The following is a 229,857-nucleotide window of genomic DNA, read 5'->3' on the forward strand; positions in this document are numbered from 1 at the left end:
CGGGCGCCGGCGACGACACGCGCCACTGGGGGCCGCCCTACCTGAAGGACGCGCACGGCGCCGACACCGCCGAGGCCGCCTACTATCTCGCGGCGAACCGCAACAAGCGCTCGGTGACGGTCGACATCGCGACGCCCGAAGGCCAGCAGATCGTGCGCGAGCTGGCGGCGCAGAGCGACGTCGTGCTCGAGAACTACAAGGTCGGTCAGTTGAAGAAATACGGGCTCGACTATGCATCGCTGCGCGCCGTGAAGCCCGATCTCGTCTACTGCTCGGTGACGGGCTTCGGCCAGACCGGCCCGTACGCGCATCGCGCGGGCTACGACTTCATCGTGCAGGGAATCGGCGGCTTCATGAGCATCACGGGCGAGCGCGACGGCGTGCCGGGCGGCGGCCCGCAGAAGGCCGGCGTCGCGATCGCCGATCTCGCGACCGGCCTCTATTCGACGATCGCGGTGCTCGCCGCGCTCGCGCATCGCGACCGCACGGGCGTTGGCCAGTACATCGACATGGCGCTGCTCGACGTGCAGGTCGCGCTGCTCGCGAACATGAACACGAACTTCCTCGCGAGCGGCACGCCGCCCGTGCGCTGGGGCAACGCGCATCCGAACATCGTGCCATACCAGACGTTCCAGACGAGCGACGGCTGGATCATCGTCGCGGTCGGCAACGACGGGCAGTTCCGCAAGTTCGTCGAAGCCGGCGGGCGGCCGGAGCTCGCCGACGACGAACGCTTTGCGACCAATCCCGCGCGCGTGCGCCATCGCGACACGCTGGTGCCGATCCTCGCGGAGATGGTGAAGACGCGCAGCAAGACGGCGTGGATCGACGCGCTCGAGGCGGCCGGCGTGCCGTGCGGGCCGATCAACGATCTGGCCGAGGTGTTCGCGAACGAGCAGGTCGTCGCGCGCGGGATGGAAGTCGCGCTGCCCCATCCGTGCGGTGCGGACGTGAAGCTCGTGCGCAATCCGGTGCGGATGAGCGCGACGCCGCCGGATGCGCGCACCGCCCCGCCGCTGCTCGGCGCGCACACCGACGACGTGCTGCGCGATATGCTCGGCTACGACGATGCGCGGATCGCGGCGCTGAAGGCGAAGCAGGCGATCTGAGCGGCGCGGCGCTCGGCCGGCCTGCAGGCCGGGCGCATGCGCGGGCACTGCGTCGGCGCGCCGCCGAAGCGGCATCGGGCCGGGCGCTCGCGCCGGCGCCCGTCAGCCGCGCTGCGCGAGCGCGTCGAGCCAGCCGCGTGCGTCGGGCCAGTCGCCGAGCCCGCTGTCCGCGTTGATGTGGCCGCGCGGGCCGAGTTCGTGGAATACGCTGCCCCATGCCTGCGCGCAGTTGCGCGCGAACGCGAGCGAGCCGTACGGATCGTCGCTGCTCGCGACCACGCGCGTCGGGAACGGCAGCCGTTCGAGCGGCACGGGCCCGAAGCCGTGCGCGTCGGCCGGAAACGCCGGCCCGGACGGATCGGGCAGCGCGACCAGCAGCGCGCCGCGCACCTTCGCGAGCGTGTCGGGCCGCGCATAGCGCGTCGCCCACCAGGCGGCGGTCAGCGTGCCGAGGCTGTGCGCGGCGAGCAGCACGGGGCCCGGCGCCGTGCGTACCGCGCGATCGAGCGCGAGACACCAGCCGTTGCGGAAGGCGCGTTCCCAGTCGGGCATCGCGACGCGCACGAAGCGCGCATCCGCGCGCGCCCAACGGCTTTGCCAATGGAGCGGGCCCGAGTCGCCGTAGCCCGGCAGGACGAAAACGAGGGGATCGTTCATCGAAGGATCGTCGGCAAGTGAATGAGTTATAGGAGCCGACGAAGTGTCGCACATCCGTTCCTCCCTGATGCTGCCTGTCGAGCGAATGCCGGAACGATGTGTGCGAAAAGAGACGGGACGGCGCCCGGCCCCGCACGGGGCGGACGCCGCGCCGCTTAGCGGACGTTCGCGCCGACGATGCCGCCGGCCGCCGCGCCCGCGACCGTGCCGAGCGGGCCGCCCGTGATCAGGTAGCCGAGCGCGCCGCCTGCGGCCGCGCCGATGCCGGCGTTGCGCTGCGTGTGCGTCATCGCGCAGGCGCCGAGTTGCGACAGGACCGCGACGATCACCGCGGCACGAACGACAAAAGTGGTCTTCTTCATCATGGTTCTTGGTGTCCTCCCGTCGCGCGCGCTGCGCACGGCGGCATTTGAATCGGTGCTGCCATCATAGGAAAAGCCGAACGGGCAGGGCAATCCGATTTACGTCGTGTTACAGCCGACACAAAGTCGAGACATTGCCTGCACGCGACATCGGCACGGCGCGACGGGCCGCGGGCCGCGCGGGACCGACCCCGGTCAGGTAGAATTGCAGGATTAAACCGGCGCGACGCGCCGCCCCAACCTGACGCCAACCGCATGAGCACCGAACGCAACGACGCCCCCGCGGCTTCCAACTTCATTCGCAACATCATCGACGACGACAACCGCACCGGCAAATGGGGCGGCCGCGTCGAGACGCGCTTCCCGCCCGAGCCGAACGGCTATCTCCATATCGGTCATGCGAAGAGCATCTGCCTGAATTTCAGCATCGCGCGCGACTACGGCGGCGTCTGCCACCTGCGTTTCGACGACACGAACCCGGAAAAGGAAAGCATCGAGTACGTCGACTCGATCGTCGATGCGGTGCGCTGGCTCGGCTTCGACTGGCGCAAGGACGCGGTCGATCATCAGTATTTCGCGAGCGACTACTACGACAAGCTGTACGAGTTCGCCGAGCTGCTGATCAAGCGCGGCAAGGCCTACGTCGACAGCCAGAGCGCCGACGAGATGCGCGCGAACCGCGGCTCGCTGACCGAGCCCGGCAAGCCGTCGCCGTTCCGCGACCGCACGCCCGACGAGAACCTCGACCTGTTCCGCCGGATGAAGGCCGGCGAGTTCAAGGAAGGCGAGCACGTGCTGCGCGCGAAGATCGACATGGCGTCGCCGAACATGAACATGCGCGACCCGGTGATCTACCGGATCCGCTACGCGCACCACTACCGCACCGGCGACGCATGGTGCGTGTATCCGATGTACGACTACACGCACTGCATCTCCGATGCGCTCGAAGGCATCACGCATTCGCTCTGCACGCTCGAGTTCGAGGATCACCGCCCGCTGTACGACTGGGTGCTGAACGAGCTCGCGGATGCCGGCATCTTCACGCGCCCGCTGCCGCAGCAGATCGAATTCTCGCGACTGAACCTCACGTATGCGATCACGAGCAAGCGCAAGCTGCTGCAGCTCGTCACCGAAGGCCATGTCGACGGCTGGGACGATCCGCGCATGCCGACGATCGTCGGCATCCGCCGCCGCGGCTTCACGCCCGAGAGCATTCACCTGTTCTGCGAGCGGATCGGCGTGACGAAGGTCGACTCGTGGATCGACATGAGCGTGTTCGAAGGCGCGCTGCGCGACGATCTCGACGACAAGGCGCCGCGCACGGTCGCGGTGCTCGACCCGCTGAAGCTGATCATCGACAACTATCCGGAAGGCCAGGAAGAAGCCTGCACGGCGCCCGTGCATCCGCATCATCCGGATCGCGGCGTGCGCACGTTCCCGATCTCGCGCGAGCTGTGGATCGAGCGCGAGGACTTCGCCGAGCAGCCGCCGAAGGGCTATTTCCGCCTGTTCCCCGGCAACAAGGTGCGGCTGCGCTACGGCTACGTCGTCGAGTGCACGGGCTTCGACAAGGATGCCGACGGCAACGTGACGGCCGTGCACTGCAACTACTTCCCGGACAGCAAGTCGGGCACCGACGGCGCGAACAACTACAAGGTCAAGGGCAACATCCACTGGGTCAGCGCCAAGCATGCGCAGCCGGCCGAAGTGCGGATCTACGACCGCCTGTTCAAGGAGCCGCATCCGGATGCCGGCGGCGCGAACTTCCTCGATGCGCTGAATCCCGATTCGAAGAAGATCGTGCATGCGTTCGTCGAGCCGGGCGCCGGCGACGTCGCGCCGGAAACGCGTCTGCAGTTCGAACGGCACGGCTACTTCGTCGCCGATCGCGTCGATTCGAAGCCGGGCAAGCCGGTGTTCAACCGCATCGTCGGGCTGCGCGACAGCTGGGGCAAGCCGGCCTGACGGGCTCCCCGCGCATCACATAAAAAACCGGCTCGCGCCGGTTTTTTATTGCCCTTCGGTTTTGCGACGGGAGGCCGCGCGTCCGCTCATGCGTCCGACAGCCGCCGATGGAGTTCCGCGAGCGGCAGCGTCGTATGGAACAGCCGTGCGAGGCTGCGGCTCGCATAGGCGTCGACGTCGGCGGGATCGGTCCACCGATACGCGTCCATCTCGGGAATCGGCGAGCCGTCGCGGCGGCTCGGAAACAGCGACGTGCAGGTGCAGCGCGCGAGGTCGATCTCGTCGGGCGCGACGCGCACCGCGAACAGGTGCAGATCCTTGTCGTGCCGATAGGCGAAGCGGCCGAGATCGACGAGCCGCTCAGGCGCGATCTCGATCCCGGTTTCCTCGCGCAGCTCGCGCAGCGCCGCGTCGCGCGGCGACTCGCCCGGCTCGCCCTGCCCCTTCGGGATGTCCCAGTGCGTCGTGTCCGTCGCATGCGCGAGGAACACGCGGCCGGCCGCATCGAGGATCACGACGCCGCACGACACCGTGCGCGGCGCACCGCTGCGCCTCATTGCCCGTGTGCTCAGCGCTTCTGCAGCTGCCACTTGCCCGCGGCCGTCTGGCAGTAGACGGGCTTGAGCGTCATCGTCTGTCCCTTCGCCGCGATCTCGGTCGTCACTTCGCGGCAGTGCTTGCCGTCCTTGTCGAGCGTCGCCGGCGTCAGCTTCGCTTCGATCTGCGTGCGGCCGCCGCTGCTCTGCCACGTCGTCGTCTCGCCGTCCTTGCCGGCGTCGCGCGCGTGCACGACGGCTTTCGTCAGCGAGGCGGCGTCGGCCTTGCTGAAATATGTGATCGGCGTGTCGTTCAGAAAGCCCAGGTTGCTTTGCGCATGGGCGGACAGCATGGCGGTCGCACACGCTGCGCCGGCCAGCGCACGCGCGATGAAAAGGGATGCACGCATCGACATATTGTTCTCCTTGGATGTTCGAGCGACGCGCGCGGCGCGGCCGGTGACCCGGCATGCGCCGCGCGCGTCAGCGACCGAGGATAGCATGCGTGCGTGTGCGTGCCCGTCTAGCGGCGGGCCTGAGTCGCCGCAGGTTGATATCCGTCGGTCAGCGTGTTCAGAAACGCGATCACGTCCTTGATCTCGGCCTCGTCGAGCGCGGGCCGGTCGCCCGGCTTGCGGTCGAACGGCGGCTCGCGGTTGATGTTCGGCCAGTAGCGTTTCGGCAGATCGTCGTAGCGCTGCACGCGACCGTGCACGACCGGATAGAACTTCCCCGGATGGATGTCGCGCTCGGCGTAGAAATGCATCACGTCCTCGAGCGAGTGATACACGCCGTTGTGGAAGAAGGTCTTGCGCAGCGCGACGTTGCGCAGCGACGGCGTGCGGAACAGCCCGCAGAATTCGTCGCGGCCCTTCAGGTCGGTCCGCTCGGGCCCGCATGCGCCGAGGTCGTAAAAGCGCGGATCGCGATTGACCGGCAGCGCGCGGTTGCGCGGCACCGCGATCGCGATCAGGCCGAAATCGCTGAACTGCGGCGGCGTGCCGTCCAGCGCGCGCTGACTCACGTGGCAGCTCGCGCAGTTGCCCTTCTTCTCGTCGTTGAAGAGCTGCAGTCCGTGCAGTTCGGCAGGCGTGAGCTGCGCGCGGCCCGCGAGGTACGCGTCGTACTTGCTCGTGTACGGCGCGAACAGCGACGGCGTCTGCTCGAACGTGCCGAGCGCGCGCAGCACGGCGTCGAACGTCGCGCGTTCGTCGTCGAGCACGTTCGCGCCGAACACGGCGCGAAACGCGTCCGCGTACGGCGCCGCGCGTACCGCGCGCGCGACCTTCGCGGGCGAACTGTTCATCTCGAACGGCGACGTGAGCGGAATGCGCGCCTGCGCGGCGCCCGTGTCGACGCGGCCGTCCCATGTGAGGCCGCCGGTCGGGCCGGCATCGACGCTCTCGTCGCCTTCGTCGTCCGAATCGTGGAAGTGCTCGGCGAACGGCGGCACGCCCTGCAGATACTTCAGCGACGGCACCGCGCGAAACCCGGCACGCCGCATGTCGTCGCCGCCGAGCTGCACCGACAGCGCGTTCGGCGGCCCGAACGCATGCTCGGGGCTGTGGCACGACGCGCACGCGAGCTTGCCGGAACCTGACAGCGTAGGGTCGAAGAAAAGTTGCTTGCCGAGCGCGGTCATCCGGCGCACGCCTTCGTAAACTTGCGCACGCGTCTGCGGACGGTTCGTCGCGACGAGCGGCGCACCGTCGCCGGCGGCGGCCGACGCCGGTGCGGCCGCGCCCTGCGCGGCGCCGGATGAGCCGGCAGGCTGGGCGAGCGCGGCACCCGCGCCGGGCTGCGCGTCGCAGCCCGCAACGGCGGCGAGTGCGGCGGCCAGCGCAAGCGCGCGGCCCGCGCGCCGCCACGGGCGCACGAGCGCGCCGGTTCTCGGTAGGCGAAGCTTCATCGATGGATCGCAATGTCGGTTCAGGAGCGGCCGGAGTTTATGTCAGCCGCATGACCGTTCCATGACGAAGCGTCGACAGCCATTCGAAAGGACGCCTACACCAGCCTGTCAAATCGCGCCCTCAGAATGCGGGCAGCCGGACATGCCGCGCCCGCCTGCCGGGTCGCCCGGCAATCGACGCCGGTCCCCACGCGACAAGAGAGATGAGAGTACAACGGATGAACCACCACGCCTGGATTCGCTTTACGCCGATCGCCGTTGCCGCGGCGCTCGCCCTCACCGCCTGCGGCGGCGACGACGTGCAGCAGCAGGGCCTGTCGGCCGTGAAGAACGTCGTCGTCATTTACGCGGAGAACCGCAGCTTCGACAACCTGTACGGCAACTTCCCCGGCGCCAACGGGCTGCAGAACGTGACGGCCGCGAGCGCGCAGCAGAAGGACCGCAACGGCCAGCCGCTCGCGACGCTGCCGAAGATCTGGGGCGGCCTGACCGCCAAGGGCGTCACGCCGGCCGTGACCGAAGCGATGACCGAGAATCTGCCGAACGCGCCGTTCGCGATCGACGATCCGAACGGCTTCAACACGTCGATGAGCGTGACGACGCGTGACCTGTATCACCGCTTCTACGAGAACCAGATGCAGATCAACGGCGGCAAGAACGACATGTTCGCCGCGTGGGCCGATTCGGGCGGCCTCGTGATGGGCCACTACACGGCCGACGCATCGAAGCTGCCGCTGTGGAAGATCGCGCAGCAGTACACGCTCGCGGACAACTTCTTCATGGGCGCATTCGGTGGCTCGTTCCTGAACCACCAGTACCTGATCTGCGCGTGCGCGCCGTACTACGCGAACGCGGACAAGAGCCCGGCAGCCGGCTCGATCTCCGCCGTCAACGCGGACGGCAAGTCGCTGCAGCTCGCGAGCAACTCGCCGGCGTCCGCGCTTGCCGGCGCACCGAAGTTCGTGAACTCGGGCAACCTGACGCCCGACTTCTACGCGGTCAACACGATGCAGCCGCCGTATCAGCCGAGCGGCAACAAGGCGGCCGCAGGCGGCGATCCGAACCTCGCCGATCCGTCGGCCGCGACGACGCTGCCGCCGCAGACGCAGCAGAACATCGGCGATCTGCTGACCAACGCGGGCGTGTCGTGGGCCTGGTACGGCGGTGCCTGGGGGCAGGCGCTGCAGGCCGCGCAGAGCGGCACCGCGAACGTGATCTACGGCCCGAACATGACGGCGCCGAACTTCCAGCCGCACCACCAGCCGTTCAACTACTACGCGAACCAGGCGCCGGGCACCGCGAATCGCGCGCAGCACCTGCTCGACGGCGGCACCGACGGCAGCGCGTTCATCCAGGCCATCGACGCCGGCACGCTGCCGCAGGTCGCGTTCTACAAGCCGCAGGGCAACCTGAACGAGCACGCGGGCTACACCGACGTCGCGAGCGGCGACCAGCACATCGCGAACGTGATCGCGCATCTGCAGGCGAGCCCGCAGTGGAAGAACATGGTCGTCGTCGTCACCTACGACGAGAACGGCGGCTTCTGGGATCACGTCGCGCCGCCGAAGGGCGACCGCTGGGGCCCCGGCACGCGGATTCCGGCGATCATCGTGTCGCCGTACGCGAAGAAGGGTTTCGTCGATCACACGCAGTACGACACCGCGTCGATCCTGCGCTTCATCACGCGCCGCTTCTCGCTGCCGCGCCTGCCGGGCCTGCAGCAGCGCGACGATGCGCTGAAGGCGAACGGCGCGCCGGCGATGGGCGATCTGACGAACGCGCTCGAGTTGTCGCCGAACCTGTAAGCGCGGCATCGTCGCGCGCCGGGCGGCCGCTCGGCCGGCCCGGCGTCGCGGCGAGATCGGCGAGCGCGTCGCGCCCTGGCGCGATGCTGCCGTACCGCACGCCGCGCCGTCTGCCGCTCACGCCGGCCGGCGAATCGCCGTGCGATCGCGCGAGCGGCTTGCTCGCCGACGCCGAACCGGTCGAGCGCGAAGGCGCCGCGCCGTGTCGATCTCGCGGCCGCCTTCGCGCATCGCGCAGCGCGCGAACCTCGATCGCAGACCGCCGTCCCGATGGCAGACACGATCACTGCGTGGCGCTCGCTCGCGGCGGCGCTTCGCTCTTTTTTTCTTCAGGCAAACCCGATACGCTCTCATGACTTCGACCGCACCGTTCCGGCGCCGGTCGGCCACCCTCGGGCATTCCTCATGAAAGCGCATTCGTTCTCGCTGCTCGCCGGCCTCCTCGCCGTCGCGATCGACGGCACACTCGGCGTGAACTCGCCGGCATCTCCCGTCATCGCGCTTGTCGGCCTGCTCGGCAGGCTGCCCGGCGATCCGGTGCTGCCGGGCAGCGGCACCCGCGCGCGCAAGCCGTCGTGATGCGGCACGTCGCGAGCCGCCGCCGATGAGCAACGTCGAACTGTTCCATTACCTGCTGCTGTTGATCTGCGGCGCGGGCGCGCTGACGTGGCTCGCGGAGCGCCTGTCGATTCCGCCCGCCGTCGTGCTGCTGCTCGGCGGCTGCGTCGTCGCGGTCGCCGGCAAGCGCGTGCCCGACATGGATCCGGCACTGCTGCTCGCGGCCGTGCTGCCGCCGCTGCTGATGTCGAGCGGCTTCTATACCGCGTGGAAGGCGTTCCGCCACGAGCTCGCGTCGATCGCCTCGCTCGCGCTCGGTGCCGTCGTGTTTACGACGGTCGCGGTCGCGCTCGCCGTGCATGCGTTCAACCCGGCGCTGCCGTGGGCCGCGTGCTTCACGCTCGGCGCGATCGTGTCGCCGCCCGACGCGGTCGCCGCGAAGGCGATCCTGCAGCGCCATCCGCTGCCCGCGCGGCTCGTCGCCGTGCTCGAAGGCGAAAGCCTCGTCAACGATGCGTCGGGCCTGCTGCTCTATCAGATCGCCGTGTCGGCCGCGCTCGCGGTCACGATCACGACCGCGAGCGCGGCCGGCCTGTTCCTGTCGCTCACGCTGATCGGCATCGCGGTCGGCTTCGCGTGCGGCCAGGCGATGTGCTGGGTGCTGCAACGGCTGCGCGAGCCGATGCTCGGCATCGTCGTGACGTTCACGATGGCGTGGGGCAGCTACGGCATCGCAGAAGCGCTGCACGGCTCGGGCGTGCTGTCGGTCGTGAGCTGCGGGCTCGTGCTCGGCGTACGGCAGCATCGCGTATTCGACGCCGACATGCGGATCAAGGCGAAGGCGACCTGGGAAGCGATCGTGTTCGTGCTCGACGCGCTCGTGTTCATCCTGATCGGCCTCGCGCTGCACGCGATCCTGGCCGGCGTCCATCGCGAAGGCGCCGTGCTGATGGCCGGATTGCGCGTCGCGCTGCCGGCCACCGCGGCCGCGATCGTCGCGCGCATCGCCTGGGTGTTCGTCGCGATGTGGCTGCCGGGCCGCCTGCGCGCGCCGCGTGCAGGCCATGCACCGTGGTCGTGGCGGGAAGCCGTCGTGCTCGGCTGGTCCGGCATGCGCGGCGTCGTTAGCCTCGCCGCCGCGATCGCGCTGCCGGCCGGTTTTCCCGGCCGCGACCTGATCCTGTTCAGCACGTTCCTGCTGATCATCGCGACGCTCGTCGTGCAGGGCGGCACGCTCGCCCCGCTGATCCGCGCGCTGAAGCTGCAGCCGGTCGCGCGCCACACGATGTCCGAGCATGCGGTGCGCGCCCACACGTTCGGCGCGGCGCTCGCGGCCCTCGATGCGCGCGGGCAGCACGGCGCGCATCTCGAGCGCGCTTCGCTCGAGCGGCTCTTGACCGAATACCGCAACCGCGTCGCCTTCAACGAACGCGCATACCGCGAAGGCGCCGAACCGGCGGACGTGCGCGCGCGGATGCTGCGCGTCGAGCTCGAACTGGTCGGCGTGTCGCGCGATGCGTTGCTCGCGCTGCATCGCGACGGCCGCGTCGACGATGCGGTGCTGCACCGCATAGAATCCGAGCTGGACTTCGAGGAGCTGCGGCTGCAGCGCCTGCTCGAACCGTAAGTCCGGCGACGGGCGGCCGCACGCCGCCCCTTCCCTTCCCCACATGGAATTCCAATGAGCGAACTGTCCGTCGAAGCGAGCATCGGCTCGGTCGATTATCTGGTCCACTTCACCGACGGCGTCCATCAGTGGCGCGCCGACGAACCGGCGCCGCTCGGCGGCGGCGATGCGGCGCCGACGCCCGTCGCGCTGCTGCTGTCGAGCCTCGGCGCCTGTACCGCGATCACGCTGAAGATGTACGCGCAGCGCAAGGGCTGGCCGCTTGCCGAAGTGCACGTGAAGCTCGCGCACGAATCGGGCAGTGGCGGCAGCACGATCGTGCGCCGCATCACGCTCGACGGCGAGCTGTCGGCCGAGCAGCGCGAGCGTCTGCTGCAGATCGCGAACGCGTGCCCCGTGCACAAGATCCTCACGCACCCGATCGCGATCGATACCGCGATCGCGTGACACGCCAACGAACCGGAACGCCGCGATGCCTGCCCCGATCAAGACCCTGCTCACGCCGCGCGAAAGCGACATCGGCAACCTCGTCGTGCGTCGCGTGCTGCCCGCGCGTGCCGCGCGCCTCGTCGGCCCGTTCATCTTCTTCGACGAGATGGGCCCCGCCGTGCTGCCGGCCGGCCGCGGCATCGACGTGCTGCCGCATCCGCATATCGGTCTCGCGACCGTCACCTATCTGTTCGACGGCACGCTGATGCATCACGACAGTCTCGGCTTCCGGCAGAAGATCGTGCCGGGGGACGTGAACTGGATGACGGCCGGGCGCGGCATCGTGCATTCCGAGCGCTCGCCCGACGAAGACCGCCCGCGCGACCAGCCGGTGCACGGCATTCAGACCTGGGTCGCGCTGCCGGTCGAGCACGAGGACACCGCGCCCGCGTTCGTCCATCATGCCGCCGACACGCTGCCCGTGTTCGAGCGCGACGGCGCGCGCGTCTGCGTGATCGCGGGCACGGCGTTCGGGCTGACGTCGCCGGTCGAGGTGTTTTCGCCGACACTCTATGCGTACGCGCAATTCGCGGCCGGCGGCCGGCTCGCGCTCGATGCGGAGCACGACGAGCGCGGCGTCTATCTCGTCGACGGCGACCTGCGCATCGACGACACGCCGCTCGCGGCGTCCACGATGGCCGTGCTCGAACCGGGCGCGACCGTCACGCTCTCGAGCACGCACGGCGCGCGCGTCATGCTGCTCGGCGGCGCACATCTGCCGGGCGAGCGTTTCGTCGAATGGAACTTCGTGTCGAGTTCGCGCGAGAAAATCGACGCGGCGCGCGACGCGTGGGCCGCGCAGACCTTCGGCAAGGTGCCCGGCGAAGAAGACGAATGGACGCGCCAGCCCGCCCGCAAGCCGCAGTCGTCCGCCTGAGCACGCGAACGCGCGCGGCGCGGCGCGGCGCCGCTCAGCGCGCGAGCCCCATCAGCTTCGCGAGCACGGGCCAGCGCGCGAGCGCATCGACGTACGCGCGCCGCGCCTGTTCGTCTACATAGCGTTCGGGATCGAACGCCGGCACGTGGCGCGCGAAGCCGAGCACGTCGTTCGGTTGCGACAGACGATCGTCGTCGATGTCGCCGCGGTTTACTGTTCGTCGATCCATACGCCGTCCGGAGTCTTGACCGCGTAGCCCGCGGCCGTCTGCATCGTCACCGTGCCCTCGTTCTCGCCGACCATCCGCGTGCGCGGCAGATCCGCCGCGTATTGCGCGAGCGTCACGCCGGGCTTGAACGGGCTGTTCGATACCAGGTTCGACAGCAGCTGCGCGAGCGCGAGGAAACTCGTCGGCTGGTCGATCACGGTCGTCGTGCCGTGATCGCCGTCAAAGCCGACGAGCCGCACGCCGACCGGCCCGTGCACGATGCGCGGCGTCGGAATCTCGCGCAGACCCGCCACCTGGTTCCGGTCGCCGCGCAGCGCGGCGCCATGCTCGGGCACGAACACGATCACCGCGCGCCGGCCCGATTGCGCGATCAGATCGGCGAGCCGGTCGACGTCGCTCATCAGCTTCGCCGCGCGTTGCGGATACGAGTCGATGCTCGTCAGCGCGCTGCCGACCACGCGGTTGCCGTCATGCAGGCTGATCGTGTTGTAGTACAGCGCGACGGGGCCCGCAACCGCGCCGCGCTGCGCATACCAGTTCGCGAGCGTCGCGTAGTCGTCCTTGATCGCCGAGCCGTCGAACGCATGCATCGCGACGGGCGCCGCGTCGTTCGACACGAGCGGCGCGCCCGGCACGCCGATGTTGTCGCGAATCACCTGCAGGAAGTTGTCGAAGTGGCCGTCGTGGTTCAGGAGCGACTGCACCGTGTAGCCGGCGCTCGCGAGCTGCGCGAACAGATGGCATTGCTGCGGCGCGGGCTTGTACAGATCGGCATGCGCCTCCTGTCCGCAGCTCGCGCGCAGCACGCGGATCGCGGCCGGCCCGCTGTAGCTCGCGGCCGTGCTGAAATTCGTGAACAGGTAGTCGAAGCGGCTCAGCATCGGATGATTGCGCAGCTTGGCCGCATCGAGGTCGTCCCACGACAGCGAGCAGACATGCACGACGATCACGTCGAACTGCGCCGCCGGATCGCTGCCGAGATGGCCGAACGCGACCTGCCGCTGCGACTCCTGCGTGCGGAACGTCGCGAGTGCCGCGTTGTAGTCCTCGGGCTGGCCCGCGCGCGACGCCGCCGCGCCGCCGCCCTGCGCCGTCGTCGCCTGCGCGACGCGCGTCGCCCAGCCGCTGCCCGCCTGCCACAGCGGCATCGCGATCAGGGCCGCGATCACGAACGTCGCGACGCGCAGCCAGCGGTTCACGACGAAATAGACGATCAGCGCGCCGGCCACCGTCAGCAGCAGCATCGGCGGCAGCAATCGCGGCAGGATCTCGAGCCAGTAATCGGCGCGGAACGTCGCGACCTCGCGCGCGGCCTCCGCGAGCCGTGCGAGCGGCGGCGCATGCAGTTCGCGCGCGAGCAGCGGCACGGCAATCGCGACGGCCGCGATCTGCCGCACGATGCGTGCGACGCGCGAACGCAGCGGCGCGCTCACCGCGAGCGCCAGCGCGAACACGAGATTCGCCACCCACATCGGCTGCAGATGCCCCGTCGCGAACAGCGCGAACTTCAGGATGAAATACAGATTCCAGAACGTCATCGATACCACTCCGTGATGCGCGGCATCAGTCGCGCGCGCGCTCGAGCTTCGGCGCGAGCAGCGCCTGCAGCCGCTGCGCGGTCCCCTTCCACAGCCGCACGTAGCCGTCGAGGCCGACGCGCAGCACTTCCTTCAGTCCGCGCAGCGGCGTATCGGCCGGCGCGCCTTCGTGCCAGTCGAGCCACGCGTCGGCGCGGCCGAACGTGCACTGGATCAGCAGCCGCTCCTGTTCGAGCGTCAGCGCATCGAAGCTGACGCCGACATGCGTCGGCGTCACGCGGCTCACGCGCACCGGAAACGGAAACGACCGGTCGCCGCGCGACACGCACACCTGCAGCCGGTCGCCGACCGCGAGCGACAGGCCCGGCACCGCGTCGAGCCCGAGGCCGCCCGTCGAGTAGTCGCTCGTGAAGCATGCGGCCGTCGTGCCGTCCGCGAGCAGCAGCGTGGCCGGCACGCGCATCGCGATCCGATGCGTGACGCGCACCTGCTTCGTCTCGCGCGCGACGGCGAGCGCGGCGCCGAGCATCGCGAGGTTGTACACGGTCCAGCCGAGCGTGATCAGGATCGTCGTCGCCTCGTCGCCCTGCTCGGCGACGAGCCGCCACAGCCCGGCCACGATCGCGAGCGCGTTGAGCGCGAGCAGCACGAGATAGGGCTTCGACGTCGACCAGTCGACGTAGCCTTCGTCGATTCGCCCGCCCTTGTCGGTCACGTTGAACTTGCCGTGCTTGGGGCTCAGGAACGCGACGGTCGTCGGCAGCGCGATATACCACGCAAGCACCGATTCGTAGACTTCCGCCCAGAACGAATGGCGAAAGCGTCCCTGCATCCGCGAGTTCGCGACGTTCGCGAGCACCAGATACGGGATCACGTAGCTCGCGAGCGCGAGCGCGGACGCATTGATGAAGTACAGATGAAAGAACAGGTAGGCGAACGGAATCGTCAGGAACACGAGCCGCGGAATGCCGTAGAAGAAATGCAGCATCGCGTTGCCGTAGCAGATCCGTTGCACGAAACCGAGCCCGCGCCCGAGGAACGGATTGTCGATCCGGAAGATCTGCGCCATCCCGCGCGCCCAGCGCGTGCGCTGCTTCACGTGGCCGGCCAGGCTCTCGGTAGCGAGGCCGGCCGCCTGCACGGTCGGCAGATACGCGGACGTGTAGCCGCGGCGATGCAGCTTCAGCGCGGTATGCGCATCCTCGGTCACGGTTTCGACCGCGACGCCGCCCACTTCCTCGAGCGCGCTGCGCTTGAGCACCGCGCACGAGCCGCAGAAGAACGCCGCGTTCCAGAGATCGTTGCCCGACTGCACGAGCCCGTAGAACAGGTTGCCCTCGTTCGGTACTTCGCGGAACGTGCCGAGGTTGCGCTCGAACGGATCGGGCGAGAAGAAATGATGCGGCGTCTGTACGAGCGCGCACTTCGGATCGCGCAGGAACTCGCCCATCGTCGTCTGCAGGAACGAGCGCGTCGGCACGTGATCGCAGTCGAAGATCGCGATGTACTCGCCGTGCGTCTTCGGCAGCGCGCGGTTGATGTTGCCGGCCTTCGCGTGGCGATTGTCGTCGCGCGTCAGATAGCCGATGCCGGCGTCGCGCGCGAACGCCGCGAACTCGGGGCGGCGGCCGTCGTCGAGCAGATAGACGCGCAGCTTGTCCGTCGGCCAGTCGATGCTCTGCGCGGCGAATACGGTCGGCTTCACGACCGACAGCGGCTCGTTGTAGGTCGGGATGTAGATGTCGACGCTCGGCCACGTGTCGGGATCGGCCGGCAGCGGCACGATCGGCCGGTCGAGCGGCCAGGCCGTCTGCACGAAGCCGAGCAGCAGGATCATCCACGTATACGCTTCGGCGCCGTACAGCAGATAGCCGGCGATCGCCTCGGCCGGCCCGCGGAAATCGAGCGTCTGCGTCGTGCGCCACCAGACGTAGCGCACCGCCGCGAGCAGCGCGAGCGACGCGAGCGCAAGCGTCGGCAGATGGCCCGGGACGCGGCGCAGCGCGAGCGCGAGCAGCGCGACGATCGCGAAGAACGCGAACTGCGCGCCCGGCATCAGCGGCGACATCCCGGCGGCCGCCCACAGCAGCGCGCCGGCGAGCAGCAGCAGCGGCGCAAGCCAGCGACGCCGGCCGACGCCGTTCGCGCGCGCATCGAGCCAGCCGCCCCAGCGCGTCCACGGCAGCCGCGCAAGCGCCGCGTCGATGCGCCGCATCAGCGCGCGCGCGGCGACGTAGACGGGCACCACGTAGGTGTCGAACCACGCGAGCGGGTCGCGCGCCGGGCGCTCGGCATCGGCGGCGCGCGGCGCGCGCACGCAGGCGCGCCACAGCCATTCGCGCGGACTGAGCGGCTGCAGCACGCCCCACTCGCGCGCGAGCCGCAGGAACACGGCACGCACGCCGCGGCGCACGACGTCCGGGCGGCCGGGCGGCGGCGCATGGAAGAACAGCCGCACGAGCCAGTCGAGCAGCGTGCGTTGCGCGGGCAGCCCGAGGCCGCGTGCGATCCACGCCGTCGTGCCGCGGCGCGCGGCGCGCAGTCGTGCGACCAGGGCCGCCTTCATCGCGACGCTCCCGCACGGCCGGCGACGGCCTCGGTCAGCCACGCGTCGACCCAGTTCGCGACGCCGTGCAGGTCGTGCGACGCCTGCGAATACGGCGCGTCGTCGAAGATCCAGCTGCCGCGCGCGAACGCTTCGGGCACCGCGGCGTCCGCATGGATGCGCTGTTCGAGCAGCGCGGTCGGGCCCGCCGCCGCGCGCAGCATCGCGAGCGCGTCGCGCTGCATGTCGCGTGCGGGGTTCAGGCGGTTCACGACGATCTGCCACGCGCGGCCGCCCGCGCGCAGCGCGTCGAGCCGCGCGGCGAGCGTCGCGCATGCGGCGGGCTCCGGCGGCACGACGACGAGCGTCAGGTCCGCGCAGCGCAGTGCCTGCTCGGCCTGCTGCGACGGCTGGCGCGCGGTGTCGATCAGCACGACGCCGTCGGCCGGCAGCGCGATCTCGTCGAGCGCGCGCGCAAGCCAGATGGGATCGGCCGCGAGCCGCGCGTCGCAGGCGGCGGCGCCCGCCGCGTCGACCGGCCCGTACGGCACGAACAGCACGCCGTCCACATTGCGCCAGGTGTGCGCATGCCAGGGCTCGGCGCCGCCGAGCAGGCTTTGCGCGAGGCCCGCGTCGGCGAGCGTGTCGAGGCCGAGCAGCGCGCCCATCAGGTTCTGCGGATCGAACTCGACCGCGACGACGGGCCGCCCGCGACGCGCGAGCAGCACCGCGAGCGCGGCCGCGAGCGTGGTGCGGCCGGCGCCGCCTGCCGTCGACGTGATGGCGATCGTCTTCATCGCGTGCCCTCGTCGGCGCGCGCCGCTTCGGGCAGCAGCCGCCCGCGCAGCGCGACCGGTACCAGCGTGCACGGCACCGCATCGCGCCGACCGAGCCCGCGCGGTGCCTGAAAGCCGCGGCCGACGCCCAGATGCTGCGCGACGATCCAGACGGGCACCGCGATCGCGATGCCGACGAGAAATCCGATCACGAGTTCGGCGATCATGCGCCCTCCGGCTTGCGCAGCGGCATCGCGCTGCGCGTGGCGCCGCGCGCATGCACGGCGGGAAATGCGGAATGTGCGGTGTCGGCGGCGACGGTCTGCGCGGCGGCCGCATCGGCGGACGAGGCGGGCGGCATCGTGCGGGCGGGCGATGCGTCGTCGTGCCGCGCGCCGGCCGCCTCGACTGCGGCGCCGGCATCGTCCGCATCGTCTGCAGCGACGGCATCGATCGCGCGGGCCGCCTCCCCTCCACCGTTCGGCTCCGGCGACGCGAACAGGTCGCTGTAGTCGGCCACCGGCGCGCGCCGCTGCTCGGCCTTCAGCGCATGCAGTTCGGTCTCGATGCTGCCTTGCCCGAGACAGAGGACGCGGTCGGACAGCGTATCGACCGGCACGTCGAAGATGCGCGCGAGCGCGTCGTCGGCATCGGTCGGTTCGCACGCGAACAGAAACACGTACAGGTGCGCGGCGTCCGCCGTCACGACGTCGCCGGTGCGGCGCGGCCGGCAATGCCGCAGCGCGTCGACGTGCGACACCGCGGGCAGCAGCGTCAGCTTCGCGAGCGTATGCGGCAGCGCGAGCACCGCGCCGCGCTCGAGCACCGCGGCAATCCGCGCGCAGAACGTGCCGACCGGCAGATAGCCGAGCACCGGCTCGCCGAGCGCGGCCGCGAGCGCCGCACGATAGTCGGCCGGCACCGGACGCGCGAACAGTTGCCCGCGCAGCGCGTGCACGGCGGCCTGCACGCGCGAGAGCGGCACGTCGCGGCCGACCACACGGTTGGCCCCGACGCTCAGCACGAGCGTTTCGAACTGCTGACGCAGCACCTCGCCGCGCTCGACGACCGCGATCTTCAGCGCGCCGCCGCTGCGTCGGCGCAGCGCATGTACCTGTGCGCACAGCGACTCGAGCTGCGCGTTGGTGCGAAACGCGAGCACGGCCGTCGCGGCCTGCGCCTGCGCGCACGCGGCGACGACGGCCGCGTTGTCGTCGACGATCTCCCAGCCGGCCGGCACGTGCGCGACGCCGTCGATCACCGCGCGGCTGACGACGACGCGATCCTCGTCGATCGCGAGCCGCGTGCGGCGCGCCGGTTCGGCCGCGCCCGCATCGACGATCGCCGACAGCCGGCCGTTCGCCGCGAAGCGCAGCGGGCGCACCTCGCCGGCCGCGAGCGTGCCGCCCGCGCGCCAGAATTCGACGAGCCACAGCAGTTCGCCGTGCGTGCGCTGCAACTGCGCGACGCCCGCGCATACGCTGTGCAGGCCGCTGCGCGACGTGCGATCGGTGTCGCGCACGAACGGACGATCGTCGGTGCGTGCGGCGTCGGCGGCGTCCGGATCGAGCAGCAGCACGAGCGCGATGCGGTGCGCGCGGCACCAGTCCGCGAGCGCGCGCGCTTCGTCCGCGAGTGCGGCCGGATCGTCCCAGCTGAACCAGCGCTGCGCGCCTTCGACGACATACAGCGAGCGCGCGCGAAAACCGTAGCGCTTCAGTGCGCGCAGTGCACCCGCGAGCCGCGCGAACGGCCGCGGCGCGGCAGCGCGCGGTGCGTCGCGATGCGCGTCGGCGTCGGCGTCTGCGGCCTGCGCGTTCTGCACGGCGTCGCGCGGCTGCGGCGGCATCGCCAGCACGTTGAGATTGCGCGGCCAGCCGGCCGGCTGCGCGCCGCCCGCGAAGCCGCGCGTCTCCATCTGCGCGGCGACGTGCGCCGCATCGCGCGCGAGCACGACGGTCACGTCGCGCGTGCGCGCATGGCGCGCGCTTTCCCATACGAGCGCGTCGCAGGCGGGCGTCTGCGCGGCCGCGTAGAGCGCATAGAGGCCGCCCGCTTCGAGCTGCGTCCACGTATCGGGCAAGCCGTCGATCGCGAGCCGGCCCGGCGCGCCGGCGCGAGCGCCGGCCGCTCCGCTGCGCCAGAGCGTACGCAGCCGCTCGACGATCGCTGTGCCGAGCGCGGGGCGTGTAGCGTTGAAATCGGTATTCACGCGTTCCCCTAATAGTCCGAGTAGAGCCGCACGGGCGTCGGCGTGACGAGCCAGCTGCGCTCGGCGCGCGCGTCGAACGCATAGCGCAGATAGACGAGCGCCGAACTCGGCGCGTAGTCGTGCGACCGGTCGACATGCAGTTGCGCGCCCACGCTCAGATGCGCGTTCACGCGGTATTCCGCGATGCCGTTCACGCCGTACGAGAACGACACGCCGCGCGTCGAGCTGCCCGTGTAGACGAGGCCGGCCGCCTGCTGCTCGGCGCGCCGGTCCGCGAAGGTCGGATAGAACAGCGAATCCTTCTCGTAGCTGTTCGAGATGCCGGCCGTGACGGTCAGGTCCCACGACAGCGCGTCGCGCCGCCCGGCCCATTCGATCGGCACGCCGAGCGACAGATAGCGCTGCGGACTGTAGTAGCCGCCCTGCCCGTACGTGTAGTACCGCAGGTTCTGCGCGTAGTGCCACGCGTTGCCGACGAGCCCGGTGGCGACCTTCATCGTCGCGCGTTCGTAGACGGGCACCATGAAGCCCGTGCGCAGCGTGACCTCCGCATTGCGCTCGACGTTGCGGCCCGACAGCACGCCGGCGCCGAGTTCGGCGAACAGGTTCGCGCGGCCGACGTCGACCGACGCGCGCAGGTTCACGCCGTCGCGGCGCACGCCGCCCCACACCGCGCCCGTCCACGGGTCGCGCATGCCGGCATACGACAGCACGCTGCTCGTTTCCGGCCGCCGCGACGCGTTCACGCTGACGCTCGCGCGCCCCGCGTCGAACCGGTAGCGCACGCCGCCGACCAGGTAGTGCACCGGAAAGCCGAGCGGCGACGTGCCGAGATCGACGCGCCACGCGTCGGACCGGTAGCCCGCGCCGAGCGCGACGCCCGTCGTCGACTGGTGCAGCGCGCCGGGCGGATGCGCGATCAGCGCGCCAGCCGACGCCGCCGGCGCAAACGGCGGCGGCAGGCCGTTCAGCGCGTTGAGCGCCGCATACGTGCCGAACGTTTTCAGCGTGTAGGCGTCCGGGTTGCTTGTGTCGAGCGTGCCCGCATCGAGATGCACGGTGTCGAGCTGCAGGAACGCGTGGCCGTCGTAGCGCACGGGCACCTGCATATAGATCGGCACCTGCTGCGCGCGATACGCGGAAATGCCTTCGTCGCCGGACTTGTAGGCCGGCAGCCAGCCGATCTCGATCTCCGGGTCGCGCCGCTGCTCGAGATCGGCGAACGCGGCCTGCGCGGGCGTCAGCCCGTCGCGGCCTGCGCGTACGCCGCTCGCGCGCTCCTGCGACATCGACAGCCGGTACAGCGACGCCGCGTCGTCGTAGCGGCGTTGTCCCTCGGCGACGCGGCCGGCCGCGACCGTCACGTCCGCACGCGCCGGATACGCGGCCTGCAGCCGGTCGGTCACCTGCACCGCGGCGTCCGAGCGGCCGAGCGCGTTCAGCCGCCGCACGACGGCGAGCCGCGCGTCGACGTCGTCGTCCGGCGTGCGCGCCAGCACCGCTTCGACGCGTGCCAGCGCGGCCGCGCGACGGCCGCTCTCCTCGTCGATCCGCGCGAGCGCGAGCTGCGTGTCGGGATCGTCGGGCAGGCGCGCGACGACCGGCGCAAGCGCGTCGCGCGCGGCATCGTAGCGGCCCTGCGCGCGCTCGACGTCGGCGAGTTCGAGCGCATAGCGCTTGTCGGCACGGCCCGCCGCAGTCACGCGCGCGAGCAGCGCGCGGGCGCGCGCATCGTCGTGCTGCGCGATCGCATCGTCGGTCTGCCGCAGCACCACGCGCAGCGCCTGATCCTCGAGCCGCGCGCTCTGGGCAGGCGTCAGCGCCGGGTCGCGGCGCAGCGCATCGAGCCACGCGACGAGCGCATCGTCGCGCCGCGCGCTGCCGAGCAGATCGCCATAGCGCAGCCGCACGTCGGCATCGGCGTCGGCCGGATGCGCGGCGATCCAGTCGTGCAGCGGCGCGAGGCCGCGCTCCGTCTCGCCCGCATCGATCCACTGCGTGCCGATCGCGGCAAGCACGTCGGGATCGTCCGGTGCCTGCCGCTGCGCACGCTCGAGCGAGGCGGCGAACGCCGTGCGGTCGCCGCGCGCGAGCGCGTCGCGTGCATCGGCCAGCGCGCGCTCCGCGTCGAGCTTGCGCGCGAGCGTGCGCATGCCGTCCGAGCGCTGCGCCTCGTCGATGCCGGCGAGCACGGCCTGCGCGCCGTCGACATCGTCGAGCGAATGGCGGTACAGCGCGCTCGCGTAGCGCATCTCGGGCGTATCGCGATACGCGAGTCCTTCATCCATCACCGTGCGGCCAAGCTGCGGCAGTCCCATGTCGCGATACAGGCGCGCGAGCGAGAAGCGCGTCCAGGCCGCGTCGGGCGCCGCGCGCACGGCCGCTTCGTAGCGTTGCGCGGCCGGCCCGCGTTCGCCGCGCGCCGCGAGCGCGCTGGCCTGGCTGGCCAGCAGGTCCGCGCGCAGGCCGTCGAGCGTGCGCCGATCGTCGCCGCCCGTCACGCGGCCTTGCAGCGCATCGAGCAGCGGCCCGACGCGCTCCGCGCGGCCGGTGTTTTCGTAGAGCGTCGCGGTGTCGCGCACGGCCGCGATGCGCGGCGAAGGCGCGGCCAGCAGTTCGCGCAGCAGCGGCTCGGCGCGCGCCCAGTCGCGCTGGGCCAGCAGCGCATCGGCAAGTTGTAGCTTCGCATCCGCGCTGTCCGGCTCCATCGCGAGCGCCGCGCGCGCCGCACGCTCGGCTTGCGCCGCACGACCGGCCGACGCCGCCGCACGGCCTTGCGCGAGCAGCCCCCAGAATTGCGCGGTGCGCGCGAGGCTCTGCCACTTGCCGCGCTGATCGGTCGCGAGCGATGCGGCGCGCGTGAACAGCGCGCGCGCTTCGTCGTGCCGCCCTTGGCGCAGCCGCAGCAGCCCGAGGCCGCCGACCGCGTCCGCATCGTCGGCGCGCGCACGCACCGCGCGCGTCAGCAGCGGCTCGGCCGCCGCGAGATCGCCGCGCGCAAGCGCCTGCAAGCCGCGCTGCTGCGCGATGTAGTCGGGATCGCGTTCGAGCCGCCGCCGCGCGTCGCGCTGCCGGTCGAGCGCGGCCGCGCGATCGCGGAACTCGGTATCGTCCGGCACGAGCGCGAGATAGGCATGCAGTGCGTCGAGATAGGCGGGATCGGCGCCGGCCGACTGCAGCACGTGCCGCCACAGCGTCATCGCATCGGTATGGTCGGCGTCGGTGCGCGTCGCGAGCGACCACGCGATGCGGTTGGCTTCGGCGCGCGTGTCGTCGCGCTGGTTCAGCAGCCGCGCGAGCGCGAGCGCCGCATCCGTGTCCTGCGGATCGGCCGCGAGCGCGCGGCGCAGCGCGGCGATCGCCGGCGCACGACCGCCCGGCGCGTTCGCGACGATCTGGTAGTACTCGGCGCCGAGCGCACCGGACGGCGCACCGTTCGGAAACAGCGCGACGATCCGTCGGGCCGCTTCGTCGGTCCGGCCGCTACGCGCGAGCAGCCGGATCTGCGCCATCTCGCCGCGGCCGCTCGTCGCGACGCGGAATTCGTCGGCCGCACGCCGGGTATCGGGGGCATTCGGTGCGCGCGCCCGCAGCCGGGCGAGCGCGGCCTGCGCGCGTTGCGCGTCGCCGAGCCGCAGCAGCACGCGCATCTGTTCCGCGAGCAGCCCGGGATCGTCGGGCGCGATCAGCAGCCCCTTGTTCAGCGCGTCGCGCGCGAGGTCGTCGCGATGCTTGACGCCCCACATCCGCGCGGTCGCGAGCAGCCGGCGCGCATCGACCGCGTCGGCGGATGCGGGTGCCGCGGGCACGGCTTTCGGTACCGCGGGTCGCGTCGCGGCCGCGGGTGCCGCTGCAGCGGATGCCGACGCGGCAGGCGCCGATGCGGCAGGCGCCGACGCTGCGATCGACGACGCGAACGCCGTGGCGCCCGCGACGACGCGAATCAGCGGGCGACGCACGAACGCTCTCCCCAGCGCACGTCGAGCGAGCCGTCCGCGCCGAACCGGTAGCGGCCCTCGCGCCAGCCGAGGCCGAACAGTGTCAGCACGCTCGTGTAATAGCCGGGCGCCGACTCGCGCGCGAGCGCATCGACGCGCGCCGCCTGCGCATCGGCCAGCGCGTGCTGGCCGCGCGCGTCGAGAAACGGCACTGCGGCCGCGGAGAAGCCGCCGTTGCCGTCGTTCGGACCGGCGACGCCGGTCGTCGTGTCGACTTTCTCCGGCGGCGCGCCATGCGTGGCGATGTAGTCGGCGAACGGCGCGAAGCGCGCGAGCAGCGGCGCGGCGAGCGGATCGGCGCGATCGAGCATGCCGGCCCACAGATACACGCGAATCGCGTTGTACGCGCTTTCCGCCTGCGTCTGCGGATCGGGACCGAAGCCCGCGCCCGCGCGGTACAGCGCCCAGTCCGGCGCAAAGCCCTTCGGTGCGGTATCGAGCAACACGCGGCCGGTGCTGGCCGCAAGCGCAGCCCAGCGGCGATCGTCGGGCAACCGTGCGGCGAGCGCGCGAATCACCTGCGGCGGCGAATAGCTCGGATTCACGCGCCATCGGTCGCGCGCAAGCGCGAAGCCGGTCGGCCCGGGCAGCAGCGTGAGCCCGAGGCCCGGCACGTTCGCCGTCTCGTCGTCGAGCACGCGTTTCGCGAGCAGCATGCCGCGCGCGGTATAGCTGCGCTCGTGCCAGAGCCGCCCCGCTTCGACGAGCGCGTACGCGATCCACAGATCGGCATCGGACGCCGCGTTCGCGTCGAGCACGCGCCACGTGCCGTCCGGCGCGCGGCCCCACAGCCATGCCGGCAGCCGTGCGCTCAGATCGCCCTGCGCGAGGTTGTTCTCGGTCCATGCGAGGATCGTGTCGAACGTGCGCCGGTCGTTCGCGACGAGCGCGAAGAACAGTCCATACGCCTGCCCCTCCGATACCGTGCGCGAATCGGCCGAACCGACGTCGATCACGCGCCCGTCGGCCGACACGAACGCGCGCTTGAACGCGTCCCAGCGCGGCCAGTCCGCGCCGCAGCGCGCGTCGGCGGCGTCCGTCGCGCTTGCCGCGCCTGCGCCGCCTGCCGCACCGCTCGCCGTACGCGGCGCAGCCGCCGCGCGCGCGACCGTGCCGCCTGCCGCACACGCTGCCGCGACGGCCAGCACGAACGTCGCGCCGAGCCGGCGCGCCGATACCGCGCGCCGCATTCCGATTGCCCGCACCATCCGTTACATCCCCCGTCGACGCGCGGCGATCCGCTGCAGCACGCTGAACGCACCGAGCGCGAGCAGCAGCCCGGCGACCACGCCGACCGCGCCGAGCACGACCGGGTGCCGCGCCGCATGCGTCCACACACGCGCGTACCACGGCACGAAGCCGACGACGTACGGCTCGCCGACGCGCAGGCTGTCGACGGCGCCCGCCCGCACCAGCGCGACGTCGCCCTGCACCTGCGCGACGAGGCCCGGCTTCTCGAACACGTCGAGCAGCTCGCCGAGGCGGCCCGGCTCGGTCGCGGTCAGCGCAACCACGCTGCGGCCGTGACTGCCCGGCAGCTCGAAACCGGCGAGCGTCGCGAGCGGCCCGCTCTGCTCGATGTGCGCGCCGCCGTCCGGCCGGCCGACGCCGTTGCGCCAGCGCTCGTCGACGGAAAACGCGACGCGCGTCGCGCCCGCGCCGCGCGGGCCGCCGATCGCGACCGGCAACGCGGCGCGCCAATGCGCGAGCAACGGCGACGACGATGCGCCGTCGATCACGAGCAGATCCTTGCTGCCGCCGAGCGCGGCGACGTCGGCCGCGCGCGCCACCTGCACGCGCAGCGCCGGAAAGCCGGTCCATTCGCCCATGTGGCCGAGCATCGTCAGATACGCTTCGAGATCCTGCGCGGTCGGGCGATCCGGCAGCACGACGGCCGTCTGCGACAGGTCCGCGAAACGCGTGAACGGAAAGCCGCTGTTCGCGAAGTACGCGAGGTTCGGCAACTGCGCGTAGTGAACGAAATGCGAGAAGTCGATCGTCGAATCGGGATCGATCGCCGCGCGCTGCGGCTCGCTGGCGGTGCTCGAGCATAGGCCCGTCTTCTGCGAATCGAGCGTGAAGCGCAACTGCAGCTGGTTGCCGCTGCCGACGCGGAACGCCGGGATGTCGACGTCGCTCGTCACGCGCCCGTCCGGCACCGACAGCAGCGGCAGCTGCAGGCGGCCGCGCGCATCTTCGGCGCGCGCGGGCGCGAGCCGGTACGACTTCACGAGCTGGTCGTTGATCTCGACCGCGAGCGTCGAGTTGTCCTGCACGGTCGGCGCCGTATAGCGATAGCGCAGCGTAATCGGTACGCCGCTACCGTTCCACGAATGCAGATCGGCGGGCACGCGCAGGTTCAGCCGGATCGCGTCCGGCGCGGTGCCGCGCACCTCGAGTGCGCGCGGGTCCGACACGAGCTCGCGGAACGCAATCGGCCGGTTGACCGGCAGCCAGCGCGGCGCGTCGTACGGCTTGCGCGGCGCACCCGGATCGACGTGCGCGACCGTCGCCGCCGGCCCCGACAGCGCCGCGCGGCCGAGCACGAGCGTCGCGACCGCGTCGTCGACTTCGGCGGCCGTGCGGCCCGTGACGACGAGCAGCTTGCGGCCCGGCGCGGCCGGGTTGTCGGCGACCGCGAGCAGCGGGCCGTTCACCGACGGCAGCGCGAGGCCGGCCGGCAGCGTCGCGGCCGTGCCGATTACGACCGCCTGATCGTCGGAAGGCAGCGTCGCCGACACCGGAAAGCGCGCATGCCGATAGTCGGCCAACGCGCCGAACCACGACGCGAGCACGCCCGCGCTGCGCAGCGTCGCCGAATCGGCCGACGCGGGCAGCACGAACGGCAGCCGCACGAGCGCGTTGTCGCGGCGGTCGAAGAACGGCGCGGGCAGCAGCGCGAGATCGTTCGGCAGACGCACCGGCGCCTCGTCGAGAATCAGTTCGCTGGTCGGACTCACGTCGGCCCACAGCGCGGAGTTGGCCGGATCCTCGCAGTGATCGAGCGTGTAATGCGCGATCAGCCGCACGCCGATCTGGTTGAAATCGGAGAAGTAGCGCGGATCGATCGGAATGTCCTGCGTGACCGTGCGGCCGGCCTGCGCGGCATCGAACGGGACGGTCGCGATCACCTCGCCGTTGACCGACACCTTCAGGTGCGACATCGGGAACACGAGCGACGGCGAATACGCATAGGTCAGGCGCAGCCGCGCGCCCGTCACGACACGGTCGAGCCGCACGCCGGCGTTGATCGTGCGTACGTCGTCGGCGCCGCGCAGCCGCAGCGGATCGAATGCGCCGAGCGACGCGAACGGCAAACGCACGGTCGTCGCGGGCAGCGCGGCCGACGGCGCCCTGGCCGCCGCGCCGGCAACCGATGACGGCAGCGCTGCCGTGCTGGTCGAAGACGCCGCGCCGGGCGCCGCCGACGCAATGACCTGCCCGCCGGGCGCCGTCGCGGCGGCCAGCGCAGCCGCATGGAATGCGCCGGCCGCCGCGGCCAGCAGGACGAACCGCGACACGGCCGGCGTCATGCGCCGCTCCGTTCGGTCCGGGACGTCCTATCCTCGATCGCGCCGGATCCGGCGCGCGCAAAGCGGCTATGCCTGTGCGTGCACATCCCGTCTGCTTCCCCTCATCAATGGCCTTGATTCATTTATCGAAACGGCGCGGCGATTCTTTAGCCGCCGGCTCGTCGTACGGCGCGCGCGTCGCGGCGTCGCGCACCTGTTCGTCACGTTATCTCAAAAGTAGGACAAAACGCTGCCGGATTCCGGACAACGAAGCGAGAAAACGCTCGATTCGGTCAGAAATACCGTATGCGAAGAAAGAATGGCAACGATTGCGCCGCGGTTGCCGATCGGGACGAACATGATGCTGCCGGCGCGTTCGGGCGATGCCCGCGGGTCGATATGCCGGCGGCGGTCCGTTGCGGACCGTCGTCCGCTGCACGCTGCCGCGTGGGCGGCGCGTATGCTACCTCAAGCCCGCGTCGTTGCGCGCGGTTTGAGTGCGAAAAAAGTGATCTGGATCAAATCGGCGACACGGGGCAAGGTGCGTGGCCGTAATTCGGGGCCTCATCGTGTCGCCGGCGGAGAGCGCCGAAGGCTTTGTCGACGGCGGGCCGCGCGCCGCGCATCAGCGCCTCACACCGGATCGGGCACCTCGAGCGCGAGCAGCGCCGAGCTGACCGACTTGCCATGCGCATCGAGCGCGAGCGAGCGCGTGACGCCCCCGCCCAGCGCATCGCGCAGCACGAAGTTGAACGCCGCGAGCGCCGGCAGCTCGTAGCGCACGACGTCGCCGCGCACGATGCCGGCAAGCCACGCCTTCACGACGTCCGCGGACAGATGCGTGCGCAGATGCGCGTAGTGCCGCGGATCGTGGCAGATCACCGACACGTTCAACGTATTGCCCTTGTCGCCCGTGCGCGCATGCGCGAGTTCCCGCAGTTTCATGATGCCTCCACGAACGAAAACGACGGCGTCACCGCGTCGCGCGGCAACAGCACCGACTGCACGGCGACCACCTCGCGCGTCGACTTGAACGCGCCGCCGCCGCCGGCCGGCCCGTTCGTGTACAGCGTTTCGACCTCGTTGCCGATCCGCGCCGCCTCTTCCGCCGTGTCGGCGCGGCCCGCGACGCGCACGCGCACTTCGGCCGGCTCGCCGCTTGCACCCGTTCGTACGTCGCCGTACAGCGAATCGACGCCGATCAGATCGAAGCGCAGCTCGCTCGCCGCGACGCCGGTCAGCGCGAGCCGTTCGCGGACGATTTCGAGCGCCAGCCGCGCGCGCTCGAGCGCGCCCGGGCCGCCGTACGAGATCTGCCCTTCGCCGATGAAGCCGTCGACGTACGCGACCGACGCCTTCAGCGTGTCGGGCCGCGCGGCGCCGCGCCCGCCCGTCACGCGCACACGATCGCGCGCCGCCTCGACGACGCTCACCTGCGTGAAGTCCGCGACGACGTCCGGCTGCAGATAGCGCCCCGGATCGTGGATCTCGTACAGCAGCTGCTCCTTGCAGGTCGCCGCGCTCACGCGACCGCCCGCATGCGCGACCTTCGTGATCGTGACCGCGCCGTCGGCCTCGACCTCGCCGATCGGAAACCCGAGCCGCGCGAGATTCGGCACGTCCTTGTAGCCGGGATCGGCGAAGTAGCCGCCCGTGATCTGCCCCGCGCATTCGAGCAGATGGCCGACGACCGTGGCCTGGCCGAGCGTGTCCCAGTCGTCCATGCGCCAGCCGAACGCATGGATCAGCGGCGCCGCGAACAGCGACGGATCGGCGACGCGCCCGGTCAGCACGACGTCGGCACCCGCGTGGAGCGCCGCGACGATCGGCGCCGCGCCGAGATACGCGTTGGCGGCGACGATCCGCTCGCGATACGCGGCGACCTCGTCGCCCGATTCCTCGAAGCGGAACGCGCCGCGCAGCACGACGTCGAGCACGTCGTCGCCTTCGACCGCCGCGACCTTCAGCTGCGCGAAGCCGAGCGCGCGTGCGATCTGCGCGGTGCGGCGCGCGGCCGCGTGCGGGTTCGCGGCACCCATGTTCGACACGATCCGCACGCCTCTCGGCACGGCGGCCGGCAGCACCGCGCGCATCCGCGCGTCGAGCAGCGGGTCGTAGCCGTGCGCCGGATCGCGGCGCTTCGCCTGCTGCGCGATCGCGATCGTGCGCTCGGCCAGGCATTCGAAGACGAGATAGTCGAGCTGCCCGTGCTCGGCCAGTTCGACCGCGGGCTCGATGCGGTCGCCGGAATAGCCGGCACCCGCGCCGATGCGCACGCGCCGTTCGTGTGGGATTGCTGTCATCTCTGCACCGTCGTGCGGCAGGTTGGCGATCCGGAGGATCGAATCAAAACACGCCGAGCACGACGCATGCGATCGTCATCACGATCGATGCGCCGAACAGCAGCGGAAACGTGAACTTCTGATGCTCGGCCAGTTCGATGCCGCACAGGCCGACGACGAGAAACGTCGCGGGCGTGAGCGGACTGACCGGAAAACCGGTCGTCATCTGGCCGAGCAGCGCGGCCTGCCCGACCTTCACGGCCGGCACGCCGAGCTGGCCGGCGACCTCGGCGATCACCGGCAGCACGCCGAAATAGAACGAGTCGGGATCGAACAGCATGCTGAGCGGCATCGACACGATGCCGAGCACGACCGGAATGTGCGCGGCCATCGAGGCCGGCACGAAGCCGACCGCGGCCTGCGCCATCGCCTTCAGCATCCCGCTGCCCTGCATGATCCCGGTGAACACGCCCGCCGCGAGCAGGATCGCGGCCATCATCAGCGCCGCGCGCGCATGCGCGTCGACCCGCTTGCGCTGCATCGCGACATCGGGATAGTTGACGGTCAGCGCGATGCAGAGCCCGACCATGAACACGATCGCGGGCGGCACCTTCTCGCCCATCGCGACCATCGTGCCAAGCACGACGAGCGTCAGCACGATGTTGAACCAGAACAGGTGCGGCCGGCGCAGCGCACGTTCGTCGGCCGTCAGCTCGCGCGTCGGCAGCGCGATCGCCGGATCGTGCCGCGACAGGCCGAGCCGCTTCTCCTCGCGCCGTCCGAGCCAGTAGGCGACGCCGAACACGAACACGAGGCCCACCGCCTGTACCGGAATCAGCGGATTGAACAGCGTCGACACGGGCAGATGCAGCGACGCCGATGCGCGGATCATCGGCCCCGTCCACGGCAGGAAATTGATGCCGGCCGCCATCGACACGGCCGCCGCCAGCACGCGGCGGTCGATGCCGAGCCGGTCGTACAGCGGCAGCACGGCCGGGATCGTCACGAGAAAGCACACGGCGCCCGAGCCGTCGAGATGGATCAGCAGCGCGAGCAGCGTCGTGCCCGTCGCGATCCGCGTCGGCCGCGTGCCGACCGCACGCAGGATGCGGTCGATGATCGGATCGAGCGTGCCCGCATCGGTGATCGTCCCGAAATAGAGGATCGCGAACACGAACATGCCGACCACGGGCGCAAGGCCCTTCAGCCCGTCGAGTACGAACTTGCTGGTCTGCAGCCCGAATCCGCCGAGCAGCGACGCGACGATCGGCACGACGATCAGCGCCACGAGCGGCGACATGCGGCGGGACAGAATCGCGGCGAGCAGCACGACGATCGTGCCGAGCCCGAGTAACGGCAGCATCGGTTGTCTCCTGTCTTGTCTTTTGTTGGAGACGAGCGTAAGGTCCGCGCAGCGATAGCACAATTGAAATGATTTGATCGCAGCAATCACGACCCGTTATGGATCTGAATCTTCGCGACATTCGCGCGTTCGTCACCGTCGCGCAGGCCGGCAACTTTACGCGCGCGGCCGCGCGGCTGCATCTGTCGCAGCCTGCGCTGACCGTGCAGATCCGGCGGCTCGAGGAAATCGTCGGCGCGCGGCTGTTCGACCGCAACAGCCGCAGCGTCGCGCTGACGCAGACGGGCCGCGAGCTGCTGCCGCTGCTGCAGCGCTCGCTCGACGACATGGAGCGCGTGCTGCGCGATGCGCGCGCGCTCGGCGAAGGCGCGAGCGGCACCGTGCGGCTCGCATGCCTGCCGACGTTCGCGTCGAGCGTGCTGCCCGAATTGATCCAGACGTTTCGGCGCGACGTGCCGCGCGCGGCGTTCGAGATTCGCGACGGCGTCGCAAGCCTCGTGACCGCGCTCGTGCGCAACGAGGAAGCCGATCTCGGGTTCACCGGCGGCGACGCGTTCGATGCGTCGCTCGACGTGCTCTACACGGGTGCCGATCGCCTCGTCGCGATCTGTCCGCGCGATCATCCGCTCGCGCGCAAGCGGCGCGTGACGATCGCCGATCTCGCGCGCGTGCCGCTCGTGCTGACCGCTCGCGGCACGAGCGTGCGCAGCGTCGTCGATGCGGCGCTCGACGCGGCCGGCTGCATGCCCCAGCTCGCGTGCGAGCCGACCTACATGATGACGGCCGTCGCGATGGTGCGCGGCGGGCTCGGCGTGACGATCCTGCCCGCGACCGCGCGCGAGGTGCGCGCGGAGCCGGATCTCGTCGCGAAGCCGATCGACGATCCGGCGTTCGTGCGGCCCGTCGCGCTCGTGTGCAAGCGCGGGCGCACGCTACCGCGCGTCGCGCAGGCGTTCGTCGACACGATGCTCGCGCACTGGCGGCGCACCTGAGCCGCGCGTGGCGGGCGATGCGCGCGGCCGGCGTGCGAGCCGACCTCGCGCGTGCCGCGGGCGATTACGCTGCGTCGGCCTCGCCCGTATCGGCGTTCAGCGCTTCGCCGATCGCATAGAACTTCCCGCCCGCGATGTAGTGCAGGCTGCGCAGCGCGGGGTCGGCCATTTCGAAATACCAGCGGCCGTCGCGGAACACACGCGTGTCCGACCATGCGCCGACCACCTCGCCGACGAACAGGTCGTACGCCTGCTGGTTGTGCGGCTCCGGAATCAGCCGGCATGCGAGCCAGCCCGAGCAGCCGGCGACGAACGGCAGATCGTGGCCGTCGACGTCGAACAGCGTGACGCCCGCCTCGCGCAGCTTGTCGGGATGCTCGGCGAGACTGCGGCTGCCGACCGCGTGCGTGAGCTGCAGCTGCGCGGCGGTCGGAATCTGGATCGCGAAGCGTCCGCTCGCCTCGACGAGCGCGCGCGTCTTCGTCGCCTTGTCGAGCACGACCGTCAGCTTCGGCGGCTGGAAATCGAGCGCGCACGCCCATGCGGCGGCCATCACGTTGTCGACGCCGTCGTGCCGCGCGGAGACGAGCACGGTCGGGCCGTGGTTGAGCAGCCGGTAGGCGTGATTCGGCGCAACCGGGGCGATGTGACTGTCCATACGGGTTCCTTCGAAAACGAGGCGGCAAAGGTGCGCATTCTCGCATCCGAATGCGGGCGGCGCGAGGCAGGCGCGACCGCGGCCTCGCGTCGCGAGCGGCGGCGGCCCGCCGCCGTACACGCGCGTCAGCGCCGCCCGGCCGCCCAGTCGAGCGCCGCATCGAACAGCGCGACGCCGGCCGGCGACAGGTTCGCAAACGTGTCGTTGTCGAGGAACAGCATGACGCGGCGCGCAGGCGCGAGCGCTTCGTAGTCCATCGTCGCGCCCTTCTCGTACGCGAAAATCGCGGCCTTGTCGGGCTGCCCGTAGACGGTCGCGATCGTGATCGCGCCGAGCCCCGGCTTGCCCCAGCTCATCGGCGCCTGCCGGCCGTAGACGTTCGTCACGCCCGCCGGCAGCCCCGCCGCGATCGGATGCGGCGCGTTGACGATCCATAGATAGCGCTCGTTGCCGGTCTCGCCGAAGTCCGTATCGTGCCGCTTGCCCGTCATCGCGAGATCGTCGAGCACGTCGTTCTCCCAGGTGACGAGCGGCTTGTCGAACGTGCGCCAGCCCGGCTGCACGTGCTTCGACGACACGGTCGACGAGATCACGACGAGGTCGGCATCGCGCGCGGCATCGGGCGTGGCCGACTCGTCGAGCATGCGTACCGCGTAGCCGCGCGTTTCCAGATGACGCGCGATGCGCTCGTCGGTCTTCAGGTTCGGGCCGCGCAACTGCACGAGCAGCGCGACGCGCGCGACGGCCGGCGGCGCGTCGGCCGCATGCGCGACGCTCATCACGCCCGCCTGCAGCGCAAGCAGCGCGGCCGCGAGCACGCGCAGCGCGCGACGCCGCGCATGCTCGACAAGACGGCGCGGTGCGCGCAGGTTCGTATTCGGTTTCATCGGGATCGACTCCGGCGTGGCGCGCGACGGTGCGCGCGCCGGTTGCATGATCAGAATTGCAGCGTGGTCAGCAGCGACACCTGCCGCGCGTCGCCGATCGCGACGAAGTAGCGGTTCGCGCTCGACGGGTAGTACGTGCGGTTGAACAGGTTCTTCACGTGCAGCTGGAACGACAGCTTCTGCTTGCCGAGCCGCGTGTCGTAGGTCGCGAACGCGTCGGCGAGCACGTACGACGGCAGCGTGAAACTGTTCGCCGAATCGCCGGGCCGTGCGCCGACATAGCGTGCGGCCGCGCCGATGCGCAGGTCGTCGCCGCCCGCGAGCGTGCCCACGTCGTACACGGCCGCGAGCGACGCGGTGTGACGGGCGACGTTCCACAGCCGGTTGCCCGCGTACAGCGGATCCTCGATCGTCTTCGCGTCGATGTACGCGTAGCTCGCGATCACGTTCACGCGTTCGCCGATGCGGCCCGACACGTCGAGCTCGACGCCGCGCGAGCGCGCCTTGCCCGACGTGCGCCAGTCCGTCAGCTTCGTCGCGTCGTTGAACTGCGAGACGAGCACGTTCTTCTTGTCGATGTCGAACAGCGCGAGCGTGCCGCTCAGCCCGCCCGGCAGATCGAGCTTGCCGCCGACTTCCCACGCGGTCGCGCGCTCGGGCGGCGTCGCGCCGTCGATCACGTAGCCGGACGCGAGCGGCGCGATCGACGACGACGGTTTCAGCGACTGCGAATAGCTCGCATAGAGCGAGAACGTGTCGGTCCACTTGTAGACGATGCCGGCGCGCGGCAACCAGCGCGACCCGCTCAGATCGGTGTTCGCATGAAACGGCCGGCCGCGGCCCGCGATCTGGTTGTACGTGATATAGCGCACGCCGCCCGAGACGATCCACTTGTCGGTCAGATGGATCGCGTCCTGCATGAACGCCGATGCCGCATGCAGCGTGTCGGTCTGGTCGCTGTCGCTCGCGGACACCGTGCTCGACGGCGGCAACAGCCCGTACACGGGATCGACGTAGCTGAACGGCGTCTTCACCGCCTGCCGTAGCATGTCCTTGCGATAGATGCGGCGGTACTCGGTGTCGAAGCCGACCTGCACGTCGTGCCGCATCCCCGCGAGCGTCAGCTTGCCGTTCACGTAGCCGATCCCGTAGCTGTCGGTGCTCAGCGAGCCGTGCGTCGCGTCGTTGCTGCGCGACAGCGTGCCTGTCACCGGATCGACGCCAGTCGTGCGCAGCTGGTTCGCGTCATAGGTCTCGCGGTTGTAGCTGTAGCCGAGATGCGCGCTCCAGTCCCCGTTGAACTGGTGATCGACGCTCAGCTGGGCGAGGTGCGATTCGCCGTCCATGTTGTTGAACGGTTCGTCGATGCGCCGCCGCGCGGGAATGTCGAGCGGCGCGTTGGTGCGCGGATCGAGCGCCGTGCCGCGATCGAACGGCGAGTGGAACTTCCGGTACTCGTACGACACCACGACCTGCGTGTCGCGGCCGTACCACGCGAGCGACGGCGCGACGAAGGTCTGCCGGTATTCGCCGAAATTGCGCCAGTACTGCTCGTTCGACTGGTCGACGATCAGCCGGTACGCGAGCCGCGAATCGCCGATCGGCCCGGTCGAATCGAACGTCGCGCTGCCGCCGTTCTTGCCGTGCCCGAAGGTCGACGCGCCCAGCGAAATCGCGTTGTAGCGCGTGAGCTGCGGCTGCTTGCCGACGACGTTGACGACGCCGCCCGGGTCCATCAGCCCGTACAGCAGCGAGGTCGGCCCTTTCAGCACCTCGACGCTGTCGACGGCGGCGTTGAACGAGCGCCCCTGCACGATCGGCATGCCGTTGTGCATGACCGAGCCGTCGCGGTTGTCGCCGAAGCCGCGCTTCATGAGCGTGTCCTGCGTGCCCGCGAGCGTGTTGCCCTGCGTGATGCCGCTGACGTTGCCGAGCGCGTCGTCGAGGTTGCGCGGACGCTGGTCGCGCAGCACCTGCGCAGGCACGACGTTGACGGCCTGCGCGGTATCGAGCACCGGGATGTCGGAGCGCAGCACGCCCGCCTCCTTCGGCGGCCCGTAGCTTTGCGCGCGCAGCGCGCTGCTGCGCACCGCGATCGTCGGCAGTTCGGCCGCCGTATCGGCCGACGGCGCCGGCACGGCGGCACCGCTCATGCCGTTCGCGCCGTTCGCGCGCATCAACGTATAGCCGCCGCCCGGCTGACGCAGCGCGACGAGGCCGGTGCCCGCGAGCACGTGCGCGAGCGCATCGTCGACGTCGAAGCGGCCGTGCACGCCGCCGCTCGTCAGGCCGGCGGTCAGCTCGGGCGGGAACGCGATCAGCAGGCCGGTGTCGCGGCCGAACCGGTTCAGCGTCGCTTCGAGCGGCCCGGCCGGCACGTCGAATGCACGGCGCGACGTGCGCGGCGCGGCGGCGGCCGCGTCGGTGTCGGCATCGGCGAGCGCGGGCAACGGCAGCAGCGCGGACAGCAGGACGGCGCCGGCAAGCCGGTGCGCGACGCGGTTAGGCACGGCGGGCACGATCGTGCGCCGCGTGTGGCGGGCGGACGCCGGACGGCGCCGCGGCATGAGACGGATGGAAACCATGATCGAGAAGTCGGTAAACGATGGGCCGGTGCGGCTTTCATTTCCCATGTCACGCGACGACCGCGAAATGGCTCACGTCGGCCCGAAATTTTTCGCGCGGTCACGAACGGGCCGGCACGACGGTCGCCCAGTAGCGCGTCACGTAGCGGACGTCGATCGGCAGCGTCGCCTTCAGCGTGTCGAGCACGCGCGCCGGATCGTCGAGCGGATAGCTGCCCGACACGCGCAGGTCCGCGACGGCCGCATCACAGCGCAGCGTGCCGGGCCGGTAGCGGTCGAGCTCCGCGACGAGATCGGCGAGCCGCATCCGCGAGGCGACCAGCATCCCGTCGGTCCACGCGGCGGCATACGGCGCGAGCGGCGCCGGCGCGTCGACCGCGTCGCGCGTGAAGCGCGTGCCGCTGCCGGCCGCAATCGTGCGCGCGTCGGCCGCCGCGTGCGTCGGCTGCACGCGCACCGCGCCCGCGAACACGTCGACGCGCGTCGCGCCGTCGCGAGCGCGCACCGAGAAGCGTGTGCCGAGCGGCCGTACATCGCCATCGGCCGTCGCGACGACGAGCGCACGCGCGGGCACGCGATCGTCGTGGCCGCTCGTCACCATGATCGCGCCGCGCAGCAGCTGCAGCCGGCGCGCGCTCGCATCGAAGCGCACGTCGAGCGCGGTATCGGTGTCGAGCACGACGACCGTGCGATCCGCGAGCGTCACCGTGCGACGTTCGCCGACCGCCGTGCGCAGGTCGGCAGTGACGATCGCCCAGCGTCGCGCGGGGTCGCCGAACGCGGCGAGTCCGCCCGCGAACAGCAGTGCCGCGAGCGCCTTGACGGCCGCACGGCGACGACGCGAACGCCGCGGCGACAGCGCGGCGCGCGCCGCCTGCGCGTCGACGCCGGCCGCGAGCCGGCCCAGACGCTGCTGCATCGCTTCGAGATGACGCCACGCGGCGTCGTGTGCCGGATCTTCGGCGCGCCAGCGTGCGAGCGCGGCCGCGCTCGCACGCGTGTCGCCGCCCGCATGCAGGTCGACCCACCACTCGACGGCACGACGCGCGACGTCCGGCGCGATCGCCGGCCTGCCGGACGCGGCCATCGTCATGCCGCCATCGCGAAGAAGCACTGCGCGCCGGCCTTGACCAGATAGCGCTTGACCGTCGCGAGCGACACGCCGAGCTCGCGCGCGATCTCCGCCTGCGTGAGCCCGTCGAGCTGGGCGAGCAGAAACGCGCGCTTTGCGGCGGCCGGCAGACCGTCGAGGAGACGGTCGATCTCGAGCAGCGTGTCGAGCACGACCGCCCGCTCTTCCGGCGACGGCGCATACACGTCCGCGCGCTGCGCGAGCGCGTCGAGATATGCGCGTTCGAGCTGCTCGCGCCGCCAATGGTTGTACAGCACGCGCTGTGCGACCGTCGTCAGGAACGCGCGCGGCGCCTCGGCGCCGATCGGCTCGTCGCGCGCGAGCAGACGCATGAACGTATCGTGCGCGAGATCGGCGGCGCGATGCGCGCAGCCGAGCTTGCGGCTCAGCCAGCCGCGCAGCCATGCATGATGGCCGGCATACAGCGCGTCGATTTCGCGATGGAGGGACAGCTTGTCAGCAGACATGGCCGGATTCCGGAGGCGGTCGGGAGCGTTTCTGTAAATGAGAATGATTATTATATACAAAACCGACTACCCGACCGCCGCGGGCGGCGCCATGCGTGCGCCGCCGGTGCTGCACGGGGAGACGCTTATCGAGACAGCAAGCGGAATCGTGGTCGCACGTGGGACGTGACGATCCGCAACCTCGATTACGCATCGCTTTCGGAGAGCGACATGCGCGATGACGACACGCATCTGCAATCGACGCGCGCGCGATGCACGATTGCATCGTCGCGAGAGCCGCACACCACAATGGTTGCGCGCGCAAATAACATAATCGCGCCCGTTAAAGCGATTCGATTCATTAAAGAATCAATTGACGAATCCACGACAATCGCCCACCCGCTCGCCGCGTAATGAAAATCGCCAAAAATTGTCACGCGCCGCGTAAATTTTGAATATTGATACACCGGATTCAGCGGCGATTGATACGCGATCGTCAATAATTCAGATCTCTCAATAGACCCTTCCGCAGCACGCATCTGTCTGCTTCAGGCCACAAAAGAGAATTTCATTTTTGTCGTTTGCGCGTGCATCGGTAGTCTCCTGCCATTCCGATTCACGCATACCAATCCACTCGCAGGAGATGAAATGAAACGCACGGCCCTCTCGCTGATTTCGCTTGCGTCGCTCGCGGCCGCGCCGCTTGCGCACGCGCAAACGAGCGTCACGCTGTACGGCGTGATCGATACGTCGATTACGTACGTCAACCACGCGCAAGGCAAGGACAGCGCCTGGCTGCTCGGCAACAGCAGCGCCGGCAACCTCGCGGGCAGCCGCTGGGGGATCAAGGGCGCCGAGGATCTCGGCGGCGGGCTGAAGGCGCTGTTCCAGTTGGAAAACGGCTTCGATCCGAGCAGCGGCCGCCTCGGCCAGGGCAACCGCATGTTCGGCCGCCAGGCGTTCGTCGGGCTGTCCAGCGATCGCTACGGCACGATCACGCTCGGCCGTCAGTACGACCCGCTGATCGATCTCGTCCAGGGCATCACCGCCGACAACTATTTCGGCAGCGTCTTCGCGACGCCGGGCGACGTCGACAACTACGACAACAGCTTCCGCGTCGGCAACGCGGTCAAGTACACGTCGCCCGTGCTCGGCGGCCTGCAGTTCTCTGCGATGTACTCGTTCGGCGGCATCGCCGGCAGCACGGGTTCCGCGCAGTCGTACTCGGCGGCCGTGTCGTACAGCAACGGGCCGTTCAGCGTCGCCGGCGGCTACTTCCACGCGAACAACAGCCCCGCGTCGAACGGGCTGCGCGACGGCTGGACGAGCTCGTCGGACGGCACGTTCGACGGCCCGATCAACAGCGGCTACGCGAGCGCGCATTCGATCGGCATCGCGCGCGTCGCCGGTCAGTACGTCGCGGGGCCGTTCACGTTCGGCCTCGGCTACAGCAACGCGCAATACCGCCGCGACGGCAGCTCGGTGTTCGGCTCGAACGAGCACTACAACACCGGGCAGGGCTTCGTGAACTACCAGGCGACGAACGCGCTGCTGGTCGGCGTCGGCTACAGCTACACGCGCTCGGGCGGCGACACGTCGGCGACCTATCACCAAGTGTCGGCCGGCGCCGACTACACGCTGTCGAAGCGCACCGACGTGTATCTGACCGCCGCGTACCAGCACGCGAGCGGCCAGACCGGCGACGGCAGCGGCGGCACGATGGCGGCGCAAGCCTCGATCGGCTCGTACGGCTATGCGGGCACCAGCTCGCAGACGATCGTCAACCTCGGTCTGCGTCACCGCTTCTGAGCGGCGCGGCGCCGCGCCCGCTGCCCCTGTGCGGCGGTGCGCGGCACCGGTCCGGCGATCGATCGACACGGCGGCTTCGGCCGCCGTCGTCGTTTGCGGCGCGCCAACCGCGGGCGGGGCCGGCGCGGGCCGGCATGGCGCGCCGGCCGGAAACGACCACGCGCGAAATGCAAAGGAAGGTTCGACGCGAGCCATGGGTGCGTGCGCTATGGCACACTTCGCGTCTGCGTGATTTCCTTGCATCGGGCGGTCGCTTGCCGCCCCAACCTGCCATGCCGTGTCAGACCGTCCGTTCGATCAGCCGCGCCACGCTGAAATTCGCCGCGACCGCCGCGATGTCGCTCGCGCAGCACGGGCTCGCGCACGCGGACTGCCTCGACGACGCGGCTGCGTTCCAGCACGTGAGCGTCAGCCTGCTGCGCGGCATCGCGCAGGTCGAATCGGGGATGAATCCGAACGCGGTCAACACCAACGCGAACGGCACGATCGACATCGGGCTGATGCAGATCAACAGCTCGTGGCTGCCGACGCTCGCGCGCGAAGGCATCACGCAGCAGAGCCTGTTCGATCCGTGCACGAACGCCTATGTCGGCGCATGGATCCTCTCGCAGAACATCCGCCAGCTCGGCCCCAACTGGAACGCGATCGGCGCGTACAACGCCGCGTCGCCCGACAAGCGCCTCGCGTATGCGCGCAAGGTCTTTGATGCGATCCGCACGATGCCGGATTCTCCGGATACTCCGATGCCCATCCTTCCGCCTTCGTTCACGCCGCCGCAACAGCCGTACAACCCGTTCGCGAGCCTGACCGCACCCGCCCCGGCCGCCGCACGGCCGCGCGCCGCCGCCGCCGCGCCCGCCGCGCCGCCGCCGGCGGGCGGCCCCGCCGGACCGGCCGGCACGTATAACTTCGGCTGGACCGTCACGGGCGCCGACCAGGCGAAACCGACGCAGGTGTTCGACGACGGCGCGCGGATCTACGTGCAGTTCAGCGACATGAAGCACGTGCCGGCGATCTTCACCGAAACGTCGTCCGGTCGCGTGCTGATGTCGTGGGAGCTGCAGTTTCCGTATGCCGTTCTCACGCGTCCCGCGCAAACGTTGATCTTTCAGCTGGGGCCGTTCGAGGCGCGCGCGCAGCGCGGCGCGACGGGCGCGACTGCCGCCGCCGCGCAGGCGGGCACCGGCGGCACGCCGCGGCCGGCCGCCGCGACGGTCGCCACCGGCCAGGCGCCTGCCCCGGCTGCGAAGCCGGCGGCCAACGCGACGCCCGCGAAGCGGGCCGCGTCGACCGACGCGCTGTGGTATCTGAATACCGGCACCCCGTCGGGGCCAGCCGCCAATACAGCGGCGGCGGCCGCGACGACGCCGAGCGCCGTGACCTCGAGCGCAGCGCCGGCGGCCGCGGCACCGCAGCAGCCGGCTGCGCCGCGCCCGCGCTCGCGCGCGAGCGTCGACGCGCTCTGGTACATCTCGCAATGATGTGCGTCGCCGGCCGCATCGCGACGCGGCGAGGCACGCGTCAGCCGCGCCGCACCGCCACGACCTTCCCGCCGCGAACCGCGAAGTCGCGCCGCTCGGGCCGATAATCCATCGTCCCCGGCAAGGACTTGCCGTCGCGTTCGATCACGCGCCACAGGCAGCCCTCGAGCAGCGCGGCCGCGTCGGCTTCGGTCTTGCCGATCAGCGCATCGTCGGGCGCCGCGTCGGCCTTGCAGGCGTGCCCCGCAGCGGGCGGCGAGGCCGGCATCTGTGTCTGCATCGTGTCGGCTCCATTCGCTGCGCATCCCGTGATGGTTGCGCACGCAACTGAAAATGCGATCGTCGTCATCGTTCGCTTCATCGATTTCTCCTTGTCCGATTGGGCTTGCGTGCCGCACGCCGCTTGCCGCACGCCGCTTGCCGCACGCCGCTTGCCGCACGCCGCTTGCCGCGCGCCGCTTGCCGCACGCCGCTTGCCGCACGCCGCTTGCCGCACGCCAAGCCGTCCGCATGTTACCGCACCGGCAATGCGGTCAGCGCACGTCGTCGTCCGTCAGCGTGCCGAGCGGCACGAACATGTAGCCCTTGCCGCGCACGGTGCGGATATAGCGATAGCCGCCGACCGCGTTCTCGATCAGCCCGCGCAGGCGGAACACCAGCACGTCGAGCCCGCGCTCGGACTTCGCCGCCGCGCGCGGGCCGAGCCGCGCGAGGATCTCGCCGCGCGACAGCACGCACATCGGCCGCGACACGAACACGTCGAGCAGCGCGAATTCGCTGTCGCGCAGGCCGAGATCGCGGCCCGCGCGCGTCGCACGCCGGTTCTCGAAATCGACGGCGATGCCGCCGAACGTATAGGGCGGCCGCGTGTCGGGCCGCGGCACCGGCGGCCGTCGTGCGCGATAGCGGCGAAGCGCGCTGCGCACGCGGGCGACCAGTTCCATCGGCTCGAACGGATCGACCAGATAGTCGTCCGCGCCGATCTCGAGCGCGACGACCTTGTCGACGACATCGCGCGACCGGCTCAGCACGAGCACCGGCATGTCGTGGCCGGCGGCACGCAATGCGCCGAGCACCGCATGCGCATCGACGGCCGCGTGCGCGACGCGCAGCACGATCATCGCGGGTGGCGCTTCCGTCACGCGGGCCGCCAGCAACGACACGTCGGCGAGCGTCGACGCGTCGATCTGACAGCCGCGCAGCAGCGCGCCGAGCGCCTCGCGGGTGTGGCCGTCCGGATCGACGATCAGTACCGCACCCATCGCGCCCCTGCGCAGACGAACGCGGCGCGCCGCACCGTCGCTGCGTCAAGCGCAACGGGCTGTCGCATCGCCTGCGTCATCGTGCTTGCGTGCAGCAATCGAGGCTCGCCTCGAAATAGGTCAGGCTGTTGCGGATCGACTGCTCGACGGCGCGCACCTGCTCGGCGCTCGGCGCCTGGCCGAGCAGCGTCGCGACGATGTCGAGCGCTTCCCACGGATGCGTGTCGTCGTATTCGGCATGAAGCCGCAGCCAGCGCATCGCGCGATGACGCAACGACGGATCGAACTGCTGCTCGTAGTCCGTCTCGCAGAGCCGCGCGCTCCACTCGCCCGTCACGCCTTCGATCGCGTAATTGGTCGCGGCCATGCTTTCGGCGAGCCCGTCGGCGCTCGCGCTCTTCCAGCACCAGTGGCTCAGCGCGAAGCCGGCCGGCGGCGCATCGCCGCGCAGCAGCCGCTCGACCGCGACGCCGGACGCGTTGGCCCAGTTCACCCAGTGGTCGACGTGATTCTGCTCGACGCGGATATTGCGGATCAGATAGCGCCGCGCCTTCTCGTCGCCGCGCGAACGCAGCGCGGCCGTCTTCAGCAGGTTCATCGCCATGTATTCGGGAAACTGGCTGACGACGGCCCAGCCCGTGACGAAAAAGGTGCGCAGCTGCGCGACGCTCAGCGCACCGCGGCTCATGTCCCCGAACACCGGGTGCATGCGCACCCGCTCCTTCAATTCCGCCGTCGCGCCGACCACGTCGCGCAACCAGGCCGGGTAGCTGCGCAGATCCGTCAGCTCACCGGTTCTCTCGAACGGCACTTTCATTCCACTTCTCCTTGTTGTACAGGCTCCCCGGCCTGCCATCGCGCGGGACGGCTGAAGTAGTAGCCCTGGCAGTAGTCGACGCCCAGCGAGCGAAGCATCTCGGCCGTCTCCTCGTCCTCGACGTGCTCCGCAACGGTCCGGTACTGCAGCAGGTGCGCGATATCGTTGATCGCGCAGACGATGCCGCGCTTCACGCAATCCGACGTCATGCGCGATACGAGGCCGCCGTCGATCTTCAGATAATCGATCGGCAGCTTGCTCAGATAGGAAAACGACGACATGCCGGCGCCGAAATCGTCGAGCGCGAACCGGCAGCCGAGATCGCGCAGCTCGTGCATGAAACGCGACGCGACTTCGAGATTGCGCACCGCGCTCGTTTCGGTGATCTCGAAACACAGCTGCGACGGGTCGACGCCCGACGTCGTCAGCTCGCGCTTCACGAACTCGACGAAGCCTTCGTTCGTGATCGACATCGCGGACAGATTCACGTTGCATTCGAAGTCGTTGCGCCGTTCGAGCTGCGCGAGCCGCCGCACGACGGTGCGCACGACCCAGCGGTCGATCATCGTCATGTGCCCGTAGCGCTCGGCAGCCGGCAGGAATACCGGCGACACGAGCTTGCCGTCGGCGTCGGGGATGCGCAGCAGGATCTCGATGCGCTGCTGCGCGGCGAGCGCCGGCTGAATCGGCACGATCGGCTGCGCATACAGCTGGAACGCGTTCGACTCGAGCGCGGCCTTCACGCGGCGGCTCCACTCCAGGTGATACGCCTGCCGGCTCGCGCTCATGTCGCGCGGCTCGGCGACGTGGACGCGATTGCGGCCGCGATCCTTCGCGACGTAGCAGGCGACGTCCGCGAGCTGCATCGCCTTCTCGACGCTTTCGGGCCGGCAGTCGAGATTGAGCATCCCGATGCTGACGCTCAGCTTGAAGCGCTCGCCGTCCCAGCAGAACGTGTACGCCTCGAGGCTCGCGCGAAGCTGCTCGGCCTTGCCGCCGTCCGGCAGCGGGCCGCCCGTCGCGGTCAGCAGGATCCCGAATTCGTCGCCGCCGAGCCGGCCGAATGCGTCGTCGGCGCCGAGGCAACGCTGGAACACCGCGGTGACCTCGCGCAGCAGCGCATCGCCGGCCGCGTGGCCGCACACGTCGTTGACCTCCTTGAAGCCGTCGAGATCGAGCACGAGCAGCACCGTCGCCGCGCACGCGTTCAGCGCCTCGTCGACCCGACGCTCGAACGCGGTACGGTTGATCAGGCCCGTCAGCGCATCGTGCGAGGCCTGCCAGGTCAGCCGCTCGATCAGCTGATACTCGCGCGTCATGTCGCGCAGGATCAGCACGTAGCCGACGCAGCGGCCCGGCGCATTGTCCATCCGCGACAGCGACGCGCGCACCGCGACCGCGGGCGCATCGGCGCGGATCAATTCGAGATCGCGCGTCAGCGTCGCGTCGCCGCTATTGCTGAGCGACGGCAGCAGGTTGATCGACATGCCGGTCGACGGATCGATCAGCGCCAGCACGTCGTTCACGGGCTTGCCGATGCAGTCGCGCGCCGATGTGCCGAGCAACTGCTCGGCGGCCGGATTGACGGTCTCGATGCCGCTCGTCAGACCGACCGTGACGATCGCGTCGGCAACCGAACGCAGCGCGGCTTCCGCGAGCGCCTGGCTGCGATCGAGCTCGCTCTGGATCGAGCGCTGCTGATGCTGCGCACGGCCTGCCCAGCGCACGCCGAGAAAGACGATCAGCAACGATGCGGCGAGGTACGACAGGAACAGCTGAATGACGGCCGAGCGGAATTCCGCGCTCAGCTCGCTGGAAAACCGCTTCGGCAGCGGCTCGATCCGCGAGTTGATCTCCCATACGCGCTGCGCGAGCGCACGCGTGCGCGGCCGGTCGCGCGCGTTCACCGCATCGCGCAGCGCGTGCGCGACGGTGCGCAACGCGTCGAGCTGCCGGTCGGCTGCCTGCCAGTACTGCAACGCGGGGTCGAGCCGCGCGAAGCTCGTCAGCACCGGATAGAACCAGACGACCGCGGCCGCATCGAGCGGATTGATGCCGGCCGCGATCATCGCGCCGCGCGCCGTCGCATGATCGGGCGGCACGGCCGTCATCGCCGCGCGCGCGACCGTCAGAAAGCGCAGCGTGCGATCGGTGCCCACGTACGCGTCGAACAGACGCTCGTCGCCGGTCTCGCCGTAGCGGTTCAACAGGATGATGGCGTCCTTCTGCGCTTTGGACCAGTTGCTTTCGCCGCCGACGTACACGCGCAACGACATGATGATGATCAGGCTGACGGCGACGAAGCCCGCCAGCGCGACCATCACGACCACGATCGGCAAGATGCCGAGCGCGGGACTCCAGGGCCACACATGAAACGCACTGCGTTGACGCTGGAGCCTCGAAATGTTTTCCATACCGATTCACTGTTCTTATGCTTATTCGACACTCCCGGCCCGGAGTGTTCGCTGCTTGCGGCGCGGCTGCGCCGGTGACTTCGACTGCTTGCGCTACAGCGTATGCACGCGGCATTCCGTCGGCACGCGCGTCTCGCGATCGAACGCGAAGATGCGCCGCGCCTCGTCACGGATCACGCGGTGGCAGCCGCACGTCGCGCTCGCGAGCGCCACCGGATCGGTCAGCACGACCGAGCCGCGATGTTGATGGATCAGTCCGAGCTTCTGCAGCGTCTGTGCCGTATCGGTGATCGTTTCGCGCCGCACGCCGAGCATCTGCCCGAGCATCCCGTGCGTGACGGGGATCTCGACGCTGCGCGAGCGATCGTGCGCGATCAGCAGCCAGCGACCGAGCTGGTGCTGCATCGGATGATGACGGCTGCAGAACAGCGTCTGCGAGATCTGCGCGAGCACGATCTGCACGCGCATGAACATCTGTCGCCGGATCAGCGGCGACGCGTCGCATGCGTCGTCGAAGCGCCGCGTGTCGAGCCGGTAGGCGAAGCCGCCGCGGTACACGACCACGCGCCGCGGCATCGCGCTGGCGCCGCCGACGACGTCGTCGCAGACCACGCCCTCGCAGCCGATTTCCGCGACGCCGAGCGTCGTCTTGCCGGCCATCGTGTATTGCAGCGACACGGCCGTCGTCACCGGAAAATAGACGGCCCGCAGCGTCGAGCCGGCGTCGCACAGGATCTCGCCCGTCTCGACGTGACAAAGCTGCAGATGAGGCGCCAGTGCCGACCGATTCGCCCCATCCAGCGCAGACAAGAAGCGATTGGCATCGAGCGCATACGGCAGCTCGATGACGTTGTTTGTCTGATGTGTCACGGTGCACCTCGTACGATTGTGTTGCTACCCTCGGCCACCGAGCATGTCTTCGCATCGCCTTTGCGGTTTGCTTCCGCTTTTTGTCGCGACATTTTTGCAAAACGGTATCACGCGGTTCCGACGCCCGGAATGCCCCGCTTTCCTTACCTGAAGTAATTTGACAGTTGTGCGGCAGGCGACGCCCAGGTGCGCCGGCGCGCGTCGCTCGATCGGTTTCGCGATGGCGCGCAATGCAATCGGATGCGCGTACAACCGATCGGTTTCGGCCGTCAATACCGCGCCGCGAGGAAACGATCGACGGCGATTCACGCGACTGCTTCCTCTCGCGCACGAAAGTGCGTTGAGTGGGATAGCCCGCATTTCCCGTGCGCATCGAACCGGGGACGATACGCGCGCGGCGCGGTTGCGCTATTGCGCCGCAGCCGCGTCGCGCCCCGCGTCAAGCGCCGCGGCGCGCATCGCATCGGCCGGATTCGCGAACGCACGCTGTCGCCATTGCGCGAGCTGTGCATCGCGCGCTTCACGCGGCAGCGGCTGCGCGTCGATCCGGTCGCGCTCGGCCGCATAGTCGCGATAGCGTGCGCGCCACGCATCGTCGTCGTCGCGCAGCCGCACGACACGCGCGGCCACGTCGGGCCCGAGCGTCGCGGCCGCCTGTGCGCGCAGCGTGTCCGTATCGCCGCGCGCGCGTTCGAGTCGCGCAACCGCGTCGAGCGCGTCGCGTTGCCGCTGTAGCCGCGCGTCGGCATCGCGCAGTGCCGCCGGTCGCAATGCGTCGAGCGCCGCAAGCCGGTCGCGCTTTTGTGCGTCGGTCAGCGCGGGATCGCGCACGATCCGCAAACGTTCGATGCGATCGCGCTGCTGCTGCCATTCCTCGTCGAAGAACGCGGCGCACCAGTCGCCGAGCGTGCGGCTCGCGAGTGCCGCGCGCTGGTCGAGCAGCGCCGCCAGCGCATCGGGATCGTCGCGTCCGTCTCCGACGCCGCCGCGCTCGCGCTGTTGCCCGAGTGCCGCGCGATACGCACGATAGCGCTGCCAGACGTCGAGCGCGTCGTGCTCGGCATCGGTGCCGTCCAGCTGCGCGGCGATCGCGCGTGCGACCTGCGCGTCGAGCGCCGCCGCGTCGAGGTCGTGCTCGGCCAGCAGGAAATAGTCGAAGAAGTCGCGCACTGCGCGCTGCTTCGCGAGACGGCCGCGCGCATCGACCGGCAGCCGCGGCGCGCGCGAGCCGGCGAGCGACGCCGGCAGCGCAGCGGCGGACGCCGGCACGCTCGCCGTCGCCGCACGCGAGGCCGCCGTCCGCGCGGCCGGCTCCGCACTCGCCGCGACGAGCGGCGCCGACGCGCGCGTGCCGAACGCATGCCAGACCGCCGCGACCGTCACCGCGCCCACCGCCGCGTACGACGCACAGCGCGCGACCGTTGCCCGTACGCGCATGGCTAGACGCCCTGCAGCTTCAGCCGGTTCGCATGCACGCGCAGCGCGGCGACCGGATCTTCCGCATACGCGCCGCGGATCCCGAACAGCTGATTGATCTCGTCGAAGTGATTCCAGCGGTAGCCGGTCGAGATCACGGTGCCGAACCGCGCGCTGCACGTGGGCGTGAAGCCGTCGTTCGGGCCGCCGCCGCGCATCGCGATCACGGTGCCGGCGGTCAGGAACACGAGCGTCGACGGATCGAGCACGTTCGCCGGATCGACGAGCGGCAGCACGCTCGTATCGACCGCACCCGTCACGATGCCGAGCAGCGACGTCGGCTGATACGCGGTGCCGCTCCACGAGTACAGCAACTGCGTGTTGCCGCCGACCGATTCGACCGGCGCGCCGCCGCGGCAACTGCCGGCCGGCGCGAGGCCCGCACTCGGCAACAGCGCGTTGAAGCGCGTCGCGTAGGGCGTGCTCAGCGCGTTCAGCGCCGCGATCGCGTCCTGGTTGGTGTTGTGCGAGCCGCTCGTCAGCACGCCGAACACGTTCAGCAAGGCGCCGAACACGGGCGTCGACAGTCCGGTCGGATCGAGCTTCAGCGCATCGAGCACGAAATCGGCGAACGGCGAGCCGCGATGCGGCGTCGCGATCGTCGTCACCGACGCGACGCTGTCCGGCGCGACGGCCGCCACGTAGCGCGCGGTGAGCCCGCCCTGGCTGTGCCCGATCAGGTTCACCTTCGTCGCGCCCGTCACCGCGAGTACGCGCTTCACGTATGCGAGCAGCTGTTCGCCGCGCCCGTTCGGCCCGAGATCGCTCTGAAAGCCCGACAGGTCGGCGACGTAGACGGTCGCCCCGTGCCGCTCGAGATCCGACTGGATCGCATACCAGTACGGCACGACGCCGAAGTAGTCGTCGGTGCCGGTCAGACCGTGCACGAGCACGATCGGATAGCGCGTCGCCGCGTAGTCGTCGACGGCCGCCTCGGCCGCCTGCACGCTCGCGTACGGCGCGAGCACGCCCGCCGCGACGAAGGCGGCAATCCGCGCGGCCGCCCGCGCGTGCAACAGTCCGAGGCGCAGGGCGTGCGCCGCACATGAAATGATCGACATCGAATCCTCCGTGACGGGCTGATCAAACGTGTTGCGTCGGCGTGCGCGGTCGCGCGTGTGCGGCGACGCGCCGCTGCCACGCGACGAACAGCGGCGCGCCGACGATTTCGAGCACCGTGAACGCGACGAACGGCGGCCACGGGAAACCGAGCGCGACGAGCGACAGCAGCCGGCCGATGCCGCCGATGAAGATCATCGTCCACAGCGTCGCGAACAGCCGCCCGTTGCGTTCGATCGCCGGAATCGTCGAGAACGCGGCGAGCCCGAGGCCGAGCCATACGCCCGCGTAGAAGCGCAGATTGCCGTCGAGCGTCGCGTCGGCCGGCAACGCGATCCCGAGCGAGGCATACAGCGGATCGCCGATGCCCATCATGCCGAGCACGCCGGTGATCGTCGGGACCAGCGCCAGTACGGCGGTCGCGACCTGAAGCGCGCGTTTGCTCATGGGTTGCCTCCTTGCTTCATCGATAGAAAATGCCCAGCAGCTGGACGCTCGCCGATTCCGGCATCGCGCCGAAACGGCTCCACGACGGCCCGCTCTGCCGCAGCCATTGCAGTGCGACGTCGAACCGGTCGAAACGCCGTCGCAGCTCGATCCAGTACTGCCGGCCGCCGCCGAGATCGGCCTGCACGAACGCCGCCAGATCGAGACGCCGTACGCCGACGTTGCGCCACGCGGCCATCAGGAACAGCCCGTGGCGCGTCTGCAGTTCCTGCGCGGCGATCGAGCGCCGCACCGCATCGCCCCAGCGGTACGGATCGGCCGCCTGCAGCGTGCGCCACTGCGACGCGCGCGCGCCGCCACCGTTGCGCTGGAATTCCGCGGTCAGCGACAGGTCGATCGGCAATGTCCATGTCGCACCGACCGACGCGCTCGTGCGAAACGCGCGATCGGCGCCGCTGCCGGCCGCGCGCGCGATCAGCGAGGGCCGGTAGCCGCCCGCCCACTCGAGATACGCGACCACGGCATTGCCGGCCAGCACGCTCAGGTTCTGGCCGAACTGCGGCGACTGACCGCTTTCGCCGTACACGACCCATTGCGGCTGCACGAGCGCGCCGAGCCGCTGGCTCGCGACCAGCATCCAGCGATCGACGCCGTTCGTGCGCTGCAGGTCCGACGACGCGTCCGGATCGCCGGGCGCGCTGCGGCTCGCGAGTCGCGGCGACGCGAGCAGCGCGACCGAACCCGACGCCCAGACGTGCTGCGCGCGCAGCGCGACGGTGCCGAGCCGGTTCGCGTGCCGGCTGTCGGGGTCGGGCGGCACGTCGAGGCTCACGGCGCCCGCACGGAAAAAATCGGTCGGGTTGTAGCCGATCGCCGCGCCGAGCCGCTCGTTGATGCGCCCCGCGTCGACGACGAACGCCGGCGTCGCGCGCCAGCTCGCGTACGCCTCCTTCACGAGCGTTTCGCTGCGCGACGACGTGCGCGAGCTGCCGAGCGGATCGAAGCGGTCGAAGCGCATCGAGACGTGCGCGCCGAACGAAGGCGTGAGCCACTGCGCGTAGTCGAATTCGATCGACAGCTGATTGCGGCCGCCCTCGCCGCCGTCGCGATAGCGGCTCATCCGCAGCGCATTCTGCACGTCGAATTTCCACGGCTTCGCGACGTCGGCCGGCGCCGCCGATGCGGCTGCGGAACGGTCGGCGAGATCGAGTGCGGCGGCATCGGCGTCGTCGACGGCGGCCGTCTGCACGGCCGCGTTGTCGGCCTCGCCCGCCTGCGCGGCGCGCCCCGTCGCGAGCAACAACGCGAGCGCGACCGCCGCCGCATGCGGCCGGCACCGGTTCGTCATTGCGCCTGAAAGCGCGGCAGATAATCGCGCTGCAGCCATGCGTCGGGAATGTCGCGCCACGCGTAGTCCGAAAACCGCATCACGGTGACCCAGTTGCTGTCGAGGCCGTCGATGATCACGGTCTCGGTCGGCCGCTCGACGCCGAGCTGCATCGTGTAGCGCCGGTAGAACGCGGTCTTCAGCAGGCGGCCGCTTTCCGCATGGAACCGCGCCTTCAGCGGCCGGTCGTTCGCCGCGTCGATCCAGATCTCGATGCGCTGATACGTGAGCCCCTCTCCGTGCCCGGTCAGCGTCAGACGGTATGCGCGGCGCGACTGCCGGTCGCCGTCGGCGATGTCCTCGATACCCTTCAGCTCCGCCGTGTAGTCGTGCGCGAGATTGACGGTCACGACGTCGCCGTTCGCGGCCTGCCCGAGCAGCCGCTGATCGGGCGAGATCCGCACGCTCGCCTGGTTTGCCGGATCGTAGAACCACAGGTCGTTGCCGTTCTTCAGCATCAGCTTGCCCGCGTCGCGCGCCGGCGCGGCGAAGCGCACCAGCGTGCGGAACGCGCCGCCCGGCGCGTCGGGCTTCGAATAGATCGACAGCGTGTTGCCGTCTACCTGCTTGCCGGCACGATATTCGATCAGCGTCGCGGTGAGAACGAACGACCTCGCGGGCGCGCGGATCGCGTCGCTCGCCGCGAGCAGCTTCTGCGGATCGGGCGACGGCTCGGCCTGCACGATGCCGGCCAGCAACGAAAGACTCAAACAGAGGAAACCGAACAGACGGCGCACGAATACTCTCCGATGGATGAAGGGGATGAAAACGGCTTCATACGTGGCGCAGCGCGTCGACGATCGACAGCCGCGCCGCATGACGCGCCGGCAGCCACGCCGACAGCCCGGCGACGCACGCGAGCCCCGCGAAGGTCAGCGCGATGGTTCGCCACTCGCCCCACACGCGCACGGTCAGCGCGACCGCATCGATGCGCGCGGGCGGCGTCCATACGAGCCCGCTGCGGTTGATCGCGGCGGCGATCGCGAGCGCGGTCAGCACGCCGAGCGTCGCGCCCGCAATGCCGAGCAGCGCGCCCTCGCAGACGAACAGCGCCTGGATGCCGCCGCGCCGCATGCCCATCGCGCGCAGCGTGCCGATTTCGACGGTGCGTTCGATGATCGCGGTGCTCATCGTGTTGCTGATCACGAACAGCACGATCGCGCTGATCAGCACGAACACGAAGCCGAAGATCACCGAGAACATCCGGTTCGTCTGGTCGTAGAACGGATTGAGCGTCGCGAAATCGACGACCTCGAGCGGCTGCCCGCGATAGCCGTCGCGCAGCAGCTGCTCGATGCGTGCGCGTGCGGCCGCGAGGTCGGCCGTCTCGTGCAGCTGGATCTCGATCGCGGTCGCGCGCGGCGCCGCGCCGCCGTAGACGAGCCGCTGCGCGAGCGGCAGCCGCACGGCGAGATACGCATCGTCGAATTCCTTCACGCCCTGCTGCTCGGCTTTCACGACCGAGAAGCGGCCGACGTTCGGCGCACCGCCCGCGCTCGCGGCGAGCACTTCGATGTGCGCACTGTCGCGCTCGGCCGGCCGGCTGCGCGCTTCGTCGTGAGCGAGCGCGAGGACGTCGGCCGGCGCATGCGCGGCGTCGCCGCCGTCGCCGCCGTGCGCCGCGTCGTCGACTGCGGCCGGCCCGGCCGGTGCGTCGCGGCACTCGCGCACGCGCAGCGCCGCGCACAGATGCAGCACGCGCGCCACGCCGACGCCGACCACGGCCGCGTCGTCCGGCGCGCCCCGCAGTGCGAACGCGCGCGGCTGCAGCGGAAAGCCGTACGCGTTCCATTGCTGCATGCGGTACTGGTCGTCCGGCAGCGTGCCGAATCCGATCACGGTGCGCGACACGCCCGCCTCGAAATTGCCGGCGATCCCGCCGAACTGCAGCGTCGGCGTCACGACCGCGACGAGCGGCGCAAGCTGCGCGTCGCGCCGCAGCGTGTCGATCAACGCCGCGTAATCGCGAATGCCGTACGCGGCCGGATCGCCGGTTCCGTACAGGAAATAGCCGCGCCGCTGGATCTGCAGATGGCCGCTGCGCTGCACGAAATCGGTCTGCAGCCCGAGCGTGATGTCGCGGCTGAAGCCGCCGAACAGCAGGATCGCGCTCACGCCGACGATCATCGCGAGCAGCGTCGTCAGCGAACGGCGTCGGTTGCGCTGCAGGTTGCGCAGCGCCAGCATCAGCGTCGCGGTCATCGGCGCGCCTCCGTGGACGTCGCGCGGCCGGCCGCGAGTTCGTAGCCGACGATGCGGCCGTCGCGTATCCGCACGACCTCGTCGGCCGCCTGCACGATCTCCGGATCGTGCGACGACACGATGAACGACACGTCGTGCTCGCGCTGGATCGTGCGCATCAGCGCGATGATCGCGCGGCCGGTCGCGCTGTCGAGGTTGGCGGTCGGCTCGTCGGCAAGCACCATCGCGGGCTGCACCGCAAGTGCGCGCGCGATCGCGACGCGCTGACGCTGGCCGCCCGACAGCTGCGTCGGCCGGTGCCGCGCCTTGTCGCCGAGCGCGACCGCATCGAGCAGCGCACGCACGCGCGCCGCGCGGCGCGCAGGCGCCCAGCCGGCCATCAGTAGCGGATATTCGACATTCTCGTACGCGGACAGCACCGGCAGCAGGTTGAATGTCTGAAACACATGGCCGATGTGGCGTGCGCGGAAATCCGACAGCGCGTCGTCGGTCAGCGACGCGGTATCGTGGCCCGCGATCGACACGCGCCCGGTGTCGGGGCGGTCGATGCAGCCGATCAGGTTCAGCAGCGTCGTCTTGCCGCTGCCGGACGGACCGGCCAGCACGATGAAGCGGCCCGCGGCAAGCGTCAGCGAGACATCGGCGATGGCGCTCACGCGCACGCTGTCGAGCAGATAGGTCTTCGACACGCGGTCGATCGTCACGAGGTTCACGATGCGCCTCCCGGACGGACCGCGTGCGGCTGCGCGCGCGACACCGGTGCGGCAGCCGCAGCGGCCGACAGTGCGCGAATCAGGCGCTTCAGCTGCAGCCGGTACGCGAAGTGTTCGACTTCGATCACGTGACGCGGCGTGCGGTGAAACGCGATCCCGCCGTTCCAGTCGGAACGGTCGCGCCGGATCAGTTCGTCGATGTGCGCGGCACGGTGCGGTGCGACGTCGCGTGCGCGCAGATAGCGTGCGAGCAGTTGCGCCTGATAGTCCATCAACGGCCAGTTGCCGGTCGACGTCTGGAACAGCCCGATGAAGAACAGGTCGCGATGCTGCGCATCGAACATGTTCAGATAGAGCTTCGGCTGCGCCTTGTCCCACTGCAGATGCGCCTGATCGATGAACGGAAAGCTCGGCCGATAGCCGGTCGCGTAGACGATCACGTCGACCGGCTCCTCGCTGCCGTCGACGAACGCGACGCGCTCGCCCTGCAGTGCGCGCACGTCGGGCCGCGCGACGAGATCGCCATGGCCGAGGTGGTAGAACAGCGTCGAGTTGATGATGAAGTGCGACTCGAACAGCTTGTGGTCCGGCTTGCGCAACCCGTAGTCCTCGGGCTGCCCCGCCGTCGTGAGCCGCAGCAGCCGCTCGCCGAAGAAGCGGCGCGCCCAGAGCGGCATGCGCAGCCGCAGCGGCCATTCGGCCCATTCGTCGGCCGGCATCCCGAACAGGAATTTCGGCCAGTAGAAGTAGCCGCGCCGCGTACTGTGAAAGACGGCCGCCGCGTGATGCGACGCTTCGACCGCGATGTCGCAGCCCGAATTGCCCGCGCCGATCACGAGTACGCGCTTGCCGGCGAAAATGTCCGGCGTCCGATATTGCGACGAGTGCAGCTGCAGCCCGTCGAAGTGGCCCGGATAGTCGGGCAACTGCGGATGCGACAGATGTCCGTTGCAGACGATCACGCCGCGATAGCGCCGCACTTCGCCGCGATCGAGTTCGACACGCCATTGCGTGCTGCCGGGCACCGGCGCGATCTCGAGCACCGAGCGGCCGAACTCGATCCGGTCGTACACGCCGAAGTGCCGCGCATACGCGCGCAGATAAGCGAGCGCCTGATCGCCGCGTGCGTAGGTCGGATAGTCGTCCGGCATCGGGAAGTCCGGGTACTCGGAAAACCGCTTCGAACTGATCATGTGGATCGACCGATACACGGCGCCGCTCGGGCGCCCGTAATACCAGTTGCCGCCGACGTCGTCCTCGCGCTCGATCACGTCGACGCCGATCCCGAGTGCCGCGAGATTCTTCGCGGCCGCAATCCCCGCCGCACCGGCGCCGATCACGCAGTACCGCTCGCCATGGTCGCGTTCCGTCATCGTCAATCTCCCCCGTGTGTGTCGAACGCGGCCACCGGTTCGGCCGCGGGCGCGCCTGCTCGCGCGTCGCCGACGAGCGCGGTGTCGCGCAGTTCCGCGACGCGCGCGCCGGCGCGGTCCGCGATCGCGAAGCGTTCGCCCGAATAGCGGACGATCAGTTCCGCGTCATCCGCGCACGGCGCGCCGACGTCGACGCGGCCGATCCGCCACGTATGCGGCAGCCCGCGCTCGGCCGGCCAGGCGCCGAACAGCGCGCGCAGTATGTTTTCCAGATGATTGACCGGCAGCCACAGCGCGGCGCCGGGCGCGCCGGCCGCGGGATCGGGCATCTGCCACAGCGCGTCGGGCTCGGCCGCGCGCACCTGCCCCAGCAGCCCGTGCCAACGCGCGGCCGGCAGCAGATCGCCACGCCAGGCAACCGGCGCGCACGGCGCGGCCGGCGCGTCGCAGTCGTCCGGCGGCAGCACGACGGTCGTGCGTGCCGGCGTGCCGCGCCGGTAGACGAAGGTGGCCTCGAGCACCGTGCGGCCGCCGACCGTCGTGCAGCGCGCGTGCACGCGCCAGCCGTCGTCCGCGGCACCGCCGGCGACGTCGGTATCGACGTGCACGTCGCCGAATGCGTCGAGCGTGTCGGCCAACGCATCGAGCCGAATCGTCACGTCGTCGATCCGGTGCAGCGCGACGGGCTCGCCGTCGGGCGGCGCGACCCAGTCAGCCGCGACGCGCGCATGCTCGAGCAGCAGCGAGGCCGGCGCGGCCGCGCGGCCGTCGTAGCGGAACGCGCGCGCGTACGGCGCGCCGACCGTCCGATAGTGCGTCGAGAAGCGCGCGAACGGCCGGAAGCGCCGCGGCTCGCCCGCATGAAGCGCGCGCGTCGCGAGCTCGTGCAGGTTCGGCAGGCCGTCGACCGGCCCGAATCCGCGCAGCTGCACCGGCGTCACCGCGCGGCCGACCGCGCCCATGTACATCGCTTCCCCGCTGCGGCCATCCGCGAGTTCCTCGAGCCAGTAGCGCACGCCGTCGTCGATGCGCATCGGGCTCACGTAGCGCCGCGTGACCACGAGATGCGTGATCATCCCGACGCCGTCCCAGGTCGGCCATACGAGCGTCTTCACGACGCGGCCGTGCGCATCGTGCCGCGCCCACAGACCGAGCCGCGCGAGCGCCTCGTTGGCGGCCGCGTAGTCGGCCTCGCCCGTCATTCCGCCCCAGCGGCCCGTCAGCGAGCCGACGTTGAAAAAGCCCGTCACGTGCGCGCGATCGCGCACGGCCGCATACAGGTTCATGAAGCCGCGTACCTTCACGCGCACGGTGCCGAGAAATTCGTCCGCCTGCTTGGCCGGCAGCCGTACCGGCTGATCGATGCCCGCGTTATGGACCACCGCGCGCAGCCGCGCGCCGAGCGAATCGCAGAGCGCGCGCACGGCCGTCGCATCCGTCACGTCGCAGACGCGGTACTGCAGCGGCACGCCGAGCGCGGCGGCCGCTGTCAGCGACGCATGCATGTCGCGGCGCCGTTCGAGCTGCCGCAGCCGCTGCCGGATCATCTTCGGCGTATCGCTGCGCGTCGCCTGCCGCAGTTGCTCGAACCCGTAGCGCCGGAACCCCGCCTCGTCGAGCGCGAGCCACGGCTCGTCGCCGGCCGGCAGCGGCTCGCGGCCCGTCACGACGACCGTGCAGCCGCACCGCTTCGCGAGCGCGCAGGCGGCCAGCAAACCGATCCCGCGCGCGCCGCCGGAGAACAGCACGATGTCGCCCGGTCCCCAGTCGGGCGCCGCATCGGCCGGCAGCGGATCGTGCGCGGCCGTCAGCGTGTAGCGGCGCCCGCCCTGATGACCGATTTCGAATCGTCCGCCGCGATAGAGCTCGCGCGCGATCAGCGCATGCACACGCCCGGTTTCGTCCGGCGCGATGTCGAGCACGCGCACGTTGCAGTTCGGCAGCTCCTGCGGCAGCGTTTTCGCGAGCCCCGCCCACAAACCGCCGAGCGGCTGCACGGGCGGCGCGTCGCCGTAGCCCATGCGGCCGTCCATCCATGTGACCGCGAGATAGAACAGCCGCGACGTCGATTCCTCGCGCGACCAGTCGTCGTAGCACGCGTGCAGTAGCGCGATCGTGCGTCGCAGCGGCGCGTCCCACGCATCGTGCGCGTCGAGCGCAAACGCGGCTTCGATGCCGAGATCGACGATCGCGTCGAACGGGCCGTGCTGCAGGGCGAACGCCTGCGCGGCGGCGGCCGCGTCCGCGCCGTCGGGCGGGGCGAACACGGCGGGCTTCGCGCAAGCGCGCGTGAGCGCCGACACGACGCGCTCGACCGTCGAGGCGCGGCCGTTCACGATCGCGACGCGCTTGCCGCTCAGTTCGGCGGCCGGCATCTCGGGCAGCGGGTCGGCTTCGATCGCGCGCCACGTGAAGCGGCGCGTGGGCGGCGCGTCGTCGGGCGGCGCGGCGCGATGCTCGGTGCTCGCGCCGGTCACGCGCCGCAGATGCGCGAGCAGCTCGTCCGGCAGCACGGGGCCGGTGGCCGGCGATGCGGGAGGCGACGCGAGAGACGACGCGACGGGCGATGCGTCGGACGCGGCGTGCGGCGCTTGCTTCGTGTGCGGCTGCATGACCGCACGGCCATCGTCTGCCCCGCCCTGCGGCTGCATGTCGCGCGCGAGCGGCGCAGCGTCCGGCGCACGCGCGCCGCCGAACGGGCACGCGTCGGCACGTGCGCCCGCGCGCGGCGTACGGGCGGACTGCGCGGCATGCGTTCGCGCGCGCGGCTTCGCGATCATCCGGATGCCGTCGCGCGGACGCAGCGAGATCGTCGCGCCCGTGTCGAGCGACTGCCCCGGCACGGCGCTCAAATCGACGTGCTGCGCGACGACCGCGATCAGCACGCGCATCTGCAGCAACGCGGTCTGGTAGCCGATGCATTTGCGCATCCCGCCGCCGAACGGGAAATACGCATACTTGTGCCGCGCGGGCGCGTGCGACGCGAAACGCTCGGGATCGAACGCATCGGGATGGCTCCACAGCGCCGGATGCCGATGCGTGACGTAAGGCGACAGGAACACCGACGAGCCGGCCGGCACGTGATAGCCGCCGATTTCGTCGTCGTCGACGAGGTCGCGCGTGAAGCCCCAGATCGGCGGATAGACGCGCAGCATCTCGTCGACGGTCTGCAGCAGATACGGCAGCCGCTCGAGATCGTCCGGCGCCGGCGCGCGGCCGCCGAGCACCGCGTCGAGTTCGTCGCGCAGGCGTCGCAGCACGTCCGGATGCTGCGCGAGCGCGTACAGCCCCCACGCCATCCCACTGCCCGTCGTTTCGTGACCGGCCAGCAACACCGTCATCACCTCGTCGTGCACTTCGCGCTCGGTCAGCGGCGCGCCCGTCTCGGCGTCGCGCGCGGCGAGCAGCAGCGAGATCACGTCGCTCGGCGCGCAGCGGCCCGCGCGATGCCCGGCGACGATCGTGTCGACGATCGTGTCGATCGCCTGCCGCGCATGGGCGATGCGCCGGTTGAACGGCGTCGGCATCCAGCGCGGCACGAAGTCGTTCAGGTTGCCCTGCGGCATCATCGCTTCGATGCCGAACCGCACCGCGGGGCCGACGTCGTCCGCATGCCGGGAGAGGTCTGCGTTGAACAGCATCAGCCCGAGCATGCGCAGGCTCACGTGCATCATCGCCTCGACGACGTCGAACGGTGCGTCGGCGTCCGGCCGCGCGAACCACTGCTCGACGAGCGCGAGCGCCGCGTCGCCGACCGCGGCCGCATGCGCGTCGACCTGCTTGCGATGAAAAAGCGGCTGCACGACGCGCCGATGGCGCCGCCAGAACTCGCCGTCGGTCGTCAGCAGCCCGTCGCCGAAGAACATCCGGAAGTTGTCGTAGAAGCGGCCGCGCACGTAGTTGCGATGGTTGTCCTGCAGCACGTGCTGCACGCCGTCCGGATGCGCGAGCGCGTGCGTGACGAACGGCCCGAGCCGGTTGCGCACGACGTCGCCGTACTGCTGCTGCAGCTTCAGCAGCATCGTGACCGGATTGCGCTTGTACGCGGCGAGGTTGCCCATCACGAGGCTGCCGCGCGGGCCGGGAGCGATCGCTTTCCTGCTCATGCGGACACCTGCCCGTCCGGCGCGTGTACGGCACGTCGTTCGGACGCGCCTTCGGCGAGCCGTTCGGCGAGCCCTTCGGCAAGCCGTTCCTCGACCTCGGTGCGCGACGCAAAGGCACCGGTCGTCCGGTTCACGTAGCCGATGACGATCCCCGTCACGTCGCGCATCTGCATCAGCAGCCGGCCGTCCGGCCGCACCGCGACGAAGCGGTTGCCGCGGCTCGCGGGCCCTTCGAGCGCAAACGTACGCGGCGTCACGTGCAGCGCGATGTCACCGTGACGGCGCGCGAGTTCGACGTCGTTGCCGTCCTCGTACAGATCGATGCGCGCGATCGACATCGGCGCCGCGAGCGGAATGTAGTCGCCGCCGACGACGTCGAGCGCGGCGACGCGCGCGAGCCCGTCGAGCAGGATGCTCGGCACGACGAAGCGCGCGAACACCGGATCGTCGTCGCGCACGTTCAGCCGCAGCCGCGCATGCTTGCCCGCATCGCTCATCCCCGTGTCGGCGGTCGACACGAACATTCCGGTCAGCCGCACGGGCGCCCCGTCGAAGTGATACGGGTCGGGTATCGGTACGAAGCGGCCGGCCGCGGGCGCGTCCCACACCGGTGCGGGCGCGTAGCGCTCGGCAAGGCGCACCGTGATCTCGAAATGCGGCTTGTCGCGCACGAGGATCCGGCCGCCCGGCGCCGTGACGTCGCCCGAAATGCGCACGCGCACGAGCAGCGCGTCGCCGTCGCGGCCGATGCGCCGCGCGTGGATGCGCTTTGCACTCGGCCGCTTCGCGTCGTACACGCGCAGGAAATGCAGGAATGCGGCGTCCGCGAAGCCGACGACCTTCAGCCCCGGCGCGAGCTGCAACGCGGCTTCGGCCGCGAGCTCCGGCACGAACGTGCCGGGCAGCGTCGGAAAGCCGTTCACGACGTGATGCAGCAGATAGGCGTCGCGTTCGAGATCGAACACGCGCTCGAACGTCACGCCGTCGTCGCTACGCGCGAGCTCGGCGCCCAGATAGAAGCGCGCGTCGGTCGCCGTACGCATGTGCGGCGTGCCTGCCTCGGCCGGCTCGAGCGCGGCGGCCGGTTCGGCCTGCGCGGAAGCCGGCGCATCGAAGTAGCCGGGCAGATGCGCCTCGATCGCGCGCCGTTCTGCGTCGCCGAGATGCACGGACATCGCCGCGCGTTCGCCGAGCGCAAGTTCGCGCAGGAAGTGATGGCGCCCTTCGTCGGTGCGCATGCTCGTAAACAGGCCGCTCTTCTCGAGAAACGCGCGCGTGACCGGATTCGCGCCGAGCCCGACCGAGCGCCACAGCGTCCAGCCGATCGTGCATTCGTCGTCGCCGAGCGCGGCACGGCGATACGCGGCCTGCGTGTTCAGGAAGTCGTTCGCCGACGCATAGTCGGTCTCGCCCGCCTGACCGGTCAGCCCGATGAACGAGCCGAAATTGCACCATAGCCGCGGCTGGCGCGCGCCGAACGCCGCGCGCAGGTTCCAGTAGCCGCGCACCTTGATGTCGCGCACCGCGACGAAATCGTCGAACGACTTCACGCGTACCGAGGCGGAACGGTTGAGTCCGGCCGCGTTCACGAGCAGGTCCACGCGCCCTTCGCGCGCGAGGATCGCGTCGATCGCCGCGCGCGTGCCGTCGGCGTCGAGCACGTCGGCGCGCACGTACGTCACGCGCTGCGCGCCGCAGAACGCCTTCATCGCGTCGAGGTTGCGGCACGCGGCGCGCGTCTGCGCTTCGCGTTCGAACGCGCGGATGATCTCGGCCAGCGGCCGCTCCGGATACTGCGCCTTCTGCGCGCGGATGTAGTCGGGGCGGCACTTTGCGAAGGCGTCGTCGTCGAGCGCGGCGAGCGTCGCGTCGCCTGCGTCGACGTCGCTGCTGCCGATCAGGTACAGCGTCGGGCGCACGTGTTCGGCGAGCGCCTTCATCAGCTCGGCCGTGATCCCGCGTGCGCCACCGACGGCGACGACGACCGCGTCGGGGCCGAGCGCGAAGCGTGCGTCCGCGCGCAACGTCCCCGGATCGCGCGTCACGCGCGGCGTGCGGCGACGGCCCGCGCCGAGCGCGACGACCGGCAGCCATTGATGCGCGGCAGTCTCGCGTTCGGCCTGCCGCACCGCGCGGTCGAGCGTGCACGCATCGGTCAGCACCGCGAGCGAGCGCGCGGCCGGCACCTCGATCGCGAGCGCCTTCGCGAGCCCCGTGAAGAGCCCGGCGTCCGGATGCGGCACGTCGCCTGCGAGCGCATCGAGCAGCAGCGCGACGAACGTGCCGCCGCGCTCGAGCGCACCGTAGCAGCGCTTCAGCGCGACGAACGCGAGATCGTGCAGCGCGAGCCGCTCGGGCGCCGCGCCGGCCGCACCGGCGGCGAGCGTGCCGCCGTCGAGCGTCGTCAGCACGCGCACGTGGCCGATGTCCTCGGGCAGCCAGTCGAGCGACGCGGCGTCGACGCGTTCGACCCAGCGCCAGCCGGGCTTCGGCGTCGCGATCGGCCGCGTCGACAACACCACGCAGCCCGCATGCAGGCCCGCATGCGCGGCGAGCGTGTCCGGCATGTCGGTGACGATCACGCAGCGCGGCGCGAAGAACGGCGTCGCCGGTCCGACGGCGCGATACGGCGCGTCGGCCCAGTCGATCCGGTAGCGCGCGACGCGCAGCGGCTCGCCGTCGGCCGCGCGTGCCGTGTCGCGCAACGCGGGCGGCAGCGGCGCACCGGCGCGTGCCTCGGCGTTCGATGCGGATTCGGCCGGCGCGGCGTCTGTCGCAACGGCGCGCGCCGGTTCGGCCAGTGCGGCGGCCGGCTCGGCGGCAAGCACGCGCGCCGGCGCGCCGGCCGGCCGCACATAGTCGCCTGCGTCGCGCGCATCGCCTGCATTGTCGCGGACTTCAGCCTGCGGCTGCGCGCAAGCGATACGCAACGCATGACGCGGACGATCGCCGCCGCCGTCGCGCGCGAGCGTCACGGCCGGCGTGCGCGCGACCAGCGCGCGCAGCACGTCGAGCGCCGCATCGGCGCCCGCATACGTGACAGCCCGGCCGGCCGCATCGCGCGGCACGACGGGCTCGGCCGCGTCGCGCACGTCGCCGCCGCCGACCACCGCGAGCACCGGCAGGCCGGCCTCGCGTGCGCGGCGTACGGTCGTCACCGCGAACAGCGCAACGCCTTCGGCGAGCGGCAGGTCGAACGCCGGCTGCACTTCGTCGGCTGAATTGCCGTTGATGCCGCCGACGATCGCCATGTCGAGTTCGCCGCTGCACAGGAAACGTGCGGCGACCTCGAACGCGGCGAGCGTCGATGCGTGCCCGGCGTCGACGGTCATGTTCATCCCGTGCAGGTCGTAATAGTTCGCGACGCGCGCCGGAATCACGTTCGGCATCATGCCCGGAAACGAATTCTCGGTCGTCGGCGCGACGAGCTGCTTCGTCGCGTCGGCGAAGCGCGCGAGCAGCGCGTCGGTGGCCGCGCGCTCGTGCAGCAGCGTCGCGTCGCGCACGGCAGCCGCGATGTCGTCGAGATAGCAGCGGCTCGCGTAGAGCGCCGCATTGCGCGTCGGGCCCATATGGCCCATGACGAGCCCGATCGTGTCCGCATGGTCGCGCCAGAATGCGCCGAGCCGTTCGCGCAGGTCGTGGGCGGCATCGAGCGCCATCAGCTGGCAACGGTCGAGCGCACGCAACACCGCGGGCGGCATCTTCACGCGCTCGAAGCTCGGCAGCGGATAGCGCGCGCCGAAACTCGCGTCGGGCGCGCGACCTTCGCCGCGCAGCCACGCCGCGACGGCCGCCTCGCCGTCGAGCGCCGGAAACTTCGCCGACCAGCCGACGATCGCGAGCGGCTCGCGCCGGAACCGCCCGCTCGCGCGTCCGGGCGGCAGATCGTCGCGGTACTCGGACACGATCAGATGGCCGTTCGTGCCGCCGAAGCCGAAGCCCGACACGGCCGCGACGCGCGGCGCATCGGCGCGCGCGGGCCACGGCACCGGCGCGGTCGGAATCCGCAGGTTCGTGTTGGCGATGTCGAACGCGTCGGGCGGCTCGCTGAAGCGATGCTGCGGCGGAATCGTCCGATGGCGCAGCCCGAGCAGCACCTGGATCACCGATACGACGCCGGCCGCCCAGCCGGTATGACCGACCAGCGACTTGTTCGACGTGAGCTGCACCGGACGATCGCGCCGAATCGTGTCGCGCAGGCTCTGGAATTCGGCGAGATCGCCGGCCGGCGTACCGGTCGCATGCGCGACGATCCAGTCGACGTCGGCCGGCGCGGTCGCGGCCTGCGTATAGGCGCGCTCGATCGCGATGCGCTGGCCGGCCGGATTGGGCGCGTAGATCGCCTTGCCTTTGCCGTCCGACGACGAACCGAACGACTTCAGCACGCCGAGAATGCGGTCGCCGTCCGCCCGCGCGCGCGCGAGGCGCTTCAGGATCACGACGCCCGCGCCGTCCGCGAACAGCACGCCGTCGCAGTCGCGATCGAGCGGGCGCACCTCGCCGCTGCGCGACAGCCCGTGCAGCTTCGAGAACAGGATCGAGCCGCGCGGCGCGAGCGCGAACGCGCCGCCGCACGCGACCACGTCCTGCTTGCCGAGCAGCAGCGCCTTGATCCCGAGGTCGATCGAATAGAGCGACGACGAGCACGCGGTATCGACCATCATCGTTTCGGTCTCGGCCGGCAGAATCCCCTTCATCGCGTTCAGCCCGACGCGATGCGGGAAGTACGACGCGAGAGCACCGGCGCCGCGCGCATAGCGCGCGCTCAGCACCGCATCGATCGCGGCAATGCGGCGCGCGCGTTCGTCCGCGTCGATGCCGGCTTCGACGAGCACCGCATCGAGCCGCGCGCGCGCGGCGGCGAGCACCATCCCTTCTTCCAGATGCTGGCTGCCGTCGGCCGTGTAGCCGACGAGAAACGCGACGCGGTCGCTGTCGCGCAGCGTCACGCCCTCGAGCGACTGACGCAGCGCATGGCGCAGCCACAGCGTCGTCAGTTCGGTCGGCGCGGTGCCGGCGTCGAGTTCCGCACGCAGCGACGCGCACGGTTCGAAATGCTCGATGAAGACCGATCGCGACTGATAGCTCTTGTCCTCCGCCGACGGATCGGGCGAATGGAACGAGCGGTAATCCCAGCGGTCCGGCGGCACGTCGCCGAACAGCTCGGGGCCGTCGAGCGACGCGCGCCAGAACGCATCCGGATCGCTCGCGCCCGGCAGCGCGACGCCCATGCCGACGACGGCGATGTCGTCCGTGTCGGGCATGTCGTGCGTGTCGTCGGCGCGCGGCGACGGCCGCGAGGACGCAGGCGCGTTCGACGCCGATGCCGCATGCCCGCGCGCGGGCGACGGATCGGCATCGCGCACCGCCTGCGCGTCATTCGCGGCGGGCGGCGCATCGGCGCCGTCGGCCGCGTGCCGCGGCGCGGCGTCCGCCGCCCACGCGGCGCGCGGCGACAGCGCCTCGCTGCACAGCGACAGCCCGCCGTCGGCGACGACGACCTGGCCCGTCACCCAGCGCGCGGCATCGGACGCGAGAAACAGCACGACGTCGGCGAGATCGTCGGCGGTCGCGAGCCGTTTCAGCGGCGTCGCCGCGATGCTCGAGCGCTTCGTGTTGTCCGGATCGGGAAACTGCGCGGCGACGTCGCCGTCGATCAGCGTCGACGATGCGGCGTTCACGCGAATGTTGCGCGGCGCATATTCGACGGCGAGATAGCGCGTCAACGATTCGAGCGCGGCCTTCGCGGTGCCGACCACCAGATAGTTCGCCGGCACGAGCGTCGCGCCGACCGACGACACGTTGACGATCGCGCCGCCGCCCGAGCGCTCGATCAGCGCGGCCGCGCGGCGTGCGCACCAGAACGCGCCCTTCAGGTTCGTGTCGAGCGCGCGGTCGAAATGCTCGGCGCCGATCGCGTCGACGCCGAGCAGCGCACCCGACGCCGCGTTGTTGACGAGCACGTCGAGCCGCCCGTAGCGCCGCTCGATCTCGTCGAACATCCGGTCGACCTGCGCCTGCTGCGCGACCGACGCGCGGATCACGTCGACGGTCGCACCGAGCGCGCGCAGCTCGGCGGCCGTCTGCTTCGACGCGTCCAGCGAGTGAAAGAAATTCAGAATCACGTGTGCGCCCTGCTCGGCGAACCGCCTGCAGATCGCCTTGCCCACGTTCTTGGCGCCGCCCGTCACGAGAACGAGCTTGCCGCGCATGCTGGCATTCGACATGGAGCCTGCCTCATCGAAAACTGTGATCGCCGGCCAGGGTCGTCCCGGCCGGCCCGCGTACCGCGCGTCCGGCCGCTCAGCCGAGCGCCTTGCCCTGGTTCTCGTAGACGAAGTCGACGATCTGCCCCATCGCCTTGAAGTCGCCGCTGCGGAAGTTCGCGGGCAGCGGCGGCAACGCGTAGCGCGCGATGATCCGCTGGATGATCTCGGTCTGCTTGACCGAGTCGATGCCGAGCTCGGCCTCGAGCTCGATCGTCTCCGAGAACACCTCGGCCGGGTACTCCATCGCCTCCGCATAGATGTCGACGAGTTCGGCGAACAGCCGCTCGCGCGGCACGTGCGCGGGTTTCGCGGCACGCGCCGCGGGCGCGGCAGCCGGCGCATCGGAGCCGGCCGCTGCGACGCGCAGCGCGGCCGGTTCCGCGGCCGTCGCGAGCGCGATCACCGGCGCGGCGATCACCGGCGCCGCGGCAACCGGCGGTGCGACCGGCGCGGCCGACGCCGACGCCGGCTCGGCGTGCGCCGGCGCAGCCGTCCGCCGTGCGGCATGCGCGGCGTCGAACGCCTGACGCAGCTCGCCCTTCAGCCAGTCGACGATCAGCGGCCCACGCGCATTCCAGAATGCGTCGAAGCCATGGCCGGCCGTGTCGAAACGGATGTCGTCTTTCATGATTCGGTTCTCCTCGAAGTAACGGATGATCGTTGCGACGACGCTCGCTTCGTCGTCGACGCGCGACGGGCCACCGAACGTGCGGACCGCGCCCGGTCCCGCGACGCGCACGACGATGCGCGCGAGCGCGTTGAGCGCGCCGCATTCGACGTAGCGCACGATGCCGTGCGTGCATGCGTCGCGGATCGCGTCCGCGAAGCGCACCGGCATCACCAGGTGCGACGCGAGACAGGCGCCGAGATCGTCGTCGTCGCGATAGCGGCGGCCGAGAATCGGCGAATGGACCGCATGCGCGAACGGCGCGCGGCCATAGGCCATGAGGCGCGCCGCAAAGCGTTCGCGCGCGCGCGCCAGGTCCGGATGGTGAAAGGCATACGGCGAGCGCAGCCGCTGTGCCGCGATGCCGCGCGCCGCGCACGCATCGACGAACCGTTCGAGCGCAGCGCGCGGACCCGACACGACGGTCTGCGACGCATGGTTCTCGACCGCGATGCAGACGCGGCCCGCGGCCGCACCGGCGTCGATCAGCGCGCGCGTCGCGTCGGCATCGGCGGACACCGCGGCCATCACGCCGTCGGCCGGTGCGTCTGCCTGCAACGCCGCGATCCGGTCGCAGACGATCTGCGCGCCCTGCTCGACCGAATACGCGCCGCCGCATACGAGCGCCGCGATCTCGCCGAAGCTGTGCCCGATCGATACGTCGGGCGCGACGCCGTGTGCGCGCAGCACGCCGAACACGCCGACCGAGGCCGCATAGATGCCGAGCTGGAGCAGATCGGGCGCATCGCGCAGCCATACGTCGGGTGCCGCACCGTCGCGCCACAGCGCGCCGGTCAGCGGCCGGCCGAGTCGCGCCTGCGCGACCGCATCGACCGTATCGAGCACCTCGCGCACGCTCGCGTACGTGCCGGCCAGTTCACACATCGCACTCGCGTAGAACGCGCCCTGTCCCGGAAACAGGAACGCGCAGCCGCTGGCGTGCGTACCGTTCAACCTGCGTCGTTCCATAGTCCCAACCTCCCGAGGCTTTCGGCCAGTTTCAGTCGCGCGATGCGCCATTTCGACACCGCGAGCACGCGCTGCCGGCGCGCGTCGGCGAGCGCCGACTGCGCATTGAGCAAGTCGGTGAACGTACCGACGCCGGCCTTGTAGCGGCCGCGTGCGATGTCGAGCGAATGCAGTGCGGTGTCGAGCAGGTGCTGCGAGTTGTCGAGATTCGCGGTGTCGGTCTGCAGGCTCCGATAGCTCTTCCATACGTCGAGCGACACCTGCAGTTCGGTATTGCGCACGTCGGCCGCCTGCGCGTCGGCTTGCGCCTGCGCTTGCGCGACGCGATAGCCGGACGCGAACCCTTCGAACAGCGGAATCGAGATCTGGATGCCGATCGAGTTGCTGTGGCTGCTGCGCAGCTGCAGCAGCGACGCCTGTTGCTGATACGACGGGTTGTTGCGCGCGACGCTGCCCGTCAGCGATACCGTCGGGCGCGTCTGCGCGCGCACGACGCGCACCTCGTCGCGTGCCGCTTCGAGCTTCTCGCGCGCGGCGATCAGCTTCGGATGATGGCGCTTCGCTTCGGCGATCAGGTCCGCGACGCCGCGCGCGAAATCGTCGCGATCGGGCGACGGCTCGCCGTCGGCGATCTGCAGCGGCGTATCGGCATCGACGCCGAGCGTCGTCGCCAGCGTGCCTAGCGCGGTCTGCACGTCGCCTTCCGCGCTGACACGGTCGAGCACCGCCTTGCGATAGGTCGTCTGCGCCTGCAGCGCGTCGCCGAGCGTGCCCGCCCCGCCGTCGTGCCGAGCCCTCGCCTCGTTCAGGCTTTCCTGCGCCGCACGTTCGACCGCACGTGCCGCGTCGAGCGCCGCGCGCGCGTCGCGCAATGCGTAGTACGCGTGCGCGGCGTCGTAGAAAACGGTCTGCAGCGCATCGTCGTGTGCGGCGTTCGCGGCGCGCAGCAGCGCGCGCGCGCGATCGAGCGCCGCGCCGCGCTTGCCGAAATCGAACAGCACCCAGCTCAGGTTCACCATCCCGTAGCGGCTCGTGCTGCGCTGATCCTGCGTAATGCCGGCGTCGTACTTCATCGTCAGATCGTCGCGCTCGATGCCGCCTGTCGCGTTCAGCGTCGGCCAGTACGCGGCCTTCGCGATGCCGACCGCGGCCGCCGCCGCGCGCGCATCGGACCACGTGCGGCGCAGCTGCGGATGCGAGCAGATCGCGAGCAGGATCGCGTCTTCGAGCGCGAGCGGCCGATCCGGCGCCTGCGCGCCGTCGCACGACGTTGCCGACGCGAGCGGCGCGGATGGACCGGACGGCACGTCGGCGCGCGTCGAATAGATGTCGAAAAGCTGCGCGTGCACGCGCGGCGACAGCGCCGCGCACGCGACGGCGATCAGCACGGCAGCGATACGCGACGCCGTCATCATCGCCCCGCCACCGGTTCGACCGTGCCGCCGGTACGCGCTGCGGCAGCAGCCGGTGCAGCAGGCGCAGCGGATGCCGGCTGCGCGGCGGCGCCGCCCGCGGCCGCGCGCGCGGCGCGCATCGCGGCCGTCGACTGGTCGAGCACGACCTTGCCGCCCTGCAGCATGATCACGCGGTCGGCCGACGCGATCGTCTCGGGCCGATGCGCGACGACAATCCGTGTCATGGCGAGCTGCGCGATCGCCGCGTTGACCTGCATTTCGCGCTGCAGATCGAGGTGGCTCGTCGCTTCGTCGAGCACCAGGATGCCGGGCCGCTTGTACAGCGCGCGCGCGAGCAGTACGCGCTGCTTCTGACCGCCGGACAGCACGGTGCCCATATCGCCGACGAGCGTGTTGTAGCCCATCGGCATCGCCGCGATGTCGTCGTGGACGGCCGCGATTCGCGCGCACTCGGCGATCCAGCGCGGGTCGGCTTCCGGGTCGAAGAAGCTGATGTTGTCCGCGATCGAGCCCGCGAACAGCACGTCGTCCTGCAGCACGGTGCCGACGAGCGCGCGCAGCCGATCGATGCCGAGCCGCGCGACGTCGAGCCCGCCGATCCGCACCGCGCCGCCGGTCGGCTCGTGAATGCCGAGCAGCACGCCGATCAGCGTCGTCTTCCCGCAGCCCGACGGCCCGACGATCGCGACCGATTCGCCGGCCGCGATCGTCGCGCTGACGCCGTCGAGCACGAGCGGCTCGCCGTCCGCGTAGCGGAACGACAGCGCGTCGATCTCGATGCTCGCGTCGAGCGCGTCGGCTTCGCCCGGCACGCTGCGCAATGCGGCGTCGGGCTCCGGCTGCGCAAACACGATGTCGGCGAGCCGCTCTCCCTGGAGCTGCAGCATGCGCACCTCGAAATACTTGTCGACGAGGCTGCCGACGCGGCTGTCGAACTGCCCTTTATATGCGTTGAACGCCATCAGCACGCCCACCGTGAACTGGCCGTCCATCACCATGCGCGCGCCGAGCCATACGATCAGCAGGTTCTCGATGCCGAACAGCAAGCCGTTCAGCTGCTGATAGAAGAGCTGCAGCTTCTGCACGTGCAGCCCCGCGTTGACCTGCTCGACGAGCAGCGTGATCCAGCTCGCGCGCCGTTCGATCTGCCGGTTGAACAGCTTGATCGTCTTCACGCCGCGCACCGTTTCGAGGAAATGACTCTGCTGCTTGGCCGCATGCACGATCTGATCCTCGGTCGCGCGGCGCAGCGGCGCATACCAGAGCCAGCGGATCAGTGCGTACAGCGCCATCGTCGCGAGCGCGACGAGCCCGAGCGTGCGGCTGTAGACGAACATCATCGCGAGCGTGACGACCGTCATCAGCCCATCGATCACCGCGCTGACGAACGACGTCGTCAGCGTCTGCTGGATCGTGTCGACCGAGCCGAAGCGCGACACGATGTCGCCGAGATGGCGTCGTTCGTAATAACGCACCGGGAGATTCAGCAGATGCGTGAACACGTTCGCGCGCCACTGCACGTTCAGCGTGACGCCGACATACATGAGCGCCCACGCGCGAATCGCGCTCGTTGCCTGCTGCATCATCAGCAGCAGTCCGAAACCGAGTGCGAGTACCGTCAGCAGGTCGCGATCGGCGCTGACGATCACTTCGTCGATCACCCATTGCAGGAAGAACGGCTGCACGAGCGTGAAAACTTCGAGCGCGATTGCGAGCACGAGGATCTGCGCGAGCGCGCGCGACAGCCCCGAGACGGGGCCGAGCAGATCGCGCAGCCGCACGGCCGCCCGCGCCGCGCGCGGGGCGAACGTCGCACTCGGCCACAGTTCGAGCGCAACGCCGGTGAATGCGCGCGACACATCGGCGAGCGGCAGCTTGCGCACGCCGTGCGACGGATCGTGAATCGTCGCCGTCTTGCCGTTCACCTCGCGCAGCACGACGAAGTGATTGAAATTCCAGTGCAGCACGCACGGCGTGCGAAGCTGGGCAAGCTGCGCCATGTCGAGCTTCACGGCGCGCGTGCCGAACGCGAGGCGTTGCGCCACCTCGATCACGCGCGCGAGCCCCGCGCCCTTCAGCGACACCGGGAACTGCGCACGCAGCGTCGCGAGGTCGACGTGATGGCCGTGATAGCCGGCCACCATGGCGAGACACGCGAGCCCGCATTCGGCGGCTTCGGTCTGCAGGATCATCGGCAGCTTGCGGCCGACGCCGAACGAGAGTCGATCGAGCAGGGACATTCGCGGCTCCGTCAAAGTTTGCCGGTCAGGCTGTACAGCGGCTCGAGCACCCACTCGTACAGCCGCCGCCGTTCCTGCAGGATGTCCGCCTGCAGCGCCATGCCGGCCTGCAGCGGCTGCGGCGCGCCGTACGCGCGCACGTGCTGCGCGTCCAGCGCGACGCTCACGCGGTAGTAGGTCGCATCCTTCCCGTCGCCCGGCACGGCCGCCGGGCCGCCGTCGTTCGCGAGTTCGGCCGCCGACAGCGCGGTGCGCGCGATCGACACGACCGTCGCGCGATACTGGCCGAACTTCTGGTACGGGAATGCCTGATAACGGATCAGCACCGGCTCGCCGACACGCACGAACCCGATCGCCGCGCTCGGCACGAACAGATGCGCCTGCCAGCGCGCGCCGTCGGGCACGATGCTCGCGAGCGGGCGCGACGTGTCGACCGCCTGCCCGACGTCGGCGATCGTCGCGGTCAGCACGCCGGTCTCCGGCGCCGTCACCACGATGCGCCGTTTCGCTTCGCTCTCGATCAGCGTACGGTCGACGTCGATCACGTTCCGATCGATCTGCGCGAGTTCGTTCTGCTGCTTCAGCGCGAGACCGGCCAGCGCGTTGTTCGCTTCGGTCAGCGACTGCAGCGTCGACGCGCGCTCGCGCAGTAGCCCGTTCAGCTTCGACTGCTGGTCGAGCAGGTCGGCCTCGCGCTGCTGCGCCTGATCCTTCGAGATGTAATCCTGGGCGAGCAGATGGCGATAGCGCTGCGCGCCGTCGGCCGCGATCGACGTGCGCAGCCGCTGCGCGGCGAGCTGATCGTCGATGCGCGCCAGTTCGCCCTTCAGGTTCGCGATCTTCGCGCGCACGGTGTCGCGCTCGTCCTGCTGAAGGCTGCGTGTCTTGTCGATTTCGGACAGCAGCGAAGCCTTGCGCTGCCGCGCCTGGTCGATCAGTGCGGCCTGCGTCGCACCCTGCGCGGCGCTCTGCAGATCGGTCGATACCGTATAGAGCGTCTGGCCGCGCGTCACGCGCTGCCCTTCCTTCACGTTGCGTTCGACGACGATGCCCGACTGCAGCACATAGACCTTGACGAGCCCCGCATCGGGCATCACGACGCCCGCGACCGTCGTGCGGCGCGTGTACGTGCCGAACGCGAAGAACAGCACGACGCCGACGGCCATCGCGGCCGCCGCGACGCTCAACAGCTTCAGCGACACCGGGCGGATCAGCACGATTTCACCGAGCGCGTTCGCGCGCTGCGCCTGCTGCGCTTCGATACGGAAAAGGGAGGATGGAGTCGTCAAGATCGGAATGGTCGGTTCGGTTCGACAGGTCCAGCGATGTCGCCGCGGCGCACCGGTCGGGCACCGCGGCGACAGGCGACGCGCGCGGCCGCGGCGCAATGCGCCCGACCGCGCGACGAACGCGTCCGGCTTAGGCGTGGTGACCCGTCAGCAGGCCGAGCAGCGTGTTGCCCGTGCCGACGACGGCCGTCGTCAGCGCTTCGCCGACGTTGTACAGCGTCTGGCCGTACAGCTCGACCACGTTACCCAGCGTGTCGAAAATCGAGCCGCCGCCGTAGTAGCCGCCGGACACTTGAGCGATTTCCTGCTGATTCAGTTCTTGCATGGTTTTTCTCCAGATTGAGAATGCTAGATAACCCATCTAGCGGGGCATCGATCCCCATCGCGCAAGGCGATGCGAGTCAATATCGACAATCCGTTTCATTGAGGTCGAACGAAATCGTTCATTACGCATTCAATCGAAATTGACGCATTTCCGTTTTTATCCAATACCAAATCGATAACGGCCGACGACGATTCACGACCGAGCGACGCCGGCGAGCGGCACGCGCGCAACGCTTTCCGCGCCAGTGCGCGCACAGACGGCTATTTCTCCGGGCAATTCAAACGGAACGATCCTGCGTCGATTACTTGTTGTTCGTCGCTATTCAATCAGTTAACGTAATTTGACTTTTCAGTGATTGCTTTTGCGCATTTACTGCACCGCGCCCCTTTTGCGTCGCGACGTATCGCCGGCCGCTCATTAATTCGGCTCCATGGTGCCGAATCGATCTATGCGAATCTGTACGATCGCGCACCATGATCTGAAAGAGTTATAAAGCGCGAATTCATTCCGTTTGAACGCGGAATGTCGCGCATTAAAAGCGCGATTGAATGGCGGGAGTTGATGTTCGGCCGAAACCGATCCAAAGACACTGCGAACCGAGTCGCGTAAAAAAGGCGGGAAACGAGGAATCGACGTGATGCGCGATGCGTCTACATCGGAAATGCGATTGCGAGATGGTTGCGCACGCAATCAACGCGATCCATGCGTGCAGACGGGCAAAACCGGCGAACACCGCGCGAACCTCGACGGCATTCGCCTCGCTCGCCTCGCTCACGCCTCGGGCAGAATCACGACCTTGCCCTTCACCTGCCGGTTCGCCATGCGCGCGATCGCGTCCACTGCGCCCGCGAGCGGCACGCGTTCGGTAATGGCGGGCCGAATCCGGCCGGCCGCGAACCATTGCGCGAGCTGACGCATGTTCGCCGCATGCTGCGCCGGATCGCGCCGCACGGCGTCGCCCCAGAACACACCGAGGATGTCGCGCTCCTTCAGCAGCGCGAGATTCAGTGCGATCTTCGGGATCTCGCCGGCCGCGAAGCCGACGACGAGAAAGCGGCCGCGCCACGCGGTCGCACGCAACGCCGCTTCCGTATAGGCGCCGCCCACCGGATCGTAGACGACGTCCGCGCCGCGCCCGCCGGTCAGTTCGTCGACGCGTCGGCGCAGATCTTCGGTCGCATAGTCGATCGTGTCGTCGGCGCCCGCTGCGCGGCACAGCGCGAGCTTGTCGGCGCTCGACGCGGCCGCGATCACGCGCGCGCCGAGCGCCTTCGCGATCTCGATCGCCGCGAGCCCGACGCCGCCGGCCGCCCCGAGCACCAGCAGGGTTTCGCCCGCTTGCAGCCGCGCACGCTGCTGCAGTGCGTGCAGCGACGTGCCGTACGCGAGCACGAGCGCCGCGCCCTGTTCGAACGTCATCCCCGGCGGCAACGCGGCGATCTGACGCGCGTCGGCGAGGCACTGCTCGGCGAAACCGCCGTGGCCGGTAAACGCGACGACCGCATCGCCGGGCTGCCAGTCGGTCACGCCGTCGCCGACCGCGTCGATCACGCCCGCGAACTCCGCGCCGGGCGAGAACGGCAGCGCCGGCTTCACCTGATACAAGCCCTGCACGATCAATGCGTCGGGAAAGTTCAGCGACGCGGCCTTCACGCGCACGCGCACCTGCCCGGCGCCCGGTTCCGGAATCGCGACGTCGTCGATACGCAACGTGTCGATCGGTCCGAACGCGGTACACAACACGGCTTTCATGGTGTGATTTCTCCTTGCGCGACGCGATCGCGCATCGAATCGAACGGCGCGCGCCGGACCGCGCGGGCGGCCCGGCGCGCGACAGCGCATCACGCGACCTTGCTGTCGCGCAGTTGATCGGCGATCGGCAAGCTGCGGATCCGCTTGCCGGTCGCCGCAAAGATCGCGTTGGTCAGTGCGGGCGCGACGGGCGGCAGGCCGGGCTCGCCGACGCCGCCGAGCGGCGTCGCATAGTCGTCCGGCGCGACGAGATGCACGCGGATCTCGCGCGGCGCCTCGTTCATCCGCAGCACCTGGAAGCCGTTGAAGTTGCTCTGCTCCGGCTGACCGTCCTTGAACGTGATCTCGCCGTGCAGCGCAAGTCCGAGCCCCATCACGACCGCGCCTTCGAGCTGCGAGCGCACGCGCTCCGGATTCACCTGCGGACCGCAGTCGATCGCGATGTCGACGCGCGGCACCGCGATCGCACCGTCGTCGCCGACCTGCACTTCGCACACGACTGCCGTGTACGACACGAAGCTGCGATGCGCCGCGATGCCGAGCCCGTGCCCTTTCGGCAACGCGCGCCCCCAGCCGGCCTCGCGCGCGACGGTCTCGACGACGCGCCGCAGCCGCCCGGTATCGACCGGATACAGCGCCGGATCTTCGCCGTAGTTGACGTTCTTCACCGCGATATGCGGCTCGAAGCGTCGCGCGGGGCCGATCAGGTCGAGCAGAAAGTCCTTCGGATCGCGGCCTGCGGCATGCGCGAGTTCCGCGACGAAGCTCTGGATCCCGAACGCATGCGGAATGTTGTAGACCGATCGGAACCAGCCGATCCGCGTATGCGCGGGCGCGGCCGGATTCTCGATGCGCACGTTCGGAATCGCGAACGGTAGATCGGCGATGCCCTGTGCGAGCTCGCCCGGCTGCTCGTGCACGACGCCGGCCTTGAACGTCGACTGGATCGACGGTGCGACCGTCCGGTGCTGCCACGCGACGACCTTGCCCGCCGCGTCGAGCGCGCCGTCGAACGCTTCGAGCGACACCGCGTGGAAATAGTCGTGTGCGATGTCGTCCTCGCGCGTGAACGTGAGCTTCACGGGCGCGCCGACCGCCTTCGACAGCAGCGCGGCCTCGACGACGTAGTCGGGCTTCGACTTGCGGCCGAAGCCGCCGCCGAGCAGCGTCACGTTGACCGTCACGCGCTCCGCCGGCAGCCCGAGCGCCTTCGCGACTTCGTCGCGCGTGGTCTGCGGCGCCTGCGTGCAGGTCCACACCTCGCAGCGGCCGTCGGCCACACGCGCGAGTGCGGCCGGCGGCTCCATCGTCGCGTGCGCGAGATGCGGCACGTAGTAGGTCGCGCGCACGCGCTTCGCGGCAGCCGCGAGCGCCGCGCCCGTGTCGCCGTCGTTGCGGATCACGTCGCCCGGTTGCGCAGCGGCCGCTTCGAGCGTCTTCCGGTACGCGGCCGAATCGTAGCCGGCGTTCGGCCCGCGCTTCCAGTCGATCTTCAACTGCTTGCGCGCCTGGATCGCCGTCCACGTGTCGCGTGCGACGACGGCCACGCCGCCGAGCGGCTGGAAGCCGGCGGGCAGCGGCGTCGATGCGAGCGGCACGATCTTCACGACGCCCGGCAGCTTCTCCGCGGCGGCCGCATCGAACGACGCGACCGTGTCGCCGTAAGCCGGCGGCCGCGCGACGACCGCGTACAGCATCCCGTCGAGCCGCGTGTCGATCCCGTACTGCGCGCGGCCCGCGACGATGTCGCCACCGTCGATCAGCGCGGTCTCCCCCTTGCCGATATAGCGGAACTCGGTCGGCGCCTTCAGTACGAGCGTCGCCGGATCCGGCACGGGCAGCGCGGCGGCCTTCGCGGCCAGCTCGCCGTAGCCGAGCCGGCGCCCGCGCTTCGTATCGACGACTTCATGCACGCTCGCCTTCACCTGCCGCACGTCGACGCCCCATGTCGCGGCCGCCGCCTGTTCGAGCATCGTGCGCGCGGCCGCGCCCGCGCGACGCAGCGCCGCGAAACTCTGGCGCAGGCTGCGCGAGCCGTCGGTGTTCTGGTTGCCGTAGCGCGCTTCGTCGCCCACCGCCTGCGCGACCTTGACGCGCGCCCAGTCGGCGCCGAGTTCGTCGGCGACGACGAGCGCGACGCTGGTGCGCACGCCCTGTCCCATCTCCGAGCGGATGCAGGTGACGGTCACGGTGCCGTCCGGCGCGATCGCGACGAACAGATTGGGATCGTCGCGCAGCCCGTGCGGCATGCCCGCGCCGCCGTATTGCGGATTCGCGCTGACGGGCGGCTGTCCCGCGGCCGCCCGCGCGAGCGACGGCACGCCGAACGCGAGCAGCAGCCCGCCCGATGCGAAACCGAGCAGCAGCGCGCGGCGGCTTTCGTTGCAGACGGAGAGTGGCTGCGCGTTCATGCGGCACCTCCGCGGCTCACCGCGAGCCGGATCGCTGCGCGAATGCGCGTGTAGGTGCCGCAGCGGCAGATGTTGCCGGACATCGCGTCGTCGATGTCGGCATCGGTCGGGCGTGGGTTCGTCTTCAGCAGCGACGCGGCCTGCATGATCTGCCCGGCCTGACAGTAGCCGCATTGCGCGACGTTAAGTTCCTGCCAGGCCTGCTGCAGCGGATGCGTCGCGTCGGCCGACAGTCCTTCGATCGTCGTCACGTGCTTGCCGGCGGCCGCCGCGACCGGCGTGATGCACGAGCGGATCGCGACGCCGTCGAGATGCACCGTACAGGCGCCGCAGAGCGCCATGCCGCAGCCGAACTTCGTGCCCGTGTGACCGAGCACGTCGCGCAGATACCAGAGCAACGGCATGTCGGGATTGCCGTCGAAGTGCTGCTCGCTACCGTTGAGGGTCAGCGTGATCATTGTTCACCTCCTGGTTGGGGACGCTTACCTGCACGCAGACTTTAACCGAACCGTGCATTTGGCGTCGCCGGCCGCCGCCGGCAGGTGTCGCACGCGGCGCGGCTCAGAACCGGTGCGTGATGCCGACGCCCGCGAGCACCTGCGTCGCGCCCGGCGCGGACACCGACACGCCGCTCCAGCTCGCCGTCGAGCTGCCGTTGTTGCGGATCCAGCCGGCACGCGCATAGACGCTCGTGCGCTTCGACAGCGAATGGTCGATGCCGAGCTCCGCGCCGATCGCATTGTCGTGCGCGCCGCGCACGTTGCGGTGCACCACCGCGACTTCGATCGTGTCGGATACCGTCGCGGCGATGGTGGCGCCGAGCTGCACGACGCTGTACGGGTGGGCGCTGTCGAGCCGGGCCGTCAGCGAGCCCGGCGAGGGATCGTCCGGCCGGCTGTAGGTGTAATGAAACTGGAAGTTGACGATGCCCCACCGGTAACCGAGCGCCGCGCCGAAGTACTGCGCGCTCGGCACGTCGAGCGCGGCCGGCAAGCCGGGGAACGACAGCGTGCCCGAGCGCTGGTTGCCGTAGCCGATGCCGGCGTACAGTCCGTGTGCCGAATAGCTCAGCGTCGCGCCGAACTCGTTGCCGTTCGTGCGACGCAGCGGCTGCGTGACGCTCGACGCGAACGCGTACATCGCGCGCAGCCGCCAGCCGCCGAGCACCGGCGACTGATACAGGATCGAGTTGTCCGCGCGGCCCGTGTCGTACTGCGTCGCGAGCGTGCGCCGGTCGATCGTCGCCATGTTGCCCGAATACAGCGACGTCGCATCGTTCAGCCCGAACGGGTCGGTCGGATACACGAGATAGAAGCCGGGCCCGTACTGGCGGCCGAACGACAGCGTGCCGTAGCGGTCGTGCTGCAGGCCGACCCACGACTGACGGACGAACTTCGCGGTGCTGTCGAGGTACAGCGAGCCGTTGTTCACGTTGAAGCCGTTCTCGAGCACGAAGCGCACGCGCAGCCCGCCGCCGAGATCCTCGGTGCCGGTCAGCCCGAACACCGACGTCGACGAGCCGCCGCTGCGCTCCGAAAACGAATGCGCGCCGCCGTTGCCCAGATACTGGATGAACGTATCGGCAATGCCGTACAGCGTCACCGACGAGTCGGCCGCCAACGCGGCGCCCGACGCGAGCGCGAGCGTGGCGCCGCAGAGCGCCAGCGAGGTTGTCCGCATGTGTGTCTCCTTAGCTTCGTCGTTATGTGGGGATCGCGCGCTCGCGGTGCAGCCGCTCAGCTCGCATAGCCGGGATTGCGCCGATCGAGCCGGCGCAGCAGGCCCGGCCAGACGAGCTGCTCGGGGCCCATGTCGCGCGTGGTGATGCGGGACTGTCGCGCGATCCCGTCGAGGATCGGCTGCGGGATCATGCGCAGCGCGCCGCCGCCCGCCTGCGCGCGCACCTGGATCGCACACGCGGCTTCCGCGAAATACATGCCGACGAACGCGGCGGCCGCGCTCGCGCCGACCGTCAGCAGCCCGTGGTTGCGCAGCAGCATCACGTTGCGCTCGCCGAGATCGCGCACGAGCCGCGGCTTCTCGTCCGGCTCGACGGCGATCCCTTCGTAGTCGTGATACGCGAGCGAGCGCATCACGAGCAGCGCCTGCTGCGAGATCGGCAGGAGTCCGTCGGCCTGCGCCGACACCGCGACGCCGTTCAGCGAATGCGTATGCATCACGCACGCGACGTCCTCGCGCGCCGCGTGCACGGCGCTGTGGATCGTGAAGCCCGCCGGATTGATGTCGTACTCGGACGGCGCGAGCTTGTTGCCGTCGAGATCGATCTTCACGAGCGACGAGGCCGTGATCTCGTCGAACATCATCCCGTACGGGTTCAGCAGGAATGCGTGCGTGCCCGGAATACGCATCGAGATATGCGTATAGACGAGGTCGTCCCAACCGAACAGCGCGGTCAGCCGGTACGCCGCGGCCAGATCGACGCGTGCCTGCCACTCCTGCGCGGACACGCTGCGCTTCACGTCGGATTCGTTCATGTCGTGCTCCCCTTCAATTGATCAAACGACTGCCGGACCGGCGGCCGCGTCGCGCGCGCTCATCGGCCGTGCGGGCCGCGTGCGGCCGCGGGCAGCGCATTGCGCATTCCGTAGCCGACCGCGAGCGCCGCGACCACGAGCATCACGGCCATCACGTCGATCGCGGGCACGAGGCTGCCGGTGCGCGCCTTCACGAGGCCGACGAGCGCCGGGCTCGCGCCCGACAGGCTCGCGAGCGAATTGACGAACGCGATGCCGGCCGCCGCGCGGCCTTTCGGAAAGTAGCGGGTCGCCATCGCCCAGAAGATCGGCGTCGACGACACCAGTGCGGAGCCGCCGAACGCGAGCGCGGCGATCGTCCACGGCAGGCTGTGCTGCACCGTGCGGCCGAGCGCGACGAAGCCGATCGCGGCGACGACGAACGCAAGCGCCCAGTGCATCCGCTGCTCGTTGCGAAGATCCGAATGGCGGCCGTAAAGAATCATCGCGACGATCCCGAACGCGTTCGGAATCACCGTGTACAGGCCGATCGCGCGCGGATCGGCGACGCCGAGTTCGCGGATCAGCGTCGGCACCCAGAACGCGAGGAAGTAGCCCGTGCATCCGTTCACGAAGATGCCGAATGCGAGCAGATACGCGCGCGGATCGCTCAGCACGCGCAGCAGCGAACGCGACTCGAGCGGCTCGTCGGTTTCCTCGAGCGCCTCGCGAATCCGCGCCTTCTCCGCGTCGTCGAGCCACGCTGCGTGCTCGGGCCGGTCGGGCAGCAGCACGAACACGAAGCTGGCCGCGATCATCGTCGGCAGCCCTTCGAGCACGAACATCCACTGCCACCCTTCGAGCCCGCCCGCTTCGTGCAGCGATTTCAGGATCACACCCGAGACCGGGCCCGTGACGAAGCCGGCGGCGACGCTCGCCATCAGGATCAGCGCGATCACGCGCGCACGGCGGTTCGACGGAAACCAGTACGTCAGGTACAGCACGATGCCGGGAAAGAAGCCCGCTTCGAACACGCCGAGCAGAAAGCGCAGCAGATAGAACTGGGCCGGCGTGCGCACGAACATCGTCGCGGCGGACGCCGCGCCCCACAGCACCATGATCCGGAACAGCGTCGCGCGCGCGCCGATGCGCTGCAGCAGCAGATTGCTCGGCACCTCGAACAGCGCATAGCCGACGAAGAACATCGTCGCCCCGATGCCGTATGCGGCATCGCTGAAGCCGAGCGACGACTTCATCTGCAGCTGCGCGAAGCCGACGTTCGAACGGTCGATGAAGCTGAACAGATAGCAGACGAACAGGAACGGCACGAGCCGTCGCGCGACCTTCGCATAGACCGCATCGATCTGCGGCCGCGGCGCGAGCACCAGCTCGGCGTCCGCATATTTGCCAGCACGGGAGGACATGGTCACCCTCGAGAAAACCGGCGGACGGCCACGTTCCGACGCGACGACCGCACGCACGTTGAAGCGGCCGCCGCGCGCACGGCGCGGCACCGCACGAACGGGCCGGCATCGCGCCGCCCCGCACGATCGACGCTTACGCCGGACACAGCCCGCCGTCGACGACGAGCTCCGACGCGGTCACGAACCGGCTTTCGTCGGAGGCGAGATACAGCACCGCATAGGCGACGTCGTCCGGTTCGCCGAGCCGGCCCATCGGGATGTGGCGCGTGAGTTCGCGCGTCGCGGCTTCGTCGCCGAGCTGCTCGAATACGGCCGCGACCATGCCGGTGCGCACATAGGCCGGATGCACGGAGTTGCAGCGCACGTCGACGCGGTTGCGCGTGCAGTCGATCGCGATCGACTTCGTCAGCATCGCGACCGCCGCCTTCGACGTGTTGTAGGCGATCAGGTCGGGGTCCACGCGGAACGCGGCGACCGACGAGATATTCACGATCGACGCCGGCTGCGCATCGCGCAGGTATGGCATCGCATGCTTGCAGCCGAGCATGATGCTTTCGACGTTGACCTCCATCACTCGGCGCCATTCCTTCTGCGCAATCGACGCGAGGCCGCCGCGCGAGCCGACGCCCGCGTTGTTGACGAGTACCGACACGCCGCCCATCGCGTCGGCCGCCTCGGCGAGCAACGCGTCCCAGCGCGCCTCGTCGCGTACGTCCTGCACCGCGCTCCATGCGACCTGCTCGCCGCACGCGCCGTTGATGCGGTCCGCGAGCCGCGCGAGTGCGGCGGCGTCGCCGTTGTCGGTCAGGAACACGCGCGCACCGTGCTCGGCCATCCGGCTCGCGATCGCGCTGCCGAGGCCGCCGGCGGCGCCCGTGATGAACGCCCGCTTACCGGCGAGGCGAAGAGAGTTCGATTTCATGTCGTTCGATTCGAATGAGAGTCAGCAAGCCGCTCGCGTCGTGCCGCGACGCGGGCGGAACGGTTCGCACCGGCCGGTCAGCCGCCGAACGCGGAGATGTCCTTCGGCACGATGCCGTTGCGTTCGCAATGCGTGCGGTAGCGCTGCATCGCCGTCTTCCAGTTTTCGATCGACAGCACGCGATCCTCCTCGTCGAGATAGACGAGATCGCCCTGCACGATGTTCAGCGTCACGATGTCGTCGCCCGGCAGCGCTTCCGGCGTGTGGCGCGACGCGGCCGTCTCGAACACGAGGCTGCCCGGGCCCGCGACCCAGTCGTGCTCGATGTATTTCCATCGCCCCTGCAGCGTGTAGACGATCACCGTTCCCGTGTGGTGATGCTTCGGCAGCCGGCCGTGACCCGGCGACTTCATCAGCGCGATGATTTCGCCGCGCGTCGGGTCGAGCTTGAAATACTTCAGCAGCACGTCGGGCAGCTTGTCCGACATCGGTACCCAGGGAATCGACGCGTCGTCGATGCATTCGGTCGCCACGTTTTCGTAGAACATCCGTCTTCTCCGTCGATGGCGCGTCGTCGCGTTCCGTACCGGAAATCGCTGCGCGGCGCGCGCGGTGTCTGACAGCGGTGCGGCCGCCCGTCGTGCGCCGCCCGCCATGCGCCGGCGCATGCGTTGCGTGCGCCGGTCCACCTATGATGGTCAACCCCGGTTGTTATGCCGTTGTCGAAATGGGACACTGCGTTATCGAATCGGGACAGCGCATCGCGCGCCCGGATAGTGGAGACATGTCGTGCGCCCTACCGTCCATCGCCTGCCTGGTCGCTACTACGCGCGCCTTGCGCGGATCGTCGCCGAACACATGCGCGACCCGAGCGAATTCATCGCGCGCTGCGGGTTCGACCCGCGCACGCTGCACGATCCGGCCGCGACGCTCACGCTCGCGCAGCTCGACCGGCTGATCGAAACGGCAAGCGCGGTCAGCGGCTGCGCGCACCTCGGGCTCGATGCCGGGCGCTACGCACGGCTCACGTCGCACGGCCCGCTCGGCTATGCGCTGCTCAGCTGCAGCACGCTCGAGGAACTCGTGCGGCTCGCCGCGCGCTACTACCATCTGATCGTGCCGGTCGTCACGATGCGCTATGTGCGGCGCGGCCGGTTCGCGGAAATCACCTACACGCCGACCGTCGCGATGCAGGCGCGCACGCTGCGCTTTTTCGTCGAGGCGCTCGCGGTCGCGTTTCAGGTGCAGATCGACGGCATCGTCGGCGCGGAGGCCGACGACTACGAAATCCGTCTGTCGACGGAGGCGCCCGCCGACGTCCACCGCTATCTCGGGCGCCGCCTCGCGCGCTATCGGTTCGGCGCGCGCAGCACGCCGGGCGTCACGATCGTGATCGCCGCGTCGCTGCTCGAGCGGCCGCTGCCGATGGCGAACGCGCTGTCGAAACGCGTGGCGGAAGCGCAGTGCGAAGCGCGCACGCGCGCGCGTGCGGACGCAAACGACGTCGTGGAACTGATCGAGATGATGCTGACGCAGAGCGCGGATTTCCGGCTCTCGAGGGAGGAGGTCGCGGCCGCGATGAACGTGACCGTGCGTACGCTGAACCGCTATCTGTGCAGCCAGGGACACACGTTCCGCGACGTATGCCAGCGCACGCGGTTCGCGCATGCGTGCCGACTGCTCGACGAAGGCCGGCTGACGGTGACGCAGATCGCGGCGAAGGTCGGCTTCAGCGACGTCGCGAACTTCAGCCGCGGGTTTCGCGAGTACATCGGCGTATCGCCGACGCGCTACACGGCGCTATCCGCGCGCGCGTCGGCCAAAGACGCGGCGTGACGCCGCGCGTGGCGTTCAGGCCGCGCGTGCGGCCACCGGCTCGGGCCATGGCCGCCGCACCGTGTCCATTTGTTCCCAGCAGCGCGCGAGCTGCAGCACGCCGAGATCGTCGAAGCGGCGCCCGGCGATTTGCAGGCCGATCGGCAAGCCGTCGCGCGTATAGCCGCAGTTGATCGACGCGGCCGGCTGCTCCGAGAGATTGAACGCAAGCGTAAACACCACCTGTTCGATCGGATGCAGTCCGTCCTGGTCGATATGGGTCGCTTCGGCCGCGAACGGCGGCTGCGGAAACGTCGGCGACAGCACGTAGTCGAACTCGGCTGTCGCCGCGACCGTCTGCGCGCGCAGCGCGAGCATCTGCGCATAGGCGGCATAGATCGTATCGCCCGTTGCGTCCGCAACGACCTCCGCGCGCCGGCGCACGAACGCGGCGACCAGCTCGCGCCGCGCAGCGGGCAACGCGGCCAGCGTGCCGCGCAGCCGCGCGCCCCAGAAGCGCGCGACCGCTTCGAGCGCGCCGCGTGCGAGCCACGGGCGCACCGGCACCACCGTCGCGCCCGCCGCCGCAAATGCGGCGGCCGCACGCTCGATCGCCGCGCGCACCTCGGCCGCAACCTGCACGCCGTTGCCTGGATCGATCCACAGACCGATGCGCAGCCCTTTCGGGTCACGCTCGAGATTCAGCCAGTCGATCGGCTGATACGGCAGGCTCATGTGATCGCGCGCATCGGGCAACGCGATCGTCTGCATCGCGAGCGCCGCGTCCTGCACCGTTCGCGTCAGCGGCCCCGTCACGCGGCCCGGATACGGCTGATCGACCGGCACGCGGCCGAAGCTGGGCTTGAACCCGAACACGCCGCAGAACGCGGCCGGAATGCGCACCGAGCCGCCGATGTCTGAACCGAGATGCAGCGGCCCGTAGCCGGCCGCCGCGGCCGCGCCGGCCCCCGAACTCGAGCCGCCCGTATTGCGGCTCGGATCCCACGGATTGCGCGTCAGCGGATGAAAGCTGGACGCAGCGGCGCCGATCAGCCCGAAATCCGGCATCGTCGTCTTGCCGACGAATACCGCGCCCGCCTCGCGCAACCGTGCCGCCGGCGGCGCATCGTCGGCAGCCGGCGCCAGCTCCGTCGCCGCGCAGCCGAGCGGCACCGGCACGCCGCGCGTCGCGATGTTTTCCTTGATCGTGACCGGCACGCCGTCGAGCGGACCGGCCGGTTCGCCGCGCAGCCAGCGCGCTTCCGAGGCGCGCGCCATCGCGAGTGCGCCGTCGGGATCGAGCGCATAGGTCGCGCGGATCAGCGGCTCCCATTCGTCGATGCGCGCCAGCACGGCCTGCGTGACATCGACGGGCGACAGCGTCTTGCGGCGATAGCCGTCGACGAGCGTCGCGGCACTGAGTTCATGGAGCGGAGTGGTCGTCATGGGTTTTCGATGAACGCGCCGAACGGCGCTGTGACAGGAAACGTGCCGGTACCGACGGCGTCTGCGTGCGACGCGCTCATGCCGCGACGCGCGCTTGCTCGCGCATCGCTGCGTCGTGCGCGAACGCGGCGAGCCGCCGCTTCGAACGCGCCGGATCGAGCAGTACGACACCGAACGCGGCGGCGATGAGCAGCGCGATGCCGATCGATGCATAGACGACGCTGAATGCGCCGCTGTCGTGACCGAGGCCGCCCATCGCGTCCATCACCGCGCCGAGCAGAATGGGACCGAGTACGCCGGCCGTCGACGCGATCGATACCGAGACCGCGATCACGGTGCCGCGCTGCGACGCCGGCGTCATCTCGGCGACGATCTGCGGCCCGAATGCGTTCACCTGCATTACGAACGCGCCGCCGATCGTGAGCCATGCGACTTTCGCGGCCGGGCTCAGCCCCGTCAGCACCGCGAAATACGCGAGTGCGCCGATCATGCAGCAGCCGCTGCAGAACAGCCCGCGCGCGACGCGCGTCGACACGCCGCGCCCGAGCAGCGACTGCGACAGCGCATTGATGGCGAGGCCGACCGGCACCTGCACCGCGACCTGAAGCGCGAAGATCCAGCCCGTCGCCTTCGGCCCGTAGCCGAGCACCGACGTCAGATAGACCGGCCCCCACGTGAGCCCGATGACGGCGATCAGCGCGGCGAGAAACCACTGCGCAGTCACGACGACGACCGTCCGGTCGAGCAGCAGACGACGATACGGGAGCGCACCGAGCACGTTCTCCGGGGCCGACGCCCGAGCCGCCGCATGCTCGCGCAGGTCGCCGCGCCCTTCTTCGCCCCACACGAGCCATATCGCGACCCAGACGAGCCCGACCACGCCGAGCGCGAGAAACGCCGCGCGCCACGAATAGTGCGCGACGATCGCGGTCAGCGCCGGCGCGGCGACGACGACGCCGATCGGCGCGCCGGTCTGCACGATCGACGTCGGCACGCTGCGCCTGTGATCGTCGAACCACTTGTACACCGCGTGCAGCGCGACCGGATACGCCGGCCCTTCGCCCGCGCCGAGCAGCACGCGGCAGACAAGCAGCGTGCCGAAGCCGACCGGCGTCGCCATCGGAAACTGCACCGCCGCCCAGACCGCCGCGAGCGCGAGCAGGATCCATTTCGTCTTCACGTAGCGTGTGAGCACGCCGCCCGCGACGCCGGCGATCGAATACAGCAGATAGAACGCGCTGCCGAGCAGACCGAACTGCGTCGGACTGAGCTGCAAGTCGCGCATCATCGGCAGCGCGACGAAGCCGAGCACCGACTTGTCCGCGTAGTTGATCATCATGAATACGAACAGCAGACCGACGATGTGCCAGCCCCGCTTCGCGTGCGAGTGTTCCGACATGGCTTCCCCCTGCTTGATCGACGCGCATTCGCGCATGCGTTTCAACACCGGTTCATCGGGTCCGCGAGCTCGCGGCAGGCGCGGCGTGATGCGCGCGCGGCGCGCGACGAAGCCGACGCCGTGCGTCGGTCACGGTTCCTTCGCTTGTCAGCTTGAGTGCGACGGCAGCGCGTGCACCGCTCAGGCGACGCGCTTCGGCGGATTGGCCGCTGCCTTCCGTGCGGCCAGATGCTCGATCAGGCCGGCCGTGAGCTTGTCGACGACGCTGTTGAAGATGCGCAGCTCGTCCGCAGGCAGCGCGCTCAGCATCATCTGCTCGAGCATGTTGCCGCGTTCGTAGGTGCGCTTCACGAGGTCTTCGCCGTCGGCGGTAAGAAACAGGTTGATCTGACGCGCATCCGCGCGGCCGACTTCGCGGCGCACGAAGCCGCGCTTGACCATTGCGCTGACGAGCTTCGACGCGTGGGTCTTTTCGAGCATCGTCAGTTCGATCAGGCGCGTCAGCGTCAGGCCCGGCTCGAGCGCGACGAGCCGCACGATGCGCAGATCGCGGATCGAGATGCCGAATTCGCTTTCGTAGACCTGCGTGCCGGCTTCCTTCGTCAGTTCGCTGAGCCGGTCGAGACGGAACGTCAGGTATTCGAGAATCGGATGGTCGGCCTTCCGCATGGGTCGCCTCGTCGGGCAGTGAGCATGCGATAGATTCTGTTCGCAATAGTTGACCGATTCAACTAAGAGGAAACACCTAGGAATGATCGGCCATCAGTCGCGCGGCCCTCTTTCTGGCGACGAGCGCTTGGATCTGCAGCCTCGAGCAACTGACCCGAACTACGCCGCGTCAGCGGTGCCAATTGCCACGGAGACGGCTCCGAGAGCCTCGCGACCGCGCCGGCACTGCGCCGGCGACCTCACCGATCGTGTACGTGGCGCCAGCGGATCACACGACGCGCCCATCGCACATCGACATTCGGAACCACGCATCGCACGTGCATCAATCGTGAGCCGAAGCAATCCCATCGAGTTCGCGCATCGCATCGTCGGGCAAGACGAGCGCGCCCGCCGCGACGTTCTCGCGCAGATGCGCGACGGACGACGTTCCCGGAATCAGCAGGATGTTCGGCGCGCGGCGCAGCAGCCATGCGAGCGCCACCTGCATCGGTGTCGCGCCGAGCCGTGCGGCGATCGCATCCAGCGTCGACGATTGCAGCGGACTGAAGCCGCCGAGCGGAAAATACGGCACGTATGGAATACCGTCGCGGGCCAGCGCGTCGATCAATGCGTCGTCGTCACGATGCGCGACGTTGTAGTGGTTCTGCACGCAGACGATCTCGCAGATCCGTCGCGCTTCGTCGATCTGCGCGGCGGTCACGTTGCTCAGCCCGATGTGCCGCACCAGCCCCTGCCGCTGCAGTTCGGCCAACGCGGACAGCGGCGCTTCGATCGAGCCTTCGGCCGGGCCGTGCGTGTCGAACATGATTCGCAGATTGACCACGTCGAGCACGTCGACGCGCAGATGGCGGAGGTTGTCGTGCACGGCCGACGCAAGCGCTTGCGCCGAGAATGCCGGCAGCCATGCGCCGTCCTCGCCGCGCTTCGCGCCGACTTTGGTCACGATCAGCAGATTGTCGCGATACGGATGCAAGGCATCGCGAATCAGCTGGTTGGTCACGTGCGGCCCGTAAAAATCGCTCGTATCGATGTGATCGACACCCAATGCAACGGCTTCGCGCAGCACCGCGAGCGCCGCCTCGCGATCTTTCGGCGGACCGAACACGCCGGGCCCCGCGAGCTGCATCGCACCGTAGCCGATGCGGTGCACGCGGCGACCTGCGAAAGAAAACGTGCCGGACTGATCGATGGCGGACATGGTCAAGCTCCTCTGACGACGATGAACGAGTGCCGCAGGTTACGCCACACTATGCTGCGCGATAATCCGTCACAATCTGCACGACCTGTACGAAAGGACGAACAATGCAAGCCGATCTGGGCGATCTGAACGCGTTCGTTGCCGTGGCGCGGGCGAAGGGTTTCCGCGAAGCGGCGAGAACGACGGGCACGAGCGCGTCCGGTCTTAGCGAGGCCGTGCGTCGGCTCGAGACGCAACTCGGCGTGCGGCTGCTTCATCGCACGACGCGCAGCGTGGCGCCGACCGAGGCCGGACAGCGGCTGCTCGCGCGGCTGAGGCCCGCGCTGAGCGAGGTCGAGGCCGCGCTCGACGTCGTCAACAGCTTCCGCGAGCGGCCGGCCGGCACGTTGAAGCTCAATGTCCCGCTCAGTGCGGCGCGGCTCGTGCTGCCGTCCGTCGTGCCGCGCTTTCTCGCGGCGTATCCGGAGATACGGCTCGAGCTCGTCGTCGAGGAAAGCTTCGTCGATATTCTCGAAGTCGGCTGCGATGCGGGCATCCGCTACGACGAGCGCCTCGAGCAGGACATGATCGCGATCCCGATCGGGCCGCGTTCGCAGCGGTTCGCCACCGCCGCCGCACCCGATTATCTCGATCGGCGCGGCCGCCCGAATCACCCGAGCGAACTGCTCCATCACGCGTGCCTGCGTGGACGGTTTGCCAGCGGCTCGATGCCGCTGTGGGAGTTCGAGCGCGACGGCGAAGTGGTCCGCGTCGATCCATCCGGCCCGCTCGTCGTGCAGATCGGCGGTGCCGTCGATCTCGTCGTCGAGGCCGCGCGCTCGGGGCTCGGCATCGTGCATCTTTACGAGGAGTGGCTTCGTCCGCATCTCGACAGCGGTGCGCTCGAGCCCGTGCTCGAGCGCTGGTGGCGGCCGTTCTCCGGTCCGTATCTGTACTACCCGGGGCGACGCCTCGTACCGGCGCCGTTGCGGGCGTTTATCGATTTCATCAAGGCAGAGGGCAAGTAGGACGGCGTGGTGAGCGGACACAGTCGCCCTTCGCCTACACCGCCCCTACCCGTTCTCGCTTGTGGTCGTGCGATAGCGCGTTGTGGCCAGGTTGACGTGCGGCATTCCTCAGCCAATCGCGCCAGTCTCCCGGCGCCTCATCGGCCTGAACCGCCCCTGCCTCAAGCTTCGCCCCGTCCACATTCATTAAAGCGACACCCGGGATCACACGAGGCCTTCGCCATCGATTCGATCTACCGCTCGCGCGTCAGACCGGACGACCTTGTTCATTCGATATGCAGATGAGCTTCGAGCGTCTGCACCAGCACATGGATCTTCGGCGTCAACTGCCGCGCGACCGGCCATATCAGGCTGAGCGGCAAGCCGTCGGTTGCGGCTTCGTCGAGGATAGCGACGAGGCGGCCGGCCTTCAGATCGTCCCGTACCAGCCATGTCGCCAGTTGCGCGACGCCGAGCCCCGCGCGTACGAATGCGAGTTGCGCCTCGGCGTCGCCTGCGACGATGCGTGGCCGCACGACGCATTGCTCGACCCGCCCGTCCGCCGCGGCATATGACCACAGCGACTGCACCCCGTCGGGCCGTCCGTAGACGATGCAGGCATGTTCCTGCAGGTCGTCGATCGTTTGCGGTATGCCGTTTTTCTCGAGATAGGCCGGCGCCGCGCAGAAGATCAGTCGTTCGCGCCCGAGCAAACGCCGACCGAGCGACGGCGGCAGACCCGGCGGCCCGCCGATCCGCACGGCGAGATCGATGCCCTCTTCTGCCAGATCGACGAAGCGGTCCGTGAACAACAGGTGCGGCCGCACGTCCGGATACTGCTCGGAAAAGCGCACGAGCACCGGCACGACGCAGAGACGCCCGAACGAGGCCGGCAACGCGATGCGAACGGTGCCGACCGGCTCGCGCTTTTGCGCGGCGAGTACGGCCTCCGCCTCCGCAAGCTCCGCCAGGATGCGCGTGCAGGTTTCATAGAACGCACGGCCCGCGTCGGTAAGCACGAGGCTGCGCGTCGTCCGCTCGAACAGCACGACGCCGAGCCGCCGTTCGAGCCGGGCGACACTCTTGCTCACCGCCGAATTCGTGAGGTTCAGCCGCTCGGCCGCAGCGGTGAAACCGCCCGCGTCGGCGACACAGACGAATGGAACGATGCCCTTCAGATGCTCGGTCGGGAAGCTGGTCATTGTTGAATCCAATTCCATTAAACCGCGAAATACTATCCAAGATGAGAATCCAGGGCTGAAGTACGCTTGTATCACAAACCAACCTGGAGTCACGATGAATCATCGAGCACTGATCGTCGGTGCCAGCGGCATTGTCGGGCGAGCCCTCGCGGAGCGTCTGCTGTCGACCGGCTGGACCGTTTATGGACTATCGCGCGGACGTACCGCCAGCGTGCCGGGGTGTCAGCCCGTTGTCGCAGATCTCACGTCGGCCGAATCCGTCGCGGCGGCGACGCAGAACATCGAAGTGAGCCATGTGTTTTTCACTGCATGGGCGCGGCAGGCGACCGAAAAGGAGAACATTCGCGTGAACGGCGCGATGATCCGCAACGTCCTCGATTCGCTGGGCCGACGCGCGAAGCTCGAGCATGCGGCGCTGGTGACCGGGCTGAAGCACTATCTCGGCCCGTTCGAGGCCTATGCGTCGGGTGCCGTTCCCGATACGCCGTTTCGGGAATCGCAGGGACGGCAGCCGGTCGAGAATTTCTACTACGAGCAGGAAGACCGGCTCTTCGAAGCCGCGGCGCGCGACGGCTTCACGTGGAGCGTGCATCGCCCGCATACGGTCATCGGCTATGCGCGCGGCAACGCGATGAACATGGGGCAGACGCTCGCCGTCTACGCGACGCTATGCCGGCATACCGGGCAGCCTTTCGTCTTTCCCGGGTCCGCTGCGCAGTGGAACGGCCTCACCGACATGACCGATGCACGCCTTCTTGCACGGCATCTCGAATGGGCGTCGACAACCGACGCGGGGCGAAACGAAGATTTCAATGTCGTGAACGGCGACGTTTTCCGGTGGAAAACGATGTGGGGGCAACTGGCCGATTATTTCGGCATCGAAGCCGCACCGTTCGACGGCATCGTGCGACCGCTCGAAGGTCGGATGCAGGACGCCGCGCATCAATGGCGCGATGTTGCCGCAAAGTACGACCTCGCGGAACCCGACATCGATCGGCTCGCTTCGTGGTGGCACACCGACGCGGATCTTGGGCGCCCGATGGAAGTCGTGACGGACATGACCAAAAGCCGTAAGGCCGGGTTCCTCGATTACCAGGGTACGCCCGATGCGTTCTTCGATCTTTTCGAGCGGCTGAAGGCAGAACGGCTCATTCCGGAATAAGGTGCACTGAACAGGTTGTTGTTCGGGGCGGTGGGGCATCCGAGTGTCGACCGTACGTCGTGGTCCGAAGACGACAATGGTGGCCGGCCGCCGGCGCGAAAGGCGACGGGGAGCGTGTCGCCGCACGCCGCTCGGTCGCCCTCTTTCTCTCGAGGCCGGTTGGCCTCGATGCTGCGCTATCGCGGCTGATCGGATTGCGCGTGGCCTGTCGATGCGTCGTCACTGCGCTCGCGATAGATCGGGCCGCCACCGGCCGCCAACATATCGTCCTGAGCATCCAATCCACCGATGCCTTGACGATATGCGAGTGAGCCATCGAACTGCGCGCCGCCGAAGTAGTGGCGATCGGTCAAGCCGAGTTCGACGATCGTGTTATTTGTGTGATTCATAGACATCGTTTCAACTAGAATGAAGCGATGGACCGAGAGATCGCCGCGCGATTACGTTGGGTACGCATGTATCACGAGACCGGCAATGCCGGCCTCGTGTGCGCACGGTGCGGCATATCTCGGCCGACACTTCGCAAATGGCTGCGTCGCTATCAGGAAGCTGGCGAAGCAGGTCTCCAGTCTCAAAGCCGTCGTCCACTGCGCAGCCCAAACCGGAAGGTCTCCGAGGCTGATCGGGCGACGGTCCTCCGATTGCGCGCTGAGCGCAAAGGCGCACGGCGGATCCAGAATGAACTGCGACTGCACGAGCAACGAGAGCTATCCCTCGCGACCATTCACAAGATCTTGAGCGAGGCGGGTGTAAAACCGTTGGTTCGATCCAGGCGACCGACGCAGCCGAAACGCTATAGCCGGCCGGTGCCTGGAGACCGCGTCCAGATGGACACGATGAAAATCGCTCGAGGTGCGTACCAGTACACGGCGATCGACGACTGTTCGCGATTCCGGGTACTGGCGATCTACCCACGCAGAAATGCCCGAAATACGCTGCTTTTTCTTAATCGCGTCATTGAGGAGATGCCGTTCCCGATTCAGCGTATCCAGACCGACCGAGGCGGTGAGTTCTTCGCCGAGTCAGTGCAGCGGCGCTTGATGAGCGAGTGCATCAAATTCCGACCGATTCCGCCCCGTTCGCCACACCTCAACGGCAAGGTCGAGCGTTCGCAGCTCACCGACCTCAACGAATTCTGGTCGGATCATCCACCGACCGGGGATGCGATCGACCAACGAATTGAGGAGTGGCAGTTCGACTATAACTGGCGGCGCCCGCACGGCTCACTTGGTGGCAAAACGCCCATCGATCGTATCGCGGAGTTAAGCGAAATTACGCCTCTCGCGGAGGAGGTGGAAAGTGCCTACGACGAAACGAAAGAACGAATTCGCCACCGTGAATGGCGCGTCGACAAGACCCTCGCCGAACATCACCGGCGCGTGGTGGAGCTCGCGTCTCCTAACGGAGCCTCGAGCTCCACCACGGAACGAAAAAGGCGCACCAAGAAGTGAAACGATGTCCGTGAATCGCACATGTTATTGCGGCGCTGCTGCGAGATCTCGGTGTCTTCGATGAAGCTTTGCCCGAAACGGCGCGACAGGCGAACGTACCTGTCTGCTTAGTGCAATGAAATTGAATCCATCGTGGCCGGGCTACTGCCAAGGATTCGACAGGCATCGCGGGAGCCGTCGTAACGGGCGCTACGCGACCGATGACGTAGGAATGTGCTGCCGGGTGCGCAATCAGCCCGTCACAAACCGACGGAAGCGATGTGAGGGCCGAACTGGAGCACGCCTCGCAGGTTCATTTTTCAGCCGGGCAGTTTCACGCGTACCCGGGCGTAGCGGCGCGGCCTCCGCTCACTCTCCGAGGATACCGCCGACGGCCGCGTCAATCTCAGCAGCAGCCTTATCGGCGGCTTCCGCAGCGGCCTGCACCTCGGCGCACTCCCGCGCTACAAGCACCACCGCCAGTCTCGCATCAGCACGCCGCGAGCACATCGCCGATAACGGATTCCGCGAGCGATTCCGCTTCCTCTGCCCGGTAACGGTCGCCAGCCGCCCCGCTCGCTGCCGCTCGCCCTCGCCATGCAGCAGCGCCCAGCCGCAGCGCACGCAAGGCGCGCAGCATCTTATCGTCGGCATCGGCCTTGTCTTCCCACGGCTCGGACTGCAACACCCATCCCTCGGTGTCCGCCACCGTTCCAGCCTCGGCCAGCGTCTCATAGCCAGCCTCGCCAGCATTCGCCAGTTCGGTCGCCCGGTCCTCATAGCCGACGAAGAACGCGCCCTTCGCGTCAGCGTGATCCCACTCCGGGCAGACGTGCTGACGGACGAAGTCCCATGCGGTTTGGCAATGGTCCGCCATGCTGGAATAGCCCGGCGCTACGGGCATCGCACGGGCCGGGACGGGCGTATCCTTGCGCGCCGCTTGCCAGTCCACCTCAGCGAAGAATGCGCCCTCCTTGTAGGCTTCTGCGGCGTCGATGTTCGAGTTACGGAGAGCGATGATGTTCGTTTGATTCATGGTCGTTTTGCGGTACTCTGCGGGCGCGCTGGCCCGCATCGGTTAGGTGATGCCCGGTCGATCCGCCAAGACTGAACCGAGCGTTACTGTGGTACGTGCGGTGCCAGCGCCCTACTCGGCGGTGCCTCCTTCGGCCCCAGCCGAACCGGCAGCAATCGCGGATTGCGCCGCCTTCATGATGGTCACGTGCGTTGTGCCGTATTCCTTCGCCAGTGAGCGCGCCGACGCGCCTCCATCTAGCCTCGCCCGAATCGTGCGCTTCTCGTCCGGCGTGAAACGCTCGGGCCTGCCGCCGACGCGGCCCTCCGCGCGCGCTCGCTCAAGCCCCGCGTGCGTCCGCTCGACGATCAAGTCGCGCTCAAACTGCGCGAACGCAGCGAACATGCGCAGGATGAGATCGCCCGCCGCGCTTGTCACCTCCTGCACGGGCAAGTCCAGCACAACTACCCGGATACTTGCGGCGCGTAGCGCCTGCACCGTGCCGTCAACGTCGGCAGCATTCCTGCCGAGCCGGTCCAGCTTCGCAACGACAAGCACGTCGCCCGCCTCTAACTTCTCCACTAGCTTGCGGAACTTCGGGCGCTCCATCGCTGGAACTGTGCCGCTGATAGTCTCAGCACACACACGATGCGGCTCTACCTCATACCCCGCCTGCTTCGCGACAAGCTGCTGGTTCGTCGTGTCCTGATCCTGCGTCGATACGCGGCTGTACAGAAATGTTCGTGACATGGTTTGTGCGTGTGAATCGTCATGGATAGATAACGCGGATAGAATCATCTTTCGGATAGAAACCATTGTCAAGGACTTTCTATCCACCTTCAGCGCACCGAATACCCTGGACACTTAACGAACGTTTGCTTACCACACAGAAATCACAAGGTTTCCGATACTGTGTGAATTCCAACTCGGAGACCAGCATGCAGAAACGTGTAGCCGCGAAATTCCAACTAGGTGCGTTCAACTGCCCGAGATGCGACGTACTTGCTCAAATGCAATGGGATCAGTTCTATGTGGGCAGCGCCTATGTCCCGGTGCATCGAGCGATCTGTATTAGCTGCAATAGGCCGAGCTACTGGCTGGAAGGAGTCGATAAGTACGGCGCAAAGTCGGGCTCTATGATCCATCCACGAGTTGTCAGCGCGCCGCTGGGGCACCCCGATATGCCGGAGTCCGTCGCCGCCGACTACGACGAAGCTCGCAATATCGCGCCAATGTCGCCACGCGGCGCTTCCGCACTTCTGCGCGTCTGCATCGAAAAACTGTGCGCAGAATTACACGCCGAGGGCGGAAACTTGAACGAACAGATTCGCTGGCTTGTAGCGAATGGCCTCCCCGTACAGGTACAGCGGGCGCTCGACGCGGTACGCGTCATCGGGAATAACGCCGTGCATCCCGGCAAGATGGACCCTGAAGATGTCTCAGAGGTATGCGATAGCCTTTTTGCTCTCGTTAATCTAATAGTCGAGGACCGCATAACTCGGCCCAAGATGGTTGACGCAGTGTTCTCGTCGCTACCTGAAGGTGCGCGCAAGGCGATAGAAAAGCGGGACGGTAACTCCTAGCTGGCTGGTCCCTGCTAAATAAAACGCGCACACCGGCGCACGGGGGCGCACGCATGCGTGCGAGTGGCGCAACTGCCCGCAGATAAGCAAAACAAAATTGGGTCGGGAGTCATACAATGTTCCAGACTAACTAATTCGCCGCAATGATGGACATCACCACTCCCGATAAATTACTGCTCGCCGTCCTATTCGTCATACCCGGTTTTGTCGCGATGAAGACGTACGCGATTCTGACTTCGGGGCCACGGCTGGATGCGTCAAAGGCAATAGTTGACGCGGTTGCATTTAGCTGCTGCAACTACGCCGTTTTCGCCTTACCGATTTACGGAATGTATCGGGGCGCTTGGGCTACCCAACACGCTATCGCATATGCCGTCGTTTGGGGCTGTATCCTACTCATCGGCCCCGTCCTTTGCGCCTTCGGTGTCTTCGCGCTGCGCCGCGCCAAATGGCTCGCTCGTTGGCTTCCGCATCCAGTAGATCGAGCATGGGACTATGTTTTTGGTCAGCGCGAGCCGTTTTATCTGATAATCACTTTGACTTCGGGCAAGCGCATCGGTGCAACGTACGGCTCGAATTCATTCGCTTCAAGCTACCCTGCTGATCCAGAGATTTACGTAGAAGAAGCATGGGATGTGGACGACACCGAGGGTTTCATTCGGCGGCACGTCCAAACGCGGGGACTGCTCATTTCGGGCAGTACCATTGAATCAATTGAGTTTATTGGACCTTACGATGACAACAAACAAGGGAACGACGAAACCAACGAGTGTGCCGGGGATTGCGAAAGACGGCTTCCAGCCGATACACAAGGGGTATCAGCCGACGAGCAAACCCAGCCCCGGCGCGGGATACCAGCCCCCGACAGGGAATCTGCCTCCGCCGCCCCCGCCCAAGAACAATAAGTAGCCTGCGAATAACGCATAAAAGGAGCTGAAATGGGAGCCTTACCGCAAACCCTTGAAACCCTTGCACGGCTCGGCACGCACATTGATCTTTCCGAGCAAAACTACCTTCCACAAACGTTAGAGAACTTGGTACAGCTAGCCGCTGATAGCGGAGGCCACGTAACGATCAACGCTTCCAAGTGTTTGCCGGCCACTCTCGAAACTCTCGCCCGAATAGGCGGCGCGCACGTTACGTTTCGCTTCTAACAGACTCAGCAGCACACTTGAGTCAGCCTGACGGGCCGGGGCACGCGCCCCGGCCACACACCAATTCACGCTGAATCATCCGTGCCGCGAACGGCAAGTTTTCAGTCGGACGGTTGTAGAGAATGCTCCCGAGGGCAGTAGAATGCCGCCACACTCTCGCCACAGTGAGGGTGCAGCAGACATGCATTCAATCCTAACCAAGCGGTTAGCGCGAGATTGTAAGTGCTTGAATAAGCGAAGAATCCTGGCCCGCCCTACACGATTCGAACGTGTGACCTACGGCTTAGAAGGCCGTTGCTCTATCCAACTGAGCTAAGGGCGGTCGATGGAAAAATGACACGGCTCGCGACACGGACCGCATTCGCCCGAAGCCCCGAATGACCGACACCCTCCATTCGACGCCCCGAAACAAAACGGGCCCGGCATGAAGCCGAGCCCGAAATTATACCCGATCACCGCGCAATATCGAGCGCGATCGGCGTCGCGGCATCACACCGGCTGCCCATGCAGCATGAACCATCCGAAGCAGAACAGCCCCGCGATCACGCAGTACACGCCGAACGCCGCGAGCCGGCCGCGCCCTTCGAAATAGCGCATCAGGAATCGCACGCTCAGATAGGCCGCAATCGCGGTCAGCACGCCGCCGAGCAACGCGTCGGCGAGCTGGTCGCGCGCATGGAACAGCTTCGGCAGTTCGAGCACGCCCGCCGCGAAGATGATCGGCGTGCCGAGCAGGAACGAGAATTCCGCGGCCTTCTCCGCAGTCAAGCCGGCCGCGTTGCCGGCGATCATCGTCAGGCCACTGCGCGAAAAGCCCGGAATCAGCGCACCGATCTGCGCGAGACCGACGAAAAACGCCTGCTTGAACGTCAGCTTCTCGGGCGCCCGATGCGCGCGGCTGCGCTGAATGCGATCGCCGATCCACAGCAGCACGCCGTTGACGATCAGTGCGATCGCAACGATCCGCAGATCGTGGAACACGCGTTCGATGCGCTTCTCGAGCAACAGCCCGACGATGCCCGTCGGAATCGTGCCGATGATCAGCGCCCACATCAGATGCCCGTCGTCGTTCTTGCGCCCGCCGAGATGCGCGAAGAACCCGCTGATCAGCGCGATCCAGCGCGCGCGGAAATACCAGAGCAGCGCGAGCGCGGTGCCCAGATGCAGCGCAACGAGAAACGGCAGCAATTGCGGCGCGTGCTTGTCGATATGCATGCCGAACAGCGCCGGCACGAGCAACGTATGGCCGAGACTGCTGACGGGGAAGAGTTCGGTCACGCCTTGCAGGACGCTCAGGAAAACCAGAAACCAGAGACTCACGCGTCGGTCCTTTCAGTGGAGATGGAGCGGGAAGAAATGACGGACGCTGCAGTGCGCGTCCGGGAAAACGCGCCCCGATTATGCCGAGCGATAATGACTGCGCCAAGGCATTTGACCGCCTGGGGCGGCGATGCACACAAACGCTTGCATTTTGTAAGTAGTTGGAAAGCAAAAGGCCCGCCAATTGCATGGCGGGCCTTTCAGATTCGAAAGAAATCTCGGTCGGATCGCGATCAGCGTCCGAGCTGATAGAAAAACAGAACGGTGCTGCCGGTGAACATGCCGAACAGTGCGATGCCCATTGCCATTGCCAGATCCATGGCGCCTCCTCGAAGTGTCATGACCCGGCAATCTCACCGGTGTATCGAAATTATCCAGAAACCGGACTTTGTGAAAAACTCGCAATTTCCCCGAGAAGGGTTTTCCCGGTCGCGCGGGCGCCCGATAATGTCACGCGCCGTCGCGGCGTCCGTTCATTCGTCCATTTCAATGCGCCATGCCCATCTTCCAGCAACACGAGATTCACGAACTTCATGCCGGTCCGTCCGTCGCCCGCGTCGCGCCGCAATTCGGCGGCCGACTGCTGTCGTGGGAGCTTGACGGCGAGCCCGTCATCTTCTGGCCCGACACCGCCGACTGGAGCCAGCTCGCGCGCGTGCGCGGCGGCAATCCGCTGCTGTTCCCGTTCCTCGGCCGCCATCGCGTCGACGGCGAACTGGGCCGCTGGCGCGATGCGGCCGGCGTCGTGCGCGATCTGCCGATGCACGGCTTCGCGCGCGATCTGCCGTTCGCCGCGCAGCCGTCTGCCGACGGCGCGGCGATCGCGATGACGCTCGAAGCGGACGCGGCGTCGCGCGCCGCCTATCCGTTCGATTTCCGCTTCGAAGCGACCTACCGGCTCGCCGATGCGCACACGCTCGACGTCGCCCTGACGACGACCAACCGCGGCAGCACGCCGCTGCCGTACTACGCGGGTCATCACTTCTATTTCGCGCTGCCGCACGGCGAGCGCGCGACGACGACGCTCGAACTGCCGCCGACGCACCGCCGCGAACAACTCGCCGACGGCTCGATCAGCGCCCCCGAGCAAGGCGACGCACGCTACACGCTCGACGATCCGCGCATCCACGACCGCTTCCACTGCCTCGACCGCACGCCGCCGTCGACGCCCGTGCGCATCGACATGCCGGGCCGCGGCCGCGTCGTCGAGATCGCACTCGACGTGCCGGGCTCGATCCCCTGGTACGCCGTCACGACCTGGACCGAAAAGCCCGAATCCGACTTCTACTGCGTCGAGCCGTGGCTCGGCCTGCCGGACGCGATTCACAACGGCTTCGGCCTGCGCATGCTCGCGCCCGGCGCGACCGAAACGGCGGCGCTGCGAATCTGCGTGCTGCCCCGCGTGAGCTGACGCGACGCTGCGTCGCACCGCTGCCGAACGCGCCCGCGCCCGCCCAAACTGCGGTGCGCGGGTCGAACCCGTTAAAATCTGACGTTTTGTGTCGCCTGCCGCGTGATGCGCGGCAGCGTTTTGCGAGGTTCAATGTTCGGAACAACAACGAAACGACTCATCGCGGCCGGCTGCGCCGCCCTGCTCGTCGCGTGCGGCTCCGCGCCGGTCGGCCCCGGTTTCTACCGCGTCGAGCGCGGCGATACGCTGTACAAGATCGCGCGCGCCAACCGTCAGTCGGTCCAGAACATCGTCCGCTGGAATCAGATCTCGAATCCGGACGCGATCGAAGTCGGCCAGGTGCTGCGCGTCGCGCCGCCGCCCGGCACGACGACCGCGTCGACGACGGGCACCGGCACGGCCGGCCGCAGCCGTCCCGCCCCTTCCGCACCGGTGGAATCCGCGGTAAAGCCGGCCACGAGCATCTCGCTCGTCTGGCCTGCGCCGGGCAACGTGATCCGCAGTTTCGACGGCGCGAAATCGAAAGGCATCGACATCGCGAATAGCGCAGGCACGCCGGTGGTGGCGGCTGCGCCGGGTGTCGTCGTGTATGCGGGCAACGGCTTGCGCGGCTACGGCAACCTGATCATCCTGAAGCACAACGCCGATTACCTGACCGCGTACGCGCACAACCGCGCGCTGCTCGTGAAGGAAGGTCAGTCGGTCGCACAGGGGCAGACGATTGCCGAGATGGGCGATAGCGACAGCGACCGCGTCGCGCTGCATTTCGAACTACGCTACGGCGGCCGTTCGATCGATCCGGCGCGCTATCTGCCGGCGCGCTGAGCACCGGCCGGCCCGTACGCGATGCAATGCGCATCGCGTGCGTTGCCGTCCGCGATCGGGACAAGTCGAGTCAGCGTTTGCGCAGACGTCCGGTGAAACGGCCGGACAGCGGATCGACATGGCGGGCGAATGCCACCAGTGCGCCGATTCCGATCAGGCTGAACCCCGCAGCTATCAGAAGCAAATCCATGGTCACATCACTGTTTTGTCGTGATCTTATGCGCGTTTGTCGAATCGTGCACTGGACCGCCGCCCTCCGGCGAGTTCGCATAATCCCTACATCAGACGCCGTTGTCGTTTCGGGCGCGTGAAAAGGCGATGTAATCTACGTGTCGAATTCGACGATTCACGCCGAGGAGACTTGCGATGCTGCCCGCCGCCGATCGCTACGACGACCTGCTCACCCGCTTCCGGTGGGCGATTCCGGCGCACTACAACATCGGCGTCGACGCATGCGACAAGTGGGCGGACGGCAGCGGCCGCCTCGCGCTGATTCACGAAACGGCGGACGGCGACGTCGCGCACTTCACGTTCGACGACCTGAGGAACGCCTCTAACCGGCTCGCGAACGCGTTCGCGCGTGCGGGGCTGCGCCGCGGCGACCGCATCGCGATCTTCCTCGCGCAGGGCCCGGAAACGGCCGTCGCGCATCTGGCCGCCTACAAGCTCGGCGCGATCGCGGTGCCGCTGTTCACGCTGTTCGGCGCCGATGCACTCGAATACCGTCTCGCGAACAGCGAAGCGGCCGCGCTCGTCACCGACGCGGCCGGCTACGCGAAAATCGCGCCGCTGCGCGATCGGCTGCCGGCGCTGCATACCTGCTACTGCATCGGCGCCGACGCGGCCGACGCGCCGGGCGTGCTGCGCTACGACGCCGCACTCGCGGCCGAATCGCCGGAATTCGCGCCGGCCGACACGGCCGCCGACGATCCTGCGCTGATCATCTACACGTCGGGCACGACGGGCAAGCCGAAAGGCGCGCTGCATGCGCATCGCGTGCTGCTCGGCCATCTGCCCGGCGTCGAGATGTCGCAGCAATGCTTTCCGCGCGACGCGCGGCTGTTCTGGACGCCCGCCGACTGGGCGTGGATCGGCGGGCTGCTCGACGTGCTGCTGCCTTCGTGGCATCACGGCGTGCCGGTGCTCGCGCGCCGTTTCGAGAAATTCGACGGCGATGCGGCGTTCGCGCTGATGGCGCGGCACGGCGTGACGCACGCCTTCCTGCCACCTACCGCGCTGAAGCTGATGCGCACGGTCGAACGGCCGCGCGAGCGCTACGCGCTGTCGCTGAAATCCGTCGCGAGCGGCGGCGAATCGCTCGGCACCGAGCTCACCGAATGGGGACGCGACGCGCTCGGCGTGACGATCAACGAGTTCTACGGGCAGACCGAATGCAATATGGTGCTGTCGTCGTGCGCGGCGCTGTTCGAGGCACGGCCCGGCACGATCGGCAAGGCGGTGCCCGGTCACACGGTCGCGATCGTCGACGCGCACGGCACGCCGCTGCCGCCCGGTGTCGACGGACATATCGCCGTGCGTCGCCCCGATCCCGTGATGTTCATCGAATACTGGCGCAACGCGGACGCGACGCGCGACAAGTTCGCAGGCGACTACCTGCTGACCGGCGACACGGGCGCGATCGACGAGGACGGCTTCGTGCGCTTCGTCGGCCGCGACGACGACGTGATCACGAGCGCCGGCTACCGGATCGGCCCGGGCCCGATCGAGGACTGCCTGCTCACGCATCCTGCCGTGCGGATGGCGGCCGTCGTCGGCGTGCCCGATCCGACGCGCACCGAGATCGTCAAGGCCTTCGTCGTGCTGAACGACGGCCATGTCGGCGACGATGCGCTCGTGCAGGCGCTGCAGGCGCACGTGCGCACGCGGCTTGCCGCGCACGAATATCCGCGCGCGATCGCGTTCGTCGACAGCCTGCCGATGACGGCGACCGGCAAGATCGTGCGCCGCGCGCTGCGTGACGCGTGATCGGCGCACGGCCCGGCCGGCCGGATGGTTTATAGTGGCGCACACGCAGTTTTTCGAAGAATCCGATGTCCTCCGAACACCACTCCGCCGCGGGCGCGTCGCATAGCCCGCTGTACGCCAAACTGCTCGGCGAGACCGCCAAGATCGACTGGTGCGATCTCGAGCGCTTCTTCGCGCAGGGCAAGCTGCTCGCCGTCGCGCGCGATCTCGATCTCGTCAGCGTCGCCGAAGCGATCGCCGGCGACGACACCGATCAGGTCTCGCGCTGGCTGTCGGCCGGGCTCGTCGCGCGCATGCCGGCCGAAACCGCCAGCGACTACGCGGCGCGCAACCCGGAACTGTGGGCGGTCGTCGTGTCGCCGTGGGTGTGCGTGCAGGAACGCGCCTGACGCGTCCGCCATGTCCGATTCCGCTTTACCGCGCGGCACGGCCGTCTCGCACCGGCGCGTGCTCGCGCTCGCGTTTCCGATCGTTCTCGCGAATCTGACGCAGCCGATCCTCGGCGCGGTCGACACGGCCGTCGCCGGCCACCTCGACGGCGCGCAGTATCTCGGTGGCGTCGCGCTCGGCGGCCTGTTCTTCAACTTCGTGTTCTGGGGCTTCGGCTTCCTGCGGATGGGCACCACCGGGCTCGTCGCGCAGGCGCACGGCGCCGGCGACACCGACGGCATCCGGCTGAACCTGCTGCGCGCGCTGATCGTCGCGTTCGCGCTCGGCGCCGCGGTGCTCGCGCTGCAGGTGCCGCTGCTGTCGTTCGCGCTGCGCGCGCTCGGCGGCAGCGACGCCGTGCAGACGACGGCGCTCGCCTACAGCCATGCGCGCATCTGGAGCGCGCCGTTTGCGCTCGCCAACTATGTCGTGCTCGGCTATCTGCTCGGCGTGCAGCGCGTGCGGCTCGCGCTCGTCGCGCAGGTGTTCATCAACGCAGTGAACATCGGCGCGGTGCTGCTCTACGTGTACGGATTCGGCTGGGGTATCGCGGGCATCGGTGCCGCGACGGCGACCGCCGACACCTGCGGGTTCGCGCTCGGCGCCTGGCTGCTGTGGCAGCTGCGGCCGCGCGGGCTGCCGCCGCTCGCCGCGCGCGCCCTCGCCGATCGCGCGGCGCTCAAGCGCCTCGTCGCGCTGAACCGCGACATCTTTCTGCGCACGCTGTGCCTGCTCGGCGCATTCGGCTGGTTCGCGCATCTCGGCGCGAAACAGGGCGACGCGACGCTCGCGGCCAATGCGCTGCTGCTGAACTTCCAGACCTTCATGGCGTACGGCCTCGACGGTTTCGCGCACGCGGCCGAAGCGCTCGTCGGCGCGGCAGCCGGCGCGCGCGATCGCGCGGCGTTCCGGCAGGCAGTGCGCATCACGCTGTTCTGGTCCGCGCTCGGCGCGCTGCTGTTCGCGCTCGTCTACTGGGCGGCCGGCGGCTGGATCGTCGCGCGCCTGACCGATCAGGCCGAGATCCGCGCCGTCGCGCTGCGCTATCTGCCCTGGGCCGCGCTGTCGCCGATCGTGTCGGTGTGGGGATTCCTGCTCGACGGCGTCTTCATCGGCGCTACGCAGACGCAATCGCTGATGCGCGCGATGATCGTGTCGTTCGCGAGTTTCGTCGCGGCGACGTTCGCGGCCGTCGGCACGTTCGGCAACCACGGCCTCTGGTTCGCGCTGCTCCTGTTCATGGCCGCACGCGGCGTGACGCTCGCCCGCTACCTGCCCGCGCTGACGCGCAAGATCGGCGGCGACGCGCCGGTCGCAGCGGCCGCGTCCTGATCGGTCACTGCGCAGTGGGCGGCGGTTCGCCGAGCATCGACGGCGGCGTCATGTCCGTCGGCACGCCGTGATAGTCGACCGGATCGGCCGGAGGATGCCCGCGACGGGCCTGACGGGGATCGCTTGCGCAACCGGCAAGCAGCGACGCGGCCAGCACGGCCAGCGCAAAACGGATCATCGGGTCGACTCCGGAAAGCGGCGCGCCCGCTGCGCGCCGGACCGCCGAGTCTAGCGGATTTCCGGCCTACGGGTCGCGCGCACGATGTCCTACTATGTAGCCATGGCGCTGTGCCGTAGAAAGGAGGCTGCCATGTCCTCTGAAGAAATTGCCGGCCTGATCGGCCTGCTCATCGGCTTGATGGTCCTTGCCGCGCTGTCGTATTTCGAATCGCGCGAATACAAGCGCAGCCACGGCGGCGAAGGGATGATCCATCACTGGATGGCCGAACACCATCTGCTCGACTGGCGGCGCAAGCACTAGGCTAGCCGCCACGCCGATCCGTCCGCCTCGCCGGCGGAACGCTTCCGCGCTTTCGTCGCGCGGTGCGCGCCGTTTGTGTGCGCTTTATATAAGGGGCCGGATCCTACGGCCTTACGTACCGACAAACGAACGCCGTCACGCGGGCCATTGCCGCGCGACGGCGTTCGTTTGTCCGCGCCCGCTCGCCCGTGACGAGCGTCGCGTGAGTCGTCCGCTCAGCCGAGGAAATGCCGCGCGTAGCGCGCGTTGATGTCGGACAGTCGGAACAGCGTCAGGAAATCCGCGCAGTTGAAGTCGGGATCCCATGCGGGCGCGCCGCAGATCTTCGCACCGAGGCGCAGATACCCCTTGATCAGCGGCGGCGGCGCGACGACGGTGCCCGTCTGCAGTTCGTCAACCGGCAGCGGCGTGTGCGGGAACGCGCGATATTCCGTTGCGGTCAGCGCGCTGGCCGGCAGCGACTGGTAGAGATTCGCCGCGTAGTGGCCGCCGTCGGCCATCGACACGCTGGCGCAGCCGAGCATCGTCTCGTAGCCGTTCTGCATCATGTACGCGCCGAGACCGCCCCACAGCGCCATGATCACGGCGCCGCTGCGGTAGTCGCTGTGCACGCACGAGCGGCCGACTTCGACCATCTTGCCGCGCAGGTGCGTGAGACGCGACAGATCGAACTCGCCCTCCGCGTACAGGCGGCCGACACGGGCCGCCTCGTGCGGCGGCAGCACGCGATACGTGCCGACGACCTTCAGCGTGTCGAGATCGCGCACCAGCAGATGGTCGCAGTACGCGTCGAACGGGTCGACGTCGAGACCGGCGGGCCCGCTGACCTGCGCGCCCATTTCTTCGGCGAACACGCTGTAGCGCAGGCGCTGGGCTTCGCGCAGTTCGTCTTCCGTGCGCGCCCACGCGGCGCGCAGGCGGTACTCCGATGTGACGGTTTCAGCAGCGCGCGGCAGATGGCGCCGCGTCGAATCGAGGGGAAGCGAGGCAAAAGGGAGCGTAGGCGTCGGCAGTTCTCGCATTAGGCTTTCCTGGTCGTAAGGAAGAGGACGACATGCCCGCCAATGTAGTAACCAGCCATGACCGTTATGTGGCACGACCGTGTCCGTTCAATGACGTGTCGCCGAATTGACTTTAGCAGAAAGCTTGCAGAACCGTATGATCTAACCCTTCAAACGAGTTCCGGCGACAGCACCGCGCGCAAGATCGCCTGGCGGTCGCCGCCTCGCGAGCGGCTGGCGATCCAGACGATTCCGCCCTTCTTGATGCTCCAGCTGTCGTCGCTGTCCGCGATCAGCCGCGCCGCGACGCTGCCGAGCGTCGGCTGGTGGCCGACGATCATGACCGTCGGCGCGATGCCGTCCGGCCAGCCGGCCGCGGCGAGCACGTCGTCGACGCTCGCGTCTGGCGCGAGCGCGTCGACGGTCCGGTACTGGTCGGTCAGCGCCTCGACGGTTTGCACGGTGCGCGCAGCCGGGCTCGCGAGGATCACGCTGTTCGTCTCGAGCCGGCCGCGCAGCCAGCGCGCCATCGTCTGCGCGTCCTTGCGGCCGCGTGTGGTGAGCTGCCGCGCGAGGTCGTTCGCGGCGTAATCTTCGGCTTCGGCGTGGCGCCATAGGATCAGGTTCATCATCGTTGCGCTCCTTCGATCGGTGGTGCCGTTGTGCGGGAATCGCGCATCATGCGGTCCTGCCGGTACTTTAGCGCCTGTACGGGATTCCATCGCGACGACGGCCGTTTGCACGATTTGATTGACCCGGTGCGTCGTTCGACGATAGAATCGCCGATTCGTCGGAGCGTAGCGCAGCCTGGTAGCGCATCTGATTTGGGATCAGAGGGTCGAAGGTTCGAATCCTTTCGCTCCGACCAAAGGAATCAAGGGGTTACATGCAAAAGCGTGTAACCCCTTTTTCTTTGTCTGGCGTGAGTGTGCGCCATTCACTTCGCCACGACGTCGCGCGCCATGCGTCCGATCAGCGAAACGAGGCCGGCACGAACGATCGTCGCGAGAAGCCGCCGCGGCCCCAGAACCGCGAAGCCCGCCAGCACCACCGCGATCGCCGCGCCGGTCGATCCGACGAGGCTCGGCAGCCGCATCGGAGCATGCCCTGCATTGCTGCCGCCGGAAATCCGCCCCGTCATTCCGACGACGTGGTTCGACGCGGACAGTTCAGCCCGCGTCGCCGCCATCCGCGCGAGCAGCGCACGTCGCCGCGTTTCCGGCGCATCGGCCGACGCTCGTGCCTTCATCCCAGACTCTCCCTGATAGCCCGAACGTCGCGCTGCAATTCCTCTCTCAGTATCGACAAGGTGCCGCGTCGCGCGCTGACGCGCACGGTGATGAAGGAACCGATGGACGCGAGTATCCAGAACGCGGCGACGGCCCACGCAGTCTCGGTGAGGTACGGCGTCCTTGTTGCGGCGACGATCGCCGCCATGCACGCGAATGCGAGGCCGAACGTCGCGCTTGTATGTTCAGTACTGACCAGTACGGTAAAGTCTGGTGGTAGCCAGACGAGACCGTGCAGTTTGCCCCGCGCTTGGGTGTTGGAGCCCGTGACTGAGTACAAAACGCACGGTTGCCGTGCTGGTCTTCCTGAAGCCCGAACGGTTACGCGCGCCATTTACATCGAGTGCGCATGTACAAGCATGGGATCCGAAGATCATGTCTGCTCCTTGTGCCGTAACGGTCGGCATTGACGTCGCAAAAGCTCACGTCGATGTTTCCGTACTGGGTGCCAATCTGGACATCCGTCGATTCAACAACGATGCCGAGGGCCACTCGGCCCTGGCTGTTGCCCTTCAGCCGCTGAACGTGCAGTTGGTCGTGATGGAGGCGACCGGTGGCTACGAGACCGAGCTGGCGTGCGCCTTGCAAGGTGCGGGTTTGCCGGTCGCTGTCGTCAACCCTCGGCAAGCACGCGATTTTGCCCGCTCGATGGGACGTCTGGCCAAAACCGACGCCATCGACGCACGTATGCTTGCCGAACTGGCTTCCGTGCTACTGCGTCGGGACGATCTGTCCCGCTTGCTACGTCCCGTTCCCGACGAGCGGCAGCAGTGGCTGGCTGCACTGGTGATCCGGCGGCGCCAACTACTCACCATGCTCCTTTCGGAGCGACAGCGGCTCCAGATCACGCCGGCTGGTCTGCATCCAAGTCTGCTGGCTATCATTGCCGCCATCCAGGCACAACTCGATGACATCGACGCTCAGATGGTCGCTCATGTACGCCAGCACTTCGGTGAACTCGACCGCCTGTTGCAGTCCACACATGGAATTGGCCCGGTAACCAGCGCCTGCCTGATCGCAGAACTGCCCGAATTGGGCCGGCTCAATCGCCGTCAGATTGCAGCCCTCGTTGGCGTCGCTCCCATTGCTTGCGATTCCGGCTTACGTAATGGGCGACGACGGGTTCAAGGTGGCCGCTTCGCGATCCGTCGCGTGCTGTACATGGCTACATTGACTGCAACACGCTACAACCCCGCCATCAGAGCTTTCTATCAACGCCTGGAGGCCGCCGGCAAACTGTCCAAGGTCGCGCTTGTTGCCTGCATGCGCAAGCTCCTAACCATGCTCAATGCCATGGTCAAAGCCAACACGCCTTGGGACGATTCACTTCATCGGGCTTGACTCGGAAGACGGTTACTCAGTCCGACGACCGCATAAAGGACCATGTCGCGCAAGAACGACTTCCTCGCGACTTCCAGCTCGATCGCTGCGAGCGTGGCGTAGTCAACCAGACGCGCCGCGGAGAAGTGGGCGCTGTTCTGCCATCGTCTGACTCTCGAAAACAAACCCATGACGAGCTCCCCTGAAGACTCCCGCATGCGCCTGCCGCTTCTCTACGGACGATCAGCGCTTCGACCACAACGTGCCGATCAGGAAGCCCACTGCGGCCACCGCCGCCAGCGTCGCGAGCGGGTTGCGCGATGTGACGTCGCGCAGCTGTTCGAGCGCTTCGCCGTAGGTTTCCTGCACGCCGCCGATCACCTGGCGAGCCACTCCGTCCAACTGCATATCGGCGCTGCCCGTGACGTCGCCTACCGCCTCCTGCGCCTTGCCCGCCAGTTTTTGCACCGTGCCCGTCGTCTTTTCGAACATGATCGACCTCCTGGTTTATTTAGGATAACCGGATACATGGACGCCATCGGCTCGTTCCATCGCGAGAGCCAATCGCCATCCCGTATCGCAGTGTAAAGACATCGGGCTCGCTGCATCATGTTCAAATGCGCCAGCCCAGATAGTGCATTTGCACGATCGCCGCCCGCTCTGCGGAATCCGCTGCGGTCAGTGACGAGGTAGAAGGAGGTGAGGCGGCGCAACTGGGGCCGCAATTTTCCGGGCAGTTCGGGCTGCGGCCCGCGGAGCCGCTGCCCGAAACACTACATCCGCTGCATCATCGGCAAGTCGAGCCGATGTACAGCGTCTGTCACTTCGCCTGTTCGGCCGTGTTCGTAATGGCCTTACCGCCGGCCGATACATCCTGCCCGGCACCAGCGATCGTATTGCAGCCCGTCAACACAACGGTCAGAGCCAACACCATCATTGCGATCTTTGCCATTTTCCTCTCCATGTCAGTGTGATTTGCAGTCGCACTTCGTCCACCTGCTTCACCTTCCTTCCACGGCATGACGATGCGTCGCTGCCGACGCCTGGACGTAACGTGCCCGTCAGCCGATCTGGCGCCGGCGCCGCATGGCAGCCGCGACACGAAACATCGCCATGCCACCGTCGAGACACGTACGTTCGCTGTCCTCCTCGGACGTACGCGCGACGCGGAAGGCCGCGTTATTTATAGCACATCGGCCTAACACCAATATTTGAACAATAATTCTCGAAATTATTTAATTTATGAAGCGAGACTCCATTCTCTCCGCAATCAGACGTCAATCCGCCTGTATTTGCCATACCGAATCGCGGCAGCGTGTTCGGCACAGACCGATCGTGCGCGTCCGATATTGAATGTCAACGCAAGCTCATTGACACGCGACTCTGGTACAAGCGCGACGTCGGCGAAACGCTTGCTGCCGGACGATACAACCGCGCCGGCCGGGGCTCCGCGTCCGAATGACACAAGACTCCACCAGTCGAATTTCGGCTTGTGCCATATGGCTACCTAGTGCATTTGCAGGTGTTTCACCGAAGCGAGGCCATGTATATTCAATCAGCTTTCATCTAAATATGGGTTATTTCAACAACCCGATTCAAGGAGAGCTGCGCATGGCAAAGATAGCCAAGAGTCGATCCGATACACGTTCCAATAAGAACAACGAGAACAGCGATAGCCATTTCGGAACGGGAGACGAATTGCATCAGACGGCCGGCGGCAAACATCCCCCTCTGACTTCCAATCAGGGCGTTCCGGTCTCGGATAATCAGAACTCCCTTCGCGCCACCCCGCGCGGTCCGACATTGCTCGAGGACTTCATCCTCCGCGAAAAGATCACGCATTTCGACCACGAGCGGATTCCCGAACGCATCGTGCATGCGCGCGGCTCGGCGGCCCACGGCTACTTCGAGCTGACGCGCTCGCTAAGCCGCTACACCACCGCCAAGCTATTTACCGAAACCGACCGGAAGACGCCGGTATTCACGCGCTTCTCCACCGTCGCAGGCGGTGCGGGCTCGATCGATACGCCTCGCGACGTACGCGGTTTCGCGGTCAAGTTTTATACGACGGAAGGCAACTTCGATCTCGTCGGAAACAACATCCCCGTGTTCTTCATCCAGGACGCGATGAAGTTCCCCGACCTCGTTCACGCGGTCAAAATGGAACCGGACCGAGGCTTTCCGCAGGCAGCGAGCGCGCACGATACGTTCTGGGACTTCATCTCGCTGACGCCCGAGTCGATGCACATGATCATGTGGGCGATGTCGGATCGCGCGATCCCGCGCTCGCTTCGCATGATCGAAGGATTCGGCATCCACAGCTTCCGGCTGATCAACGCCAAGGGCGAGTCGACGTTCGTGAAGTTCCATTGGCGTCCGAAGCTCGGTCTGCAGTCCACCGTGTGGGACGAGGCCGTGAAAATCGCCGGCGCCGATCCGGATTTCCATCGGCGCGACTTGTTCGAGGCGATCCAGCGCGGCGATTACCCGGAATGGGAGCTCGCGGTGCAGTTGTTCACCGACGAAGAGGCCGCCAAATTCCCGTTCGACCATCTCGATCCGACCAAGCTGATTCCGGAAGAACTGGTGCCGCTGACCGTCATCGGGCGCATGGTGCTGGACCGCTGGCCGGACAACTTCTTCGCCGAGACCGAACAGGTCGCGTTCTGCCCGGCCAACATCGTGCCCGGCATCGACTTCAGCAACGATCCGCTGCTACAGGGGCGGCTCTTTTCCTACCTCGACACGCAGCTGTCGCGGCTTGGCTCGCCGAACTTCCATCAGATCCCGATCAACGCGCCGAAGTGCCCGTTCGCGAACCTGCAGCGGGACGGTCACATGCAGGTCCACGTGCCCAAGGGCCGCGTGAACTACGAGCCGAGTTCGCTGATGCCCGACAGTCCGCGCGAAACGCCGAACGGCTTTCGCAGTTTCCCGCAGCAGGCGGACGATGGGGCCAAGGGACGCGTACGCGCGGAAAGCTTCGCCGACCACTATAGCCAGGCCCGGTTGTTCTACCGCAGCCAGACTGCGCCGGAGCAAGCGCATCTCGCTTCGGCGCTGGTGTTCGAACTGTCGAAGGTCGAGACCGGGCACGTACGCACGGCCGTGGTGGGCCACCTTCGGCATATCGACGAGAGCCTCGCGAAACGGGTCGCCGCCGGACTGGGATTGGACGCACTGCCGCCTGCACCGCCTGCCGCCGTGGAGCCGATCGATATGCCGCCGTCGCCCGCGCTGCAACTGATCGGCAAGATGAAGCCCACGCTGCAGGGCCGCTGCGTCGGCATACTGATCGACGACGGAACCGACGCCGCGACGCTGGGCGCGCTGCGCAAGGCAGTCGAAGCGGCTGGCGCGGCGGTCAAGATCGTCGCCCCCAAGGTGGGCGGCGCCAAGCTCAGCGACGGTCGTCGAATCGCCGCGGACGGACAACTCGCCGGCACGCCGTCGGTAGTGTTCGACGCCGTGGCGGTGCTGCTGTCCGCCGCTGCGGGCGAGCAACTGGCAAAAGAGGCGGCAGCCGTCGACTGGGTGCGCGACGCATACGGCCACCTCAAGGCGATCGCCAGCGACGAAGGCGGACAGGCGCTTCTGAACGCCGGCAGCATAGTCGAGGACGCGGGCGTGGTGGCGGCAAGCGACACGCGAGCATTTCTCGAAGCGGCCGCCACGCGTCAATGGGATCGCGAGCCGAAGCTTCGGTTGCTGGCGTGATGTCGATGCCGAGGCTTCTTCGGGGGCCTCGGCGTTTGAATCAGATAAAGGGGCTCGTATGGCGGAAACGATATTCGACGCACTGCGCGAAAGTCACGAAATCCAGCGCTCACTGATGCGCCGCTTGTTACGGTCGCAGCCCGGTGAAGTGCGCAGCGCGCTGTTCGAACAGTTGCGCATCGAGCTCGGTGCGCATGAAGCGGCCGAGGAACGCTTCCTGTATGTGCCGATGCTGATGGACGATCGCGGTCTCCACCCCTCCCGCGATGCGCTCGCGGATCATCACCGGATGGACGAAATCGTCGACGAGTTGCGCGGCCGCGATTCGGGTTCACGCGGGTGGCTCGCGACGGTCAGGAAACTGTCTGCCGAATTGCACGATCATCTGAAAGAAGAGGAAAAGATATTCTTCCAGATCTCGGGAAAGATTCTGCGGGCATCCGAGAAGACGGCGCTCGCGAAGCACTACCGGAACGACTACCTTCGCATGCATGCGACGCTCGCTGATGCGTAGCGGTCGCGCGGTTTTGTCGTGGCGTGGGATGAATGACAACCCTATTCGTTGACGCTGACCGCTCGCATGCACACCTTCCATTACAGCCGATGTTTGTGCCACGCAAACGGTCGAATCGCCGCCAACCTGGCCGACGCCGACGACGTGGCACATGAACGGATCCGCTCCAAGATGCGCGAACGGTATCGCACGCTTCTCTGCGATTTGGGGCACGGGATCATCGGATCAGACATCCGTCGACGAGGCGAGCTTCCGCAATCTGATGCGACGGCGGGTCGCGCTGACCGATGCGCTCAGCAGGCCTAGCGCAGCATCGCAGCACGGGCATGCGGAATGCGTCCGCCATTCGTGCTGGCGTATGTGATTTTCGCTAAACACCTGCGCGGCAGAGCTCGCGCATGAAACTTCCTTATGAGGCGTATTGACGATGAAGATCCTTTCGATTGCAGCAACGAGTGTCATTCTGATGGCCGCATCCTTTTCTGCACAGGCAGCGGGATGTTTGAAAGGCGCGGCAGTCGGCGGCGTCGCAGGCCACGTCGCAGGTCATCACGGTGCGGTAGGCGCGGCGGCAGGCTGCGCCATCGGCCATCATCAGGCAGCGAAAAAGGCCAAGGCAGCAAGCGCGGCGGCGGCATCGGGGCAGTGACGGCGCACAGTCGGGATGTTCGTAGCCGCTGTGACGCAAAACTCGAGCGATCACAGGAATTCCTTCTCGGCGCCACCCGCGCCGAACTCGGGCTTCTTTACGCAATAGAAGCCAGATGGCGAAATTAGACCCAGCACGCGTGCCGCATCGGGCACGCGCGCAATTCCCGCCTTCACTCGAACAGCTTCATCGCCGTCGCGAGCGTATTCACGACACCCCACGCAAGCGGAATCAGCACATATAACCAGAACACCGCGAGCAACGCCTTGTTGGTCGGCCGAGCGGCAGCAACGGTCTCGTTCATGTTTCGTGTCTCCTCGTTTTACTTGCCGGCGTCGAGCTGCGCGTCGGTCATGTGATGGCGCTCGTTCACGCGCGTGACGAACAGGTTGCAGATAAAGCCGATCACGAGCAGCGATGCCATGATGTGCACCGTCATCGTGTATGCGTCGGCCTTCACGACGCCGTGCGCGACTTCATATGCGCGGATGTAGTTGACGAGCACGGGCCCCGCGATGCCGGCGGCGGCCCACGCGGTCAGCAGCCGGCCGTGAATGCCGCCGACGTACGCCGTGCCGAACATGTCGGCGAGATACGCGGGCACGGTCGAAAAACCGCCGCCGTACATCGACAGGATCAGACAGAACGCGAGCACGAACAGCGCGATCTGACCGGACGACGCGAACAGCGGCGCGCAGAAATACAGCACCGCACCGAACGCGAAGAAGATGAAGTACGTGTTCTTGCGTCCGACCCAATCGGATGCCGACGCCCACACGAAGCGCCCGCCCATGTTGAACAGCGACAGCAGCCCGACGAAGCCGGCGGCGGCCGCCGCGCTCACGGCGCCCTTGAAACTCTCCTGAATCATCACCGATGCCTGCCCGATGATGCCGATCCCGGCCGTCACGTTCAGGAACAGCACGAGCCAGATCAGGTAGAACTGCGGCGTCTTCAGCGCTTCGTCGATGTGCACGTGATTCGACGTGATCATCTTGTGCTTCGTCACGGCAGGCGGCGTCCAGCCTGCCGGCTTCCAGCCGGCGGCCGGCACGCGGATCGCGAGCGCGCCGATCGACATCGAGATGAAGTACGCGATGCCGAGCACGACGAACGTCTCGGCCACGCCGACGCTCGTCGCGGTCTTGAAGTGATTCATCAGCGCGACCGACATCGGGGCGGCGATCATCGCACCGCCGCCGAAGCCCATGATCGCCATCCCGGTCGCCATCCCGCGGCGGTCGGGAAACCAGCGGATCAGCGTCGACACCGGCGACACGTAGCCGAGCCCGAGCCCGATGCCGCCCACTACGCCGTAGCCGAGGTACAGCAGCATGATCTGGTGCAGCTTCACGCCGAGCGCGGAAATCAGGAAGCCGCCGCCGAAGCAGCAGGCGGCGGTAAACATCGTGCGGCGCGGGCCGACGCGTTCGAGCCACTTGCCGGCGAATGCCGCGGACAGTCCGAGGAAGAAGATCGCGAGCGAGAAGATCCAGCCGAGCGTGGTCAGCGACCAATCGTCAGGCGCGGATTCCGTAATGCCGATGACTTTCGTGAGCGGGCCGTTGAAGACCGAGAACGCATAGGCCTGCCCGATGCACAGATGGACGGCCAGCGCGGCGGGCGGCACCATCCAGCGCGAAAACCCCGGCTGCGCGATGGTCGCTTCCTTCGAAAAAAACGGCGCGGAGCCCGCACGGGCGCCTGGATCGATAACGCTGCTCATCAGTGGTGTCTCCTGTGGGGATCGCGACGCGATCCGTTTTGTATGTCGGCGTTTCGACCCGGTGCCCCGGCCGCCGCACGAGCGCCGCTTATATGCAATTGGCGCTCATATGCAATGGGATGCGGGGTCGCTCCGCCGGCCGCTTTGGTATCGGCTTTCGAGAAATTAGTTCATATGAACAGCATGTTCAATATGTTATTTTTTCTCCTATTTCGCCGGCGCCGACAGCGCAGCGGGCGCGGACGCACCCCATGCGCGCAGGCTGGGGTGGCGCGGGCGGCCCACGCGGCGTGACGGACGCGCGATAAGCGTGATCGATGCCGCCCGCTAAATTACGAAATGCTTTCCGTCCCGTTCGTCGTCATCGACGCGAAGCGGACGTCGAAAGCCGACGTCGATCTTCTCCGTCGTCGGCACCATATCGCGCGCGGCGGACAAAGAAAGCGTTGCGCCCGGCACGGCAGCGAAAGTCCGCGCATTGCGTCCGCCACCCTCTTGGCCACGGCTCATCGCACGTCGACAACCGGGCTCGGCATTGATGCCGTCACCGATGCTCGTCGATGACCAACCGACGACGCGAACACACGCACTCGCCTGCGCATCGAACAACGGCAACGCCGACACGCAGGCGTCATGCCGATCGCTTTCGATCGCAACCGGCCGTCGCCCTCATGCTGCTGCACCGCGTCAGAGCGCATCGCTTGCGCGATCGCAGCCATCAGGCTTCCTTACCACACGCGTGCCGCGACGACGGTACGCGTGCACGCCGCGCGCGAGAGCCGCCCCGTTCGATGAACCAGAACACAATGTTCTCGATACGTGTGCTACGCACCGCACCGCGAATCGCATAAGCTAACGTCAGTCGCCGGTAAGGTTCCGATCCGGCGACGCATCGGGCACCGGTTTCGCGCCCTGCGCGTCCGGACCGCGTCAACCTCGCGCCGACACGGAGATGCCTCGCCTCGCACGCATAACGGGCCGGCGCGAGCCACTCCCGACCCTCCACCCACCCTGAACTGGAGAAAACCATGGCAAGCGAACCGATTCGCGACCCCGCGAACGATCACCTGCTCACCCCGCAGAATGCGGCGTTCATCGTCATCGATTACCAACCGGTCCAGGTCAATTCGATCGCATCGATGGATCGACAACTGCTGATTAACAATATCGTCGGCGCATCGAAGGCAGCAATCGCGTACAAGCTGCCGATCATTCACTCGACCGTCAACGTGAAGACCGGTCTGAACAAGCCGCCGATCCCGCAACTGCGCGCGGCGCTCGAAGGTATCCCGACGTACGACCGTACGAGCATCAATTCGTGGGAAGACGTCGAGTTCCGCAAGGCCGTCGAAGCCACCGGCCGCAAGAAACTGATCATGACCGCGCTGTGGACCGAAGCGTGCCTGACCTTCCCGGCGCTCGACGCACTGAAGGAGGGCTACGAAGTGTACGTGGTCGTAGACGCGGTTGGCGGCACGTCGGTCGCCGCACACGAGGCCGCGCTGCGCCGCATCGAACAGGCAGGCGGCAAGATGATCAGCGTCGCGCAATTGTTCTGCGAACTGCAGCGCGACTGGGCTCGCAGCGAAACGGTGCCGGCGTTCATGAACCTGTTCATCGAAACCGGCGGCACGGCCGGCATCCAGTTCTCGTACGACAAGAGCTGACAGGCGACAGCCTCGGCCGTCCCACGCGGTTGCGCGTCCGCACGTCGGCCGCAACCGCATATCGCACCCGGCGATGCACCGGCGACCCGCGCCTGCCGTCGTCGTTTTCCTTCCGTCCGATCACGAGTAGTTCATGGCCGATTACCTGTTGTTCGCGGGCCGCTTCTTCATCGCGCTGATGTTTGTACTGAGCGGAATCAACAAATTCCTGTTTTTCAACCACGGTCTCGATGAAGTGCGTGCGAAGAACCTGCCGTTCCCGCGTCTCGCGCTCGCGAGCACGATCGTCGTGCAGCTCGTGTGCGGCTTCGCGATCATGATCGGCTTCCATACCGCCGTCGCGTCCGCGCTGCTCGCCGTCTTCACGCTCGCGACCGCTGTCGTGTTCTACGACTTCTGGAACCAGCGCGGCACGCAGCGCACGCTGATGCTGACGGGCTTTCTCGAACACATCAGCATCATCGGCGGCTTCATGGTGCTGATCGCCGCCGGTCCCGGCCGTCTGGCCGCCCATCTCTGAGCGCGTGCCGATTCCCGCGGCCGCACCGGTGCCATCGAGGACAACACCATGAGCCATCTTCACATCGTCGCCGTGCTGTACGCGAAGCCGGGCCAGGAAGCACGCCTGCGCACGCGGCTCGCCGAGCTGGTCGCACCGTCGCGGCAGGAGCCCGGCAATCTGCGCTACGAGCTGCTGCTCGACGAAGCCGATCCGCGCCGCCTCGTTTTGGTGGAACGCTGGGAAACCGCCGACGCGCATGCACGGCATCACAACGAGGGACCGCACATCCAGGCGTTTCAGGCGCGCGACTGGGATGCCGTCGAACACGTCGACGTGTACCGGCTGAGCCAGATCGCGTGACGTCGCGCGCGCCCCGCGCACCACGCAAACAACGATGCCGCCGCGCAGGCCGCACGCGCACCGCGGCGCCATCGATCGTTCACCACCGTATCGCCGCCGCACCGCTGCGCGATGCGGCGAAGGTCATCGGAACCGACCTGCCACGCAACCGGGCGCATTCGATCCGGACAGTACGGAATCGGTGCATACGCATGCTTCCGATTCGCGTCCGACGACCCTCACAACGCAACATGACATCCTTGAACATGGACGATATCCAGGCCTTCCTGTTCGCAGTCGAGCGGCAGAGCATCACCGACTCCGCGCGTCGGCTCGGCCTGTCCAAATCCGTCGTCAGCAAACGCATCAGCGATCTCGAACGCACGCTCGGCGTTCAGTTGCTGATGCGCTCCACACGCAACGTCATACCGACCGAAGCCGGTCGAGCCTTCTATCAGGTCGCATCGCAAGCGATGCGGCAGCTCGTCGACGTGTCCGAAGCGATCGCCGAACGCGCGCACGGCGTATGCGGCGAACTGCGCGTGACGGCGCCGGTGAGCCTCACGCGCCGCTGGCTCGGTTCAGCGATCGCCGCATTCGCGGCCTCGCATACGCCGCTGCGCGTCACGCTCGAGACCGACGACCGGATCGTCAATCTCGACGTCGAGCGGTTCGACGTCGCGATCCGCTCCGCGCGCCTGCCGGACAGCGCACTGATCGCGCGCCGCATCGGGTCGTGCGAGCGCGTCATCGTCTGCAGCCCGGAATACATCGCGAAGCACGGCGAGCCGAAATCGATCGACCAGTTGCTCAAGCATCGCTGCCTGAACTACAGCACGGCTGCCCCGTCCGCGACGTGGTCGTTCGCCGCACCGGGCGGCCACAGCAAGCCGCGCGCGATCAATCCGACGAGCGCGTTCCTGTCGAACAACGGCGAAACGCTGTGCGACGCCGCGATCCACGGCGTCGGCATCGCGCTGCTGCCGCGCTACATCGTCGACGACGCGCTGCGCGACGGACGCCTCGTGCGCGTGCTCGCCGATGCGTCACCGCAGGACGAGATCGTCTACGCGGTCTACGCGCGCAGTCCGTTTGTCAGCAACAAGCTGAAGCTGTTCATCGAGCACGTGCGCGTCGCGTTGCTCGATCCGCTGCGACCGCCACACGGGCGCGATGCGCGGCGTGCCAACATGCTGTCCGAAGATCCTGCGTAACGATCATGGCCGGCGCTCCGCAACCGCTGTCGTCGAATCGTCCCGCGTCGCGCTTCGCACGCGCGCTCGGCGGGATGATGCGCGAATTCTGGCGCATGGATGGCGCGCGACTGATTCACGTCGCGAAGACGGTGCTCGCCGCGGTACTCGCGCTTGGCGTATCGATGCGTATCGAACTCGCATCGCCGCGCACCGCACTCGTGACCGTCGTCATTCTGATGATGCACCAGCACAGCGGCATGGTGATGGCGCGCGGCTTCTATCGCGGCGTCGGCATGCTGGTCGGCAATCTCGCAGCGCTCGTGCTGATCGGCGCGTTTCCGCAGGAGCGCGTGCTGTTCCTGTCCGCGCTGGTGCTGTGGATCGGCTGCTGCACGTGGGGCGCCGCATACTTCCGCAACTATCAGTCGTACGGATTCGTGCTGGCCGGCTACGCGACCTGCATCGCGGCGATTCCGTCGATCGACCGGCCGTACGATATCATCGCGAACGTCGTCACCGGGCTGAGCGAGGTGTCGATCGGCATCGTGTCGGCCGGCCTCGTCAGCGCGCTGCTCCTGCCGCGCCACGTGCGTGCGGTGCTGCTGAAAACCGGCGAAGACCACTACGCGGATTTCGTCGGCTTCGTACGCGTCGCGCTGATGCAGCGCGTACCGGACGACGAGCGCAACCGCCGCTATCTGCGGCTGATCGCGGCACGTGCACAACTCGAGAACCTGCGAAGCGCGGCCGTGTTCGAAGATCCCGACCTGCGCGCGCGCAACGACATCATGACGCGCCTCGCCGGCGAATTCCTCGACGCCAGCGCGCGCTTTCATGCGCTGCACCAGTACCGCGACCGGATCGCGCGCGCGGGCGACGCACGCACCGCACGGTTCCTCGACGCGCTGGGCGAATCGGCCGCGCGCGTGCTGCCGCCCGACGATCCGGCGCGGCCGTTCGAGCTGCGTGCTGTCGAACAGGTTGCCGATGCGCTCGGCCGCGAGCTCGCCACGCTTCCGGACGATGCGACGCTCGAGCGCACGCTTCCCGATCCGGTAGTCGCGCGCGACGCGATCACGGGCCTGTTCCTGCTGCGGCAGGCGCTCGGCAGCCTGCATGCGTATCTGACCGATTTCGTCGCACTGCGCCGGCACCCGGATGCGCCGGCCGCGCCGCAGCCCGACAGCGTACGCCCGGCGCGAATCGCGACCACGGCGAACCGGATGGTGTCGGCCGCCGCCGGCTTGCGCGCGGCGCTCGCGGTCTCCGCCGTGTCGCTGTTCTGGATCGTGTCCGGCTGGACCGGCGCAGCCGGCGCAGTCGTCTCCGCGACGATCGCGAGCGCACTCTACTCCATCATGCCGGCACCCGCGGCCGCGACGCGTCAGGTCGCGCTCGGCTGTACCGCCGCGTGGCTCGCGAGCCTGACGTTCGATTTCGCACTGATGCCGCGCCTCGACGGCTTCGCGCCGCTCGCCGCGGCGCTCGCGCTGTTCGTCGCGCTCGGCTCGTATCTGAACTCGTTTCCGAAGACTGCCGCGTTCGGGCTCGGCTTCAGCATCTATTTCTGCTTCCTGACCAACATCATGAATCCGGGCGTCTATGCGCCGACGGCGACGCTCGATGCGGGCTTCTCGTCGATCCTCGGGATCGTCGCCGCGTCGCTCGCGTATTCGCTCGTCGCGCCGTATGCGGGCGACTGGGCGACTACGCGCTATCTGCGGGGATTGCGGCGCCTGGTGTCCGACGATGCGTGCTTCGGCGCACTGACGGGCCTGATGCCGCGCTTCGATGCCGGCGTGCGCGACTTCATGCTGCAAATCGCTGCACGACCGGCAACCGGGCGGCTCGGCCAGCACGAACTGTTCGCGTGGACGTTCGCGTCGCTCGAAATCGGCCGCAGCATCGTCGATCTGCGCATCGCGAGCGCTGCCGCGCCGTCGCCGCCGCCTGCGTGGCCCGCGCACGAACGCGCGCTGTGCGCGTCGATTTCCCGACTGTTCGCGCAACCGTCGACCGATGCGCTGCGCGCGGCCGAGCAGGCGGCGGTCGATGCGCTCGCGGCACTCGGTCGCGACGCGGCGCCCCGCCTGCGCCACTGCGTGAATTTCCTGCTGGTTTCGCTGCGATGCAACCTGATCCCGCTGCCGATGCAGCCCGACGCGCGATGAGCTGCGCGACCGATTCCGAACGTAACGCAACGGCGCTCGTACCGCACGCGCGTATGACGCGCGCCGTACGCGCCTTACGCGCCGCCGCTTCGCTCGCGGCGCTGGTGCTCGCGGCGTGCGCGACGCCGGGCGATCGCGCACCGCGCGCGACGCGCGTCGATCCTGCAACGGTCGCGAGCGGCCTTGCGACGTCGGCGTCGCGCACCGCGTGGCCGCGCGACGGCTGGTGGCGCGCGTGGCGCGACCCGCAGCTCGACACGCTCGTCGCGGACGCGATCGCCGGCAACCCCGCGATTCGCGTCGCGCAAGCGCGTGCGGACCGCTTCGTCGAACTCGCGCGAATCGCCGGTGCGACGCGCTACCCGTCCGCGGCGGTCGACGCGGACTTCTCTCGCGCGCGCTTCGCGCGCTATGCGAGCCCGAGCCCGCCGGGCGGCAACACGGTCTGGAACAATTCGGTCGGCGCCGATCTGCGCTATGCGCTCGATCTGTGGGGCAAGCATCGCTCAGAACACGAAGGCGCGCTCGCCGACGTGCAAGCGGCCGCCGCGGACGCGCGCGCGGCGCGCCTGATGCTCGAGACCGCGGTCGTGCGCACGTACATCGTATTCGCGAAGACGTTCGATCAGCGCGACGTCGCGCTCGCGACGCTGAAGCGCCAGCAGGACATCGTCGGCATCGTCGAGCGCCGCGCGCGGGCGGGGCTCGCGAGCCGTTTCGAGCTGACGCAGGCGAGCACGCCGATCGCCGCGACGCGCGCGCAGATCGAGGCGCTCGATCGGCAGATCGCCGTGCTGCGCAACGAGCTTGCCGTGCTCGCCGGCCGCGGGCCGGGCGCCGGCGCGCCGCTCGCGCGGCCGGCGCTGCGGCTCGACGTACCGGTCGCGCTGCCGGCGAACCTGCCGGCCGAGCTCGTGGGCCATCGGCCGGACGTCGTCGCCGCACGCTGGCGCATCGAATCGATGTCGAGCGCGATACGCGCAGCGAAAGCCGACTTCTATCCGAACATCGACCTGATCGCGAGTGCGGGTCTCGCCTCCGCCGCGTTCGGCGGCTTCTTCACGCTCGTGAACAACGACGCGATGACGCACCGCTTCGGCGCGGCCATTTCGCTGCCGATCTTCGACGGCGGGCGCCGGCAGGGCCGCTATGGCGCCGCCGTCGCCGATTACGACGTGGCGGTCGAAACCTACAACCAGGCGGTGCTCGGCGCGTTTCGCGACGTCGCTAACCAGATCGAGTCGCTGCAGTCGCTCGCGCGACAGCAGGCCGACGTCGAAGCGTCGGCCGACACCGCGCGACGCGCGGTCGACTATGCGATGCAAGGCTATCGCGCGGGTCTGACCGATTACCTGACCGTGCTATCGACGGAAACCGAACGGTTGCAGGCGCAACAAAGCCTGGCGGACGTGCGCGCCGCACGGCTCGATGCATGGGCGCAGCTGATGGCGGCACTCGGCGGCGGCGTCGAGCCACCTACCGCACCGGCCGCCACCGCACCAGAAGGAGCTTCCGATGTTCGCTGAAATTCCGTTCGTGTCGCTGCTCGTTCCCGGCCTGCTGCCGGCCTTTGTGTCCTGCGCGATCGCGTTCCGGATCGTCGATCGCCTGCTCGCGCGCGCGGGCCTGTACCGGCGCGTGTGGCATCCGGCGCTGTTTCGTGTATCCGCGTTCGTGTGCCTGTTCTGCGGCGTCGCGCTGCTGTTCGCGCGCTGAGCACCCTATTTACGTATCGAGTCGACATGCGTTCCCAAACCTGCTTTCGCGTCGCGGCGACCCTGCTGCTGTTCGTCGCCGCCATCCTGCTCGCCCACGCGCTGTGGAACCGCTACATGTATGCACCGTGGACCCGCGACGGCCGCGTGCGCGCCAAGGTCGTCAATATCGCGCCGGATGTATCGGGCATCGTGACCGACGTGCTGGTCGCGGACAATCAGGCGGTCCGCCGCGGCGACGTGCTGTTTCGCATCGATCCCGAACGCTTTCGCTATGCGCTCGCGCAAGCGGACGCGCAGGTCGAGCTGCGCAAGGCCGAACTCGACATGCGCAGGCAACAGGCGTCGCGCCGCGCGCTGCTCGACAGCGCGGTCGTGTCCGCCGAAGTGCGCGAGGACGCAGGTTCGGCGGCGAAGCAGGCGCTCGCGAACTATCAGGCGGCACGGGCCGCGCGCGACGTCGCGCGGCTCAATCTCGCACGCAGCGAAGTGCGCGCGCCGGTCGACGGCTATATCACGAACCTGAACCTGTACGCAGGCGACTATGCGAGCGCGGGCGTCGCGCGGCTCGCGCTGATCGACGCGCATTCGTACTGGGTCTACGGCTATTTCGAGGAAACCAAGCTGCCGCAGGTGCGCGTGGGCGATCCGGCCGAGATCCGGCTGCTGGGGGATGGCCCACCGCTGACTGGCCACGTCGAAAGCATCGCGCGCGGCATCAGCGATCGCGACAACCCGGCCGGCGCGACGCTGCTCGCCGATGTCAATCCGGTCTTCACGTGGGTGCGTCTCGCGCAGCGCGTGCCGGTGCGCATTCGTCTCGACGACGTTCCGGCCGCGCAGTTTCTCGCGGCGGGGACGACCTGCACGGTCACGCTGCGCCCGGCGCCGCCCGAGCGCGGACCGGGCCGCCGCATCGACGCGCGCTGAAGCGTGAAGCGAAGAGCGCGTTCGCGCACATCGTTCGAGATCGGGAAACACCGTGTTCTCGAGTGCACGCCTTCCGGCACGCGCGGATACGCTCTTACACTTGGTATACGTCGGCCGGATCGTGCAGGCGCGCGGTCGCTGCGTCGCAGGACGAGCGAAGCGCGCGAGCACGGCCGCCGCGCCGCACATTCGACAACGGGAGGCAACGAATGGCAACGAGCAACGCGTATCTGTCCCGATTTCGTTGCGGACCCAACGATTCCGGTCGAATGCCGTCGGCGGTGCGGGCTTCGCCTCGCGCCGACGACTGCCGCGCAGCGGGCGGCAGCCGCTCATGCTGAGCGCAGCGTCCTGCGGGGTCGCGCCGCGCGCGATCGCATCGCCGTCGCGCAGCGAAGTCCACGTGACGATTCTCGAATATTCGACGGAAAGCCTGCTCGTGCGCTGGGTCGAAAGCGGCCGTCGTCATTACGGCGAGCAGAAATGGCGGCGCGCGGTCGCGAAGCGCGCGGGCCGCTGCGCGTATTCGGGCCGCGCGATCGACGAAGGCGATGCGGTGTACCGCCCGACCGGCCGTCCTCGACCGGGCAATCATCTTGCGATGATCGCAGCGGACGTGCTCGACGCGGCGTTCGGCTGATGCGGCGCGATGTGCGGCCGCGTGCGGATGCGACAGTCCGTTCTGCAGCCTGCGGCTAATCGCGCGCGGCGATCGTCTATATCGTATTCATCATCGCGTGTCGCACCGTGCGGCCACGGCCACGCGCAACGCCGGTCTGCGACGCCACGCCGTTTTTACAAACAGGAGCAACGATGGAATTCTTACTGGATCATGCACTCGACGACGAAGCCGCGCGGGCCGTCGAACACGAAATCTGGCGCGTGGACCCCGATGCGAAGGTCGAGATCGACCGCGCGACGTCGCGCGTGACGGTCGATTCGTGGTTGTTTCCCGAGGAGTTCGTCGTCGCGTTCGAGGACGCGGGTTTCGCGGTCCGGATCAAGGATCATTGACGCGCGCGATGACGGGCGATGGCGGACGATGGCGGACGATGGCGGGCGCACGCCGCGTCGGGCGCAAGGATTGCTACCGCAACGGCCTTGCGGCAACCGGGCGATGACCGCCGGCCGCCGCAGGTACGGCGAACGCGCGATAATATCGACCCAACCCCGTCAAAATCGCATGAAGAAAACGACCCGAACCGCCCTCTTCGGCGCGCTGCTCGCCGTCGCGACGGCCGGCACTGCGACGGCCAAATCGCTCGACGACGCGCTCGACTGCCATTCGAACGGCCACAAGTTCGTCGCGCCGCTGCTCGCGGCCGGCGACATCCAGCGCGAGCCGATGCACGTCGAATCGAATTCGGTGAATGCGTTCCGCACCGCCCGGCCGCTGACGGCCTACGGCTTCGGCGTGTACGTCGTGCTCGGCTATCAGGCGAACGATCCGCTCTTCCGCCCGGGCGACGGCACACCGATCGGCGACTGGGCATACGGCGTCGTCGTGCGCGGCACGAAAAGTGCCGTCGAGGAGGCGGTGCGCAAGGCCGGCAGCGATGCGACGGTCAAGCAGGCGTTTCCGTTCCTGACCGCGATCGTCTGCTCGTCCGACTGAGCGGCCGGCACCGACGCCGCGGCCGTCATGCGCCCGTATAGACGACGCGATACGGAATACCGACCTTCTCCCATTCCGCCGCTTCCTGGCTGAGGCTGTAATCGGTGAGCGGATTCTGCTCGACCCACGCGCTCGGCAGCCGCACTTCGTAGCCGCCCTTCTTCATCTGCGCGACCGAAATGTCGGGCAGCCCGGCGTCGGTACGGCGCCGGCACAGCAGCGCCGCGAGCCGCAGACAGAACAGCAGCGGCCACTCGACTTCGCGCGCCTGCGACAGCTTGCCGAGCTTACCCGCATGGCCCAGCACCAAGGCGGCCAGCCGCGCCTGATCGGTGCGCGAGAAACCGGGCATGTCCGCATTGCTCGCGATATACGCGGAATGCTTGTGATATGCGCTGTGCGAGATCGACAGCCCGATCTCGTGCAGCGCCGCGGCCCAGCCGAGGAACGTCCGGCACTCTTCGCGCCGCTCGTCGTCCGGCTCGCCGAGCTGATCGTAGAAGCGCACCGCCAGCGCGGCGATTCGTTCCGCCTGCGCGCGATCGACGCCGTAGCGGCGCGTGAATCCTTCGACGGTGACCGCGCGCATGTCCTCGTGCTGCGTACGGCCGAGCAGGTCGTAGAGCACGCCGAGGCGCAGCGCGCCGTCGGTCGTGTCGACGTAGTCGACGCCCAGTTCCTCGAACACGGCCAGCATGATCGCGAGACCGCCGGCGAGCACCGGCACGCGATCGGGCTTCAGCGCGATCAGCTTCAGGCGGTTCACGTTCTCGGCCTTGATCAGCGCGCGCTTGAGCCGCTCGAGGCCGCCGCGCGAGATTCCGTGCGTGATGCCCGGATCGTTGAAGCCGTTCGCCTCGACGAGCTCGGCGAGCGCGCGCGCCGTGCCCGACGAGCCGATCGCCTGATCCCAGCCCGCCTTTTTGTATTCGCTCGAAATGATCTGGATTTCGCGCTTCGCCGCGAGTTCGGCCTGCCGCATCGTGTATTCGTCGACGTTGCCGGCCGGAAAGAATGCGCGGCTGTGGCTCACGCAACCGATGTACAGACTCTCCATCACGAGCGGCGTGTAGTGCGAGCCGATGATGAACTCGGTCGAGCCGCCGCCGATGTCGACGACGAGCCGCTTGCCGGCGCTCGCGGGCACCGAGTGCGCGGCGCCCGCATAGATCAGGCGCGCCTCTTCGCGGCCCGCGATCACTTCGATCGGGAAACCGAGCGCGGCTTCCGCCTCGACGAGAAATTCGCCGGCATTCTTCGCGACGCGCAGCGTGTTGGTCGCGACCGCCCGCACATGATCGGGATGAAAATCGCGCAGGCGCTCGCCGAACCGCTTGAGCGCCTCCCAGCCGCGCTCCTGGGACGCGCGGTCGAGCAGTTTGTCGCTCGACAGCCCGGCGGCAAGCCGGACCGGCTCGCGCAGCGCATCCACAGGGTAGATCTGGCTTCCCGCCGGCGTCTCCTCGACGCGTCCGACGATCAGCCGGAAGCTGTTCGAGCCGAGATCCACGGCAGCCAGCAAGTGGGGAGTTGTAACCATCAGAAGGGGCTCCGTGCGCGTTCGCTCGCGGCATCCGTGCGGCCCGCGAAGCAGTCGATCGAAGCGCACATTTTAAGCGTGGAACGCTTTCGGGCGCCACGCCCGGCGAACATGCGCACGATACGAGCGTATATCGCCGCACATTCGCGATATCACCCGTTTCAGGCGTATATTTTGCTGATATATATTTAGTCTTGTCATCAGCACGTCATCGAATCGTGAGAGTTTCCGAGCGTCCTTTCGAAACATCGCCCGACCTGCCTCCTATATTGCCGATGTCCGTCCGTTATCCGCTTCTCAACCGTGAACTCGGCATCCTCGGTTTCAACGAGCGCGTGCTGGCCCAGGCGGCCGATCCGCAAGTCCCGCTGCTCGAGCGCCTGCGCTTCATCTGCATCACGAGCAGCAACCTCGACGAATTTTTCGAAGTCCGGATGGCCGGCCTTCAGGAACAGATCCGCGACAACCCGGGCGCGATGACGCCCGACGGGATGTCGCTGCAGCACGCGTACGACCTCGTCGTCGAGCGCGCGCAGCGGCTCGTGCATCGGCAGTACACGATGCTGCACGAAACCGTGCTGCCCGCGCTCGAACAGGAAGGCATCTACTTCCACAACAGCGACTCGTGGAGCGACGCACAGCTCGAATGGGCGCGGCGCTACTTCCTGGACGAGCTGCTGCCCGTGCTCACCCCGATCGGCCTCGATCCCGCGCACCCGTTCCCGCGCGTGCTGAACAAGAGCCTGAACTTCGTCGTCGAACTCGAAGGCCGGGATGCATTCGGGCGCCAGGCCGTGATGGGTATCGTGCAGGCGCCGCGCGCGCTGCCGCGCGTCGTGCAGATGCCGCAGGCGCTGTCGGGCTTCGAGCACGGCTTCGTGCTGCTGAGCTCGTTCATGCAGCGCTTCGTCGGCGAACTGTTCCCGCAGCTCGTCGTGAAAAGCTGCAACCAGTTCCGCATCACGCGCAACAGCGAACTCTTCGTCGACGAAGACGAAATCACGAACCTGCGCGTCGCGCTGCAGGGCGAACTGCCGGCGCGCCATCTCGGCAACGCGGTGCGCCTCGAAGTGTCGGCCGACACGCCGCAGCACATCGTGCGGCGGCTGCTCGAGGAAAGCGGACTCGGCGAGAAAGACTGTTACCGTGTGATCGGCTCGGTGAACCTCGTGCGGCTGATGCAGATTCCCGATCTCGTCGACCGGCCCGACCTGAAGTTCACGCCGTTTACCGCATCGATTCCACCGGCGATCGCGAACGCGACGACGATGTTCGACGCGATCGACGAAGGCGACATCCTGCTGCATCACCCATACGAAAGCTTCCAGCCCGTGCTCGAGCTGCTGCAGCAAGCCGCGCGCGATCCGAGCGTCGTCGCGATCAAGCAGACGATCTATCGCACCGGCACCGATTCACCGCTGATGGACGCGCTGATGGAAGCCGCGCGCAACGGCAAGGAAGTGACGGTCGTCGTCGAGCTGCTCGCGCGCTTCGACGAGGAAACCAACATCAACTGGGCGTCGCAGCTCGAAGCGGTCGGCGCGCATGTCGTATACGGCGTCGTCGGACACAAGTGCCACGCGAAGATGATGCTGATCGTGCGGCGCGTGCTGCAGGGCGGCAGGGCGACGCTGCGCCGCTACGTGCACCTCGGCACCGGCAATTACCATCCGCGCACCGCGCGGTTGTACACCGACTTCGGGCTGATGACGGCCGACCAGAAGATCTGCGAGGACGTCCACCATGTATTCCAGCAGCTGACCGGCATCGGCGGCGAACTGGCGCTGCACGAGCTGTGGCAGTCGCCGTTCACGCTGCATCCGCGCATCATCGAGTCGATCCGCACCGAGATCGACAACGCACGCGCCGGCAAGCGTGCGCGCATCGTCGCGAAGATGAATGCGTTGCTGGAGCCGTCGGTGATCGCGGCGCTGTACGAAGCGTCGCAGGCCGGCGTGAAGGTCGACCTGATCGTGCGCGGCGTCTGCGCGCTGAAGCCCGGCGTGCCGGGGCTGTCGGAAAACATCACGGTGCGCTCGATCGTCGGCCGTTTCCTCGAGCATCACCGGATCTACTACTTCCATGCCGACGGTGCCGAGCACGTCTATCTGTCGAGCGCCGACTGGATGGATCGCAATCTGTTCCGCCGCGTCGAAGTCGCGTTCCCGATCCGCGAGCGCAAGCTGAAGCGGCGCGTGATCGCCGAAGGGCTCTCGGTGTGCCTCGGCGACAATCAATCGGCGTGGCAGATGCAAAGCGACGGTCACTACCGTCGCCGCCGCGCCGGCAAGACGGTGCGCAACGCGCAGCTCGGCCTGCTCGCGAAGTTCTGTTCGTGATCGCGTAGCGCGAAGCGACGCCCATGAAAAACGCAGCCCTCGGGGCTGCGTTGTCTCATGCCGATCGCTTATGCAGATCGCGTGCCGCGAGCGCGCCGCGCTCACGATGCCATCGAGGCCGGACGAATCGCGATGATCCGCGACGCGGGAAAACGCGCCGTAAAAGTACTGCCGCGCCCTTCCTCGCTCTGCACGTACAGATGCGCGTCGTGCCGCTGCAGCACGTGCTTGACGATCGCGAGCCCGAGACCGGTGCCGCCCGTATCGCGCGAGCGGCTGCGATCGACGCGATAGAAGCGCTCGGTCAGCCGCGGCAGATCGGCGGCCGGAATGCCGAAGCCGCTGTCGGTCACCGAGAACACGCCCTGCGCGCCTTCGCGCCGCCACGTCACGCAGATCTTGCCGCCGTCCGGCGTGTAGCGGATCGCGTTCGTCACGAGATTCGCGAACGCGCTGAACACTTCGGTCTGCGCGCCCGTCACGCCGAGCGTGTCGTCGATCGAGAACGTGATGTCGTGATGGCCGTTCGACAGCGTGTGCGCGTCCTCTTTCAGATGGTCGAACACCGAGCGCATGTCGATCGCGCGATCGAGCGGCGGCTTGCTTTCGCCTTCGAGCTTCGCGAGCACCAGCAGATCGGTGACGATGTGCCGCATCCGCGACGCCTGCTGCTCCATCATCTCGAGATAGCGCGCGCGATCCTCTTCGCCGAGCGGCAGTTCGCGCATCGTCTCGAGAAAGCCCGACAGCACGGTGAGCGGCGTCTTCAGCTCGTGCGACACGTTCGCGACGAAGTCGCGGCGCATCGCGTCGGTACGCTCGAGCTCGGTGATGTCCTGCGTGAGCAGCAGCTTGCGGTTCTCGCCGTACGGAAACACCTGCACGGCGAGCACGTTCTGCCGCGAGTCGCCCATCCCGCGCATCACGAGCGTTTCCTCGTAATGCTGCGCGTTGAGATAGCGGACGAAATCGGGATGACGAACGAGATTCGTGATGTGCTGGCGCAGGTCGCGCTTCGCGTCGAGACCGAAATGCACTTCGGCGATCGCGTTGCACCACTCGATCTGGTCGTGATCGTCGAGCATCGCGACGCCGTTCGGCGAGGCCTGGATCGCCTGGATGAAGCGCGAATGCTGCTGCTCGACCTGCCGCACCTGCGCGTGCCACTGCTTCGCGAGCTTGTGCAGCCGGTAGTAGATCTCGCCCCAGATGCCGGGCGCGCTCGGCACTTCGCCGTACACCGGCGCATCGAGCAGCCGCCACAGACGCTGCGTATGGAACGTACTGAAAAAGCCCTGCACGATCAGCATCGCGGCCGCGAAGCCGAAGCCCGCGGTCGGGCCGGCGAACACGCCGACCAGTACGCTGATCAGCACGAGCAGCACGAGCGACACCAGAAAGCGCGCCCAGATGATGTTCATGATTCAGCGTCCAAAAGAATGAACGGCATGCCGCGTTGCCGGCATGCCCGATGGCGTTACGCGTGCTTCGCGAGCCGGTAGCCGCTGCCGCGCACGGTCTCGATCATCGCATCGCAGCCGGCCGGTTTCAAGGCCGCGCGCAATCGTTTGATATGCACGTCGACGGTGCGCTCCTCGACGAAGACGTGATCGCCCCACACCTGATCGAGCAGCTGCGTGCGGCTGTGCACGCGCTCCGGATGCGTCATGAAGAAATGCAGCAGCCGGAATTCGGTCGGACCGAGATCGAGCTTGATCTCGCTGCCGTTCGTCTGCGCGGCGACACGGTGCGTGGCCGGATCGAGACGCAACCCGTTGATCGACACGACGTCTTCGGTCAGCTGCGGCGCGCGACGGCGCAGCACCGCCTTGATGCGCGCCATCAGTTCCTTCGGCGAGAACGGCTTCGTCACGTAGTCGTCCGCGCCGATCTCGAGGCCGAGCACCTTGTCCTGCTCGTCGCCGCGCGCGGTCAGCATGATGATCGGAATGTGCTTGGTCCGTTCGTTGTTGCGCAGGTCGCGCGCGAACGCGATACCGGACTTGCCCGGCAGCATCCAGTCGAGCAGCACCAGATCGGGCAGCACGTCGCTGATCAGGTTCTGCGCCTGTTCAGCGTTGTACGCGCGAATCGGACAGTGACCGGCATGCTGGAGATTCACCGAGATCAGTTCCGAAATCGCGGGTTCATCTTCAACGACGAGAATGTTGCTGGGCATCGGCACCTCTATCTTCCTGGCGTAGTCGCGTTAACTGTTGGCTTCGCGATCGAGCGTGTCGCGCGGCTGGTGCCGCACGTCTGTGCCCTTCACGATGTAGATGATGAATTCGGCGATGTTCTTCGCGTGATCGCCGATCCGTTCGATCGCCTTCGCGATGAACAGATACTCGAGACCGACCGAGATCGTGCGCGGGTCTTCCTGCATGTACGACACGAGCTTGCGCACGAACGCGCGGAATTCCTGGTCGATTTCCTTGTCGTCCTTGACGATCTGCGCGGCGGCCACCGTATCGAGGCGCGCGAACGCGTCGAGCGCGCGGCGCAGGATCGTCACGGCCATCTCGCCCGACACCTTGATCTCGGCGATGTTGACCGCACGCGCAGCCGGCTCGTCGATCAGGCGGCGCACGCGCTTCGCGATCTTCTCGGCCTCGTCGCCCGCGCGTTCGAGGTTCGTAATCGTTTTCGAAATCGACATCAAAAGACGCAGGTCGCGTGCGGCCGGCTGCCTCCGCGCGATGATGTTTCCGCACTCCTGGTCGATGTCGACTTCCATCGCGTTCAGCGTTTCCTCGGCCGCGATCACGCGTTCGGCCGCGTCGCGGTCGAACTCGTTGAGCGCATGCATTGCGCCGACGATCTGCGACTCGACGAGCCCGCCCATCTCCAGCACCTTCGACGACACCGCGTTCAGATCGGCGTCGAACTGGCTCGACAGATGTTTATCCGACATGATTGTTGTTCCCCGTCATCAGCCGAAACGGCCGGTGATGTAGTCTTCGGTTTCCTTGCGTACCGGCTTGATGAAGATCTTTTCGGTTTCGCCGAATTCGATCAGCTCGCCCAGGTACATGTAGGCCGTGAAGTCCGAGCAGCGTGCGGCTTGCTGCATGTTGTGCGTGACGATCACGACCGTGTAGTCGCTCTTGAGCTCGGCGATCAGTTCCTCGATACGGCCGGTCGAGATCGGATCGAGCGCCGAACACGGCTCGTCGAGCAGCAGCACTTCCGGACGGATCGCGATGCCGCGCGCGATGCAAAGCCGCTGCTGCTGGCCGCCCGACAGCCCGTAGCCGCTCTGATTCAGCTTGTCCTTCACCTCGTTCCAGAGCGCAGCCTTCGTCAGCGCCCACTCGACGCGGTCGTCCATCTCCGAGCGCGTGAGCTTTTCGAACATCTTCACGCCGAACGCGATGTTGTCGTAGATCGACATCGGAAACGGCGTCGGCTTCTGGAACACCATGCCGATCCGGGCGCGCAGCAGCGAGATGTCGCGCTTCGACGTCAGCAGGTTCTCGCCGTCCATCAGGATTTCGCCTTCGGCGCGCTGCTCCGGATAGAGCGCATACATCTTGTTGAACGTGCGCAGCAGCGTCGACTTGCCGCAGCCGGACGGGCCGATGAACGCCGTCACCTTCCCCTCCGGAATGCGCAGGTTGATGTTCTTCAGCGCATGGAACTTGTTGTAGAAGAAGTTGAGGTTGTTGACCTCGATCTTCGCATTCAGCGGCGCGAGCGGGCGGCCGTTGGCCGCGTCGCGCGTGCCGGCGGGCGCAGCCGTGCGCTCGACGGGATTCAGGTGGCTTTCTGCCATATTCATCGGATTGCTCCGCCGTTACTTTTTCGAGAAGACCGAGCGCGCCAGGATATTGAGTCCGAGCACCCCGAGCGTAATCAGGAACACGCCTGCCCATGCGAGCGACTGCCACTCGGCGAACGGGCTCATCGCGAACTTGAAGATCGTGACCGGCAGGTTCGCCATCGGCTGGCTCATGTCGAACGAGAAGAACTGGTTCGACAGCGCGGTGAACAGCAGCGGCGCCGTTTCGCCGGCGATCCGCGCGACGGCGAGAAGTACGCCCGTCACGATCCCGCCGAGCGATGCGCGCAGCGTGATCTTCAACACCATGCGCCACTTCGGCGTGCCGAGCGCGACGGCCGCTTCGCGCAGCGCGTTCGGCACGAGCTTCAGCATGTTCTCGGTCGTGCGGATCACGATCGGAATCTGCAGCAGCGCGAGTGCGATCACGCCGGCCCAGCCGGAGAAGCGTCCCGACTTCGCGACGACGAGCGCATACACGAACAGCCCGACGACGATCGACGGCGCCGACAGCAGGATGTCGTTGATGAAGCGGATCGTGCTCGCGAGCAGATTCTTCTGCCCGTATTCGGCGAGATAGACGCCCGCGAGGATGCCGATCGGCGTGCCGATCAGCGTACCGAAGCCGCACAGCAGCAGGCTGCCAACGATCGCGTTCGCAAGCCCGCCGCCTTCGGTGTTCGGCGGCGGCGTCGACTCGGTGAACAGCTGCAGCGACAGGCCGCCGATGCCGAGATGCAGCGTCGTGTACAGAATCCATACGAGCCACAGCAGGCCGAATGCCATCGCGCCGAGCGACGCCGTCAGCGCGACCGCGTTGGTCAGCTTGCGCTTGCGCTGCAGCCGCGTGCGCATCGCCTCGAGCGCGGCGCCGTCCGGCCCCGGAAAATTCATCATGCGCTCGCTCATTTCTTGCCCTCTCCCTTCTCGAGACGCAGCAGCATCAGCTTCGAGATGGCCAGCACGATAAACGTGATCACGAACAGGATCAGGCCCAGCTCCATCAGCGCGGACGTATGCAGGCCCGGCTGCGCTTCCGCGAATTCGTTCGCGAGCGCCGACGTGATGCTGTTGCCGGGTGCGAACAGCGACGCGCTATCGAGCAGGTTCGTGTTGCCGATGACGAACGTGACGGCCATCGTCTCGCCGAGCGCGCGGCCGAGGCCGAGCATCACGCCGCCGATCACGCCGGTTTTCGTATAAGGCAGCACGACCTTCCACATCACTTCCCAGGTCGTGCAGCCGATGCCGTACGCCGACTCCTTCAGCAGCACGGGCGTCACTTCGAACACGTCGCGCATCACCGACGCGATGTACGGGATGATCATGATCGCCAGGATCACGCCCGCGGCGAGAATGCCGATGCCGATCGGCGGACCCGAGGTCAGCGGGCCGAGAACCCACACGTTCTCGAACAGGCGGCCGATCGGCTTCTGAAAGTACTGCGCGAAAATCGGCGCGAAGATCAGCAGCCCCCACATGCCGTACACGATCGACGGAATCGCGGCGAGCAGTTCGATCGCGATGCCGAGCGGACGGCGCAGCCACACGGGCGACAGCTCGGTCAGGAACAGCGCGATGCCGAAGCTGACGGGCACCGCGATCACGAGCGCAATCAGCGAGGTGACGATCGTGCCGTAGATCGGCACGAGCGCACCGTAGATGTCCGAGTTCGGATCCCACTCGGAGTGCCACAGAAAGCCGATGCCGAACTTCTGGATGGTCGGCATCGACGCAATGATCAGTGAAACGATGATCCCGCCGAGCAGCAGCAGGGTCACGATCGCGGCGAGCCGCGCGAGGCCGCCGAACACGATGTCGCCGATACGGCCGGGCGCACGTTGCGCTTCGCCGCCGGTGGACCGTGAAGACGGATAGGAAATATCAGACATGGGTGCCTGCTTGGGATCGCCGGGCGCCGTGACGCCCGGCCTTACCGCACACACTGCCCGGCCGGCGCGGCCGGGCAGCGAACCGCTGCGACGCTTACTCCGCGACCGGCTTGCCCGACGCGTCGGTCACCTTCACCTTCCACTGCTTGCGGATCTCGGCCGTGACTGCCGCCGGCAGCGAGATGTAGTCGAGGCTGTCGGCAGCCTTCTCGCCGTTCTTGAACGCCCAGTCGAAGAACTTCAGCGTTTCCGCGCCCTGACCCGGCTTGTCCTGCTTCGCGTGCAGCAGCACGAACGTCGCGCCGACGACCGGCCATGCGTCCTTGCCCGGCTCGTCCGTCAGGATCTGGTAGAACGACTTCGACCAGTTCGCGCTCGCGGCCGCGGCCTTGAACGTTTCGGTCTTCGGCTCGACGACGGCGCCCGACGAATTCTTCAGCGCCGTGTACGTCATGTTGTTCTTCTTGGCGTACGCCCACTCGACGTAGCCGATCGCGCCCGGCAGACGCTGGACGAACGCGGCGACGCCGTCGTTGCCCTTGCCGCCCGTACCCGTCGGCCAGTTGACCGTCGTGCCTTCACCGATCTTCGACTTCCACTCGCCGTTGACCTTCGACAGGTAGTTCGTCCAGATGAAGCTCGTGCCCGAGCCGTCCGCGCGGCGAACGACCGCGATGTCCGTATCCGGCAGCTTGACCTTCGGGTTCAGCGCGGCGATCGCCGGATCGTTCCACTTCTTGATCTTGCCGAGATAGATGTCGCCGAGCACCGGGCCCGACAGCGTCAGTTCGCCGGCCTTCACGCCCGGCACGTTGACGACCGGCACCACGCCGCCGACGACCGTCGGAAACTGGAACAGGCCTTCCTTCGCGAGTTCGTCATCCTTCAGCGGCGCGTCCGAACCGGCGAAATCGACCGTCTTCGCGACGATCTGCTTCAGGCCGCCCGACGAACCGATACCCTGGTAGTTGACCTTCGCGCCGCCGGACTGCTGATAATCGGCAGCCCATTTCGTGTAGATCGGCATCGCGAACGTGCTGCCTGCCCCCGTGATGTCGGCTGCGTGGGCGGCAACGGCGAAAAGCGCGCCAGCCAGGCCGGCAATCGCGGTTTGCATCAATTTCATGAGACCTCCAGTGTGTGAGCGGATGACTACGGCACCGCGAAGGTTAGGGGCTGCTCATGACGATAATGTGACAATCGATGAAACTGGCGTGACAGTAACATGACTGGTTGAAAGCGAGTAGCGCGCGGCGTTGTTACCGGCGCGGCCATCGCGGGGTCGGATGGCGGTATAAGTTACCGCTCGCGTGTGCGGCGAGGATGGAGGATTGGGCGCTGCAGCGCGATTCGATGCAGGACGAGGAAGAACGGTGTGTGCTGTTTCGTTGGACTCGCGCGTGGGTGGGAATGGGGTCGAAAGTGCGAAAGCAGGCGATCTATAAACCGCTGCGCATGGAGGCCGGCTGCGATGCATCGACCGGCGCGCGCGGCAGGAAGATATCGCTATCGTCGGCGCGCGCGTAGTGCGCGCAGATAAAAGCACGGCGCCCGCAGGCGCCGTGCTCCTATTGATCGTGCGGCCGGCGCGCCGCTACCCGGCGCCCACCGACCGCTTCGACGTCACGCCGTCGCCGCGCGCACCGCTTCGGCGATCGCTTCCGCGTGGCGCGTCGCGTCGGCCGCCTGCTGCGCCTCGACCATCACGCGCAGCACCGGTTCGGTCCCCGACGCTCGGATCAGCACGCGGCCGCTGCCGGCGAGCGCCGCTTCGGCTGTCTCGATCGCCGCGCGGATCGACGCACTGCCCTTCCAGTCGGCGCCCGGCTTCATCCGTACGTTGATCAGCTTCTGCGGGAACAGCGTCACGCCGTCGAGCATCTGCGCGAGCGTCTTGCCGCTGCGCTTGAGCGCAGCGAGCACGAGCAGCGCCGACACGATGCCGTCGCCGGTCGAATGGCGATCGAGCGACAGGATGTGGCCCGAGCCTTCCGCGCCGAGCTGCCAGCCGTGTTCGCGCAGTTTTTCGAGCACGTAGCGGTCGCCGACCGCCGCGCGCACGAATTGCACGCCCGCGCGCTGCAGCGCGACTTCGACCGCGAGGTTCGTCATCAGCGTACCGACCGCGCCTTCGACCTTGCCGTCGGTCGCGATCCGGTCCTGCACGAGCACGTAGAGCAGCTCGTCGCCGTTGTACAGGCGGCCCGACGCGTCGACGATCTGCAGGCGGTCGGCGTCGCCATCGAGCGCGATTCCGAGATCCGCACGATTCGCACGCACGGCGCGCATCAGCGCGTCGGGCGCGGTCGCGCCCACACCGTCGTTGATGTTGAAGCCGTTCGGCGCGACGCCGATCGGAATCACGTCCGCGCCGAGCTCGTGGAACACGTGCGGCGCGACCTGATACGCGGCGCCGTGCGCGCAGTCGACGACGAGCTTCAGCCCGCGCAGGTCGAACGCGGCCGGGAACGTGCTCTTGCAGAACTCGATGTAGCGGCCGGCCGCGTCGTCGAGGCGGCGCGCCTTGCCGAGGCCGTCCGACGGCGCGCACTCGAGCGGCTTGTCGAGCCACGCCTCGATCGCGGCTTCGGTGTCGTCCGGCAGTTTGTTGCCGTCCGCCGAGAAAAACTTGATGCCGTTGTCCGGATACGGATTGTGCGACGCGCTGATCGCGACGCCCGCCGACAGTCGCAGCGCGCGCGTCAGATATGCGACGCCCGGCGTCGGCATCGGGCCCGCCAGCATCACGTCGACGCCCGCCGCCGAGAAACCGGCCTCGAGCGCGGCCTCGAGCATGTAGCCCGACACGCGCGTGTCCTTGCCGATCAGCACCGTCGGCCGCGCACCGGGCGCGACGTCCGCCGTACCCGCGAGCACCTTGCCGGCCGCATAGCCCAGGCGCAACACGAAATCGGGCGTGATCGGCGCATCGCCGACCGTGCCGCGAATGCCATCCGTGCCGAAATATCGACGTCCCATGACGAATCTTCCTCCTTCGGTTTTCTGACTTATCGTTGCCGCGCGGCTTCGCGCACGGCACACCATACTTTCAGCGCGTCGACCGTCGCCGCGACGTCGTGCACGCGTACGATCGCGGCGCCGCGCTCGACCGCGCACAAGGCGGCGGCGACACTCGCCGCGATCCGCTCCATCGGCGGCTTGCCGCCGATCACCGCGCCGAGCATCGACTTGCGCGACATCCCGGCGAGTACCGGATACGCGCGTCCGTCGGGCCGCAGCGGCGCCGTGTCGGGCAGCGCGGCCAGCAGCGCATAGTTGTCGTCGACGACTGCCTTGCCGAACCCGAAACCGGGATCGACGCAAATCCGTTCCGGCGCGACGCCGGCGTCGCGCAGCGCCTGCGCGCGTGCCGCGAGAAAATCGCGCACGTCCGCGACGACGTCGCGGTAATCGGGCTCGCCGACCTGCATCGTCTGCGGCTCGCCGAGCATGTGCATCGCACAGAGTCCGCTGTCGCCGTCGCGCACGGCGTCGATGGCACCCGGTTGACGGAAACCCCAGATGTCGTTGATCAAATCCGCACCGGCCGCAAGCGCCGCGCGCATGACCGCGGGCTTGTACGTATCGATCGACAACGGCACGTTGAGCGGCCGCAGCGCTTCGACGAGCGGGATCACGCGTGCGAGCTCCTCGTCGAGCGGCACGGGCGGCGCGCCGGGACGTGTCGATTCGCCGCCGATATCCAGTATGTCGGCGCCGTCGGCAATCATCCGTTCGGCTTGTCGCACTGCGTCGTCGTAGGCGAGAAAACGGCCGCCGTCGGAAAACGAATCGGGCGTCGCGTTCAGGATGCCCATGACGAGCGGGCGTTCGAATGTCAGCGTGAAGCGGCCGCAGCGCAGCGGCGCGGGAATGGACGGGGAAGCGGTGGAATCGGACACGGAGCGGCTGAGGGGGAGAATACAAAACGGGCCGGTGTGGAACCACACCAGCCCGTGAACGGTGCTAGGACGAAGTTTATACCGGCGAGGCAGGTGCCGGTGCGTTGCCCGGCTTCACCTCGGCAGCGGCGCCGCCGCCGGGCGAATCGCCGCCGACGGCCGGCGTGCTCTTCGGCGAGCGCGGCGGACGCCCTTCCATGATGTCGTTGATCTGATCGGCGTCGATCGTTTCCCACTCCATCAGCGCGGCCGTCATCGCTTCGACCTTGTCGCGGTTCTCTTCGAGCAGACGACGCGCGAGGTTGTACTGCTCGTCGAGCACCCGGCGGATTTCCGCGTCGACCTTCTGCTGCGTCGCTTCCGAGATCGTGCGCGTGAAGCCGCGGCCGAACGGACCGCCGTCGTTCTCGTCGTCGACGTAGACCATCGGCCCGAGCGCGTCGGTCATCCCGAAGCGGGCGACCATCGCACGTGCCGTCTGCGTCGCTTTGTTGAAGTCGTCCGACGCGCCGGTGCTGATCAGGTTCAGGAACAGTTCCTCGGCCACGCGGCCGCCGAACAGGATCGCGAGACGGTCGAGCAGATAGTCCTTCGAATAGGTCTCGTTGTCGTGTTCCGGCAGCTGCCACGTCACACCGAGCGCACGCCCGCGCGGAATGATCGTGACCTTGTGGACCGGGTCGGCCTTCGGCAGCAGCTTCGCGATCACTGCGTGACCCGACTCGTGATAGGCGGTCGCGCGCTTCGCTTCCTCGCGGATCACGGCCGACTTGCGCTCCGGACCCATGAAGATCTTGTCCTTCGCGTCCTCGAAGTCCTGCATCTCGACGATGCGCTTGCCGCGACGCGCGGCGAACAGCGCCGCCTCGTTCACGAGGTTCGCGAGATCGGCACCCGAGAAGCCCGGCGTGCCGCGCGCGATGACGGCTGCATCGACGTCGTTCGCGATCGGCACCTTGCGCAGGTGCACGCGCATGATCTGCTCGCGGCCGCGGATGTCCGGCAGACCGACATAGACCTGCCGGTCGAAACGACCCGGACGCAGCAGCGCCTTGTCGAGCACGTCGGAACGGTTCGTCGCGGCGATCACGATCACGCCCGAATTCGCTTCGAAGCCGTCCATCTCGACGAGCATCTGGTTCAGCGTCTGCTCGCGTTCGTCGTTGCCGCCGCCCATGCCGGCGCCGCGATGACGGCCGACCGCGTCGATTTCGTCGATGAACACGATACACGGCGCATGCTTCTTCGCCTGCTCGAACATGTCGCGCACGCGGGCCGCGCCGACGCCGACGAACATTTCGACGAAGTCCGAACCCGAGATGCTGAAGAACGGCACCTTCGCTTCACCCGCGATCGCGCGGGCAAGCAGCGTCTTGCCGGTACCCGGCGGGCCGACGAGCAGCACGCCGCGCGGGATGCGGCCGCCGAGCTTCTGGAATTTCTGCGGATCGCGCAGGAAGTCGACGAGCTCGGACACTTCCTCCTTCGCTTCGTCGCAGCCCGCGACGTCGGAGAAGTTGACCGCGTTGTTGTTCTCGTCGATCAGCCGCGCACGCGACTTGCCGAACGAAAATGCGCCGCCTTTGCCGCCGCCCTGCATCTGCCTCATCATGTAGAACCAGAACACGATGATCAGGATCGTCGGCCCGAGATAGTACAGCGCGGACATCAGCGCGTTCGGCTCGTCGTCGGCCTTGCCGCTGACCTGCACGCCGTACTTCATCAGATCGCCGACCATCCAGATGTCGCCCGGCGACACGATCTGGTATTTCTGGCCATCGGCCGGAGTGACGGTGAGGTTGCGCCCCTGCACGACGACATTCTTGACCTTGCCGTTCTTGGCGTCGTCCATGAACTGCGAATAGGACACACCTTCCTGGACGCGGGGCTTGTCGAACTGCTTGAACACCGTAAACAGCACCAGTGCGATCACCAGCCACACTGCTGCCTTCGAAAACATATTGTTGTTCAAAGCACCACTCCTTCACTCGTAGACGAGCGCCTACATTTTCCTTGCGGCGCTCCTCGGTCATTCTAATCCAGTCCGACCACCCCTGCCATAAGCATTGACAACCGCCGCGATAGCGATTCGCTTGTCCGGCAAGGGCCGCGGCCCGTTTGCGGCATCCTGCCCGCGTTACCGCGGATGCTTCAGATGCCGGCCCAAAATGAACGTTTCGGACGATTTGTCGCGGGACGCCTTGGGCTTGCGTGGTGCGACCACCTTAAACTGCTGTTTGAACTTTTCGACGATCTGGCTGTAGCCGCTGCCGTGGAAACACTTGACGAGCAACGCGCCGTCCGGCTTCAGGTGATTCTGCGCAAATTCGAGCGCCAGATCGCACACGTGCTCGATGCGCGCCGCATCCGCCGACGCCACTCCCGACAGGTTGGGGGCCATGTCGGAAATAACAAGGTCGACCGTGCGGCCTTCGAGCACCGCCTCGAGCCGATGCAGCACCTCGTCCTCGCGAAAGTCGCCCTGGATGAAGTGCACGTCGGCGATCGGCTCCATCGGCAGCATGTCGAGCGCAACGATCGTGCCGTCGATGCCGCCCTCGCGCACGGTGTCGCGCTTCTTGCCCTGCGCGAGCTTGTTGCGCGCATACTGGCTCCAGCTGCCGGGCGCCGCGCCGAGATCGACGATCACCTGGCCGGGCCGGATCAGCTTGTCCTGCTCGTCGATTTCCTTGAGTTTGTATGCCGCGCGCGCGCGATAGCCCTCCCGCTGCGCCATTTTGACGTACGGGTCGTTGATGTGGTCGTGCAGCCAGTGCTGGTTGAAGCGGTTTTTTGCCATTCGAAAGAGAGATTGCTGCCGTATGCTTCGTGAAGCCGCGCTTTTGGCGGATAATACGCGTCTTCTTCGCGCGGCTACGGCCCCTTTTGAGGCCCATGCCGCGATTTTACGTGGTTTCGGCGCGCCGCTGACGCAGTCGCTGCGCAGCGATCGCTTTTCGTGCAGCGCGCCCCCTAATTTGATTTCGATAATTCCATGCCCGCCCTTTCGCTTTCCCCCGCCGAGCGCTCCGCGCTGCGCTCCCAGGCCCATGCGCTCAAGCCCGTCGTGCTGATCGGCGCCGAAGGGCTGACCGACGCCGTGCTGAAGGAAATCAAGGTGCACCTCGACGCGCACCAGCTGATCAAGATCCGCGTGTTCGGCGACGAGCGCGACGAGCGCGTCGCGATCTACGACGAAATCTGCGACCGGCTCAACGCCGCGCCGATCCAGCACATCGGCAAGCTGCTCGTGATCTGGAAACCGGAAGCGCCCGCCGCCGCACCGTCGCGCGGCCGTCGTGCCGCCGGCGCGCTGCCGAGCGCCGGCGAAGCGGCCGACACGAAAAAGGGACGCGCGCCGCGCGTCGTCAAGGTCGTCAAGGTGTCGCCGAACGCGAGCCCGGTGCGCCGCCCGAAGCCCACGAAGGTCGTCGTGCGCGGCAACGAGCGCGTGACGGCCGGCGGCACCGTGAAGCGCGCGAAAAAGCGTCAGACGAGCACGAAGCGGCCGTTCCAGAACAAGTAAAGCGCGTCGCGCGGGCCGCGGCACGTTCGCGGGCCGCGCCGCTTCGCCCGCGCCCGCTCAGGCGTCGCGCGCCGGCAGACGCCAGATCAGCATCAGCCCCAGCACGCTCTCGACGAGATAGAACAGGCTCGAGATGCCGTGCAGCATCCCGAAGCGGCTCGCGTACGGCGAGTTCGCGATATCGGTGCCCGCCTCCATTGCGGCCACGCGCAGTGCGTTCATGAACGGCTGCAGCGCGAAATAGCCGATCAGCACGCACGCGACCATCGCGGCGACGACCCAGCGTACGCGCCGGTATTCGCCGCTGCCGCGCCGCACCTGCTGATTCGACAGCGCGAGCAGCAGCACGCCGCACACGACGCCGAGGATCGCCTCGATCCGGAACAGCTGCGCCGCGACCGAGCCGGCCGTCATCCGCTCGAGCGTGCGGAACAGCACGGGCGCGACCGCATAGCCGATCGTCAGCAGGCTGCCGACCCACACGGCCGACAGCAGACGGAACACGCGGTGCGGCATCACGTCGCCCCGCGTCAGATGTAGCTGACCGAGATGATTTCGTATTCGCGCACACCGCTCGGCGCCTGCACGGCCGCGACGTCGCCTTCCGACTTGCCGATCAGCGCGCGCGCGATCGGCGAGCTGACCGAGATCAGGCCGTGGTCGATGTCGGCTTCGTCGTCGCCGACGATCTGGTACTTCACGGTGTCGCCGGACTCGAGATCCTCGAGCTCGACCGTCGCGGCAAACACCACGCGGCCGTCGGCCTCGAGAACGGTCGGATCGATGATTTGCGCGGCGGACAGCTTCGATTCGAGCTCCGCGATACGACCCTCGATGAAGCCCTGCTTCTCCTTGGCGGCGTCGTATTCGGCGTTTTCGGACAGATCGCCCTGTGCGCGGGCCTCCGCGATCGCATTGATCACGGCCGGCCGCTCGACGGACTTGAGGCGCTGCAATTCATCGCGCAGTTGCTCTGCGCCACGCTTTGTCAACGGAATGGTGCTCATAAACGGCTCAATCGCTAAAAAACGGCTATAAAAAAAATCACCGCGATTAAGCGCATTCCCGGCGAACCGGAAACGCCGCTTAACCGCGGCACGTGATGCTTCGACAGGTAACTGACCGCTTAGTTTAGGCGACCATGAAGACCTTGTAAATCATAGACTTCCAGATCCTTCAGGTAGCGCAGCCCCTCGACCGCCGCGCGTGCGCCCGACATCGTCGTGTAGTACGTGACCTTGTGCGCCTGCGCGCTCATCCGGATCGAACGCGAGTCGGCGATCGCCTGGCGCGTCTCGTCGACGGTCGTGAACACGAGCGCGATCTCGCCGTTCTTGATCATGTCGACGATGTGCGGACGGCCGTCCTTCACCTTGTTGACGACCTTCACCGGCACGCCGGCCGCTTCGATCGCGGCAGCCGTGCCCTTCGTCGCGACGATCGGATAGCCGAGGTCGTGCAGCATGCGCGCGACTTCGACGGCCTTCGGCTTGTCGGCGTCCATCACCGTCAGCAGCACCGTGCCGGACTCCGGCAGGCGCGAGCCGGCCGCGAGCTGCGACTTGAACAGCGCCTCGCCGAACGTGCGGCCGACACCCATCACTTCGCCGGTCGAGCGCATTTCGGGCCCGAGCACCGGATCGACGGTCGGGAACTTCACGAACGGGAACACCGCTTCCTTCACGCTGAAATACGGCGGCTCGATCTCCTTCGTCACGCCTTGCTGCGCCAGCTTCTGGCCGACCATGGCGCGCGCCGCGATCTTCGCGAGCGGCAGGCTCGTCGCCTTCGACACGTACGGCACCGTGCGCGAGGCGCGCGGGTTCACTTCGAGCACGTAGATGACGTCCTGCTTCGAGCCGTCCGCCTGCGGCACCTGCTGAATCGCGAACTGCACGTTCATCAGGCCGACGACGTTCAGCGCCTTCGCCATCGCGGCGGTCTGGCGCTTCAGCTCGGCCACCGTCTCCTTCGACAGCGAGTACGGCGGCAGCGAGCATGCCGAGTCGCCCGAGTGGACGCCCGCCTGCTCGATGTGCTCCATCACGCCGCCGATGAACACGGCTTCGCCGTCGCAGATGCAGTCGACGTCGCATTCGATCGCATCGTTCAGGAAGCGGTCGAGCAGCACCGGCGAGTCGTTCGACACCTTCACGGCCTCGCGCATGTAGCGCTCGAGATCGCGCGGCTCGTGGACGATTTCCATCGCGCGGCCGCCGAGCACGTACGACGGACGCACGACGAGCGGGTAGCCGATTTCGGCGGCCAGCTCGAGCGCTTCCTCTTCGTTGCGCGCGGTGCGGTTCGGCGGCTGGCGCAGGCCGAGGTCCTGCAGCAGCTTCTGGAAGCGCTCGCGGTCTTCGGCTGCGTCGATCATGTCCGGCGACGTGCCGATGATCGGCACGCCGTGCGCCTCGAGGTCGAGCGCGAGCTTCAGCGGCGTCTGGCCGCCGTACTGGACGATCACGCCGACCGGCTTTTCCTTGTCGACGATCTCGAGCACGTCTTCGAGCGTCAGCGGCTCGAAGTACAGGCGGTCGGACGTGTCATAGTCGGTCGACACCGTTTCCGGGTTGCAGTTGACCATGATCGTCTCGTAGCCGTCTTCGCGCATCGCGAGCGCGGCGTGCACGCAGCAGTAGTCGAACTCGATGCCCTGGCCGATCCGGTTCGGACCGCCGCCGAGGACCATGATCTTCTTGTTCGACGTCGGCTGCGCCTCGCACTCTTCCTCGTAGGTCGAGTACATGTACGCGGTTTTCGTCGCGAACTCGGCCGCGCAGGTATCGACGCGCTTGTACACGGGGCGCACGTTCAGTTCGACGCGACGGCGGCGCACGTCGTTCGGCTTCGCGCCGAGCAGCTTCGCGAGGCGGCGGTCGGAAAAACCGCTCTGCTTCAGGAAGCGCAGTTCGTCGGCCGTCAGCGACGCGAGCGTGCGGCCCGCGAGCGCCTTCTCCTTCAGGATGATCTGCTCGATCTGCGCGAGGAACCACGGGTCGATCGCCGTTTCCGCGTAGATTTCCTCGGCCGTCATGCCGATCCGGAACGCGTCGCCGACGTACCAGATACGATCCGGGCCCGGCTCGTGGATCTCGATCGCGATTTCGTCGCGATCGGTCGACTTCTCGTCGAGACCGTCGACGCCGACCTCGAGGCCGCGCAGCGCCTTCTGGAACGATTCCTGGAACGTGCGGCCGATCGCCATCACTTCGCCGACCGACTTCATCTGCGTGGTCAGGCGCGAATCGGCTTCGCGGAATTTCTCGAACGCGAAACGCGGGATCTTCGTGACGACGTAGTCGATCGTCGGTTCGAAGGACGCGGGCGTCTGGCCGCCGGTGATTTCGTTCTTCAGCTCGTCGAGCGTGTAGCCGACGGCGAGCTTCGCCGCGACCTTCGCGATCGGGAAGCCGGTCGCCTTCGAGGCGAGCGCCGACGAACGCGACACGCGCGGGTTCATTTCGATGACGACCATCCGGCCGTCCTTCGGGTTGATCGCGAACTGCACGTTCGAGCCGCCCGTATCGACGCCGATCTCGCGCAGCACCGCGAGCGACGCGTTGCGCAGGATCTGGTATTCCTTGTCGGTCAGCGTCTGCGCCGGCGCGACGGTGATCGAGTCGCCGGTGTGCACGCCCATCGGGTCGAGGTTCTCGATCGAGCAGACGATGATGCAGTTGTCGGCGCGATCGCGCACGACTTCCATCTCGTATTCCTTCCAGCCGAGCAGCGATTCTTCGATCAGCAGCTCGCGCGTCGGCGAGAGATCGAGGCCGCGCTTGCAGATTTCCTCGAATTCCTCGCGGTTGTACGCGATGCCGCCGCCCGAGCCGCCGAGCGTGAACGACGGGCGGATCACGACCGGATAGCCGCTGCCGCCGGTGGCCGCCATGATCTCCGCGTGCACCTTGCTCGCCTCTTCCATCGAGTGCGCAATGCCCGACTTCGCGGAGCCGAGGCCGATCTTCGTCATCGCGTCCTTGAACTTCTGGCGGTCCTCGGCCTTGTCGATCGCCTCGGGCGACGCGCCGATCAGCTCGACGCCGAACTTTTCGAGCACGCCGTGGTGATGCAGGTCGAGCGCGCAGTTCAGCGCGGTCTGGCCGCCCATCGTCGGCAGGATCGCGTCCGGGCGCTCCTTCTCGATGATGCGCGCGACGACTTCCCAGGTAATCGGCTCGATGTAGGTGACGTCGGCCGTGTTCGGGTCGGTCATGATCGTCGCCGGGTTGCTGTTGACGAGAATGACCTTGTAGCCCTCCTCACGCAGCGCCTTGCATGCCTGTGCGCCCGAGTAGTCGAACTCGCACGCCTGGCCGATGATGATCGGGCCGGCGCCGATGATGAGGATGCTTTTGATGTCTGTGCGTTTTGGCATGGCTTGTGAATTCAATAAGTAATCGTTGTCGTGGTCGGCCGGCTGCGCTCAGCTCATGGTGGCGAGCGCGAGTTTCACCGAGAAGCCGATGAACAGGCCGCCCACGCTGCTCGCCGCGCCGGCCGCGAGCCTGCGGCGGCGGCGGAAATGCTCGGCGAGCCGTGCGCCCGCGAAGATCAGCGTGCTCAGGTACAGGAAGCTCGCGCATTGCGCGATCGCGCCGAGCACCGCGAACGACAGCGCGGGATGCGGGAATGCCGGATCGACGAACTGGATGAAGAACGAAATGAAGAACAGGATCGCCTTCGGATTCAGGAGGCTCACGATCAGCGCCTTGCGGAACGGCCGGTCGCCGTCGACCGCGCGCGGCGCTTCGTCCGGCGCATCGGCGCTCGCGCGCAGCTTGCGCCACGCGCCGCGCAGCATGCCGGTGCCGATGTAGAGCAGATACGCGGCACCGCCGTACTTGACGACCGAGAACAGCAGCGGGTTCGCCTTCAGCAGCGACGCGACGCCGGCGGCCGACAGCACCATCAGCACCGTATCGCCGACGAACACGCCGCAGGCCGCGCGATAGCCGGCCTTCACGCCGCGCTGCGCCGCGAGCGACAGCACGTACATCGAATTCGGCCCCGGCAGCAGGATGATGAAGATCACGCCGAACACATAGGTCCAGAGATCCGTGATGCCGAGTGCGTGACCGAACATGATGCGAGCCTCCGTGCGCGCGCCGTTCAGGCGCTGCGCTGCTTCGCCGCGTCCATCAGGGCGGTGAAGCGGTCGAACAGGTAGCCGATGTCGTGCGGGCCCGGCGACGCTTCCGGGTGACCCTGGAAGCAGAACGCCGGCTTGTCGGTGAGCTCGAAGCCCTGCAGCGTGCCGTCGAACAGCGACACGTGCGTCGCGCGCGCGTTGGCCGGCAGCGAGTCGGCGTCGACCGCGAAGCCGTGGTTCTGCGACGTGATCACGACGCGGCCGTCGGCCAGATCCTTCACCGGGTGGTTCGCGCCGTGATGGCCCGTCTTCATCTTCAGCGTCTTCGCGCCGACCGCGAGGCCCATGATCTGGTGGCCGAGGCAGATGCCGAACGTCGGCACGCCGCGCTCGATGAATTCCTTGGTCGCCGCGATCGCGTAGTCGCACGGTTCCGGATCGCCGGGGCCGTTCGACAGAAAGATGCCGTCCGGATTCAGCGCCAGTGCGTCGGCCGCGCTCGCCTGCGCGGGCAGCACGGTCACCTGGCAGCCGCGCTCCGCGAGCATGCGCAGGATGTTGTACTTGACGCCGAAGTCGTACGCGACGACGCGGTACTTCGGCGCTTCCTGCATCCCGTAGCCGCTGCCGAGACGCCATTCCGTCTGCTTCCATTCGAACGGCTTCGTCGTCGACACGACCTTCGCGAGATCCATGCCGGCGAGGCCCGGGAACGAGCGCGCGAGTTCGATCGCCTTCGCTGCGTCGTCCGAGCCCGCGAGGATGCAGCCGTTCTGCGCGCCCTTGTCGCGCAGGATGCGGGTCAGCTTGCGGGTATCGATGCCGGCGATCGCGACGACGCCTTCGTCGCGCAGGTAGTCGCCGAGCGTGCGCTCCATCCGGAAGTTCGAGGCGAGCGTGGGCAGATCGCGGATGATCAGGCCCGCGGCATGGACTTTCGTGGCTTCGACGTCTTCGGCGTTCACGCCGACGTTGCCGATATGCGGATAGGTGAGCGTCACGATCTGGCGCGCGTAGCTCGGATCCGTCAGGATTTCCTGATAGCCGGTGATCGCGGTGTTGAACACGACTTCACCGATCGTATGGCCTTCGGCCCCGATCGAATAACCACGAAAGACCGTGCCGTCGGCAAGTGCAAGCAAGGCGGGAGAAAAAGACGGCAACACGGGAGGCTCCTTGGGGAACACCCTGCTGCCGACCTGTCTACCCTGCCGCGCGAGCGCCGCGCGGCGTGCGCGCGGGGTCGCTAGCTGGACGCAGCCTGAGTCGTCGACACGCGAACCCGGCGCGGCGCGCACGAGGCTTCGCGGCAACGCCCGACAGGCGGCGTGCGGCGGATGAACGGGATGAGTGAGGTAGGCGCTAGGGTGCGAGGTTGATCAGCACAAACTTTCAAATTATAGCCTGAAAATGGCCCTATCTTCAATCGATACGGCCGTCCGATCGTGCCGCAATGCGGCCCGGCCGCCGCGCGCGCGGCTACCGCCCCGATTTCGCCGCGCGTATCCGTCAGCGTACCGCCGGATCGGCGCGCTGACCAGCATGGCGTGCCGGCCACAGCGACCACGCGGCGCTCGCGACCTGCAGCGCAAGCAGCACGCCCCACGCGGCGACGTGCGCGGCGACCGGATAGCGGCCGTCGACCGGCGCCCAGTGCGACAGCACCGCGCCGACACCGATCTGGAACGCGAAGATCAGCAGAAAGATCACGAGCGTGAGCGTCGTGTTCGCGCGCCCGATCAGCTGCGCGGGGAAATGGCCGGCCAGCACCGCATAGGTCAGGATGCCGACGCCGCCGAACATCCCGTAGGCGGCCCAGAGCACGGCCGGCGGCAGCGGCACGCGCGCGACGATCGCGGCCTGCGTCGCGACGAACAGCAGCATGCCGATGCTGCAGAACGCATGGACCGACACGCCGCGCCGCTCGAGCATGCGCGCGGCCGCGCCGAAGCCGACGCAGCCGCCCATCATCGCGAACCCGAGCACCGACACGAGCCGCGCCGCGTGCGGCGCATCGAAACCCGCGACGTCGCGCAGATACGGCCCGACCCACAGCGACTGCATCGCGTAGAACACGCCCTGCGTGACCATCGAAAACGACGAAATCTTCCAGAATGCGCGACTGCCGAGGATGTGCCAGGTGCCCTTGAACTGGCTGACAAGGCTGCCCTGGTGACGCGGCCGCTCGGCCTCGGGCGCGCCGAAGCCGATCGCGGCCGCGACGACGACGGTCAGCACCGCGAGCGCGACGCAGATCGTGCGCCAGTTCGTCCAGCCGAGCAGCCAGGTCAGCGGCGAGCCGACGGCGACGCCGCCGAGCCCGCCGACCGCCATCACGAGCCCGTTGACGAACGGCAGCCGGCCGACCGGGAAATGCTGCGCGAGCGCCTTGAACGCAGCGCCGAGGCAGACCGAGACGCCGACGCCGATCAGCAGCCGGCCGATCATCATCGTACCGAGCCCGTGCGCGGCGCCGAACACGGCCGCACCGGCCGCCGCGAACAGCAGCATGCCGGCCGTCACGCGGCGCGGGCCGAAATGATCGAGCATCACGCCGGCCGGAATCTGCGCGCCCGCGAAGCCGAGGAAATAGAGACTGGTGAGCAGGCCGAGATCGGCCGCCGACAGGCCGAGTTCGCGCGTGACGAACGGCGCGAACCCGAGATTGACGCCGCGAAACACATACGAGACGAAATACCCGAGCGCAAACAGCGCGAGCACCCTGACCTGCACCGACGACATCGCTCCTCCCGATCGAAGCACCATCCAGCCGCGGCACGATGCCGCACGCAAACGAAAACGCCGTCACCTCGGTGACGGCGTTTCGTCGGATGATAGCGCAGTCGCGCGCCGCAAGCCGGCTCGCGCGCGAATGCGTCGCTTACTTTTTCTTCGTCTTGTGCGCGGTCGTTTTCGCCGGCGCGGCCTTCGCGCGTTCGGCCTTGGCGGGCGCCGCCTTCGTCGCACGCGCCGCCGACTTCGCGACATGCTTGCCGCGCGCGGACTTGCTGCCCGTCGACAGGCTCGCGCGCTCGATGCGGCCGCCGCCGACCGACGTCGCGATCCGCTCGGGGCCCGGCTCGGCCGGCACCGCGCGGCCGACCGGCACGTGCAGCACGAGCGCCTGGCCCGGCAGCACGAGGTCGCGGCGCGTCCGGTTCCATGCCTTCAGTTGCGAAACCGACACGCCGTAGCGGCCCGCGATCGTCGCCATCGACTGCTTGCGGCGCACGCGGATCAGCATCTTGCGCGTATCGGGCACGTCGGGCTCCATCGCGAGCACGCCGTTTTCCGCGACGTCCGCGCTGATGTCCTCGTCATCGTCGTCGCCGCGCGGCACGACGATCGTCGAGCCCGGCTTCAGCCGCATGCCGGCCGGAATCTTGTTGACGGCCATCAGCGTATCGGCGTCGACGCCGATCTTTTCCGCGATTGCAGCCGGACGCGCGCGTTCGCTGACCGTGTAGGTCGTCCACGACGACAGCTGGCCCGAATACGACTTCAGGTTCTTCTCGAACGCGGCCGCGTTGTCGAACGGCAGCAGGATCTGCGGCTCGGTCGCGCCGAGAATCACGGGCTTCGAGAACGACGGGTTCAGCGACTTGAATTCGTCGAGCGACAGGTTCGCGAGCTTCGCGGCCACGGCCACGTCGATGTCGTGCGACGTCGTGACCGTCACGAAATACGGGTGGTTCGGAATGTCCGGCAGCGCGAGCCCGTACTGCTGCGGATTCGCGATGATGTTCTTCACCGCCTGCAGCTTCGGCACGTAGTTGCGCGTCTCGTTCGGCATCCTGAGGCTCTGGTAGTCGGTCGGCAGACCGGCCGCCTGGTTGCGCGCGATCGCGCGCTGCACGTTGCCCTCGCCCCAGTTGTACGCGGCGAGCGCGAGATACCAGTCGCCGAACATGTCATGCAGGCGCGACAGATAGTCGAGCGCGGCGCTCGTCGACGCGAGCACGTCGCGCCGCTCGTCCTGCCACATGTTGCGCTTCAGGTTGTAGGTGCGGCCCGTGCCCGGCATGAACTGCCACATGCCGGCCGCCTTCGCGACCGACAGCGCCTGCGGGTTGTACGCGGATTCGATGAACGGCAGCAGCGCGAGCTCGGTCGGCATGTGACGCGCCTCGAGTTCCTCGACGATGTGATAGAGGTACTTCTGCGACCGCTCGGTCATGCGCTGCACGTAGTCGGGACGCTGCGTGTACCAGGTCGTCTGCATGTCGACGAGGTCGCTCTGCAGGTCGGGCATCTGGAAGCCGCGGCGGATGCGCGCCCACAGGTCGCTGTCTGCGCTGGTGAGGTCGCCGACCGATTGCTTGTCGACGTCGACGGTTTCTTTGGCGGTGGCTGACTTGCGGAGGTAGTTGGACGTCGCCTGTGCATCGGCGGCGTTGTTGGCGACAGGGCCCTGGCTCGCACAAGCGGCGAGCAGCAGGACCATCAGCGCGCTCAATATGAATCGCATGAAAATCTCGGCTTCCGACGGCTGGAAATTGCTGGCGATACTACGGAAGTGCGTGCTTCACGTCAATAAAAACACCGAAAAGTCATTGAAATCCAAAGTTTGGAGCAATTTTTACAGACTCCGCTTGAGCTTTGGGAGTCCTCGCGAATCGCTCATCTGAACCGGTTTTTCCATTCGCGCATCAGCGTGAAGGCGGTCAAACGATCCGGCACCGATTCGTGCAATTCGGCTTCGAGCGTCGCGTGGATCGCGGCGGCGTCGGCACGCAGGAACGGGTTCACGGCGCGCTCGTGCGCGATCGTCGTCGGCAGCGTCGGTACGCCGCGCGCGCGCAGCGCCTGCGCTTCGTCGCGCCAGGCGGCGAGCGCCGCGTTGCCGGGTTCGCACGCGAGCGCGAAGCGGATGTTCGACAGCGTGTATTCGTGTGCGCAATGCACGCGCGTGTCGCCCGGCAGCGCCGCGAGCGCGTCGAGCGACGCGAGCATCTGCGCGGGCGTGCCTTCGAACAGGCGGCCGCAGCCGCACGAGAACAGCGTGTCGCCGCAGAACACGTGCGGCACCGGCGTGTGCGGACCGGCGGGCTGGAAGTAAGCGATATGGCCGCGCGTGTGACCGGGTACGGCCAGCACGTCGAACGTCGCGGCCGGCGCGTCGAGCGTCACGCGCGCGCCGCCCGAGAGCGGATGCGCGACTACGCCGATCGCCTCGTCGGCCGGGCCGTACACGGGCAATGGCACATCGGCCGGTTGGCTATCCTGCAGTGCCGCGACGCCGCCGACATGGTCGGCGTGATGGTGCGTGAGTAGAATAGCGGTCAACCGCCAGCCTCGTTCGGCAAGAACCCGGCGCACCGGCTCGGCTTCACCCGGATCGACGGCGATCGCATCGCGACCGTCCGACACGAGCCAGATGTAGTTGTCTTCGAATGCCGGCACCGGCACGTATTCCAGCTCGTTCATGGGCGCGCAACCATCGTTATGTCTGACCGAGAAATTATAGACTGGCCCGCCTGGACCGACTCGCCGCCCGGCCGCTACGTGCTGGGCTGGGAGCAGGCGCAGCTCGACCGCATCGTGTCCGACGTGTTCGGGTTTCACGCGCTGCAGCTCGGCCTGCCGCAGCTCGACGCGCTGCGCGAGAACCGGATGCCGTATCGCGGCCTCGTGCTCGATCCGGCGAGCGGCGCGAGCGCGCCCTTCCGCTTTCCGCACGCGCACGATGCACATGCGCCGCACCACGCGCCCACAGATCGCAGCACGACGTGGTGCGATCTCGTCGACCTGCCGTTCGAATCGCAAAGCGTGGACCTGATCGTGATGCCGCATACGCTCGAGTTCACGTCCGACCCGCACCGTCTGCTGCGCGAAGCGGAACGCGTGCTGATGCCGGAAGGCCAGCTCGTGATCACCGGCTTCAATTCGCTGAGCCTGTGGGGAATGCGCCAATCGTTCGGACGGATGGCCAACCGGCCGTTCGTGCCGGCCGCGCACGACCAGATCGCGTTCATCCGGCTCAAGGACTGGATCAAGCTGCTCGGCTTCGATCTCGAGCGTGGCCGCTTCGGCTGCTACCGGCCGCCGCTCGCCACCGACAAATGGCTCGCCCGCTACGGCTTCATGGAAGCCGCGGGCGACCGCTGGTGGCCGATCTTCGGCGCCGTCTACATGGTGACGGCCGTCAAGCGCGTGCGCGGCATGCGGCTCGTCGGCCCGATCAAGGTGAAAAAGCCGGTCCTCGCGCCGGGCCTGACGCCGGCGGCCTCCCCGACCACCCATCAAGAACATTCATGACCACCGACACCATCGACATCTATACCGACGGCGCCTGCAAGGGCAACCCCGGCCCCGGCGGCTGGGGCGCATTGCTGCGCTACGGCGAACGCGAGAAGGAACTGTTCGGCGGCGAGCCGAACACGACGAACAACCGGATGGAGCTGATGGGCGTGATCGCCGCGCTCGAAGCGCTGAAGCGCCCGTGCCACGTGATCGTGCACACCGACTCGCAATACGTGCAGAAAGGCATCAGCGAGTGGATCCACGGCTGGAAGAAAAAGGGCTGGGTCACGGCCGCGAAGACGCCGGTGAAGAATGCCGACCTGTGGAAGCGGCTCGACGCGCTCGTCGCATTGCACGAGGTCGAGTGGCGCTGGGTCAAGGGCCATGCCGGCCATCCCGAAAACGAACGCGCCGACGCGCTCGCGAATCGCGGCGTCGCCTCGCTCGCGGCCTGAGCGACGGCCGCTTTCTTGCCTTTCCCGATTTATCCGACATGCGCCAGATCATTCTCGATACCGAAACCACCGGCCTGAACGCCCGCACGGGCGACCGCATCATCGAAATCGGCTGCGTCGAGCTGCTGAACCGGCGGCTCACCGGCAACAACCTGCACTTCTACGTGAATCCGGAGCGCGACAGCGATCCGGGCGCACTGGCCGTGCACGGCCTCACGACCGAGTTCCTCAGCGACAAGCCGAAGTTCGCGGAAATCGCGCATCAGATTCTCGACTTCGTGAAAGGCGCGGAGCTGATCATCCACAATGCGCCGTTCGACCTCGGCTTTCTCGACGCCGAATTCGCGCTGCTCGGGCTGCCGCCGTTCAGCGAGCACTGCGCGGGCGTGATCGACACGCTGGTGCAGGCCAAGCAGATGTTCCCCGGCAAGCGCAACTCGCTCGACGCGCTGTGCGACCGCTTCGGTATCAGCAACGCGCACCGCACGCTGCACGGCGCGCTGCTCGACTCGGAGCTGCTCGCCGAGGTCTATCTCGCGATGACGCGCGGCCAGGACAGCCTCGTCATCGACATGCTCGACGACGACGCGGGCGGCGCCGGCGCCGCCAACGGCCAGCGCGTGTCGCTTGCGGCACTGGACCTGCCGGTGCTCGCCGCCACGGCCGAAGAGCTCGCCGAGCATCAGGCGCAGCTCGACGATCTCGACAAGTCGGTCAAGGGCGCATGCGTGTGGCGCCAGGCGGACGAAGCCGACACGGCCGAAGCCGCATGACAAGGCGGCGGCCGCCGGGCGCGCGCCGCCCGCTCATCCGCGCGGCTGCAGCGCGATGACGGCCATGCCGGCCAGCGCGAGCGCCGCGCCGGCCGCGTCCCAGCGCGTGAGCGCCACACCATCGACCGCACGCAGCCAGATCAGCGCGACCGCGATGTACATCCCGCCGTACGCCGCGTAGGTGCGACCCGCGGCGCTCGGATGCAGCGTCAGCAGCCACGCGAACAGCGCCAGCGACACCGCGGCGGGCGCGAGCAGCCACACGGGCCGCCCCGTCTTCAGCACGAGCCACGGCAAATAGCAGCCGACGATTTCGGCGACCGCCGTCACGGCGAACAACGCCGCGATTTTCATCAGTTCCGTCATCCGGTTCCTCGCGAATTCGGCCCGCGTCGCAGGCCCCACGCGGCACGCCGCGCGCCGCCGATCATACCGGAGCCGATCGCGCGGAGCGCCCCGCCAGGCCTGCGTTTCACGGCAATTTGCACGATCGTCTGTCATCGTGCTATCATGTCGCCTGTTTCAACATTCAATCTCTGTCTATTCGATTTCGACGAAAGCTTGTCCGCGTCACGCGGGCCGGCGCTTCGCTCGGAATTGCATCCACAGGAAAGCCCGCCCGACAGGCCCGCTTTTCTCGTTTCGTCGCCCTTTCGGGGCGTCCGCCGGCACGCTGGACACCGTCCGCACCGGCATCTGCCGCTCGCATCACGCGGCCCATTCTTCATGAGCGCACTGTCGCGACGGCCCAACGGGCCCGCGTCGAAGCAAGCCCTTGCGCACTAAGCGCTTAATGGCCTGCCCCGACGCGCAGCACACGACATCGCGCTCGCCGGCAAACCGTGTCGGACGGCCCGCCGTTCCGGCGCAGTCAAAGGAGTGCATGACCTTGACCGCAACACACGTCAGCCCGACCGCTGTTTCTTCCACCTCGTCGTCCACGGAGGCCCCGCTCGCCGCGGACGACATTACCGTCGTCGATCAAAGCCTGCTCAAGCGCGCCGTCAGCGCCATGGCGCTCGGCAACGCGATGGAATGGTTCGACTTTGGCGTCTACAGCTACATCGCCGTCACGCTCGGCAAAGTGTTCTTCCCGTCCAGCAGCCCGTCCGCGCAGCTGCTGGCCACCTTCGGCACGTTCGCGGCCGCGTTCCTCGTGCGCCCGCTCGGCGGCATGGTGTTCGGCCCGCTCGGCGATCGCATCGGCCGCCAGCGCGTGCTCGCGATGACGATGATCATGATGGCCGTCGGCACCTTCGCGATCGGCCTGATCCCGAGCTACGCGTCGATCGGCATCATGGCACCGGTGCTGCTGCTCGTCGCGCGGCTCGTGCAGGGCTTCTCGACCGGCGGCGAATACGGCGGCGCGGCGACCTTCATCGCCGAATTCTCGACCGACAAGCGCCGCGGCTTCATGGGCAGCTTCCTCGAATTCGGTACGCTGATCGGCTATGTGATGGGTGCGGGCGTCGTCGCGCTGCTCACGGCGTCGCTGTCGCAGGAAGCGCTGCTGTCGTGGGGCTGGCGCGTGCCGTTCCTGATCGCGGGCCCGCTCGGCCTGATCGGTCTCTACATCCGCATGAAGCTCGAGGAAACGCCTGCGTTCAAGCGCCAGGCCGAGGAGCGCGAAGCGCAGGACAAGGCCGTGCCGAAGGCGCGTTTCCGCGAAACGCTGCTGCGCAACTGGCGCGCGCTGCTGCTCTGCGTCGGTCTCGTGCTGATCTTCAACGTGACCGACTACATGGTGCTGTCGTATCTGCCGAGCTTCATGTCGTCGACGCTGCACTTCGACGAATCGCACAGCCTCGTGCTCGTGCTGATCGTGATGGTGCTGATGATGCCGATGACACTCGCCGCCGGCCGTCTGTCCGACCACGTCGGCCGCAAGCCGGTGATGCTCGCCGGCTGCGTCGGGCTGCTCGTGCTCGCGATTCCGTCGATGCTGCTGATCCATGCGGGTACGACCGCCTCGGTGTTCGGCGGCCTGCTGATCCTCGGCGTGCTGCTGTCGTGCTTCACGGGCGTAATGCCGTCGGCGCTGCCCGCGCTGTTCCCGACCGAGATCCGCTACGGCGCGCTCGCGATCGGCTTCAACGTGTCGGTGTCGCTGTTCGGCGGCACGACGCCGCTGATGACCGCATGGCTCGTCGACGTCACGCACAACCTGATGATGCCCGCCTACTACATGATGGGCGCCGCCGTGATCGGCATCGTATCGGTCGTCGCGCTCGCCGAGACCGCGCGCAAGCCGCTGAAGGGCTCGCCGCCCGCCGTCGCGACGCATCGCGAGGCGCACCAGCTCGTGCGCCGGCTGCGCGACGAGGACGAGAACGACGACGCCGACGTGTATCGCGTCGCGTCCACGGCACGCGCATAAGCGAAGCGTCACGCGCTCGCGAAGCGCTGCAACCGCTGCAACGAAAAGCCCCGGTCGAAACCGGGGCTTGATCGGACGGCCGGCATGCCCGGCCCTGAAACGCCCGACCGGCCTCGCGCCGTTCGGGCGTTTCGTTTATGGGTACCGCTGCGCGGCGCTCATGCGTGCGCGTCGCAGTGGCGGCAGAAGATCAGCGCACGCGAGCGCGACACGGCGGCCTGCGCACCGCGCGCGGCGACGATCAGGCCGACCTGGCCGAGATTGAAATCGCGCTCGACCATCAGCTGCGTCAGCGCGGCAAGCGGCAACACGACGGACGGGTGGTACAGGCTCGATTCGATCAGGGCTTTCATCATCGGCTCCATCAGGCAACGCGTGATTCGATGGAGTGGATTCTAGGGACGAGCGACCGCCGGATAAACGGCGCGAATGCGAAGTCACTTGTCAGCCGTCGCGAACAATCGGCCGTCGCAGGAAGGCGAAGGCCTGCAAACGCGGTCGGGACGAGCGTCGTGCGTGCGTCGATCCATCGTATCGGGTGAAAGGCGGCCGCTGCGGCTCGGCCAGTCGATCGAGATCGTCGGCCGATCGGCGTCGAATCGAGGCGCGTCGTCGCACCGTCGTCGGCAACGGGCGTCGGCGCGCTTTGGCACCCGGACCGATCGCGCGACGCCGGTCGAAGTCGTGGCTTGCCGGCACTGCCTTGTGCTCGAACGGGAGATCGGCCGGTTTTGCCGAGATCGAGACACAACGGTCCAACGCAGAATCGAGCGCGCCGATCGACTTCAGTGCAACGCTCCGGCAGGAACGGGACCGACGACTGCGGTAGCGCCGCGCCGTTTCGCTCGACGCAGCACGTGCGGCGCGCGATGCGACGCCTGCAGGCACACGGAATGCGCCGCATCCGGCCGCGAATTCGCCCACCGCTGTGCGCGCGCAGTGACCATAATGCAGTGTCAGCCCATTCCGCCGGAAGGTTCGCCATGTGGTACGCACTCGTCGAGCAGCAGCGGGAATGGATGCGCGCGTGGCGCGATGCGACGCGCGACGCGTTCGATGCATGGCCGTCGGCGACGCTGCCGCGCGCAGCGGCGTCGTGCTACGACGATCTGTTCGAGCCGCTCGTCGGCGCGCCGGCCGGGCCGCCCGGCTTCGACATCGGGCCGTTGACGATCGACGGCCGCGACGTGGCGATCGAGGAACGCGTCATCGCGCATACGGCGTTCTGCGATCTGCGCCGCTTCGCGCGCGCGGACGCTTGGCGCACGGTGCTGCTGTGCGTGCCGCTCGCCGGTCATTCGGCAGTGATGATGCGCGAGACGGTCGAGACGCTGCTCGCGGACGGCGACGTCTGCGTGACCGACTGGCTCAATGCGCGCGACGTGCCGCTCGAGTGCGGCCGCTTCGGGCTCGACGAATATGTCGCGATGCTCGACGGCTTCATCGACGCGCTCGCACTCGGCGGCCGTCCGGTGCACGTCGTCGCGGTGTGCCAGGCGACCGTGCCGGCGCTCGGCGCGCTCGCACTGCGCGCGATGCGCGGGCTCGCGCCGCCCGCCAGCCTCACGCTGATCGGCGGGCCGCTCGATGCGCGGCTCAACCCGAGCACGCTCGGCACCGCCGCGGCCGCCCATTCGCTCGAGTGGTGCCGTCGCAATCTGATCGACATCGTGCCGCCCGGCTTCGCGGGCCACGGCCGCCCCGTATTCCCGACCTATCTGCAGCAAGGCGAGATCGCGCTCGTCTATCCGCAGCGCTTCCTGTCGCTGATCGAGGACTATGCGCGTGCCGCGTCGCGCTTCGATCCGGCAGCGCTCGCGGCCGCGCGGCGCGCACTGCGCGAGTACACGGCACTGCTCGACATGCCGGCCGAATATGTCCTCGACACGATCGACGTCGTGTTCCAGCGGATGTGCATCGCGAACGGCACGTGGGAGGTCGGCGGCCGGTGCGTCGACCCGGCCGCGCTGCGCGACGTCGCGCTGCTGACCGTCGAAGGCGCGCGCGATGCCGTGACGGGCGCTGGCCAGACGCATGCGGCGCTCGCGATGTGCAGCGGCCTCGACGCGCGCGACCGCCATCGCGCGGACATCGACGACTGCGATCACTACGGCCTCTTTTCGGGCGCACACTGGCGCGACGACGTTCATCCGGCCTTGCAGCGGCTGTTCGCGCTCGCCGAAGCGGCACGGCGGCGGCCGCATCGCGCGCGAGCGATCAGACGGACGTGACGCCGTCGTCCGATCCGCGCGCCGCGTCGAGCAGCGCGCGCACTTCGTCGTCGTCGGTCTGCTCGAAGCGCGCGTAGAACTGGCTGATCCCGAAGAACGACAGCGGCCGCGCGACCGCGACGAATGCATCGGCGACGTCGTCGAAGGTCGGGCCGATGCCGGCCGGCGCGACCGGCACGGCGGCGACGATGCGCGCCGGATGCCGTGTGCGCAGCGCCTGCAGCGCGACGCGCATCGACGCGCCGGTCGCGACTCCGTCGTCGACGACGATCGCGACGCGCCCTTCGACCGGCAGCGGCGCCCACGCGCCGCGATACAGCGCTTCGCGGCGGTTCAGCTCGGCGGTTTCGCGCACGAGCACGTCGGCAATTTGCGCGTCGGTCACGCCCAGCGACCGGATCACCGAATACTGCAGATGAATCGCGCCGCCCGTCGCGATCGCGCCCATCGCGAGTTCGGGCTCGTACGGCACGCCGAGCTTGCGCACGACCAGCACGTCGAGCGGCGCGCGCAGCGCCCGTGCCACCGGATAGGCGACCGGCACGCCGCCGCGCGGCAGCGCGAGCACGACGACGTCGTCGCGCGCCGCATACGCGTGCAGCGCGGCGGCCAGCTGGCTACCCGCGTCCGCCCGATCGGCGAAACATTCGAACATGATCGGCTCCCTGCGCGCCGCCGGAACGATCGCACGATGCGCGCGCCCTGCTCATGCAGCTTCGTGCATCGACGCGGCCGATGCAAGCGGGGTCATACCGGCGATTGCCGCGCGCCTCGACGGGAACGATGCGTACGCGCGCGGCGCGCACTGCGCGCACGAGCGCGGTCGGGCAACGTCAGAGTCCGGCCGCCTGCCGATAGAGCCGCCAGAACGACTGCGTATACGACTGCGCGAGTTCGGGTGCGCGCTCGAACACGTTGACCGTTTCGGCTTGTGCAGCCGCGCCGTCGGACGAGGTCGGCAGCGCGACACTGTCGTCGACGATCACGAAACGCGGCATCGGCTCGGTGCGCCGCGAATCGATCGCGACATCGATGCCGGCCGACTTCAGATAGCCGGCGCCGCTGTACTTGCCTGCCCGCGCGGAACGCACGAGCACGACGCGCACGTCGACGCCGCGCACGCGCGCCGCGCGCAATGCGCTCGCCACCGCGGGCGGCACATATGCGTAGCCCGCGAGCAGCACGCGCCGCTGCGCGTGCGCGATCAGCGCGACGGTCGCGTCGGCGGCCGCATTGTCGTATGAAAAATAGGCGCCGACCGAGGCGGCGTCGGACGGAATCTGCGCGGCGTGGGCAGTCGCCGCGCAGCCGAGCGCGGCGACGAGAAAGGCGGCTGGTCTCATGGCGCGCGCCATTGTAGCGATGCCGAATCGCGTGGCAAGCGCGCGTCGCGACGCTGCTGCGCCGACGCAACACTCGGCCGCGAGCGAGCGGCGATGCGTGCGCTGCGACGCGCCCGATCAGTGCGCTGCGACGCGCGCGAGCCACTGCGCGACGCCGTCGATCGAGCGGAAATCGGCGAGGCTGCGCGTCGGCAGCGCCGGGTAGGCGCCGCTCGCCATGTCGGCGAGCGCGCGGCCCGGCCCCAGTTCGAGAAACGCGGTCGCGCCCGCTTCGACGCATGCGGCAAGACAGGCCGCCCACTCGACCGGCTCGGCGATCTGCCGGGCGAGCTTGTCGAGGCCCGCGTCGACGTCGAGCACCGATGCGCCGTCGATCCCCGAAAACAATCGCGTGCCGGCAAGCGGCCGCTGCACGCGCACGGCCGCGAGCGACGCGCGGAATGCGGGCACGGCGGCCGCCAGGCGCCGCGTGTGCGAAGCGATCCGCACGCAGACCGGCGCGACGCGCTGGGCGCCGTCGCGCGCCGCGTCCGCGGCGACCGCATCGACATCCGCCTGGCGGCCCGCGATCACGAACGCATCGCCCGGGTTCGCGATGGCGATCGCCGCCTCGCGCCCGTCGCACAGTGCGGCGAGCTGCGCACGCGACAAGCCGCGCACGAACGCCATGCGCTCGTCGCCGCCGCTCGCGGCGTCCATTGCACGTGCGCGCGCGTCCGCGAGATCGAGCGCGTCGTGCGGATCGAGGCTGCCGGCGACGCTCCACGATGCCACTTCGCCAACGCTGTAGCCGGCGACGCAGCGCCGACGCGGCCACAGCGCGTCGAGCAGCGCGGCCGCCGCGAGCGCCTGCACCGTACAGAGAATCTGCGCGGCGCGGTTCTCGCGCAACGCATCCGGCGCGGCCTCGCGCACCCACACGCGCGGATCGTCGCCGAGCAGCCGGCCCGCGTGGGCGAACAGCGCGTCGGCCTGCGGCGCGGCGCCCGTCAGCGCAAACATGTCGGCGCGCTGCGCGCCCTGCCCCGAGCAAAGGATCGCGAGCGTCATCGCGCGCCCTCGCCGGCGTCGAATGCATCGACGAAGAGACTCATCGCGAGCAGGTCGGCCGCGCCGCCGGGGCTCAGCCGTCGCGCGACGAACGCGCGATGCGCGGCCACCGCGTGCCGGCGCCAGTCACTCGCGCGCACACCACCGCGTGCGACGAACGCGCGCGCGGTCGCGCGGGCGAAATCGAGGCCGGCCTGGCCGCCGCGATGCAGCAGATTCGTGTCGTCGAGCGCGGCGATCAGTGCGAAGCACGCATCGACGCGCGCGGCCTCGGGATCGTCCGGCACGTCGCGTGCCGCGCGCCGTAGCGCAGGCAAGCCGATGCCGTACACGGTCGCAAAGCCGTCCGCGGCTTCGCGGCGCGCGCCGCCGACGCCGTAGCGGCGGCTCGCGCGTTCGCCGTGGCTGTCCGGCAGCCGCGGGCCGCCGAGTATGTCGGCGCCCCAGCGGCGCGCGACCCACGCGCCGAGCGTAGGCGCACCGGCCGCCCCGCCGTGCGCGCGGGCGCCGGCCGCCGCGCACAGCAGTCCGAGCCCGAAGATCGCGCCGCGATGCGTGTTGACGCCGCCCGTCGCGGCGAGCATCGCGTGCTCCGCGCGCAGGCCGATCTTGCGCAGCGCGGCCATCTCGGCATCGCGCGCGCCCGCGTCGGCCAGTTCCGCGAAGAACGGCCGTAGCACGGCCGCGCTGCGCGCGAACGTCGCGGCGTCCATATCCGAATGGCTGCCCGTATCGACGTGGCTGACGAGCCCCGGCTTCGGATAGGTTTCGATTTCGAGCACGAGGCTGCGCTCGGCGAGCGCCGCGATACGGTCGGCGTGCGACCAGGATGCGGCCCGCGCGCGGCAAACGACTGCGGCGCTCACCGCGCGTCTCCGGCAAACGCGGCCGCGGGCATCAGCTCGACGGCGATCGCCGTCTTCACCGCGACTTCGGGCAAGCGCGCCTGCAGTTCGCGCCAGTTGACGCCCGCGCCGTCGTCGCGCAGCAGTTCGCCGTCGATCCGCATCGGCGCGTGCGCGGCGATCGCCGCGAGCCCGTCGAGCAGCGGCGCGATGCACGACGCGGCCGGCAGCGGAAACAGCACGTCGAGATCCGACGATGCGCTCAGATACGAGTCGCCGGTCAGCGCCTGCCACGCGAGACTGCCGAACACGCGGCCCTGCACGCCGCAACGCGCGCCGAGCGCGTCGAGTGCGCGCAGCGTCAGCCGCCACGCGTGCGGCGCGGCCGCCAGCACGTCGGCAATCGCCGGCGGCGAGCCGGCCGTCGCGACTGCATTGTGCGCGACATTCAGCGCGATGCGGCGCTTGCCGGCAGCCGGCGGCAGCGGTATGCCGAGCGGCACGCGGCCGGCGGCCGCCTCGTCCGGCGACGCGCGGCGCACCACGAGCGGCCGCGCGCCGTCGGCCCACGCGCGCACGACGGGATCGGCGGCAAGCGCCGGATCGCGCGCGAAGGCCGTGCGCCAGCCGTCGGCCGTCAGCGTGACGAGCGTGTGGCGGCGCAGCGGTGCGTCAGCGTGCGGCACGCGCGAGCGCCTCGACGCGCGCGGCGACGTCGGCCGCGACCGGACGCCCGCGCGCCGCCCGGCGATCGACGCGGTCGGCCGGCTTGCCGAGCCATTCGGCCAGCTGCGCGTCCAGCGCGCGCGCCGGATCGAGCACCGCGTCGACGGCACCCATCTTCACGAGATTGTCGAGCCCCGGTGCGAACACGGCCGTCGACCGCGCCATCTCCTTCAGCACGTCGATCGGCAGCTTCGTCACGCGCGACATCGACGGCAGATCCATCACCTCCGGCTCGGCACCGGGTAGCGCAAGCAGCGTGCGCGTCGCGAGCGCGGTCGCGATGAAGGCGCCGGCGGCCGTATGGCCGTACAGCAGCCCGATCGTCCGATGTCCGGCCTGGTCCGCGACCATCAGACACTTCGCAAGATGCGCGAGCGCTTCGTTCAGGCCCAGCAATTCGTCGCGCTTGCTCATCCGCTGGCTGTCGCTGTCGACGAGCACGAGGATCGGCGTCGCGTCGCCGCGCTCGACCGTGTCGAGCACGCGCGCGGACAGCGCGAGCGCCTCGTCGATTCCGAACGGCAGGCGCTCGGCGACACCGATCACGTCGACGCGCGCGCCGCCGAGCAACGCGTGGCCGGTGAGCAGCCCGCGCTCGCGCGCGATGGCATGGCCGTGCGGAAACAGCGAATTCAAAACCTCATCGAGCGTCATGCTGCGGCTCCTGCAGTTGGTCGGCGAGCGTCGCGAACGCATCGTCCGGCATGCCGGGGATCGCCTCGGGCACGCGCGCGCCGAGCGCACGCCAGACGTCGAGCGCATCCTCGCAGGCGCCGAAGCGCGCGACGCGCGCGTCGAGGCGCGTCTGCTCGGCACGCAGCGTCGCGACATCGAGTTTCGGCGCGCGCTCGAGCAGCGCGAGCGCCGCCGCGCGAAACGCGGCCGGCGTGTCGGCGACGTAGCGCTCGGCCCCGCCGATCAGCCGCCGGTGCTTGCCGCCCATCGTGCGCCAGATCAGCGCGCGGTCCTTCGCGTCGAATTGCTCGACGCCGCGGTTGGTCTCGATCACTTCGGGGCCCGATACGCTAATGCGGCCCTGCTCCGACACCGCGAGCGCCGAGCAGCACGCGGCGAGCAGCCCGCCGCCGCCGTAGCAGCCGGCGCGGCCGCCGATCAGCCCGATCACCGGCACGCCGGCCACGCGCGCGTCGACAAGCGCGCGCATGATCTCGGCAATCGCGAGCTCGCCCGCGTTCGCTTCCTGCAGCCGCACGCCGCCCGTATCGAACAGGATCAGCACCGGCGTGCCGCTGTCGCGCGCGGCGCGCAGCAGGCCCGTGAGCTTGGCACCGTGCACTTCGCCGAACGCGCCGCCCATGAAGCGGCCCTCCTGCGCGGCGACGAACACCGGCTTGCCGTCGAGCCGGCCGCAGCCGACGATCATCCCGTCGTCGAACTGCTGCGGCAGGTCGAACAGCGGCAGATGCGGGCTCGTCACGCGCTCGGCCGGCCCGAGGAATTCGGTGAAGCTGCCGGCGTCGAGCAAGGCATCGACGCGCTGCCGCGCCGACGCCTCGTACCAGCTCGCCGCGTTCGCGACGAATGCGGGCGCGTCGTGGATCGCTTCGGTCATCACACCTCCCCTTCGATTGCGCGCACGGCCTGCGCGAGTCGCAGCGACACCATGTCGGGCCGCGCGCCGCCGTCGTTGATCGACAGCTTCAGGCCGCCCGGCGCGCGCCGTTCGACGAAATCCGACACGACGGCCTGCCACACCGCGCCGAAGCCGATCGCCGCGGTGCGGATGTCGATCTCGCATTCGTTGCCCGGCAGTACGCGCTCGACGAGCACCTCGAGATTGCCGGACGCGACGACGCCGACGAGCGCCATCGGCCGCTCGCCCTTCGCGCGCGCGCGTGCGGTGAACCGATAGTTCAACTGTTCCATGCGCTGTTCCTTACCAGTTGCGGAACCGGGCGGGCGGCGCGTACAGCCCGCCCGACCAGTGCACGAGATCCTTGATCGAGCGCGCGGCGAGCCAGCGACGGTCCGCGTCGAGCGGATCGATACCGAGATCCTCCGGCCGGCGGATCACGCCGCGCTCGCGCAGCCGCTCGACCATCCTGCGGTCGCGGCCGCGGCCGATTTCCGTGTAGCCGGCCACGCCGCGAATCGCTTGCTCGCGTTCGTCGCGGTCGCGGCACATCAGCAGGTTCGCGATGCCTTCCTCGGTGACGATGTGCGTGACGTCGTCGCCGTAGACCATGATCGGCGCCAGATCGAGCTGCAGCTTGTCCGCGAGCTTCAGCGCGTCGAGCTTTTCGACGAACATCGGCACGTTCTTGTCGCCGAAGGTCTCGCCGATCTGCACGACGAGCTTGCGCCCGCGCCGCAGCGCGGCCGGCGTATCGGGATCGGCTTCCGCGCCGGCCTTCAGCCACGGTTCGCTCGGATGACGCCGGCCGCGCGCGTCGCTGCCCATGTTCGGCGCACCGCCGAAGCCCGCGATCCGCTCCGCCGTGACCGTCGACGAATGGCCGGACAGATCGATCTGCAACGTCGAGCCGATGAACATGTCGCACGCATAGAGACCGGCCGTCTGACAGAACGCGCGGTTCGAGCGCAGCGAACCGTCCGGGCCCGTGAACCACACGTCGGAACGCGCGCGGATGTATTCATCCATCCCGACCTCGGAACCGAAGCAATGGATCTGCTCGACCCAGCCCGATTCGATCGCCGGAATCAGCGTCGGGTGCGGGTTGAGCGCCCAGTGCGTGCAGACCTTGCCCTTCAGCCCGAGCTTCGCGCCGTAGGTCGGCAGCAGCAGCTCGATCGCCGCGGTGTTGAAGCCGATGCCGTGGTTCAGGCGCTTGATGCCGTACGGCTCGTAGATGCCCTTGATCGCGAGCATCGCGGTCAGGATCTGCGTCTCGGTGATCGCGGCCGGATCGCGCGTGAACAGCGGCTCCACGTAGAACGGGCGGCCGGCCTCGACGACGAAATGCACGCGATCGCCGGGGATGTCGACGCGCGGCACCTTGTCGACGATGCGGTCCACCTGCGCGATCACGATGCCGTCCTTGAACGCGGTCGCTTCGACGACGGTCGGCGTGTCCTCGGTGTTCGGGCCCGTGTACAGGTTGCCGTCCGCATCCGCGCTGACCGCGGCGATCAACGCGACGTGCGGCGTGAGATCGATGAAGTAGCGGGCGAACAGCTCGAGATACGTGTGCACGGCACCGAGCGCGATCTTGCCGCCGAACAGCAGCTTGGCGATGCGCTGCGACTGCGGGCCCGAATATGCGAAGTCGAGCCGCTTCGCGATGCCGCGCTCGAACACGTCGAGATGCTCGGGCAGCACGACGCCCGACTGCACCATGTGCAGGTCGTGCACCTTCGCGCTGTCGACGTCGGCGAGCGCGGTCGCGAGCAGGTCGGCCTGCTTCTGGTTGTCGCCTTCGAGGCACACGCGATCGCCGGGCCGCAGCACCGCTTCGAGCAGCGCGACCGCGTCGCGCGCATCGACGCGCTTGCCGCGCGCGAACGCCGCGCCGGCCGCAATGCGCGCATCGCGCGCCTGCCGCGCGTGATTCCATCCCGTCATGAACAGTTCTCCTGCTTCGATGGTTCTGCGGCATTCTAAGCCTCGCGGCGCCGCCGATTGATGATGTTGGGCAATGCGACTCAGAGGGCGCCGCGATGGATGCGCGCCGGCGCGTCGCACACGCGAGCGGCCCGCATCCGCGGCAGTCACGCGCCGACCAGCGCGCGCGTCGTGAAGAACAGCAGCGACGGCCCGAGCAGGCAGCCGACGCCCGTATGGAACGTCGCGACGAGCGCGCCGTACGGCACGAGCCGCCGGTCGGTCGCCGCGAGCCCGGCGCTGACGCCGCTGACGGTGCCGGCCAGGCCGCCGAAAATCATCGCCGAGCGCGGCGTCTTCAGGCCCATGAAGTTGGCCGCGACCGGCGTGCCGACCATCACGATGATCGCCTTGACGAGCCCGGTCGCGATGCTGAGCGCAATCACGTCGGAACTCGCGCCGATCGCCGCGCCCGTGACGGGCCCCACGATGTACGTGACGGCGCCCGCGCCGATCGTCGTCATGCTGACCGCATCGGTATAGCCGAACGCGCGCGCGACGCACGCGCCGACGATGAACGGCAGCACGGTGCCGAGCAGCAGCGACACGACGCCGACGAGCCCCGCCTTGCGCGCCTCGGTCGGCTGCACTTCGAACGCGGTCGCGACGATCGCGAAATCGCGCAGCATCGCGCCGCCCATCAGGCCGATGCCGGCGAACAGCGGCACGTCGGCCAGCCCCTTCTCGCCGCCGGTCAGCGCGCCGCCGACATAGGCGAGCGCGAGCCCGATCACGATCGCGATCGCGGAGCCGTGCACGCGGCCGAACGTGAGCTTGCGCGACGCGATCGACGACAGCCACATGATCAGGCCGACGAGCGCGAACGACGCGACGAGCCCGTTATGGGCCACCACCTTTTCGAGCATCTGCAGCATCGCGGCCTCCATCACTGTTCGTCGAGTTGCGGCACACCGGCGAACGCGGTGTCGTCGCGTCCGGTGCGGGCGAGTACCGCGATGCAGCATGCGCAGATCGCGACGGCGCCGACCGCCGCGAGCAGCGCGACGGGGCCGCCCTTCAGCGCGGCGACGACGTTCTGGTTCGCCGCCATCGCGACGACGACCGGGATGTACATCGCGCCCCAGAAACCGACGCCCGCCTCGGTTTCCTTCGGCAGCCAGCCGCGCCGGTGCAGCCAGAGCCGCAGGCAGATCAGCAGCAGCATCGCGATGCCGACGCCGCCGACGTTGGTTTTCACGCCGATCGCGGCGCCCAGCAGATCGCCGAGAAACAGCCCGGCCAGATGGCAGAACGCCAGCAGCGCGGTTCCGTAGATGATCATGAGTCGTCTCCAAGTCTCTTCGTGACGGCGCCGGAACGCTCGCGGGAACCGATCGCCGCACGCCGATCCGTGCGGAAGCCGTCTCCTGCGGCGGTGCGCCGCGGCCCGGTGCGCCGTCGTGCGGACGCGTTCTCGGGCGGTCGATGGGATGATGCGGTTTCGGGCCGGACGCCGGATGCCGTAGACTGACCGAGGCAGCCGGCGGCGCGACGCGGGTTGCGCGTCCGGGCGTCCGCCATGCGGGCCGACCGGCGCGTGAATCGATACTAGCGCCGCAAAATCCGGCCATTTATGAAGTTGTCGAAACCGATTCAGTGGATTTAGCAATGCGTCCATTACCGCCCGAGCTGCTGCGCAGCTTCGTCGCCGTCGCGCAGTCCGGCAGCTTTACCGCCGCGTCCGAGCGCGTGAGCCTGTCGCAGTCGACCGTGAGCCAGCACATCCGCCGACTCGAGGAGCTGCTCGACCGGCCGCTGTTCGAGCGCGACACGCGCAACGTGCGCCTGTCGCAGCACGGCGATGCGCTGCTGCGCTACGCGGTGCGGATTCTCGAGCTGATGGACGAGGCCGTTACGTCGGTGTGCGGGCCGCCGCTGTCGGGCAAGGTGCGGCTCGCCATGTCGGAGGATTTCGCGTCCGCGCATCTGACGGCCGCGCTCGCGAGTTTCGTGCAGCGCAACCCGGACGTCGAGCTCGCGATCGCGACGGGGCTGTCCGGCGACCTGTTCGATGCGCTCGACGAAGGTCGGCACGATCTCGTGTTCGCGAAGCGGATCGCGGGCAGCCGGCGCGGCCGCGTGATCCGCAGCGAACCGCTGTACTGGTGCACGGGCCCCGATTCGCGGATCACCGGCCACGAGACCGTGCTGCCGCTCGCGCTGCATCCGGAGCCGAGCGTGTCGCGCCGCCGCGTGCTCGAATCGCTCGAAGCGGTCGGGCGGCCGTACCGGATCGCGGTCGTCAGCAGCAGCATCGCGGTGTTGCGCGCGGCCGCGAGCGCGGGGCTCGGCGTCAGCGCGTTCGCCGGCTACGTGATTCCCGCCGGGCTCGCGCGGCTCGATGCGGGGCTGCCGGAACTCGGCGAGCTCGAATACGTGATCGACCGGCCGGCGGCTGCGTCGCGCTCGACGCTCGCGCTGGAAGCGACGCTGATCGCGGCCGCCGCGCAGTTGTAGCGGGCGGTGTCGCATGGCCGCCGTCGCACGGCGGCCGTCGTGCGATCGGCAAGGACGCGGCACGCGCGCCGCTTCGCCGTTACGGCAGGAAACTGCGGCGCCGCGCGTCGATCAGCTCGACGAGCAGCCGGTCGCGCTCGGCGGCCAGCGCCTGCATCGAGCGGTCGCCCTGGATCGCGCGCAACGCGTCGATCAGCTTGCGATCGACCTCCGGATCGAACGACGGCGTGCCGAGGTCGTTCCACCAGCTCGTCATCGGGCCCGACAGATGCTCGAGAAAATGCGCGATCCCGCCCGCGCCGCCGCCGAGGTGATAGGTCAGGCACTGCCCCATCAGCGCCCAGCGCAGCCCGGGGCCCCACGCGACGGCCTTGTCCGCGTCGGCGACGCTCACCACGCCTTCTCCGACGAGGTGATACACCTCGCGAAACAGCGCCGCCGCGAGCCGGTTCGCGACGTGCCCGGCCATCTCCTTGTTCAGCACGATCGTGACCTTGCCGAGCGCATCGTAGAACGCCTTCGCGCGTTCGATCACGGCCGCGTCGGTCGCCTCGCCGCCGACCAGCTCGACGAGCGGAATCAGATGCGGCGGATTGAACGGATGCGCGATCAGGCAGCGTTCCGGATGCTGCTCGCACGCGGTCTGGATATCCGACATCTTGAGTCCCGACGAGCTCGACGCGATCGGCACGTGCGCGGGCAGCACGTCGTCCATCTGGCGGTACAGCGCGCGCTTGAGGTCGAGCCGCTCGGGGCCGTTTTCCTGCACGAAATCGACGCCGTCGAGCGCGCGCACGAGATCGGCGTCGAACGCGAGCCGTGCGCACGCCGCGTCGGCGTCGTCGCCGAGAAACGCGGCCAGCGATTCGCGCAGCCGCGCGTCGGCCTGCGGCGCGGGATCGGTCGCGACGACGTCGAAGCCCTTCGCCAGATAGAAAGCCGTCCAGCTCGCGCCGATCACGCCGGTGCCGACGATCGCGATGCGTTGAATGTCCATGTGCGTCCCGTCTCCATGATCCGTTGATGGCGAGGCGATTGTCGCATCGAAACGGGCGCGCGCGCCGCCCTTGAAATGCGCCGCGCGGCCACTAATTACGCGTTACGCCGCAGCCGCGCCCCGCGCGCTGCCCGTTTCGACCCGGCGGAAGCAGCCGGTCGCGGCCGATGCCGCACCGCTGCGTCTCCCGCGTATGGAGCAATCGAGTTCCGGAGGACCATCATGAGCGGTATCCATTTCGGCAACGACCTGTTCGACGAATTCGCGCGCATGCAGCGGCAGATGGCGAGCCTGTTCGGCGAGCTTCCGTCCGCGATCCGCGCGGTGCGGCCGAACGTCTTTCCCGCGCTGAACATCGGCGCGACCGACGATGCGATCGAGATCGTCGCGTTCGCGCCCGGCATGGCAGCCGGCGATTTCGACGTGTCGATCGACAAGGAACTGCTGACGATCAGCGGCGAGCGCAAGCCCGCGCCGCGCGGCGAAGGCGACGACGTGCGCACCTACGCGCAGGAGCGCTTTCACGGCACGTTCCGGCGCGTCGTCGAGCTGCCGCAGAACGCCGATCCCGACAACGTCACCGCGCGCTACGAAAACGGCTGCCTGCTGATCCGCGTCGGTCGCCGCGAAGCCTCGAAGCCGCGTGCGATCACTGTTCAGTAATCCGGAGGACCCTGCGATGAACACGAATCAGACCCTCACCGAACGCGATCCGGACACCACGCCGACGGCGGCCGCCGAAGCGGCCGGACGCCGGCCGGCCGTCGTACCGGCCGTCGACATCGCCGAAGACAGCCAGCGTGTGACGCTCTGGGCCGACCTGCCCGGCGTGCCGCGCGAGAACCTCGACGTGAAGGTGCATGACAACACGCTGACGATCGAGGCCGAAGCACGCATCGATACGCCGACCGAACTGCGCGTGCGGCACGTCGAAGTGCGCGCGCCGCGCTTTGCGCGCAGTTTCGTGCTGAGCCCCGATCTCGACACGTCGAAGATCGACGCGAGCCTGCGCGACGGCGTACTGACGCTGACGATCCCGCGCCGCGAAGAAGCGCGGCCGCGCCGGATCGACGTGATCGCCGGCGACGCGTAAGCGATCGCGCGCCGCGTCGCGGCGCACAAGATGAAAGCCCCGCCGGCGTTCGTCTCCGGCGGGGCTTTTTGTCGGCGCGAGATTCGCGTACGCAACCGTCAGTCGAAATCGAACAAATCGAACACCGACTTGCGGCGGCGCCGATCGTCATGCCTGCGCCGATCGTCGTACGCGCGGCCGTCGTCGCGGCGATCATCGCGTGCTTCGTACCGCGGCGGCGGCGCGTCGCCCCTGTCGCGCGCAATCAGCTTGTCGAGCTCGCCGCGATCGAGCCACACGCCGCGGCAATTGGGACAGTAATCGATCTCGATCGACTGGCGCTCGGCCATCAGCAGATCGGGGGTTTTGCAGACCGGACATTTCATCGTCGTGCCCTCCTTGCGGCAACGGTGAACGACCCGCCGCGCGACGCGTGCCGCCGTGGCGGCACACTGCGCTCAGCGGCCTTCGACATGTGCTTCGACACGTGCCGCGCGCTTCGCCTTCGCGCGGCGCGCGAGCATGTTCATCCCTTCGACGAAGGCGGAAAACGCCATCGCCGCGTAGATGTAACCCTTCGGCACGTGCGAGCCGAACCCTTCGGCGATCAGCGTCATCCCGATCACGACGAGGAACGACAGCGCGAGCATCACGATGGTCGGGTTGCGGTCGATGAAGTGCGCGAGCGGCTGCGCGGCGAACAGCATCACGGTCACCGCGGCAATCACGGCGATAAACATGATCGGCACGTGCTCGGTCATGCCGATGGCGGTCACGATGCTGTCGATCGAGAACACGATGTCGAGCATCAGGATCTGCCCGACCGCGGCCCACATCGTCAGGCCGGCCGTCCCACCCGACGCGTGCGCCTCGCCGCCGTCGTGCGACACGTGGTGGTGGATCTCGGTCGTCGCCTTCCATACGAGGAACAGGCCGCCCGACAGCAGAATCATGTCGCGCCACGAAAACGCGTGATCGAAGAGCGTGAATACCGGCTCGGTCAGCCGCGCGATCCACGCGACGGTGCCGAGCAGTGCGAGCCGCATCACGAGCGCGAGGCCGATCCCGAGCCGCTGCGTGCGTGCGCGCTGCGCCTCCGGCAGCTTGTTGCTGAGAATCGAAATGAAGATCAGGTTGTCGATGCCGAGCACGATCTCCATCACGACGAGCGTCAGAAGCGCTGCCCAGACGGCAGGATCGGCGGCAAGCGTCAGCAGGGTGTCCATGAAAACGGGCCCATGAAAGTGGAAAGTGCCGATCATACTGCGCGACACACTTCGTAAAAATCAGCGAGAATCTGATTTTTGGTTCGGTTTTTACGAAGTTTCGACCGATGCTGAATTTCCGCCATCTCTACTACTTCTGGGTCGTCGTGAAGGAAGGCGGCTTCGCGCGCGCGGCCGAACGGCTCGACATGGCCGTGCAGACCATCAGCGCGCAGGTGCGCGAGCTCGAGAAATCGCTCGGCCATGCGTTGCTGCGCCCGGCCGGGCGCGGCGTCGCGATGACCGATGCCGGGCAGGCCGCCTATGCACGCGCGGAAGCGATCTTCGAGATGGGCCGGCTGATTCCGGACGAAGTGCGCGCGGCGGCGAGCCAGCCGACCGTGCGACTCGCGGTGGGCCTCGCGGATGGTATCTCGAAGCTCGCCGCGCACGCTGTGCTGGCGCCGGTGCTCGACACGCCGACGTTGCGGCTGCTATGCCACGACGGCGAGCACGACGCACTGCTCGCCGAACTCGCGCTGCACCATCTGGATCTCGTGCTCGCCGGCCAGGGTGCGCCGTCCGGATCGAACCTGCGCGTGACGAGCGAGCGGCTCGTCGCGTCGCCGGTCGACTGGTATGGCCCCGCGGCGCTCGTCACGCCCGCGGCGCGCCAGCGCTTTCCGCACACGCTCGCCGAGCTGCCGGTGCTGCTGCCCACCGCGCATTCGGCGCTGCGCGCACGGCTCGACCGCTGGTTCGAGGCGGAGCGGATCGTGCCGCGCGTGGTGGGCGAATTCGAGGACAGCGCACTGATGGCCGTGTTCGCGGCGCGCGGGCTCGGCGTGTTTCCGCTCAGCGAACTGGGCGCGAACGATGCGACGCTGCTGCGCGGGCTGCGGCGGCTCGGGCGCGCCGGCGACGTGACCGAGGAGATTCACGCGATCCGCTCGCGGCGCGGCGAGCATCATCCGCTGACGGCGCGCCTGCTCGCCTCCGCGCGTCCGGCGCCGGACCGCTGAAACGAGCGCGACGTCAAACGAAACTATAATGACGCCCCGGCCATACGCGATTGCCGCGCCTGCGACCCGGCCCCGCCGTTGCGCGACGGCCTTCGCGCGCCGCGCCGGCCCCCTGCGCGCGGCATCTCGCCGAGCCTTTTGAAAGACGCCATGCACAACCGATTCCGCCTGTTTCCCGTTTCGTGCGCGCTCGCGGCCGCGGCCGTGCTCGCGGCGTGCTCGTCGCCGCCCAAACCGATCTACCAGCAGGAACAATTCGACGCGACGAGCAGCCCGTATGCGCACACGTTCCATGCGAATTCCGACGCCACCTGCGAAGCCGCGCGGCGCGCGCTGCTGAGCCAGGGCTATGTCGTGTCGTCGTCGCGTAACGACGCGGTCGACGGCAGCAAGAATTTCCAGCCGAGCAACGACATGCACGTCGTGATCGAGTTTCACGTCGTCTGCGCCGACGCGAACGCGGACGGCTCGTCGAGCATCGCGTACGTGAACGCGGTACAGGATCGCTACACGCTGAAGAAGTCGAATACGTCGGCCAGCGTCGGGCTCAGCGTGTTCGGCTCGCTGTCGCTGCCGATCGGCTCGAGCGACGACGCGCTCGTGAAGACCGCGAGCGAGACGATTCCGGCCGGCGTGTTCTACGAGCGCTTCTTCAATCTCGTCGAGCATTTCCTGAAGGTCGATCCCGCGCGCCGTGACCGTGCGGCCGTGAAGGCGGCCGAAAAGGAAGCCGTCACGCCGCTGCCCGAACCGGCGCCGACGCCGCAAGGCGAGCCGATGAAGATGACGACGCCGATCGTGCCGACGCCGCCTGCCGCGCCGGTGCCGCTGTCGACGCCGACCGCCGCGCCTGCGGCCGGGGCAGCGGCCGTGTCGACCGCGCCGGCCGTGATCGCGCCGGCGGCAATGGGTGCGGCCGCGTCGGCAGCGGCGCCCGTGTCGGCGCCCGGCCATGCGGCGCCCGCGGCAACGCCGGGCGCGGCTTCGGCGCCTGCTTCGGTGTCGCCGTCCGGTGCGGCGCCTGCGCCGGCGTCGGCGCCGGCCGGCGCTTCTGCGACGGCGCCCGCTTCTTCGAAGGCGGCGCCGGCGCCCGCCGCGTCGACGCCGGCCGTTTCGACGCCGTCATCGGCAGCACCTGCTGCTGCGCCCGGCACTGCACGCAACGACGCGTCGCAGACACCGGCCGTCAACGCACCGGCCGCCGACAGCCCCGCCGTCGCATCGGCGCCGTCGGGCGCCAGCGCGCCTGGCGCGCACTGAGCGGCCCGGCCGAAAGCCGCCGCCTCGCCGGCCCGCACCGCGGGCGGACATTGCCGCCAGGCCATTCGTCCGACGGAAGGCGCTGCGTGGCGGTCTGCCCGCGCCCGGCCGTAACGCCGGCGCGCGGCTCATCCAAATTCCAATCCCCATCCCAATTCGATTGCGCCCGGACCGGCTCGCCGTTGGGACGCTTCGTCGGCGCGCGCCCGTGTGCGGCCACGGACCCGGCGTGAGCTCGTACGGCCGCGCGATGCTGCTGCCCCGCGCCGCTGTCACGCCGCCCGCCCGCGCGCTGGCCGCACGCGCTATTCGGATGACGAATTGGCACCAAAAACGGCCGTTTAACGACATTTCAAATCGTTACGTCGCGAAATATACTGCGCGCGCATCCACCCTCGTGCCAAAGAGAGGATGCCTTTCCTCCCTGGTCACGGTCCCCCTGTGGCCGGGGTTTTTTTTGTCCGCGCCGGCGCGCCGACGCCCGTCCCGCGCCCGCGCGGCAGCGGCGGTGCGCCGCCATTCTTGATATCGATTCAAGAGAGTTTCGTCCCGATACGGCTTTTTCCGCAAAAGTCGGACGAGCACAATGCAGGCTGTCCGCAACGGCGCCGTTCCGTTGCCCATTGCTTACAGGAGTACATCGCTTGACCGCCACGACTTCCCCTGCTTCCCGCCCCGGCGGCAGCGCCGCGCTGCCGCTGCTGGCGCTCGCCGCCGGCGCGTTCGGCATCGGCACGACCGAGTTCTCGCCGATGGGCTTGCTGCCCGTGATCGCCGACGGCGTGCACGTGTCGATTCCGCAGGCCGGCATGCTGATCAGCGCATACGCGATCGGCGTGATGGCCGGCGCGCCGCTGATGACGCTGCTGCTCGCGCGCCGCCCGCGCCGTTCGGCACTGATCGCGCTGATGACGATCTTCACGATCGGCAACCTGCTGTCTGCCGTCGCACCGAATTACACGACGCTGCTGCTCGCGCGCCTCGTCACGAGCCTGAACCACGGCGCGTTCTTCGGGCTCGGCTCGGTGGTCGCCGCGAGCCTCGTGCCGCGCGACAAGCAGGCCAGCGCGGTCGCGACGATGTTCATGGGTCTGACGATCGCGAACGTCGGCGGCGTGCCGGCCGCGACGTGGCTCGGCCACATCATCGGCTGGCGGATGTCGTTCGCGGCGACGGCCGCGCTCGGCCTGATCGCGATTGCGGGCCTGTTCGCCGCGCTGCCGAAAGGCGAAGCCGGCAAGATGCCCGATCTGCGGGCCGAGCTGGCCGTGTTGACGCGTCCCGTCGTGCTCGGCGCGCTCGCGACCACGGTGCTCGGCGCCGGCGCGATGTTTACGCTGTACACGTACGTCGCACCGACGCTCGAGCATCTGAGCGGCGCGACACCCGGCTTCGTGACCGCGATGCTCGTGCTGATCGGCGTCGGCTTCTCGATCGGCAACGTCGCGGGCGGCCGCCTCGCGGACCGCTCGCTCGACGGCAGCCTGATCGGTTTCCTGCTGCTGTTGATCGTGTCGATGGCCGCGTTTCCGCTGCTCGCCGCGACGCATGCAGGCGCCGCCGCGACGCTGCTCGTGTGGGGCATCGCGACGTTCGCGGTCGTGCCGCCGCTGCAGATGCGCGTGATGCGCGCCGCCGCCGAGGCGCCCGGCCTCGCATCGGCCGTCAACATCGGCGCGTTCAATCTCGGCAATGCGCTCGGCGCTGCCGCCGGCGGCGCCGCGATTTCGGCCGGGTTCGGCTATGCGGCGGTGCCGCTCGTCGGCGGGCTGATCGCCGCGGCCGGTCTTGCGCTCGTCGTGCTGCAGCGGATGCAGCGCCGCCCCGCGCCGGCCGTCGCGGGGTCTTGACGCCGGCACCGTCGAGCGTCGCGGCGAACCCGCACGCATCGGCGTCGCATCGCGCGGTGCCGAATTCGATCAGGCGCACCAACGCACACGGGCCGGTCATCCGGCCCATGTCGCGTCGTCATCGGCCCGGCGCCTGCTTCGCGCACCGGCCGCCGGCACGCTCAGCGCGCCGCGCCGAAGCCGCCGAAGAACGCGCGCGCGTTCGCGTCGAGGCTGTCGAGGTGATAGCCGCCTTCCTGCACGATCACGGTCGGCAGACCGAGCGCGCCGATCGCGCTGCCGAGCCGGCCGAAGCCGTCGGTCGTCACCGCGACCTGCGACTGCGGATCGTCCTTGTAGATGTCGAAGCCGAGCGCGAGCACGAGCGCGTCGGGCTCGAAGCGCGCGAGCGCGCGCAACGCGTCGTCGAGGCGCTCGAAGAACACCGCCTCCGGCGAACCGTGCGGCATCGGCAGGTTCAGGTTGTAGCCCGCGCCGGCGCCGGCGCCCGTTTCGTCTTCGTAGCCGGCGACGACCGGATAGAAGTCGGTCGGATCGCCGTGAATCGACACGTACAGCACGTCGTCGCGACCGTAGAAGATTTCCTGCACGCCCTGCCCGTGATGCATGTCGGTGTCGAGGATCGCGACGCGCCGATGGCGGCCGAGCAGCGCCTGCGCGGCGATCGCCGCGTTGTTCAGATAGCAGAAGCCGCCCGCCGCATCGGGGCGCGCGTGATGGCCGGGCGGCCGGCACAGCGCATACGCGTCGCGCGCGCCGTCGTTCACGTCGGCCGCAGCCGCGAGCGCGCTCTGCGCGGACCAGTAGGCGGCACGCCACGTGTTCGCACCGATCGGGCAGCTGCCGTCCGCGAGATAGCGCGCGGCTTTCGCGAGCACGCCGCGCAGCGGATTCGGATCGCGCACGAAGATGTTCGACATCACTTCGTCGCCCCAGTCGTCGGGCATCTTCTTCCAGTCGCGGTGCGCGTCCTCGAGAAAGCGCAGGTAGTTCATGTCGTGCACGGCCGCGATCGGTGCCGTGCCACGGTCGGCCGGCTCGCGCACGTCGAAGTCGAGTGCACGCACAGCGGCGACCAGGCGCGCCGCGCGCTCCGGCACTTCCTGCGGCGCCCGCATCTGCCCGCGCGACAGATACGTGCGCGGATGGTGCAGCAATTGCTCGGGATGGAAATACGTCTTCATCTATCGTCCTCGTCGGAATGCATCGTCATACGCGCGGCGCGGCTGTTGCCGTGTCCACACGCGCCGCGACGCCCGCCCGCGCGAGCACCGCGTGAAGCAGCACGTTCGTGCCGCGCGTCACGTCGTCCGGCAGCGCATCTTCGGCTTCGTTGTGCGACAGGCCGTCGACGCACGGAATGAACACCATCGCAGTCGGCACGCTGCGCGCCAGCACGATTGCGTCGTGCCCGGCGCCGCTGACGATTCGCTCGCTGCGATAGCCGAACGCGTCCGCGGCCTGCGCGACGAGTTCGACGCACGCGCGATCGAACGGCGTCGCCGGGCTGCGCCAGCAAGTCCCGATCGCCACCTGCACGCCGCGCGCGGCCGCCACGCGTGCCGCTGCATCGCGCAGCGCGCGCTCCATCGCATCGACTTCGGCATCGTCGTGATGACGCAGATCGACGGTAAAGGTCAGCTCGCCCGCAATCGTGTTGCGCGAGGCGTTGCGAACGGCGACCTGGCCGATCGTCGCGAGGCCGCGCGGCGCATAGCCGGCGACGATCCGCTCCAGATCGAGCGCGATCTGCGCGGCCGCGAAATAGGCGTCGCGACGGTACGGCATCGGCGTCGTGCCCGCATGCGCGGCTACACCCGTGACCGTCACGTCGAGCCAGCGAATCGCCTGGCCGCCGGTCACGATCCCGATCGTCGTGCCGTTCGCCTCGAGCACGGGCCCCTGCTCGATATGCGCTTCGAAATAGGCGTCGACCGCGCCGCCCGTGCGCCGCGTGCCGCGATAGCCGCAGGCGTCGAGCGCATCGCCGAGCGAGACGCCGTCGGCATCGCGCGTCGCAAGCGCATCGGCAAGCGGCAGCGCACCGGTGAACACGGCCGAGCCGAGCATCGCCGGCGCGAAGCGTGCACCCTCCTCGTTCGTCCAGGACACGATCTCGAGCGGCTTGTTCGTCACGACGCCTGCAGCGTTCAGCGTGCGCACGAGTTCGAGCGCGGCCAGCACGCCGTACACGCCGTCGAAGCGCCCGCCTTCGGGCTGCGTGTCGAGATGGCTGCCGATCAGCACCGGCGCCGCGTGCGCGTCTGCGCCGTCGCGCCGCGCGAACAGGTTGCCGACTTCGTCGACGCTGACCGTCATGCCCGCGTCGCGGCACCACTGCGCGAACAGGTCACGCCCGCGCCGGTCGTCTTCGGTGAGCGCAAGCCGGCGCACGCCGCCGCGAGGTGTCGCGCCGATGCGCGCCATGTCCGTCAGGCTGCGCCACAGGCGGTCGCCGTCGATTTTCAACAGGTCTTTCATATGCACTCCGGATAAAACCGTGAATCGGTGCTCAGTGCGTGCCGAGCGCTTCGGCGCCGGCCGGCTGCGCCGCGCGGCGCGCATCGAGCGCGACGATGCAGAGCAGCGAGATGCCGGACAGGCACGTGTAGAACACCGCGAGCGGCCACCACTGGCCCGCGAAGCGGTGCGCGAGCCACGTGCCGACGAGCGGCGTCAGGCCGCCCGCGAGCGCGCCGCAGATCTGGTACGCGAGCGAGATCGCCGAATAGCGCACGTGCGCGGGAAACACGCCGCTGACGAAGCCCGCGATCACCGAATAGAAGCCCGACATGCAGACGACCGCGATCGCGATGCCCGTCACGAGCGACACCGACGTGCCGCCCTGCACGAGCATGAACATCGGATACGGCGACAGCATCGCGAGCGCGGCCGCGAGCTTCAGGAAGCGCGCGCCGCCGATACGCTCGGCAATCCACGCGGAAATCGGCTGGCCGACGAACTGGATGATCGCGACCGCGAACAGGCTGTCGAGAATCAGCGACCGCGACACGCCGACGTACTGCGTGGTGTACGCGATCATGAACGTGTTCGTGAAATAGACGCCCGCGATCCCGATCGTGTTCGCGCCGATGCAGAGCAGCACGAGCCCCCATGCGGACCGGAACACTTCGGCCACCGGCAGCTTCACCGTGCGGTTCGCTTCCTTCACGCGCGCGAACTCGGGCGATTCGTTCACGCCGAGCCGGATCAGGATGCCGACGATCAGCAGCACCGCGCTTGCGAGAAACGGCAGGCGCCAGCCCCATGCGAGGAAATCGGCCTTGTCCATCGACGTGACCGCGCGAAACGCGAGCAGCGACAGGATCAGGCCGGCCGGGCTGCCGAGCTGCGCGAACGACGCGAAGAACGTGCGGCGGCCCTGCGGCGCGTGTTCGCCCGCCATCAGCACCGCGCCGCCCCACTCGCCGCCGACCGCGATGCCCTGCACGATGCGCAGCACGACGAGCAGCACCGGCGCGAGCATGCCGACCGTCGCGTAGTCGGGCAGCAACCCGACGCAGACGGTCGCGACGCCCATCATCATCAGCGTCGTCATCAGCGCCTTCTTGCGGCCGATGCGATCGCCCAGATGGCCGAATACGATGCCGCCGAGCGGGCGTGCGAAAAAGCCGACCGCGAACGTCGCGAACGACGCCATCGTGCTGACGAAGCGGTCGTGCGACGGGAAGTACAGCTCGCCGAACACGAGTGCAGCGGCGGTCGCGTAGATGTAGAAGTCGTACCACTCGATCATCGTGCCGATGAACGCGGCCGTCGCGGCGCGGCCCGGCTGACGGGCGGAAGGAAGAGACTGGGTCATGCGGGGCTCCTGTCGCGCGCCGGGCCGCTCGGCAACGGCACGCAATATGGTGATGGCGACCGTCTGTCGCGGCCTCGGGCCGCACGCTGCGGCACGCCTCCTTTATCGGCCGCCGCAATTCATTAGTCAAATTTCAAGTTATTATTCGGCGTATAAATTCAGCTAATACACGGCACACCTGCCGTCCGGAGACCCGATGCGCGCCGATCTCGCTCCCTTCCTCAACGACCGTCTCGACTGGAACCTGTTGCGTACCTATCTGGTGATCATGCAGGAGCGCAGCGTGAGTCGCGCGGCCGCGCGGCTGCACGTGACGCAGCCCGCGGTGAGCCAGGCGTTGCGCCGGCTCGAGGACACGCTCGAGCGGCGGCTGATCGAGCGGCGCGGCGCGCACTTCGCGCCGACGCCGGCCGGCGAAGCCGTCTACCGGATCGCGAGCGACATCTACGGCGGCATCTCGCGCCTCGAAACGGAGCTCGACGACAGCACGGCCGACCTCACCGGCTCGATCCGGCTGTTGACCGTGAGCCGCATCGAGTCGCCCGTCTACGACGAATTCCTCGCGGATTTCCATCGCGCGTATCCGCGCGTCGATCTGCAGATCGAAGTGATGCGCTCGTCGGACATCCTGTCGTCGCTGCTGCAGAAGACCGCGACGGCCGGGCTCGGCCTGTGCCGCACGCCGCACGACAAGCTCGAGATGCGCTGCTTCCTGCGCCAGCGCTATGCGATCTACTGCGGTCGCCATCATCGTCTGTTCGGGCAGACGCAGTTGCGGATGGAAGACCTGCTCGCCGAGAACTTCGTGTCGTTTACGAGCGACCAGATCGGCGACAGCCTGTCGCCCCTCACGGTATTTCGCGATCAGAAGGGCTTCACCGGACGCATCGTCGCGTCGTCGCCGAGCCTCGAGGAAGTGCGGCGGCTGATCTTCGCCGGCTACGGCATCGGCTGCCTGCCCGAGCATATCGTGCGCGACGACATCGCCCAGCAGCGGCTGTGGCGGCTGCCGCCCGACGAAGGGCTCGTCGACGTCGACGTGTTCCTGCTGTGGCATCGCGACCGCAAGATGAATGCGGCCGAGCTGGCGTTTCTCGAGGCGATGGAGCGCTGCATGCAGCGCTATTCGCTCGCGCAGCGGCTCGGGAAATAGCGCCGCGGGCGCGACGCGCGCGCTATAGGCGCCCAAGCCGGACGCATGCCGGCCCGATGCGCGCCGTCAGGGCTGCGCTTCGCCGCGCTCGAGCGGCAAGATCAGGCGTTCGGGAATGCTGCGACGCGACCCGCGCGCGCCGACGTAATACAGCACGGCCGGCACGACGAGGCCGAGAATCCACGAGATGTCGGTGCCGCCGAGCGCGTCGACGAGCGGGCCCGTATAGACGTGCGTCGACATGAAGGGCAGCTGCACGAGAATGCCGATCACGTAGATCGCGATCGCCATCGCGTTCCAGCGGCCGTAGCGGCCGTCCGGGTCGGAGAGCGCCGGCACGTCGTAGCGCGAACGCGTGAAGCAGTAGTAGTCGACGAGATTGATCGCGCTCCACGGCGTGAAGAACGCGAGCAGGAACAGGATGAAGGCCGTGAATTCCTTCAGGAACGAATGGCGACCGGCCAGCGCGATCAGCGTCGAGACGCAGATCATCCCGAAGATGTACAGCAGCCGGCTGCGCGACGACACCGCGCCCTTGCCGCGAAAGCCGCTGACGATCGTCGCCATCGACATGAAGCTGCCGTACGCGTTGAGCGCCGTCACCGTGACCTTGCCGAACGCGATGCTGAAATACAGCAGCGCGGCCACGGCGCCCGTCGAACCGAGGCCGACGATGTACGCGACTTCGTGGTGCGCGAAGCCGCTGCCGGCCAGCGCCGCCGCGAACACGCCGAACACCATGGCCGCCTGCGCGCCGATCACGGAGCCGAGGCCCACCGCGAAGAACGTGCCGAGCGACGACGTCGAGCGCGGCAGATAGCGCGAGTAGTCGGCGACGTACGGGCCGAACGCGATCTGCCACGATGCGGACAGCGACATCGACAGCAGGAAGCTCGCGAGCGTGAAATGCCGGTTCGCGAGCAGCGCGCCGATGTCGTGGTTCGCGAACAGCTGCGCGAACATGTAGACGAACGCGACGATGCCGATCACGCTCGCGATCCGGCCGACGAAGTGGATCGCGCGATAGCCGCACACCGTCAGCACGACGATCACCGCCGCGAACAGCAGGATGCCGGCCGCGTCGTCCACGTGCAGCAACTGCGCGACCGCCTGCCCCGCGAGCACGGAGCCGCTCGCGGAAAAACCGATGTACATCAGGCACACGAGCACGATCGGGATCATCGCGCCGTACACGCCGAACTGGACGCGGCTCGAAATCATTTGCGGCAGCCCGAGTTGCGGGCCTTGCGCGCCGTGCAGCGCCATCACCGCGCCGCCGATCAGCTGCCCGAGCAGCAGCGCGATCAGCGACCAGAACACGTCGCCGCCGAGCACGACCGCGAGCGCGCCCGTGACGATCGCGGTGATCTGCATGTTCGCCGACAGCCACAACGTGAACTGGCTCAGCAAGCCGCCGTGACGTTCGGCGTCGGGAATGAAATCGATCGAGCGGACTTCGATCAAGCCGCCGGCGTTTCCAGTGGGATGCGTTGACACGGGCAAATCTCCAGATGACTCGGGACGACAAATGGTTCGAACGGACGCGGAACGTGTCGAGCCGTCGGTTCGGCGCTTCGACGCGGGCGCCGTGGATCGCCGAGCGGCGCCATGCACGCGCGATGGGCGCGACGAGCACGGTGACGCGCACGCGGCGCGACGCGGGTAGGCATTGCCAGCGCATGATCTTGTATATACAACTTGTCTGATATCCGGAAATACCCGTCTTTCGCCGCTTTTTTAGGCGTGTAGATGGGTCGGCACGCGAGTCGCAGCGTGATGCAAGGTGACGTATGGAAACCGAAAGGAGGCGGCGGCATCGTCATCGACAGGCGACGATCGGCGGCGCCCTTCATCGTTCGTCCACCGTTCGTTCGCCGCTCAGATCAGCCGGTCCGACGCGACGACATGCACGCCCGGCCGCGCGTCGAGCGCGGCATCGAGCAGCGCGCGTGCAATGCGCGGCGCGGGATTCACGCGCCACTTCGGCGGCAGCAGCGCGCCCGCGATCCTCAGTGCGAACTGCAACGCGCGCTCCCCGAGCCGGAACTCGTCGCGGCTACCGCCGATCAGCCCGGGACGCACGTACGTCAGCGACGCGAAACCGACGTCCGCGAGCGAGCGCTCTACTTCGCCCTTCACGCGACTGTAGAAAACGCGCGACGCCGGATCCGCGCCGAGCGCGGAATTCAGTACGTAGGTCGGCGTGCCGTGCCGATGCGCGAGGCGGGCCACCGCGAGCGGATAGTCGTGATCGACGCGCCGGAATGCCGCTTGCGATCCGGCGATGCGCATCGTCGTGCCCAGCGTGCAGATCACGGCGTCGGCACGCCGCCAATCCGCGTCGGCCGGCAGCTGCTCGAAGTCGACCGTCACCGCCTGCAGCTTCGGATGCGGTGACAACGGACGGCGCGCGATGACGACGATGCGCGCGACGCGCGGATCGGCGAGCGCCGCATCGAGGACGTGGCGTCCGACCAGACCGGTCGCGCCGACAAGCAGCAGTTTCATGTTCGATCGCTCCGTTGGATGACGTTGCGCTGATCGCTGATGTCCAGCGCTGCAGTGTACGGCCGTGCCGCGCCGCCACAAACCCGCGCTACGAACCGCCGCCCTTTGCCGCGACATGCTCGGCGCCACGCCCGTCCAGCGCTTGTACGCCTGCGAGAACGATGACATGTCGCTGAACCCCAGTTCCTGCGCAATCTCCTTGATCGACAGCCCCCCCTCGGCAACGAGCGCCTGCGCGCGCGCCTTGCGGACCGCATTCGAAATGTCGCGAAAGCACGCGCCCTCTTCCTGCAGCCGGCGCTTGAGCGTGCGCTCGCTCGTGTTGAGCAGCGCCCACTATCCGCTGGAACAGCCGGGGTTGTCGCAGATGGTTAATGCGATCGATGCGTTCTATCGGGAGGTGACGGCAAGCGCGGATGGTGCGCGGACGCTGCCGTAAGGGCGGTGTGGGCGGACAAACGAAAACCCCGCGAGGGACGCCTGTGACGTCATAGCCCGATTCACAGCGGAACTGAAACTAGGATTTCAGCCCGCGCCATTCGAGCATCGGAAGCATCAGCCCGTTTGGCGGCAATCTCACCCAGACGAGCATATGCAACACCGGGCTTGCGATGTCTCCGTGTCGGAGCAGTACCTGAGGTCATCGTCTTCAGAACTGAGCGGTCACCTGAAAACCGAGCGTCACACGTGCCGTCGGAAAACCTGACGGCTTGTAAACCGGCGTACCGGCGAAGAGATCGTACGCATAGGTTCCGAGTCGCGTGCCCACGCTGCCCTTTAGGCCGATCACTGCTCCAGCCAACTGCGTACCGACGAGGGCAACAGGTTGCGGGCCCCAAACTCGGCCATAGTCGAGTCCCGCATAAAGTGCCTGCCCCGTCTGGCCGATCGGTGCCTGCAATTCGTTGCGCCAATAGAATCCGCGCGCCGCGGCGAGCATCGTTTCACCGTCGAAACCGCGCACGGTGTAGCGGCTACCGATGGTCAGGTCGTCGATGTAATAGAGTGTGTTGCCCGTGTACTGGCCGTGGAGCGTGCCGACATAGCGAAACGTCTGCTTGCCGATCGCGAACGGCACCGACAGGTTCGCATCCAGCAGGGCCATCTTGAAGCGATAGGTCGGCCCACCACCCGCTGCCAACGTGTCTTCCTGAGCACCCAATCCACCGACACCTTGACGATATGCAAGCGAGCCATCGAACTGAGCGCCACCGAAGTAGTGGCGATCGGTCAGCCCAAGCTCGATCGTCGTGTTATTGCGGCGCTGCTGCGAAATCTCGGTGTCTTCCATGAAGCTTTGTCCGAAACGACGCGACAGACGAGCGTACGCACCTAACACATCATTCTGGCTACGGGCGAGCACTCGGGCCAGCTTGAAATCGACCGTCTTTGAATTGCCGCTCGCCACGAATGTTTGGTTCAGGCCGGCGATTTGCTGGTAGTAGGTATTCGTGTACGCAGACAGCGTCGCGGTCCAGTAGCCCCACGGAATCGAGTAGAAGCCGTTCCAGCCGTGCGAGCCCAGGCGCTTGTCGCCAAATTCGAGATCCTGGCTGACGCCGACGTTGAAAATGTCGTTCAGGCCGAGCGGATTGTCGATGCCGAGCGACAGGTTGCCCTGCAGCCGACCGGTCGCCCGCGTGCCCGAGTTGTCGATCGAGGCGACGACTGTCCACGGCTTGCCGCGCTTCACCTCGAGCACGACGTCGCTTTCGCCCGGCACATCGGCCGGTAATATCTGCATCGACACATCCTGGCTCGACACGCGTTTCATCTGCTCGAGGCCCTGTTCGAGGTCGCGCAGATTCAGCAGTTCGCCGTCGCCAGTCGGAAAGGCGGTTTTCCAGGTGCCGCGGAGCTTTTCGTCGGCGAAGCGCACATGGCGGATCACGCCGGGAATCAGTGAAAACTTGAGGGCACCAGTCGACAGGTCCTGTTCGGGCAGCAGCACACGTGTCGTCACGTAGCCGCGCGCCAGGATGGCTTGCGATAGACCCTTGACCAGCACATCGATACCTTGCTTGCCGACGCACTGGCCAGCATAGTGCTCCAACCATTCGCGGGCGAAAGAAAATCGATCCATCGGGAGGGTGGACGCGCCCCCCAAAAAGCGAATCTTTCCCAGGAAAAGCTCCGGCGCGAGCCATGACAAAGACCAGCGTCGCCCTACAATTTCTGGTCCTCGTCGCTTTTTGTTTCATAGCTTTTATGGGCCTTCTTGTAGCTATTGCCAAACGGCTTGATATGAAGCAATTTAGCACGGCTCGTCATACCGCCGACAAGCGCGATAGCGAAACCAGAAAGCAAAAGAATTCGCGCCCACAGAATGGGGATGTCGCACTCAACAGCGATGGCAGCAAATGCTACCCCTACAGCGATGAGCAAGAACCGGAACCACGAGGTGAAATTTCCATCCTCAATAAATTCGATCTTCATTTTTCCCATTTGACGAATCAGTACCGACAATCCGATTCAACTTATTTTGACCGACTTTAGCAACACCACTACCATTGACTTGACTTGCAAGCTCATTAATTGCCGGAGTAAATGCGGGGTTGGCCGCTGAAATATAGTTTGAAACGATGGCCGTAAATCCGTTAAATAGATACTGCCCTGTATCCGGCTTAACTAATTGTCCGATTGCATCTGCGACAATCCCTACCACTGTCCCTGCAAATGCGATCCCGTCGCAAACCGCGGAGCAAGGCGTTACAGCTGCCCCCGCCACCGCATTCGATGATACACGTCCGGCATTTGTCGAAATCATCCCCATCGCTTCCGCTGTTGTGTTTCGCACATAGTTCGCATCGGATTGATCGAATTTCGTGAACGGTCCCGTGATGTTCCAGCTTCCCCCTTTCCCGGTCTGCAGATAAGTAATGCTCGGCACATCACCAGCCGGTGCCGAGCTTGCATTCGACATAATGCACGCCTGCAATTCCGGATTCGCCTGTGCAGTAATCTGCGCAAGGGTCGTCTTCCCGTCACTTGTTGTACCACCCGCAGCGTCAACAAATGTCAAGCGTTGCTGAGAAGTCACGAACTAACTGAAAACTCTCCGCACTTGTATTAATGACGAGTTCGCCGATCCGTAATCCCAATCCGACAAGCCAAACAGCGCATTGTGTTAGTCGGGCGTATCGAAAGCATTGACTTCGGCAATCGGCGCGAATATTACCTCAGCCGTCATCTCAAAAATCCCTGACAGAATTGCGAGGTCGAATCTGCACATGTCCCGCGATCGAGTCTGTGACCACATATCGCCCACCCGAGTACGGTCAGCTATGGCCGCTCCGTCGCTACATTTCCGCATCGGCGCACTTCGCTTGGGAGTTTCCGTGAACTGCTCTGGGGATCCAGGCCACAAACGAGCGTTGGCGTTTCGGAGGCGATTTTCACGATAGGAACGGGAGATTGGAGATGAAGGGCAAGCAAGACTCGGTGAAGCAGATCTGGTTCGGCCGTATCCATCGAGCCAGCTTCCACCGTGAAGCACTGTTCGCGATGAGCGACCGCCTTCAGTAGGCGCAGCGCCGGGCGCGGCAAAGGAATTTCGCGCGGTTTCCCTGTCAGGTACTGCATCTTGTGCGGCAGCCGTGCGACGCCCGTTTTCATGTTCAGCGTATTCTTCCCGAGCCCGCGCAATTCCTTCGCGCGCATGCCGCAACGGAGCGCCACAAGCCACGCGAGCGCGACCTCCTGATTCTTCGTCGTCGGCTCCTGACCGGTCCGGTACCCGAGCCAGCGCACGATCGGGCGCACTTCCTTCCATGGATCAACGCGTCGCGTCCGCGGCACGCTGTCTGGTGGCAAACCAAGGTCCGCAAACGGGCTGGACTGGATCCACTTCCATTCCCTTCGCGCAATCGTGTAGACGTTCCGATACAGATTGATCTCGCGCAGGACCGATCCGGGCTTGATGCCGCGCACCTTCTTCCCATCGGGCGCGATATATCCGGATAGTCGACGATCACGCCATTCGGCCCACATCGGGGTATCCGCCTGCGACAACGGCCTCTCTGCGTACTCGGGGAACTGCTTGATGAAAGAGGCAATGCGGTTCTGCTCCCACTTCGTTCCGCCCTTCTTGGGCGACACACGCTTCGAGTATTCGGCAAGCGCTTCGCCAAGGGTATGTCTATCGGCGGCCGGCATGTCGCCGAGGCGTTTCAGTTCAGCCTCGCGCGCAGCGCCCCACGCGTTTGCCTCGCGGCGCGTGCGCAGCACCTTCGAATCGCGCACGCCACCGACGTAGACCTGCACGCGGAAGCCGTCTTTGTGTGGGGTGATCGATGCCATCGTGGGGAGAGTCGTGCGTAGTAGATGGGGAATCCGTTCTACAACTCTCCCCAAATTGAGGGGAATAATACTTGTATGGATGAACAGGGCTCTCGCTGTAACCTGTTGTTTCTACACGGTTCCACTTGACAGCCAAGTTCACGTTGAAAGGCCGTGGTGCCGGGGACCGGACTCGAACCGGCAAGCCAGTTAAGGCGGCGGATTTTCGTCACACTGCTTCTTTCGAAGCCGACGTCGTCTGAACGACATCGTTCGTGCGCTGGACTATGCCTTCGCCGTCGCGCGCGGGCGTGCTGCCGACCCGTGCGCCTTAGGCGCCCCCCGTCTAGTCTCTACACCTTCCTCGCGGTGCCCGCGAGGCTTGGCTCGGCGTTGCCTCGATGCGCACATCAGGGGTTTCGCCGAATTTGAAGGGTTCTGCACCGACCGTTTCCGGCCGGGCACTCAATCGTTTAAGTCCGCTATGTTTACCAATTTCATCACCCCGGCAACAGGGCGGACGCGATTCTACCATTGGTCGCGCGTGCGTTCCCCGATTCAGGCATGCCGCGAACCGTCGAAGCATGCTCTCGCGTCCGCACGCAGCGATGCGCCGCCGGAATAATCCGCCGTAACCGACGCCAATCCCGCGAACGCATGCGGTTTCGCCCCGCATCGACGCATCCGCCGATACAATCGGAACTGCCTCCGCGCCGCGCCGACCCTCTTGCGCGCGCCGCGCCGACCCTCTTGCGCGCGACGCGCACGCACACCGCGATACGCCCCCTTCACGCGTCATCGACAGGTCACAAACGTTTTCGATAATCAACCCGCCGAAAACGTTTACATCGCGTGACCTCATGACCTCGACCATCAAGGATGTCGCCGCACTCGCCGGCTTTTCGATCGCCACCGTGTCGCGCGCGATCAATGCGCCGCACACCGTCAGCCCGGCGACGCTCGAAGCAATCCGCACCGCGATCGATACGCTGCGCTTTCGTCCGAGTCCGCTCGGCCGGCAGTTGCGCGGCGAGCGCACGCGGCTCGTCGGCGTCGTCGTGCCGACGCTGTCGAATCCCGTGTTCGCCGACTGCCTGCTCGGCATCGACGAACTCGCGACCGCGGCCGGCTTCAAGCTGATCCTGATGACGACCGAATACGACGCGGCGCGCGAACGTCACGCGATCGAGACGCTGCGCGAGCAGCGCGTCGAAGGCCTGATCCTGACCGTCGCCGACGCCGACACGCATCCGCTGCTCGACATGCTCGATCGCGACGGACCGCATTACGTGCTGATGCACAACGACACGCAGCGCCGGCCGTCGGTGTCGGTCGACAACCGGCACGCCGCATACGACGGCGTGCGGCTGCTCACCGCGCGCGGCCATCGTCGCGTGCTGATGCTCGCGGGCTCGCTCGCCGCATCCGATCGCGCGCGCCAGCGTCATCTCGGCTATGCGCAGGCGCTCGCCGAAAGCGGCGTCGCGACGCTGCCGCCCGTCGAAGTCGACTTCAACGCGCCCGAACTGCCCGACGCGGTGCTCGCGCATCTGACCGCGCACGCGACGCGCCCGACCGCCCTCTTCTGCAGCAACGACCTGCTCGCGATGGTCGTGATGCGCGGGCTGCGCCGCGCCGGTTTCTCGATCCCGGACGATCTGTCGGTACTCGGCTTCGACGGCATCGACATCGGCGAGCTGCTCGCGCCGCCGCTCGCGAGCGTCGCGACGCCGAACCGCGACATCGGCCGCCATGCGTGGCGACGATTGATCGACGCGATCGGCGGCGCCGCGATCGAACGCACGTCGCTAATTCTGCCGCACGCGGTGCGCGACGGCGCGACCGTCGCACCGCCCGCGGCCGACGTGCAACTGCGTCGCGCGTAAACCCGCGCGCCGCGCGCTGCATGCGGCGCGCGGCGACGTCCCCTTTCTTCGTCCGGAGACCTGATCGTGCCTTTCCGTCCGACCTCGCTGCTGCGCGCGCTCGCTGCGCCGCTCGCCTGCGCCGCACTCATCGCCGGCGCGAACGCCGCTCGCGCCGATGAAACGGCGATCTGCTACAACTGTCCGCCCGAATGGGCCGACTGGGCCGCGCAGATCGCGGCGATCAAGCAGAAGACCGGCATCCGCGTGCCGTTCGACAACAAGAACTCGGGTCAGGCGATCGCGCAGCTGATCGCCGAACAGAAGAGCCCGGTCGCCGACGTCGTCTATCTCGGCGTCTCGTCCGCGTTCCAGGCGAAGGACAAGGGCGTGATCGTGCCGTACAAGCCCGCGCACTGGAACGACATCCCCGCGAACCTGAAAGATCCGCAGGGCTACTGGTTCGCGATCCATTCGGGCACGCTCGGCTTCTTCGTCAACAAGGATGCGCTCGACGGCAAGCCCGTGCCGCGTTCGTGGGCCGATCTGCTGAAGCCCGAATACAAGGGGATGGTCGGCTATCTCGATCCGTCGAGCGCGTTCGTCGGCTATGCGGGCGCGGTCGCCGTCAACCAGGCGCTCGGCGGCAGCCTCGACAACTTCAAGCCGGCGCTCGACTGGTTCCGCAAGCTGAAGGCGAACGCGCCGATCGTGCCGAAGCAGACCGCGTATGCACGCGTGCTGTCGGGCGAGATTCCGATTCTGCTCGACTACGACTTCGACGCATACCGCGCGAAGTACAAGGACAACGCGAACATCGAGTTCGTGATCCCGAAGGAAGGTACGATCGCGGTGCCCTACGTGATGAGTCTCGTGAAGGGCGCGCCGCACGACGCCAACGGCAAAAAGGTGCTCGACTTCGTGCTGTCCGACGAAGGCCAGAAGCTGTGGGCGAACGCGTATCTGCGCCCGGTGCGCGCACAGACGCTGCCCGCCGACGTCGCGACGAAGTTCCTGCCCGCGAGCGACTATGCGCGCGCGAAGCCGGTCGACTTCGGCAAGATGGCGGCCGGCCAGCAGGCGTTCGGCCAGCAGTATCTGCAGGTGATGCAGTAAGCGCCGATGCTTGATCTGACCTTTCAGCTGCGCTGGCGCATCGCGCTCGTCGCGCCGGCGCTCGCGGTGTTCGCCGCATTCTGGCTGCTGCCGATGGCGGCGCTCGTGCACGTCTCCGCCGACGGCGGATTCGTCGCGCGGTACGCGGCGCTGCTCGGCAACGCGCGCTACATGAAAAGCCTCGGCGCGACCGTCGCGCTGTCCGCAGGCGTTACGCTCGCGACGCTCGCGCTGTCGACGATTTCCGGCCTGCTGCTCGCGCGCCGCGAATTCGCCGGCAAGCGCGTGCTGCTCGCGCTGCTGACCTTTCCGCTCGCGTTCCCGGGCGTCGTCGTCGGCTTCATGGTGATCATGCTCGCCGGACGGCAGGGATTGATCGGCGCGTTGTCCGCGAAGCTGACCGGCGACAAGTGGGTGTTCGCGTATTCGATCGCGGGGCTGTTCGTCGGCTACCTGTACTTCTCGATTCCGCGCGTGATCGTCACCGTGATCGCCGCCGCCGCGAAGCTCGACCCGTCGCTCGAGGAAGCCGCACGCTCGCTCGGCGCGTCGCCGTGGCGCATCTTCGCCGACATCGTGCTGCCCGCGCTCGCGCCGGGGCTGATCGCGGCCGGTGCGATCTGCTTCGCCACCGCGATGGGTGCGTTCGGTACCGCGTTTACGCTCGCGACCGATCTCGACGTGCTGCCGATGACGATCTATACCGAGTTCACGCTGAACGCGAACATCGCGACGGCCGCCGGACTGTCGATCGTGCTCGGCATCGTCACGTGGGCCGTGCTCGCGCTCGCGCGCCGGTTCGCCGGTCACACCGCCGCTGCCGCGGCCTGAGGAGGCATTCGATGCCATCGCTTTCCGATTCTTCGGCGCCGCTGCGCGCCGCATCGCCGGCGCGCGCGGCCGGCCGTTCGCGCCGCGTGCCGCGCCAGGCCGGCGGCCGCGCGATCGCCGCGCTGCAATGGAGCGTCACGCTGCTGCTCAGCGCGTTCCTGATCGTGCCGGTCGTGATGTCGGTGCTCGCCGGCCTGACCGTCAACTACTTCCGCGGGCTGTCGAGCGGCCTCACGCTGCGCTGGCTTGAACAGGTGTGGCAGCAGTATCACGGTTCGATCTGGCTGTCGCTCGCCGTCGCGTTCGCGACGCTCGCGATCGTGCTCGTCGTCGGCGTGCCGGCCGGCTATGCGCTCGCGCGCAGCCGCAGCCGCGTCGCGCGCGTGATCGAGGAAGCGCTCGTGCTGCCCGTGGCGCTGCCCGGCCTCGCGTCGGCGCTCGCGCTGCTGATCGTCTACGGCGGCTTCACCGCATTCCGGATGAGTCTGTGGTTCATCGTCGCGGGCCACGTCGTGTTCACGCTGCCGTTCATGGTGCGCGCGGTCGCGGCTGTCGCGGCGAGCGCGGACCTGCGCACGCTGGAGGAAGGCGCGGCCAGCCTCGGTGCGTCGTTCGCCACGCGCTTCGCCACGATCGTGCTGCCGAACCTGCGGCCCGGCATCGTCGCGGGTGCACTCGCGGTGCTCACGCTATCGATCGGCGAATTCAACCTCACGTGGATGCTGCATACGCCCGACACGAAGACGCTGCCGGTCGGTCTCGCCGACACCTATGCGTCGTTGCGTCTCGAAGTCGGCAGCGCCTACACGATCCTGTTCCTGCTGATGACGCTGCCGCTGCTCGTCGCGATGCAATGGCTCGGCGTCGATCCGTCCGGCACGCGCGCGTCGAAGCGGCGCGCACGCTGATCTTTCCGTTCCGATGAAACTCGATTCCATTCCCATTACGCTGACCCGCTGCGCGAAGACGTTTCGCGGCACGCGCGTGCTCGAACCGCTCGACCTGTCGATCGGCGCGGGCGAGACGCTCGTGCTGCTCGGCCCGTCCGGTTGCGGCAAGACGACGACGCTACGCCTGATCGCGGGCCTCGACACGCCGGATGCCGGCGGCACGATCGCATTCGGCGACGACAACGTGACCGCGCTGCCGATCGAGCGTCGGCAGGTCGGCATGGTGTTCCAGAACTACGCGCTGTTTCCGAACCTGACCGTGCGCGGCAACGTCGGCTACGGGCTGAAGATTCGCCGCACCGAGCCGCGTGCGCTGCGCGCGCGCGTCGACGAACTGCTCGCGATGATGCGGCTCGACGCGCATGCGGACAAGCCGATCGATCAGCTGTCCGGCGGACAGCGTCAGCGCGTCGCGCTCGCACGCGCGCTCGCCGTCGGTCCGCGTGTGCTGCTGCTCGACGAACCGCTGACTGCGCTCGATGCGAAGCTGCGCGACGCACTGCGACGCGAGATGAACGCGCTGCTGCGCGCGCTCGGCGTGACGACCGTCTACGTGACGCACGATCAAGCCGAAGCGATGGAGCTCGGCGACCGGATCGTCGTGATGGGCGCCGGCCGCATCGAACAGATCGGCACGCCGCGCGACGTCTACTACCGCCCTGCGAATCGCACGGTCGCGCAATTCATCGGCACGCTGAATCGCGTTGCAGGACAATGGCGGGACGGCGCGCTGGTGACGACGGGCGGCGCCATCGCGACGCCGCATGCGGGCGACGAATGGTTCTTCCGTCCCGAGGACGCGCAGCTCGCCGATCCGGCCGATGCGCCGTTGCGCGGCACGGTCGGCGCGTGTGCGTTCCTCGGGGAGCGCACACGGCTGACGATCGAGGATGCGGCGCCCGACGCGCTCGTGATCGATGTGCCGGGCCGCATCGCGCTCGCGCGCGGCACCGCGGTCGGCCTGTCGATCGCGACCGACGGCCTGATCGCGCTCGGCGCATGAGCGGCGCGCCTCGCGCGCGCCCACGATAACGACATCCTTCCGAGGAACCGACGATGCTGCTTGCTCAAATCAGCGATCTCCACATCAAGCGTCCGGGCCAGCTCGCGTACCGGCGCGTCGACACCGCGGCGGCGCTCGCGCGCTGCGTCGAAAAGCTGAATGCGCTCGTGCCGCGCCCCGATGCGGTGCTCGTCACGGGCGACCTGACCGACTTCGGCCACGACGACGAATATCGGCACCTGCGCGATCTCCTCGCGCCGCTCGAGATCCCGTACTACCTGATGGTCGGCAATCACGACGATCGCGCGGCGCTGCGTCGCGCGTTCGCGGATCGCCACGAACTGCAGCACGGCGAATTCGTGCAGTACGCGCTCGACATCGGCGCCGTGCGCGTGCTCGCGCTCGACTCGCAGGTGCCGCGCACGAGCGGCGGCGACCTGTGCGATGCGCGGCTCGGCTGGCTCGCCGCGCAGCTCGACGCCGCGCGCGACAGGCCGACGATCGTCGCGTTGCATCATCCGCCGTTCGTGTCGGGCATCGCTCACATGGATGCATTGCGGCTCGCACCGAGCGCGGCCGCGAAGCTCGATGCGCTGCTGCGCGGCTATCCGAACGTCGAGCGCGTGCTCTGCGGACACGTGCACCGGACGATGTTCACGCGCTTCGGCGGCACGCTCGCGTCGGCGGTGCCGGCGCCTGCACATCAGGTCGCCTTCGACCTGCGCGCGGACGGGCCGTCCGCGTTCCGGCTCGAACCGCCGGCGTTCGCGGTCCATCGGTACGCCCCGGACACCGGGATGGTTTCGCATCACGTGTACGTCGACGAGGGCGACGGGCCGTATCCGTTTTACGAGCCGTCCGGGGAACTGGTCGACTGACGCGGTTGGGGCGTGGCCGCGCCGGCGGCGATCGCGCATCGGCGACGCGCGCGCATCGCGGTTCGCCGGGGCGCGATCGCACGGCATGTCGCCGCGGGCATGGTTCGCAGCGCTCCGGTATGCCGACGAGCGGACGACCGCCGTGCCGTATCGACAGCCGGCGCACCTTACAGAGCGCCCTCCCGCCCGATCGGGCCGCCGGCACGCGCCGGCACGATTTGCGGCGCTCCGGTATGATCGGCACCCTCGATCGACGTCCGGCTGCGTGCGTCCGCCAGGGCCGCGCGCGCCGCGACGCGCTCATTTCGTCCCGTGCAGCCATGTCCATCGCTTCGTCCGACCGTCCGACCGACGCCGTCTCGCCCCACTATTCGCGCAGCCTGCTGTTGCTGCTCGCGACGATCGCGGGCGTGTCGGTCGCGAACATCTATTACAACCAGCCGCTGCTCGACAGCTTCCGCTCGGCGTTTCCGCAAGGCGCGTCGTGGATCGGCGCGGTGCCGACCGCGACGCAGCTCGGCTACGCGGCCGGCATGTTCCTGCTCGCGCCGCTCGGCGACCGCTTCGATCGCCGCACGCTGATCCTGCTGCAGATGGCGGGCCTGTCGGTCGCGTTGATCGCGGCCGCCAGCGCGCCGTCGCTCGTCGTGCTCGCGGCGGCGAGCCTCGCGATCGGCGTGCTCGCGACGATCGCGCAGCAGGCCGTGCCGTTCGCGGCCGAGATCGCGCCGCCGGCCGAGCGCGGCCATGCGGTCGGCACCGTGATGAGCGGCCTGCTGATCGGCATCCTGCTCGCGCGCACGGCCGCCGGTTTCGTCGCCGAATACTTCGGGTGGCGCGCGGTGTTCGGCGCATCGGTGGCCGCGCTCGTCGTGCTGGCAGCCGTCATCGTGATGCGGCTGCCGCGCAGCTCACCGACCTCGACGCTGTCGTACGGCAAGCTGCTCGGCTCGATGTGGCATCTCGTGGTCGAATTGCGCGGGCTGCGCGAAGCGTCGCTGACGGGCGCCGCGCTGTTCGCGGCGTTCAGCGCGTTCTGGCCCGTGCTGACGCTGCTGCTTGCGGGCCCGCCGTTTCATCTCGGTCCGCAGGCGGCCGGCCTGTTCGGGATCGTCGGCGCGGCGGGCGCACTCGCGGCGCCGTATGCGGGACGCTTTGCCGACACGCGCGGGCCGCGCGCGATCATCTCGCTCGCGATCGCGCTGCTGGCCGTCTCGTTCGTGATCTTCGCGCTGTCGGGCACGAGCCTCGTCGGGCTCGTGATCGGCGTGATCGTGCTCGATGTCGGCGTGCAGGCCGCGCAGATCTCGAACCAGTCGCGCATCTATGCGCTGAAGCCGGAAGCGCGCAGCCGCGTGAACACGGTCTACATGGTGTGCTATTTCATCGGTGGCGCGCTCGGCTCGTCGGTCGGCGTTATGGCCTGGCGCGCAGCCGGCTGGCTCGGCATGTGCGCCGCCGGACTGCTGTTTACCGCGCTCGCCGGCGCGTTCCACTACGTCGGCGGCAAGCGCGGCTGAGCGCCGCCGCCGCGTGGGGCGGGCGCCTTACGCGTCCGCGCGCTGCGGTGAGGACTCGCGCGCAGGCCGCGGCGCAAGTGGCGACAACGTGTCGGGCGTCGCCGCGTGGGGTGCTGCGGCATCGAGTGCCGGTGCGCCTACCGTCGCCGCGTCGACCGCTGCAGCACCGGCTGCCGCTGCATAGGTTGCCGCCGCGCCAACAACTGCTTCGCGTATTACCGCTGCATCGACTGCCGAAGCATCAACGACCGCTTCGGCTGCTGGCGCTGCGCCGGCTCCCGCAGCATCAACAACCCCTTCGTGCGCCGCCGCTGCGCCGGCTCCCGCAGCATCAACGACCTCTTCGTGCGCTGCCGCTGCACCGGCTCCCGTAGCACCAACAACGCCTTCGTGCGCTGCCGCTGCACCGGCCGCCGCAGCATCGACCACGCCTGCACCCGCTACCGCCGCACCGCCCGCCGCGCCATCCGGCGCAGCATTCGCCACCGCACTCGCCGCGGACACGGCGGCCGCCGTCATACCGGGCGCGACGTCCGGCATCGCGGCCGGCACGGGCACTGCGATCGGCTCGTACGCCGGCGCACCATCGGCCGCCGACATAGAGGCCGACGCAGTCGCAGCAACCGGCGAACCGGCCGCGGCCGCTGCGGGCCGACGCGCCGGATCGAACAGGAACGACAGCCCGACGCTGCCGAGGATCGCGACGGTCGCGACGACGGTCGCCATCGTCACCGGCTCGCCGAGCATCAGCGCGCCGAGCGCCACGGCGACGATCGGATTCACGTACATGCAGCTGCTCGCGATGATCGGGCTCGTGTGCCGGATCAGATAGCCGTACGCGACGTACGCGGCCATCGTGCAGAACACCATCAGATAGACGAACGCGAACACGGGCGCGACCGCGAGGTGTTCGACATGCTCGCCGAGCAGCCATGCGGCGAGCGTCGACATCAGCCCGCCGAGGCCGATCTGCAGCGACGTCGAAAGAAACAGGTCGGACGGCAGTTTGAGCCGCGTCGCGAGGTGCGCGCCGCCGGCCCAGAACAGCGCGCCGGCCAGCACGCTGATCGTACCGAGCGCCGAGTTTTCGGCTGCGGCGCCACCCGAATTCAGCACGACGATCCCGACCATCCCGAGCGCGACGGCCGCCCACTCGCCTTTCGTCACGCGCCGCCCGGCGACCGCCGCGATCACGGTGGCGAACAGCGGCACCGTCGCGACCATCACCGCGGCCGAACCGCTGCTGACCGTGCGCATCCCGAGCGCGATCGTGCCGGACGACAGCGCGACGAGCATCGTGCCGACGATTGCCGCATTACGGATCTCGACGAGCGTGGGCCATTCGGGCTTGCGGCGCAGCGCGAAGACGAACAGGCCGATCCCGCCGAGCAGGTTGCGCAGCCCCGACAGCAGCAGCGGCGGGAACGACTGCAGCGCGAAATGCAGCCCGCTGTACGTCGAGCCCCAGACGAAATAGATGAATACGAGCGCGAGCGCAACGCGGCCGCCGCGGCTTTGCGGCAGACGAATCCGCAGCGGGAAGCGCGCGAGGAAATCGAGCAGACGGTCGAGCGGCGTCATGGCCTGACCGCCCGCACGTCGCGCCGCGTGCTCCGCCGAAAGACGCCGGCGACGCCGGCAAGCGGCCCTGACAGGGCCGGGAAAGCGAAAGCGGACGTGCGGAACGACATGACAGTGCGAACGGCGACGAATGAAAACCGGCAGGCGGCGGCAGAGGGACAAAAAAACGTGCGCAACCGCACGGCTGCGCACGCTCGGCATTATGGCATCAAGGATTCGAAAGCATCGCCTGACACCGCTGAAAGGATCAGGACTGATGTTTCGGCGCGACATTTTCGGCGGCGGCGCGCGTGCCGAACGCCGTGAAGCGCCGACGCCGGTCGAAACGATCGCGATCCCGAAGTTTTTCTGCGCACACCGCGCCGCAGGATGCTGCACTGCGCAGCCGCCGGCACACGCACGCGTCGCACAGTGCGTGGGACGCGCGCGCCCGCGATGCTGCACGCGCACGTCGCGCCGCGGCCGGTTCCGGTTGAATCCGCCGCGAAGCCGGTGTATCGTGTGCCCTTGCTAACGCGGGGGTCCTGCAATGCTCCCGGTCGAACCGGCCGGCATTGTGGGTGAGAAATACCCTTTGAACCTGATCTGGATAATGCCAGCGCAGGGAAGCGTACGGGCTTCGCCGCTATCCCTCTGACGAAACCCGCCGCCTCACAAACTCGTCTCCTGCTTAGCTCGAGCCCCCATTCGTCACGGGGCCCGGGTGAACGCCAAGGCGCCCACTCGGGCCGACAAGGAGATTGCATGAACGCCAATCCGAAGTTTCTGTCTGCCGACGCCCACGTCGACGCTGCTGCCGTCGCGCCGCTGCCCAATTCGCGGAAAGTCTATGTGACGGGTTCGCAGCCCGACATCCGCGTGCCGATGCGCGAGATCACGCAGGCCGACACGCCGACCGGCTTCGGCGGCGAAAAGAATCCCCCGATCTACGTCTACGACACGTCGGGCCCGTACACCGATCCGGACGCCAAGATCGACATCCGCGCGGGCCTGCCGGCGCTGCGCCAGCGCTGGATCGAAGCACGCGGCGACACCGAAACGCTGCCCGGCCTGTCGAGCCAGTACGGCCGCGAGCGCGCGGCCGATCCGGCCACGGCCGACCTGCGCTTCCCGGGCTTGCACCGCAATCCGCGCCGCGCACGCGCCGGCAAGAACGTGACGCAGATGCATTACGCGCGTCAGGGGATCATCACGCCGGAGATGGAGTTCATCGCGATCCGCGAGAACCAGCGCCGCGCCGAATACCTCGAGAGCCTGAAGGCGAGCGGCCCGAACGGCGCGAAGCTCGCCGCGATGATGGGCCGCCAGCATCCGGGACAGGCGTTCGGCGCCGCGGCATTCGGCGGCAACGCGCCGAGCGAGATCACGCCGGAATTCGTGCGCGACGAAGTCGCGCGCGGCCGCGCGATCATCCCGGCCAACATCAATCACCCGGAATCGGAGCCGATGATCATCGGCCGCAACTTCCTCGTGAAGATCAATGCGAACATCGGCAACTCGGCCGTCACGTCGTCGATCGGCGAGGAAGTCGACAAGATGACGTGGGCGATCCGCTGGGGCGGCGATACGGTGATGGATCTGTCGACCGGCAAGCACATCCATGAAACGCGCGAGTGGATCATCCGCAACAGCCCGGTGCCGATCGGCACGGTGCCGATCTACCAGGCGCTCGAGAAGGTCAACGGCAAGGCCGAGGAACTGACCTGGGAAATCTTCCGCGACACGCTGATCGAGCAGGCCGAGCAAGGCGTCGACTACTTCACGATCCACGCCGGCGTGCGCCTGCAGTACGTGCCGCTGACCGCGAACCGGATGACGGGCATCGTGTCGCGCGGCGGCTCGATCATGGCGAAGTGGTGTCTCGCGCATCACAAGGAAAGCTTCCTCTACGAGCACTTCGAAGAGATCTGCGAGATCATGAAGGCGTACGACGTGAGCTTCTCGCTCGGCGACGGTCTGCGCCCCGGCTCGATCTACGACGCAAACGACGAAGCGCAGCTCGGCGAGCTGAAGACGCTCGGCGAGCTCACGCAGATCGCATGGAAGCACGACGTGCAGGTGATGATCGAAGGTCCGGGCCACGTGCCGATGCAGCTGATCAAGGAAAACATGGATCTGCAGCTCGACTGGTGCAAGGAAGCGCCCTTCTACACGCTCGGGCCGCTGACGACCGACATCGCGCCGGGCTACGACCACATCACGTCGGGCATCGGCGCCGCGATGATCGGCTGGTTCGGCACCGCGATGCTCTGCTACGTGACGCCGAAGGAACACCTCGGCCTGCCGAACAAGGACGACGTCAAGGAAGGCATCATCACGTACAAGCTCGCCGCGCATGCCGCCGATCTCGCGAAGGGTCATCCGGGCGCGCAGGTGCGCGACAACGCGTTGTCGAAGGCGCGCTTCGAGTTCCGCTGGGAAGACCAGTTCAACCTCGGCCTCGATCCGGACAAGGCACGCGAATTCCACGACGAAACGCTGCCGAAGGATTCGGCCAAGGTCGCGCACTTCTGCTCGATGTGCGGCCCGCACTTCTGCTCGATGAAGATCACGCAGGACGTGCGCGAGTTCGCAGCGCAGCAGGGCGTGTCCGAAGCGGACGCGCTGCAGAAAGGGATGGAAGTGAAGGCCGTCGAGTTCGTCAAGAGCGGCTCGGAAATCTATCATCGTCAGTGACGCACGGCGCGCCGCGGCGCGCACGTCGTTCGTCGAGCCCGCCTTCGCGCGGGCTTTTTTGCGCGCTCGCTCGCATCGCGCGTGCCTGTGCGTGGGGGCGAAACAATTCATTACGAAACGCGTCGGGGCTTAACAAGTCCTTACAGCAGCACCGCAGGCGCGCGCGTAGATTGAATTCATGCGCGGCCGCGGGCCGGCCGCGCGCCCTTCCGTTCACTACCACAAGGACAACGATCATGAACTCGATTCGGCGTATTGGGGTGTGCGCTCTCCTCGTCGCAACGGTGGCCAGCCTGTCGGCCTGCGACTCGATGACGAGGCGCCAGCGTGACACGGCAATCGGTGCGGGCGTCGGCGGCGTCGCGGGCGCGGCAATCGGCGGCAACGCGCTGTCGACGTTGGGCGGCGCAGCGGCCGGCGGCCTGATCGGCAACCAGGTCGGCAAGTAAGCGGCACCACGCGCGCCGCGATGCGGTGCGCGACATGTCGCTCCGGTCGCCCACGGCGCTTGCGCGGCAGCGAAGCGCCGTTTTCGCATGAGCCGCTCGCGCGCGGGTGTGCGCGCGGGTGCGGAAATGATCCGTTACCGTTTCGTACAGCGTGTCACCGGTGCGCGGCGTATGCTTCGCGTGTAATCGCGCGAACGCCCGCGCGCACGCGCATTCGGATGACGATTCACGGTGCGTACGAAGCAAGCCGGCGCGATACCGCGCCGTTCACGACGGCGCGCACGACCCACGCATCGGCCGCTCGTCGGCCGCCGGAGTGACATCATGAACAGGACGCTCGTCGCCGCCGCGCTCGCTTGCACGGCGCTCGCCGGCTGCTACTACCCGTACGGCTATTACGCGGCCGCACCGGTTCAGCCGGCGCCCGTCTATGTCGATCCCGCACCCGTCTATTACTATCCGGCGCCTGCCTATGCGCCGGCCTGGGGCGGCTACTGGGGCCCGTCGCTGTCGCTGAACTTCGGCTTCGGCGGCGGACGCGGCGGCTGGCGCCATCACTGACGGCCGCAGCCGACCCATGCGCGTCGTCGCGGTTGCATAGCGCATGGCGCGCGTTGCGCCGTCGCGGCGCCGCGCGCTCTTCCCCCTCTTCCCGTTTCTTGTCGTTTCATTCGATCGTGAAACGACCGGCCGTAACGCGGTGTAAGATTCAGCGCATCCACCCTCTGCCGCCCGCCCGATGTCCCCGAAAAATGCGCTGTTGCTGACCGTGCTCGCCGCCCTATGGGGCGCGTCGTTCCTGTTCATCCGGATCGGCGTCGCCGAATTCGGCGTCGCGCCGCTGATGGCGCTGCGCGTCGCGATCGGCGCGCTGTTCCTGACCGCGTTCGCGCTCACGCGCTTCCCCGCCGCCGATCTCGCCGCGCGGCTGCGTCGCCATGCTGGGCCGCTGTTCGTCGTCGGCGTGCTCAATTCCGGCGCGCCGTTCTGTCTGTTCGCGTTCGCCGAGCTGACGCTGTCGGCCGGCGTGACGTCGGTGATCAACGCGACGACGCCGCTGTGGGGCGCGCTCGTCGCCTATCTGTGGTTGAAGGACAAGCTGTCGTGGCTGCGCGCGCTCGGGCTCGTGATCGGCTTCGCCGGTGTGCTGACGCTCGTGTGGGATCAGGTCGCGACCGCGCACGGCGACGCCGGCGCCGGCACCACGGCACTCGCCGCGGCAGCCGCGCTCGGCGCGACGCTGCTCTACGGGATCGCCGCGAACTACACGAAACGCAAGCTCGGCGGCGTCGACCCGCTGATCAACGCGACCGGCAGCATGATCGGCTCGACCGTCCTGCTCGTGCCGTTCGCGATCGCGACGTGGCCGGCCGCGGCCGTCAGCGCGCACGCGTGGGGCGCCGTGCTCGCGCTCGGCATCGCGTGCACGGGCGTCGCGTATTTCATCTTCTTCTTTCTGATCTCGCATATCGGCCCCGCACGCGCGATCACCGTGACATTCGTGATCCCGGTGTTCGGGCTGCTGTGGGGCGCGCTGTTTCTCGGCGAACAGGTGTCGCTCGCGATGGTCGAAGGCTGCGCGATCGTGCTCGTCGGCACCGCGCTCGCGACCGGTGCGATCAAGCGCATTCCCGGCATCGGCCCGCGCGGCGGCGAAGCGGCCTGAGGGCCGGCCGGGCGCGGGCCGCGCGGCGCGTGTGGAGTTACCCTGATACGCGCGCCGCGCCATTCCCGGTACACTGCGAACACTCATCCGCAGAAGGCGGCCCCGATGTCCCACGTTCTCCCGCATCCGCGTTCGCGCGCGATCGCACCTGCGTGGCGGCGTGAAATCGCCCCTTCCGTTCGCGCCAGCGCGCTACCGACATGAAGTCCTCGCGCGACCTCTCGCTCGATTCCCTCCTCGATCGCCTGACGCCCACGCCCGGCGGCTGGGTCGCGACCTACCGCGGCACGACGCTGCGCAGCGCGTTCCAGCCCGTGCTGTCGATCACGCACAAGCGCGTGGTCGGCTACGAGGCACTGCTGCGCGTGGTCGACGCGAACGGCACGCTGATCTCGCCGACCGCGCTGTTCGACCGCACGCGCAACGACGCCGATTCGTTGCTGCTCGACCGGCTCGCGCGCTGCCTGCATACGGCCAACTTCGTCGCGCAAGGCATCGGCGACGGCTGGCTGTTCCTGAACGTAACGCCGCGCGTGCTCGATTCGGGCCTCGTGCAGCGCGAGTTCGTCGAAGCGCTGTGCCGCCACTTCTCGCTGTCGCCGAACCGCATCGTGCTCGAGGTCATCGAGCAGCCCGCGCGCGACGAAGCCGCACTCGCGCGCACGATCGACATGATCCAGCATCGCGACTTCCTGATCGCGATCGACGATTTCGGCACCGGGTTCTCGAACTTCGACCGCGTGTGGCGTGCGCGGCCCGACATCGTGAAGCTCGACCGCTCGCTCGTCGAGCGTTCGACATGGTCGCCCGACGATCGCCGGATCATGCATCATCTCGTGTCGATGTTGCATCAGGCCGGCGCGATGGTGCTCGCCGAAGGCGTCGAAAGCGACGACGCGCTGCAGGCGCTGATGGATGCCGACATCGACTTCGTGCAGGGCTTTCAGTTCGGTCAGCCCGACACGTCGATCGCGCACGCGAGTGCGGCCGTGCCCGCGATGCTCGATGCGGCGTGGCAGCGTTTCATCGCGCGCCGGCATGCGCCGCCGGCTCCTGCGCAGCCGGGCTTCGACGCGATCGAGCGGCTCGTGCTCGCGGGCGCTGCGGCGTTTGCCGCGAGCGGCGATCTGCACGATGCCGCGCAGCGCGTGTTCGCGGTGCCGGCCGCACGGCGCGTATTCGTCACCGACGAGATCGGCGAGCAGTTCCTGCCGTCGATCGGCGCTCCGGGCCCGGCCGGCACGACGCGGCTCGCGCCGCTGTTTCCGGAGACCCACAGCAACTGGTCGCGGCGGCCGTACTTCCAGCGCGCGATCGCGGCGCCCGGCCGCGTCGCGCTGATGGGACCGCACTTTTCGCTGACCGAAGGCCGCGACTGCTATACGGCGGCGGTGGCAACGCATGCGCGCGGGCAGCTCGTCGTGTTCTGCGTCGATTTCGTACTCGACAGCGCGGGCACGGTGATGCGTTAGCGCCGGATCGCGCGCGTTCGATGGCGCGATGGGCGCAGCGCGCTTGCGCCGCCGCTCAGTCGATGATCTTGCCGCGCCCCGACTTCACCGCGCTACGGCGCGCCTTGTGCTCGAGCCGACGCTCCTTCGACGCGCGGGTCGGCCGCGTCGCGATCCGCGCGCGCGGCGTGAACGCGACGCTGCGAATCAGCGCATCAAGCCGCGCAAGCGCGGCTTCGCGGTTCTTGTCCTGCGTCCGGTATTCCTGCGACTTGATCACCACGACGCCGTCGCGCGTGATCCGCTGGTCGGACAGCGCGAGCAGCCGCTCCTTCAGCACCGGCGGCAACGACGACGCGCGAATATCGAAGCGCAGATGAATCGCGCTCGACACCTTGTTCACGTTCTGCCCGCCCGCGCCTTGCGCGCGCACGGCCGTCCATTCGACGTCGGCCGGATCGAGCGTGTAGCGGATCATCATCGCGCCGCCTCCTCCGCGCGACGTCGCGCGAGCGCTTCGTCGACGCGTGCCGACAGGCCCGAATCGCGCTGCGTGCGGGCCGCGACTGCCTGCGCGAGCACGTGCCGCGAGCCGATCACCTGCACGCGCGCGCGCGCGCGTGTGACGGCGGTATAGACGAGTTCGCGCGTCAGCACGCGACCGAACGATGCCGGCAGCACCAGCGCGGCCTCGTCGAACTCGGAGCCCTGCGACTTGTGGACCGTCAGCGCAAACGCCGTCTCGTGCGGCGGCAGCGCGGCAGGCGACACCGCACGCGCGGTGTCGTCCGCGCGGCGGAACCACACGCGCAGCACGCCGTTCGCATCGGGCAGCGCAATTCCGATGTCGCCGTTGAAGAGGCCGAGCGCGTAGTCGTTGCGCGTGACCATGATCGGCCGCCCCGTGAACCAGTGCGCACCGACCGCGAGCGGCACGCGCGCGGCGCGCCGCACCTGCGCGGCGACGAGTGCGTTCACGTGTTCCGCGCCACGCGAGCCGTTGCGCGTCGCGCAGAGGATCCGGAACCGGTTGAGTGCGTCGAACAGCGGCAGCGGATCGGGCGTGGGCGCGGCCAGCGCCGTGCGCAGCGCGTCGAGATAGGCGTCGAACCGCCGCGCGAGCCGGTCGATCGTCGCCGCGGCGAGCATATCCCCTGCATCTTCGTAAAACGACGCGGCGGCTGCGTCGTCGGCGGGCAACGCATCGAGCGCGGCCTGCACGTCGCCGCGGCGGATCGCAAGCGACAGCCGGCCGATCGGCGAATCGAGCCCGAACCTGTAATTGCGTTCGAGCCAGACGACGCAGTCGGCGAGCGGCGCGGGCGGGGACGCGGCGGGCGACGGTGCAGTCGCTTCGATGCGTGCCGACGCCGCCGCTGCGGGCGTCGACGCGAGCGCCATCGCGTTCGCGTCGAGCGGCGGCAGCACGGCAGCATCGAGCCATGCGAGTTCCTCGCCTTCGATCCACGCGGGCGCGGCGTCGTGCGGCTCCGTGGCGTTGGTGGCGTCGGTGGACGATCGTGGCGAGGAGTCGCTGTCGGCCGCCCTGGCGCCATCGTCCTGCGGTTCGTCGTCGAACAGCGACGCTTGCCGCACATCGACCGTTCGCTTGCGTGTCGTTTTGCGCGCGGCAGCGGTAGGCGGCGGCGACGCCACGGGCGAAGCTGCCGACGTCGCTCCGTTCTCGCTCGCCCCATCGTCCGGCACCGGCAATGCCGCAACGAACGCCGCTTCGTCGATCCCCAGCGCCTGCGCGATGCGCGTGCGCGCGGCGGCGGTAAACGTCGGCCGTGCGCTCAATTCCGCGAACACCGCGCCCGCCTCGACCGCCGCAAGCTGATCCTTGTCGCCGAGCAGCACGAGCCGCGCGCCCGGCGCGAGCGCATCGAGCAGATGCGCGGCCAGCGCGACGTCGATCATCGACGCTTCGTCGACGACGATCAGGTCGTACGGCAGCGGGTTGTCGCGATGATGGCGAAAGCCCGACGCACCGCCGCCGCCGAGCAGCCGGTGCAGCGTGTACGACGTGTCGGGCAGCCGCGCTGCCAGCTCGGGCGGCAGGTCGCCGGCACGCGCGTGCAGCGCTTCCTGCATGCGCTGCGCGGCCTTGCCGGTCGGCGCGGCGAGCGCAACGCGCAGCGCCGGATGCGCGTCGAGCAGACAGGCCAGCACGCCGACGACGGTCGTCGTCTTCCCGGTGCCGGGGCCGCCACTGACGATCGTCACGCGGCCCGTCAGCGCGACGATCGCCGCGACACGCTGCCAGTCGACTTCGCCGGTCGCCGGACCGAAATAGCGCGTCAGGTTCTCGCGCAGGCGCTCGGGCGACAGCGCATCGTCCGCGCGCGCGACGCCGGCCTGCGCGACGAGCGCATCGGCAAGACGCCGTTCGTAGTCGAAATAGCGCGACAGATACAGGTGATCGTGCCGGTCGACGAGCAGCGGCCGCTCGTCGCCGCGCACGAGCGTGCCGAACGCGACGACGCCGCTTGCCGCGAGCGCCGCGCGCACGTCGCCGAGCGTCGCCTCGTAGCGCTGCGCGAGCGCACCGAGCGACACGCAGACGTGACCGGCCGCGGTCGCGCGGCTCGTCGCGAAGGCCGCGCGTGCGGCCCAGCGCGCGGCCTCGGCCGGTGCGCCCGCGCGCCGCGCGAGATCGCCGATCCGGCGCGCGAAGCCCTCCGCGAGCGCGATACCGAAGTCCGCCGGCTCGGGCAGCCGCGCGACGAGGCCGCCGGTGAATTCGAGCGTATCGTCGGACACGTTCATGCCGCCCCCCCTTCCATCATCCGGTCGAGCGCGTCGACGAGCTCGCGCGCCGGGCGCCGCGCATGCACGCCGGCCGGTGCGCCGCCGCTGCGCCAATCGGGCCGCACGCCGCGCACGAACAGGTACAGATACCCGGCGATGTGCCGATCGTAGTCGTAGCCGGCAAGCCGCGTGCGCAGATAGCGATGCAGCGCGACCGTATAGAGCAGCGCCTGCAGGTGATAAGCGTGATCGGCCATCGCGGCGTCGAGCGCCTGCGGGCCGTATGCATCGGGCGTCGTGCCGAGATGGTTCGACTTCCAGTCGACGATCCAGAAGCGGCCGTCATGCTCGACGATCATGTCGATGAAACCCTTGATGAAACCGGCGAGCGTGCCCGCGTCCAGCGCGACGTCCGGATAGCCGTGCGTGACGAGCAGCCGGCGCAGCGCGCCGAGATCGAGCGACGGCGCGGGAAACAGGAAGCCCATTTCGTTCAGCCGCTTCGACGGATCGAGATCGGCGAGCCGCAGCCCGGGGACGAGCTCGGTATGCACGACGTCGTCGACGAGCCGCACCATCATCGCCGGCAGCCGCTCGGCAAGCGCGGGCTCGGCTTCGACGGGACGATCGTGCAACGCGCCGAGCGCAGCGGCGGGCCACGATGCGGGCTCCGCGAAACGGCTCAACTCGAACAGCCGGTGCAGGCACTCGCCGGCCGCCGCGCCGCGCGGAAAGACGAGAATATCGTCGTCGGGCGGTTCCGGCGCGACGGTCGCCGCCGCACCGATGTCGGCGCCCGGCACGAGCGCCGCGAGCGCGTCGTGGTCCGGCCGTAATTCGTCGTCCGGCACCGGTGCGACACCGGCCTCCTCGCGCGCGATCGACGCAGTCAACGAGCTGAAGCTCGCCATCCGCCACGCATCGCGCAGCACGCGCGTCGCGTGACGCGCGGCGAGCGTCTGCGACGCATCGTGGCCGGCCGGCAGCCGCTCGCGGCGTGCGGGCGCCGGCAGCGGCGCGACGCTGACCGGGCCGCCCGCGAGCGCGCGCCATGCGGCATCGAGTTCGGCATCGTCCGGCGGCTCGTCGAGCCACGCATCGAACGACCGGCCCGCGCCGGCGACGAGCCAGTTCAGCACGCTGCGCCGCGCCTCGCGCGTCGAGCGCGACGAGAGGTAAGGCCCGGCGACCAGATAGCAGCGATAGACCGCGCGCGTGAGCGCCACGTACACGAGCCGCGCGCGTTCCGCGGCCTGCTCGCGCAATGCCTGGCGCGCCGCGTGCGCGGCGGCCTCGTCGTCGCAGCCGTAATGCAGCACCGCGTCGCCCGCTTCGTCGTGATACTCGCGCGCATCGGGCAGCGCCGATGCGGGCGGCTCGCGCAAGCCGCCGTCGTTCAGGAACGGACAGAACACGATCGCGTATTCGAGCCCCTTCGATTTGTGTACGGTCACGATCTGCACGAGATTGCGGTCCGATTCGAGCCGCAATTGCGCTTCCTCGCCGCCGCCGTCGAGCCGCTGCGCGGCAAGCCAGCGCAGCGTCGGCGCGATGCCCGGCTGCGCGGACGCACGCGCCTGCGTCAGTTCGGCCAGATGATTGATGTCGGTCACGCGGCGCTCGCCGTCCGCGCCGGCCATCAGGCGCTCGGCGATCCGCAGTTCGCGCGCGAACGTGCGCCACATCACCGCGAAACCGCGTTCGCGCCACAGCAGCCGATAGCGGGAAAACCGCTCGACCCAACTCATCGCGTCGGCCGTATCGGCTGCGCCCGTATCGTGTTGCGCATCGGCGTCGCCCTGCTCCATGCGCCACAGCGCGCCCGCGTCGAGGCCGAACCAGTCGGACGCGAGCGCCGCGCGCAGGCGCCGCAGATCGCCGGGCGCATCGATCGCCGCGAGTACACGCTCGAGCTGCTCCGCATCGATCGTCGAGAATACCGACGCCTGCGCCAGTTCGACGCTGCCGATGCCCCACGCGGCGAGCACGCGCTTCACGAGGCTGCCCTGACGGTGCGTCTGCACGAGCACCGCGATGTCGCCCGGCGACAGCGGCGTCTCGCCGAGCCGGACATGGCCCTCGCGCGCGCCGCGCATCAGCCGCGCGATCTCGGCCGCGCATGCCTGTGCGGCCTGTGCGTGCGCATCGCGCTTGAGCAGCGTGCCGTCGCCGCCCGGCAGCATCCAGATCCGGAAGTCGCCGGACGGCGCCGGATCGGTCTCGTCCGCGAACGGCGCACGCGTGCGCGTGCCCGCGCGCACCGGGTAGTAGTCGAGCCCGTCCAGCACGAAGGCGCGCGGATTCGACTGGAAAAAGCGGTTGCATGCCTCGACGATCGCCGGCGTCGAACGCTGATTGACCGCAAGCGTGTAGCACGCGCTCGCACGCGCGCGCGCGGCGAGATAGGTATGCAGATCGGCTGCGCGAAAGCTGTAGATCGCCTGCTTCGGATCGCCGACGAGAAAGAGCGGGCCTGCCGGCGCGAAGATCCGGTCGAAGATCGCGAACTGCAAGGGATCGGTGTCCTGGAACTCGTCGATCAGCGCGGCCGGATAGCGCGCGCGCAGCGTGTCGGCGAGCCACGGATGCGCATGCAGTGCGTGATACAGGTTCGCAAGCAGATCGTCGAACGACACGACGCGCCGCGTCCGCTTGCGCTCGGCGAGCTCGGCCGGCGCCGTGTCGAGCCATTCGGCGATCAGCGCGAGCCAGCGAGCGCGCTGCGCGGCGTCGGCGGCTGCGACGGCCGCTTCGAGCGCGTCGGCGACGTCGAAGAACGGATGCTCGGGCGTCGCGCCGCCCTTTTTCGTCGCCTTCTCGAGTGCGGTGCGCGTGAGCTTCAGCGCGGCCTTCGGCAACGCGGCGGCCGCATCGCGCTGCGCGAAATGCGCACCCCATGCGGCGAACGCCTCGGCGATCGCGTCGGGCTTGTGCGAGCGCTGGTTCAGCGCCGGCTGCGCGGCACGCAGCAGTGCGTCGATCGCGTCGCGCTCGGCTTCCCAGAGACGCGCCGCTTCCGCGAAGCATTCTGCCGCCGCGGCGTCGGCCGAGTCGTCGGGCTCGGCGACGCCGTCCCAGCGCAGCGCGGCGAGCGGCTTCTTCAAGCGGCGCGCGAGTTGCGCATCGAGCGCGGCCGGCCCCGCGCCCGACTGCACGAGCCAGGCGGCGAAACCGGGCCAGCGCGCCGCCGTCGGTTCGACGCGCGTGCGCCAGAAATCGGCTGCGAGCTCGAAGCGCAGCGACGCGTCGTCCGCTTCCATCTCGAACGCGAACGGCATCGCGGCCGCGAACGGCGCTTCCTGCAACGCCCGCTGGCAGAACGCGTGGATCGTGTGGATCGCCGCCTGGTCGAACGCGCGCAGCGCGCGGCGAATACGCTTGGCCGCCGTCGCGGTATCGAGCGGACCGCCCGCGGCGAGCGTCGTCTCGAACAGCTTCGCGACGAACGGATCGCCGCCGTCGTCGCCCGTGTCGAGCGCATGCGCGAGCTGCGCAAGCCGGCCGCGAATCCGCTCGTGCAGCTCGGCGGTCGCCGCCTTCGTAAACGTGACGACGAGGATCTGGTCGGCGCCGAGATCCTGCTCGAGCAGCAGCCGCACGTACAGCGCGCAGATGTTCCATGTCTTGCCGGTGCCGGCAGATGCCTCGATCTGGTTCACGCCGTCGAGCGGACACGCGAACACGTCGAGTTCGAGCGCCGGCTGCGATGGCGAAGCGGCGCTCATGCGACCTCCTTCAAATGTTCGACGAGCGGCTCGAACACGAGCCGCGCCAGCGTGCCGAACGGCTCGTCGAGCGACGGCTGCGCGCCGCGCCAGGCGATCGCGATGGCCGGATCGTCGGCCTCGCTCGCGACGCGCTCGTTGATCCACACGCTCGCGGCCTTCGCTTCGCCGTCGGTCACGCGCGCCCAGGCGCTGCGCGGGAAAAAACGCAGCGGCATCCGGCGGCCTGCGCGAAACAGCGCGGCCAGCGGCGCCAGCCGATCGAGCGGCGCGGCGACCGGCGCCAGCTCGAATGCACCGCCGCTGCCGAACCACAGCGTACGACGCGGCCCGTCGGGTTCGACGGCGCAATAGACGAGATGTGCCAGCCACGCGGACAGATAGTCGCGCGCGCTCGGCTTTGCATAGCGATAGATGATCTGTCCGGCTTGCGTCAGCCGGTTCAGCGTGCCCTGCAGCTCGAACGGCGCGCGCGTCGCGTCGCGCGCGAGCGCCTCGCTGTCGGCGCCGAACAGCGCGTGCTCGGCCTGCGGCCACGCGGGCGCGAACGCCAGCGAGAACGGGCGCCGCTCGATGCCGTCGGCAAGCGCGCGGCGCACGCTCGAGGCGAGCTGCGCGAGCGAGCCGAGCGCCTGGTCGCGCCACACGGCGCCGGTCGCGCCGCCCGGCAGTTCGGGGCTCGCGTCCGCGATACGCAGCGCATGATCGTGCGCGGCCGCTTCGTCCGATTCGATCAGCAGCGGCAGCACGCGCTCCGCGAGCGCGTCGCTGCCCGCGAAGTCGAGCGCGAACGGTTCGGTGTCGAGCAGCTCGGCCTGCGCATCGGCGAGCACGATGCCGAGCCGCGCACGCAGCAGCGCGCGCGCCGGATGACGCCAGAAGCGCTCGAATTCGCCGAACGGCACCGGCTCCGCCGGCTCGGCCGGCAGCGGCTGCGCGAAGAACGGCTGCTCGCGCGGCCCGTCGCGCGACGCGTCGCCCGCGAGCAGCGAGGCCAGCGCCGCGCGCTCGGCATCGTACGACGCCATCGTGCTGTCGGGCCGGAAATAGGCAGCCGCGAACGGTTGCAGCGGATGCTCGACGATGAACGCGCGGCGCGCGGCGTCGACCGCCTCCGGCGCCGCGTTCGGGCCCGCCGTGACGAGCGCGAGGTGATCGAGCAATTCGTCGACGAGCGCCGCGGGCGGCAATGGCGCGTTGTCGCGAATGCTGCGCCCCGTGTATGCGATCAGCAGCCGGTCGCGTGCGGCGAGCAGCAGGTCGAGGAACAGATTGCGCTCGTCGTCGCGGCGCTGACGGTCGCCGAGCTTCGGCAGCACGGCCATCAGGTCGAACTCGTCGGCGCGCGCGAGGCTCGGCAGCACGCCGTCGTCCATGCCGAGCAGACAGACGATCCGATACGGCAGGCCGCGCAGGCTCGTCAGCGACGAGAACGTGACGCCGCCCCACGGCACGCCGCCGCGCGCCGGATCGTCGAGCGCCGCCGCGAGCCCCGCGCGCACGACGGCCGCGGGCAGCGCTTCGTCGGCCGCGCCTTCGGTCATCGCGGCGAGCATCGCGTCGAGCGCGTCGCGCACGCCGGCAAGCGCGTCCGCATACGCGGCGCCGGAATCGAAGAAGCGCGCGAGCGTGTCGGCGAACAGTTCGCTCCAGCCGCGCGGCGTATGCGCGTCGGCGAGCCGCCGCGCGAAACCGTCGAGATCGTCGGTGAAACGCGCGAGCCGGCCGAGCAGTTCCGCTTCGCTGCCGGTTGCCGCTTCGATCGGCAGCCACGCGCCGACCGGCGCTGCGCCGTCCGGCATCGCGTAACCGAGAAAGAGGCGCGCCAGCGCATCGGAGAACGTGTGGCGCGGCGTCGGCACGGCCGCGTCGTCATGCGCGATCGGCGCGAGCCCGCGCCGCGCGCCGGCAGCCGCGAGCCAGGTCTGCACCGTTTCGAGCGCGCTCGCGTCGATCCCGTAGCGCGCGGCCACCGCATCGACGCGCAGCCATTCGACGAGCTCGGGCGCGCCGACCTGACGTTCGGGCAGCGCGAGCCAGTCGAGCAGCACGCGCGCGACCGGGTTCGCCTGCGACGGCGGCAGCCCGGTGATCCGATACGGGATGCGTGCGCCGCCGGGGCCGGCGGTGCCGAACACCGCGTCGATCAGCGGCCCGGCCGCCGCGAGATCGGCCACCGCGACCAGCACGTCGGACGGCTGCAGGCTCGAATCGGCGTCAAACCAGCCGAGCAGACGGTCGTGCAGCACCTCGAGCTGACGCGCGAGGCTGTGGCACACGTGCACCTCGATCCCGCGTTCGGCAGGCGGCTCGCCGAGCGCGGCTTCCGGCTGCAGATCGAGGATCGCGTTCTGTACGCGCGCGAGCCAGGTCGGCGCGGGATTCTCGACGAACCGCGACGCATCGCCGAGCGCCGCGCTTTCGGTCAGCTCGTGCAGCATGTGCAGTTGCGCCTGCGTCTGCCTGCCCCATTCGGCAAGCAGCGGATGGCCGACTTCCTGATAGTCGAGCCGGCCGGCCGCATCGAGCGCTTCCGCATGCGCGGCCGTCACGATGTCGAACCAGAATTCGCGGCACGGATTCAGCGCGTACACGCGCACGTCGATCCAGCGCGACAGCTCGCGCAGCAGCGCGATGTGCAGCGGCGGCATCGTCGGCAGCGCAAACACGCTGACCGATTCGGGCCAGTCGATTCGTGAGATCGCGTCGGCATCGATCTGCCGCGCGTCGACGAGAAAACGATGCGCAGGCGGCGTGCCGCTGTCGCTCAGCTCCGCGAGCAGCGCGCGCCACAGCGCAGCCTGCCAGCGCTCGTCGTCGCGTGCGGCCTCGCCGATCGCGCGCGGCGCGCCGTCGGCCGCGAGCACCGATTCGCCGGCCTGCCAGGCGGCAAGCCATTCGGGACGATAGGTCAGGTAATGGTCGAACACGGTGGCGACGCGATGCGCGAGCTCGTAGCGCATCGCGTCGTCCGACGCGCCGAGATACGCGGCCAGCCGCGGCGACGCAAGCCACGGCGCATGCTCGGGCGCCTGCGCGAACAACCGGTAGCAGCGCCACACGAGCCGGTCGGGCGCGAACGGCGAACGCGCGGGCACGTCGAGCACGCGGCCGATCTGCGTCCACAGCCATTGCGCGAGATACGTAAACTCGACATTCGCGCACACGCCGTGACGCGCGGCGATGTCGAGCTCGAGACGGCGACGCAGCGCGGCGCTCGGCACGATGATCTGCTGCGGCGCCCACGGGCCGTTGCGGGCCGGGAACGCGGCGAGATCGTCGAGCAGCGCGTCGGCCAGCGTTTCGTGGCGATTCGAATAGAAGAGCTGGAGCATGAAAGGACGTTGGAGCGTCGGGCCGGGCAAGCCCGGCGAACGGGTTCCCCAAGGATAGCAAAAGGCCCGTCGCGGCGAGCATCGGCCGGACGGCCAGGTTTTGCGGCGCGCGAAATACGATAGACTCGTCGCCAGTCAATACGCCGCCCCGGGCGTCTTCGTCAGCCATTCAGCCCATCGATGCGCTATTCGGTCGAAATCAGAAAGTTTCTTTACAGCCAGTACTTTTTCGGCGGCCTGCGGATCGCAGTCGGCGTATCGTTGCCGGCCGTGCTGTGTCTGATCGTGTTTCACAACCGCGAGCTCGGCTTCACGATCTCGACGGGCGCGCTCGGCGCGTGCGTCGTCGACATGCCGGGCCCGCTGAAGTACAAGCACAACGAAATGCTCGCGTGCAGCGTGATCGGCGGGCTCGCGGCGCTCGCGACGGGGCTCGCGACGCCGAACATCTTCGCGCTGTGGCTGACGATCGTGCCGCTCACGTTCGCGCTGTCGCTGATCGTCGTCTACGGCAACCGCTGGCCGCAGATCAGTTTCGCGACGCTGTTCATGATGGTGATGACGCTCGAAGAAAAGCTCACGCCGCTGCAGGCGTTCGTGAATGCCGGATGGATTCTCGCGGGCGGCCTCTGGTACACGTACTGGGCGACGCTCGTCTCGCAGTGGCAGGCGCGCCGCATCGAGCAGCAGGCGCTGGCCGAGAGCCTGTTCGCATGCGCGGACTACCTGCTCGCGCGCGCGCAGTTCTACGATCTCGACGCCGATCTCGACGAGTGCTACCGGAACCTCGTCGCCAAGCAGATCACTGCGGTCGAAACGCAGGAAACCGCACGCGACATCGTGCTGCGCAATCTGCCGAAGCTGCGGCGCGGCAAGCTCGATCCGGGCCGCACGACGATGTTCAACCTGTTCATCAACAGCGTCGACCTGCACGAGCTGTTCGTCGGCGCGCATACCGACTACCCGCTGATGCGCAACACGTTCGGCGGATCGGACCTGATCATCTTCTACCGCGACCTGATCCGCAAGGCGGCCGCCGATCTCGAGCAGATCGGCCTCGCGGTGCTCGAGAACCGCGCGCCGCACGCGCGCATCAGCGTGAAGGCCGAGCTGCGCGCGATCGAATACGAGATCGAGCTGATGCGCAAGAAGCAGTTCCCGGCGACCCACGCGGAAGCGTACGCGGCCGTGCTCGCGACGTTCCGGCGCATCTGGAGCGGGACGCGGCTGATCGACCGCATGCGCCGCAACCTGTCCGGCCATGCCGATCCGCAGCAGACGGAGCTGAAGATCGACAAGGCGCTTACGCGCTTCCTGCAGCGCCGCCGAATGTCGCCGCTGCTGATCTTCTCGAACCTGAACATGCGCTCGCCGAGCTTTCGCCACGCGCTGCGCGTGACGATCGCGGTGGCGGTCGGGTTCTGGCTCGGCCGCCTGCTGCCGCTCACGAACGCGTACTGGATCGTGATGACGAGCATCATCATCCTGAAGCCCGGCTACTCGCTGACCAAGCAGCGCAACGCACAGCGGATCATCGGCACGCTGATCGGCTGCGCGGCGAGCCTCGCGCTCATCTACACGGTCAAGGACTCGCGTCTGCTGATCGCGATGATGTTCGGCTCGATGGTGATGAGCTACAGCCTGCTGCTGTTCAATTACGCGGCGAGCGTCGTGTTCACGTCGTCCTACGTGCTGCTGATGTTCCACCTGCTCGCACCGGGCAACATGCGCATCATCGGCGAGCGCGCCATCGATACCGTCGTCGGCTGCATGATCGCGATCGCCGCAAGCCGGCTGTTCCCGTACTGGGAATACCGGCTGATGGGCAAGCTCGTCGCCGACATGCTGACGGCGACGCGCAAGTATTTCGAAGCCGTGTGGCGCGCGGGGCGCGGCGCGTCACCGCCGGCCGTGCCTGTCGCCGACGGCGCCGCGGTCGTGCCCGGCGTGGCTGCGGCGATCGAGGCGCCGTCCACGAGCCTCGACGACGACTATCGCTATCGGCTCGCGCGCAAGGACGTGCATATCGCGTTCGCGAATCTCGGGCAGGCCTTCCAGCGGATGATGATCGAGCCGAAGGCGCACCAGCGCTTCGTGCCCGAGCTGAACGACCTGCTCGTGCAGACGCATGTGCTCGGCGCACAGATCACGGCCGCCGCGCCGCTGATCCGCGCCGCGTGCGCGGCCGACGGCAGCATCCCGCAGGACGACGCGTTGCAGCGCGGTCTCGCCGCCGTGCTCGAGAACCTGAAGAAGGCCGAAGCCGGCGAGCCGCCGCCGGCCGACCAGCTTGAAGCGACGAAGCAGATCACGCGCGACCTCGATGCGATGGTCGTGTCCGCCGAGCAATCCGACGCGGTCGATGCCGATCTGACCTACGACCTCAAGGTGCTCGCGCATCAGTGCAAGCAGATGCTCGCGTCGTCGCTGCTGATCCGCAAGGATGCGAGCGTGATCCGGCTGCCTGCATGATCCGTGCGGCCGCGGCCGGCCGCGCGTCGTTTACCGCTTACCGCTCATCGGCTGCCGGCGCGGCGTGCTGCCGGGCGAGTCCTGGCACCGGCGCGTCCTCTGCCAACGTGTCCTTCCGCACACGCCTCGCGCTGCCGCACGTGCCGCACCGCCGTCTACGCACCGACCACACCGTTCGCGCACATCCCCTGACCGGTTCGCCGCGCCGCACCGGTCAGGGAATACCCGATTCCGGTTGTCGGTCCGCGCTTGTTATCATTCGTTCACATTCAAGTTGTATATACAACTCGATCCGGCGAGCCATCGCGCCCGCTCGGTCGGACAACGATTTCGGAGACTCGATGAAGAATCTGCAGCGCCACCTGAGCGCGCGGCACATCCGCTTTCTCGCGCTGGGCTCGGCGATCGGCACCGGTCTGTTCTACGGCTCGGCGTCCGCGATCCAGCTCGCGGGCCCGGCCGTGATCCTGGCGTACATCCTCGGCGGCGCGGCCGTCTACATGGTGATGCGCGCGCTCGGCGAGATGGCCGTGCGCGACCCGGTCGCCGGATCGTTCGGCCACTACGCGACCGAGAATCTCGGGCCGTTTGCAGGCTTCGTCACCGGCTGGACCTACACGCTCGAAATGGTGATCGTCGCGATCGCCGACATCACCGCGTTCGGCATCTACATGGGCTTCTGGTTTCCCGGCGTCCCGCAGTGGATCTGGGTGCTCGGCGTCGTGGCCGTGATCTGCGGGCTGAACCTCTGCCACGTGAAGGTATTCGGCGAACTCGAATTCTGGCTGTCGATCGTCAAGGTCGGTGCCATCGTCGCCATGATCGGCGGCGGCGTCGCGATCCTGATCGCCGGCATGCATTTCGGTCATTCGGCCGACGCGCCGAGCTTCGCAAATCTGTGGAACCACGGCGGCTTCCTGCCGAACGGCATCGGCGGCTTGATCGCGTCGTTGTCGGTCGTGATCTTTGCGTACGGCGGCATCGAGGTGATCGGCATGAGCGCCGGCGAGGCCAAGGATCCGGAGCGCGTGATCCCGCGCGCGATCAACGCGGTGCCCGCGCGGATCCTGCTGTTCTACGTGCTGACGATGGTCGTACTGATGTCGATCAGCCCGTGGACCGGCGTCGGGGCCGAAGGCAGCCCGTTCGTACAGATCTTCTCGACGCTGGGCGTGAAGTTGGCCGCGACGATCCTCAACCTCGTCGTAATCAGCGCGGCGATTTCCGCGATCAACAGCGACATCTTCGGCGCCGGCCGGATGATGTTCGGCATGGCGCGGCAAGGCCAGGCGCCGCGCGTGCTGATGACGACGTCGCGGCACGGCGTGCCGTGGGTCACGGTGCTCGTGATGGCCGGTGCCCTGCTGATCGGCGTGCTGCTGAACTACCTGATGCCGAAGGACGTGTTTCTGATGGTGGCCGCGATCGCGACGTTCGCGACCGTATGGGTCTGGCTCATGATCCTGCTGTCGCAGGTCGCGATGCGCCGTCGCCTGCCGGCCGCGGAAGTCGCGGCGCTGAAGTTCAAGGTGCCGCTGTGGCCGGTCGCGCCCGCACTGACGATCGCCTTCATGGCCTTCGTGATCGTGATGCTCGGCTGGTTCGACGAGACGCGCGTGGCGCTCTACGTCGGCGCGATCTGGCTCGCGTTGCTCGCGGCCGTGTTCTACGTGCGGATTCGTCCGCGTTTCGCAGCCGCGTCACGTTGACGCACCTCTGATACCGCCACGCGGCGCGCCGGTTCCGGGGCCCCGCCCGCGCGGTGCCGCATCGCCCGAGCGGCGTTGTGGCACCGCCGCTTCTCTTCCTTCGTCCACGAGCGGCGCGCAGCGAACGCGCGCCGCCGTGTCAGTGCGACGCCGCGCTCGCGGCCTCGGCCGGATGCGCGTCGTCGTACGCGCGCTTCTGCGAGATCGCGTTGTACAGGATCGTCCCGATCACGAGCAGCACGGCCACGATGATCAGGATGCTCACGTTGCGGACAGGGTTCTTCTTGCGCTGATCGTTCATGGTCGCTGCGGCTCCGTCGAATTCGTCGAAGCGCGCATTCTACGCGCTTGGGCGCGGCGTGCAGCGCCGCCCGTTCACCGTATCGCACCCGCCGTTCTCCCTACCCGTCGCCGCCTTGCCGAAAGCTTTCATTTGATAATCATTCCCATTTCGATCTAGAATCCGAAGTCTTTCATTTTGTAATGTTTCGGGCGATCGAGCGGCACGCGCGTCCGGAACGTCCACCGTCCCTCTGCCGCTTCGGAGTCTTCATGTCGAATCCGCGTTTCCGCCTGCTGCCGCTCGTCGGCGCCCTCGCCTTCGCCGCGACCGCGTTCGCGCCGCTTGCCCATGCGGCCGATGAAGTGAGCCTGTACACCACCCGCGAGCCGAAGCTGATCCAGCCGCTCCTCGACGCGTTCACGAAGCAGAGCGGCGTCAAGGTGAACACCGTGTTCGTGAAGGACGGGCTGCTCGAACGCGTGAAGGCCGAAGGTGCACAATCGCCGGCCGACGTGCTGATGACGGTCGACATCGGCAATCTGCTCGATCTCGTCGACGGCGGCCTCACGCAGCCGATCCGCTCGAAGGCGCTCGACGAGGCGGTCCCGGCCAACCTGCGGGGCGCGCAGGGCGACTGGTACGCGCTGTCGCTGCGCGACCGCGTGCTGTACGTCGAGAAGGATCTGAAAGTCGACGCGTTCCGCTACGAGGATCTCGCCGATCCGAAATGGAAAGGCAAAGTCTGCATCCGCTCGGGCCAGCATCCGTACAACACCGCACTCGTCGCCGCGATGATTGCGCACGACGGCGAGGCGGCCACCGAAAAATGGCTGCGCGGCGTGAAGGCGAATCTCGCGCGCAAGGCGACGGGCGGCGATCGCGACGTCGCGCGCGACATCCTCGGCGGCATCTGCGACGTCGGTCTCGCGAACGCCTATTACGTCGGCCACATGAAGAACGCCGAACCGGGCACCGATGCGCGCAAATGGGGCGATGCGATCAAGGTCGTGCGGCCGACGTTCGCGAATGCGAAGAGCGGCGGCACGCACGTCAACATCAGCGGCGCGACGGTCGCGAAGCATGCGCCGAACAAGGCCAACGCGGTCAAGCTGCTCGAATACCTGGTATCGCCGCAAGCGCAGGCGCTCTATGCGCAGGCGAACTACGAATACCCGGTGCGCGCGAACGTGACGCTCGATCCGGTGATCGCGAGCTTCGGTCAGCTGAAGGTCGATCCGCTGCCGCTGACCGAAATCGCGAAGCACCGCAAGCAGGCAAGCCAGCTCGTCGACAAGGTCGGCTTTGACAACTGATCGGAGCTTCGTCGCGGCCCGCGGCCGGTCGCGACGGCCGCCTTTTCTGCTGCGCGCGCGCGGCGTGTGGACGTTCGCTGCGCTCGCGATCGCGGCGGCGGTTGCCGCGCCGCTCGCGGCGCTCGTCGCGGCTGCGTTCGACGCCGATCTCGCGCACTGGCGGCATCTCGCCGCATTCGTGCTGCCGCAGGCGCTTGCCAATACGCTGTTGCTGCTTGCCGGCGTCGGCACGATCGTGTCGATCGTCGGCACCGGCTGCGCGTGGCTCGTCACCGCCTACGACTTCCCCGGCCGCCGCACGCTCACGTGGGCGCTGCTGCTGCCGCTCGCGGTACCCACCTACATCGTCGCGTTCGCGTATCTCGATCTGCTGCATCCGATCGGCCCCGTGCAGAGCGCGGTCCGCTGGCTGCTCGGCTTCGACAGCCCGCGACAGTTCCGGCTGCCCGACCTGCGCTCGCTGCCGGGCGCCGTGTTCGTGCTCGGCTTCGTGCTGTATCCGTACGTGTATCTGAGCACGCGCGCGATGTTCGTCACGCAGTCGGCGAGCCTCCTCGAAGCGGCGCGCACGCTCGGCGCGGGTCGCGTCGCGACGTTCTGGCGCGTCGTCATGCCGCTTGCGCGGCCCGCGATCGCGGTCGGCGTGAGCCTCGCGCTGCTGGAGACGCTGAACGACATCGGCGCATCCGAATTCCTCGGCGTGCAGACGCTCACCGTGTCCGTCTATACGACCTGGATCACACGCTCGGATCTCGCGGGCGCTGCGCAAATCGCGCTCGCGATGCTCGCCGTCGTCGTCGCGATGATCGCGCTCGAACGCTACGGACGCCGTCGCCAGCGCTATGCGCACGGCCGCAGGATGCGGCCGCTCGCGCCGCGCCGGCTCACGGGCGCGGCCGGCTGCACGGCGGCCGTGCTCGGCTGGCTGCCGGTGCTGCTCGGTTTCGGCGCGCCGGCCGCCTATCTCGCGGTCGAGACGGCCAAGCGGCTGCATCAGGTCGGCGGCGTCTCCGCGCAGTTGCTCGACGGGCTCGCGAACACGCTGACGATCGCGGCCGCCGCGACCGTCGCGACGCTCGCATGCGGATTGATCGTCGCGTGGGCCGCGCGCGCGCAGCGCGACAGCATGCGCGCAGGCGTCGCGCGCCTCGGCGCGCGGATCGCGAGCCTCGGCTATGCGGTGCCCGGCACCGTGCTCGCGATCGGTCTGCTCACGCCGCTCGGCGCCGTCGATCGGCTGTTCGGCACGATGCTCGGCCGCGACGGACTGTGGCTGATCGGCTCGGCGGCGGCGCTCGTCATCGCCTATACGGTGCGCTTTCTCGCGATCGCGGCCGGCAACGTCGAAGCGGGCCTTGCGCGCATTCCGCCGTCGCTCGAACAAGCCGCGCGCTCGCTCGGCGAGACGGCGGCCGGCGCGCTGCGGCGCGTGCATCTGCCGCTGCTGCGGCCCGCCCTCACGACGAGCGCGCTGCTGGTATTCGTCGACGCGATGAAGGAACTGCCGGCCACATTGCTGCTGCGTCCGCTGAACTTCGACACGCTCGCGACCTGGCTCTATGCCGAAGCCGCGCGCGGCACCTACGAGGAAGGCGCGGTCGCCGCGCTCGCGATCGTGCTGGCCGGGCTCGTGCCCGTGATCCTGCTCGCACGCACCCGTCACAAGATCGGAGCCTGACACTGTGAATCTGCTCGAACTCGACACGCTGTCCATCGAATACGACACGCCGCAGGGCCGCCGCACGGTGGTCGACGGGCTCAGCCTCGCGCTGCCGCGCGGCGAGATCGGCTGCCTGCTCGGCGCATCGGGGTGCGGAAAGACGACCGTGCTGCGCGCGATCGCGGGGTTCGAACCGCTGCGCGCGGGGCGCATCGTGCTCGACGGCGCGAGCGTCGCGACGCCGTCGTTCGACGTGCCGCCCGAGCGGCGGCGCATCGGGATGATGTTCCAGGACTATGCGTTGTTTCCGCATCTGAGCGCGGCCGACAACGTCGCGTTCGGGCTGCGGCGCCTGCCCAAGCAGGCACGGCGCGCACGCGTGGCCGACATGCTCGCACTCGTCGGTCTCGCCGACTCGGGCAATGCGTATCCGCACGAACTGTCGGGCGGTCAGCAGCAGCGCGTCGCGCTTGCCCGCGCGCTCGCGCCGTCGCCGGAACTGCTGCTGCTCGACGAGCCGTTTTCGAATCTCGATGTCGATACGCGCGAACGGCTCGCGTTCGAGCTGCGCGACATCCTGAAGCGGACGGGCCACACCGCAATCCTGGTCACGCACAACCAGGCCGAAGCGTTCGCGATCGCGGACCGGATCGGCGTGATGCACGACGGCCGGCTCGCGCAGTGGGATACGCCGTACGCGCTGCATCATCATCCGGCCAGCGCGTTCGTCGCGGAATTCATCCGGCGCGACGCGCTCGCCGACGCACGCGCCCACGCGCTCGCACGCGGCCGATAACGCATGGCGGCGCGCCGTACGGCGGACGATACGGCGGGCGATACGCGCCGACGCTAGGCAGGCTCCGCGAGATCGCGCACCGGCAGCGCGGTCGAATACTTGATCTGCTCCATCGCGAACGACGAGCTCACGTCGAAGAGCGGCACCGTGCGGATCAATTGTTTGTAGACGCGATCGTAATCGTCGATGCCGGCCACGACGACGCGCAGCAGATAGTCGGTCTCGCCGCTCATCCGATACACCTCGACCACCTCCGGCATGTCGCGCACCGCCTGCGTGAAACGCTGCGCCCACTCCTCGGTGTGCTGGTTCGTGCGGATCGCGACGAACACGGTTGTGCCGACACCAAGCTTGCGCGGATCGCAGAGCGCGACCTGCGCGCGGATCGCGCCCGTTTCCTTCAGCCGCTGCACGCGCTTCCAGCACGGCGTCTGCGACAGATTCACGCGTTGCGCGAGTTCTGCAATCGGCAACGTCGCGTCGGTCTGCAACAGTTCCAGCAGCTTGCGGTCGATTGCATCCATTTCTCGAGTCCCCTGCGGATAGAAATTTATTCTATGCATCGTCTATGACGGGGAACGATATGCAATCCGGTCGGCCGCGTCGACCGGGATAAACACCGATCGGACGAATACGCGCGCGTATCCGCGCGATCGGCGCGGCCTCGATGCCGCGAACCGGCGCCGGCGGCCGCACGCCGCCGGCCGGCGCACCGCTCAGTACGCGACCGTCGCGATCTCGCGCACGAACCGGCGCTGCTCGAGCGCATCGACGAACGCGACCGCGTAGTCTTCGGCAGAAATCCGGCTGTCGCCGTTCGCGTCGACGATCAGCTTGCCGGTGCCGGTGCGGAACGTACCGGTGCGCTCGCCCGGCGCGATCAGCGCGGCCGGCGCGAAGAACGTCCAGTCGAGATCGTCGACGGTCTTCAGGTAATCGAGCGCGTCTCGGTGCGCGAGCGCGACGGCCTTGTACTCGGCCGGAAACCCTTCGGTGTCGACGAGCTGCTTGCCGGGTGCGACCTCGAGCGAACCGGCGCCGCCGACGACGACCACGCGTTTGAGCCCGGCGCGACGAGCGCCCTCGACCAGCGCCTTCACGGCCGCGACGACGTTCGCCGCATCGTCCTGCTTCGGACCGTACGCGCTGGCCACGACGTCGTGGCCCGGCAGCGCGGCCGCGACGCTTGCCGGATCGAACAGGTCGGCCGCTTTCGCGGTGATGCCGTCGCCGGCCGCGCCCGGACGGCGCGACAGCGCGGTCACGCGATGCCCGCGTCGCGCCGCTTCGGCCGCGATGCGCGAGCCGATCATGCCCGTTGCGCCGAACAGCGCGATATTCAAAGACGGTTGCGTCATGTCGATTCTCCCAAATAAATGTAACGTAATTGATTACATATAAGACCGCAAAAAACGGGGCGACCGCCCCGCACCTGCCGACGCCGACTGCCTGCGTCGTGTATTGCCGCTGCCCTACTCGCCCGCGCCGGCCGCACGCGGGCCGCGCCGTTCGGCGTCGAGCACGTCGACCGTCACGTCGGCCAGCGTGCGCGATGCGAGCGACGCTTCCATCGCACGCTGCGCGTCGCCGATATAGCCGGTCAGCACGCCCTGGATATGCCGCCCGACGAGACACGCGGGATTCGGCGCCTCGCGGTGCAGCGCGAACAGTTGCGCATCGTCGACTGCGCGATAGACGTCGAGCAGCGTGATCTCGCCCGGCTCGCGCGCGAGCAGCGCGCCGCCGCCCGCGCCGAGCTGAGACGTGGTGAGCCCCGCCGCCGCGAGCATCGACAGCAGCCGGCGGATCAGCGCCGGATTCGTGTTCACGCTGCCCGCGATGATGTCGGACGACAGCGGCACGCCTTCCTGCATCGACAGCAAGGCGAGCACGTGAACGGCAAACGCGAAGCGGCTGCTGGTATTCATTCCACACTCACTCGACGCCGTCGCGCAACGCGGCGGCTCAATATGTAACCATGATAATTACAATTTATGGATTCTGCAAGCGGCGCGTCACGGATTGCTGGCCGGCTTGGCGCCCGCCGCATTCTGCTGACTCCACTGCTGAAGCTTCTTGCCGGCCTCCGCGAGCTTCGCGCCCGCTTCGGATGCCGCATGCGCGACGACCGCGGACGCCGCCGCGTCGATCTGCGCCTGCGCGGCGGACGCCAGCCCGCTCGCCGACAACGGCGGCACGGCCGACGCGGCCGACGCGATACCGGCCTTCGCCGCATCGATCTGCTGGCTGACGGTGCTCGCGACCTGATCGAGTGCCTGCGCCGCGTGGCTGGCTGCATCGGCGGCCGCGCTCGCGGCCGTATCGGGTTGCGTGGCCGGCGCGCCCGATTTCTCGCAGCCCGCAAGCGCGAACACCGCAGCGGCCGCGACGGCCGTCAACACCGCGCCGCGCATCGGGCGCATCGGCAAAGTCTTCATCTTCATCGGCGATCTGTAGCCGCATCGCGCGGCCTGCATGGTTGAAACGACGTCGATGATACCGCCTGTGCGCAGGCATCAGCCGGCGCCGGATTAAAAACGGCTTTCAATTTCAGACTCATCCGATTTAATTGCGCATGCGCGGCAATTAAAGTGTGCGTCGTCGAATCGTCTACTCGCCCGTCACGCTCATGAATTTCCTCGTCAACTGGCTGATCGCGCTCGCCGCGCTGCTCGCCGCCGCGCTGTTTCTGTGCCTGCGACCGTCGCGGGCGCATGGCGCCGCGGGCGCCGGCCGCGCCCGGCGGTTCGCGTGTGCGCGTTTGCTCGCCCAGGCGGTGACCGGCTTCTGGGCGTCCGCGCTGATGGTCGCGCGGGCGCTGCTCGGTGGCGCGTCGGTCGGCGCATCGCCGGCCGGTTTTGCGGCGCTCGCATTCGGCGCACTCGGGCTCGCGACGCTCGCCGGCTATTGGTCGGCGTGCGCGTGGCGGCTGCGGGGGCCGCGCCGGCTGTTCGCCGGCCGCTGACGCACAGGCCGGCCGCACACCGCTTTAGCCGCCCCGCAGCGGCGCATCCCGCGCGCACCACGACGCGTCGCTTCGCACCACATCGCCGCCGTCGCGCACCAGATACGAGCCCGTCGCACCATGTACGTGCAACGCGCGCCGCATGCGAATACGTTGGCGGCGCCCCCGCGACGCACGCGCGCGCCGCATCATACGGCGCTTCGCACCAATGCCACGCATGCGCTCCCCAAGTTGGCTCGATACTTGCATTCGTTGCCCGTTTTTTGAGCAAGGAAGCCTCCGCATGGACGGTATGAAATCCGGCGTCGACACACTGTTCCTGTTGATCGGCGCCGTCATGGTGCTCGCGATGCACGCGGGCTTCGCGTTTCTCGAACTCGGCACGGTGCGCAAGAAGAATCAGGTGAACGCGCTCGTGAAGATCCTCGTCGACTTCTCGGTCTCGACGCTCGCGTATTTCTTTATCGGCTACACGATCGCGTACGGCGTCGAATTCTTCGACGACATCGGGACGCTGTCGCAGCACAGCGGCTACGCGCTCGTACGGTTCTTCTTTCTGCTGACCTTCGCGGCCGCGATTCCCGCGATCGTCTCCGGCGGCATCGCCGAGCGCGCGAAATTCAATCCGCAGCTCGTCGCGACGCTGATCATCGTCGGCTTCATCTATCCGTTCTTCGAAGGCATCGCGTGGAACGAGCGCTACGGCGTGCAGGCCTGGCTCGCGCACGCGTTCGGTGCACCGTTCCACGATTTCGCGGGCTCGGTCGTCGTGCACGCATTCGGCGGCTGGGTCGCGCTGCCGGCCGTGCTGCTGCTCGGCGCGCGCCACGGCCGCTACGCGAAGGACGGCCGCATCGCCGCGCATCCGCCGTCGAACATTCCGTTTCTCGCGCTCGGCGCGTGGGTGCTCGCGGTCGGCTGGTTCGGCTTCAACGTGATGAGCGCCCAAACGCTCGACAAGATCAGCGGCCTCGTCGCCGTGAACTCGCTGATGGCGATGGTCGGCGGCACGCTCGCCGCGTGGCTCGCGGGACGCAACGATCCGGGCTTCACGTACAACGGTCCGCTCGCCGGCCTCGTCGCGGTCTGCGCGGGATCGGACGTGATGCATCCGATCGGTGCGCTCGTGACCGGCGCGGCCGCCGGCGCGCTGTTCGTCGCGATGTTCACGTGCGTGCAGAACAAGTGGCGCATCGACGACGTGCTCGGCGTATGGCCGCTGCACGGGATGTGCGGCGCGCTCGGCGGCATCGCGGCCGGCATCTTCGGGCTGCCGGCGCTCGGCGGCCTCGGCGGCGTCGCGTTCATGTCGCAGCTGATCGGCACGCTCGGCGGCATCGCGATCGCCAGTGTCGGCGGTGCGCTCGTCTACGGCGCGCTGAAGGCGACCGTCGGCCTGCGGCTCGATCGCGAAGCGGAGTTCGACGGCGCGGATCTGTCGATCCATCGGATCACGGCGACGCCGGAACGCGACTGACGCCACGCGCGCCGCACGCGTTCGCAACGGTGCGCCGGCGCACGCTCGATACACATTACGTTTTCAATTCAAAAAACTTTCATCGAGCGTCCCTACACTTCCGTCCAGTTTTCAACCTGCCTTCGCGAAGCTTGCCGCCCGGCCGGCTTCGCGAAGGCCATTCTTTCCACACCTGAAACTGGACTCGACATGCCCGCGTTGCCCAATGCTTCCCGTCGCCATGCCCTGAAGATCCTTGCCGGCGCTCCGATGCTGCCGCTCTCCGGCCTCGCGCTGCCGGCGCTGTTGACGGGTTGCGGCGGCGACGACGATCAGCCCGCCACGACGCCCACGGCGGCCGCCTACGCGGCGGCGACGTTCTCGTCGATGGCCGCCCCGACGCTCGACAACGCGGCGGCGATGGCCACGACGACGGTCGGCTCGACGCTGTCGGTGTCGTTCTCGGACGGCTCGTCGCGCAACTTCAAGCTCGCCTACCGGCCGTTCTTCGTGACCGGCGACATGGTGCCGGACGGCAAGGGCGGCACGATTCTCGCGGGCGGCTACTACGACATCAACAATCAGCCGATCATCGACCGCTCGGTGCCCGGCAAGGAACGCCAGTTCTATTCGGACTGCCCGGACGGCAGCTCGCTGCTCACGCTGAAGAATGCGAACGTGCCCGGCGTGAAGGGCAACACGGTGTTCGCGGTCGTGCAGTTCGAATACACGACGCGCGATCAGGCGAGCGTGTCGCAGTACGGCCAGCTGCCGTCGCCGATCGCGGTGCTGACGCTCGATCAGGATCCGGCAACCGGCGCGCTGAAGCTCGTCAAGTACCACAACGTCGACACGTCGAGCGCGCACGGCCTCTGGATCACGTGCGGCGCGAGCCTGTCGCCGTGGGGCACGCATCTGTCGAGCGAGGAATACGAGCCGGACGCGACGAAGGCCGCGACCGACGCGCAGTTCAAGGCGTTCAGCAAGAACACGTTCGGCGACGAGACGAAGGCGAATCCCTACCACTACGGCCATCTGCCCGAAATCACCGTGAATCCGGACGGCACCGGCACCGTGAAGAAGCACTATTGTCTTGGCCGCATTTCGCACGAGCTGATCCAGGTGATGCCCGACCAGCGTACCGTGATGATGGGCGACGACGCGACCAACGGCGGCCTGTTCATGTTCGTCGCCGACAAGGCGGCCGACCTGTCGGCCGGCACGCTCTACGTCGCGAAGTGGACGCAGACGTCGTCCGCCGGCGCAGGCAGCGCGACGCTCACGTGGATCCGGATCGGCCATGCGACGAGCAGCGAGATCGAATCGCTCGCGAACACGCTGAAGGCGTCGGACATCATGGATCTCGCGACGACCGATCCGAACGACGCGAGCTACACGAAGATCCACTTCGGCGGCAAGTTCAACTGGATCCGCATCAAGCCCGGGATGGAAAAGGCGGCCGCGTTCCTCGAAACGCACCGCTACGCGGCGCTGATCGGCGGCAGCATGGCGTTCACGAAGCTCGAAGGCACGACCGTGAACGCGAAGGACAAGATCGTCTACACGGCGATGTCGCGGATCGAGACGTCGATGGTCAAGGGCTACGCGGTGTCGCGCGACGTCGCGCTCGACGCGAAGATCGCCGCGGGCGCCGTCTATGCGCTGAACCTGAAGGCCGGGCAGCGCGATACGTCGGGCACCGCGATCGACAGCGAGTGGGTGCCGGTCGACATGGCCGCGCCGGCGGCACTGGTCGGCGAGGATCTCGCGACGGCGGACGCACTCGGCAACCTCGCGAACCCGGACAAGATCGCGAACCCGGACAACCTGAAGTTCTCGGAAAAGCTGCGCACGCTCTTCATCGGCGAGGACTCGGGGATGCACGTGAACAACTTCCTGTGGGCCTACCACGTCGATACCAAGACGCTCTCGCGCGTGCTGTCGTGCCCGGCCGGTGCCGAATCCACGGGCCTGCATGCCGTCGACGAAATCAACGGCTGGACCTACATCATGAGCAACTTCCAGCACGCGGGCGACTGGGAATCGCCGCTGCACGACAAGGTCAAGCCCGTGCTCGATCCGCTCGTGCGCGCGAACTACAAGGACCGCTTCGGCGCGAGCGTCGGCTATCTGACGGCCGAGCAGACCAGCATCCAGCTCGCGAAGGGCTGAGCCCCGCCCCGCGGCGCGCGGGACGCGCCGCCTTCCCGATCACGTTTCATTCGTCGGCGCTCCACGCCGGTTCATGCGCGATGCCCTTGCGGGCGTCGCGCTTTTTTTTGCGCGCGCCGGACGCGCCGCGCCGAGCATGCGCGGGCGCGCCGGCCGGGCCCGCGCGCCGGACGCGCGATAATACGGCGCCGACGCGCCGGCGCACAGGCAAAAAAAAAGCGCCACGGAGACCGTGGCGCTAAAAAAGTTCTAGCCATTCCGAGGGCCGTGCTAGAACCTGAGAGACTGCACGAAACACCGTTGCCGGTTAAACTCCTGAAACGATGTTTCGAAAACGTGAGACATTCTTTCCGTTTCCGCGGAACAAGTCAAGCGGTATTTGCACCGTCTCATGCACTTTTCAGCGGCGCCGATGTGAGGGTTTTCCTAATAAACCAAGGGTCAACCCGTAAAGTTTCATCGTATGAACGGTTCATTCGGCGAACATGCATCTTTTGACAATCATCTGACAATATTAAGTAAACTGAAATAGAGTTTCGGAAATAGAGAGAACGCCTCGTGTCGACATCTGTCATCCCTCCCGCTCCCCGAGAACGCGAATCGTCGCCGGACGAAATCACCGCGCTCGCGCGCGGCCTTGCGGTGCTGCGCCGCATCGCGGCCGCCGACGCGCCCGTCAGCAACCGCGAATTGACCGAGCTGACCGGCATTCCGAAGCCCACCGTGTCGCGCATCACCGCGACGCTCGTCAGCGCCGGCTTCCTGTTCCAGCTGCCGGACAGCGAGCGCTTCGTGCTAACCGCGTCGGTGCTCGAGCTGAGCCATGGTTTCCTGCGCAACTTCGACATTCGCGCGCGCTCGCGGCCGTTCATGATCGAGCTTGCCGAGCGCACGTCGCTGTCCGTGCACCTCGCGGTGCGCGACCGGCTCGACATGGTCGCGATCGACGTGATCCGCCCGCGCTCGGCGGTGCTCGTCACGCGGCTCGAGATCGGCTCGCGGATGGACATCGCGCGCACGGCGGTCGGCCGCGCGTATCTCGCCGCGCTCGAGGACGACGAGCGGCGTGCGCTGCTCGACGCGCTGCGCGCGACGGCCGGCGACGACTGGCCGCACGTGTTCGCGCGGCTCAATCCGGCGCTCGACGACGCGATGCGCGACGGCCACGCGATCGCGATCGGCGAATGGCGCGAAGGGCTCAACGCGGTCGCGGCCGGTTTCGTCGGGCCGTCCGGCCAGCGCTATTCGGTGAACTGCGGCGGCGCATCGCACCAGTGCCCGCCGGAATGGTTGCGCGAACACGTGGTGCCGGCGCTGCAGGAATGCATCGCCAAGATCACGCGCGAGATCGGCGGCGCACCGGCGCGGCGCGTCGCCGCGTAAGCGTGCCGTCATCGTTTCGTCGTCTTCTGTAACGACCGTAACCCGTTGAAAGATAGAGCACTGGACTGTAACGGGGACGGGACGTAGCATCATGCCCAATCGTCGCACCGGTCGTCGGTGCGCGCCGCTCTTTCCCGCGCGGGCGGGACGCGCCCGGGCCGAGCCGGCCGCCTCCGATACGCCCGCATGCCGCCCTCGCAGTGCGTTCCCCGGCACGCCCGCGCCGTCTTCCTGACAGAACACGATGGACAACCAACAAAAGCCCACGCCCCCTTCGAACGATCCCGCTCCCGCTGCCGCACGACGTTCGCGCCGCAGGCTGACCGCCGCGGCGCTGGCCGTCGTCGTCATCGGCGGCCTGCTGTGGTGGCATCCGTGGAACCGCACGCCGGCCGGCAAACCGGCCGCGAGCGGCGCGGCTAGCAGCGCAGGCGGCGGCCACCGCGGCCGCGGCGGGCCCGCTGCGATGGCGAACGTGCCGCAGCCCGTGCAGGTCGCGGCCGCGACGCGCGGCGAGATGCCGGTCGTGCTGAGCGCGCTCGGCACCGTGACGCCGCTCGCGAACGTGACGGTCAAGACGCAGTTGTCCGGCTACCTGCAGTCGGTCGCGTTCAAGGAAGGCCAGATCGTCAAGAAAGGCGACCTGCTCGCGCAGATCGACCCGCGCCCGTACCAGGTCGCGCTCGAGAACGCCGAAGGCACGCTC

The 229,857-nt window shown here is 68.2% G+C and carries 195 protein-coding genes, 2 tRNA genes, 4 pseudogenes and 1 riboswitch (2 of these 202 running past the window's edge); of the genes and pseudogenes, 75 read left to right on the top strand and 126 right to left on the bottom strand.

Translation table 11 applies throughout. From position 1 onward, the window contains the following. On the top strand, positions 1-1,109 hold the 3' portion of the coding sequence (locus BCR55_RS01075) for a CaiB/BaiF CoA-transferase family protein (protein ID WP_006402150.1). Its footprint begins 112 nt before the window's first position; only the last 1,109 of its 1,221 coding nucleotides appear in the window; its start codon lies beyond the left edge, outside the window; it ends in the stop codon at positions 1,107-1,109. A 102-nt stretch (positions 1,110-1,211) separates the two neighbouring features. Here the strand turns inward: BCR55_RS01075 and BCR55_RS01080 are convergent, their stop codons facing one another. Together BCR55_RS01080 and BCR55_RS01085 are read right to left on the bottom strand one after the other, a co-directional pair. Then, a complete protein-coding gene (locus tag BCR55_RS01080) occupies positions 1,212-1,766 on the bottom strand; it encodes an alpha/beta hydrolase (RefSeq protein ID WP_053297346.1) in 555 nt (184 codons plus the stop codon). Between the two features lie 155 nt (positions 1,767-1,921). After that, positions 1,922-2,131, bottom strand: a complete 210-nt coding sequence (locus tag BCR55_RS01085) for a glycine zipper 2TM domain-containing protein (protein ID WP_006402153.1) — start codon at positions 2,129-2,131, stop codon at positions 1,922-1,924. A 252-nt stretch (positions 2,132-2,383) separates the two neighbouring features. Between BCR55_RS01085 and BCR55_RS01090 the strand changes: the two genes are divergently transcribed. Beyond that, positions 2,384-4,093, top strand: a complete 1,710-nt coding sequence (locus BCR55_RS01090) for a glutamine--tRNA ligase/YqeY domain fusion protein (RefSeq protein WP_006402154.1) — start codon at positions 2,384-2,386, stop codon at positions 4,091-4,093. 86 nt (positions 4,094-4,179) lie between these two features. Here the strand turns inward: BCR55_RS01090 and BCR55_RS01095 are convergent, their stop codons facing one another. The 3 genes from BCR55_RS01095 to BCR55_RS01105 form a co-directional block, all read right to left on the bottom strand. After that, positions 4,180-4,650, bottom strand: a complete 471-nt coding sequence (locus BCR55_RS01095; RefSeq protein WP_006402155.1) for an NUDIX hydrolase — start codon at positions 4,648-4,650, stop codon at positions 4,180-4,182. 11 nt (positions 4,651-4,661) lie between these two features. Further along, on the bottom strand, positions 4,662-5,045 hold the full coding sequence (locus BCR55_RS01100; RefSeq protein WP_006402156.1) for a hypothetical protein: 384 nt from the start codon (positions 5,043-5,045) through the stop codon (positions 4,662-4,664). 107 nt (positions 5,046-5,152) lie between these two features. Beyond that, complete coding sequence (locus BCR55_RS01105) at positions 5,153-6,538, bottom strand: cytochrome-c peroxidase (protein WP_065494044.1); 1,386 nt, start codon at positions 6,536-6,538, stop codon at positions 5,153-5,155. A gap of 218 nt (positions 6,539-6,756) precedes the next feature. Between BCR55_RS01105 and BCR55_RS01110 the strand changes: the two genes are divergently transcribed. From BCR55_RS01110 to BCR55_RS01130, 5 genes are all read left to right on the top strand, one after another. Further along, positions 6,757-8,343 carry an acid phosphatase gene (locus tag BCR55_RS01110; RefSeq protein WP_006409099.1) on the top strand — a complete coding sequence of 529 codons (1,587 nt, stop codon included), beginning with the start codon at positions 6,757-6,759 and terminating at the stop codon, positions 8,341-8,343. 270 nt (positions 8,344-8,613) lie between these two features. Next, complete coding sequence (locus BCR55_RS33325; protein WP_232356739.1) at positions 8,614-8,922, top strand: DUF1427 family protein; 309 nt, start codon at positions 8,614-8,616, stop codon at positions 8,920-8,922. Positions 8,923-8,947: 25 nt separating this feature from the next. Continuing rightward, positions 8,948-10,528 (top strand): sodium:proton antiporter, encoded by a 1,581-nt coding sequence (locus BCR55_RS01120; protein ID WP_065494045.1) that lies wholly within the window; start codon positions 8,948-8,950, stop codon positions 10,526-10,528. A gap of 54 nt (positions 10,529-10,582) precedes the next feature. Further along, positions 10,583-10,975: an OsmC family protein gene (locus BCR55_RS01125; protein ID WP_006402164.1), complete on the top strand. Its 393-nt coding sequence runs from the start codon at positions 10,583-10,585 to the stop codon at positions 10,973-10,975. Positions 10,976-11,000: 25 nt separating this feature from the next. Next, positions 11,001-11,894 (top strand): pirin family protein, encoded by an 894-nt coding sequence (locus BCR55_RS01130; RefSeq protein WP_006402165.1) that lies wholly within the window; start codon positions 11,001-11,003, stop codon positions 11,892-11,894. A gap of 34 nt (positions 11,895-11,928) precedes the next feature. Here BCR55_RS01130 and BCR55_RS01135 read toward each other — a convergent pair whose 3' ends face one another. The 12 genes from BCR55_RS01135 to BCR55_RS01190 all read right to left on the bottom strand — a co-directional run bounded on the left by BCR55_RS01135 (position 11,929) and on the right by BCR55_RS01190 (position 30,349). After that, a complete protein-coding gene (locus BCR55_RS01135) occupies positions 11,929-12,123 on the bottom strand; it encodes a hypothetical protein (RefSeq protein ID WP_039224773.1) in 195 nt (64 codons plus the stop codon). Further along, positions 12,105-13,661, bottom strand: coding sequence for a cellulose biosynthesis protein BcsG (bcsG, locus tag BCR55_RS01140; RefSeq protein ID WP_065494046.1), 1,557 nt, complete (start codon positions 13,659-13,661; stop codon positions 12,105-12,107). Before bcsG ends, BCR55_RS01135 begins: the two co-directional genes overlap by 19 nt. 25 nt (positions 13,662-13,686) lie before the next feature. Continuing rightward, positions 13,687-16,227 carry a UDP-forming cellulose synthase catalytic subunit gene (bcsA, locus tag BCR55_RS01145; protein ID WP_065494047.1) on the bottom strand — a complete coding sequence of 847 codons (2,541 nt, stop codon included), beginning with the start codon at positions 16,225-16,227 and terminating at the stop codon, positions 13,687-13,689. Beyond that, positions 16,224-17,003, bottom strand: coding sequence for a cellulose biosynthesis protein BcsQ (gene bcsQ / locus BCR55_RS01150; RefSeq protein WP_065494048.1), 780 nt, complete (start codon positions 17,001-17,003; stop codon positions 16,224-16,226). The genes bcsA and bcsQ overlap by 4 nt, the downstream gene beginning before the upstream one ends. Then, entirely contained in the window at positions 17,000-17,209 is a 210-nt protein-coding gene (locus tag BCR55_RS01155) for a hypothetical protein (protein WP_006402171.1), read from the bottom strand. Before BCR55_RS01155 ends, bcsQ begins: the two co-directional genes overlap by 4 nt. Beyond that, on the bottom strand, positions 17,206-19,194 hold the full coding sequence (gene bcsE, locus BCR55_RS01160; protein ID WP_065494049.1) for a cellulose biosynthesis protein BcsE: 1,989 nt from the start codon (positions 19,192-19,194) through the stop codon (positions 17,206-17,208). Before bcsE ends, BCR55_RS01155 begins: the two co-directional genes overlap by 4 nt. Positions 19,195-19,202: 8 nt before the next feature. Continuing rightward, positions 19,203-23,153 (bottom strand): cellulose synthase subunit BcsC-related outer membrane protein, encoded by a 3,951-nt coding sequence (locus tag BCR55_RS01165; RefSeq protein ID WP_065494050.1) that lies wholly within the window; start codon positions 23,151-23,153, stop codon positions 19,203-19,205. Further along, the gene (bcsZ, locus tag BCR55_RS01170; protein ID WP_065494051.1) at positions 23,138-24,400 is read right to left on the bottom strand and encodes a cellulose synthase complex periplasmic endoglucanase BcsZ; all 1,263 of its coding nucleotides are present in this window, start codon (positions 24,398-24,400) and stop codon (positions 23,138-23,140) included. The genes BCR55_RS01165 and bcsZ overlap by 16 nt, the downstream gene beginning before the upstream one ends. 3 nt (positions 24,401-24,403) lie before the next feature. Continuing rightward, positions 24,404-26,725, bottom strand: coding sequence for a cellulose biosynthesis cyclic di-GMP-binding regulatory protein BcsB (gene bcsB / locus BCR55_RS01175; protein WP_065494052.1), 2,322 nt, complete (start codon positions 26,723-26,725; stop codon positions 24,404-24,406). A gap of 612 nt (positions 26,726-27,337) precedes the next feature. Continuing rightward, positions 27,338-27,649 (bottom strand): hypothetical protein, encoded by a 312-nt coding sequence (locus BCR55_RS01180; protein ID WP_006405020.1) that lies wholly within the window; start codon positions 27,647-27,649, stop codon positions 27,338-27,340. Further along, positions 27,646-29,007, bottom strand: a complete 1,362-nt coding sequence (locus BCR55_RS01185) for an acyclic terpene utilization AtuA family protein (RefSeq protein ID WP_065494053.1) — start codon at positions 29,005-29,007, stop codon at positions 27,646-27,648. Before BCR55_RS01185 ends, BCR55_RS01180 begins: the two co-directional genes overlap by 4 nt. A 43-nt stretch (positions 29,008-29,050) precedes the next feature. Then, entirely contained in the window at positions 29,051-30,349 is a 1,299-nt protein-coding gene (locus BCR55_RS01190; RefSeq protein ID WP_065494054.1) for a CitMHS family transporter, read from the bottom strand. A gap of 98 nt (positions 30,350-30,447) precedes the next feature. Here BCR55_RS01190 and BCR55_RS01195 point away from each other — a divergent pair, with 98 nt between their 5' ends. Beyond that, complete coding sequence (locus BCR55_RS01195; RefSeq protein ID WP_006412029.1) at positions 30,448-31,341, top strand: LysR family transcriptional regulator; 894 nt, start codon at positions 30,448-30,450, stop codon at positions 31,339-31,341. Between the two features lie 64 nt (positions 31,342-31,405). Here BCR55_RS01195 and BCR55_RS01200 read toward each other — a convergent pair whose 3' ends face one another. From BCR55_RS01200 to BCR55_RS32930, 6 genes are all read right to left on the bottom strand, one after another. Beyond that, a complete protein-coding gene (locus tag BCR55_RS01200) occupies positions 31,406-31,999 on the bottom strand; it encodes a flavin reductase family protein (RefSeq protein ID WP_006412028.1) in 594 nt (197 codons plus the stop codon). Between the two features lie 125 nt (positions 32,000-32,124). Further along, complete coding sequence (locus BCR55_RS01205) at positions 32,125-32,886, bottom strand: hypothetical protein (protein WP_065494889.1); 762 nt, start codon at positions 32,884-32,886, stop codon at positions 32,125-32,127. 50 nt (positions 32,887-32,936) lie between these two features. Then, positions 32,937-35,519, bottom strand: a complete 2,583-nt coding sequence (locus BCR55_RS01210) for a TonB-dependent receptor (RefSeq protein ID WP_065494055.1) — start codon at positions 35,517-35,519, stop codon at positions 32,937-32,939. A gap of 52 nt (positions 35,520-35,571) precedes the next feature. Continuing rightward, the gene (locus BCR55_RS01215) at positions 35,572-36,558 is read right to left on the bottom strand and encodes a FecR domain-containing protein (RefSeq protein ID WP_065494056.1); all 987 of its coding nucleotides are present in this window, start codon (positions 36,556-36,558) and stop codon (positions 35,572-35,574) included. 2 nt (positions 36,559-36,560) lie between these two features. Then, positions 36,561-37,070: a sigma-70 family RNA polymerase sigma factor gene (locus BCR55_RS01220; protein ID WP_006410524.1), complete on the bottom strand. Its 510-nt coding sequence runs from the start codon at positions 37,068-37,070 to the stop codon at positions 36,561-36,563. Between the two features lie 185 nt (positions 37,071-37,255). Beyond that, positions 37,256-37,588, bottom strand: a complete 333-nt coding sequence (locus tag BCR55_RS32930; RefSeq protein ID WP_157765400.1) for a hypothetical protein — start codon at positions 37,586-37,588, stop codon at positions 37,256-37,258. 109 nt (positions 37,589-37,697) lie between these two features. On the opposite strand from BCR55_RS32930, the gene BCR55_RS01230 reads away from it, so the two are divergent. Together BCR55_RS01230 and BCR55_RS01235 are read left to right on the top strand one after the other, a co-directional pair. Then, positions 37,698-38,858 carry a porin gene (locus tag BCR55_RS01230; RefSeq protein WP_006402187.1) on the top strand — a complete coding sequence of 387 codons (1,161 nt, stop codon included), beginning with the start codon at positions 37,698-37,700 and terminating at the stop codon, positions 38,856-38,858. A 272-nt stretch (positions 38,859-39,130) separates the two neighbouring features. Next, positions 39,131-40,339, top strand: coding sequence for a transglycosylase SLT domain-containing protein (locus BCR55_RS01235; protein ID WP_043279883.1), 1,209 nt, complete (start codon positions 39,131-39,133; stop codon positions 40,337-40,339). A 40-nt stretch (positions 40,340-40,379) separates the two neighbouring features. Here BCR55_RS01235 and BCR55_RS01240 read toward each other — a convergent pair whose 3' ends face one another. The 28 genes from BCR55_RS01240 to BCR55_RS01375 form a co-directional block, all read right to left on the bottom strand. Further along, a complete protein-coding gene (locus BCR55_RS01240) occupies positions 40,380-40,700 on the bottom strand; it encodes a hypothetical protein (RefSeq protein ID WP_043279890.1) in 321 nt (106 codons plus the stop codon). Positions 40,701-40,872: 172 nt separating this feature from the next. After that, positions 40,873-41,601: a response regulator transcription factor gene (locus BCR55_RS01245; protein ID WP_006402190.1), complete on the bottom strand. Its 729-nt coding sequence runs from the start codon at positions 41,599-41,601 to the stop codon at positions 40,873-40,875. Between the two features lie 76 nt (positions 41,602-41,677). Continuing rightward, the gene (locus BCR55_RS01250) at positions 41,678-42,418 is read right to left on the bottom strand and encodes a TenA family transcriptional regulator (RefSeq protein ID WP_006402192.1); all 741 of its coding nucleotides are present in this window, start codon (positions 42,416-42,418) and stop codon (positions 41,678-41,680) included. Then, complete coding sequence (locus tag BCR55_RS01255) at positions 42,415-44,832, bottom strand: bifunctional diguanylate cyclase/phosphodiesterase (protein WP_043279884.1); 2,418 nt, start codon at positions 44,830-44,832, stop codon at positions 42,415-42,417. Before BCR55_RS01255 ends, BCR55_RS01250 begins: the two co-directional genes overlap by 4 nt. A 93-nt stretch (positions 44,833-44,925) precedes the next feature. Further along, positions 44,926-45,702 (bottom strand): Crp/Fnr family transcriptional regulator, encoded by a 777-nt coding sequence (locus BCR55_RS01260; protein WP_006402195.1) that lies wholly within the window; start codon positions 45,700-45,702, stop codon positions 44,926-44,928. A 408-nt stretch (positions 45,703-46,110) separates the two neighbouring features. After that, positions 46,111-47,139 (bottom strand): lipase secretion chaperone, encoded by a 1,029-nt coding sequence (locus BCR55_RS01265; RefSeq protein WP_006402196.1) that lies wholly within the window; start codon positions 47,137-47,139, stop codon positions 46,111-46,113. A 2-nt stretch (positions 47,140-47,141) separates the two neighbouring features. Next, the gene (locus BCR55_RS01270) at positions 47,142-48,239 is read right to left on the bottom strand and encodes a triacylglycerol lipase (RefSeq protein WP_006402197.1); all 1,098 of its coding nucleotides are present in this window, start codon (positions 48,237-48,239) and stop codon (positions 47,142-47,144) included. Between the two features lie 22 nt (positions 48,240-48,261). Beyond that, entirely contained in the window at positions 48,262-48,684 is a 423-nt protein-coding gene (locus tag BCR55_RS01275; RefSeq protein WP_006402198.1) for a DUF4345 domain-containing protein, read from the bottom strand. Between the two features lie 16 nt (positions 48,685-48,700). Further along, positions 48,701-50,032, bottom strand: a complete 1,332-nt coding sequence (locus BCR55_RS01280) for a hypothetical protein (protein ID WP_006402199.1) — start codon at positions 50,030-50,032, stop codon at positions 48,701-48,703. Continuing rightward, a complete protein-coding gene (locus BCR55_RS01285) occupies positions 50,029-50,808 on the bottom strand; it encodes an outer membrane lipoprotein-sorting protein (protein ID WP_006402200.1) in 780 nt (259 codons plus the stop codon). Before BCR55_RS01285 ends, BCR55_RS01280 begins: the two co-directional genes overlap by 4 nt. Before the next feature lie 37 nt (positions 50,809-50,845). After that, the gene (locus BCR55_RS01290) at positions 50,846-52,273 is read right to left on the bottom strand and encodes an ABC transporter permease (RefSeq protein WP_065494057.1); all 1,428 of its coding nucleotides are present in this window, start codon (positions 52,271-52,273) and stop codon (positions 50,846-50,848) included. Beyond that, entirely contained in the window at positions 52,270-52,986 is a 717-nt protein-coding gene (locus BCR55_RS01295) for an ABC transporter ATP-binding protein (protein WP_006402202.1), read from the bottom strand. The genes BCR55_RS01290 and BCR55_RS01295 overlap by 4 nt, the downstream gene beginning before the upstream one ends. Beyond that, positions 52,983-54,359, bottom strand: coding sequence for an NAD(P)/FAD-dependent oxidoreductase (locus BCR55_RS01300; RefSeq protein ID WP_006402203.1), 1,377 nt, complete (start codon positions 54,357-54,359; stop codon positions 52,983-52,985). The genes BCR55_RS01295 and BCR55_RS01300 overlap by 4 nt, the downstream gene beginning before the upstream one ends. Before the next feature lie 2 nt (positions 54,360-54,361). Beyond that, positions 54,362-58,465 carry a cytochrome P450 gene (locus BCR55_RS01305; RefSeq protein ID WP_065494058.1) on the bottom strand — a complete coding sequence of 1,368 codons (4,104 nt, stop codon included), beginning with the start codon at positions 58,463-58,465 and terminating at the stop codon, positions 54,362-54,364. Next, on the bottom strand, positions 58,462-64,695 hold the full coding sequence (locus tag BCR55_RS01310) for an SDR family oxidoreductase (protein WP_065494059.1): 6,234 nt from the start codon (positions 64,693-64,695) through the stop codon (positions 58,462-58,464). Before BCR55_RS01310 ends, BCR55_RS01305 begins: the two co-directional genes overlap by 4 nt. A 76-nt stretch (positions 64,696-64,771) precedes the next feature. Then, positions 64,772-66,373, bottom strand: coding sequence for an acyltransferase domain-containing protein (locus BCR55_RS01315; RefSeq protein ID WP_065494060.1), 1,602 nt, complete (start codon positions 66,371-66,373; stop codon positions 64,772-64,774). Next, a complete protein-coding gene (locus tag BCR55_RS01320) occupies positions 66,355-67,785 on the bottom strand; it encodes a TolC family protein (protein ID WP_059938738.1) in 1,431 nt (476 codons plus the stop codon). The genes BCR55_RS01315 and BCR55_RS01320 overlap by 19 nt, the downstream gene beginning before the upstream one ends. Then, positions 67,785-70,028, bottom strand: coding sequence for a peptidase domain-containing ABC transporter (locus BCR55_RS01325; protein WP_065494061.1), 2,244 nt, complete (start codon positions 70,026-70,028; stop codon positions 67,785-67,787). The genes BCR55_RS01320 and BCR55_RS01325 overlap by 1 nt, the downstream gene beginning before the upstream one ends. 11 nt (positions 70,029-70,039) lie before the next feature. Then, on the bottom strand, positions 70,040-71,317 hold the full coding sequence (locus BCR55_RS01330; RefSeq protein WP_065494062.1) for an HlyD family secretion protein: 1,278 nt from the start codon (positions 71,315-71,317) through the stop codon (positions 70,040-70,042). A gap of 130 nt (positions 71,318-71,447) precedes the next feature. Beyond that, positions 71,448-71,642 (bottom strand): hypothetical protein, encoded by a 195-nt coding sequence (locus BCR55_RS01335; RefSeq protein WP_006403005.1) that lies wholly within the window; start codon positions 71,640-71,642, stop codon positions 71,448-71,450. Positions 71,643-72,413: 771 nt separating this feature from the next. Beyond that, positions 72,414-73,394, bottom strand: coding sequence for an NADPH:quinone oxidoreductase family protein (locus BCR55_RS01340; RefSeq protein WP_006403009.1), 981 nt, complete (start codon positions 73,392-73,394; stop codon positions 72,414-72,416). Positions 73,395-73,483: 89 nt separating this feature from the next. After that, a complete protein-coding gene (locus tag BCR55_RS01345; RefSeq protein ID WP_006403010.1) occupies positions 73,484-75,805 on the bottom strand; it encodes a xanthine dehydrogenase family protein molybdopterin-binding subunit in 2,322 nt (773 codons plus the stop codon). Continuing rightward, positions 75,802-76,263 (bottom strand): (2Fe-2S)-binding protein, encoded by a 462-nt coding sequence (locus BCR55_RS01350; protein WP_006403011.1) that lies wholly within the window; start codon positions 76,261-76,263, stop codon positions 75,802-75,804. The genes BCR55_RS01345 and BCR55_RS01350 overlap by 4 nt, the downstream gene beginning before the upstream one ends. A gap of 103 nt (positions 76,264-76,366) precedes the next feature. Continuing rightward, on the bottom strand, positions 76,367-77,485 hold the full coding sequence (locus BCR55_RS01355; protein ID WP_065494063.1) for a porin: 1,119 nt from the start codon (positions 77,483-77,485) through the stop codon (positions 76,367-76,369). Between the two features lie 56 nt (positions 77,486-77,541). Then, the gene (locus tag BCR55_RS01360) at positions 77,542-78,300 is read right to left on the bottom strand and encodes a class II aldolase/adducin family protein (protein ID WP_006403013.1); all 759 of its coding nucleotides are present in this window, start codon (positions 78,298-78,300) and stop codon (positions 77,542-77,544) included. Positions 78,301-78,359: 59 nt separating this feature from the next. After that, positions 78,360-79,703, bottom strand: a complete 1,344-nt coding sequence (locus BCR55_RS01365) for an MFS transporter (protein WP_043280098.1) — start codon at positions 79,701-79,703, stop codon at positions 78,360-78,362. A gap of 133 nt (positions 79,704-79,836) precedes the next feature. Next, the gene (locus tag BCR55_RS01370) at positions 79,837-80,625 is read right to left on the bottom strand and encodes an SDR family oxidoreductase (protein WP_059938631.1); all 789 of its coding nucleotides are present in this window, start codon (positions 80,623-80,625) and stop codon (positions 79,837-79,839) included. A gap of 77 nt (positions 80,626-80,702) precedes the next feature. Then, positions 80,703-81,173 carry a 2,4'-dihydroxyacetophenone dioxygenase family protein gene (locus BCR55_RS01375; protein ID WP_006403016.1) on the bottom strand — a complete coding sequence of 157 codons (471 nt, stop codon included), beginning with the start codon at positions 81,171-81,173 and terminating at the stop codon, positions 80,703-80,705. A gap of 241 nt (positions 81,174-81,414) precedes the next feature. Here BCR55_RS01375 and BCR55_RS01380 point away from each other — a divergent pair, with 241 nt between their 5' ends. Beyond that, the gene (locus tag BCR55_RS01380; protein WP_006405045.1) at positions 81,415-82,461 is read left to right on the top strand and encodes an AraC family transcriptional regulator; all 1,047 of its coding nucleotides are present in this window, start codon (positions 81,415-81,417) and stop codon (positions 82,459-82,461) included. 15 nt (positions 82,462-82,476) lie between these two features. Here the strand turns inward: BCR55_RS01380 and BCR55_RS01385 are convergent, their stop codons facing one another. The 4 genes from BCR55_RS01385 to BCR55_RS01400 form a co-directional block, all read right to left on the bottom strand. Next, positions 82,477-83,886 (bottom strand): amidase, encoded by a 1,410-nt coding sequence (locus BCR55_RS01385; protein WP_065494064.1) that lies wholly within the window; start codon positions 83,884-83,886, stop codon positions 82,477-82,479. A gap of 76 nt (positions 83,887-83,962) precedes the next feature. After that, a complete protein-coding gene (locus BCR55_RS01390) occupies positions 83,963-85,285 on the bottom strand; it encodes an MFS transporter (protein ID WP_043280100.1) in 1,323 nt (440 codons plus the stop codon). A gap of 180 nt (positions 85,286-85,465) precedes the next feature. Beyond that, positions 85,466-85,954, bottom strand: coding sequence for a MarR family winged helix-turn-helix transcriptional regulator (locus BCR55_RS01395; RefSeq protein WP_006403020.1), 489 nt, complete (start codon positions 85,952-85,954; stop codon positions 85,466-85,468). Positions 85,955-86,276: 322 nt separating this feature from the next. Continuing rightward, entirely contained in the window at positions 86,277-87,152 is an 876-nt protein-coding gene (locus tag BCR55_RS01400; protein ID WP_006403021.1) for an aldo/keto reductase family oxidoreductase, read from the bottom strand. 104 nt (positions 87,153-87,256) lie between these two features. On the opposite strand from BCR55_RS01400, the gene BCR55_RS01405 reads away from it, so the two are divergent. Next, positions 87,257-88,159 carry a LysR family transcriptional regulator gene (locus BCR55_RS01405; protein ID WP_006403022.1) on the top strand — a complete coding sequence of 301 codons (903 nt, stop codon included), beginning with the start codon at positions 87,257-87,259 and terminating at the stop codon, positions 88,157-88,159. A 266-nt stretch (positions 88,160-88,425) separates the two neighbouring features. Here the strand turns inward: BCR55_RS01405 and BCR55_RS01410 are convergent, their stop codons facing one another. Then, the gene (locus tag BCR55_RS01410) at positions 88,426-89,340 is read right to left on the bottom strand and encodes a LysR family transcriptional regulator (RefSeq protein ID WP_006403023.1); all 915 of its coding nucleotides are present in this window, start codon (positions 89,338-89,340) and stop codon (positions 88,426-88,428) included. Positions 89,341-89,434: 94 nt separating this feature from the next. Between BCR55_RS01410 and BCR55_RS01415 the strand changes: the two genes are divergently transcribed. Beyond that, on the top strand, positions 89,435-90,502 hold the full coding sequence (locus BCR55_RS01415; RefSeq protein ID WP_006403024.1) for an SDR family oxidoreductase: 1,068 nt from the start codon (positions 89,435-89,437) through the stop codon (positions 90,500-90,502). A gap of 230 nt (positions 90,503-90,732) precedes the next feature. Here the strand turns inward: BCR55_RS01415 and BCR55_RS01420 are convergent. Further along, positions 90,733-90,885 (bottom strand): annotated as a pseudogene (locus tag BCR55_RS01420) (ShlB/FhaC/HecB family hemolysin secretion/activation protein); the annotation flags it as partial. A 33-nt stretch (positions 90,886-90,918) separates the two neighbouring features. On the opposite strand from BCR55_RS01420, the gene BCR55_RS01425 reads away from it, so the two are divergent. Further along, entirely contained in the window at positions 90,919-91,953 is a 1,035-nt protein-coding gene (locus BCR55_RS01425) for an IS481 family transposase (protein WP_059938068.1), read from the top strand. A 469-nt stretch (positions 91,954-92,422) separates the two neighbouring features. Here the strand turns inward: BCR55_RS01425 and BCR55_RS01430 are convergent, their stop codons facing one another. Both BCR55_RS01430 and BCR55_RS01435 read right to left on the bottom strand, forming a co-directional pair. Next, positions 92,423-92,968, bottom strand: a complete 546-nt coding sequence (locus BCR55_RS01430) for a hypothetical protein (RefSeq protein ID WP_139094009.1) — start codon at positions 92,966-92,968, stop codon at positions 92,423-92,425. Positions 92,969-93,079: 111 nt separating this feature from the next. Next, a complete protein-coding gene (locus tag BCR55_RS01435) occupies positions 93,080-93,697 on the bottom strand; it encodes a recombinase family protein (RefSeq protein ID WP_050804591.1) in 618 nt (205 codons plus the stop codon). A gap of 188 nt (positions 93,698-93,885) precedes the next feature. Here BCR55_RS01435 and BCR55_RS29925 point away from each other — a divergent pair, with 188 nt between their 5' ends. Continuing rightward, complete coding sequence (locus BCR55_RS29925; RefSeq protein ID WP_080560178.1) at positions 93,886-94,530, top strand: DUF4145 domain-containing protein; 645 nt, start codon at positions 93,886-93,888, stop codon at positions 94,528-94,530. 143 nt (positions 94,531-94,673) lie between these two features. Beyond that, positions 94,674-95,435, top strand: a complete 762-nt coding sequence (locus BCR55_RS32130) for a DUF6338 family protein (RefSeq protein ID WP_139094010.1) — start codon at positions 94,674-94,676, stop codon at positions 95,433-95,435. A gap of 494 nt (positions 95,436-95,929) precedes the next feature. Here BCR55_RS32130 and BCR55_RS01440 read toward each other — a convergent pair. Further along, positions 95,930-96,006: transfer RNA gene (locus BCR55_RS01440), tRNA-Arg, on the bottom strand. Between the two features lie 167 nt (positions 96,007-96,173). Beyond that, a complete protein-coding gene (locus BCR55_RS01445; protein ID WP_053297399.1) occupies positions 96,174-97,004 on the bottom strand; it encodes an undecaprenyl-diphosphate phosphatase in 831 nt (276 codons plus the stop codon). 496 nt (positions 97,005-97,500) lie between these two features. Between BCR55_RS01445 and BCR55_RS01450 the strand changes: the two genes are divergently transcribed. From BCR55_RS01450 to BCR55_RS01470, 5 genes are all read left to right on the top strand, one after another. Beyond that, positions 97,501-98,415: an aldose epimerase gene (locus BCR55_RS01450; RefSeq protein ID WP_053297400.1), complete on the top strand. Its 915-nt coding sequence runs from the start codon at positions 97,501-97,503 to the stop codon at positions 98,413-98,415. A gap of 132 nt (positions 98,416-98,547) precedes the next feature. Then, on the top strand, positions 98,548-99,240 hold the full coding sequence (locus BCR55_RS01455) for a peptidoglycan DD-metalloendopeptidase family protein (protein ID WP_006400996.1): 693 nt from the start codon (positions 98,548-98,550) through the stop codon (positions 99,238-99,240). Positions 99,241-99,606: 366 nt separating this feature from the next. Next, complete coding sequence (locus BCR55_RS01460; RefSeq protein ID WP_065494065.1) at positions 99,607-101,226, top strand: acyl-CoA synthetase; 1,620 nt, start codon at positions 99,607-99,609, stop codon at positions 101,224-101,226. Positions 101,227-101,291: 65 nt separating this feature from the next. Then, on the top strand, positions 101,292-101,615 hold the full coding sequence (locus BCR55_RS01465) for a DUF2288 domain-containing protein (protein ID WP_006405071.1): 324 nt from the start codon (positions 101,292-101,294) through the stop codon (positions 101,613-101,615). A 10-nt stretch (positions 101,616-101,625) separates the two neighbouring features. Further along, the gene (locus BCR55_RS01470; protein WP_065494066.1) at positions 101,626-102,987 is read left to right on the top strand and encodes an MATE family efflux transporter; all 1,362 of its coding nucleotides are present in this window, start codon (positions 101,626-101,628) and stop codon (positions 102,985-102,987) included. 4 nt (positions 102,988-102,991) lie between these two features. On the opposite strand, the gene BCR55_RS32935 is transcribed toward BCR55_RS01470, so the two are convergent. Next, positions 102,992-103,165: a hypothetical protein gene (locus tag BCR55_RS32935; protein WP_175403809.1), complete on the bottom strand. Its 174-nt coding sequence runs from the start codon at positions 103,163-103,165 to the stop codon at positions 102,992-102,994. Positions 103,166-103,297: 132 nt separating this feature from the next. On the opposite strand from BCR55_RS32935, the gene BCR55_RS32940 reads away from it, so the two are divergent. After that, entirely contained in the window at positions 103,298-103,468 is a 171-nt protein-coding gene (locus BCR55_RS32940) for a hypothetical protein (protein ID WP_006401002.1), read from the top strand. 215 nt (positions 103,469-103,683) lie between these two features. On the opposite strand, the gene BCR55_RS01475 is transcribed toward BCR55_RS32940, so the two are convergent. Together BCR55_RS01475 and BCR55_RS01480 are read right to left on the bottom strand one after the other, a co-directional pair. Beyond that, complete coding sequence (locus BCR55_RS01475; protein WP_006401003.1) at positions 103,684-104,490, bottom strand: GNAT family N-acetyltransferase; 807 nt, start codon at positions 104,488-104,490, stop codon at positions 103,684-103,686. A gap of 149 nt (positions 104,491-104,639) precedes the next feature. After that, on the bottom strand, positions 104,640-105,101 hold the full coding sequence (locus BCR55_RS01480) for a histidine phosphatase family protein (RefSeq protein ID WP_006401004.1): 462 nt from the start codon (positions 105,099-105,101) through the stop codon (positions 104,640-104,642). A gap of 159 nt (positions 105,102-105,260) precedes the next feature. Here BCR55_RS01480 and BCR55_RS01485 point away from each other — a divergent pair. Next, positions 105,261-105,337, top strand: a tRNA-Pro gene (locus tag BCR55_RS01485). Positions 105,338-105,406: 69 nt separating this feature from the next. Here BCR55_RS01485 and BCR55_RS01490 read toward each other — a convergent pair. Then, positions 105,407-105,856, bottom strand: a complete 450-nt coding sequence (locus BCR55_RS01490; RefSeq protein WP_244104662.1) for a hypothetical protein — start codon at positions 105,854-105,856, stop codon at positions 105,407-105,409. A gap of 277 nt (positions 105,857-106,133) precedes the next feature. Here BCR55_RS01490 and BCR55_RS01500 point away from each other — a divergent pair, with 277 nt between their 5' ends. Further along, positions 106,134-107,099: an IS110 family transposase gene (locus BCR55_RS01500; RefSeq protein WP_065494068.1), complete on the top strand. Its 966-nt coding sequence runs from the start codon at positions 106,134-106,136 to the stop codon at positions 107,097-107,099. Positions 107,100-107,321: 222 nt separating this feature from the next. On the opposite strand, the gene BCR55_RS01510 is transcribed toward BCR55_RS01500, so the two are convergent. Next, a complete protein-coding gene (locus tag BCR55_RS01510) occupies positions 107,322-107,570 on the bottom strand; it encodes a CsbD family protein (protein ID WP_006401010.1) in 249 nt (82 codons plus the stop codon). 328 nt (positions 107,571-107,898) lie between these two features. Further along, a complete protein-coding gene (locus BCR55_RS01515; RefSeq protein WP_035948185.1) occupies positions 107,899-108,030 on the bottom strand; it encodes an entericidin A/B family lipoprotein in 132 nt (43 codons plus the stop codon). 659 nt (positions 108,031-108,689) lie between these two features. On the opposite strand from BCR55_RS01515, the gene BCR55_RS01520 reads away from it, so the two are divergent. The 4 genes from BCR55_RS01520 to BCR55_RS29935 all read left to right on the top strand — a co-directional run bounded on the left by BCR55_RS01520 (position 108,690) and on the right by BCR55_RS29935 (position 111,958). Beyond that, a complete protein-coding gene (locus BCR55_RS01520; RefSeq protein WP_065494890.1) occupies positions 108,690-110,795 on the top strand; it encodes a catalase in 2,106 nt (701 codons plus the stop codon). A gap of 58 nt (positions 110,796-110,853) precedes the next feature. Then, positions 110,854-111,309, top strand: a complete 456-nt coding sequence (locus BCR55_RS01525; RefSeq protein ID WP_065494069.1) for a hemerythrin domain-containing protein — start codon at positions 110,854-110,856, stop codon at positions 111,307-111,309. A gap of 66 nt (positions 111,310-111,375) precedes the next feature. Next, complete coding sequence (locus tag BCR55_RS29930) at positions 111,376-111,615, top strand: putative zinc-binding metallopeptidase (protein ID WP_100085603.1); 240 nt, start codon at positions 111,376-111,378, stop codon at positions 111,613-111,615. Between the two features lie 121 nt (positions 111,616-111,736). Beyond that, positions 111,737-111,958, top strand: a complete 222-nt coding sequence (locus BCR55_RS29935) for a hypothetical protein (RefSeq protein ID WP_006401015.1) — start codon at positions 111,737-111,739, stop codon at positions 111,956-111,958. Positions 111,959-112,130: 172 nt separating this feature from the next. On the opposite strand, the gene BCR55_RS01530 is transcribed toward BCR55_RS29935, so the two are convergent. The 3 genes from BCR55_RS01530 to BCR55_RS32145 all read right to left on the bottom strand — a co-directional run bounded on the left by BCR55_RS01530 (position 112,131) and on the right by BCR55_RS32145 (position 114,293). Next, the gene (locus BCR55_RS01530; RefSeq protein ID WP_006401017.1) at positions 112,131-112,262 is read right to left on the bottom strand and encodes a hypothetical protein; all 132 of its coding nucleotides are present in this window, start codon (positions 112,260-112,262) and stop codon (positions 112,131-112,133) included. A gap of 18 nt (positions 112,263-112,280) precedes the next feature. Next, the gene (locus tag BCR55_RS01535; protein ID WP_053297405.1) at positions 112,281-113,684 is read right to left on the bottom strand and encodes an OFA family MFS transporter; all 1,404 of its coding nucleotides are present in this window, start codon (positions 113,682-113,684) and stop codon (positions 112,281-112,283) included. A 327-nt stretch (positions 113,685-114,011) separates the two neighbouring features. After that, on the bottom strand, positions 114,012-114,293 hold the full coding sequence (locus tag BCR55_RS32145) for a hypothetical protein (RefSeq protein WP_139094011.1): 282 nt from the start codon (positions 114,291-114,293) through the stop codon (positions 114,012-114,014). Positions 114,294-114,712: 419 nt separating this feature from the next. On the opposite strand from BCR55_RS32145, the gene BCR55_RS01540 reads away from it, so the two are divergent. The 11 genes from BCR55_RS01540 (at position 114,713) to BCR55_RS01590 (ending at position 123,819) form a co-directional block, all read left to right on the top strand. Then, the gene (locus BCR55_RS01540) at positions 114,713-115,351 is read left to right on the top strand and encodes a hydrolase (RefSeq protein ID WP_006401021.1); all 639 of its coding nucleotides are present in this window, start codon (positions 114,713-114,715) and stop codon (positions 115,349-115,351) included. A gap of 133 nt (positions 115,352-115,484) precedes the next feature. After that, positions 115,485-115,871: a DoxX family protein gene (locus BCR55_RS01545; RefSeq protein ID WP_006401022.1), complete on the top strand. Its 387-nt coding sequence runs from the start codon at positions 115,485-115,487 to the stop codon at positions 115,869-115,871. 48 nt (positions 115,872-115,919) lie between these two features. Further along, positions 115,920-116,213 (top strand): putative quinol monooxygenase, encoded by a 294-nt coding sequence (locus BCR55_RS01550; RefSeq protein WP_006401023.1) that lies wholly within the window; start codon positions 115,920-115,922, stop codon positions 116,211-116,213. A 239-nt stretch (positions 116,214-116,452) separates the two neighbouring features. After that, the gene (locus tag BCR55_RS01555) at positions 116,453-117,406 is read left to right on the top strand and encodes a LysR family transcriptional regulator (RefSeq protein ID WP_065494070.1); all 954 of its coding nucleotides are present in this window, start codon (positions 116,453-116,455) and stop codon (positions 117,404-117,406) included. Between the two features lie 5 nt (positions 117,407-117,411). Further along, positions 117,412-119,559 (top strand): FUSC family protein, encoded by a 2,148-nt coding sequence (locus BCR55_RS01560; RefSeq protein ID WP_065494071.1) that lies wholly within the window; start codon positions 117,412-117,414, stop codon positions 119,557-119,559. A gap of 53 nt (positions 119,560-119,612) precedes the next feature. Then, a complete protein-coding gene (locus BCR55_RS01565) occupies positions 119,613-121,085 on the top strand; it encodes an efflux transporter outer membrane subunit (protein WP_006401026.1) in 1,473 nt (490 codons plus the stop codon). Next, positions 121,075-121,275, top strand: coding sequence for a DUF1656 domain-containing protein (locus BCR55_RS01570; RefSeq protein ID WP_006401027.1), 201 nt, complete (start codon positions 121,075-121,077; stop codon positions 121,273-121,275). The genes BCR55_RS01565 and BCR55_RS01570 overlap by 11 nt, the downstream gene beginning before the upstream one ends. Positions 121,276-121,301: 26 nt before the next feature. Further along, the gene (locus BCR55_RS01575) at positions 121,302-122,204 is read left to right on the top strand and encodes an HlyD family secretion protein (protein ID WP_065494072.1); all 903 of its coding nucleotides are present in this window, start codon (positions 121,302-121,304) and stop codon (positions 122,202-122,204) included. Between the two features lie 334 nt (positions 122,205-122,538). Then, on the top strand, positions 122,539-122,844 hold the full coding sequence (locus tag BCR55_RS01580) for a DUF3331 domain-containing protein (protein ID WP_006401030.1): 306 nt from the start codon (positions 122,539-122,541) through the stop codon (positions 122,842-122,844). Between the two features lie 173 nt (positions 122,845-123,017). After that, positions 123,018-123,218 (top strand): hypothetical protein, encoded by a 201-nt coding sequence (locus BCR55_RS01585; protein ID WP_006401031.1) that lies wholly within the window; start codon positions 123,018-123,020, stop codon positions 123,216-123,218. Positions 123,219-123,387: 169 nt separating this feature from the next. Next, positions 123,388-123,819: a hypothetical protein gene (locus BCR55_RS01590; protein WP_006401032.1), complete on the top strand. Its 432-nt coding sequence runs from the start codon at positions 123,388-123,390 to the stop codon at positions 123,817-123,819. A 25-nt stretch (positions 123,820-123,844) separates the two neighbouring features. On the opposite strand, the gene ppx is transcribed toward BCR55_RS01590, so the two are convergent. Continuing rightward, a complete protein-coding gene (gene ppx, locus BCR55_RS01595; RefSeq protein ID WP_006411726.1) occupies positions 123,845-125,359 on the bottom strand; it encodes an exopolyphosphatase in 1,515 nt (504 codons plus the stop codon). A 275-nt stretch (positions 125,360-125,634) separates the two neighbouring features. Here ppx and ppk1 point away from each other — a divergent pair, with 275 nt between their 5' ends. Further along, positions 125,635-127,698 carry a polyphosphate kinase 1 gene (gene ppk1, locus BCR55_RS01600; RefSeq protein WP_006401035.1) on the top strand — a complete coding sequence of 688 codons (2,064 nt, stop codon included), beginning with the start codon at positions 125,635-125,637 and terminating at the stop codon, positions 127,696-127,698. A gap of 101 nt (positions 127,699-127,799) precedes the next feature. Here ppk1 and phoR read toward each other — a convergent pair whose 3' ends face one another. From phoR to BCR55_RS01655, 11 genes are all read right to left on the bottom strand, one after another. After that, a complete protein-coding gene (gene phoR, locus BCR55_RS01605) occupies positions 127,800-129,119 on the bottom strand; it encodes a phosphate regulon sensor histidine kinase PhoR (protein ID WP_006401036.1) in 1,320 nt (439 codons plus the stop codon). A 56-nt stretch (positions 129,120-129,175) separates the two neighbouring features. Beyond that, on the bottom strand, positions 129,176-129,877 hold the full coding sequence (phoB, locus tag BCR55_RS01610) for a phosphate regulon transcriptional regulator PhoB (protein ID WP_012213681.1): 702 nt from the start codon (positions 129,875-129,877) through the stop codon (positions 129,176-129,178). Between the two features lie 30 nt (positions 129,878-129,907). After that, positions 129,908-130,612 carry a phosphate signaling complex protein PhoU gene (gene phoU / locus BCR55_RS01615; protein WP_006401038.1) on the bottom strand — a complete coding sequence of 235 codons (705 nt, stop codon included), beginning with the start codon at positions 130,610-130,612 and terminating at the stop codon, positions 129,908-129,910. 18 nt (positions 130,613-130,630) lie between these two features. Further along, positions 130,631-131,479 carry a phosphate ABC transporter ATP-binding protein PstB gene (gene pstB / locus BCR55_RS01620; RefSeq protein ID WP_006401039.1) on the bottom strand — a complete coding sequence of 283 codons (849 nt, stop codon included), beginning with the start codon at positions 131,477-131,479 and terminating at the stop codon, positions 130,631-130,633. A 15-nt stretch (positions 131,480-131,494) separates the two neighbouring features. Then, entirely contained in the window at positions 131,495-132,388 is an 894-nt protein-coding gene (pstA, locus tag BCR55_RS01625; protein WP_006401040.1) for a phosphate ABC transporter permease PstA, read from the bottom strand. Continuing rightward, positions 132,385-133,371 carry a phosphate ABC transporter permease PstC gene (pstC, locus tag BCR55_RS01630; RefSeq protein ID WP_006401041.1) on the bottom strand — a complete coding sequence of 329 codons (987 nt, stop codon included), beginning with the start codon at positions 133,369-133,371 and terminating at the stop codon, positions 132,385-132,387. The genes pstA and pstC overlap by 4 nt, the downstream gene beginning before the upstream one ends. 94 nt (positions 133,372-133,465) lie before the next feature. Further along, complete coding sequence (pstS, locus tag BCR55_RS01635) at positions 133,466-134,497, bottom strand: phosphate ABC transporter substrate-binding protein PstS (RefSeq protein WP_006401042.1); 1,032 nt, start codon at positions 134,495-134,497, stop codon at positions 133,466-133,468. Positions 134,498-134,994: 497 nt separating this feature from the next. Beyond that, positions 134,995-136,350 (bottom strand): phosphoglucosamine mutase, encoded by a 1,356-nt coding sequence (gene glmM / locus BCR55_RS01640; protein ID WP_065494073.1) that lies wholly within the window; start codon positions 136,348-136,350, stop codon positions 134,995-134,997. Positions 136,351-136,379: 29 nt separating this feature from the next. Beyond that, positions 136,380-137,321 carry a dihydropteroate synthase gene (folP, locus tag BCR55_RS01645; protein WP_170933533.1) on the bottom strand — a complete coding sequence of 314 codons (942 nt, stop codon included), beginning with the start codon at positions 137,319-137,321 and terminating at the stop codon, positions 136,380-136,382. A 28-nt stretch (positions 137,322-137,349) separates the two neighbouring features. Further along, complete coding sequence (gene ftsH / locus BCR55_RS01650) at positions 137,350-139,245, bottom strand: ATP-dependent zinc metalloprotease FtsH (protein ID WP_006401045.1); 1,896 nt, start codon at positions 139,243-139,245, stop codon at positions 137,350-137,352. A 165-nt stretch (positions 139,246-139,410) separates the two neighbouring features. Next, positions 139,411-140,073, bottom strand: a complete 663-nt coding sequence (locus BCR55_RS01655) for an RlmE family RNA methyltransferase (RefSeq protein WP_006401046.1) — start codon at positions 140,071-140,073, stop codon at positions 139,411-139,413. Positions 140,074-140,268: 195 nt separating this feature from the next. Here BCR55_RS01655 and BCR55_RS01660 point away from each other — a divergent pair, with 195 nt between their 5' ends. Beyond that, positions 140,269-140,799: a YhbY family RNA-binding protein gene (locus BCR55_RS01660; RefSeq protein WP_006401047.1), complete on the top strand. Its 531-nt coding sequence runs from the start codon at positions 140,269-140,271 to the stop codon at positions 140,797-140,799. Positions 140,800-140,856: 57 nt separating this feature from the next. On the opposite strand, the gene BCR55_RS01665 is transcribed toward BCR55_RS01660, so the two are convergent. The 8 genes from BCR55_RS01665 to gloB all read right to left on the bottom strand — a co-directional run bounded on the left by BCR55_RS01665 (position 140,857) and on the right by gloB (position 151,321). Then, entirely contained in the window at positions 140,857-141,315 is a 459-nt protein-coding gene (locus BCR55_RS01665; RefSeq protein ID WP_006401048.1) for a DUF4149 domain-containing protein, read from the bottom strand. Positions 141,316-141,329: 14 nt separating this feature from the next. Next, on the bottom strand, positions 141,330-141,806 hold the full coding sequence (greA, locus tag BCR55_RS01670) for a transcription elongation factor GreA (RefSeq protein WP_006401049.1): 477 nt from the start codon (positions 141,804-141,806) through the stop codon (positions 141,330-141,332). A gap of 119 nt (positions 141,807-141,925) precedes the next feature. Then, positions 141,926-145,180, bottom strand: a complete 3,255-nt coding sequence (gene carB, locus BCR55_RS01675) for a carbamoyl-phosphate synthase large subunit (RefSeq protein WP_065494074.1) — start codon at positions 145,178-145,180, stop codon at positions 141,926-141,928. 48 nt (positions 145,181-145,228) lie between these two features. After that, positions 145,229-145,888 (bottom strand): leucine efflux protein LeuE, encoded by a 660-nt coding sequence (leuE, locus tag BCR55_RS01680; protein WP_012213689.1) that lies wholly within the window; start codon positions 145,886-145,888, stop codon positions 145,229-145,231. 26 nt (positions 145,889-145,914) lie between these two features. Continuing rightward, complete coding sequence (gene carA / locus BCR55_RS01685; RefSeq protein WP_006417390.1) at positions 145,915-147,060, bottom strand: glutamine-hydrolyzing carbamoyl-phosphate synthase small subunit; 1,146 nt, start codon at positions 147,058-147,060, stop codon at positions 145,915-145,917. A 343-nt stretch (positions 147,061-147,403) separates the two neighbouring features. Further along, positions 147,404-148,636: a nitrate/nitrite transporter gene (locus tag BCR55_RS01690; RefSeq protein ID WP_065494075.1), complete on the bottom strand. Its 1,233-nt coding sequence runs from the start codon at positions 148,634-148,636 to the stop codon at positions 147,404-147,406. 139 nt (positions 148,637-148,775) lie between these two features. Then, positions 148,776-150,362 (bottom strand): transglycosylase SLT domain-containing protein, encoded by a 1,587-nt coding sequence (locus BCR55_RS01695; RefSeq protein WP_006405095.1) that lies wholly within the window; start codon positions 150,360-150,362, stop codon positions 148,776-148,778. 152 nt (positions 150,363-150,514) lie between these two features. Continuing rightward, positions 150,515-151,321: a hydroxyacylglutathione hydrolase gene (gene gloB, locus BCR55_RS01700; protein ID WP_065494076.1), complete on the bottom strand. Its 807-nt coding sequence runs from the start codon at positions 151,319-151,321 to the stop codon at positions 150,515-150,517. Between the two features lie 18 nt (positions 151,322-151,339). On the opposite strand from gloB, the gene BCR55_RS01705 reads away from it, so the two are divergent. Genes BCR55_RS01705 through dnaQ form a run of 3 tightly spaced genes read left to right on the top strand, consistent with a single transcriptional unit; the run spans position 151,340 to position 153,365 of the window. Beyond that, positions 151,340-152,152 carry a class I SAM-dependent methyltransferase gene (locus BCR55_RS01705; RefSeq protein ID WP_065494077.1) on the top strand — a complete coding sequence of 271 codons (813 nt, stop codon included), beginning with the start codon at positions 151,340-151,342 and terminating at the stop codon, positions 152,150-152,152. Beyond that, the gene (rnhA, locus tag BCR55_RS01710; RefSeq protein ID WP_006401058.1) at positions 152,149-152,592 is read left to right on the top strand and encodes a ribonuclease HI; all 444 of its coding nucleotides are present in this window, start codon (positions 152,149-152,151) and stop codon (positions 152,590-152,592) included. The genes BCR55_RS01705 and rnhA overlap by 4 nt, the downstream gene beginning before the upstream one ends. Positions 152,593-152,630: 38 nt before the next feature. Further along, a complete protein-coding gene (gene dnaQ / locus BCR55_RS01715) occupies positions 152,631-153,365 on the top strand; it encodes a DNA polymerase III subunit epsilon (RefSeq protein ID WP_006401060.1) in 735 nt (244 codons plus the stop codon). Positions 153,366-153,398: 33 nt separating this feature from the next. On the opposite strand, the gene BCR55_RS01720 is transcribed toward dnaQ, so the two are convergent. Beyond that, positions 153,399-153,731, bottom strand: a complete 333-nt coding sequence (locus BCR55_RS01720) for a YnfA family protein (RefSeq protein WP_006401062.1) — start codon at positions 153,729-153,731, stop codon at positions 153,399-153,401. Positions 153,732-154,248: 517 nt separating this feature from the next. On the opposite strand from BCR55_RS01720, the gene proP reads away from it, so the two are divergent. Then, positions 154,249-155,742, top strand: a complete 1,494-nt coding sequence (gene proP / locus BCR55_RS01725) for a glycine betaine/L-proline transporter ProP (protein ID WP_006401064.1) — start codon at positions 154,249-154,251, stop codon at positions 155,740-155,742. Positions 155,743-155,900: 158 nt separating this feature from the next. On the opposite strand, the gene BCR55_RS01730 is transcribed toward proP, so the two are convergent. After that, positions 155,901-156,098, bottom strand: coding sequence for a hypothetical protein (locus BCR55_RS01730; protein ID WP_006401066.1), 198 nt, complete (start codon positions 156,096-156,098; stop codon positions 155,901-155,903). Between the two features lie 627 nt (positions 156,099-156,725). Here BCR55_RS01730 and phaZ point away from each other — a divergent pair. Continuing rightward, positions 156,726-157,973: a polyhydroxyalkanoate depolymerase gene (phaZ, locus tag BCR55_RS01735; protein ID WP_065494078.1), complete on the top strand. Its 1,248-nt coding sequence runs from the start codon at positions 156,726-156,728 to the stop codon at positions 157,971-157,973. Here phaZ and BCR55_RS01740 read toward each other — a convergent pair. The 11 genes from BCR55_RS01740 to madL all read right to left on the bottom strand — a co-directional run bounded on the left by BCR55_RS01740 (position 157,960) and on the right by madL (position 166,802). Next, positions 157,960-158,628, bottom strand: coding sequence for a phosphoribosyltransferase (locus BCR55_RS01740; protein ID WP_065494079.1), 669 nt, complete (start codon positions 158,626-158,628; stop codon positions 157,960-157,962). The two genes, phaZ and BCR55_RS01740, sit on opposite strands and share 14 nt — an antisense overlap. A 178-nt stretch (positions 158,629-158,806) precedes the next feature. Beyond that, complete coding sequence (locus BCR55_RS01745) at positions 158,807-159,328, bottom strand: phospholipase D-like domain-containing protein (protein WP_043279671.1); 522 nt, start codon at positions 159,326-159,328, stop codon at positions 158,807-158,809. A gap of 105 nt (positions 159,329-159,433) precedes the next feature. Further along, complete coding sequence (mdcH, locus tag BCR55_RS01750; RefSeq protein ID WP_065494080.1) at positions 159,434-160,366, bottom strand: malonate decarboxylase subunit epsilon; 933 nt, start codon at positions 160,364-160,366, stop codon at positions 159,434-159,436. Then, the gene (gene mdcB, locus BCR55_RS01755; RefSeq protein WP_065494081.1) at positions 160,363-161,232 is read right to left on the bottom strand and encodes a triphosphoribosyl-dephospho-CoA synthase MdcB; all 870 of its coding nucleotides are present in this window, start codon (positions 161,230-161,232) and stop codon (positions 160,363-160,365) included. Before mdcB ends, mdcH begins: the two co-directional genes overlap by 4 nt. Further along, positions 161,229-161,897: a malonate decarboxylase holo-[acyl-carrier-protein] synthase gene (gene mdcG, locus BCR55_RS01760; RefSeq protein WP_065494082.1), complete on the bottom strand. Its 669-nt coding sequence runs from the start codon at positions 161,895-161,897 to the stop codon at positions 161,229-161,231. Before mdcG ends, mdcB begins: the two co-directional genes overlap by 4 nt. Next, entirely contained in the window at positions 161,884-162,591 is a 708-nt protein-coding gene (mdcE, locus tag BCR55_RS01765; protein ID WP_006408683.1) for a biotin-independent malonate decarboxylase subunit gamma, read from the bottom strand. The genes mdcG and mdcE overlap by 14 nt, the downstream gene beginning before the upstream one ends. Then, positions 162,578-163,513: a biotin-independent malonate decarboxylase subunit beta gene (locus BCR55_RS01770; protein WP_065494083.1), complete on the bottom strand. Its 936-nt coding sequence runs from the start codon at positions 163,511-163,513 to the stop codon at positions 162,578-162,580. Before BCR55_RS01770 ends, mdcE begins: the two co-directional genes overlap by 14 nt. Next, entirely contained in the window at positions 163,510-163,824 is a 315-nt protein-coding gene (mdcC, locus tag BCR55_RS01775) for a malonate decarboxylase acyl carrier protein (protein WP_065494084.1), read from the bottom strand. The genes BCR55_RS01770 and mdcC overlap by 4 nt, the downstream gene beginning before the upstream one ends. Before the next feature lie 10 nt (positions 163,825-163,834). Further along, complete coding sequence (gene mdcA / locus BCR55_RS01780; RefSeq protein ID WP_006401077.1) at positions 163,835-165,481, bottom strand: malonate decarboxylase subunit alpha; 1,647 nt, start codon at positions 165,479-165,481, stop codon at positions 163,835-163,837. A gap of 146 nt (positions 165,482-165,627) precedes the next feature. Continuing rightward, positions 165,628-166,395, bottom strand: coding sequence for a malonate transporter subunit MadM (gene madM, locus BCR55_RS01785; protein ID WP_006407445.1), 768 nt, complete (start codon positions 166,393-166,395; stop codon positions 165,628-165,630). A gap of 11 nt (positions 166,396-166,406) precedes the next feature. After that, on the bottom strand, positions 166,407-166,802 hold the full coding sequence (madL, locus tag BCR55_RS01790; protein WP_006401079.1) for a malonate transporter subunit MadL: 396 nt from the start codon (positions 166,800-166,802) through the stop codon (positions 166,407-166,409). Positions 166,803-167,128: 326 nt separating this feature from the next. On the opposite strand from madL, the gene BCR55_RS01795 reads away from it, so the two are divergent. Continuing rightward, on the top strand, positions 167,129-167,977 hold the full coding sequence (locus BCR55_RS01795; RefSeq protein WP_006401080.1) for a LysR substrate-binding domain-containing protein: 849 nt from the start codon (positions 167,129-167,131) through the stop codon (positions 167,975-167,977). Between the two features lie 79 nt (positions 167,978-168,056). On the opposite strand, the gene BCR55_RS01800 is transcribed toward BCR55_RS01795, so the two are convergent. Then, entirely contained in the window at positions 168,057-168,974 is a 918-nt protein-coding gene (locus tag BCR55_RS01800) for a 3-hydroxyacyl-CoA dehydrogenase NAD-binding domain-containing protein (protein ID WP_006401081.1), read from the bottom strand. A 222-nt stretch (positions 168,975-169,196) separates the two neighbouring features. On the opposite strand from BCR55_RS01800, the gene BCR55_RS01805 reads away from it, so the two are divergent. Further along, complete coding sequence (locus BCR55_RS01805; RefSeq protein WP_006401082.1) at positions 169,197-169,637, top strand: Hsp20/alpha crystallin family protein; 441 nt, start codon at positions 169,197-169,199, stop codon at positions 169,635-169,637. A gap of 16 nt (positions 169,638-169,653) precedes the next feature. After that, entirely contained in the window at positions 169,654-170,067 is a 414-nt protein-coding gene (locus tag BCR55_RS01810) for an Hsp20/alpha crystallin family protein (RefSeq protein WP_065494085.1), read from the top strand. A 98-nt stretch (positions 170,068-170,165) separates the two neighbouring features. Here BCR55_RS01810 and BCR55_RS01815 read toward each other — a convergent pair whose 3' ends face one another. Both BCR55_RS01815 and BCR55_RS01820 read right to left on the bottom strand, forming a co-directional pair. After that, positions 170,166-170,432, bottom strand: a complete 267-nt coding sequence (locus tag BCR55_RS01815; RefSeq protein WP_065494086.1) for a zf-TFIIB domain-containing protein — start codon at positions 170,430-170,432, stop codon at positions 170,166-170,168. A 72-nt stretch (positions 170,433-170,504) separates the two neighbouring features. Beyond that, entirely contained in the window at positions 170,505-171,272 is a 768-nt protein-coding gene (locus tag BCR55_RS01820; protein ID WP_065494087.1) for a TerC family protein, read from the bottom strand. A gap of 107 nt (positions 171,273-171,379) precedes the next feature. Between BCR55_RS01820 and BCR55_RS01825 the strand changes: the two genes are divergently transcribed. The 3 genes from BCR55_RS01825 to BCR55_RS01835 all read left to right on the top strand — a co-directional run bounded on the left by BCR55_RS01825 (position 171,380) and on the right by BCR55_RS01835 (position 175,383). Then, positions 171,380-172,273: a LysR family transcriptional regulator gene (locus tag BCR55_RS01825; RefSeq protein WP_006401086.1), complete on the top strand. Its 894-nt coding sequence runs from the start codon at positions 171,380-171,382 to the stop codon at positions 172,271-172,273. Between the two features lie 150 nt (positions 172,274-172,423). Then, on the top strand, positions 172,424-173,533 hold the full coding sequence (locus tag BCR55_RS01830; protein WP_065494088.1) for a DUF2242 domain-containing protein: 1,110 nt from the start codon (positions 172,424-172,426) through the stop codon (positions 173,531-173,533). A 644-nt stretch (positions 173,534-174,177) separates the two neighbouring features. Beyond that, positions 174,178-175,383, top strand: coding sequence for an MFS transporter (locus BCR55_RS01835; RefSeq protein ID WP_065494089.1), 1,206 nt, complete (start codon positions 174,178-174,180; stop codon positions 175,381-175,383). A 161-nt stretch (positions 175,384-175,544) separates the two neighbouring features. On the opposite strand, the gene BCR55_RS01840 is transcribed toward BCR55_RS01835, so the two are convergent. The 3 genes from BCR55_RS01840 to BCR55_RS01850 are packed head-to-tail and all read right to left on the bottom strand — an operon-like array spanning position 175,545 to position 179,206. After that, positions 175,545-176,567 (bottom strand): histone deacetylase family protein, encoded by a 1,023-nt coding sequence (locus tag BCR55_RS01840; RefSeq protein WP_059938747.1) that lies wholly within the window; start codon positions 176,565-176,567, stop codon positions 175,545-175,547. A 25-nt stretch (positions 176,568-176,592) separates the two neighbouring features. Next, positions 176,593-177,864: a Zn-dependent hydrolase gene (locus BCR55_RS01845; RefSeq protein WP_065494090.1), complete on the bottom strand. Its 1,272-nt coding sequence runs from the start codon at positions 177,862-177,864 to the stop codon at positions 176,593-176,595. Positions 177,865-177,895: 31 nt separating this feature from the next. Next, positions 177,896-179,206 carry an MFS transporter gene (locus BCR55_RS01850; RefSeq protein WP_006407452.1) on the bottom strand — a complete coding sequence of 437 codons (1,311 nt, stop codon included), beginning with the start codon at positions 179,204-179,206 and terminating at the stop codon, positions 177,896-177,898. 196 nt (positions 179,207-179,402) lie between these two features. On the opposite strand from BCR55_RS01850, the gene BCR55_RS01855 reads away from it, so the two are divergent. Next, on the top strand, positions 179,403-180,359 hold the full coding sequence (locus BCR55_RS01855; protein WP_006401094.1) for a LysR family transcriptional regulator: 957 nt from the start codon (positions 179,403-179,405) through the stop codon (positions 180,357-180,359). Between the two features lie 66 nt (positions 180,360-180,425). On the opposite strand, the gene BCR55_RS01860 is transcribed toward BCR55_RS01855, so the two are convergent. From BCR55_RS01860 to BCR55_RS01890, 7 genes and pseudogenes are all read right to left on the bottom strand, one after another. Continuing rightward, positions 180,426-181,856 (bottom strand): cytosine permease, encoded by a 1,431-nt coding sequence (locus BCR55_RS01860; RefSeq protein ID WP_035948158.1) that lies wholly within the window; start codon positions 181,854-181,856, stop codon positions 180,426-180,428. Positions 181,857-182,237: 381 nt separating this feature from the next. Continuing rightward, the gene (locus BCR55_RS01870; RefSeq protein ID WP_006411748.1) at positions 182,238-182,867 is read right to left on the bottom strand and encodes an NAD(P)H-binding protein; all 630 of its coding nucleotides are present in this window, start codon (positions 182,865-182,867) and stop codon (positions 182,238-182,240) included. 159 nt (positions 182,868-183,026) lie between these two features. Further along, a pseudogene (locus tag BCR55_RS33330) lies at positions 183,027-183,197 on the bottom strand (helix-turn-helix domain-containing protein); the annotation flags it as partial. A 319-nt stretch (positions 183,198-183,516) separates the two neighbouring features. After that, positions 183,517-184,968, bottom strand: a pseudogene (locus tag BCR55_RS01880) (ShlB/FhaC/HecB family hemolysin secretion/activation protein); the annotation flags it as partial. A gap of 65 nt (positions 184,969-185,033) precedes the next feature. Further along, positions 185,034-185,312 (bottom strand): hypothetical protein, encoded by a 279-nt coding sequence (locus BCR55_RS01885; protein WP_223855036.1) that lies wholly within the window; start codon positions 185,310-185,312, stop codon positions 185,034-185,036. Further along, on the bottom strand, positions 185,284-185,907 hold the full coding sequence (locus tag BCR55_RS32150) for a hypothetical protein (protein WP_139094013.1): 624 nt from the start codon (positions 185,905-185,907) through the stop codon (positions 185,284-185,286). Before BCR55_RS32150 ends, BCR55_RS01885 begins: the two co-directional genes overlap by 29 nt. 242 nt (positions 185,908-186,149) lie before the next feature. Then, entirely contained in the window at positions 186,150-187,166 is a 1,017-nt protein-coding gene (locus tag BCR55_RS01890; RefSeq protein WP_006411746.1) for a tyrosine-type recombinase/integrase, read from the bottom strand. A gap of 839 nt (positions 187,167-188,005) precedes the next feature. Here BCR55_RS01890 and BCR55_RS01895 point away from each other — a divergent pair. The 7 genes from BCR55_RS01895 (at position 188,006) to BCR55_RS01925 (ending at position 195,308) form a co-directional block, all read left to right on the top strand. Then, entirely contained in the window at positions 188,006-189,031 is a 1,026-nt protein-coding gene (locus tag BCR55_RS01895; RefSeq protein ID WP_006401155.1) for a LacI family DNA-binding transcriptional regulator, read from the top strand. Positions 189,032-189,097: 66 nt separating this feature from the next. Beyond that, a complete protein-coding gene (locus tag BCR55_RS01900; RefSeq protein ID WP_053297455.1) occupies positions 189,098-190,126 on the top strand; it encodes an ABC transporter substrate-binding protein in 1,029 nt (342 codons plus the stop codon). Positions 190,127-190,132: 6 nt separating this feature from the next. Then, positions 190,133-190,957, top strand: coding sequence for an ABC transporter permease (locus tag BCR55_RS01905; protein WP_065494094.1), 825 nt, complete (start codon positions 190,133-190,135; stop codon positions 190,955-190,957). Positions 190,958-190,968: 11 nt separating this feature from the next. After that, on the top strand, positions 190,969-191,865 hold the full coding sequence (locus BCR55_RS01910) for an ABC transporter permease (protein WP_065494095.1): 897 nt from the start codon (positions 190,969-190,971) through the stop codon (positions 191,863-191,865). A gap of 13 nt (positions 191,866-191,878) precedes the next feature. Next, positions 191,879-192,910, top strand: coding sequence for an ABC transporter ATP-binding protein (locus BCR55_RS01915; protein WP_065494096.1), 1,032 nt, complete (start codon positions 191,879-191,881; stop codon positions 192,908-192,910). A 53-nt stretch (positions 192,911-192,963) separates the two neighbouring features. After that, on the top strand, positions 192,964-193,788 hold the full coding sequence (locus BCR55_RS01920; protein ID WP_059937968.1) for a phosphodiesterase: 825 nt from the start codon (positions 192,964-192,966) through the stop codon (positions 193,786-193,788). 320 nt (positions 193,789-194,108) lie between these two features. Continuing rightward, positions 194,109-195,308 carry an MFS transporter gene (locus BCR55_RS01925; RefSeq protein ID WP_035489366.1) on the top strand — a complete coding sequence of 400 codons (1,200 nt, stop codon included), beginning with the start codon at positions 194,109-194,111 and terminating at the stop codon, positions 195,306-195,308. A gap of 432 nt (positions 195,309-195,740) precedes the next feature. Here the strand turns inward: BCR55_RS01925 and BCR55_RS01930 are convergent. Further along, positions 195,741-196,889, bottom strand: a pseudogene (locus BCR55_RS01930) (EamA family transporter); the annotation flags it as partial. Between the two features lie 507 nt (positions 196,890-197,396). Continuing rightward, positions 197,397-197,514, top strand: a riboswitch (TPP riboswitch). Between the two features lie 119 nt (positions 197,515-197,633). On the opposite strand from BCR55_RS01930, the gene thiC reads away from it, so the two are divergent. The 5 genes from thiC (at position 197,634) to BCR55_RS01965 (ending at position 203,152) form a co-directional block, all read left to right on the top strand. Beyond that, complete coding sequence (gene thiC / locus BCR55_RS01940; RefSeq protein WP_006401164.1) at positions 197,634-199,565, top strand: phosphomethylpyrimidine synthase ThiC; 1,932 nt, start codon at positions 197,634-197,636, stop codon at positions 199,563-199,565. A gap of 236 nt (positions 199,566-199,801) precedes the next feature. Further along, the gene (locus tag BCR55_RS01945; protein ID WP_012467552.1) at positions 199,802-200,014 is read left to right on the top strand and encodes a glycine zipper 2TM domain-containing protein; all 213 of its coding nucleotides are present in this window, start codon (positions 199,802-199,804) and stop codon (positions 200,012-200,014) included. A 324-nt stretch (positions 200,015-200,338) separates the two neighbouring features. Then, the gene (locus BCR55_RS01955; RefSeq protein ID WP_006401166.1) at positions 200,339-200,575 is read left to right on the top strand and encodes a hypothetical protein; all 237 of its coding nucleotides are present in this window, start codon (positions 200,339-200,341) and stop codon (positions 200,573-200,575) included. Between the two features lie 178 nt (positions 200,576-200,753). Continuing rightward, complete coding sequence (locus tag BCR55_RS01960) at positions 200,754-201,680, top strand: DMT family transporter (RefSeq protein WP_006407525.1); 927 nt, start codon at positions 200,754-200,756, stop codon at positions 201,678-201,680. Positions 201,681-201,880: 200 nt separating this feature from the next. Beyond that, positions 201,881-203,152 carry an EAL domain-containing protein gene (locus BCR55_RS01965; protein ID WP_059937963.1) on the top strand — a complete coding sequence of 424 codons (1,272 nt, stop codon included), beginning with the start codon at positions 201,881-201,883 and terminating at the stop codon, positions 203,150-203,152. A 55-nt stretch (positions 203,153-203,207) separates the two neighbouring features. Here the strand turns inward: BCR55_RS01965 and arfB are convergent, their stop codons facing one another. Genes arfB through recC form a run of 4 tightly spaced genes read right to left on the bottom strand, consistent with a single transcriptional unit; the run spans position 203,208 to position 212,942 of the window. Then, positions 203,208-203,612 carry an alternative ribosome rescue aminoacyl-tRNA hydrolase ArfB gene (gene arfB / locus BCR55_RS01970; protein ID WP_065494098.1) on the bottom strand — a complete coding sequence of 135 codons (405 nt, stop codon included), beginning with the start codon at positions 203,610-203,612 and terminating at the stop codon, positions 203,208-203,210. Continuing rightward, positions 203,609-205,900: an AAA family ATPase gene (locus BCR55_RS01975; RefSeq protein ID WP_065494099.1), complete on the bottom strand. Its 2,292-nt coding sequence runs from the start codon at positions 205,898-205,900 to the stop codon at positions 203,609-203,611. Before BCR55_RS01975 ends, arfB begins: the two co-directional genes overlap by 4 nt. After that, positions 205,897-209,607, bottom strand: a complete 3,711-nt coding sequence (gene recB, locus BCR55_RS01980) for an exodeoxyribonuclease V subunit beta (protein WP_065494100.1) — start codon at positions 209,605-209,607, stop codon at positions 205,897-205,899. The genes BCR55_RS01975 and recB overlap by 4 nt, the downstream gene beginning before the upstream one ends. After that, positions 209,604-212,942 (bottom strand): exodeoxyribonuclease V subunit gamma, encoded by a 3,339-nt coding sequence (gene recC / locus BCR55_RS01985; protein ID WP_065494101.1) that lies wholly within the window; start codon positions 212,940-212,942, stop codon positions 209,604-209,606. Before recC ends, recB begins: the two co-directional genes overlap by 4 nt. 180 nt (positions 212,943-213,122) lie before the next feature. On the opposite strand from recC, the gene BCR55_RS01990 reads away from it, so the two are divergent. After that, the gene (locus BCR55_RS01990) at positions 213,123-215,414 is read left to right on the top strand and encodes an FUSC family membrane protein (RefSeq protein WP_006407529.1); all 2,292 of its coding nucleotides are present in this window, start codon (positions 213,123-213,125) and stop codon (positions 215,412-215,414) included. A gap of 341 nt (positions 215,415-215,755) precedes the next feature. After that, positions 215,756-217,123 carry an amino acid permease gene (locus BCR55_RS01995; RefSeq protein WP_065494102.1) on the top strand — a complete coding sequence of 456 codons (1,368 nt, stop codon included), beginning with the start codon at positions 215,756-215,758 and terminating at the stop codon, positions 217,121-217,123. Positions 217,124-217,262: 139 nt separating this feature from the next. Here BCR55_RS01995 and BCR55_RS32160 read toward each other — a convergent pair whose 3' ends face one another. Next, a complete protein-coding gene (locus BCR55_RS32160) occupies positions 217,263-217,424 on the bottom strand; it encodes a hypothetical protein (RefSeq protein WP_006401175.1) in 162 nt (53 codons plus the stop codon). 251 nt (positions 217,425-217,675) lie between these two features. Here BCR55_RS32160 and BCR55_RS02000 point away from each other — a divergent pair, with 251 nt between their 5' ends. The 3 genes from BCR55_RS02000 to BCR55_RS02010 are packed head-to-tail and all read left to right on the top strand — an operon-like array spanning position 217,676 to position 221,175. Beyond that, a complete protein-coding gene (locus BCR55_RS02000; RefSeq protein WP_065494894.1) occupies positions 217,676-218,719 on the top strand; it encodes a Fe(3+) ABC transporter substrate-binding protein in 1,044 nt (347 codons plus the stop codon). Continuing rightward, positions 218,709-220,397, top strand: coding sequence for an iron ABC transporter permease (locus BCR55_RS02005; protein ID WP_006401177.1), 1,689 nt, complete (start codon positions 218,709-218,711; stop codon positions 220,395-220,397). Before BCR55_RS02000 ends, BCR55_RS02005 begins: the two co-directional genes overlap by 11 nt. Before the next feature lie 4 nt (positions 220,398-220,401). Then, the gene (locus tag BCR55_RS02010; RefSeq protein WP_006401178.1) at positions 220,402-221,175 is read left to right on the top strand and encodes an ABC transporter ATP-binding protein; all 774 of its coding nucleotides are present in this window, start codon (positions 220,402-220,404) and stop codon (positions 221,173-221,175) included. A gap of 53 nt (positions 221,176-221,228) precedes the next feature. Here the strand turns inward: BCR55_RS02010 and BCR55_RS02015 are convergent, their stop codons facing one another. From BCR55_RS02015 to BCR55_RS02030, 4 genes are all read right to left on the bottom strand, one after another. Beyond that, positions 221,229-221,699, bottom strand: coding sequence for an Lrp/AsnC family transcriptional regulator (locus BCR55_RS02015; protein WP_006401179.1), 471 nt, complete (start codon positions 221,697-221,699; stop codon positions 221,229-221,231). 192 nt (positions 221,700-221,891) lie between these two features. Then, positions 221,892-222,533, bottom strand: a complete 642-nt coding sequence (locus BCR55_RS02020; protein WP_035947363.1) for an NAD(P)-dependent oxidoreductase — start codon at positions 222,531-222,533, stop codon at positions 221,892-221,894. A gap of 114 nt (positions 222,534-222,647) precedes the next feature. After that, the gene (locus BCR55_RS02025) at positions 222,648-223,103 is read right to left on the bottom strand and encodes an Rrf2 family transcriptional regulator (RefSeq protein ID WP_006401181.1); all 456 of its coding nucleotides are present in this window, start codon (positions 223,101-223,103) and stop codon (positions 222,648-222,650) included. A gap of 87 nt (positions 223,104-223,190) precedes the next feature. Further along, positions 223,191-223,619 (bottom strand): hypothetical protein, encoded by a 429-nt coding sequence (locus BCR55_RS02030; RefSeq protein WP_035489364.1) that lies wholly within the window; start codon positions 223,617-223,619, stop codon positions 223,191-223,193. A gap of 185 nt (positions 223,620-223,804) precedes the next feature. Between BCR55_RS02030 and BCR55_RS02035 the strand changes: the two genes are divergently transcribed. The 5 genes from BCR55_RS02035 to BCR55_RS02060 form a co-directional block, all read left to right on the top strand. Next, positions 223,805-224,140, top strand: a complete 336-nt coding sequence (locus BCR55_RS02035) for a hypothetical protein (RefSeq protein WP_035489337.1) — start codon at positions 223,805-223,807, stop codon at positions 224,138-224,140. 283 nt (positions 224,141-224,423) lie between these two features. Continuing rightward, the gene (locus tag BCR55_RS02045) at positions 224,424-225,617 is read left to right on the top strand and encodes an ammonium transporter (RefSeq protein ID WP_006407538.1); all 1,194 of its coding nucleotides are present in this window, start codon (positions 224,424-224,426) and stop codon (positions 225,615-225,617) included. A 189-nt stretch (positions 225,618-225,806) separates the two neighbouring features. Further along, positions 225,807-227,768, top strand: coding sequence for a PhoX family phosphatase (locus tag BCR55_RS02050; protein WP_065494103.1), 1,962 nt, complete (start codon positions 225,807-225,809; stop codon positions 227,766-227,768). Positions 227,769-228,326: 558 nt separating this feature from the next. Continuing rightward, the gene (locus BCR55_RS02055) at positions 228,327-229,151 is read left to right on the top strand and encodes an IclR family transcriptional regulator (protein WP_006407541.1); all 825 of its coding nucleotides are present in this window, start codon (positions 228,327-228,329) and stop codon (positions 229,149-229,151) included. 244 nt (positions 229,152-229,395) lie between these two features. Further along, positions 229,396-229,857: the 5' end (the start) of an MdtA/MuxA family multidrug efflux RND transporter periplasmic adaptor subunit gene (locus BCR55_RS02060; RefSeq protein WP_053297470.1), read on the top strand. 900 nt of this gene lie beyond the right edge of the window; the window shows 462 of its 1,362 coding nt (coding positions 1-462); the start codon lies at positions 229,396-229,398; its stop codon lies off the right edge, out of view.

This window comes from Burkholderia sp. CCA53, assembly GCF_001685525.1.
Taxonomy (GTDB): Bacteria; Pseudomonadota; Gammaproteobacteria; order Burkholderiales; family Burkholderiaceae; genus Burkholderia; species Burkholderia multivorans.

What these genes read in the sequence shown, in the direction of transcription:
- BCR55_RS01080 (WP_053297346.1), bottom strand. Translation starts at nt 1,766, where the DNA reads ATGAACGATCCCCTCGTTTTCGTCCTGCCGGGCTACGGCGACTCGGGC.
- BCR55_RS01085 (WP_006402153.1), bottom strand. Translation starts at nt 2,131, where the DNA reads ATGATGAAGAAGACCACTTTTGTCGTTCGTGCCGCGGTGATCGTCGCG.
- BCR55_RS01090 (WP_006402154.1), top strand. Translation starts at nt 2,384, where the DNA reads ATGAGCACCGAACGCAACGACGCCCCCGCGGCTTCCAACTTCATTCGC.
- BCR55_RS01095 (WP_006402155.1), bottom strand. Translation starts at nt 4,650, where the DNA reads ATGAGGCGCAGCGGTGCGCCGCGCACGGTGTCGTGCGGCGTCGTGATC.
- BCR55_RS01100 (WP_006402156.1), bottom strand. Translation starts at nt 5,045, where the DNA reads ATGTCGATGCGTGCATCCCTTTTCATCGCGCGTGCGCTGGCCGGCGCA.
- BCR55_RS01105 (WP_065494044.1), bottom strand. Translation starts at nt 6,538, where the DNA reads ATGAAGCTTCGCCTACCGAGAACCGGCGCGCTCGTGCGCCCGTGGCGG.
- BCR55_RS01110 (WP_006409099.1), top strand. Translation starts at nt 6,757, where the DNA reads ATGAACCACCACGCCTGGATTCGCTTTACGCCGATCGCCGTTGCCGCG.
- BCR55_RS33325 (WP_232356739.1), top strand. Translation starts at nt 8,614, where the DNA reads ATGGCAGACACGATCACTGCGTGGCGCTCGCTCGCGGCGGCGCTTCGC.
- BCR55_RS01120 (WP_065494045.1), top strand. Translation starts at nt 8,948, where the DNA reads ATGAGCAACGTCGAACTGTTCCATTACCTGCTGCTGTTGATCTGCGGC.
- BCR55_RS01125 (WP_006402164.1), top strand. Translation starts at nt 10,583, where the DNA reads ATGAGCGAACTGTCCGTCGAAGCGAGCATCGGCTCGGTCGATTATCTG.
- BCR55_RS01130 (WP_006402165.1), top strand. Translation starts at nt 11,001, where the DNA reads ATGCCTGCCCCGATCAAGACCCTGCTCACGCCGCGCGAAAGCGACATC.
- BCR55_RS01135 (WP_039224773.1), bottom strand. Translation starts at nt 12,123, where the DNA reads ATGGATCGACGAACAGTAAACCGCGGCGACATCGACGACGATCGTCTG.
- bcsG (WP_065494046.1), bottom strand. Translation starts at nt 13,661, where the DNA reads ATGACGTTCTGGAATCTGTATTTCATCCTGAAGTTCGCGCTGTTCGCG.
- bcsA (WP_065494047.1), bottom strand. Translation starts at nt 16,227, where the DNA reads ATGAAGGCGGCCCTGGTCGCACGACTGCGCGCCGCGCGCCGCGGCACG.
- bcsQ (WP_065494048.1), bottom strand. Translation starts at nt 17,003, where the DNA reads ATGAAGACGATCGCCATCACGTCGACGGCAGGCGGCGCCGGCCGCACC.
- BCR55_RS01155 (WP_006402171.1), bottom strand. Translation starts at nt 17,209, where the DNA reads ATGATCGCCGAACTCGTGATCGGATTTCTCGTCGGCATCGCGATCGCG.
- bcsZ (WP_065494051.1), bottom strand. Translation starts at nt 24,400, where the DNA reads ATGGTGCGGGCAATCGGAATGCGGCGCGCGGTATCGGCGCGCCGGCTC.
- bcsB (WP_065494052.1), bottom strand. Translation starts at nt 26,725, where the DNA reads ATGACGCCGGCCGTGTCGCGGTTCGTCCTGCTGGCCGCGGCGGCCGGC.
- BCR55_RS01180 (WP_006405020.1), bottom strand. Translation starts at nt 27,649, where the DNA reads ATGAAACTGCGGGAACTCGCGCATGCGCGCACGGGCGACAAGGGCAAT.
- BCR55_RS01185 (WP_065494053.1), bottom strand. Translation starts at nt 29,007, where the DNA reads ATGACAGCAATCCCACACGAACGGCGCGTGCGCATCGGCGCGGGTGCC.
- BCR55_RS01190 (WP_065494054.1), bottom strand. Translation starts at nt 30,349, where the DNA reads ATGCTGCCGTTACTCGGGCTCGGCACGATCGTCGTGCTGCTCGCCGCG.
- BCR55_RS01195 (WP_006412029.1), top strand. Translation starts at nt 30,448, where the DNA reads ATGGATCTGAATCTTCGCGACATTCGCGCGTTCGTCACCGTCGCGCAG.
- BCR55_RS01200 (WP_006412028.1), bottom strand. Translation starts at nt 31,999, where the DNA reads ATGGACAGTCACATCGCCCCGGTTGCGCCGAATCACGCCTACCGGCTG.
- BCR55_RS01205 (WP_065494889.1), bottom strand. Translation starts at nt 32,886, where the DNA reads ATGAAACCGAATACGAACCTGCGCGCACCGCGCCGTCTTGTCGAGCAT.
- BCR55_RS01210 (WP_065494055.1), bottom strand. Translation starts at nt 35,519, where the DNA reads ATGGGAAATGAAAGCCGCACCGGCCCATCGTTTACCGACTTCTCGATC.
- BCR55_RS01215 (WP_065494056.1), bottom strand. Translation starts at nt 36,558, where the DNA reads ATGGCCGCGTCCGGCAGGCCGGCGATCGCGCCGGACGTCGCGCGTCGT.
- BCR55_RS01220 (WP_006410524.1), bottom strand. Translation starts at nt 37,070, where the DNA reads ATGTCTGCTGACAAGCTGTCCCTCCATCGCGAAATCGACGCGCTGTAT.
- BCR55_RS32930 (WP_157765400.1), bottom strand. Translation starts at nt 37,588, where the DNA reads ATGCGTGCTGCGGAAGGGTCTATTGAGAGATCTGAATTATTGACGATC.
- BCR55_RS01230 (WP_006402187.1), top strand. Translation starts at nt 37,698, where the DNA reads ATGAAACGCACGGCCCTCTCGCTGATTTCGCTTGCGTCGCTCGCGGCC.
- BCR55_RS01235 (WP_043279883.1), top strand. Translation starts at nt 39,131, where the DNA reads ATGCCGTGTCAGACCGTCCGTTCGATCAGCCGCGCCACGCTGAAATTC.
- BCR55_RS01240 (WP_043279890.1), bottom strand. Translation starts at nt 40,700, where the DNA reads ATGAAGCGAACGATGACGACGATCGCATTTTCAGTTGCGTGCGCAACC.
- BCR55_RS01245 (WP_006402190.1), bottom strand. Translation starts at nt 41,601, where the DNA reads ATGGGTGCGGTACTGATCGTCGATCCGGACGGCCACACCCGCGAGGCG.
- BCR55_RS01250 (WP_006402192.1), bottom strand. Translation starts at nt 42,418, where the DNA reads ATGAAAGTGCCGTTCGAGAGAACCGGTGAGCTGACGGATCTGCGCAGC.
- BCR55_RS01255 (WP_043279884.1), bottom strand. Translation starts at nt 44,832, where the DNA reads ATGGAAAACATTTCGAGGCTCCAGCGTCAACGCAGTGCGTTTCATGTG.
- BCR55_RS01265 (WP_006402196.1), bottom strand. Translation starts at nt 47,139, where the DNA reads ATGCGCGTACGGGCAACGGTCGCGCGCTGTGCGTCGTACGCGGCGGTG.
- BCR55_RS01270 (WP_006402197.1), bottom strand. Translation starts at nt 48,239, where the DNA reads ATGTCGATCATTTCATGTGCGGCGCACGCCCTGCGCCTCGGACTGTTG.
- BCR55_RS01275 (WP_006402198.1), bottom strand. Translation starts at nt 48,684, where the DNA reads ATGAGCAAACGCGCGCTTCAGGTCGCGACCGCCGTACTGGCGCTGGTC.
- BCR55_RS01280 (WP_006402199.1), bottom strand. Translation starts at nt 50,032, where the DNA reads ATGACGAACCGGTGCCGGCCGCATGCGGCGGCGGTCGCGCTCGCGTTG.
- BCR55_RS01290 (WP_065494057.1), bottom strand. Translation starts at nt 52,273, where the DNA reads ATGACCGCGACGCTGATGCTGGCGCTGCGCAACCTGCAGCGCAACCGA.
- BCR55_RS01300 (WP_006402203.1), bottom strand. Translation starts at nt 54,359, where the DNA reads ATGACGGAACGCGACCATGGCGAGCGGTACTGCGTGATCGGCGCCGGT.
- BCR55_RS01305 (WP_065494058.1), bottom strand. Translation starts at nt 58,465, where the DNA reads ATGAGCAGGAAAGCGATCGCTCCCGGCCCGCGCGGCAGCCTCGTGATG.
- BCR55_RS01310 (WP_065494059.1), bottom strand. Translation starts at nt 64,695, where the DNA reads ATGTCGAATGCCAGCATGCGCGGCAAGCTCGTTCTCGTGACGGGCGGC.
- BCR55_RS01315 (WP_065494060.1), bottom strand. Translation starts at nt 66,373, where the DNA reads ATGGAACGACGCAGGTTGAACGGTACGCACGCCAGCGGCTGCGCGTTC.
- BCR55_RS01320 (WP_059938738.1), bottom strand. Translation starts at nt 67,785, where the DNA reads ATGACGGCGTCGCGTATCGCTGCCGTGCTGATCGCCGTCGCGTGCGCG.
- BCR55_RS01325 (WP_065494061.1), bottom strand. Translation starts at nt 70,028, where the DNA reads ATGTCCCTGCTCGATCGACTCTCGTTCGGCGTCGGCCGCAAGCTGCCG.
- BCR55_RS01335 (WP_006403005.1), bottom strand. Translation starts at nt 71,642, where the DNA reads ATGCAAGAACTGAATCAGCAGGAAATCGCTCAAGTGTCCGGCGGCTAC.
- BCR55_RS01340 (WP_006403009.1), bottom strand. Translation starts at nt 73,394, where the DNA reads ATGAAAGCCGTGTTGTGTACCGCGTTCGGACCGATCGACACGTTGCGT.
- BCR55_RS01345 (WP_006403010.1), bottom strand. Translation starts at nt 75,805, where the DNA reads ATGAACGCGCAGCCACTCTCCGTCTGCAACGAAAGCCGCCGCGCGCTG.
- BCR55_RS01350 (WP_006403011.1), bottom strand. Translation starts at nt 76,263, where the DNA reads ATGATCACGCTGACCCTCAACGGTAGCGAGCAGCACTTCGACGGCAAT.
- BCR55_RS01355 (WP_065494063.1), bottom strand. Translation starts at nt 77,485, where the DNA reads ATGCGGACAACCTCGCTGGCGCTCTGCGGCGCCACGCTCGCGCTCGCG.
- BCR55_RS01360 (WP_006403013.1), bottom strand. Translation starts at nt 78,300, where the DNA reads ATGAACGAATCCGACGTGAAGCGCAGCGTGTCCGCGCAGGAGTGGCAG.
- BCR55_RS01365 (WP_043280098.1), bottom strand. Translation starts at nt 79,703, where the DNA reads ATGTCCTCCCGTGCTGGCAAATATGCGGACGCCGAGCTGGTGCTCGCG.
- BCR55_RS01370 (WP_059938631.1), bottom strand. Translation starts at nt 80,625, where the DNA reads ATGAAATCGAACTCTCTTCGCCTCGCCGGTAAGCGGGCGTTCATCACG.
- BCR55_RS01375 (WP_006403016.1), bottom strand. Translation starts at nt 81,173, where the DNA reads ATGTTCTACGAAAACGTGGCGACCGAATGCATCGACGACGCGTCGATT.
- BCR55_RS01385 (WP_065494064.1), bottom strand. Translation starts at nt 83,886, where the DNA reads ATGACGACCACTCCGCTCCATGAACTCAGTGCCGCGACGCTCGTCGAC.
- BCR55_RS01390 (WP_043280100.1), bottom strand. Translation starts at nt 85,285, where the DNA reads ATGTCGGAACACTCGCACGCGAAGCGGGGCTGGCACATCGTCGGTCTG.
- BCR55_RS01395 (WP_006403020.1), bottom strand. Translation starts at nt 85,954, where the DNA reads ATGCGGAAGGCCGACCATCCGATTCTCGAATACCTGACGTTCCGTCTC.
- BCR55_RS01400 (WP_006403021.1), bottom strand. Translation starts at nt 87,152, where the DNA reads ATGTCCGCCATCGATCAGTCCGGCACGTTTTCTTTCGCAGGTCGCCGC.
- BCR55_RS01405 (WP_006403022.1), top strand. Translation starts at nt 87,257, where the DNA reads ATGCAAGCCGATCTGGGCGATCTGAACGCGTTCGTTGCCGTGGCGCGG.
- BCR55_RS01410 (WP_006403023.1), bottom strand. Translation starts at nt 89,340, where the DNA reads ATGACCAGCTTCCCGACCGAGCATCTGAAGGGCATCGTTCCATTCGTC.
- BCR55_RS01415 (WP_006403024.1), top strand. Translation starts at nt 89,435, where the DNA reads ATGAATCATCGAGCACTGATCGTCGGTGCCAGCGGCATTGTCGGGCGA.
- BCR55_RS01425 (WP_059938068.1), top strand. Translation starts at nt 90,919, where the DNA reads ATGGACCGAGAGATCGCCGCGCGATTACGTTGGGTACGCATGTATCAC.
- BCR55_RS01430 (WP_139094009.1), bottom strand. Translation starts at nt 92,968, where the DNA reads ATGAATCAAACGAACATCATCGCTCTCCGTAACTCGAACATCGACGCC.
- BCR55_RS01435 (WP_050804591.1), bottom strand. Translation starts at nt 93,697, where the DNA reads ATGTCACGAACATTTCTGTACAGCCGCGTATCGACGCAGGATCAGGAC.
- BCR55_RS29925 (WP_080560178.1), top strand. Translation starts at nt 93,886, where the DNA reads ATGCAGAAACGTGTAGCCGCGAAATTCCAACTAGGTGCGTTCAACTGC.
- BCR55_RS32130 (WP_139094010.1), top strand. Translation starts at nt 94,674, where the DNA reads ATGATGGACATCACCACTCCCGATAAATTACTGCTCGCCGTCCTATTC.
- BCR55_RS01450 (WP_053297400.1), top strand. Translation starts at nt 97,501, where the DNA reads ATGCCCATCTTCCAGCAACACGAGATTCACGAACTTCATGCCGGTCCG.
- BCR55_RS01455 (WP_006400996.1), top strand. Translation starts at nt 98,548, where the DNA reads ATGTTCGGAACAACAACGAAACGACTCATCGCGGCCGGCTGCGCCGCC.
- BCR55_RS01460 (WP_065494065.1), top strand. Translation starts at nt 99,607, where the DNA reads ATGCTGCCCGCCGCCGATCGCTACGACGACCTGCTCACCCGCTTCCGG.
- BCR55_RS01465 (WP_006405071.1), top strand. Translation starts at nt 101,292, where the DNA reads ATGTCCTCCGAACACCACTCCGCCGCGGGCGCGTCGCATAGCCCGCTG.
- BCR55_RS01470 (WP_065494066.1), top strand. Translation starts at nt 101,626, where the DNA reads ATGTCCGATTCCGCTTTACCGCGCGGCACGGCCGTCTCGCACCGGCGC.
- BCR55_RS32935 (WP_175403809.1), bottom strand. Translation starts at nt 103,165, where the DNA reads ATGATCCGTTTTGCGCTGGCCGTGCTGGCCGCGTCGCTGCTTGCCGGT.
- BCR55_RS32940 (WP_006401002.1), top strand. Translation starts at nt 103,298, where the DNA reads ATGTCCTCTGAAGAAATTGCCGGCCTGATCGGCCTGCTCATCGGCTTG.
- BCR55_RS01475 (WP_006401003.1), bottom strand. Translation starts at nt 104,490, where the DNA reads ATGCGAGAACTGCCGACGCCTACGCTCCCTTTTGCCTCGCTTCCCCTC.
- BCR55_RS01480 (WP_006401004.1), bottom strand. Translation starts at nt 105,101, where the DNA reads ATGATGAACCTGATCCTATGGCGCCACGCCGAAGCCGAAGATTACGCC.
- BCR55_RS01500 (WP_065494068.1), top strand. Translation starts at nt 106,134, where the DNA reads ATGTCTGCTCCTTGTGCCGTAACGGTCGGCATTGACGTCGCAAAAGCT.
- BCR55_RS01510 (WP_006401010.1), bottom strand. Translation starts at nt 107,570, where the DNA reads ATGTTCGAAAAGACGACGGGCACGGTGCAAAAACTGGCGGGCAAGGCG.
- BCR55_RS01515 (WP_035948185.1), bottom strand. Translation starts at nt 108,030, where the DNA reads ATGGCAAAGATCGCAATGATGGTGTTGGCTCTGACCGTTGTGTTGACG.
- BCR55_RS01520 (WP_065494890.1), top strand. Translation starts at nt 108,690, where the DNA reads ATGGCAAAGATAGCCAAGAGTCGATCCGATACACGTTCCAATAAGAAC.
- BCR55_RS01525 (WP_065494069.1), top strand. Translation starts at nt 110,854, where the DNA reads ATGGCGGAAACGATATTCGACGCACTGCGCGAAAGTCACGAAATCCAG.
- BCR55_RS29930 (WP_100085603.1), top strand. Translation starts at nt 111,376, where the DNA reads ATGCACACCTTCCATTACAGCCGATGTTTGTGCCACGCAAACGGTCGA.
- BCR55_RS29935 (WP_006401015.1), top strand. Translation starts at nt 111,737, where the DNA reads ATGAAGATCCTTTCGATTGCAGCAACGAGTGTCATTCTGATGGCCGCA.
- BCR55_RS01530 (WP_006401017.1), bottom strand. Translation starts at nt 112,262, where the DNA reads ATGAACGAGACCGTTGCTGCCGCTCGGCCGACCAACAAGGCGTTGCTC.
- BCR55_RS01535 (WP_053297405.1), bottom strand. Translation starts at nt 113,684, where the DNA reads ATGAGCAGCGTTATCGATCCAGGCGCCCGTGCGGGCTCCGCGCCGTTT.
- BCR55_RS01540 (WP_006401021.1), top strand. Translation starts at nt 114,713, where the DNA reads ATGGCAAGCGAACCGATTCGCGACCCCGCGAACGATCACCTGCTCACC.
- BCR55_RS01545 (WP_006401022.1), top strand. Translation starts at nt 115,485, where the DNA reads ATGGCCGATTACCTGTTGTTCGCGGGCCGCTTCTTCATCGCGCTGATG.
- BCR55_RS01550 (WP_006401023.1), top strand. Translation starts at nt 115,920, where the DNA reads ATGAGCCATCTTCACATCGTCGCCGTGCTGTACGCGAAGCCGGGCCAG.
- BCR55_RS01560 (WP_065494071.1), top strand. Translation starts at nt 117,412, where the DNA reads ATGGCCGGCGCTCCGCAACCGCTGTCGTCGAATCGTCCCGCGTCGCGC.
- BCR55_RS01565 (WP_006401026.1), top strand. Translation starts at nt 119,613, where the DNA reads ATGACGCGCGCCGTACGCGCCTTACGCGCCGCCGCTTCGCTCGCGGCG.
- BCR55_RS01570 (WP_006401027.1), top strand. Translation starts at nt 121,075, where the DNA reads ATGTTCGCTGAAATTCCGTTCGTGTCGCTGCTCGTTCCCGGCCTGCTG.
- BCR55_RS01575 (WP_065494072.1), top strand. Translation starts at nt 121,302, where the DNA reads ATGCGTTCCCAAACCTGCTTTCGCGTCGCGGCGACCCTGCTGCTGTTC.
- BCR55_RS01580 (WP_006401030.1), top strand. Translation starts at nt 122,539, where the DNA reads ATGCTGAGCGCAGCGTCCTGCGGGGTCGCGCCGCGCGCGATCGCATCG.
- BCR55_RS01585 (WP_006401031.1), top strand. Translation starts at nt 123,018, where the DNA reads ATGGAATTCTTACTGGATCATGCACTCGACGACGAAGCCGCGCGGGCC.
- BCR55_RS01590 (WP_006401032.1), top strand. Translation starts at nt 123,388, where the DNA reads ATGAAGAAAACGACCCGAACCGCCCTCTTCGGCGCGCTGCTCGCCGTC.
- ppx (WP_006411726.1), bottom strand. Translation starts at nt 125,359, where the DNA reads ATGGTTACAACTCCCCACTTGCTGGCTGCCGTGGATCTCGGCTCGAAC.
- ppk1 (WP_006401035.1), top strand. Translation starts at nt 125,635, where the DNA reads ATGTCCGTCCGTTATCCGCTTCTCAACCGTGAACTCGGCATCCTCGGT.
- phoR (WP_006401036.1), bottom strand. Translation starts at nt 129,119, where the DNA reads ATGAACATCATCTGGGCGCGCTTTCTGGTGTCGCTCGTGCTGCTCGTG.
- phoB (WP_012213681.1), bottom strand. Translation starts at nt 129,877, where the DNA reads ATGCCCAGCAACATTCTCGTCGTTGAAGATGAACCCGCGATTTCGGAA.
- phoU (WP_006401038.1), bottom strand. Translation starts at nt 130,612, where the DNA reads ATGTCGGATAAACATCTGTCGAGCCAGTTCGACGCCGATCTGAACGCG.
- pstB (WP_006401039.1), bottom strand. Translation starts at nt 131,479, where the DNA reads ATGAATATGGCAGAAAGCCACCTGAATCCCGTCGAGCGCACGGCTGCG.
- pstA (WP_006401040.1), bottom strand. Translation starts at nt 132,388, where the DNA reads ATGAGCGAGCGCATGATGAATTTTCCGGGGCCGGACGGCGCCGCGCTC.
- pstC (WP_006401041.1), bottom strand. Translation starts at nt 133,371, where the DNA reads ATGTCTGATATTTCCTATCCGTCTTCACGGTCCACCGGCGGCGAAGCG.
- pstS (WP_006401042.1), bottom strand. Translation starts at nt 134,497, where the DNA reads ATGAAATTGATGCAAACCGCGATTGCCGGCCTGGCTGGCGCGCTTTTC.
- glmM (WP_065494073.1), bottom strand. Translation starts at nt 136,350, where the DNA reads ATGGGACGTCGATATTTCGGCACGGATGGCATTCGCGGCACGGTCGGC.
- BCR55_RS01655 (WP_006401046.1), bottom strand. Translation starts at nt 140,073, where the DNA reads ATGGCAAAAAACCGCTTCAACCAGCACTGGCTGCACGACCACATCAAC.
- BCR55_RS01660 (WP_006401047.1), top strand. Translation starts at nt 140,269, where the DNA reads ATGCCCGCCCTTTCGCTTTCCCCCGCCGAGCGCTCCGCGCTGCGCTCC.
- BCR55_RS01665 (WP_006401048.1), bottom strand. Translation starts at nt 141,315, where the DNA reads ATGCCGCACCGCGTGTTCCGTCTGCTGTCGGCCGTGTGGGTCGGCAGC.
- greA (WP_006401049.1), bottom strand. Translation starts at nt 141,806, where the DNA reads ATGAGCACCATTCCGTTGACAAAGCGTGGCGCAGAGCAACTGCGCGAT.
- carB (WP_065494074.1), bottom strand. Translation starts at nt 145,180, where the DNA reads ATGCCAAAACGCACAGACATCAAAAGCATCCTCATCATCGGCGCCGGC.
- leuE (WP_012213689.1), bottom strand. Translation starts at nt 145,888, where the DNA reads ATGTTCGGTCACGCACTCGGCATCACGGATCTCTGGACCTATGTGTTC.
- BCR55_RS01690 (WP_065494075.1), bottom strand. Translation starts at nt 148,636, where the DNA reads ATGTCGTCGGTGCAGGTCAGGGTGCTCGCGCTGTTTGCGCTCGGGTAT.
- BCR55_RS01695 (WP_006405095.1), bottom strand. Translation starts at nt 150,362, where the DNA reads ATGCGATTCATATTGAGCGCGCTGATGGTCCTGCTGCTCGCCGCTTGT.
- gloB (WP_065494076.1), bottom strand. Translation starts at nt 151,321, where the DNA reads ATGAACGAGCTGGAATACGTGCCGGTGCCGGCATTCGAAGACAACTAC.
- BCR55_RS01705 (WP_065494077.1), top strand. Translation starts at nt 151,340, where the DNA reads ATGTCTGACCGAGAAATTATAGACTGGCCCGCCTGGACCGACTCGCCG.
- rnhA (WP_006401058.1), top strand. Translation starts at nt 152,149, where the DNA reads ATGACCACCGACACCATCGACATCTATACCGACGGCGCCTGCAAGGGC.
- dnaQ (WP_006401060.1), top strand. Translation starts at nt 152,631, where the DNA reads ATGCGCCAGATCATTCTCGATACCGAAACCACCGGCCTGAACGCCCGC.
- BCR55_RS01720 (WP_006401062.1), bottom strand. Translation starts at nt 153,731, where the DNA reads ATGACGGAACTGATGAAAATCGCGGCGTTGTTCGCCGTGACGGCGGTC.
- proP (WP_006401064.1), top strand. Translation starts at nt 154,249, where the DNA reads ATGACCTTGACCGCAACACACGTCAGCCCGACCGCTGTTTCTTCCACC.
- BCR55_RS01730 (WP_006401066.1), bottom strand. Translation starts at nt 156,098, where the DNA reads ATGATGAAAGCCCTGATCGAATCGAGCCTGTACCACCCGTCCGTCGTG.
- phaZ (WP_065494078.1), top strand. Translation starts at nt 156,726, where the DNA reads ATGTGGTACGCACTCGTCGAGCAGCAGCGGGAATGGATGCGCGCGTGG.
- BCR55_RS01740 (WP_065494079.1), bottom strand. Translation starts at nt 158,628, where the DNA reads ATGTTCGAATGTTTCGCCGATCGGGCGGACGCGGGTAGCCAGCTGGCC.
- BCR55_RS01745 (WP_043279671.1), bottom strand. Translation starts at nt 159,328, where the DNA reads ATGGCGCGCGCCATGAGACCAGCCGCCTTTCTCGTCGCCGCGCTCGGC.
- mdcH (WP_065494080.1), bottom strand. Translation starts at nt 160,366, where the DNA reads ATGACGCTCGCGATCCTTTGCTCGGGGCAGGGCGCGCAGCGCGCCGAC.
- mdcE (WP_006408683.1), bottom strand. Translation starts at nt 162,591, where the DNA reads ATGACGCTCGATGAGGTTTTGAATTCGCTGTTTCCGCACGGCCATGCC.
- mdcC (WP_065494084.1), bottom strand. Translation starts at nt 163,824, where the DNA reads ATGGAACAGTTGAACTATCGGTTCACCGCACGCGCGCGCGCGAAGGGC.
- mdcA (WP_006401077.1), bottom strand. Translation starts at nt 165,481, where the DNA reads ATGACGGGATGGAATCACGCGCGGCAGGCGCGCGATGCGCGCATTGCG.
- madM (WP_006407445.1), bottom strand. Translation starts at nt 166,395, where the DNA reads ATGCTGCAGATGCTCGAAAAGGTGGTGGCCCATAACGGGCTCGTCGCG.
- madL (WP_006401079.1), bottom strand. Translation starts at nt 166,802, where the DNA reads ATGATCATCTACGGAACCGCGCTGCTGGCGTTCTGCCATCTGGCCGGG.
- BCR55_RS01795 (WP_006401080.1), top strand. Translation starts at nt 167,129, where the DNA reads ATGCGTCCATTACCGCCCGAGCTGCTGCGCAGCTTCGTCGCCGTCGCG.
- BCR55_RS01800 (WP_006401081.1), bottom strand. Translation starts at nt 168,974, where the DNA reads ATGGACATTCAACGCATCGCGATCGTCGGCACCGGCGTGATCGGCGCG.
- BCR55_RS01805 (WP_006401082.1), top strand. Translation starts at nt 169,197, where the DNA reads ATGAGCGGTATCCATTTCGGCAACGACCTGTTCGACGAATTCGCGCGC.
- BCR55_RS01810 (WP_065494085.1), top strand. Translation starts at nt 169,654, where the DNA reads ATGAACACGAATCAGACCCTCACCGAACGCGATCCGGACACCACGCCG.
- BCR55_RS01815 (WP_065494086.1), bottom strand. Translation starts at nt 170,432, where the DNA reads ATGAAATGTCCGGTCTGCAAAACCCCCGATCTGCTGATGGCCGAGCGC.
- BCR55_RS01820 (WP_065494087.1), bottom strand. Translation starts at nt 171,272, where the DNA reads ATGGACACCCTGCTGACGCTTGCCGCCGATCCTGCCGTCTGGGCAGCG.
- BCR55_RS01825 (WP_006401086.1), top strand. Translation starts at nt 171,380, where the DNA reads ATGCTGAATTTCCGCCATCTCTACTACTTCTGGGTCGTCGTGAAGGAA.
- BCR55_RS01830 (WP_065494088.1), top strand. Translation starts at nt 172,424, where the DNA reads ATGCACAACCGATTCCGCCTGTTTCCCGTTTCGTGCGCGCTCGCGGCC.
- BCR55_RS01840 (WP_059938747.1), bottom strand. Translation starts at nt 176,567, where the DNA reads ATGAAGACGTATTTCCATCCCGAGCAATTGCTGCACCATCCGCGCACG.
- BCR55_RS01845 (WP_065494090.1), bottom strand. Translation starts at nt 177,864, where the DNA reads ATGAAAGACCTGTTGAAAATCGACGGCGACCGCCTGTGGCGCAGCCTG.
- BCR55_RS01850 (WP_006407452.1), bottom strand. Translation starts at nt 179,206, where the DNA reads ATGACCCAGTCTCTTCCTTCCGCCCGTCAGCCGGGCCGCGCCGCGACG.
- BCR55_RS01855 (WP_006401094.1), top strand. Translation starts at nt 179,403, where the DNA reads ATGCGCGCCGATCTCGCTCCCTTCCTCAACGACCGTCTCGACTGGAAC.
- BCR55_RS01870 (WP_006411748.1), bottom strand. Translation starts at nt 182,867, where the DNA reads ATGAAACTGCTGCTTGTCGGCGCGACCGGTCTGGTCGGACGCCACGTC.
- BCR55_RS01885 (WP_223855036.1), bottom strand. Translation starts at nt 185,312, where the DNA reads ATGGGAAAAATGAAGATCGAATTTATTGAGGATGGAAATTTCACCTCG.
- BCR55_RS01890 (WP_006411746.1), bottom strand. Translation starts at nt 187,166, where the DNA reads ATGGCATCGATCACCCCACACAAAGACGGCTTCCGCGTGCAGGTCTAC.
- BCR55_RS01895 (WP_006401155.1), top strand. Translation starts at nt 188,006, where the DNA reads ATGACCTCGACCATCAAGGATGTCGCCGCACTCGCCGGCTTTTCGATC.
- BCR55_RS01905 (WP_065494094.1), top strand. Translation starts at nt 190,133, where the DNA reads ATGCTTGATCTGACCTTTCAGCTGCGCTGGCGCATCGCGCTCGTCGCG.
- BCR55_RS01910 (WP_065494095.1), top strand. Translation starts at nt 190,969, where the DNA reads ATGCCATCGCTTTCCGATTCTTCGGCGCCGCTGCGCGCCGCATCGCCG.
- BCR55_RS01915 (WP_065494096.1), top strand. Translation starts at nt 191,879, where the DNA reads ATGAAACTCGATTCCATTCCCATTACGCTGACCCGCTGCGCGAAGACG.
- BCR55_RS01920 (WP_059937968.1), top strand. Translation starts at nt 192,964, where the DNA reads ATGCTGCTTGCTCAAATCAGCGATCTCCACATCAAGCGTCCGGGCCAG.
- BCR55_RS01925 (WP_035489366.1), top strand. Translation starts at nt 194,109, where the DNA reads ATGTCCATCGCTTCGTCCGACCGTCCGACCGACGCCGTCTCGCCCCAC.
- thiC (WP_006401164.1), top strand. Translation starts at nt 197,634, where the DNA reads ATGAACGCCAATCCGAAGTTTCTGTCTGCCGACGCCCACGTCGACGCT.
- BCR55_RS01945 (WP_012467552.1), top strand. Translation starts at nt 199,802, where the DNA reads ATGAACTCGATTCGGCGTATTGGGGTGTGCGCTCTCCTCGTCGCAACG.
- BCR55_RS01955 (WP_006401166.1), top strand. Translation starts at nt 200,339, where the DNA reads ATGAACAGGACGCTCGTCGCCGCCGCGCTCGCTTGCACGGCGCTCGCC.
- BCR55_RS01960 (WP_006407525.1), top strand. Translation starts at nt 200,754, where the DNA reads ATGTCCCCGAAAAATGCGCTGTTGCTGACCGTGCTCGCCGCCCTATGG.
- BCR55_RS01965 (WP_059937963.1), top strand. Translation starts at nt 201,881, where the DNA reads ATGAAGTCCTCGCGCGACCTCTCGCTCGATTCCCTCCTCGATCGCCTG.
- arfB (WP_065494098.1), bottom strand. Translation starts at nt 203,612, where the DNA reads ATGATGATCCGCTACACGCTCGATCCGGCCGACGTCGAATGGACGGCC.
- BCR55_RS01975 (WP_065494099.1), bottom strand. Translation starts at nt 205,900, where the DNA reads ATGAACGTGTCCGACGATACGCTCGAATTCACCGGCGGCCTCGTCGCG.
- recB (WP_065494100.1), bottom strand. Translation starts at nt 209,607, where the DNA reads ATGAGCGCCGCTTCGCCATCGCAGCCGGCGCTCGAACTCGACGTGTTC.
- recC (WP_065494101.1), bottom strand. Translation starts at nt 212,942, where the DNA reads ATGCTCCAGCTCTTCTATTCGAATCGCCACGAAACGCTGGCCGACGCG.
- BCR55_RS01990 (WP_006407529.1), top strand. Translation starts at nt 213,123, where the DNA reads ATGCGCTATTCGGTCGAAATCAGAAAGTTTCTTTACAGCCAGTACTTT.
- BCR55_RS01995 (WP_065494102.1), top strand. Translation starts at nt 215,756, where the DNA reads ATGAAGAATCTGCAGCGCCACCTGAGCGCGCGGCACATCCGCTTTCTC.
- BCR55_RS32160 (WP_006401175.1), bottom strand. Translation starts at nt 217,424, where the DNA reads ATGAACGATCAGCGCAAGAAGAACCCTGTCCGCAACGTGAGCATCCTG.
- BCR55_RS02000 (WP_065494894.1), top strand. Translation starts at nt 217,676, where the DNA reads ATGTCGAATCCGCGTTTCCGCCTGCTGCCGCTCGTCGGCGCCCTCGCC.
- BCR55_RS02015 (WP_006401179.1), bottom strand. Translation starts at nt 221,699, where the DNA reads ATGGATGCAATCGACCGCAAGCTGCTGGAACTGTTGCAGACCGACGCG.
- BCR55_RS02020 (WP_035947363.1), bottom strand. Translation starts at nt 222,533, where the DNA reads ATGACGCAACCGTCTTTGAATATCGCGCTGTTCGGCGCAACGGGCATG.
- BCR55_RS02025 (WP_006401181.1), bottom strand. Translation starts at nt 223,103, where the DNA reads ATGAATACCAGCAGCCGCTTCGCGTTTGCCGTTCACGTGCTCGCCTTG.
- BCR55_RS02030 (WP_035489364.1), bottom strand. Translation starts at nt 223,619, where the DNA reads ATGAAGATGAAGACTTTGCCGATGCGCCCGATGCGCGGCGCGGTGTTG.
- BCR55_RS02035 (WP_035489337.1), top strand. Translation starts at nt 223,805, where the DNA reads ATGAATTTCCTCGTCAACTGGCTGATCGCGCTCGCCGCGCTGCTCGCC.
- BCR55_RS02045 (WP_006407538.1), top strand. Translation starts at nt 224,424, where the DNA reads ATGGACGGTATGAAATCCGGCGTCGACACACTGTTCCTGTTGATCGGC.
- BCR55_RS02050 (WP_065494103.1), top strand. Translation starts at nt 225,807, where the DNA reads ATGCCCGCGTTGCCCAATGCTTCCCGTCGCCATGCCCTGAAGATCCTT.